Below are 230,686 nucleotides of genomic sequence, written 5' to 3' on the forward strand. Positions count from 1 at the left end.
CCGGGAACGTATTCACCGCGGCATGCTGATCCGCGATTACTAGCAATTCCGGCTTCATGTAGGCGAGTTGCAGCCTACAATCCGAACTGAGAATGACTTTTTGGGATTGGCTTGGCCTCGCGGCTTCGCAACCCTTTGTATCATCCATTGTAGCACGTGTGTAGCCCAGGTCATAAGGGGCATGATGATTTGACGTCATCCCCACCTTCCTCCGGTTTGTCACCGGCAGTCACCTTAGAGTGCCCAACTGAATGCTGGCAACTAAGGTCAAGGGTTGCGCTCGTTGCGGGACTTAACCCAACATCTCACGACACGAGCTGACGACAACCATGCACCACCTGTCACTTTGTCCCCCGAAGGGAAAGCTCTATCTCTAGAGTGGTCAAAGGATGTCAAGACCTGGTAAGGTTCTTCGCGTTGCTTCGAATTAAACCACATGCTCCACTGCTTGTGCGGGCCCCCGTCAATTCCTTTGAGTTTCAACCTTGCGGTCGTACTCCCCAGGCGGAGTGCTTAATGTGTTAACTTCAGCACTGAGGGTGGAACCCCCCAACACCTAGCACTCATCGTTTACGGCGTGGACTACCAGGGTATCTAATCCTGTTTGCTCCCCACGCTTTCGCGCCTCAGCGTCAGTTACAGGCCAAAAAGCCGCCTTCGCCACTGGTGTTCCTCCACATCTCTACGCATTTCACCGCTACACGTGGAATTCCACTTTTCTCTCCTGCACTCAAGTCTCCCAGTTTCCAATGACCCTCCACGGTTGAGCCGTGGGCTTTCACATCAGACTTAAGAGACCGCCTGCGCGCGCTTTACGCCCAATAATTCCGGATAACGCTTGCCACCTACGTATTACCGCGGCTGCTGGCACGTAGTTAGCCGTGGCTTTCTGGTTAGGTACCGTCAAGGTACGAGCAGTTACTCTCGTACTTGTTCTTCTCTAACAACAGAGCTTTACGACCCGAAGGCCTTCATCGCTCACGCGGCGTTGCTCGGTCAGGCTTTCGCCCATTGCCGAAGATTCCCTACTGCTGCCTCCCGTAGGAGTCTGGGCCGTGTCTCAGTCCCAGTGTGGCCGATCACCCTCTCAGGTCGGCTACGCATCGTCGCCTTGGTGAGCCGTTACCTCACCAACTAGCTAATGCGCCGCGGGCTCATCTGTAAGTGTCAGCCGAAACCGACTTTCAAAAAAGAAACATGCGTTTCTTCTTATTATCCGGTATTAGCCCCGGTTTCCCGGAGTTATCCCCGTCTTACAGGCAGATTACCCACGTGTTACTCACCCGTCCGCCGCTAAATCAGAGGAGCAAGCTCCTCTTCATTCGCTCGACTTGCATGTATTAGGCACGCCGCCAGCGTTCATCCTGAGCCAGGATCAAACTCTCCATAAAAGTGTTTGTCTTGCTCGATTTTAAAACTGACGGAATTAATTTAATTCCTTACCTATTTCTTTTGTTCAGTTTTCAAAGAACTGTGTGTTTCTAGCTTGCCGCTCATTTTGGCGACTTTTATAAGATACCACCGTTGGCTAGTTGATGTCAACTGCTTTTTTACGTGATTCTTAATTTGTTTATTTCGTTTGTTTCAGCCGCTGTAAAAGCGACAAGAAGTAATATACCACCTTCAACATATCTTGGTCAATAGTTTTTATAAAAAAGTTAATTTCTTTGTTTTTGCCTTAAGTATCTTCTGCAGTCACAGGGTTTAGCGAACCGGCAAAATAACCGATAGATGATTTGATACCTCTCTTCTAATACCGATTTTACAATAGCATCAATCTTATGGTCTTCCAGATCAAATCTTAGTTCTTCCATTTCTTTTTTAAGCACATATTCAAACTCATGAAGTTCTTGATGATTTAAGAGCATTCCTACCAAAGACAATAGACGACACCCCGCTTGTTTTTTTCTTTTAACATTATTGCCATGAAAATGCCGAGTTATTATTTTTTAGGTTTTTCTGAATATCCGTCATATCTTGTCCGGACAATCATAGATATTTTGTAAGGAAGATGGACAAGGGGGTAAATGGTGATATGAAATTTTTCTTTGTCATAAACGGTAAAAAAGTGAAACAATACATGGTTGTTGTTTTCGCTGCATTCTTTGCCGCTTCAATCGCTTTTGTAGGGCAGCAGCAATTATCTGTTTTTTCATCAAAAGATGGTCCCCGTGCAATCTACAAAGGAGAAGATCAAGGAAACAAGGTCTCACTCACATTTGATATCAGCTGGGGAGATAAGAGGGTTACGCCGATCCTTGATGTCTTGAAAGAAAAAGGCGTAAAAAACTGTACGTTCTTTATATCAGCGGCTTGGGCAGAACGTCATCCTGATATCGTGGAACGAATCGTAAAAGATGGTCATGAAGTGGCGAGTCTTGGCTATCAATACAAAAGCTACACGGAATGGGAAGACAAGCAGATTAAAAGAGACATTCTTTTAGCTCAGGAAAAGATTAAAAAAGTATCCGGAAAAATGACTTCTCTTCTTCGTCCGCCAAACGGTAATTTTGATGAGCGTGTTCTAAACATTTCTGAGGACCTTCATCATACAGTAGTTAATTGGAGCATTGATACGAAAGATTGGAAGAACCCTGGAGTAGATCAAATTGTAACGACTGCTACTAATAAAACAAAAGCTGGAGATATCATCTTGCTTCATGCATCTGACTCTGTTAAGCAAACGCATAAAGCACTCCCGACCATCATTGATAAATTGCGGGGAGATGGTTTTAAATTTGTAAGTGTGGGTGAAATGATCGCAAATACAGAAGCAAACAGCAAAGAGGTTAACTGATAGACGTAAAAAAGCCCCTGCCGTATTCAGGCAGAGGGCTTTGTTTGTTTGGGTTGTTTTTTTGATCAACCTGCAGTAAACGATGGAGCATTAAGATTTGATACGTGTTGCATAGCATCAACGGAACAAACCCCATCCAAAGTGACAATGTGTTGTTCTCTTTTAGAACAGGCACCCATTCTAAGATGGTGACCACGGTAATAAAGAAAAGCGTTGGAATAAATGCTACGTTGGACGTTTGTTTTACTTTTAAGTAAGCGATGATTAATCCGTATACTAAGATGGCAAGCGGAATCAAAATATAATTAACGATACTGTCGCCATCTTTATGGAAAGAAGTATATCGTAAAAAGAATAGATCAAATAATACAACAGCAATTAGAACAAGCTGCACACCATTCCATAGGCGGTGACTCTTAAAGATGCCAAGTCCAAAGCGATGTACGGTTAAATAAGCAAAGAAGCCCATTTGGCTAAATACACTGAACAACGCACCGAATCCGATCAATCCGAAGATATATAATAACACCTCGAAAAGGCTGCTGTTCTCAGGAAACTTTAATATAAGACCAACCGTAATTGCACTCACAATCCCAATTAACAGTGTGGTCATGAATAAAAAGAGCCAGCTTTTAATTTTCACCCTTGTTTTCCCCTCTAACATGTTCCGTAACGATTGTACCAATGTCCCTTTTAAATTGCCAGTTTTCCTTTAAATAACCAGTATAAATACGTGTTAAAAATCAATCCTATAAGTATCGAGCCCACTTGAAAGGAGGAGGAATTCGGTTGAAAAAAATATACATTTTCCTCTTTTGTATTTCGCTCGCTGCTCTATCGGGCTGTGCACAAGAAGCCCAAGGCAGTTCACAGGTTGATTATGAAGCAACGAAGAAGATGCTCGTCGATCTGTTGAAGACAGATGAGGGAAAAAAGCCATTAAAGAAGTTTTATCTGATAAAGAAATTCAGCAAGATATTTTGATTGATCAGCAAGTAATCAAACAGACAATTGAACAGCAGCTTCTTTCTGAAAAAGGACAGAAGTTCTGGCAGACGCTCTTTAAAGACCCTAAGTTCTCTGTAGCTTTTGCAAAAAGTATGCGAAAAGAACACGAAAAGCTGATGAAGGATTTGATAAAAGATCCACAATATCAGGCAGAAGTGATGAAGATCATGCAGAACCCGCAAATGGCAGAAAAATTATTAGCACTTGTCGATACCCAGCCTGTCAGAAAAGAAATGAAAAAAGTGATGCTTGAAACATTCGAAAGTCCGATCGTCCAAGCACAGATTCAAGAAATGCTAAAAAAAGTGGCTCATGAAGAAATTGATCAGTCCATTTCCAAAAAGGAAAAAGAAGCTTCAGGCGACCAAGGACAAAGCCAAGAGTCTACAACCCCACAATAAAAGCCTCCCGAATTCGGAAGGCTTTTTTCTATTTTGTTTTTTCAATAATGGTTTTTGCCATTTGGATGTAGTGTTCACCAATCGGATGCGCTTGATCATACACGCTCGGTGCAAAATCATCTTCTTTAATTTCAGGCTGTCCGAGTGGAATTTGTCCAAGCAGTGGAACATTTAGCTCTTCAGCTAATCGCTTTCCACCGTCTTTTCCGAATACATATTCTTTTTCACCTGTAGATTCACTTTGGAAGTACGCCATGTTCTCTACGATTCCAAGTACTTCATGGTTTGTTTTAATTGCCATCGTTCCCGCTCGCGCTGCTACGAAAGCAGCTGTTGCATGAGGTGTCGTGACAATTACTTCTTTACATTTCGGAAGCATCTTATGAACATCGAGTGCTACGTCACCCGTTCCAGGAGGCAAGTCTAGAAGAACATAATCGAGATCTCCCCATTCGACTTCGCTAAAGAAGTTCATCAGCATCTTCCCTAACATCGGCCCGCGCCAGATAACAGGTGCATTGTCTTCCACGAAGAAAGCCATTGAGATTACTTTTACATCAAAACGTTCAACAGGAAAAATGCGGTCCCCTTTTACTTTCGGGCGTTCTGTGATCCCCATCATATCGGGCACGCTGAATCCGTAAATATCGGCATCAATCAATCCGACTTTTTCCCTAGTCTTGCAAGTGCAACTGCCAAGTTAACGGAGACCGTAGACTTACCTACTCCGCCTTTCCCGCTTGCAATCGCAATAAACTCTGTTTTGCTGTTTTCAGAAAGAAGAGTAGTTGGTGCACCTTGTTGAACTGTACTTGGATCTGCAGCTGTGACATCGTCTCTTTTCTCGAAACGTAGCCCAACAGATTCAACCCCTGCGTTCTTTAACACTTGAACAATTTGCTGTTGAAGCTGCATTTGTTCAGGTGTACTAGTATGAGCAAGGCCTATCTTAAGCCCGACATAGCCTTCTTTTATCTTTAACTCACGGATACTTCCGGAGTCCACCATGCTTTTATGTAAATAAGGGTCTTGAATAGGACCTAACAGCTCGATGACTTTTTCTTCTGTAAGCACATAGACACATCCTTTACCTGTAAAATTCCTTTTCAGTATATCACAACCTCAATAGACAAGCATGTAAGCGGTTTTTTATTTAGCTGACTCTTTTGCTCTTAGAAGTGGTTGATCTCCGTTCCAGGTTGCTTCGCTTTCCGCGGGGCGACTAAGCAACAATAGATAAAAAACAAAATCCCCTCAATCAAGAGGAGATTTTGGTAATGGTTCATTTGTATAAAACCTAAGCATTCCTTGGTAGATCGATGCCGCGACACTTTTTTGATACGATTCTGTTTTCAGCAGTTCTCGTTCTGTCGGATTCGATAAAAAGCCTACTTCAACTAAAGCTCCTGGCACTTCTGCCGTCCGAAGCAAGTAAAGGCCTTCCATGGATTTTGCAAATCGGTTTGTGTTTTGCAAATTGCGTTTAATTTCGTCTTGAATAAATTTTGATACATTTTCACCATCCTCTTTTCCTGGATGATAAAAAACTTGAGCGCCTCTCCACCTGGATGAAGGCAATGAATTTAAATGAATCGAGATAAATAAGTCCGCATGATTTTCATTGATGATTCGTCTTCGTTCTTTGAGATCTTCCCACTTGCGATGCCTTAATTTTTTCGTGCCTTCATTCGCAAGATCTGTATCCGTTTCACGGGTCATGATCACAAGCGCTCCCGCTTCTTGCAAATAATCACGAAGTAAAACAGAAATGTTTAAAGCGATCTCTTTTTCCAGGACTTCTCCGTCCCCAACTGCACCGCCATCAGCACCGCCATGACCGGGGTCAATGACAATGATTTTTCCAGACAGCGGCAGATTCCATGACCGCCATGAGTCATCGTCTAAAAAATGATAGGTGAAAATAAAGAAAAGGACTGCGCATCCTAATGCAAATGCGGCTCCTTCACCCACTTCTTCATGTTTCGTCCCCCTATACAAGCCATATATCACTATGTATATGGGACAAGACAAAATATATACTTATTAAAGTTTTATTGAAGTTGTTATTGAAGTTGTTATTGAAGTTTCATTCGGTATCGTTTTTCGCCGTTTTTATAGCCTTCCATCCACCAAATATGAACAAACGCTTCACAGCATAGATGAAGAGATTCCATCATCATCTCTGTTCCCCAGCACCAGAACTGCCAATATTCAAAAAGTCCATCAGCAATTGCTTTTTGTTTCGCGTAAGCTCTGTCCTTAATTTTTTCTAACGTTTCGCCGTGATAAGCAAACCGGCTGTAGCCTGCTCCTAAAAGATAAGCATCAATCGCCATGTCGATGCAGGCATCCTCAATATCATTTTGATAAAGAAGCGAGTATTGAAAAAAGGCTGAAACAACCGCTGAAATTCTTTTTTATCGTAGCAAGGGATAAGTCCCGAAGCACTTTCCGCTCGAAGGTTTCTTTTTTGAAGCGCTGCTTTTCTTTAAAGTTGTTTAATACGATTGCCATCATTACCTCCCCTTTCTTCGCGTTGTATATCACGCTTTGTTTTTCCATACTTTTATTTTTCTCCAAGGGAGGAAAGACGACACTGCATAAAAGATGGGAAAAACCCCATTACACCCACAGCAAAGGGGAATTTATGATTAATCATCAGATAAGCGATTTGTTCAATATTTTCAATTTAGAAGCAATAATTATTGTTTAGACTCAATAATCATGAATCAGACTCAATACATAAAAAAACCCCGCTCTCCAAAGAGAACAGGGTTTTGATATAAACGTAATAAAGATTAACGTTTTGAGAACTGAGGTGCACGACGAGCGCCTTTAAGTCCGTACTTCTTACGCTCTTTCATACGAGCGTCACGAGTAAGGAATCCAGCTGCTTTAAGAGATCCGCGATACTCAGGATCTGCTTCTAGAAGCGCACGAGAGATACCGTGACGGATAGCTCCTGCTTGTCCAGTGTATCCACCGCCATGAACAGTTACTAATACGTCATACTTATCAGTTGTTTCAGTTGTGTTAAGTGGTTGCTTAACGATAAGCTTTAATGTTTCTAATCCGAAAAATTCGTCAATGTCACGTCCGTTGATAACGATACGGCCTTCACCAGGAACTAATCGTACACGCGCTACGGAGTGCTTACGACGTCCAGTGCCATAATATTGTACTTGTGCCACGTAAATACCCTCCTTTTTTATCCGCGTAACTCGTAGTTTTCAGGTTTTTGTGCTTGATTGTTGTGCTCAGCTCCAGCATATACGTGAAGCTTTTTGAACATTTGGCGACCAAGGCTGTTCTTTGGAAGCATACCTTTGATTGCTAATTCAAGCATTTGGACCGGACGAGTTGTACGCATTTCTAATGCAGTTCTCGTACGAAGTCCACCTGGGTGACCAGTGTGGCGGTAATAAATTTTGTCTGTTAATTTCTTACCTGTTAATTCGATCTTTTCTGCGTTGATGATGATCACGTGATCACCAGTGTCAACGTGTGGTGTATAAATAGGCTTATGCTTACCGCGAAGGATAGAAGCAACTTCACTGGATAGACGTCCAAGAGTCTTGCCTTCAGCGTCGATCACAAACCATTTACGTTCTACTTCAGAAGCTTTCGCCATGAAAGTCGTACGCATGTGTTTTCCCTCCTGTATCTTCAATCAATTTCAATTATATTTAATGTGAACATTTCCCAAAATATCTCCGGGGCATGTGGACGATATCTTTAGAAATACCAAATAATATCTTATAATATATAAACAACGATGTCAAGCGTATCCTAAATATTATTCCGTTTTCTCTTCGTAATTCACTTGATATAAATAGAGACCATGTGCAGGCGCTGTTTTGCCGGCAAGCGACCGGTCTTTACCCTCTAAAATCGTAACGATCTCTTCTGGTCTTCTCTTTCCTTGTCCAACTTCTAAGAGCGTACCAACGATGATGCGAACCATGTTATACAAAAAGCCGCTTCCTCTGATCTTGAAAGTGAGCGTGTTATCCTCTTCAACAACATCCAATTCAAAAATCGTACGAACTTTGTCCGCCACTTCTGACTTGGCAGAGGAAAAGGACGTGAAATCATGTGTGCCTAAAAATAACTTCGCCGCTTCTTTTATGTCTTCCACGTTCAACGGATATGGATAATGAAACATATGGTTTCGGTTAAATACGTCTGGTTTTTTACTTGTGAGCAGCTTATAGTGATACTCTTTGCTGCTTGCCGAAAATCGGGAATGAAACGTGCTCTCAACCCGCTCAACTTTTTTGATTAAAATATCGTCTGGAAGCATGGCGTTTAAAGCTTTGCCCCATGCTTCAGATGGTATTTGAAGTTCTGTATCAAAATGAAACACTTGACCGACAGCGTGTACGCCCGCATCCGTTCGTCCTGAAGCAGAAATACCAACGGACTCTCCCTTATGCATCTTTTGCAGCACGGTTTGGATGATTCCTTGCACCGTTCTGCCGCTAGGCTGTATTTGGTATCCGGCAAACTCCGTACCGTCATAAGCCACGGTTACTTTCATACGAGCCATGTTCAATCTCCTTTTAACTGCGTAATAATAATAACGAGGCCGTCAGCAATACTAGCAGCAGAAGCGCAAATGTATCTCGTTTATGCCACTCTAATGCTCTAAGGCGTGTTCTTCCCTCTCCGCCTCGATATCCTCTAGCTTCCATGGCAAGTGCCAGCTCCTCCGCTCTTTTGAACGACGAAACGAATAATGGAACTAATAGCGGTACAAAAGCTTTTGCTCTTTCTTTGATCGGTCCGCTTGTGAAATCAGCACCACGCGCCATCTGGGCCTTCATGATCTTCTCCGTTTCCTGCAGAAGCGTCGGGATAAACCTTAGGGAGATCGACATCATTAAAGCAAACTCATGAACAGGCAGTTTCCACTTCTTAAGTGGTCCTAAGAGATGTTCCAAGCCATCCGTTATATCGATCGGTGTTGTCGTTAATGTTAACAATGATGTCATCAAAACGAGAAGCAGAAGCCTCATCGCGATAAATATCCCTTGGATGATTCCACCTTCATAAATTTCAAGAAAGCCTGCTTTATACAACAGATCTCCTTCTTTTGTTAAGAACACGTGCAGTAGCATCGTAAACACAACAAGGATCAGGATAGGCTTTAATCCTTTATACAAAAAGCGCAGCGGGACTTTAGACATTGTGATCGTGACCGCAGTAAACGCAATAAGCAATCCGTAAGTCACCCAGCTGTTGGCTAGAAAGACAATAAACAAATAAAAGAACGCAGCAATGAGCTTCGAACGTGAATCCATGCGATGCAATGGTGAGGAAGCAGGGTAATACTGCCCGATAATCACATTTTGCAGCATATTAATCCCCCTCTTCTTAAAGGATTGACTCACTTGCTTAGCGAGCTCCTCAATCGTAAAGCGGGAAAGGGAAAGGTTTTGTCCTGACATCTCGTTCCACTTTTGAAGAAACTGAACGGTCTCAGGCACATCTAGTCCTGCTTTTATCAGAAGTTCTCGCTGGTTAAAGATATCGCTAGGTTTTCCATGCAGATATAGTTCACCTTTATGCATCACAGCGATCTCATCGGCATACCTCGACGCATCCTCCATGCTGTGAGTAACAAGAATGGTTGTTAACTTATTCTTTTCGTGAAGGCCGTAAAACAACTCCATGATCTCAACTCTGCCTGAAGGGTCGAGTCCTGCTGTAGGCTCATCTAGAATCAGCACTTCCGGATTCATAGCTAGTACCCCTGCAATCGCAACCCGGCGCATCTGGCCTCCGCTTAAGTCAAATGGAGACTTGCTGAGAACGGATTGTGGAAGACCAACCATTTCTATTACATTTGCAGCTGTTTTCTTTGCTTCTGTTTCTGACACGCCAAAATTGCGTGGTCCGAACATGATGTCTTTTTCAACCGTTTCTTCAAACAACTGATGTTCCGGGTATTGAAAAACGATCCCCGCTTTTTTCGAAGCGGCTTTAAATCTTGTTTTTTACCGCCAGCTTTGAGCTCCGTGCTGCCCATTTTTATCGAACCTTCAGAAGGCTTTAACAGTCCGTTAAAGTGTTGTATGAGCGTGGATTTCCCCGAACCGGTGTGCCCGATCAAAGCAAGAAAGGTTCCGTCGCCAATTTCCAGATTAATGTCGTGAAGCGCACGTCTCTCAAATGGAGTCCCTTGCATGTAGCGGTGTTCTAGGCGGTTTATGCTAATTTCCATAATGCATTCACCAGCTCTTCCTGCGTTAAATAACTTTTATCAAGCTCAATACCTTGTTGGCGAAGAGCTTCACTTAACTTTAGTGAAAACGGTAAATCCAGACCGGCCGATTTCAACAATTCACGTTGCTGAAAGATGTCTTCAGGTATACCTTCAGCAGCCTTTTCTCCCATTTTCATGACGACAACTCTGTCTGCACTTAGCGCTTCCTCTAAATCATGTGTAATGGAAATGACAGTGATGCCTTCTTTTTTATTCAGTTCACGGACAGTCTCGATGACTTCAATTCGTCCGATCGGATCAAGCATCGATGTTGCCTCATCCAGTACGATGACAGATGGCTTCTGTGCCAAGATGCCTGCAATAGCCACCCTTTGTTTCTGACCGCCGGATAACTGATGAGGTTCCTGGTTTAAGAAAGCTTCCATTCCCACACGTTCTACACTTTCGCTGATACGCTTAATCATCTCTTCACGGGGAACACCGAAATTTTCAAGTCCAAACGCGATATCATCTTGCACGCTTGTCCCCACAAACTGGTTATCAGGGTTTTGAAAGACCATACCAACTTGTCTTCTCACTTCCCATATATCCTCTGGACGCCCTGTCGTGTAGTCTGAGACAAAAACGGCACCTTCGTTCGGCAATAACAGTCCGTTTAACATTTTTGCCAACGTGGACTTACCAGAGCCGTTATGGCCTACTATTGAAAGCCATTCCCCTTGTGAACATCTAACGTTACACCTTTAAGTGTAGGTGTCTCTTCTCCCGGATAATAAAAGGTCACATCTTTAACGGTAATGATGTTTTCCATGTGACATCCTCCTCTTAGCTGTTGCTCATTCTAAGCTGCTCTCTGCTCATTTCTTTAAATTAGCTTTTAACATATAAAATTAGAATGTAGAAATGTGCATGGTGCGTTATCTCACTGATGCAGGAGCATATTACATCTCCACATATATATACTAGGAAGGGTATCATCACCAATAATTTGCGATAATCAGACGTTAATTTGAAGAGTTTGGTTATATTTTGACAAGTTACGGTGTTAATTCCCCTAGTTTTTAGTATATATTGACGAGTCGACATAAATCTACAAATCCAAACCCTTATATACCCCCTCGAGGCCAGCACAAACTAGCACCTTTTATGGGAAGCAAATTTTAATCCACAGTCATGAAAGAATGTAGCTATTTCTTCCACTGACTTTGTTCGAGTTTTTAAATAAATAAAAAAGGGCAAGATTGTCATTGAAGACTTGATCCCGCCCTTTCATACGTTTTATTAAACTAATTCAATGATAACCATTGGTGCACCATCACCACGGCGAGGGCCGATTTTTGCGATGCGAGTGTAACCACCGTTACGCTCAGCATAGCGAGGTGCAAGATCACTGAAAAGCTTTTGTAGAGATCTTTGTCCAGACTCAGCGTCTGCTACTTCGTTACGAAGGAACGATGCAGCCTGACGGCGAGCATGAAGGTCTCCACGCTTACCAAGCGTAATCATTTTTTCAGCAAATTTACGAACTTCTTTTGCACGTGCTTCTGTAGTTTCAATACGCTCGTTGATGATTAGATCAGTAGCTAAATCACGAAGCATTGCTTTACGAACCGCAGATACACGACCTAACTTTTGGTATCCCATGCTTGTATTCCCTCCTCTGCGCGTTTCTCTCTCGTCTTGAAAAAGCGCGTATTACGAATTAATCGTCAGCGCGTAATGAAAGACCTAGCTCTTCAAGTTTCTCTTGAACTTCTTCAAGAGATTTCTTTCCAAGGTTGCGTACTTTCATCATGTCTTCTTCAGACTTATTCGCAAGTTCTTGAACTGTATTAATGCCAGCACGCTTTAGGCAGTTATAAGAACGAACAGAAAGATCAAGTTCTTCGATCGTCATCTCTAGTACTTTTTCTTTTTGGTCTTCTTCTTTTTCCACCATAATCTCAGCGTTCTGAGCTTGATCTGTTAAGCCAACAAAAATGTTTAAATGTTCGCTAATGATCTTCGCACCAAGAGAAACTGCTTCCTCTGGACGAATGCTCCCATCTGTCCATACATCAAGCGTTAGCTTATCATAGTTTGTTACTTGTCCTACACGAGTGTTTTCCACTTGATAGTTTACACGAGAAATAGGTGTGTAAATGGAATCAACAGGAATTACTCCGATCGGCAGGTCTTCGCGTTTATTGCCTTCTGCCTGTACATAACCACGACCACGTTTAGCATGAAGCTTCATTTGGAAATGAGCGCCTTTTGCTAGTGTTGCGATATGAAGATCCGGGTTAAGGACTTCTACATCGCTGTCGTGCGTAATGTCGCCAGCTGTAACAACACCGTCACCTTGTACATCGATTTCAAGTGTCTTCTCTTCATCAGAGTAAATCTTCATTGCAAGTTTCTTTAAGTTTAAGATGATGGTTGTAACATCTTCAACTACACCTTCAACTGTAGAGAACTCATGCAATACGCCATTGATCTGAATAGATGTAACTGCTGCACCAGGTAGTGAGGACAACAAGATACGACGCAAGGAGTTGCCTAGTGTAGTCCCGTATCCACGTTCAAGTGGTTCAACAACAAACTTTCCGTATGTGGCATCGTCGCTGATTTCAACCGTCTCAATTCTTGGCTTTTCGATTTCGATCATTCAACTGAACCCTCCTTCAAACGTCGAATCTCGGCTGGAGATTTCCAGCCGAAATTCCCCATAGGCATTCCGACTTATCATTTACCAAAACTTTCACTATAACCATTATAGACAAGTTATAGAAATATATACCGTGTATATTGTTACACGCGACGGCGTTTTGGCGGGCGGCAACCGTTGTGAGGTACAGGAGTAACGTCACGAATAGCTGTTACTTCTAAGCCTACCGCTTGAAGGGCACGGATTGCTGCTTCACGTCCAGCACCAGGTCCTTTAACGGATACTTCCAACGTTTTCATACCATGTTCCATTGCAGTTTTACCAGCTGTTTCAGCTGCCATTTGTGCTGCGAACGGAGTAGACTTACGAGAACCTTTAAATCCTAGGTGACCAGCAGTCGCCCAAGAGATTGCGTTCCCGTGCGTGTCAGTGATCGTAATGATCGTGTTGTTGAATGTAGAACGGATATGTGCTACGCCGACTTCAACATTCTTTTTGACACGACGTTTACGTGTATTAGTCTTACGTGCTTTTGCCATTTAGAGTTTACCTCCTTTACTTACTTTTTCTTATTCGCTACTGTACGACGAGGTCCTTTACGAGTACGGGAGTTGTTCTTCGTGTTTTGACCACGTACTGGTAATCCACGACGATGACGAACACCACGATATGCTCCGATCTCGATTAGACGCTTGATGTTTAGTGATACTTCACGACGAAGGTCACCTTCCACTTTATGTCCATCGATGACTTCGCGGATTTTATTTAATTCATCTTCAGTAAGATCACGAACGCGTGTATCTTCAGAAACTCCAGCTGCAGCAAGAATTTGCTGTGCTTTTGTTTTACCGATACCGAAGATGTATGTTAAAGAGATTACTACTCGCTTATCACGAGGAATATCTACACCTGCAACACGTGCCATAATTTTTGCACCTCCTGTATATTAACCTTGTTTTTGTTTATGTTTCGGATTTTCACAGATCACCATTACAGTGCCTCTGCGGCGAATCACTTTACATTTTTCACATATTGGCTTGACTGATGGTCTTACCTTCATTTTTTATAACCTCCTTATGTCACGGAGTACATTGATTATTTAAAACGATACGTTATACGACCACGTGATAAGTCATACGGAGACAATTCTACGGTTACTTTATCCCCTGGAAGAATTCGAATGTAGTGCATACGAATCTTTCCAGAAACGTGCGCTAGAACTTTGTGTCCGTTTTCTAGTTCAACACGAAACATGGCGTTCGGAAGAGGCTCAATAACTGTACCTTCTACCTCAATAACATCATCTTTAGCCATCGACTTGATCTCCCTTCTTCAGAGCAATGACTTTCTCGTCGGAAAACTTCGCTACTGCATAACGCAATTTGCCATTGGTTACACGACCTGTTTCAAGAATGCTTTTAACAACTTCCGGAGAAGTAAAATCTAGCAGTTCTAAGTGGTTTAGGTTTTTTCGTTTGGCTCGATCAAACTTACGCTTGTCGCCATCTGCGACGAGGACGAAACGCCCATCGAGAATACCGACAATAACACCTAACCGATCTGCGTCTCTTCCTTTTAGTATCCGAACCAGTTGTCCTATGTTCGGTACCGAATCAGATTCGCTTACCATTTCATCACCTTCACTTAGATCTTAGTTAAGATTTCAAAGCCTTCTTCCGTAATGACAACCGTGTGTTCAAAGTGAGCACACCATTTGCCATCCGTTGTGACAACCGTCCAGTTATCGGATAATGTTCGAACATAGCGAGTTCCCGCATTAATCATAGGTTCTATTGCTAAAACCATGCCCTTTTTCAGTACCGGTCCTTTACCAGGCGGTCCATAATGAGGAATTTGCGGGTCCTCATGTAAGTCCTGGCCTATTCCGTGTCCAACGTATTCGCGAACAACAGAAAACCCTTCATTCTCAGCATACTTTTGTATCTCATGAGAAATGTCAGTTAACCGGGCACCGGCTTTTGCTTTTTCAAGTCCTTTATACAAAGACTCTTCGGTTACATCCAAAAGTTTTTGAGCTTCTTCCGAAATCTCGCCAACTCCATACGTCCAAGCGGAGTCACCGTGGTATCCGTTGTACTTCGCCCCAATATCTATAGAGATAATGTCGCCATGGTTGAGTACGCGTTTACCTGGAATTCCGTGCACAAGTTCTTCATTTACAGAAGCACAGATGCTTCCACTAAAACCATTATAGTTTTTAAATGAAGGAATTGCACCTTGGCTGCGGATAAACTTATCAGCAATTTTGTCCAGTTCCTTAGTAGTTATGCCAGGCTTAATGTGTTTTTTAACTCTTGATGAGTTAAGGCAACAATGCGACCTGCCTCCCGCATGATTTCAATCTCTCGCGGTGTTTTGCAGATTATCATTTCGCCAATCCCCCAATAAGTTGGTCAATGTCTTGAAAGACTTTGTCGATATCCTGATCACCATTAACGTTTTTCAGGTAACCTTTTTCACCATAAAAATCAAGCAGTGGTTTAGCCTGCTTCATGTTTACATCTAAACGGTTTCGAACGGTCTCTTCATTATCATCTTGACGTTGGATAAGCGTACCGCCGTCTTTATCACATACTCCTTCAACCTTTGGCGGGTTGAATATTACATGATACGTGCTTCCGCATGATTGGCAAATCCGACGACCTGTTAATCGCTGCATAAGCTGATCGGAATCTACTGAAATGTTTAACACATAATCAATCGTTCTTCCTAGCTCTTTTGTGATTTCTTCCAGCGCTTCCGCTTGGGCAACTGTCCGAGGGAATCCATCTAGTAAAAATCCTTTTTCGCAGTCCTTTTTAGAAAGTCGGTCACGTACGATACCGATTGTAACTTCGTCAGGAACGAGGTTACCCGCATCCATGTACGATTTTGCCTCAAGTCCAAGAGGAGTCTCCTCTTTAATTGCTGCTCGGAACATATCTCCAGTAGAGATATGAGGTATTCCGTATTTCTCAACAATTCTTTCTGCTTGAGTACCCTTACCTGCTCCGGGCAATCCCATTAAGACTAGATACATCTAATCCCTCCATAAATCACAATCGTCTTTTTTAAAGAGCGGGCTGGGAAGATCACTCTTCCCTCGCTCTTATTTAATGAAGCCTTTGTAGTGCCGCTTGATCAGCTGGCTCTCAATCTGCTTCATGGTGTCTAATGCCACACCTACAACAATCAGCAAGCTTGTTCCACCAATTTGAATGGCTGGCGGAAGGTTCAAACCTGGAATTGCTGTAAAGACAACTGGCAGGACTGCAATTGCAGCCAGGAAAAGAGATCCAACAAATGTTAATCGATACAGAATTCTTGTTATATAAGTTTGAGTGTTAGCTCCTGGACGAATGCCAGGAATGTATCCACCCTGCTTCTTTAAGTTTTCCGCCATTTGCTCCGGATTTACCTGGATAAACGTATAGAAATACGAGAATCCGATAATAAGGAGCGCATATATAATCATTCCGACTGGCTTCGTGTAGTCAAACGTGTTGATAATCCAAGTCGTAACATCATTCTGTCCAAAGAAACCCGCAACAGTTCTTGGCGTGATGATCAAGGAAATCGCGAAGATAACCGGGATAACACCTGCTGCATTTACTTTGATTGGAAGATGAGTTGACTGGCCGCCAACAGGCTTTGTTCCAACGACTCGTTTTGCATACTGAATCGGGATTTTCCGAACACCTTGTTGAATAAAGATAACACCCATAATAATGAGTACAATCGCAAGAGCAAGCAGTACAACCGTTACGATATGCATGAATAACTGATCGCTACCGCCTTCAAATTGCGTTGTGAAAAGCTGGTTAACTGCTGTAGGAATAGCTGCGGCAATCCCCGCAAAAATCAGAACTGAAATTCCGTTTCCAATCCCCTTAAGGGTAATCTGCTCACCTAACCACATTAAGAATGCAGTACCTGCAGTTAAAACTAACGCGATAAATAGATACGTAGTCATGCTAGGGTTTTGAATAAGTCCTGGAAAAAGATTGTTAAAACCGATAGACATACCGATAGCCTGGATAAAACCAAGAACAATAGTTCCATAGCGAGTGAACTGAGCTAATTTCTTACGCCCAACTTCACCTTGCTTACTCCACTCCGTAAATTTAGGAACAACGTCCATCTGCAGAAGCTGCACGATGATCGATGCTGTAATATACGGCATGATACCCATAGCGAAAATGGAGAAGTTTTGTAACGCTCCACCGCCAAACGTATTTAAAAACCAAAAATGTTAGCACTGTCGCCTGTACTGAATTTCAGTACGTCGCGATTTACACCAGGTACTGGGATAAATGTTCCAAGACGGAACACTACCAGCATAGCAAGTGTAAACAATATCTTGTTTCTCAGATCACCCACACGCATAATGTTGGAGATTGTCTGGAACATTAGATCACCTCAGTAGTTCCGCCCGCTGCTTCAATTGCTTCTTTAGCAGAAACAGAGAATTTGTGCGCCTTAACTGTAAGCTTAACTTCTAACTTGCCATTACCTAAAACTTTGATACCGTTTTTAAGACTGCTAACTACTCCAGTTTCAATAAGAAGTTCAGGAGTAACCTCTGTGCCCTCTTCAAAACGTACAAGCTTCTCAAGATTTACAACTGCATACTCTTTACGAGTAGGGTTTGTGAATCCGCGTTTCGGTAAACGACGTGCTAGTGGATTTTGTCCACCTTCGAATCCAGGTCTAACACCACCGCCTGAACGAGAGTTTTGACCTTTGTGACCACGACCACTTGTTTTACCATTGCCTGATCCGATACCGCGACCTACACGGTTGCGAACTTTACAGGATCCTTCTGATGGCTTCAACTCATGAAGTTTCATCTGAGCACCTCCTCATGATTTATTTATCTTTTTAAGCTTCTAATTCTTTCACTGTTAAAAGGTGAGACACCTTGTTAACCATACCGCGGATAGCCGCGTTATCTTCGTGCACAACTGTCTGGTGCATTTTGCGTAAACCAAGTGTCTTAACAACGATACGTTGGTTTTCCGGACGGCCGATTACACTGCGAGTGAGGGTGATTTCTAATTTCTTAGCCATCTAAAGTTCCCTCCTTAACCTAAAAGCTCTTGTACTGATTTACCGCGAAGTTTCGCAACGTCTTCAGCACGCTTTAAATTTTTCAAACCTTCGATAGTTGCACGAACCATGTTGATTGGGTTGTTAGATCCAAGTGACTTAGAAAGGATGTCACCTACACCAGCAAGCTCCAATACTGCACGTACAGGTCCACCAGCAATTACCCCAGTACCTTCAGATGCAGGCTTAAGAAGTACGTTACCTGCTCCAAAACGTCCAATTACTTGGTGAGGAATTGTTGTTTTTACGATCGGTACAGTTACTAAGTTTTTCTTAGCATCTTCAATCGCCTTACGGATCGCTTCTGGTACCTCTTGGGCTTTACCAGTACCGAATCCAACGTGACCGTTTTTGTCACCAACTACAACTACTGCAGCAAAGCGGAAACGACGTCCACCTTTTACTACTTTAGCTACACGGTTAACGGTAACGACGCGTTCTTCAAGTTCAAGTTTGTTAGGGTCGATACGCATCAGGTTCCCTCCTTCGATTAAAATTCTAACCCAGCTTCACGAGCTGCGTCTGCTAATGCTTTAATACGTCCGTGATATAAATATCCGCCTCGGTCAAATACTACCGATTTGATTCCTTTTTCAACTGCGCGCTTAGCGATTTCTTGACCAATCGCTTTAGCAGCATCTACGTTTCCACCGTTTTCTACACTTACACCTTTATCAAGGGAAGATGCAGATACAATTGTTACACCTGCTTGATCATCGATCAATTGAGCATAGATGTGCTTTGTAGAACGGAATACGTTCAAACGAGGACGTTGTGCTGTTCCGCTTACAACGCGGCGAACACGAGCATGTCTTTTCTTACGAGCGACATTCTTATCTGCTTTCGTGATCATCCTTTGCACTCCTTTCCGCTACCTAACGGCTTTATTTACCAGTCTTACCTTCTTTACGGCGAACGAATTCACCTTCGTAACGAATACCTTTACCTTTGTAAGGCTCAGGTGAACGAACTGAACGGATGTTTGCAGCAACTTCACCAACACGTTGCTTGTCAATACCCTTAACAATAACCTTCGTGTTTGAAGGTACTTCGATGTCGATTCCTTGCTCAGGAACGATTTCAACAGGGTGAGAGTAACCTACGTTAAGTACAAGCTTGTTACCAGCTTTGGAAGCACGATATCCAACCCCGATAATTTCAAGAGCTCTTTCATAACCGTTTGTTACACCGATTACCATGTTGTTTAATACGCTACGAGTTGTACCATGCAATGCACGGTGCTCTTTGTGGTCGCTCGGGCGTTCCACAGTAATTTCGTTATCTTGAACATTAATCTTAATGTCAGCATTGAATTTGCGAGAAAGTTCACCTTTAGGGCCTTTTACAGAAACCGTGTTGTCATTAGCAACATCGATCGTAACGCCACCTGGAACTTCTATCGGTTTGTTACCTACGCGAGACATGTTGACACCTCCATTCGCTATTTATTACCAAACGTACGCTAGAACTTCGCCACCCATTTGTGATTGGCGAGCTTCTTTATCAGTCATAATGCCTTTAGAAGTAGATACGATCGCAATACCAAGTCCTCCAAGAACACGTGGAAGTTCAGTTGATTTTGCATAAACACGTAAACCAGGCTTAGAAATACGCTTAAGACCTGAGATTACACGCTCGTTGTTAGAACCGTACTTAAGGAAGATGCGAATCATTCCTTGTTTGCTATCCTCTACATATTCCACATCGCGAACAAAACCTTCACGCTTAAGGATTTCAGCTATTTCTTTTTTCATATTAGAAGCAGGAAGCTCCAATTTATCGTGACGAACAGTGTTTGCGTTGCGGATACGAGTAAGCATATCTGCAATTGGATCTGTCATAACCATTACTAGTTACCTCCTTCCCTTTTTTCAGGGTATTACCAGCTGGCTTTTTTAACGCCAGGAATTTGACCTTTGTAAGCAAGTTCTCTGAAACAAATACGGCACAGTTTGAACTTGCGGATTACTGAATGAGGACGCCCGCAACGTTCACAGCGCGTATATTCTTGCACTTGGAACTTTTGCTTGCGTTGTTGCTTAGCAATCATGGATTTCTTTGCCACGGGTAAACCTCCTTTGGCTAAAGGTTATTTTTGGAATGGCATTCCGACTTGTGTAAGAAGCTCACGTGCTTCTTCGTCAGTGTTCGCAGTCGTTACGATAACGATGTCCATTCCGCGAACTTTGTTTACTTTATCATAGTCGATCTCCGGGAAGATCAATTGCTCTTTAACACCTAGCGTGTAGTTACCGCGGCCGTCGAAAGACTTCTTGGAAACCCCGCGGAAGTCACGTACACGTGGAAGGAAACGCTGATTAACTTATCAAGGAAGTCATACATGCGCTCTCCGCGAAGTGTAACTTTTGATCCGATCGGCATACCTTCACGAAGTTTGAATCCAGCGATAGATTTCTTAGCGCGAGTAATCACAGGTTTTTGACCAGCGATTGCTGTAAGTTCCTCTACTGCTGTATCTAACACTTTAGAGTTGGATACTGCTTCACCAACACCCATGTTGATAACGATTTTTTCGATCTTTGGTGCTTGCATTACTGAAGTGTAATTAAACTTTTCCATTAGAGATGGTAAAATCTCTGATTTATATCGCTCTTGTAGACGGTTCATTATGTGTCCTCCTTTCACTCTGAGACTTATTTATCTAGGGTTTCACCAGATTTTTTGGCCACACGAACTTTTTTCCCATCAACTACATTGTAGCCTACACGAGTAGGAGCACCAGTTTTAGGGTCAAGAGGCATTACGTTAGAAGCATGAATTGGTGCTTCTTGGCTAAGGATTCCACCTTGTGGGTTAGCTTGAGAAGGTTTAGCGTGTTTCTTAACAACGTTCACGCCTTCAACAAGCACTCTGTTCAGCTTCGGATAAGCTTCAAGGATCACACCTTGTTTGCCTTTATCCTTGCCGGAAATAACTTGTACTTTATCGCCTTTTTTCACATGCAATGGCATTGTGATGTTGCACCTCCTTACAAGACAATAAACGCCTTGCTAGTAAATATATTAAAGAACTTCTGGAGCAAGAGATACGATTTTCATAAATTGCTTGTCACGAAGTTCACGTGCTACTGGTCCGAAGATACGAGTTCCTCGAGGACCTTTATCATCCTTAACGATTACAGCCGCGTTCTCATCAAAGCGGATGTAAGATCCGTCGTTACGGCGCATACCACGCTTAGAACGTACCACTACCGCTTTAACAACGTCACCTTTCTTAACAACGCCACCTGGTGTTGCGGACTTAACCGAACAAACGATAATGTCACCAACGTTAGCGTACTTACGACCAGAACCACCAAGAACTTTAATGCAAAGTAACTCTTTCGCACCGGAGTTATCAGCTACTCTTAAACGGGATTCTTGTTGAATCATGCGAATGGACCTCCTTTCGGATATGAGTATAATCCGAACAATTTATTAAATAATTACTGCTTCTTCTACTACTTCAATTAAACGGAATCGCTTGTCTTTAGAAAGCGGACGCGTTTCCATAACCTTTACGATATCGCCAATCTTAGCAGTGTTGTTTTCATCATGCGCTTTTAACTTTTTAGAGTATTTAACGCGTTTGTTATATAAAGTGTGAGTCTTGTATGTTTCAACAAGCACTGTAATCGTTTTGTCCATCTTGTCAGAAACAACACGACCAGTGTACACCTTGCGCTGGTTACGTTCACTCATTGTGCGAACCTCCTCTCAAGATTTAACCGTTAGTAATCCCAAGCTCTCTTTCGCGTAAAACCGTTTTTGCACGGGCAATTGCTTTACGAACTTCACGAATGCGGGCCGGGTTTTCAAGTTGACCTGTCGCTAGTTGGAAACGAAGGTTAAAAAGCTCTTCTTTAAGTGCTTTTGCTTTTTGTTCAACTTCTGCAGTGGTCAGGTTACGAATATCATTAGCCTTCATTTGTGTCACCACCCACTTCTTCGCGTTTAACAAACTTACATTTTACAGGAAGCTTGTGTGCTGCAAGACGCAACGCTTCGCGTGCCACTTCTTCAGAGACACCTGCGATTTCAAACATAACTTTTCCTGGCTTAACTACTGCTACCCATCCTTCAGGAGCACCTTTACCAGATCCCATTCGGACTTCTAGAGGCTTTGCAGTGTAAGGCTTAGATGGGAAAATTTTGATCCATACTTTACCGCCACGCTTCATATAACGAGTCATCGCAATACGAGCTGCTTCGATCTGACGGTTAGTAATCCAGCTAGCTTCAAGAGCTTGCAAACCGAATTCTCCGAAATGAACTTCAGTACCGCCTTTTGCGTTCCCACGCATTTTACCGCGGTGTTCACGACGATATTTAACACGTTTTGGCAATAACATAATTATTTGCCTCCTTCCTCTTTTTCGTTCCTCTTGTTGGAAGGACCTCACCACGATAAATCCAGATTTTAACTCCAAGCTTACCGTAAGTTGTGTCTGCTTCAGCAGTACCGTAATCGATGTCTGCACGAAGTGTGTGAAGAGGAACTGTACCTTCACTATAATGTTCAGCACGAGCGATATCAGCTCCGCCAAGACGGCCTGACACTTGTGTTTTGATACCTTTCGCACCCATACGCATTGCACGTTGGATCGCCTGCTTCATAGCACGACGGAAAGATACACGGTTTTCAAGTTGACGAGCGATGTTTTCAGCAACTAGCTTAGCATCAACGTCAGCTTGTTTGATTTCAAAGATGTTTACATGAACTCGCTTGCCAGTGATGTCGTTAAGGGCTTTACGAAGTGCTTCAACTTCAGATCCACCTTTACCGATTACCATTCCTGGTTTAGCAGTTTTAATTGTGACATTCACACGGTTAGCTGCACGTTCGATTTCAACTCCGGATACAGCAGCGTCTTTTAAACGCTTTTCAATATATGAACGGATCTTAAGGTCTTCATGTAAAAGATTAGCGTAATCCTTTTCAGCGTACCATTTTGAATCCCAGTCACGGATGACGCCAATACGTAGACCTATTGGATTTACTTTTTGACCCACGTCTTAACCCTCCTTCTTTTCAGAAACAACGATTGTGATGTGGCTAGTACGCTTGTTGATACGGCTTGCGCGACCCATCGCACGAGGACGGAAACGCTTAAGAGTAATACCTTCATCAACGAACGCTTGCTTAATCACTAAGTTGTTCGGTTCCATTTCATAGTTGTGTTCTGCGTTTGCGATAGCAGACTTTAGCACCTTTTCAATTACAGGAGAAGCTGCTTTAGGCGTCAAACGTAGAATCGCAAGTGCTTCACCTACTTGCTTACCTCGAATCAAGTCGATTACGATGCGAGCTTTACGAGGAGCAATACGCACTTGTTTAGCAATTGCTTTTGCTTCCATTTTGTGTACCTCCCTCAATTAACGTCTAGTTTTCTTATCATCGGCTGCGTGACCTTTGTAAGTACGCGTTGGAGCGAATTCGCCCAATTTATGACCGACCATATCTTCTGTACAATATACCGGCACATGCTTACGACCATCATAAACAGCGATTGTGTGACCGATGAAGTCAGGGAAAATCGTAGAACGACGAGACCAAGTTTTAACTACTTTCTTGTCGTTAGATTCATTAAGTGCCTCGACCTTTTTCATCAAGTGGTCATCTACAAAAGGCCCTTTTTTCAAACTGCGACCCATTTGAGAACCTCCCTTTGTGTTTGCGCTACGGCTCGATTGAACCGTAGGACAATCACATTATTTTTGCGACGACGTACAATGTACTTGTCAGTTTGGCTATTTTTCTTACGAGTTTTATATCCAAGAGTTGGTTTACCCCATGGAGACATTGGTGATTTACGTCCGATTGGAGCGCGTCCTTCACCACCACCGTGTGGGTGATCGTTAGGGTTCATTACAGAACCACGAACGGTTGGGCGGATACCCTTCCAACGAGAACGACCTGCTTTACCAACGTTCACAAGTTCGTGCTCTAAGTTACCAACTTGACCGATTGTTGCACGGCAAGTAAGAAGAATCATACGAACTTCACCAGAACCTAGACGAACTAGCGCATACTTTTCTTCTTTACCAAGAAGTTGAGCTTCAGCACCAGCTGAACGAGCCAATTGTCCACCTTTACCAGGCTTAAGTTCGATGTTGTGAATTGTAGAACCTACAGGAATGTTAGCTAATGGAAGTGAGTTACCTACTTTAATATCAGCTTCAGTACCGGACATGATTTCTTGTCCTACTTTGATTCCTTTAGGAGCTAGGATGTAACGCTTCTCACCATCTGCATAGTGGATAAGCGCGATGTTTGCAGTACGGTTTGGATCGTACTCGATTGTAGCAACGCGACCTGGTATTCCATCTTTGTTACGTTTGAAATCGATGATACGATACTTACGCTTGTGTCCACCACCTTGGTGACGAACAGTTAGTTTACCTTGGTTGTTACGCCCAGCTTTTTTGCTAAGAGGAGCAAGCAAGGATTTTTCTGGTTGGTCAGTTGTAATTTCAGCAAAGTCAAGCTGAGACATGTTACGACGACCGTTAGTTGTCGGTTTAAACTTTTTGATACCCATTGTAATTTCCCTCCTTTACGAGTTCTTTTTAAACTCCTTCAAAAAAGTCGAGTTCTTTGCTTTCTGGAGTTAGTGTAACTACTGCTTTTTTACGCTTAGAAGTGTAACCAGTATGACGGCCTACACGCTTAAACTTACCTTTGTAGTTAGCAGTGTTAACAGATTGAATTTTTACGCCAAAGATTTCTTCAAGTGCACCTTTGATTTGAGTCTTAGTAGCACGAGGGTTTACTTCGAACGTGTATTTTTTGTCAGCCATTATTTCAGTAGAACGCTCTGTAATAACGGGGCGCTTAATCACATCACGAGCTTCCATTATGCGAGCACCTCCCCTACTTTTTCCACAGCGTCTTTAGTCATAAGAAGCTTGTCGTGGTTTAACACGTCAAGAACACTAACGCCGTTAGCAGTAACAACTGTTACGCCAGGGATGTTACGTGCAGACAATGCAACAGCGTCATTGTAATCAGCAGTTACAACTAATGCTTTACGATCTGCGGATAGATTTGCAAGAACTTGCTTCATTTCCTTTGTCTTAGGAGCTTCAAATGCAAGTGCTTCTAAAACGATCAAGTCGTTATCTAGAACCTTAGAAGATAGCGCTGATTTAATAGCTAAGCGACGAACCTTCTTAGGTAATTTGTAAGAATAGCTTCTTGGTGTTGGTCCGAAAACCACTCCACCGCCAACCCATTGTGGAGAACGGATAGATCCTTGACGAGCACGTCCAGTACCTTTCTGTTTCCAAGGCTTGCGTCCACCACCAGCAACTTCGGAACGGTTCTTTACATCATGAGTTCCTTGGCGCTGTGATGCTTGCTGCATAATAACAGCGTCGAAAAGCACGCTTTTATTTGGTTCAATACCGAAAACGGATTCGTTTAGTTCGATATCGCCAGCTTGAGTACCATCTTGTTTAAATAATGCTACTTTTGGCATCAGATTGTCCTCCTTCCTTATTTAGCATCCTTTGCTTTAACAGCAGAGTTAATTGTAACGTAGCTCTTTTTCGCTCCAGGTACGTTACCTTTGATTAGTAGAAGATTACGTTCTGCATCAACCCTAACAACTTCAAGGTTTTGTACAGTTACTGTATCTCCGCCAGTACGTCCAGGTAATGCTTTCCCTTTGAAAACACGGTTAGGGTCAACAGCACCCATTGAACCAGGACGACGGTGGTAACGGGAACCGTGGCTCATTGGCCCGCGTGATTGCCCGTGACGTTTGATAACACCTTGGAATCCTTTTCCTTTAGATGTACCAGTAACGTCTACAGCGTCACCTTCTGCAAAAATGTCAGCTTTGACTTCCTGACCAACTTCGTATCCCGCAACATCAACATTACGGAATTCTTTAACGTAGCGCTTAGGGCTCGTGCTAGCTTTTGCAGCATGTCCTGCTTGCGGCTTGTTAGTACGAGAGTCTTTTTTATCATCAAATCCAAGTTGGATAGCTTCGTAGCCATCATTCTCAACGGATTTCTTTTGAAGAACAACGTTAGGAGTTACTTCTACTACAGTAACTGGAATTAAATCTCCGTTTTCTGCGAAAACTTGAGTCATACCAATTTTTCTACCTAAGATTCCTTTGGTCATTCGTCACACCTCCTATTAATAAGTAAAATATTTATTAGCAAACGTGAAATTATAGTTTAATTTCGATGTCTACACCAGACGGTAGATCCAAACGCATTAACGAATCAACTGTTTGTGGTGTTGGCTCGATAATATCGATCAAGCGCTTATGAGTACGCATTTCGAACTGCTCACGAGAGTCCTTGTACTTATGAACCGCACGAAGGATCGTGTAGATCGCTTTCTCAGTAGGTAGTGGGATAGGACCAGATACCTTTGCTCCTGAACGCTTAGCAGTTTCTACGATTTTTTCAGCCGATTGATCAAGAATTCTGTGATCATACGCCTTTAAACGGATACGAATCTTTTGCTTTGCCATTTTTTTCCCTCCTTTATTCGCCTATTTTGATAAACAGACATTGCTCCGCGGAAATTCAACCTGATGTCACCAGCCATGGCAAAGGGGCCTAGTGTGTCAGCAACCTTCCGGATCATCGCAGTGAATGACCAACATTACTTATTATAGAGAAAAGCAACGCCTAATGCAAGTTTTATTTGCATTTATTTATCGCTAATCGCACTTTTTCTATTATAGAGACTTTATTAGCGGATTTCAACTTCCTTTTTCTTCTTTTGTGCAGTTGAATGTGTTTCTTCTATTTAATACATTGCTGGTTGGTTGTTTGTATTGCGCTGGGTGGGTTGTGAATTGTGGATTTCTGGTTTCAGGGATAATATTGCTGAGTCGTCACATGTATTTGGTGATTCACGGGTAAGTAGCAAAACTTCATGGATTGAAAGCATAATGCGTGGGACAAACACTATAAAAGAATACTTCAATCGTATAATGGATCAAAGACTATCGAACGAAAGCCAACCCAGTATTCCTAGTCGCATTTTAAACGCTGTTTCTGTTTTTACGGTACGTGTTTTTTTATTTATTACACATTTGCGCAGCTACCCTTACTTTACACGCAGTTGAATGAGGATTACGCGCAGTCGAGATTCAGTTTCGCGCACAAACCAATCATTTACGCGCACATCACGGCAATTTTCGCGCACCATCAATAACATACGCGGCATCTTCAGACTTCTATCCATGCCATCATGGGTATAGCAGCTTAATCTTAAGTGTTAAACATTTTATTTTGGGAATTTGGTGTAAGATTCGGCAATATTTCAGCGTTAGGATCCCTTTTTTAGCTTAGTGGTCCAGGATATGATGTGAATATCCTAACAACATCTGTCGACTGTATTTTTTATACAATAAAAAAACACCCTCCGAATGGAGGATGTTTTTTATATAGAAGTAATCAAAAGATTACTCAGTGATTGTTGCAACTACGCCTGCACCAACTGTACGTCCACCTTCACGAATAGAGAACTTAGTTCCTTCTTCGATAGCGATTGGAGCGATTAGTTCTACAGTCATCTCAACGTTATCTCCAGGCATAACCATTTCTACGCCTTCAGGAAGTTGGATGATACCAGTTACGTCAGTTGTACGGAAGTAGAACTGAGGACGGTAGTTAGAGAAGAATGGAGTGTGACGTCCACCCTCTTCTTTTGAAAGAACGTATACTTCTGATTTGAACTTAGTGTGAGCTTTAACAGTACCTGGCTTAGCAAGAACTTGTCCACGCTCAACATCGTCACGGGAAACCCCACGAAGAAGTGCACCAATGTTGTCACCAGCTTCAGCATAGTCAAGAAGCTTACGGAACATTTCAACACCTGTTACAGTTGTTGATTTTGGCTCTTCAGTAAGACCAAGGATCTCAACTACGTCACCAACTTTTACTACTCCACGCTCAACACGTCCAGTAGCAACTGTACCACGACCAGTGATTGAGAATACATCCTCAACTGGCATCATGAATGGCTTTTCAGTGTCACGAGGAGGTGTTGGGATATAAGAATCTACAGCATCCATTAGCTCATAGATTTTAGCTTCCCAATCAGCGTCTCCTTCAAGAGCTTTAAGAGCAGAACCTTTGATTACAGGAATGTCGTCTCCTGGGAAGTCATACTCAGAAAGAAGGTCACGAACTTCCATTTCAACTAGCTCAAGAAGTTCTTCGTCGTCTACCATGTCACACTTGTTCATGAATACAACAAGGTAAGGTACACCTACTTGACGAGAAAGAAGGATGTGCTCACGAGTTTGTGGCATTGGGCCGTCAGCAGCAGATACTACTAGGATCCCACCATCCATTTGTGCTGCACCAGTGATCATGTTCTTAACATAGTCAGCATGTCCTGGGCAGTCTACGTGTGCATAGTGACGAGAATCAGTTTCATACTCAACGTGTGCAGTTGAGATAGTGATTCCACGCTCGCGCTCTTCTGGAGCACCGTCGATTTGGTCATAAGCCATTGCTACACCCTTACCGTTTTTCTTAGCAAGAACAGTAGTGATAGCAGCTGTTAAAGTTGTTTTACCATGGTCAACGTGACCAATAGTACCAATGTTAGCATGCGTTTTGGAACGATCAAATTTCTCTTTACCCATGAGAAAGATTCCTCCTTAAATATGGTTACATATAGTAGATTTTTTATTTAAAACAGACAGGTTATACTGCCCATTTTAGATTACATGAAAATGATGTTTCTTACAACCGAAGAGATTAAGCTCCAGTTGCTTTTTTGATGATTTCTTCAGAAATTGACTTAGGTACTTCTTCGTAGTGATCGAAGTGCATTGAGTAAGTACCGCGGCCTTGTGTACGAGAACGCAAGCTAGTTGCATAACCGAACATCTCTGCAAGTGGAACCATCGCTTTAACGATTTGTGCATTACCACGAGCTTCCATACCTTCAACACGTCCACGACGAGAAGTTACGTCACCCATGATATCACCCATGTACTCTTCAGGAACCGTTACTTCAACTTTCATAATCGGCTCAAGGATTGCAGGGTCACACTTTGCTTTTGCGTTCTTAAGTGCCATTGAACCGGCAATCTTAAACGCCATTTCGTTGGAGTCAACATCATGGTAAGATCCATCAACGATACGAGCTTTAAGGTCAAGTAATGGGAAACCAGCAAGCATTCCGTTTTTCATTGATTCTTCAATACCAGCTTGAACAGCAGGGATGTATTCACGAGGAACTGCCCCACCAACGATTTTGTTTTCAAATACGAATCCAGATCCTTCTTCACCTGGCTCGAATTCGATCCAAACGTGACCGTATTGTCCACGACCACCAGACTGACGAACGAATTTACCTTCAACTTTAGCAGCTTGGCGAATTGTTTCACGGTAAGCAACCTGAGGAGCACCCACGTTAGCTTCTACCTTGAATTCGCGGCGCATACGGTCAACTAGGATATCAAGGTGAAGCTCACCCATACCTGCGATGATCGTTTGTCCAGTTTCTTCGTTTGTTTCAGTACGGAATGTTGGATCTTCTTCAGCTAGCTTAGCAAGCGCCATACCCATCTTGTCTTGGTCTGCTTTAGACTTCGGCTCGATAGATAGTGAGATAACTGGCTCTGGGAATACCATGGATTCTAAGATAACAAGGTTCTTTTCATCACAAAGTGTATCACCAGTTGTAGTATCTTTAAGACCTACAGCAGCTGCGATATCTCCAGCGTATACGATAGAGATCTCTTCACGGGAGTTTGCGTGCATTTGAAGGATACGTCCAACACGCTCGCGCTTTCCTTTTGTAGAGTTCTGTACGTATGATCCAGAGTTTAATGTACCTGAGTACACACGGAAGAATGTTAACTTACCAACATAAGGGTCAGTCATAACTTTAAATGCAAGTGCAGAGAATGGTGCTTCGTCACTTGATTCACGAGTTACTTCTTCTTCTGAGTCTGGAAGTACACCTTTAATAGCTGGTACATCAACCGGCGATGGAAGGTAATCAAGAACAGCATCAAGCATAAGCTGAACACCTTTGTTCTTAAATGCCGATCCACACATTACTGGGTAGAACTCAACGTTACAAGTTCCTTGACGGATACCTGCTTTAAGTTCTTCTTTCGTAATCTCTTCGCCTTCTAAGTACTTCATCATCATTTCTTCGTCTAGCTCAGCTACCGCTTCAATTAACTTGTTACGGTATTCTTCAGCTAAAGGCATGTGTTCTTCAGGAATTTCACGAACTTCGATATCAGTACCAAGGTCGTTTCCGTAGAATACAGCGTTCATTTCAACTAAGTCGATGATTGCTTCGAATTGGTCTTCCGCACCGATCGGTAATTGGATCGGATGAGCGTTAGCACCAAGGCGGTCATGAATGGTTTTTACGGAGTATAAGAAATCCGCACCAATCTTGTCCATTTTGTTAACGAATACTACACGAGGTACCCCGTAAGTAGTCGCCTGACGCCAAACTGTTTCTGTTTGTGGTTCAACACCTGATTGAGCATCAAGTAATGCAACCGCTCCGTCTAATACACGTAATGAACGTTCTACTTCAACTGTAAAGTCTACGTGTCCTGGTGTATCAATGATGTTGACACGGTGACCTTTCCATTGAGCAGTAGTAGCAGCGGAAGTAATCGTGATTCCACGCTCTTGTTCCTGCTCCATCCAGTCCATTTGTGAAGCTCCTTCATGAGTTTCACCGATTTTGTGGATACGGCCAGTATAGTAAAGTACACGTTCAGTAGTCGTTGTTTTACCAGCATCGATGTGAGCCATGATACCGATATTACGAGTATTTTTTAAGGAGAATTCTCTAGCCATGAATTTCTCTCCTTCCCTTTTTAAAAGGAATTTTTATAGTGTTTTAGAGACAGTCCGAAAACTGTCTCTATGATTTTACCAGCGGTAGTGAGCAAACGCTTTGTTTGCTTCTGCCATTTTGTGCATATCTTCGCGCTTCTTAACAGAAGCACCAGTGTTATTAGCAGCATCCATGATCTCATACGCAAGACGTTCTTCCATTGTCTTTTCTCCGCGTAGACGAGAGTAGTTCGTTAAATAACGAAGTCCTAAAGTTGTACGACGCTCTGGGCGAACTTCAACTGGTACTTGGTAGTTAGCTCCACCAACACGGCGAGCACGAACTTCAAGAACTGGCATGATATTTTTAAGAGCTTGTTCAAACACTTCCATAGGATCTTGGTTAGTACGTTCCTTAATAAGATCGAACGCATTGTACAAGATTGTTTGAGCTACCCCTCTCTTACCGTCAATCATAATTTTATTGATTAGACGAGTTACAAGCTTAGACTTGTAAATTGGATCAGGTAACACATCACGACGAGCAACAGGTCCTTTACGTGGCATGTGGTCCCCTCCTTTCTGATAGTTGTTTAATTTATTTTAAAATTATTTCTTAGCTTCCTTTGGACGCTTCGTTCCGTACTTAGAACGACCTTGCATACGGTTAGTAACACCAGCCGTATCAAGAGCACCACGAACGATGTGGTAACGTACCCCGGTAAATCTTTTACACGTCCTCCACGGATAAGAACAACACTGTGCTCTTGAAGGTTGTGTCCGATACCAGGAATGTAAGCTGTAACTTCGATTCCGTTTGTTAGACGAACACGGGCATACTTACGAAGCGCCGAGTTCGGCTTCTTAGGAGTCATAGTACCAACACGCGTACAAACTCCACGCTTTTGCGGAGATGAAACGTTAGTTTGGGACTTTTTGAAGCTGTTGTAACCTTTGTTTAACGCAGGAGAGTCAGATTTCTTTGTTTTAGAAACGCGACCTTTGCGAACTAATTGGTTAATTGTAGGCATTTTGTATTTCCTCCTCTCTTGTTTTGCAATACCACCGACCCAGGTGGTTCATTTTAGGACAAAAGAAAGTTTTTGCGAGCGGAGCGATCTTTACTGCTCATCGCAAAAACGTTTAATTTATCCTTTTATCGCAACAGTTGCGGCCCCGACATCTATACCGCATGCTTTTCCAAGCTTTTTCATGGAATCAACCTTTACGATCGGTACGTGCTTTTCTTCGGCAATCTGCAATACTTTGCTCGTTACTCGAAAATCAGCGTCTTCCGCAACGACCAGCTCTTTGACCTCGCCGTTCTGTAAAGCTTTGATTGTTTGCTTAGTACCTACGATAATTTCAGAAGCCTGTGTCACTTTTTCATAAGACATACAAATATCCTCCAAAGCAACATTTCTTTAGGAGCACATCCGTAATCATATCACCGATGCGCTCCAAATGTCAACATGTCATTTATTAATCTTGAGAAACAAGTTCTGTTGGCAGATTTGCCTCTTCACTGTTCTCTTCTTCAACCACTGGTGAATTGATTCCGATGTTTCTGTAACGGTTCATACCGGTTCCAGCCGGGATCAGCTTACCAATAATAACATTTTCCTTAAGTCCGAGAAGCTCATCACGCTTACCTTTGATAGCAGCGTCCGTAAGAACTCGAGTTGTTTCCTGGAACGATGCAGCAGACAAGAACGATTCTGTTTCAAGAGACGCTTTTGTAATACCAAGAAGCACCGGACGTCCAGTAGCAGGAGTTCCACCTTCAAGAAGTACATTACGGTTAACATCTGTAAATGCATGGATGTCCATAAGTGCTCCTGGAAGTACTTGAGAATCACCGGAATCGATGATACGCACTTTACGAAGCATTTGGCGAACCATAACTTCAACGTGCTTATCTCCGATTTCTACCCCTTGCATACGGTAAACTTTCTGAACCTCACGCAATAGGTATTCTTGTACGCCTTCAGCACCGCGTACTTTGATTAATTCCTTAGGATCGATTGAACCTTCCGTCAATACTTGACCGGCAGTTACTTTATCACCTTCAACTGCCTTAATACGGGCACCGAAAGGAATTGTGTAAGATCTAGATTCAATTTCACCTTGAACGACAACTTCACGCTTATCTTTATTGTCATTCACGCCAACAACCGTACCTTCAAGCTCTGAAATAACAGCTTGACCTTTCGGGTTACGCGCTTCAAACAATTCTTGGATACGCGGAAGACCTTGTGTGATATCGTCTCCTGCTACCCCACCTGTATGGAAGGTACGCATTGTAAGCTGTGTACCTGGCTCACCGATGGATTGAGCAGCGATAATTCCAACAGCTTCCCCAACTTCAACGTCGGAGCCTGTTGCAAGGTTGCGTCCATAACATTTCTTACAAACACCGTGACGAGTGTCACACGTAAATACAGAACGGATTGTTACTGCTTTCACGCCTACTTCTTCAATATGAGCGGCCATGTCTTCAGTAATCAGCTGATTAACGTCTGCAAGAATTTCTTTTGTTTCTGGATGGTATACCTTTTTATAAGCAGTACGACCGATCAAGCGCTCATGAAGCGGCTCGATCACTTCGTTGCCTTCTTTAATAGCAGCAACTTCTAAGCCACGGTCTGTTCCACAATCATCTTCACGTACGATTACATCTTGAGCAACGTCAACCAAACGACGAGTAAGGTAACCAGAGTCAGCTGTTTTAAGGGCTGTATCGGCAAGACCTTTACGCGCTCCGTGAGTAGAGATAAAGTACTCGAGTACTGTTAGACCTTCACGGAAACTCGATTTGATTGGAAGCTCGATGATTTTACCAGCCGGGTTGGCCATCAGACCACGCATACCTGCTAGCTGCGTAAAGTTAGATGCGTTACCACGGGCACCGGAGTCACTCATCATAAAGATTGGGTTTCGCTTATCAAGTGTACCCATCAATTTATTTTGGATTTCGTCTTTCGCCAAACTCCAAATATTAATTACACGCTCATAGCGCTCTTCTTCCGTGATTAAACCACGTCTGAATTGCTTTGTAACGTTAACTACTTTTTCTTCCGCAACAGCAAGAATCTCTTGCTTTTCTGGTAATACAACGATATCGGATACACCGATCGTAATACCAGCGCGTGTAGAATATTTAAAACCTAAGTCCTTCATGCGGTCAAGCATTTTAGACGTTTCAGTAATCTTAAAGCGTTTGAATACTTCCGCGATAATTTTACCAAGGATTCCTTTCTTGAAAGGAACAATTTCTTCATGCTTCTGAATTTCTTCTTTCACATTAGCAGCCGGATCTAAGAAGTACTTTTCAGGTGTTTCCACTTGAAGGTTCGTCGTAGTCGGTTCATTAATGTATGGGAATGACGGCGGCAGGATCTCGTTAAATAACAATTTACCTACTGTTGTCATCAGAAGTTTAGATTGTTGTTCTTCCGTGAAAGTTTCTTTATTTACGCTGGATACAGGCACTGCAATACGTGTATGCAAGTGTACATATCCATTTTCATAAGCGATGATCGCTTCATTGATATCTTTAAATACAGACCCTTCACCAATAGCTCCTGCACGCTCAAGTGTTAAGTAATAGTTACCTAATACCATATCCTGTGAAGGTGTTACTACCGGCTTACCATCTTTCGGGTTCAAGATGTTTTGGGCAGCAAGCATTAAAATACGAGCCTCTGCTTGAGCTTCAGCTGATAAAGGTACGTGGACCGCCATTTGGTCACCATCAAAGTCAGCGTTATATGCTGTACATACGAGTGGGTGAAGACGGATTGCACGGCCCTCAACAAGCGTTGGTTCGAATGCTTGGATACCAAGTCTGTGAAGTGTAGGTGCACGGTTAAGAAGTACTGGGTGCTCGCGAATAACTTCTTCTAAAACATCCCAAACTTCAGGCTGAACGCGCTCTACTTTGCGTTTTGCACTCTTAATGTTGTGTGCAAGACCTTTTGAAACTAATTCTTTCATAACAAACGGTTTAAACAGTTCCAGTGCCATCTCTTTAGGCAGACCACATTGATACATCTTTAGGTTCGGACCTACAACGATAACCGAACGACCAGAGTAGTCAACACGTTTACCTAGCAAGTTTTGACGGAAACGTCCTTGTTTCCCTTTCAGCATGTGTGAAAGTGATTTTAATGGACGGTTTCCTGGCCCTGTAACCGGACGGCCACGGCGGCCATTATCGATTAATGCATCGACTGCTTCTTGAAGCATACGTTTTTCATTTTGAACGATAATGTTAGGAGCACCTAGGTCTAATAGACGCTTCAAACGGTTGTTACGGTTGATAACACGACGGTAAAGGTCGTTAAGGTCAGATGTGGCAAAACGTCCACCATCAAGCTGAACCATCGGACGCAATTCCGGTGGGATAACCGGAAGTACTTCAAGAATCATCCAATCGGCATGGTTGCCGGAATGACGGAATGCTTCTAGTACTTCTAAACGCTTAATCGCACGAGTACGGCGCTGCCCTTGTGCTGTTTTAAGCTCTTCTTTCAGCATCTCTACTTCTTTTTCAGCATCGATGTCTTCTAGAAGTCGTTTGATCGCTTCTGCACCCATTTGTGCAGTAAAGCCTTTGCCATACTTTTCACGGTATGTGCGGTATTCCTTCTCTGAAAGCAGTTGTTTCTTCTCAAGAGGAGTATCCCCTGTTTCAGTAACAACGTATGAAGCAAAGTAGATTACTTCTTCTAATGCTCTTGGAGACATATCCAAAACAAGACCCATACGGCTTGGGATACCCTTGAAGTACCAAATGTGAGATACAGGAGCAGCAAGCTCGATGTGACCCATACGGTCACGTCGAACTTTAGCTCTTGTTACTTCAACCCCACAACGGTCACAAACCACACCTTTATAACGGACGCGCTTATACTTTCCGCAATGACATTCCCAGTCTTTTGTAGGACCGAAAATTCTTTCACAGAACAAGCCGTCTTTTTCAGGCTTAAGTGTACGGTAGTTGATTGTTTCAGGTTTCTTTACTTCCCCTCTTGACCACGACCGGATTTTGTCCGGTGAAGCAAGACCAATTTTCATATATTCAAAATTATTTACGTCTATCAAGGAGCGTACCTCCCTTTTGATATCCTGTTTTAGTCATTCGAAGTGTAAGACTCAAGATTTAGATTTAATTTCTCGCTTGCCTGATCGTCTTCATCATCAAGCTCTCTCATTTCAATTTCCTTGTCATCTCCAGAACAGATCTTAACATCCATTCCAAGAGACTGAAGTTCTTTGATCAATACTTTAAATGATTCTGGAACACCTGGTTCAGGAACGTTTTCACCTTTAACGATGGCTTCATACGTTTTCACACGGCCGACAACATCATCGGATTTAACCGTAAGAATTTCCTGTAGTGTGTATGCAGCGCCGTATGCTTCAAGCGCCCATACTTCCATCTCACCGAAACGCTGACCTCCAAATTGTGCTTTACCACCAAGAGGCTGCTGTGTAACAAGTGAGTATGGACCAGTTGAACGAGCATGTAGCTTATCGTCAACCATGTGAGCCAGTTTGATCATATACATAACCCCAACTGATACACGGTTATCAAACGCAGCACCTGTACGTCCATCATATAGTACCGTTTTACCATCGCGAGCCATTCCAGCTTCTTCGATCGTAGACCAAACATCTTCCTCACGCGCTCCATCGAATACCGGTGTAGCAACATGAATGCCTAGCTGACGAGCAGCCATTCCAAGGTGAAGCTCCAATACCTGACCGATATTCATACGGGAAGGTACCCCTAGCGGGTTTAACATGATGTCAACTGGCGTTCCATCTGGAAGATACGGCATGTCTTCTTCAGGCATAATCTTAGAGATTACACCCTTGTTTCCGTGACGGCCGGCCATTTTATCTCCTTCGTGAATCTTACGTTTTTGCACGATATATGCACGAACAAGCTGATTCACACCTGGAGGAAGTTCATCGCCATCTTCACGGTTAAACACTTTAACGTCAAGGATGATTCCATCTCCACCGTGAGGTACACGCAATGATGTATCGCGGACTTCACGAGCTTTTTCACCGAAGATCGCATGCAATAAACGCTCTTCAGCAGTTAGTTCAGTTACACCCTTAGGCGTTACTTTACCAACTAAGATATCTCCATCTTTAACTTCTGCACCAACACGGATGATTCCGCGTTCGTCCAGGTTACGTAATGCATCTTCTCCGACGTTCGGAATATCACGAGTGATTTCTTCTGGTCCGAGTTTCGTATCACGCGCTTCTGACTCATATTCTTCAATATGGATCGAAGTGTAAACATCATCTTTCACGAGACGTTCGCTCATGATGACAGCATCCTCGTAGTTGTAACCTTCCCATGTCATGAAGGCAACAAGAACGTTACGACCTAAAGCAAGTTCACCTAGTTCCATTGAAGGTCCATCCGCTAAGATTTCGCCTTTCGTTACTCGGTCACCAGTGCTTACGATCGGACGCTGGTTATAACACGTTCCTTGGTTGGAACGAATAAACTTAAGCATGTTGTAAGTGTCAAGGTCGCCTGAAACTTCCTTGCCATCTACTTCTTTAATGCGGCGTACTTGAACTTGTTTTGCTGTCACACGTTCTACAATTCCTTCATGCTTACAGATTACTGCAGCTCCGGAGTCTTTTGCAGATACGTGTTCCATTCCTGTACCAACAATCGGTGATTCAGGAACAAGCAAAGGTACAGCCTGACGTTGCATGTTCGCTCCCATTAGGGCACGGTTAGAGTCATCATTTTCCAAGAACGGAATACAAGCTGTCGCAGCTGATACAACCTGTTTCGGCGATACATCCATATAGTCGATGCGTTCGCGTTTCACAACAGTGTTGTCACCACGGAAACGTGCGATTACGTCTTCGTTCATGAACTCTCCGTTTTCACCTAAAATGGAGTTCGCTTGTGCAACTACGTATAAATCTTCTTCATCAGCAGTGAGGTAATCGATACGGCTCGTCACACGACCTGTTTCAGGATCAACCCGACGGTATGGTGTTTCGATGAATCCGTATTGGTTCACTTTCGCGTAAGAAGAAAGTGAGTTGATCAACCCGATGTTCGGACCCTCTGGCGTCTCAATCGGACACATACGGCCGTAGTGAGAGTAGTGAACGTCACGAACTTCAAAGCCTGCACGTTCACGTGTAAGACCACCTGGCCCTAATGCAGATAGACGACGCTTATGCGTTAATTCTGCTAACGGGTTCGTTTGATCCATGAACTGTGAAAGCTGAGAGCTACCGAAGAACTCTTTAATAGAAGCAATAACAGGACGGATATTGATAAGCGCCTGTGGTGTGATCGCATTTGTGTCTTGGATAGACATACGCTCACGAACAACACGCTCCATTCTGGAAAGTCCGATTCTGAATTGGTTTTGAAGAAGTTCACCAACAGAACGCAGACGACGGTTTCCAAGATGGTCAATATCATCTGTGCTTCCTACTTGATGCAATAAGTTGAAGAAGTAGTTAATAGAAGCAATAATGTCTGAAACCGTAATGTTTTTAATTTCTTTATCAACAAGTCCGTTTCCAATTACATTAATGATTCTTTCGCCTTCTTGATCGTCAGGTGCATAGATTTTAATAGATTGAAGAGCGATATCTTGATCTTCTGCCACTCCTCCTGCTGGTGTTACGGTTTTGAAACCTACACCACTTTCAAGAGCAGGGATAATCTTATCTAGCGTTCTGCGGTCAAGCAGCGTACCTTCTTCAGCAATCACTTCACCAGTTTCAGCATCAACAAGTGTTTCAGCCAACTTCTGGTTGAAAAGACGATTCTTTATATGAAGCTTTTTATTGATTTTGTAACGTCCAACGTTTGCCAAGTCATAGCGTTTCGGATCAAAGAAACGTGAATCTAACAAACTTTTGGCATTATCTACTGTTGGAGGCTCTCCCGGACGAAGACGCTCATAGATTTCGAGAAGGGCTTTTTCCGTTCCTTCTGTATTATCTTTATCCAGCGTATTGCGAAGATACTCGTCTTCTCCAAGCAAATCAATGATTTCTTGATCAGACCCAAACCCTAAAGCACGAAGCAATACGGTAATAGGGATTTTTCTTGTGCGGTCGATACGCACATAAACTACGTCCTTAGCATCTGTTTCGAACTCCAGCCAAGCACCGCGGTTTGGAATGACAGTAGCGGTAAAACCTTTTTTACCGTTTTTGTCGATTTTCTCACTATAGTAAACACTTGGTGAACGAACGAGCTGTGATACAATTACACGCTCTGCCCCGTTGATCACAAAGGTTCCCGTATCTGTCATTAACGGGAAATCTCCCATAAATACTTCCTGCTCTTTTACTTCGCCCGTCTCTTTATTGATCAGACGCACTTTCACACGAAGCGGAGCAGCGTAAGTAACATCGCGCTCTTTTGATTCATCTACAGGATACTTCGGCTCACCTAAGTTATAATCAATAAACTCTAAAACGAGGTTCCCTGTAAAATCTTCAATCGGCGAAATGTCTCGGAACATTTCACGTAACCCCTCATCAAGAAACCATTGATAGGAAGCGGTTTGAATTTCAATTAAGTTTGGTAATTCAAGCACTTCGCTAATTCTTGCATAACTTCTTCGTTGGCGGTGGCGTCCAAACTGAACTAGTTGACCTGTCAACTGCTTCACCCTCAAATCCAGCGTTTTTTTCGTGTTTCTTATTTCTATCTAACATTCTAGTAAGAACGTTAGAAAACAAAAAGAAAAAGGGTTTCATAATTTTAAAACCGCAGTTTTCCTATTTTGATAAAAGCTATTATATAATTTTGTCCAACTTTTTCACATTCTATACGTTTAAACTTAACATTCAATACGTCTAAACATGAGTAAAAAACGTTGATATATCAACGTTTTTTCGCTTACCACGAAAAATAAGCAGGAAAATGCGAATCCATTGGCATTTTATAATACTAACATACGGGATTTATCAAGTCAAACTTTTCTTGCGCGTAAAATATAGTAGCCTTTTTTCTTCGCAACCGTTTCAACTTGCCCGAATAATTCTTCAATTTTTTCCATTGCAGATGGCGCACCTTGTTTCTTTTGAATAACGACCCATAACTCGCCACCAACGCAAAGTTTATGGTACGCTTCTTCAAAAATCTGGTGAACAACAGCCTTGCCTGCCCGAATCGGCGGATTTGTAATAACAGCCGCAAACTCACTGTCTTTTACTTCAGCCAAAAGATAACTTTTAAATATTTTAACGTTATCAACCTTGTTCTTATCTGCATTGACTTTCGAAAGTTCAATTGCTCTTTCGTTAATATCCACCATTTGAATCGTACGATCGGGTTCTGCTTTCGCAAGCGAAAGTCCGATCGGTCCGTATCCGCATCCTACATCTATATAATCACCAGGCACTTCCGGCGGAACGAAAGACTCTATTAAAACACGGCTGCCGAAATCTACTTCTTTTTTGAAAAAACGCCAGCATCCGTCGTGAAGCGAAACTTTTCACCATTTAATAAAAAATCCCACGTTTCTCTTTTGCTTTCTGTACCAGGTGTTTCAGAATAATAATGGTTCTTCATCGTTTTTAAACTCTCCTTACCTTCTGATAAAGACAGTATTCCCGTTTCACTCGCGATTAACGGTCTATCTATAAGATGCTTTTACATTATTGCTTTTGAAAGTAGTTGATTTCCGTTTCAGGTGCTCGCTTTCCGCAGGGCAGGCGGTGAGCCACATTCGGACGTTTCACTTCTAAGTGTCTCACCTGCCCGCCTGTCCCGCAGGAGTCTCGCACCCTACACTTCAATCAACTGTTCAAAGAAGCGACAAGATTATAAGCAGCAAAATTTTAGAATAGTTCATTCTAAAAAGGTTTAACGAAACAAACAAAAAGGTCCGCCATCGGGCGAACCTTTTCTTTTGAATTACTTAACTTCAACAGAAGCTCCAACTTCTTCAAGCTTAGCTTTGATTTCTTCAGCTTCGTCTTTAGATACGCCTTCTTTAACTGGCTTTGGAGCACCGTCAACAAGTTCTTTCGCTTCTTTAAGGCCAAGACCTGTAAGTTCACGAACAACTTTGATAACTTTAATTTTTGAAGCTCCACCGCTTGCAAGAATTACGTCGAATTCAGTTTGCTCAGCAGCAGCGTCTCCACCAGCAGCTCCACCAGCTACAGCTACAGGAGCAGCAGCAGTTACACCAAACTCTTCTTCGATTGCTTTTACTAGGTCGTTAAGCTCTAAAACAGTCATTGTTTTTAAGCTTTCAATGATTTGCTCTTTAGACATTATAATTTCCTCCTTATGGAATGTAAGTTATTGGTTGAAGATAAGACTTATGCGCCTTGCTCTTCTTTTTGTTCTGCAACGGCTTTAGTAGCCAACGCAAAGTTGCGGATAGGTGCTTGAAGCACGCTGAGTACCATAGAAAGAAGACCTTCTCTTGATGGAAGTTCAGCAAGAGCTTTCACTTCTTCTAGAGACGCGATACGTCCTTCGATTACACCAGCTTTGATTTCAAGCGCTTCGTGTTTCTTAGCGAAATCGTTAAGAATCTTAGCAGGAGCTACAACATCTTCATTAGAGAATGCGATCGCTGTAGGACCAGTTAAGTGTTCTGATAAGTTAAGGTCATTCTCTTCAGCCGCGCGGACTACCATTGAGTTTTTGTAAACTTTAAACTCGATGCCAGCATCACGCAAAGACTTACGAAGTTCAGTAACCTCAGCAACAGTAAGACCACGGTAGTCAACAAGGATTGTTGATTGGCTATTTTTGATTTTCTCAGAAATAGTGGATACTATCTGCTTTTTTGTTTCTAAAATGCTGCTCATTATTACACCTCCTGTAAAATGATTGCATCACCGCAGGTTTTGTCCAAAAACAAAGCCTCCATGTCGAGACATGGAGGCGTGAGTATCTAAAGTCATAAGTAATTAACTAATGAGCTTATCGATGCTTCACCTCGGCAGGAAGATTTAAGCCAGTTGGCTCCTGCTGTCTACGGCATTCATCTGATGCGTTTGTGTTTAACAGTATATAATATAACGGGTCTGAACCCGTTTGTCAACTATCGTTTTACAGTGAAAGAAGATGGATTAACTTTGATCCCAGGTCCCATAGTAGAAGAAACTGCTACGTTCTTCATGTAAGTTCCCTTTGCAGCTGCAGGCTTAACTTTCAACAATGTTTCGATGATTGTGTTAAGGTTTTCTGCAAGCTTCTCAGCTTCGAAAGATACTTTACCGATTGGCACGTGTACGTTACCAGTCTTATCAACACGGTATTCTACTTTACCAGCTTTGATTTCGTTAATCGCTTTTTCAACTTCAAATGTAACTGTTCCAGTTTTAGGGTTAGGCATTAAACCTTTAGGTCCTAGAACACGTCCAAGTTTACCAACTTCAGCCATCATGTCAGGAGTTGCAACGATTACGTCGAACTCGAACCAACCTTGTTGGATTTTGTTGATGTAGTCAGAATCGCCAACGTGATCTGCTCCAGCAGCTTCAGCTTCTTTTGCTTTTTCACCTTTAGCGAAAACTAATACACGTTGAGTCTTACCAGTTCCGTTTGGAAGCACTACTGCTCCACGAACTTGTTGGTCAGCTTTCTTCGTGTCTACACCTAAACGAACTGCAACTTCTACAGACTCGTCAAATTTTGCAGGAGCAGCCTTTTTAACTAGCTCGATCGCTTCTGCAGCGTCATATGCTTTTGTGCGGTCTACTAATTTAGCCGCTTCTTGGTACTTCTTACCTTTGTTTGCCATTGTATTGTCCTCCTTATGTGGTTTAGCGGATATTCCTCCCACTTATTGCACTTAACATCAAGTGCAATCGAACGCATTGCATGAATAAAGGTTGCGAACCGTTTGAAGGGCAGGATATCAATCCTTTTACTCGCAACCTAATATACATGACACACGGAATTAGTCTTCGATAACAATTCCCATGCTGCGTGCTGTACCTTCAACCATACGCATTGCAGCTTCAACGCTAGCAGCGTTTAGGTCAGGCATTTTTGTTTCTGCGATTTCGCGAACTTTATCACGCTTTACAGTCGCAACTTTTTTCTTGTTTGGCTCACCAGAACCTGACTCGATTCCCGCAGCTTTCTTTAAAAGAACAGCAGCCGGAGGAGTTTTAGTGATGAATGTAAATGAACGGTCTTCGAAAACCGTGATTTCTACCGGAATGATTAAACCAGCTTGATCAGCAGTACGAGCGTTGAATTCTTTACAGAATCCCATGATGTTTACCCCAGCTTGTCCTAGTGCAGGTCCAACTGGCGGTGCCGGGTTTGCTTTACCAGCAGGGATTTGCAATTTCACCATTTTTATAACCTTTTTAGCCACGCGACACACCTCCTTAAGTCCGTGATGTGGTATTATGGGCCGAAACCCTCCCACTCAAAAATACGCTTCCCCTCCTAAAAGAGAGGAAGCAGTTGATTAGTAATATCAAACATAAAAAATTCTATCACCTTTTCGAAGTGATTACAAGTCTTTTTCCATTATAACTTGCTAACTTGGTTAAACTCGAGTTCAACAGGTGTTTCACGACCAAACATATTGACGTGAACTTTCAGCTTGCGTTTTGTTGCATCGATCTCTTCGATCGTACCTACGAAGTCAGCAAAAGGACCTTCTTTTACTTTTACAGATTCCTTAATTTCGAAATCAACTTCAACACGCGGCGCTTCCATACCCATACCTTTAAGAATATGATCTACTTCCTCAGGCAAAAGTGCCGTTGGCTTTGAGCCCGCCCCAGCAGAACCGACAAATCCTGTTACCCCAGGCGTATTACGTACAACATACCATGAATCATCTGTCATGATCATTTCCGTTAATACATAACCAGGGAAAACTTTCTTCATGCTTGTTTTTGTCTTACCGTTCTTTGTTTCGGTCTCTTCTTCTACAGGTACAAGTACACGGAAAATTTTATCTGTCATCCCCATAGATTCCAAACGCTTTTCCAAGTTTGCTTTTACTTTGTTTTCATAACCTGAATAGGTATGAACTACGTACCAATTTTTTTCCATACGATGGGACCCGTGTCCTTTCCCTCCTAAAATGGATATACTCTAGCATTCTATCCAAAAGAAGCTGTATCTAATCTACCCTAAAATAAGCTCAACTAATTGTGAAATACCTAAATCCACAACCCAGAAGAACAAAGCCATAACCACTACAGTTGACAGTACAATCCCTGTATAGCGAAATAATTCTTTTCGCGAAGGCCAGCTAACGCGCTTCATTTCCTTATTTACATCAGAAAGAAACTTTGCTGGTGATTTTTTTGTCTTTTCTGCAACATCCGCCATCTTCATAAACCCCCATGCTTTAATTCATTTAACATTTATAAAAAAAGCTTACTTCGCTTACTTAGTTTCCTGGTGAATGGTATGAGCATTGCAGTAACTGCAAAACTTTTTAACCTCGACTCGTTCAGGATTGTTTTGTTGGTTCTTCATCGTTGTATAATTTCGTTTTGAGCATTGTTTACAGGCTAAAAAACTTTTTTCTCATGCTAAATAAACACCTTTCGTGAGACAAACCCACTCATCCACGTTACAATGTTACTTTTAAAACATTAACATAGGGGTATAAGCTTGTCAATAAAGGGAAAATCACGTTTTATTCCGTTAAAACTGCTGCTTTTGAAAGTAGTTGATCTCCGTTCCAGGCGCTTCGCTTTCCGCGGGGTGTGCGGTGAGCCTCCTGCCGCTTTGCGCCATAGGAGTCTCACCTGTCCCACTCATCCCGCAGGAGTCTCGCGCCTTGCACTCCAATCAACTTGTCGATGAAGCGATTAAACAACCAATTGCTACACCACTATAAATAAGGACCCTAGAAAAAAAGAGCAGGGATACTTACTCCCCGCTCTTACGATGTAATTTCTCTTAGTTCTAAATAGCGCTCTAATTTACGTTTCACTCGCTGCAGCGCGTTATCGATCGACTTCACGTGTCTGTCGAGATCCACTGAGATTTCCTGATATGATCTTCCGTCGAGGTACAACATAAGAACTTTACGTTCCAAATCACTTAATATTTCCCCCATCTTCACTTCAATATCATCAAATTCTTCTTGATTGATAATCAGTTCTTCAGGATCAGTGACTTTTGTACCGCAAATAACATCCATCAGTGTACGGTCAGATTCTTCATCATAGATAGGCTTGTCCAACGACACATAAGAATTTAACGGAATGTGTTTTTGTCTAGTTGCCGTTTTGATAGCGGTAATCATTTGCCTCGTAATACATAGTTCGGCAAAAGCTTTAAAGGATGACAGCTTGTCCTCTTTAAAATCGCGAATCGCTTTATAGAGCCCGATCATGCCCTCTTGAATAATATCTTCACGGTCTGCACCGATCAAAAAGTATGATCTTGCTTTCGCACGAACAAAATTCTTATACTTGTTAATCAAATATTCAAGTGCTGCGCTGTCCCCCTCATGAACCAGTTCCACAAGGCTTTCATCTTCCATGAGCTCGTAATCGCTTACTGACAGTTCCTTGAGATCTATGTTCACGACAAATCCCCCCACCAGGTTTTTACCGGCAAAATATAGCAATATTATAGCTCATAATTCACAAAAGCGTCAACATTCCTTATTTTTGACCTCTTCTCCATCTTTCAAATATTTCGGCAATTTCGTCTGAAAGAAGGATAGATGATGGGTTTTGCTTTCTTTTCCGCTCGCCAACTGACACATGAATATGCTTTTCGATCTCATCCATTTCGTTCTTTAATTCTCGTGCGGATTTTCGAAGTGCACCTTTACCAAAGATCTGCCACTGTTCTGTTGAATCCGATGTTGCTACGTAAATACGCGTATCAATCGATTTTAATTCTCCGACCAGCCGTTCAATCCGTTCATCCGCTGTTTCATTCTCTCGTGTAAAAATCACTTCCACACGATGATTTTTTGTCTTTTTTCTGTACCCGGAGAAAGATGGGCATCAAATACAACAATCACTTGATACCCCGTTGTTCCCTGGTACTCTGCCATATACTCAATCAGCAGGTCTCTTGCTTTTGCAAAATCTGATGTTTTTAAGCTCCGAAGTTCGGGCCAAGCGCCAATGATGTTGTAGCCATCAACAATCAAATAGTGGCGGGTTTTCATTTTCGCGCTTCTAGCGGATTGCGGTTGCGGTACACTTCATACATCAAGAGGCTGGCAGCGACTGAAGCATTAAGTGATGTTACTTTACCCTTCATTGGAAGCTGAACAAGGAAATCACATGTTTCTGAAACGAGTCTTCCCATCCCTTTTCCTTCACTTCCGATCACAAGACCTAAAGGCATGTCCCATTTCGCTTGTCTGTAGTCATCTTTTCCTTTCATATCAGCACCAGCAAACCACATGCCGCGATCTCTTAATTCTTTCATCGTCTGAACGAGATTGGTTACACGAACAACCGGAATGTATTCGATCGCTCCAGTTGAAGCTTTCGCTACTGTTGCCGTTAGACCGACAGAACGTCTTTTCGGAATGATGATGCCATGTGCTCCAACTGCGTCAGCTGTACGCATGATCGAACCTAAATTATGAGGATCTTCCAGCTCGTCCAGCAAAATAAAAAACGGCTCTTCCCCACGCTCTTCAGCAATTTTAAATAAATCATCGATATCCGCGTATGAGTATGCTGCAACACCCGCGATAACACCTTGGTGATTGCCTCCTCCGCTTAATGAATCCAGCTTCTGTTTTGGCACATATTGCACAAGCACGTTTTGCTTTTTCGCCATCGAAACGATCGTGCTTACTGGTCCTTTTTGAGATCCTTCACCTACAAAAATTTTATTAATATCACGGCCGGAGCGCAGTACTTCCATAACCGGATTTCGACCGATGATTAGTTCTTGTTCTTTTTGTTCTTTTCCTTCACTCATCTTAAGACCTCCCCTTTCAAGATTATCTGTTAACACATATTCCATCATGTTTCTTAGACGTTCGTGGCTGTTTAACAGATAGAGATATCCGATAATCGCCTCAAAGCTGGTCGCATGCCTATACGTTTGAACATCCGTATTTTTTGGAACTGTTCCTTGATTCGCATTGCGCCCACGCTTAATAACAGCGACTTCTTCATCTGTAAAATAGTTTTCTTCGAGCAGCTGAACGACCATGCTTGCCTGAGCTTTTGCGGAAACAAATTTAGTAGCCGATACATGAAGTCTGTTCGGTTTCACCTGACCGTTTCGAATCAGATGTTCACGCACGAATTGTTCCATAACCGCATCACCCATGTAAGCAAGCGTGGTTCCGTTCAATTGTTTTATATCTGCATCTGTTGTTTTCATTTACTTATCTCTTTTCCACCGTACACCTTGTGCGGTATCTTCCAAAATGATGTTCTGTTCTTTCAAAAGGTCACGTATTTCATCAGCGCGAGCAAAGTTCTTTTCTTTACGCGCCTCGTTTCGTTCTTGAATCAAAGCATCAATCTGTTCATCCAATAATTCCTCTTCTTTATGAAGGGTAAGTCCCAATACACCTGCGAGTTCATCAAACAATGCGATAAATTCTGTAATCACCGCTTTTGAAGTATTCTTCTCTTGAAGATACACATTCGCTTCTCTTGAGAAATCAAATAAAATAGATATGGCGTTTGCCGTGTTGAAATCATCATCCATATCTGCAATAAATTTCGCTCTTGTTTCTGAAACAAACTCACTCCATTTTTCTGTATCCAGAGAAAGGTCAGCCGAAACGGTTAGGCGATGTTTCAAGTTACCGTATGACGTGCGAATTCGGTTCAGTCCGTTTTCAGCCGCTTCCAATAACTCCTGACTGAAGTTGATCGGGTTGCGGTAATGTACCGCCAGCATAAAGAATCGGATAACTTGCGGATCTTGCTGCTTCACAAGATCATGAACCAGCACAAAGTTTCCAAGGGATTTGGACATTTTTTCGTTGTTAATATTAATATACCCATTATGCATCCAATATTTAGCCATCGGTGCTTCATTTAACGCTTCAGATTGTGCAATCTCATTCTCGTGATGCGGGAAAGCCAAGTCTTGCCCGCCGCCATGAATATCGATCGAGTCGCCTAAGTACTTTTTCGCCATTGCCGAGCACTCAATGTGCCAGCCAGGACGGCCTTTACCCCACGGACTCTCCCAATAAATCTCCCCTTCTTTTGCCGCTTTCCATAATGCAAAATCAAGCGGATCTTCTTTTTCTCGCCTACTTCGATTCTTGCTCCTGATTTTAAGTCATCAATCGATTGATGAGACAGCTTACCATAGCCATTAAACGAACGCGTTTTAAAATAAACATCCCCCGCCGCTTCATAAGCAAAGCCTTTTTTAATCAGGTTCTCGATGAATTCGATGATCTCAGGCATCGTTTCAGTTACTCGAGGGTGTGCGTCTGCTTTTTTAACGCCTAGTGCGCATGTATCTTCATGATAGGCATTAATAAATTTTTCAGCGATTGTCGGCACATCACTGCCCATTTCATTTGCTGCTTTAATGAGCTTGTCATCAACATCCGTGAAGTTGGAGATGAACTGCACATCAAATCCTCTATATTCTAGATATCTTCTAACCGTGTCAAATACGATAGCCGGCCGGGCATTACCGATATGAATGTAGTTATATACGGTCGGTCCGCACACATACATCTTTACCTTTCCTTCTTCAAGCGGCACAAAAAGCTCCTTTTGACGTGTCATCGTGTTATAAATTTTAATGCTCATTAAGATTCACTCCCTCTTTTCATTCTTTCCAGTTCTTCACATAACTTTTTCATTTCTAGCTGCAATTCTCTAAATTTATCTGCTACCGGGTCTGGCAGATCACGGTGATCGAGTTCACACCCGACTTTAATGCCGTCTTTAATTACGACTCTACCGGGAATTCCTACTACCGTTGCGTCAGGCGGTACGTTTTGTAAAACGACTGAACCCGCTCCGACTTTCGAGTTTTTCCCAATCGTGATGTTACCTAACACTTTCGCCCCTGTGGCGACGAGCACATGGTCCTCTAGCGTAGGGTGCCTTTTTCCTTTTTCTTTTCCGGTACCGCCGAGTGTCACCCCTTGGTACAGCGTCACATCGTTACCGATTATACACGTTTCACCGATAACGACTCCCATTCCATGATCAATAAAGAATCGTCTTCCGATCTGTGCACCTGGGTGTATTTCAATCCCTGTAAAAAAGCGGCTGATCTGTGAAATTAAACGTGCTAGAAACAGCCAGTTGCGTTTGAATAATTTATGTGCCAGTCTATGTGCCCAAACCGCATGCAGTCCGGAGTATGTTAAGATTACTTCGAACGAGCTTCTTGCAGCTGGGTCTTTTTCAAAAACAACCTGAATGTCTTCTTTTATGGCTGAAAACAAGCTCCCCAACCTCCTTGCTTTTTAAAATAATGCACTCTTCGTAAGCGCGTTGTTTATGGGATCTGTTTATTTTCTTCATTGTTACGTTGATTGGAGTGTAAGGTGTGAGACTCCTGCGGGACAGGCGGGCAGGTGAGACACTTAAAAGTGAAACTTTCGAATGTGGCTCACCGCCTGCCCCGCGGAAAGCGAAGCACCTGAAACGGAAATCAACTACTTTCAAGAGCAACAAAGAAATTACAAAATAAAAACGCCCCTGTGCCAAATTTGACACAGAGACGTACTGTTAGACGCGGTTCCACTCTGTTTAACAGGCCTTATAAAACTTACCTGTTCCCTTAAGCTCCGTAACGGGGAGTTGCCGCCCAAACCTACTCAACTTTCGGCAAGGGACTCCGAGGGGCACTTCAGCAAGCATTTCCATGAACCACTTTCAGCCGGTGATGGTTCTCTCTACTATGAAAAAGCGCTAGCCTACTTTCCTCATCTGCGTTTTACGTTTAAATATAAGTTTCTTTTACTATATTATAATCTTTGCAAAATGTGTACTTTTATTACTTATTAATTTGAGTAAGTACAGCATTTACGCGCTTTATAATAACATCTTTTCCTAAAAGGGAAACAGCAGCAGGCAGATCTGGACCATGTTGCTGACCAGTCGTTGCAACACGGATTGGCATGAACAAGTTCTTTCCTTTTTGGCCTGTTTCCTTCTGAACAGCTTTCATCATCGCTTTGATGTCTTCCGCTTCAAAAGAATCACTGTTTTCAATCTGAGTTATGAACGATTCCATAACGGATGGAACACCTTCACCTTGCAATACTTCAAGTGCTTCTCCTTCATACTCGATCTCTTCTTTGAAGAAAAGTTCCGTTAAGTCTACGATTTCAGCACCGTAGCTCATTTTTTCCTGATGAAGAGCGACAAGCTTTGTGATCCACTCTTGTTCTTCAGGACTTGGGTTCTCAGAAACTCTACCCGCTTTAACGAGGTGAGGCATACACAGCTCAACAATTCGAGCTACGTCTTGCTGCTTCATATATTGGTTGTTCAGCCACTCTAACTTTTGTGTATCAAACACTGCAGGTGCTTTAGACAGACGGTTCGGATCAAAGATCTCAATAAACTGTTCACGGCTGAAGATCTCTTCTTCTCCACCTGGTGACCAGCCTAATAGTGCGATAAAGTTGAACAGCGCTTCAGGCAGATAGCCTAAATCTTTGTACTGCTCAATAAACTGAACGATGGACTCATCACGCTTACTTAATTTCTTTCGGTTTTCATTGACGATCAATGTAGTATGACCGAATTTCGGATGCTCAAAACCTAGCGCATCATAAATCAAAAGCTGTTTAGGTGTGTTTGAGATATGGTCATCTCCTCGTAATACGTGAGAGATCGCCATCTCATGATCATCAATTACAACCGCGTAGTTGTAAGTTGGGATTCCGTCTTTTTTACGATAACAAAATCACCGAAGCCGCTCGATTCAAACGAAACTTCACCTTTAACCATATCATCAAACGTAATCGTACGATCTTGCGGCACTAAGAAACGAATGCTAGGACGTCTTCCTTCTGCTTCGAGTTTTGCTTTTTCTTCAACAGATAAGTTACGGCAGCGTCCGTCATATACAGGGGTATCTCCTTTAGCCATCTGCTCTTCACGTGAGGCTTCAAGCTCTTCTTCCGTACAATAACATGTGTATGCCAGACCTTTTGAAAGTAGTTCATCCGTATACTTTTCATAAAGGTCCAATCGCTCCATTTGGCGGTAAGGGCCGTAATCGCCACCGATATCAACACTTTCGTCCCAATCCATACCGAGCCATTTCAAATGGTTTAACTGACTTTCTTCTCCGCCTTGAATATTACGCTTTTGATCTGTATCTTCAATGCGGATAATAAATTTCCCGCCTGTGTGGCGTGCGTATAAATAGTTAAATAAAGCTGCACGTGCATTCCCGATATGTAAGTGTCCTGTTGGACTTGGTGCATAACGCACTCGAACTTCGTTTGCCATCTTGCTTCACCTCTATAGATATTTTTTACTTAAACTATGATGCTTTTGAAAGTGGTTGATTTCCGTTCCAGGTGCTCGCTTTCCGCGGGGCAAGCGGTGAGCCACATTCGTAACGTTTCACTCTTAAGTGTCTCACCTGCCCGCCTGTCCCGCAGGAGTCTCCCACCTTCCACTCCATTCAACTTTATCAGAGAAGATCGTGAACGTAATGCCTACAAAGCAACAATCTTTTAGAGAATTGCCTTCTCAATCAACACAACTGCTTGAGCTGCGATTCCCTCTTCACGTCCAGGGAAGCCTAGCTTTTCAGTTGTAGTAGCTTTTACGTTAATTCTGTCTACATCAACATCAAAAATGCCTGCAATCACTCCGCGCATCTCTTCAATGTGGGGTAGCATTTTTGGTTTTTGTGCAATGATCGTACAATCTATATTACCTAAAGCATATCCTTTTTTCTTGATCAGTTTCCAAGAATCGAGTAATAAACGTTTTGAGTCTGCGTCTTTATAGGCAGGATCTGTATCAGGGAATTGTTTGCCGATATCCCCTTCACCCGCTGCTCCAAGCAGTGCATCTGTGATCGCATGCAAAAGAACGTCAGCATCCGAATGTCCTAAAAGTCCCTTTTCATAAGGAATCGTTACTCCGCCAATGATTAACGGACGCCCTTCACAAAAGGCATGTACATCAAAACCTTGTCCGATGCGCATCATGCTTTTTCCCCTGTCTGTCTAACAAAATGGCTTGTCCAAACAACAAGTCATCAGACGTAGTTAATTTTATATTATGATAGTCTCCCATTACAATAGCGACTGTTTCTCCAATTCGTTCCACTAAGCTCGCATCGTCCGTTCCAACAAATCCTTCTATATCCGCTTTCTCATGTGCTTTCATTACGATAGAAAGACGAAAAGCTTGCGGGGTTTGAACAGCCCACAAGCTGGAACGGTCGATCGTTTCTTCCACGTGATTCTGAACAACTTTCTTTACCGTATCCTTTACCGGAACAGCCAACACGGCAGAACCTGAGTCTGCTGCTATGTTCACAAGTTGCTGGATAGAATCATGAGTGATAAAAGGACGTGCTGCATCATGGATGAGAACAAGGTCCGCGTCTTCCGGGACCTTCTTTAAGCCCTCATACACACTTTGCTGACGTTCTTTTCCGCCTGGAACGATTTGGCGCACTGTTGTATATTGGAACGTTTGTACAAATTGCTGCATTTGTTTTAATTCCTGTTCGCTTCCGACAAGAACGACACCTGCACACGAAGGATCTTTTTCAAACACATCAAGTGTGTGTGCAAGAACCGGTTTTCCTAATAGCTCAATCCATTGCTTAGAGATCCCGGCATTCATTCGTTTACCTTGTCCGGCAGCAGGAATGACTGTCCAATAGTTCACGTGCTTCCCCACCGTTCGTTACAATGCTTTTTCTAATAATTTCTTTTTGGCAAAAATCATTCGGCCAGCTGATGTTTGAAGAACAGATGTTACAACAACATCGATCGTTTTCCCGACATAATCACGCCCATCTTCTACAACGATCATCGTTCCATCATCCAGATAGCCTACACCTTGATTCTGCTCTTTCCCATCTTTGATCACTTGAACAACAAGTTCTTCGCCAGGAAGTACAACTGGTTTTACCGCATTAGCCAAATCGTTGATGTTCAGTACGGCAACGTTTTGCAGTTCACATACTTTATTAAGGTTGAAGTCATTCGTTACAACGACACCGGTTAATAACTGAGCCAATTTAACAAGCTTGCTGTCAACTTCTGTTACCTCTTCAAAGTCGCCTTCATAGATTTCTACTTTCATAGAAAGCTCTTTTTGAATACGATTTAAAATATCCAGACCACGGCGTCCTCTATTACGTTTTAATACATCAGAAGAATCTGCAATATACTGCAACTCTTCTAGAACGAAACGAGGAATAATAAGAGGACCTTCTAAAAATCCAGTTTGACAGATATCCGCCACTCTTCCGTCGATAATAACGCTCGTATCAAGAATCTTATACTTGCCACGCGGTTTCTCGATCTCCGTCTCTTTCTTACGTTCTTTTCCTTGGCGGTTTAAAGAGAACAGCTGAATCAATTCATCTCTCTTTTTAAAACCAACCTGAAAACCTAGATAACCGAGTAGAAACGTAATCGCAATCGGCAGGATCGAGCTGACAACCACAATATCCATAGAGCTAAGCGGCGACTGAATTAAGAATGCCACGATCAGTCCGATAATCAATCCCATCGTTCCTGATAAAAGATCGGTCGCAGGGGCTTTTACAACCGTTTCTTCTGCCCAGCGTATTAATCCTACTACGTAATCCGACAGCCAAAATGTAGATAAAAATAGTATAAGTGCACCAATCACTGCCCCGACATATGGGGATGTTACTTGATTCGGCAAATCACCAAAGTTAAGTACACGAATGAGATCTGGTATATAAAGATAGCCTAGCATGCCCCCTATTACGATAAAAAATAGTTGAACAATTCTTTTTAGCATGCCTGATTCACCTCCCTAATCATTATTTACAAAATGACCGTATTAAAAACGTGCAAAACAGAATTTACATAAAAACTAGATATGACGATCGACAAAAAGCTGTTCTTGAATTCGTTTTAATCCTTCTTTAACTTTTCTTGCACGAATCTCACCAATACCTTCGACCTCGTCCAACTCATCGATAGAAGCACGTAAGATCTGTGGAAGGTTACTAAATGCATCTGTTAAGTTCTCAATAATAACAGCTGGCAGTCTTGGAATCTTGGCAAGGATGCGGTATCCGCGCGGATGAATCGTTTCATCTTGCATATTCATACCGGCTGAGAAGCCTAAAAGTTTCATAATTACGGATTCATCAAATAATTCTTCAGATGAGAGTTTATTCAACTGGCGAAGAATTCCGTATGGATCACTTTCCCGGTCCTTCATATAGTCTTTAATTAAAAGCAGTGCTTCTTCCTCAATGTTAGAAACGAGTTCCTCCATCTGGATTCTGATCAGCCTGCCTTCAACACCAAGTTCATTAACATATTTAATAATCTCATTTTTTATGCGTAAAACCATCTCAATTCTGTGAATAACTTGTGTAACTTCTTGGAAAGTCACCAATTCTTCAAATTCTAGGGCACCGAGATTCGTAACACTTTGATCAAACACCACTTTATATTTCTCAAGCGTTTGAATTGCCTGATTGGCTTTCGTTAAGATCACGCCGATTTCTTTTAGTGAATAGCGGATCATCCCTTGATAAAGTGTAATAACATTTCGGCGCTGAGAGATGGAAATGACAAGGTTGCCCGTCTGTCTCGCAACACGTTCTGCCGTTCTATGACGAATACCCGTTTCCGTTGATGGAATAACCGTATCCGGAATCAGCTGTGTGTTCGCATATAGAATTTTAGCCGCGTCTTCATTTAGAATGATCGCTCCATCCATCTTAGCAAGCTCGTATAATGATGCAGGCGAGTACTTGCAGTTAATGGAAAAACCACCATCAACAATTTCTTTTACTTTATCGTTATATCCAACAACGATCAGTCCGCCTGTATTTGCTCGCAAAACATTGTCAATTCCCTCCCGAAGCGGAGTCCAGGAGCAACAAGCTGTAGCATTTGGCTTATGATTGCTTCTTTAATCGCATGGTCCATAATATGCTTTACCCTCCTAACGCTGCTTGTAATGCCTCATAAACGGTAGATACACCAACAACCTTGATTCCTTTTGGAACCGTCCAGCCGCCGATATTTTTATCAGGTATAATAGCACGCGTAAAACCTAACTTTGCAGCTTCATGTACGCGCTGCTCGATACGGGAAACGCGTCGAACCTCTCCCGTCAATCCTATTTCTCCAATCATAACATCTGTAGGCTTTGTGGGTGAATCACGAAAGCTTGACGCAATGCTGATCGCAACCGCCAGATCAATCGCAGGTTCATCCAATCTAACTCCGCCTGCTACGTTCAAATAGGCATCCTGGTTCTGAAGCAGCAGCCCCACCCGCTTTTCTAAAACGGCCATAAGCAGTGAAACACGGTTATGATCGATTCCAGTAGCCATCCTTCTAGGGTTACCAAAGCTTGTAGGTGATATTAAAGCTTGAAGCTCTACAAGCATCGGGCGCGTACCTTCTAAGGAAGCTACCACCGTTGAACCCGCTGCTCCTTTTGAACGTTCTTCTAAAAGATTTCAGAAGGGTTCAGTACTTCTTCAAGCCCTTCTTCTTTCATTTCAAAAACACCGATCTCATTTGTAGAACCAAAGCGATTTTTCACTGCTCTTAAAATACGGAAAGTATGATGTCTTTCACCTTCAAAATACAGTACTGCATCCACCATATGCTCTAAAAGACGGGGTCCAGCGATATTTCCTTCTTTTGTAACATGTCCAACGATAAATACAGCAATACCCTTTGTTTTCGCCATTCGCATCAAATGTGAGGTACACTCTCGTACTTGCGAAACACTCCCTGGTGCTGATGTTACCTCAGACCGATAAACCGTTTGAATCGAGTCAATAATCATAACAGACGGCATCACATCTGCCATCGCTTGCTCAATAAGCTCTAAATCTGTTTCTGCTAAAACAAACAAATCTTTTGCGTCGATCTCGAGCCTGTCTGCTCGCAGTTTTGTTTGTTTAACAGATTCCTCACCAGATATGTAAAGAACACGTTCTCCTTTTTGAGCGAGCTGTGCTGATGTTTGCAGAAGAAGGGTAGATTTCCCGATTCCAGGATCTCCACCTACTAAAACAAGTGATCCTGGGACAATTCCTCCGCCTAATACACGGTTAAACTCTTGATAGTTAGTAGGTATGCGAGGTTCCTGCTCACTTTTCACTTCCGCGATCGACTGAGGTTTATGCTTTACTTTCGTATCTCCCCCGCCAGAACTCAAACCCCGTACAGCTTTTTCAGGACGAATTGTTTCTTCTACCATCGTATTCCATGCATGACATCCCGGACATTTCCCCATCCATTTTGGAGATTCATAACCACAATCTTGGCAAAGAAAGATTGATTTTACTTTAGCCATCTAAAAAACTCCTCTTTGAAACTTCACATACACTTAAATTTCATCTATTTACTTAGCTTATTTTTAAATTCTTTGTTGTCCTTGGATTGCTGATTTCCGCTCCAAGACCCACTTTCACATGGTGTTCAGTAAGTCTGGAGTAGCGTCTATACTTTCTAAAAGTTTTTCTAAAAAGGTAGTCGCTCTGAAGAATATTTTTTTCAAAAACTTCACTGAAAAGTTGATTGGAGCGTAAGAATGCGAGACTCCTGCGGGACAGGCGGGCAGGTGAGACACTTAAGAGTGAAACGTACAAATGTGGCTCACCGCCTGCCCCGCGGAAAGCGAGCAGCCTGGAGCGGAAATCAACTGCTTTCAAGAGCTACATTGTATCTGCATCAAAGACAACAAAATTATCTAACAATCAGAACTTATATTTTAAAAAGTTAAATGCTGAAAATATAAAGATTTATTCACTATTATCATAACATAAAACCTAACAACTACTTCCATTTAGCCTCTGCAAAAAAAGGCGAAACGCAAAGATTATTTCGACAAAAACCCGGAGGACATGACTGCCTTCCGGGTTTTTTGTAGGATATCCTCAAATATTCAGATAGTTAGACTGTTTGAACGATAAAATCGTTTTCTTCCACATCGATCTTAACGGTTTGCCCTTTGTTGATATTTCCTTTAAGTAGCTCTTCAGATAAGCGATCTTCAATCTTACGCTGAAGGGCACGGCGCAACGGACGTGCTCCGTAGTCAGGATCGTAACCTTCATCTGTAATCTTTTCAAGAGCCGCTTGCGTCAGCTCGATCTCAATCCCTTGATCACTTAAGCGTTTTTTGAGTGATTCCGCCATTAACGTCACAATTCTGAGCAAGTGCTCTTTTTCAAGAGAATGGAACACGATAATCTCATCAATACGGTTTAAGAACTCTGGACGGAATGCACGCTTTAGTTCATCCATCACTTTAGACTTCATATCGTTGTACTTTTGACCTTCGTTGTGAATCGCAAAACCTAGTGAACGGTTACGCTTAAGGGTACTCGCCCCAACATTTGAAGTCATGATGACAACTGTATTTCGGAAATCGACCGTGCGCCCCTTAGAATCAGTAAGACGACCGTCTTCTAGCACTTGCAGCAAGATGTTGAATACTTCCGGATGCGCCTTTTCGATCTCATCCAGCAAGATAACAGAGTATGGCTTTCTTCTAACTTTTTCTGTTAACTGGCCGCCTTCTTCGTGTCCAACATATCCTGGAGGTGAACCAACAAGACGAGATGTTGTATGTTTCTCCATGTACTCAGACATGTCGATACGAATAATCGCATCTTCATCGCCAAACAGCGTCTCAGCAACCGCTCTAGCAAGCTCTGTTTTACCTACACCTGTTGGTCCTAAGAAGATGAACGAGCCAATCGGACGTTTAGGATCCTTTAATCCAGCACGTGCTCTTCGGATGGCTTTTGAAATGGCAGATACCGCTTCAGTCTGGCCGATTAAGCGGTCATGCAGAATTTCTTCCATCTTGAGGAGACGTTCTGTTTCTTCTTCAGCAAGCTTTGATACAGGTACTCCGGTCCATGAAGAAACAACTTGTGCGATATCTTCCGGTGTTACTTCTGTATTTTCTTTTCCTTGCTTCTCTTTCCATACATCTTTGGTTTTTTCCAATTCTTCACGAAGACGCTGCTCAGAATCTCTGAGTGAAGCAGCTTTTTCAAACTCCTGGCTTTGAACAGCAGCATCCTTCTCTTTACGTACTTCTTCTAACTTTTGCTCCAGCTCCTTTAAGTTCGGCGGAGCTGTGTAAGAACGAAGGCGAACCTTTGATGCCGCTTCGTCAATTAAGTCAATCGCTTTATCAGGCAAGAAACGGTCTGAAATATAGCGATCAGAAAGTTGAACAGATGCCTCGATTGCCTCATCTGTAATCGTTACACGGTGATGCGCTTCATAACGATCGCGAAGTCCTTGAAGGATTTGAATGCTTTCATCCTTTGTCGGCTCATTAACCGTAATTGGCTGGAAACGACGCTCAAGCGCTGCATCCTTTTCGATATATTTTCTGTATTCATCGAGTGTTGTTGCACCAATACATTGCAGTTCACCACGAGCAAGAGCGGGCTTTAAGATGTTGGATGCATCGATCGCACCTTCTGCTCCACCTGCACCGATCAGCGTGTGTAGTTCGTCGATGAATAGAATGATGTTGCCCGCTTGGCGGATCTCATCCATTACCTTTTTCAGACGGTCTTCAAACTCACCTCTATATTTTGTACCCGCAACCACTGTTCCCATATCAAGCGTCATAACGCGCTTATCACGGAGTGTTTCTGGGACTTCATTGTTGATGATCTGCTGTGCTAACCCTTCTGCGATCGCAGTTTTACCTACACCAGGCTCCCCGATCAATACAGGGTTGTTTTTAGTACGGCGGCTTAACACCTCGATAACACGCTGAATTTCTTTTGCACGGCCAATCACAGGGTCAAGTGAACCATCACGTGCAATTGCCGTTAGATCACGAGCCAGGCTGTCTAGCGTCGGTGTGTTTGCACTAGCTGAAGATCCTCTATGACTAGAAGAAGATTCATTGCTTCCTAGAAGTTGGAGAACTTGCTGACGTGCTTTGTTCAGGCTTACACCTAAGTTGTTTAATACACGGGCTGCAACGCCTTCTCCTTCACGGATCAAGCCTAATAAAATATGTTCTGTTCCAACGTACGAATGCCCTAGTTTACGAGCTTCGTCCATGGAAAGTTCAATCACCTTTTTTGCACGAGGTGTATAATGAATCGTTTGAACAGCTTCCTGTCCACGGCCGATTAATGTTTCTACTTCTTTTTGGATTTTTTCCGGCCCTAAACCAAGGACTTGAAGAGCTTTGGCTGCAATTCCTTCGCCTTCCCGAATCAATCCAAGTAAGATGTGTTCTGTTCCCACATTGTTATGCCCTAATCGAATTGCTTCTTCTTGTGCCAACGCTAAAACTTTTTGTGCTCTCTCAGTAAAACGGCCAAACATCATACTCGTCACGCTCCTTATCGGTTTTCCAATTTTATTCTTTCTCTGATTAATGTGGCTCTTCTTATATCACGTTCTTCTGGAGTTAGAACTTCACCTGCATATTGTTGAAGAAAACCTGGTTGTGTAAGTATCATAAGTTCATTTAGAATCGTTTTTGATATGCCGGGTAATATCTCTAGATCAATGCCAAGCCGCACATCTGATAAACATTTTGCAGCTTCTTTTGATTGGATGATCCGGCAGTTCTCCAACGTTCCCAACGAACGGAATAACTTGTCTTCAAGCTGTAATTTCAATCCATCCTGCAGCTGTTTACGAGCTGCACGTTCTTGCTGGATGACCTGCGTTACAACTCCTGCGAGATCTTCCATTATATCCTCTTCAGACTTACCAAGTGTCATCTGATTTGATATTTGAAAAATGTTTCCTTGAGCTTCTGTCCCCTCACCATATATGCCTCTTACAGCTAATCCTAGCTGGTTGATCGCCGGTATGATTCGGCTCATCTTTTTTGTGAGGACCAGTGCGGGAAGATGCATCATCACGGAAGCTCTTAGGCCGGTTCCTACATTTGTCGGACAGCTTGTTAAATATCCTCGTTTTTCATCAAACGCATAATCTACATTTCTTTCAATCAAATCATCAATTTCGTTCGCCTTATGAAGCACTTCTTCTAGCTGGAAACCTGGTGCTAAACATTGAATGCGTATATGATCTTCTTCGTTCAGCATGATGCTGACTGACTCATCGTCATTCATAAGTACTGCACCATATTTCGCTTGTTCTGCTAAATTCGGGCTAATAAGATGTTTCTCAACAAGTACCCTTTTTTGAACAGGTTTTAACTTCTCCATCATCAGCATTTCCAAATTTTCTGCCTCAGCTGCATCATTTTCTTCATTCATGCAAGAAGAAATGGAAGCAATCACTTCATGAGCAGATTCTTTGTCTGCTGCGATGGGGAAAACAAACTGATGAATATTCCTTGCAAGTCGGACACGGCTTGAGAGAACAATATCTGATTCAGGTCCTTCCCTTTTCATCCAGGGACTGATTGCGTCACTGATAAATCGTTCTAAAGACATCGGTTACGAATCCCTCCCCTGTTCCAAGCGGCGTTCGATTTCTCTGATGATATCTCTCGTTTCAGCAGCTCTTTCAAATTCCTCATTTAATATATACTGCTGCAAAGCTTGCTTTAATTGCTGAAGCTGCTTTTTTCTTGAATACTGCTCCCTGCGCGTAGAGGTATCTTCCCCGCATGCAAGGTATTACCGCCATGAACCCTCTTAAAGATCGGATTAAGCTTGGATTCAAACGCCTTATAGCAGTTATCACATCCAAAACGGCCAATTTTAGCAAACTGATAATAACTCATCCCGCATTTTTCACAGCTTAACGAGGGCGGAATGAAATTGGATGATGGGGTGTTCGGAACATGTCCATCACCGTGTAAAAGACCAGAAAGCAATTGGTGAATGGAAAATGAATTCGACCCCGGCATGAATTCTCCTTTTTCTTTGGCACAATGTTCACAAATGTGAAATTCCGTTTTCTCTCCATTTATGATTTTTGTAAAATGCAATGACGCTTCACGTTCATGGCACTCTTCACAATTCATTCTGCTCCCTCCTTTTATATAGAATGAAAAAAAGGGCTATGTGGTTCGATATTTTAACGTTTTTATCATAGCTTTTAAAAGTTCTGCACGTAATTCATCTCGATGCGGAAGATTAAGCTTTAAAATGGATCGATCCATAACGCTCAGCATAAGCCTCGCTTCCCGTTCGGAAACAATCGTCTCTTCCATAAGTCTCTTTATTACATTTTCTGCGTTGCCTTGCGATATCCTTTCACCAATCAAGGTGGTTAAGTGATCAATTAGATGGGCTGAGCTTTCGGTACGGACCTTCATGATCCGAATATAGCCGCCTCCACCTCTTTTACTTTCCACTACAAACCCTTTTTCAATCGTAAATCTCGTGTTGATTACGTAGTTTATTTGAGAAGGCACGCATTGAAACCTTTCAGCAATATCCGTCCTTTTAATTTCGATGGCCGGATCATTCGAACTTGAGAGAATTTGCTTTAAGTAATTTTCAATTACATCTGAAATATTTCTCATTTCCCCTCCCCTTCTGACTTTGACTAACTTTGACTATAGCATTATTATAGCCTGCTTTTTTCCCAAAATGCAAATCTCTATCCACCATTATTGCCTCGTCCCCAGCTTCTTAACCTGTATGATTCTGTCGAAAAGATGGTGCTTTTGGTGGAGGATGATGATGAGTTCTTTTGAGGAATTTGAAGATTATTGTGGCCGCAGACAGTTGTTTCGAGTGATAAATAATGGTGGATGGGTGATCGATGGTGTCGAAAATCGGATAAACTTTTTTATATACGTAATTATGGACCTTATCTTCGTATATATTCTCCATTACCTCGTATAAAATGAAGATTACCTCGTAATTGTGTGAGATTCTGGGTTTTGAGGGAGAGATCAGGGGTGTATTTGGTTAGGTTTATAGTTGGATGATAGTTGTAAGAGCTGCTAGAGTTCTTTTGGATGAATTTTTAGAGCTTTTGCTGAAGAATATAGCGTGGTGGAAGATGGTTGTGTCCATCTTCTTCCTTTTTTATGGTTGTGAGAGGATTTTTAGGGTTGAAACAGGTCTTTGAAAAATACGAGGCGGGGTATCTCTAACCCCTAATTAAGTCTAGATGAACAAAATTCGGTCGAAATGAGAGCTAATTAAGTCGTAACGGACCTTAATTAAGTCTAAAATCATAAATAAAGGCCATTCGCTAAATCTCGACAACCCAGCTCAGCTCTAACCAAGCTCTATACCCTCCCCTTCCACATCCCAATCACCTTTAATCAGAAGTTTGGCGGATGCCAAACCACCTTTTTTCTTCCTTTTCTTTTTAAACACAAAAAAAGAAGATGGATCTGCATCCATCTTCCTCATTTGCCTAGCGACGTCCTACTCTAACAGGGGAGACCCCCAACTACCATCGGCGCTGAAGAGCTTAACTTCCGTGTTCGGTATGGGAACGGGTGTGACCTCTTCGCCATCATCACTGGACCTTGTTACTTATGTAACACTCTCAAAATCATTTATCCTGTTGGGACAAGATAAATTTTATTATATTTTAAAGCCTTTTGCAAGAGATTTTTTAATGATTTTCATCATTTTTTTATGTTCTCTCAAAACTAGATACGACGTTTCCAAACGTTATGCTTTTTAAGGATAAGCCCTCGACCGATTAGTATCTGTCAGCTCCACGTGTCACCACGCTTCCACACCAGACCTATCAACCTCATCATCTCTAAGGGGTCTTACTCACTTAACGTGATGGGAAATCTCATCTTGAGGGGGCTTCATGCTTAGATGCTTTCAGCACTTATCCCGTCCACACGTAGCTACCCAGCTATGCCCCTGGCGGAACAACTGGTACACCAGCGGTGTGTCCATCCCGGTCCTCTCGTACTAAGGACAGCTCCTCTCAAATTTCCTGCGCCCGCGACGGATAGGGACCGAACTGTCTCACGACGTTCTGAACCCAGCTCGCGTACCGCTTTAATGGGCGAACAGCCCAACCCTTGGGACCTACTTCAGCCCCAGGATGCGATGAGCCGACATCGAGGTGCCAAACCTCCCCGTCGATGTGGACTCTTGGGGGAGATAAGCCTGTTATCCCCAGGGTAGCTTTTATCCGTTGAGCGATGGCCCTTCCATGCGGAACCACCGGATCACTAAGCCCGACTTTCGTCCCTGCTCGACTTGTAGGTCTCGCAGTCAAGCTCCCTTGTGCCTTTACACTCTGCGAATGATTTCCAACCATTCTGAGGGAACCTTTGGGCGCCTCCGTTACTGTTTAGGAGGCGACCGCCCCAGTCAAACTGCCCGCCTGACACTGTCTCCGAACCGGATCACGGTTCAAGGTTAGAATTTCAATACAGCCAGGGTAGTATCCCACCGACGCCTCCACCGAAGCTGGCGCTCCGGCTTCTCAGGCTCCTACCTATCCTGTACAAGCTGTACCAAAATCCAATATCAAGCTGCAGTAAAGCTCCATGGGGTCTTTCCGTCCTGTCGCGGGTAACCTGCATCTTCACAGGTACTATAATTTCACCGGGTCTCTCGTTGAGACAGTATCCAAGTCGTTACACCTTTCGTGCGGGTCGGAACTTACCCGACAAGGAATTTCGCTACCTTAGGACCGTTATAGTTACGGCCGCCGTTTACTGGGGCTTCAATTCAGAGCTTCTCCGTAAGGATAACCCCTCCTCTTAACCTTCCAGCACCGGGCAGGTGTCAGCCCCTATACTTCACCTTGCGGTTTCGCAGAGACCTGTGTTTTTGCTAAACAGTCGCTTGGATCTATTCACTGCGGCTCTCTCGGGCGATAAACCCTATCAGAGCACCCCTTCTCCCGAAGTTACGGGGTCATTTTGCCGAGTTCCTTAACGAGAGTTCTCCCGATCATCTTAGGATTCTCTCCTCGCCTACCTGTGTCGGTTTGCGGTACGGGCACCTCTTTCCTCACTAGAGGCTTTTCTTGGCAGTGTAGGATCAGGGACTTCGGTACTAAAATTTCCCTCGCCATCACAGCTCAGCCTTCACGTTGGGCGGATTTGCCTACCCAACAGCCTAACTGCTTAGACGCACTATTCCATCAGTGCGCTCACCCTACCTTACTGCGTCCCCCCATTGTTCAAACGGAAAGGAGGTGGTACAGGAATATCAACCTGTTATCCATCGCCTACGCTTTTCAGCCTCGGCTTAGGCCCCGACTAACCCTGAGCGGACGAGCCTTCCTCAGGAAACCTTAGGCTTTCGATGGACAAGATTCTCACTTGTCTTTCGCTACTCATACCGGCATTCTCACTTCAAAGCGCTCCACCAGTCCTTCCGGTCTGACTTCGCTGCACTTCGAACGCTCCCCTACCCCTGTACCATACGGTACAAGCCATAGCTTCGGTGATACGTTTAGCCCCGTTACATTTTCGGCGCAGAGTCACTCGACCAGTGAGCTATTACGCACTCTTTAAATGGTGGCTGCTTCTAAGCCAACATCCTGGTTGTCTGGGCAACTCCACATCCTTTGCCACTTAACGTATACTTTGGGACCTTAGCTGATGGTCTGGGCTGTTTCCCTTTTGACTACGGATCTTATCACTCGCAGTCTGACTCCCGCGGATAATTCTCTGGCATTCGGAGTTTGACTGAATTCGGTAACCCTGTGGGGGCCCCTAGTCCAATCAGTGCTCTACCTCCAGGAATCTTGCCGCGAGGCTAGCCCTAAAGCTATTTCGGGGAGAACCAGCTATCTCCGTGTTCGATTGGCATTTCACCCCTACCCACACCTCATCCCCGCACTTTTCAACGTGCGTGGGTTCGGGCCTCCATTCAGTGTTACCTGAACTTCACCCTGGACATGGGTAGATCACACGGTTTCGGGTCTACGACCACGTACTATGTCGCCCTATTCAGACTCGCTTTCGCTGCGGCTCCGTCTTATCAACTTAACCTTGCACGGGATCGTAACTCGCCGGTTCATTCTACAAAAGGCACGCCGTCACCCGTTAATGGGCTCCGACTACTTGTAGGCACACGGTTTCAGGATCTATTTCACTCCCCTTCCGGGGTGCTTTTCACCTTTCCCTCACGGTACTGGTTCACTATCGGTCACTAGGGAGTATTTAGCCTTGGGAGATGGTCCTCCCGGATTCCGACGGGGTTTCACGTGTCCCGCCGTACTCAGGATCCACTCAGGAGAGAACGAAGTTTCAGCTACAGGGCTGTTACCTTCTTTGGCTGGCCTTTCCAGACCGCTTCACCTACTTCGTTCCTTTGTAACTCCATGTAGAGTGTCCTACAACCCCAGAGGGCAAGCCCTCTGGTTTGGGCTGATTCCGTTTCGCTCGCCGCTACTCAGGAAATCGCATTTGCTTTCTCTTCCTCCGGGTACTTAGATGTTTCAGTTCCCCGGGTCTGCCTTCTCATACCCTATGTATTCAGATATGGATACCATCCCATTACGGATGGTGGGTTCCCCCATTCGGAAATCCCCGGATCAATGCTTACTTACAGCTCCCCGAGGCATATCGGTGTTCGTCCCGTCCTTCTTCGGCTCCTAGTGCCAAGGCATCCACCGTGCGCCCTTTCTAGCTTAACCTTATATGATGTTTACACATCAAAGATTCTTGCTTGGCGCAGATAAATATCTATCTGCCTTGCATATTGTTTGGATGTCGATATCTAGTTTTCAAAGAACACAATTTAAAAATGCATCATCGTAAGATGTGCAATGGTGGAGCTTAGCGGGATCGAACCGCTGACCTCCTGCGTGCAAGGCAGGCGCTCTCCCAGCTGAGCTAAAGCCCCATAATGGGAATTAAATTATGAAAATGGTGGGCCTAAATGGACTCGAACCATCGACCTCACGCTTATCAGGCGTGCGCTCTAACCAGCTGAGCTATAGGCCCCTAAAGGAAGTTAAGTTCCTTCAAAACTGAACAAAAGAAGAATAGGTGTACTTACGAAACAGTCGAAGCTGTTTCATAATCTCCATAGAAAGGAGGTGATCCAGCCGCACCTTCCGATACGGCTACCTTGTTACGACTTCACCCCAATCATCTGTCCCACCTTCGGCGGCTGGCTCCCAAAAGGGTTACCCCACCGACTTCGGGTGTTACAAACTCTCGTGGTGTGACGGGCGGTGTGTACAAGGCCCGGGAACGTATTCACCGCGGCATGCTGATCCGCGATTACTAGCAATTCCGGCTTCATGTAGGCGAGTTGCAGCCTACAATCCGAACTGAGAATGACTTTTTGGGATTGGCTTGGCCTCGCGGCTTTGCAACCCTTTGTATCATCCATTGTAGCACGTGTGTAGCCCAGGTCATAAGGGGCATGATGATTTGACGTCATCCCCACCTTCCTCCGGTTTGTCACCGGCAGTCACCTTAGAGTGCCCAACTGAATGCTGGCAACTAAGGTCAAGGGTTGCGCTCGTTGCGGGACTTAACCCAACATCTCACGACACGAGCTGACGACAACCATGCACCACCTGTCACTTTGTCCCCCGAAGGGGAAAGCTCTATCTCTAGAGTGGTCAAAGGATGTCAAGACCTGGTAAGGTTCTTCGCGTTGCTTCGAATTAAACCACATGCTCCACTGCTTGTGCGGGCCCCCGTCAATTCCTTTGAGTTTCAACCTTGCGGTCGTACTCCCCAGGCGGAGTGCTTAATGTGTTAACTTCAGCACTGAGGGTGGAACCCCCCAACACCTAGCACTCATCGTTTACGGCGTGGACTACCAGGGTATCTAATCCTGTTTGCTCCCCACGCTTTCGCGCCTCAGCGTCAGTTACAGGCCAAAAAGCCGCCTTCGCCACTGGTGTTCCTCCACATCTCTACGCATTTCACCGCTACACGTGGAATTCCACTTTTCTCTCCTGCACTCAAGTCTCCCAGTTTCCAATGACCCTCCACGGTTGAGCCGTGGGCTTTCACATCAGACTTAAGAGACCGCCTGCGCGCGCTTTACGCCCAATAATTCCGGATAACGCTTGCCACCTACGTATTACCGCGGCTGCTGGCACGTAGTTAGCCGTGGCTTTCTGGTTAGGTACCGTCAAGGTACGAGCAGTTACTCTCGTACTTGTTCTTCTCTAACAACAGAGCTTTACGACCCGAAGGCCTTCATCGCTCACGCGGCGTTGCTCGGTCAGGCTTTCGCCCATTGCCGAAGATTCCCTACTGCTGCCTCCCGTAGGAGTCTGGGCCGTGTCTCAGTCCCAGTGTGGCCGATCACCCTCTCAGGTCGGCTACGCATCGTCGCCTTGGTGAGCCGTTACCTCACCAACTAGCTAATGCGCCGCGGGCTCATCTGTAAGTGTCAGCCGAAACCGACTTTCAAAAAGAAACATGCGTTTCTTCTTATTATCCGGTATTAGCCCCGGTTTCCCGGAGTTATCCCCGTCTTACAGGCAGATTACCCACGTGTTACTCACCCGTCCGCCGCTAAATCAGAGGAGCAAGCTCCTCTTCATTCGCTCGACTTGCATGTATTAGGCACGCCGCCAGCGTTCATCCTGAGCCAGGATCAAACTCTCCATAAAAGTGTTTGTCTTGCTCGATTTTAAAACTGACGGAATTAATTTAATTCCTTACCTATTTCTTTTGTTCAGTTTTCAAAGAACTTTTTTGCAATAAAAAAGAAAATGTCAGAAACATTTTCTGAAAAATGGTGGAGCTTAGCGGGATCGAACCGCTGACCTCCTGCGTGCAAGGCAGGCGCTCTCCCAGCTGAGCTAAAGCCCCAAATAACATATTTGTTATAATGGTCGGGAAGACAGGATTTGAACCTGCGACCCCCTGGTCCCAAACCAGGTGCTCTACCAAGCTGAGCCACTTCCCGTAAAACATGGCGCGCCCTGAGAGATTCGAACTCCCGACCTTTTGATTCGTAGTCAAACACTCTATCCAGCTGAGCTAAGGGCGCATGTATGTGGTGCCGAGGACCGGAATCGAACCGGTACGGTAGTCACCTACCGCAGGATTTTAAGTCCTGTGCGTCTGCCAGTTCCGCCACCCCGGCACATACAATAACTTTGGAGCGGAAGACGGGATTCGAACCCGCGACCCCAACCTTGGCAAGGTTGTATTCTACCACTGAACTACTTCCGCAAACATATTTTGTTTTCAAAAAGGAAATTGGTGCGGGTGAAGGGACTCGAACCCCCACGTCAAAGACACTAGATCCTAAGTCTAGCGCGTCTGCCAATTCCGCCACACCCGCGTGTATAAATGGTGAGCCATGAAGGACTCGAACCTTCGACCCTCTGATTAAAAGTCAGATGCTCTACCGACTGAGCTAATGGCTCGTGCAAAATGGTGCCGGCTAGAGGACTTGAACCCCCAACCTACTGATTACAAGTCAGTTGCTCTACCAATTGAGCTAAACCGGCAAGTAAAGAATAAATGGTGGAGGATGACGGGTTCGAACCGCCGACCCCTGCTTGTAAGGCAGGTGCTCTCCCAGCTGAGCTAATCCTCCATTTTATATCTAGCCTAGCGACGTCCTACTCTAACAGGGGAGACCCCCAACTACCATCGGCGCTGAAGAGCTTAACTTCCGTGTTCGGTATGGGAACGGGTGTGACCTCTTCGCCATCATCACTAGACCAGATTAGCGAGTTATTTTTTATCTCGACAAGATAAAATTATACTCTATGTAATTCATAAATGCAAGAGATTTTTTAATGATTTTCATCATTTTTTTTATGTTCTCTCAAAACTAGATACGACGTTTCCAAACGTTTATGCATTTTAAGGATAAGCCCTCGACCGATTAGTATCTGTCAGCTCCACGTGTCACCACGCTTCCACACCAGACCTATCAACCTCATCATCTCTAAGGGGTCTTACTCACTTAACGTGATGGGAAATCTCATCTTGAGGGGGCTTCATGCTTAGATGCTTTCAGCACTTATCCCGTCCACACGTAGCTACCCAGCTATGCCCCTGGCGGAACAACTGGTACACCAGCGGTGTGTCCATCCCGGTCCTCTCGTACTAAGGACAGCTCCTCTCAAATTTCCTGCGCCCGCGACGGATAGGGACCGAACTGTCTCACGACGTTCTGAACCCAGCTCGCGTACCGCTTTAATGGGCGAACAGCCCAACCCTTGGGACCTACTTCAGCCCCAGGATGCGATGAGCCGACATCGAGGTGCCAAACCTCCCCGTCGATGTGGACTCTTGGGGAGATAAGCCTGTTATCCCCAGGGTAGCTTTTATCCGTTGAGCGATGGCCCTTCCATGCGGAACCACCGGATCACTAAGCCCGACTTTCGTCCCTGCTCGACTTGTAGGTCTCGCAGTCAAGCTCCCTTGTGCCTTTACACTCTGCGAATGATTTCCAACCATTCTGAGGGAACCTTTGGGCGCCTCCGTTACTGTTTAGGAGGCGACCGCCCCAGTCAAACTGCCCGCCTGACACTGTCTCCGAACCGGATCACGGTTCAAGGTTAGAATTTCAATACAGCCAGGGTAGTATCCCACCGACGCCTCCACCGAAGCTGGCGCTCCGGCTTCTCAGGCTCCTACCTATCCTGTACAAGCTGTACCAAAATCCAATATCAAGCTGCAGTAAAGCTCCATGGGGTCTTTCCGTCCTGTCGCGGGTAACCTGCATCTTCACAGGTACTATAATTTCACCGGGTCTCTCGTTGAGACAGTATCCAAGTCGTTACACCTTTCGTGCGGGTCGGAACTTACCCGACAAGGAATTTCGCTACCTTAGGACCGTTATAGTTACGGCCGCCGTTTACTGGGGCTTCAATTCAGAGCTTCTCCGTAAGGATAACCCCTCCTCTTAACCTTCCAGCACCGGGCAGGTGTCAGCCCCTATACTTCACCTTGCGGTTTCGCAGAGACCTGTGTTTTTGCTAAACAGTCGCTTGGATCTATTCACTGCGGCTCTCTCGGGCGATAAACCCTATCAGAGCACCCCTTCTCCCGAAGTTACGGGGTCATTTTGCCGAGTTCCTTAACGAGAGTTCTCCCGATCATCTTAGGATTCTCTCCTCGCCTACCTGTGTCGGTTTGCGGTACGGGCACCTCTTTCCTCACTAGAGGCTTTTCTTGGCAGTGTAGGATCAGGGACTTCGGTACTAAAATTTCCCTCGCCATCACAGCTCAGCCTTCACGTTGGGCGGATTTGCCTACCCAACAGCCTAACTGCTTAGACGCACTATTCCATCAGTGCGCTCACCCTACCTTACTGCGTCCCCCATTGTTCAAACGGAAAGGAGGTGGTACAGGAATATCAACCTGTTATCCATCGCCTACGCTTTTCAGCCTCGGCTTAGGCCCCGACTAACCCTGAGCGGACGAGCCTTCCTCAGGAAACCTTAGGCTTTCGATGGACAAGATTCTCACTTGTCTTTCGCTACTCATACCGGCATTCTCACTTCAAAGCGCTCCACCAGTCCTTCCGGTCTGACTTCGCTGCACTTCGAACGCTCCCCTACCCCTGTACCATACGGTACAAGCCATAGCTTCGGTGATACGTTTAGCCCCGTTACATTTTCGGCGCAGAGTCACTCGACCAGTGAGCTATTACGCACTCTTTAAATGGTGGCTGCTTCTAAGCCAACATCCTGGTTGTCTGGGCAACTCCACATCCTTTGCCACTTAACGTATACTTTGGGACCTTAGCTGATGGTCTGGGCTGTTTCCCTTTTGACTACGGATCTTATCACTCGCAGTCTGACTCCCGCGGATAATTCTCTGGCATTCGGAGTTTGACTGAATTCGGTAACCCTGTGGGGGCCCCTAGTCCAATCAGTGCTCTACCTCCAGGAATCTTGCCGCGAGGCTAGCCCTAAAGCTATTTCGGGGAGAACCAGCTATCTCCGTGTTCGATTGGCATTTCACCCCTACCCACACCTCATCCCCGCACTTTTCAACGTGCGTGGGTTCGGGCCTCCATTCAGTGTTACCTGAACTTCACCCTGGACATGGGTAGATCACACGGTTTCGGGTCTACGACCACGTACTATGTCGCCCTATTCAGACTCGCTTTCGCTGCGGCTCCGTCTTATCAACTTAACCTTGCACGGGATCGTAACTCGCCGGTTCATTCTACAAAAGGCACGCCGTCACCCGTTAATGGGCTCCGACTACTTGTAGGCACACGGTTTCAGGATCTATTTCACTCCCCTTCCGGGGTGCTTTTCACCTTTCCCTCACGGTACTGGTTCACTATCGGTCACTAGGGAGTATTTAGCCTTGGGAGATGGTCCTCCCGGATTCCGACGGGGTTTCACGTGTCCCGCCGTACTCAGGATCCACTCAGGAGAGAACGAAGTTTCAGCTACAGGGCTGTTACCTTCTTTGGCTGGCCTTTCCAGACCGCTTCACCTACTTCGTTCCTTTGTAACTCCATGTAGAGTGTCCTACAACCCCAGAGGGCAAGCCCTCTGGTTTGGGCTGATTCCGTTTCGCTCGCCGCTACTCAGGAAATCGCATTTGCTTTCTCTTCCTCCGGGTACTTAGATGTTTCAGTTCCCCGGGTCTGCCTTCTCATACCCTATGTATTCAGATATGGATACCATCCCATTACGGATGGTGGGTTCCCCCATTCGGAAATCCCCGGATCAATGCTTACTTACAGCTCCCCGAGGCATATCGGTGTTCGTCCCGTCCTTCTTCGGCTCCTAGTGCCAAGGCATCCACCGTGCGCCCTTTCTAGCTTAACCTTATATGATGTTTGCACATCAAAGATTCTTGCTTGGCGCAGATTGTTAAATCTGCCTTGCATATTGTTTGGATGTCGATATCTAGTTTTCAAAGAACATCTTGAAAGAACATAAGTTCCTTCAAAACTGAACAAAAGAAGAATAGGTGTACTTACGAAACAGTCGAAGCTGTTTCATAATCTCCATAGAAAGGAGGTGATCCAGCCGCACCTTCCGATACGGCTACCTTGTTACGACTTCACCCCAATCATCTGTCCCACCTTCGGCGGCTGGCTCCCAAAGGGTTACCCCACCGACTTCGGGTGTTACAAACTCTCGTGGTGTGACGGGCGGTGTGTACAAGGCCCGGGAACGTATTCACCGCGGCATGCTGATCCGCGATTACTAGCAATTCCGGCTTCATGTAGGCGAGTTGCAGCCTACAATCCGAACTGAGAATGACTTTTTGGGATTGGCTTGGCCTCGCGGCTTTGCAACCCTTTGTATCATCCATTGTAGCACGTGTGTAGCCCAGGTCATAAGGGGCATGATGATTTGACGTCATCCCCACCTTCCTCCGGTTTGTCACCGGCAGTCACCTTAGAGTGCCCAACTGAATGCTGGCAACTAAGGTCAAGGGTTGCGCTCGTTGCGGGACTTAACCCAACATCTCACGACACGAGCTGACGACAACCATGCACCACCTGTCACTTTGTCCCCCGAAGGGGAAAGCTCTATCTCTAGAGTGGTCAAAGGATGTCAAGACCTGGTAAGGTTCTTCGCGTTGCTTCGAATTAAACCACATGCTCCACTGCTTGTGCGGGCCCCCGTCAATTCCTTTGAGTTTCAACCTTGCGGTCGTACTCCCCAGGCGGAGTGCTTAATGTGTTAACTTCAGCACTGAGGGTGGAACCCCCCAACACCTAGCACTCATCGTTTACGGCGTGGACTACCAGGGTATCTAATCCTGTTTGCTCCCCACGCTTTCGCGCCTCAGCGTCAGTTACAGGCCAAAAAGCCGCCTTCGCCACTGGTGTTCCTCCACATCTCTACGCATTTCACCGCTACACGTGGAATTCCACTTTTCTCTCCTGCACTCAAGTCTCCCAGTTTCCAATGACCCTCCACGGTTGAGCCGTGGGCTTTCACATCAGACTTAAGAGACCGCCTGCGCGCGCTTTACGCCCAATAATTCCGGATAACGCTTGCCACCTACGTATTACCGCGGCTGCTGGCACGTAGTTAGCCGTGGCTTTCTGGTTAGGTACCGTCAAGGTGCGAGCAGTTACTCTCGTACTTGTTCTTCTCTAACAACAGAGCTTTACGACCCGAAGGCCTTCATCGCTCACGCGGCGTTGCTCGGTCAGGCTTTCGCCCATTGCCGAAGATTCCCTACTGCTGCCTCCCGTAGGAGTCTGGGCCGTGTCTCAGTCCCAGTGTGGCCGATCACCCTCTCAGGTCGGCTACGCATCGTCGCCTTGGTGAGCCGTTACCTCACCAACTAGCTAATGCGCCGCGGGCTCATCTGTAAGTGTCAGCCGAAACCGACTTTCAAAAAAGAAACATGCGTTTCTTCTTATTATCCGGTATTAGCCCCGGTTTCCCGGAGTTATCCCCGTCTTACAGGCAGATTACCCACGTGTTACTCACCCGTCCGCCGCTAAATCAGAGGAGCAAGCTCCTCTTCATTCGCTCGACTTGCATGTATTAGGCACGCCGCCAGCGTTCATCCTGAGCCAGGATCAAACTCTCCATAAAAGTGTTTGTCTTGCTCGATTTTAAAACTGACGGAATTAATTTAATTCCTTACCTATTTCTTTTGTTCAGTTTTCAAAGAACTTTTTGTTTCGTGTTTTTCGTGTGCCGCTCGTTTTGGCGACTTTATTAGGTTACCATGTCGCAACCCTCATTGTCAACAGCTTTTTTCAAAAACTTTTAATCGTTTAAGTGAAGCTTTCAACATGTCAGTATTCCTTGCGACGAAGAATAATATACCACCATTTTCGCTCTTGTACAATAGTTTTAGCGAAAAAAAGATAACTTTTATTTACGCCCTTATACAGACCCTACGCCTTCTACTAGATAAGCCTATGAATGCGCTGCAGCCATACAAGATATAGTGAAATGATATTTCATCAAATACACCTTCATTATATTTCTCATTTTCTAAAATCTTATACTCAAAACGCCAGACAAAACAAAAAGCCAGCACAGTGCTGGCTTTTCGTGGATTAATTACTTCTCTAAATGACGCATTTGCGGGAATAACAGTACATCGCGGATAGAAGGTGAGTTTGTTAACAGCATAACAAGACGATCGATCCCGATCCCTAGTCCACCTGTAGGAGGCATTCCATACTCAAGTGCCTCTACAAAGTCTTCATCCATCATGTGTGCTTCGTCATTTCCTTCAGCACGTTCTTTTAACTGCTCTTCAAAACGTTCACGTTGATCGATCGGGTCATTAAGCTCTGAGAATGCATTTGCATGCTCACGGCCAACGATAAATAACTCAAAACGATCTGTGAAGCGTGGATCTTCTGGATTCTTTTTCGCTAGAGGTGAGATTGCTACTGGGTGACCGTACACGAATGTAGGCTGAATCAGTTTTTCCTCAACAAAGTGCTCGAAGAATTCATTTACTACATGACCATAAGACATGTTGTCTTTTACAGGCACGTTATGTTCTTTTGCTAAAGCGCGTGCTTCTTCGTCTGTCATTTCTGGCCAGAAGTCTACACCAGCTGCTTCTTTGATCGCATCAACCATGTGTACTCTTTTCCAACGCGGTTTAAGATCTACTTCATAGTCGCCATACGCTACAGTTGTTGTACCTAGAACATCTTCTGCAATGTGAGCGATCAAGTTCTCAGTCAATTCCATGATATCCAGGTAATCTGCATATGCTTCATACAACTCGATCATTGTAAACTCAGGATTATGACGAGTCGATACTCCTTCGTTACGGAATACACGGCCGATTTCATAAACTTTTTCAAGTCCGCCTACGATAAGACGCTTTAAGTGAAGCTCGATTGCGATACGCATGTAAAGCTCCATATCTAGCGCATTATGGTGTGTGATGAACGGACGTGCCGATGCTCCACCTGGAATTGAGTGCATGGTAGGCGTTTCTACTTCTAAATAACCATTGTCATCTAAATAGCGACGCATAGATCGAATGATCTTAGAACGAGAGATAAACGTATCCTTAACTTCAGGATTCATAATTAGATCCACATAACGTTGGCGATAACGCTGTTCAACGTCTTTTAAACCATGGAACTTATCAGGAAGTGGGCGTAAGGATTTTGTAAGCAGCTGAAAATCTTTCGCTTTAATCGAAAGTTCTCCTACTTTCGTTTTGAAAACTAAACCTGTTACACCTACCCAGTCACCGATATCAATGGTATTGAATAGTTCGTATTGTTCTTCACCGACTGCATCTAATCTTACATAGATCTGGATTTTACCTGTTAGATCTTGGATATGAGCGAATCCTGCTTTACCTTTTCCGCGCTTAGTCATAATACGACCAGCAAGGGTTACTGAGATTTCTTCGCTATCAAGATCCTCTTTTTCTTTTTCTCCGTATTCAGATACAAGATCGTTTGCTGTGTGTGTACGGTTAAACTTTGTACCGAAAGGGTCTACTCCTTTTTCTGTTAGAGCAGCTAACTTTTCTCTTCGTACGCGCAGCAAATCATTTAATTCTACTTCTTGACTCATGGGAACACTCCTAGCTTTAGCAGTTTTGAATATCAATTATGGTATAAGTTAAGTTCTCGCCTAAAGGAACAACAACAGTAAATGTTGAGTGAATCGCTTTCCCTATTGCGGCTTGCGCAATAGGAGCCTCTGCAGATATCATATTTTCACGAGGATCTGCTTCGAAAGGATGTACGATTGTGTACGTATACCTTTCCTTATAAACAGTGTCCTCTATTGTAAGGATAGAGCCATGTTCTACAAAGTCTCCCGCTTCTCTTACAATCGGCCATGTGATGGATTGAGCTAAAATATCCGTAATCTCGGCCATACGTGATTGCAGGAATTCTTTTTCTAGAGATTGCCTGCATTCCTTTTTGCGTTTTGATAGGTATTGTAATTCTTTTTCTAAAGTCCTGGTGCCTTCTTGGGTGAGTTTAAGCATAGCCATAAGCTATTTCCCCTCAATATTTTATAAAAGAAAACACCAGATGCAGTTCTGTTTCTTAAGCAAACAACAGCCAGTCATCTGATGATCTGGCTGTATGTTGCTAGCATTAGCTGATTTTTTGCATTTCTTCTATTTGATCGACATAACCAAACAATAGCTTACTCATACCATCACGAGTAGTCATCTGGTTGATCTCGTTTCGGACAGAACCTGTTTTCGGAAGGCCTTTTAGGTACCATGCTGCGTGTTTTCTCATTTCTCTTGCAGCTACATCCTCACCTTTTAGTTCGATCAGACGGTCCATATGAAGCATGCAGATGTTCATCTTTTCGCGAGCAGTTGGTTCTGGAGCGATTTCTCCATTTTGAAGGTATTGTACCGTACGATAAAGCATCCAAGGGTTACCAAGAGCCGCTCTTCCGATCATAACTCCGTCTACTCCATATTTCTCGAGGCGTTCTTTCGCTTCTTGAGGTGTAGAGATATCACCGTTACCGATAACCGGAATCGATACGTTCTTCTTAACTTCACCGATGATATCCCAGTCTGCTGTTCCTTCGTACATTTGAACACGTGTACGCCCGTGAACAGCAACCGCTGCACCACCAGCACGTTCAACTGCTTGAGCGTTCTTCACAGCAAAAATGTGGTCTTCATCCCATCCAATCCGCATTTTAACAGTTACCGGCTTTTGCACGGCATCAACAGTCGCAGCTACCATCTCATAGATCTTGTCTGGGTCTAAAAGCCATTTTGCTCCTGCATCACATTTTGTGATCTTTGGAACGGGGCATCCCATATTTATATCAATAATGTCTGCGTTTGTATGCTTATCAACGTATTTAGCTGCAGCAACTAGAGATTCACGTTCTCCACCAAAGATCTGCAGACTAAGCGGCTTTTCGCGTTCATCAACATAAAGCATCTTAAGTGACCTTTCGTTTTCATACAGAATTCCTTTGTCACTTACCATCTCTGCGCATACAAGTCCAGCTCCGAACTCTTTTGCGATCAAACGGAATGCAGGGTTACATACACCAGCCATTGGCGCTAGAACCACTGGGTTTTTCAACGTAATGTCACCGATTTTTAACATCTATATCACCTCGTTTCACTTGTTGTTTTTGTTATCTATCTTCTTACTGTAACTCTTCAACGTTAATGCTGAATTGATTCGCTATTTTATGAAGTAAATCTACTTTGGGCTTTCGGCTGCCTCTTTCTACTTCACCTAAGACGGATACTGAAATTCCTATATCTTTAGCAAGCTGTTCTTGGGTATAGCCTTTTAATTTTCTGAACGCACGGATGCGTCTTCCAAGTCTGTCTTCTTCCATATGCGTACACCTTCTTTATCTCTTTGTTCGCAAAGGACTTGATGTAACGAAATTGTTTTCTCCGGATAAACATCATCAGGAGCAATTTCACTTAGAGGTATGAGAACAAATGCCCTTTCAAGCATACGTGGATGCGGAATCGTTAACACTTCCGTCTGTATACTTACACTATTATACAATAAAATGTCAAGGTCTATTGTTCGCGGTCCCCATTTTTGAACCCTTTTTCGGTCCAGTTTATTCTCCACTTCTTGCATTTTACTCAAAAGTTCCTGTGGAGAAAGCTCCGTTTTGAGTTTTAGTGCTAAATTTAAAAACAGAGGCTGATCCGTAACACCAACAGGATCTGTTTCGTAGATCGATGAAATGGATTCGATAATGATCTCAGGGTACTCTTCTAAAAGCGAGATTGCTTTTAGAAGCAATTGCTCTCGATCCCCCATGTTAGAGCCAACTGACAAATAAGCGATATTGTTGTTCGCCATCTATGCGCGCCCTCTTGTGATCTCTACCGCCACCGATTCATAGTGGCCTGGAATGGGGGATCCGGCTTTATAACTTTAATCGTTACCTCATCAATCAAAGTAAACTTCGCAAGCAACGCTGCAGAAATCGATTCAGCCAATGTCTCTAACAGCTTTACCGAATCACCTTCCACTATCTCTTTAACAGCGTTGTATACTTCTCCGTAGTTGACCGTATTGTCCAGTTCATCTGACAGTCCCGCTTTTGAAAGGTCCATAGACAATACGACGTCCACGTTAAAACGCTGTCCAAGCTTTTGCTCTTCTGCAAAGACTCCGTGATAGCCATAAAATTTCATACCGTTTACATACATTTTATCCATGAGATAACGCTCCTTTACCGAGCATGATATCCATCATTTTTGCCATTCTGCTTATTTCCTTTACGTCATGAACACGTACGATCGAACAGCCTCGTTCAATTCCAAGGCAGACTGTCGCGCCTGTTCCTTCCACCCGTTCTTCTACCGGAAGATCGAGCGCCTTACCAATCATAGATTTTCGTGAAGTTCCTAATAGAACAGGATAGCCCATATCCACGATTTCATTCAATCTTCTTATCGTTTCAAGGTTCTGTTTAAACGTTTTAACAAAACCAACCCCTGGATCTAAGATGATATTCTCAGGATTGACTCCCGCCTTAACGGTAATTGCAATGCTATGCTCTAAGTCTGCAATCACATCCGGCATGAATTCTTGGTAGTTTGTATCGAATCGATTATGCATCAAGATAACAGGCACATTGGTTTCGGCCATTACTTTCGGCATGTCAGGGTCAAATTTCGCTCCCCAGACGTCATTGATGATATGAGCACCCGCTTTTACCGCTTGATAGGCTGTCTCAGCTTTATACGTATCGATTGATAAAGGAACGTCTACCTCATTTTTTAATGCTTCAATGACTGGAATGACGCGCTCAAGCTCTTGGTCGAGTGGTACCTTCTCAGCTCCAGGTCTTGTGGATTCACCGCCAATATCAATAATATCAGCCCCATCCATCACCATTTGCTTCGCGTGGGAAATAGCTTGTTCGATCCGGTTGTGATGCCCGCCATCTGAAAACGAATCAGGCGTGACATTTAGAATCCCCATCACATATGTTTTTTTGAAAAATCCAGTACGTATTCGCCACAATTAAGCTTAGCCTGTTTGAATAACATTTCATGCATGGAGAATCTATCCTTTCAAAAATACATCAAATACTTCGGTGTTGTTTTTTTGTATGTTCGTTATAGAGTCTTCTATACAGATTGTAAATTTCACCTTCCGCTCCCGGAAACTCTTTATCTTGAAACTTGCTCACTGGTACGAGTTCTTGAATCGAGTTCGTAAGGAAAATTTCATCCGCTTCAACTAATTTCTCTATTTTATAATTCCCCGTTTCAAGAGGAATGTTCAGAATTTGTGATATATTCATTACCCATTTTCGTGTGATGCCTTCTAAAATACCTGTAGAAGCCCCAGGAGTAAACAGCTTGTTATCACTGTACCAAAATATGTTCGACACCGTTCCTTCGCTGATGAATCCTTCTTGTGTTAAAAAAACACCTTCTTGATTTACAGCTGAAAGTTCTCTCTTGCCAAGAATGCTGTTTAAGTAATGATGTGATTTTAGCCTCTTCTCACCCTCTGGTGTATTTCGAACCGTTTTTAGCTGAATCAGTTCTTTTTCAGCAATCGTGCTGCTTTCTACGAGAGGTTTTGTAAATAAAATAACTGCAGGGTCTTCGTAAGGAAGAGTCTGCAGCCCGATATCTCCCATACCCGCTGAAACATTCAACCTAAAATAAGCATCATCCATCTCATTTTTGCGCAGCAAAGTTTCTACCATTTCAATCACGGTATCCGCATCAAGCTCCAAATGAATATTCAGTTCTATTAAAGCTTCCTGCAGACGATTTAAATGTTCATGAATCAAAAAAGGAAAGCCGTCATACGTTCTGAACGTTTCGAACGCACCTAAGCCGTACATGAATCCGTGATCGTACGGCGAGATGACTGCTTCTTCTTTGGAAACGACTTTTCCGTTTAAATAGATGTACATGACGCGTTTTTGCCTTTATAAAAATCGATAAAGTTTCGTAATAGCTTCTTGCCGTCTTCCGTTAAAATGGATTCCGGATGATATTGTACGCCTTCGATCGGAAGCTCTTTATGACGGATTCCCATGATCTCTCCCTCTTTTGTCCAAGAAGAAATCTCAAAGCAATCAGGCAAGGTTTCTCTTTTTACAATCAGGGAGTGATAGCGTGTTGCAGGGAACTCTTGCGCTAATCCCTCATAAACCGTTCTGCCGTCATGAAGAACTGGGGAAACCTTCCCATGCATCAATCGTTCAGCACGTACTACATCTCCTCCAAAAACTTGCGCAATCGACTGGTGTCCTAAACAAACACCGAAAATCGGGATCTTTCCAGCAAAGTATGAAATAGCCTCTAAACTGATTCCCGCTTCATTTGGTGAACAAGGTCCAGGAGAGATCATTAAGAACTCTGGATCCAGTTGCTCTATTTCTTGTATCGTTATCTCATCGTTTCGTTTTACGACAAGTTCCTCACCCATCTCTCCCAAGTACTGAACGAGGTTGTACGTAAAGGAATCGTAGTTATCAATCATTAAAATCATCTCGTCTCTTCTCCTCTCATGTGCTGTGTGTTAAACCAAAATTGACCCGAGCTCACTCTGCTCTTTGGCACGCCACAGCGCCTCTGCTTTTTTAGACTCTCTTTGTATTCACTTTTTGGAATGGAGTCAATCACAATACCAGCACCCGCTTGAACGTGTGCAGTTTCATTTTGACATACCATCGTGCGAATTGCGATATTCATTTCGGTGTCACCGTTAAAACCGATCCAACCCATACTTCCTGTGTAAACACCTCTTCGTACCGGTTCTAACTCTTCAATGATCTCCATCGTTCTTACCTTTGGAGCGCCAGTGATCGTTCCACCTGGGAAAGTCGCTTTAATACAATCGAACGCATCACACTCTGGCCTTAATGTTCCGACCACATTGGATACGATATGCATCACGTGCGAATACCTTTCGATCACCATGAACTCGTCCACATTTACGCTGCCATAGACAGAAACCTTACCAAGGTCGTTTCGTTCAAGATCGACGAGCATCACGTGTTCAGCACGTTCTTTTTCATTTTGAATCAACGTGTTAGCAAGCTCCAAATCTTCTTCTTCTGTTCTCCCGCGCGGACGTGTGCCGGCAATCGGGCGGGTACTTACACAATCACCTTTTTCTTCACCAGAAGTTCCGGCGAAGCACTAACAAGCTGAAAGTCAGGAGTTTGCAGATATCCCATATAAGGTGATGGGTTAATTCTTCTTAATTCTTCGTATACGTTAAAAGGAGTTGTTCTTAGCGCTTTTGACTGGCGAACAGACAAGTTTACTTGAAACACATCTCCGTCAGAAATATATTCTTGAATCTTTTTCACCGCATCTACAAAAACATCTTCTGTCATGGATACATGTTTGAAATCTTCAATAGAGAAGCTCTCTACATCTTCTTGACCTTGTTGAACCGATACCGGCGCTTCCCACATTTCTTTAAATGAGCGAAGTTTGTCCAAACGATAAGGATCATTCTTCTCTTCTCCTAGAACAAGGATCCAAAGTGTGCTTGTTTCATGATCATAAACGAAGACATCTTTAAACAATAAGAAATATAGGTCCGGCAAACCGAGATCATCTTCTGACGTTACTGGCAGTTTTTCAAACTCGCGAGTAAGGTCATAGCTTAAATATCCGATTGCCCCACCTGTAAAGTCCGGCAAACCTTCTACTGGTTCTATACTAAAATCTTTAAACCAGTTTTGAAACTGCTCATATACCGGGCCGTTTAAAGAAATAGACTCTTCTTCTGTTTTTATGGTTAATACATGATGTTTACCAGAGACTTCAGCAAAAGGAGAAAGTCCAATGATGCTGTACTTTCCTGTTCTTCCGCTCTCCAACAAAATGTGGCGAGGTTCAGTCGCTGCTAAGAATTTATATTTATAAAACCACTCTTCTTTAGAAAGAGGTATACATGAATGCATGACATGCCATTTTTTGTTCATCCCCATACGGTCACTCTCCCAAAAATCTTCTGCTTACATTGTACATGAGGTGTTTCACTTTGGCACATCTTTCTCCTAATTTCCTGCATTTACATGGGTTTTATCTCCATTAAGAAAGAAAGGATGTTTGGATTAAGCCTGGTTGCTTTGAAAGAGGTCGATTTCCGTTACAGGTTGCTCGCTTTCCGCGGGGCAGGCGGTGAGCCACATTCGGACGTTTCACTCTTAAGTGTCTCACCTGCCCGCCTGTCCCGCAGGAGTCTCGCACCTTTCACTACAATCCCCTTGCAATGAAGAGAAAAACAAAATAAATAATCTTGTAGAAAATAACTCATCAAAAAAGCCCCCAGAAAAGGGAGCTCTCTCGAAATGATTAGTCTTCAAATTGATACAACGGTGTACTTAAATAGCGTTCGCCGTTACTTGGAATAATCGCTAGCACCTTTTTGCCTTTGCCTAGCTTCTTAGCGACTTTTAATGCTGCTGAGATCGCTGCACCTGATGAGATTCCGCCTAAAAGACCCTCTTCACGTGCTGCTTTTCTCGCCCATTCAAACGCTTCGTCATTTGAGATCGTTAACACTTCATCGTAAATATCTGTTTTTAAAATATCCGGAACAAAGCCAGCACCGATCCCTTGAATTTTGTGCGGTCCTGGTTTACCTCCAGATAAAACAGGAGAATCTGTTGGTTCTACAGCGTAGATCTTAATATCAGGATATTTTTCTTTTAAAACTTGCCCTGCACCCGTAATCGTACCACCCGTTCCGATTCCTGATACAAATGCGTCTAATCCATCCGGAAATTGTGACAGAATCTCTTGTCCTGTCGTATCTCTATGAATAGCAGGGTTCGCTTCATTTTTAAACTGCTGCGGCATGAAGTAGCCTTTTTCTTTAGCTAGCTCTTCTGCTTTTCTGATTGCTCCGCCCATTCCTTCAGGTCCAGGTGTTAAAACTAGGTCTGCGCCATATGCTCTAAGCAGATTTCTTCTTTCTAAACTCATTGTTTCAGGCATGACAAGGACTGTTTTGTATCCTTTTGCAGCGGCAACCATGGCTAAACCAATACCCGTGTTACCACTTGTCGGTTCAACAATTGTATCATCTGCTTTTAGTTTTCCGCTTTTCTCTGCATCTTCAATCATAGCTAATGCGATACGGTCTTTCACACTGCTTCCAGGGTTCATAAACTCTAACTTCAGATAAACATCTGCCATATCCTCTGTCGTAATGCGATTCAATTTAACAACAGGTGTCTGACCAATCAAATCCGTTATCGATTGTGCTACTCTTGCCATTTGCCATCACTCCTAAAACCGAGTATTTTTATTGGATTAATTGTAGCAACTCTGGAAATACTCTGTCAATTTAATTGCACAAGGAAGTTATCTATTACAATGGTACGCAGAATTTTTCTTTTCATGTATAAAACAAAACCCGGAAAGAATTCCGGGTTTACGCTTTAGCTTGATCGAGCAATGTTTGAAGTTCTTCTTTTGAAAAGATGTACGTTGCATTACAGAACTGACAATTCGTTTCCGCTTGACCATCTTCTTCTATTATATCTCGGATCTCCTGCTCACCAAGACTCACGATTGCTTGTCCAAAACGCTCATGTGAGCATGTACACTGAAAACGCACTGGAGATTTTTCTAAAATTTGAACTTGATCCTCACCTAAAAGCTCAAATAAAATCTCCTCTGGTGTCATCCCTTTTTCAATCAATCGAGAGATCGGGGGAATCGCATTGATTCTTTCCTCTAATAGATCAACGATTGTATCTGAAGCATTCGGCATCACTTGAACGATAAAACCTCCAGATGCTTTGATCGAATTATCCGGATTTACCAACACCCCAACACCAACCGCAGATGGCACTTGTTCAGATGAAGCAAAGTAATACGTGAAGTCCTCTCCTAGTTCACCTGAAACCATCGGCACTTGACCTGTAAACTTTTCGCGCATTCCGATATCTTTTAGTACGGATAAGTATCCATCTTTTCCAACGGCCCTTGCTACATCCAATTTCCCTTTGCTGTTTAGTTCAAAGTGTGTGTGCGGGTTCGTCACATAGCCTCGTGTCTCACCTTTTGTATTGCTGTCTACGATGATTACACCGATCGGTCCGCCGCCTTCGATCTTAACTGTGATGTTGTTATCTTCACCTTTTAGCATCATACCCATCATCGTGGATGCGGTCATCGCTCGTCCTAATGCGGCCGATGCTGTTGGCCATGTATCATGTCTTCTTTGCGCTTCACTTACCATCTCTGTTGAAGAGATCGCATAAGCACGGATCTGTCCGTCAAACGCTAAAGCTTTTATTAAATAATCATTCATCGTACTCATCCTTTAACCGTTCTTATTTTTATCGTAAATAAGTAAAAGACCTTTTAATGTCAAAAATGGATCAACGTGATCAATCACGCTGCTTTCCGCTGCTATTAAATTTGCAAGTCCGCCAGTTGCAATAACTTTTGGCTCGATCGAAGTTTGTTCCTTCATTCTTTTTACGATACCCTCTACTTGTCCTACATATCCATAAAGAATACCTGCTTGCATAGCGTTAACGGTGTTCTTTCCGATTACGCCTTCAGGTTTTGCGATCTCAATACGAGGGAGTTTAGCCGCTTTCGTATAAAGGGCTTCTGTAGAAATATTGATACCAGGTGCAATTGCGCCACCCATGTACTGTTTATGTTCATTGATATAACAATACGTAGTAGCCGTCCCAAAATCGACGATGATGAGCGGTGCGTCATATTCATGGATTGCAGCAACCGCGTTAACGATTCGGTCAGCCCCAACTTCTCTCGGGTTTTCGTATTTAATATTCAACCCCGTTTTAATACCAGGCCCTACTACTAATGGACGCTGGTTAAAGTATTTTACACACATGCGTTCTAAAGCAAACATGATAGGTGGTACTACCGAAGAGATGATAATCCCTTCAATTTGCTCTTTATGAATATTAACGTGACGGAACAAATCGAGTATGAGCATGCCATATTCGTCTTCTGTTTTTTCACGTGATGTATGAATTCTCCAGTGATGCTTTAATTCATCATTCTCATAGAGTCCTAAAACAATATTCGTATTTCCGACATCAAACACAAAGATCATGGAATTTGTCCCCGCTTCTTATCTTAAGTTTCTATAATAGTTATAACATAAAACGTATAGGAGTAAAGCAACGCGGCTTATTGCAGTATTGGTTGGATATTCTTCGGTGCTCTTGTAAGTGGTTGATTTCCGTTACAGGCGCTCGCTTTCCGCGGGGAGGCGGTGAGCCACATTCGTACGTTTCACTTCTAAGTGTCTCACCTGCCCGCCTGTCCCGCAGGAGTCTCGCACCTTTCACTACAATCAACTTTGTCAGTGAAGGGAAAGAACAAAATAAACTAAAAACATTTTACAAAAAGATTTTCTAAAAGATTATGCTACAGAAGATTTTTTCAAAAGTACTTCATTGAATAGCTAATTGGAGCGGAAGGGCGAGACTCCTGCAGGATGAGTGGGACAGGTGAGACCATTCAATGACGCAAAGCGGCGAATGGGCTCACCGCACACCCTGCGGAAAGCGAGTCCTGCAGCGGAAATTAGCCTCTCTCAAATGCAGCAAAGCATACCAACCAAAAAAAGGACACCTCAAGATCTGAGGCATCCTTTCTAAATTAATCTTGTTTTGGTTCTTCATCCTTTTTGTTAAGCGTTACTTTAACATCATCAGATGGTTTTGAAATCGTCTTTCGATCAGGCAGTTGACCTGTCTTAACGAGTTCTTTGATTTGTTCTTCATCAAGCGTTTCTACAGTAAGCAATGTTTGAGCGATGATCTCTAACTTAGAATTGTGTTCAGTAAGAATCTGACGGCAGCGCTCGTAAGATTCTTTGATGATGCGCTGAACTTCTAAGTCGATCTCATGCGCGATTGCATCACTATAGTTTTGCTCATTATTGAAGTCTCTTCCTAAGAAGACTTGACCGCCTTGAGAAGTACCGAACTGCATCGGTCCAAGACGTTCACTCATACCGAACTCAGTAACCATGCGGCGGGCGATACCAGTCGCACGCTGGAAGTCGTTATGAGCTCCTGTACTTACTTCTTTGAACGTAATCTCTTCGGCAACACGGCCTCCAAGTAGTCCAACGATTTTATCTTCTAATTCAGGTTTTGTCATGAAGTATCGGTCTTCTTTAGGAAGCATTACTGTGTAACCACCAGCTTGACCACGAGGGACAACGGTAACTTTATGAACAGTATCCGCTCCTTCTAGAACTAAACCGATAACAGTGTGACCTGCTTCATGATAAGCAACGATGTTCTTTTCTTTCTCAGAAATGACACGGCTCTTTTTCGCAGGTCCTGCAATAACACGGTCGATCGCTTCATCAACGTCATCCATATCAATCTTTTTCTTATCAGAACGCGCAGCTACTAACGCAGCTTCGTTTAATAAGTTTTCAAGATCCGCACCAGAGAATCCTGGCGTACGCATCGCGATTGTTTTCAGGTTAACATCTTCAGCAAGCGGTTTGTTGCGTGCATGCACTTGCAATACCTCTTCACGTCCTTTTACATCTGGGCGGTTAACCGGAATCTGACGGTCAAAACGTCCTGGACGAAGAAGGGCAGGATCTAGAATATCCGCACGGTTTGTTGCAGCGATGATGATGATACCTTCGTTTGCACCGAAACCGTCCATTTCAACTAACAATTGGTTAAGCGTTTGTTCACGCTCGTCATGGCCACCGCCAAGACCAGCTCCACGCTGACGTCCAACTGCGTCAATTTCATCAATAAAAATGATACAAGGCGCGTTTTTCTTTGCGTTTTCAAACAAATCACGTACACGTGATGCACCGACACCAACGAACATCTCAACGAAATCAGAACCTGAGATCGAGAAGAATGGAACGCCAGCTTCTCCAGCTACTGCACGTGCAAGAAGTGTTTTACCAGTACCCGGAGGTCCTACTAAAAGAACACCCTTTGGAATACGAGCACCTAAAGCAGAGAATTTACGCGGGTCTTTTAAGAACTCAACAACTTCAACTAGCTCTTGTTTCTCTTCATCTGCACCAGCTACGTCTTTAAACGTAACCTTTTTCTTTTCTTCGTTATACAGTTTCGCTTTGCTTTTCCCAAAGTTCATAACTCGGCTTCCGCCACCCTGGGCCTGGTTCAACAAGAAGAAGAATAAGATAAAGATAATGACAAACGGGATAATCGAGGTGAAGAACGTCACCCAGCCACTCGTCTGTTCCTGCTGTTTAAATTCTACATTTGCAGAATCAGCAAGCTTTTCAACCTCAGCAAGTGTGTTACCTGTTAATGGAGCGTTTGTCTGGAATACTTCTCCTTCTTTAGCTCCCTCTAGCTGGCCGCGGACAACATACACGCCGCCCTCAGGCTGGTAAACGATGCTTTCCACTTTGCCTGATTCAATGTACTTAGTCAGCTGGTCATAACGAATTTCTTTGACTTCATTGTTGTTGCCGTTGAAAAAGCTGACTACTCCAACTACAACTAAAAAGATTAATAAATAAAATATAGTATTACGGAAGATGCGATTCATTCCTTACCTCCTTAGGCGAACAATCAAATCTTATGCGGTTTTTTATTCTTACTTTTCGTAGATCTCTGGCTTTAACACGCCAATGTAAGGCAAGTTGCGGTACTTCTCGATGTAGTCTAATCCGTAACCAACAACAAAAGCATCAGGAACGATAAAGCCCGCAAGATCTGGCGCGATATCAACCTTTCGTCCTGTTGGCTTATCCAGCAAAGTTACAATCTTAACCGATTTCGCTTTGCGTGCCTTAAATAGTTGAACGAGATAACTAAGCGTTAATCCACTGTCAATAATATCTTCTACAATGATAACGTCTCGACCTTCTAAGGAAGTATCTAAATCTTTAACAATTTTTACTTGACCAGATGAAACGGTAGATGCACCATAGCTGGACACTGCCATTAAATCGATCTCGAGATGGATATCCATTCGTTTAATCAAGTCTGCCATAAAAGGTAGAGCACCTTTTAAAACCCCAATTACCAATGGAAAACTGTCCTTATATTCCTCAGATAGCTCTTTTCCAAGTTCTTTGATCTTGTTTTGAATAGCTTCTTCGGATATAAGTGTTTCTAAAATTTCATCATGCATGTTCAACAAGCCTCCTAGACGTCATGGCGATTTTTTTGAAAGCGTAAAATAACCCATTGTTCAGATTGATTTAAAGAAAAGCGTCGAGTGTGCTTAAGTCCAGGAAGCCAAATAATTTCACCGTTTGCATCAACTACAAGCGGCCAGACTTTCCGTTCTTCTTGCGGCACTTTAGCATCAATAAATATATCTTTTAACTTCCGAGAACCAACGCCGGCAATCGCCATCCGGTCACCTGGTTTTCGGCTTCGAACACGTAGCGGGAGACTTACATCTTTCATTGAAAACACAAAAACATCTTTTCCTCTTAGTAAAGCAGGCTCACGATCTGTTATTTCAGCAGCAACAAGTCCATTCGGCAATTCCACACTGCCTGGCAGCTTTAGCGAATAATCATAAGACCATTCCTCATTATTGACGGCCGGCTCAAAACTTAATAAACATCTGTCATAAGTTCTGCGGACTACTAAACCTGACGGAAAATGTAAAGACCCAGATGGATGCTCACTTCCGAGCAAACTAAGAAAGTTTTCCTTATGTACAGAGGAAAGAGATGAAGGATTAATTTTATACAGATAGTTCAATATTAGTGTAATCCCTCTTTTTTGTAAAGGAATAGGCATCTTGTTAAAAGCGGATACAGATAACTCTATTTTCCCCTCTGTTTGACTGATTAAAACCTTTTCTAACTCTATTTCAGCCAGTTTCAATATATACGCTTCATCTTCTGAAATAGTTTCACTTAAATACTGAAATCTTTCATGCACGCTAGGATTTTCCTTTTTTAAAAAAGGCAGAATATTTTTTCTGAATCTGTTTCGTACATATTTGTCACTATCATTGCTTGAATCATAAACAGGAAATAGGTTTTCTACTTTACAATAATGCTCGATTTGCTTCTTTGTTATTCCTAAAAAAGGACGAATTATTTCGCCGTTTGCAAACGGCCGTCTCAACGGAATTCCTGCCGAGCTGAAACCTTCACTTCCTCTTGTCATTCTCATGAGCATCGTTTCGACTTGGTCATCACCATGGTGCGCCAATGCTAATGCATCTGCATGATGTTTGTGCATCACTTCTTCAAAGAACTTATATCTGCATGTTCTGGCAGCTGTTTGAAGCGATAAGCCATGTTCTTTTTGATAGTTTGCAACATCCGCATTGCCGCCTTCAAATATAATGTTTCGTTCTTGGCAAAAGCTTTTTACAAAAGCAAGCTCTTCAGCAGATTCTTTACCTCTGAGCTGGTGGTCGAACGAAGCTGCAATTACATTAATTTTATAAAAAGAGGACCTTTTCCATAAATAATGCAATAAAGCTAATGAATCGGGTCCGCCTGAAACACCGATCACTACTTTTTGGACTGATGAAAGAAGCTGGTGTTTTCTAATAAAGTTCTCCACTTCCTGCAAAGCGAACCGCTCCTTCACTTTCGATATCTTTTTAAAAGGCTGTTTTCGTAACCTTTGATGTTCTTAGGAGTGGTTGATCTCCGTTTCAGGATGCTCGCTTTCCGCGGGGCGACCGGTGAGCCACATTCGTACGTTTCACTCTTAAGTGTCTCTCCTGACCGCTCGTCCCGCAGGAGTCTCGCACCTTACACTCCAATCAACCTGTCAATGGAGTCAAGACATAAAAATTGCCCTAGAAGCAACAATCTTTTAGAAAAAGAGCCTCTTAAAATCATAACAAAGAAATGCAGGAACTAACACCATTTACATCGTCTGACCGAGCATGTAAAACAAGTACACAATAAAAACAAAGGTAAAGACTAAAAAAGTTTCTGCGATAAAGCTGCTTTTCTTTTTCTTTTGAGCTTGTCTAGTTGCCGGTCTTTGAGATGCATGTTGATTCTGCTTTTGAGATGATTTGGCTTTATCCTTTGCATTTAACAGAAGAACGAGTTCGTTTCTCATCTCTTCTGCATAACGGTATTTTCCGTTCCACGCCTTATCCAATATAGAAGCGTATGGCTTAAGCATCGGACTTCCTGTTATTTTCGCATGCATCTGTTTGTCAGGATCGCCGTGTTTCGCAAATCGTGAAGGATAAGCCAAATTCACCATTACCATCCCTGCAGAGAACAAATCATATGAGGGCTCTGCTTTTCGAGACCCTTTCCCCCAGTATCCCCTGTCATAGAATTCGGTATATTCTTTGATTGACCGGTCCATCACAGTGGTTCCTCCGACATCTATCCAGCGAATGCGATAGGGAGGTCCTGTCACGAGTAGATTATCAGGCTTCAAATCTCCGAACGCCCATCCAGCCTGATGCAATGTGTGCAGATCTGTCAGAAGTTGTACAAGCAAAATGCCTGCCCACTCTGAAGATTTTGTTTTCATAAAATCAAACAGCGTTTCTCCTTTTAAGTATTCCATCGCATAAAAAGGATACGTGCTATTACGTGCCACCCAGTCATCCACATCGATTAAAGAAGGTCCAAGGACTTTCCCCTGGACCTTAGAAAAACGCTTCAGCACATTCACTTCAGATGTGATCGACATCTGGTCATGTCCGATTTTAAGTGCGACCACTCCACGATCCGAATCAGCTAGATAGACCGCGCCTGTTGCTCCATATCCTAGACGGCGGCGGATTCGATACTTAGAATGATTCCACTTTCCGCGTATTTCCTCACCAACAACTAAGTTACATACCGGACTCGTTCGTATATCCTGGGGCATCATCGGACAAGAATCTCCTTTTTGACGAACGTTTACGACCAAAGGCGGCAATTCCTTCTTTTATAGCAGGTCCAGTTGGCGTGATTCCACCCAGTGTAATCTTAGAAAAGATTTTACCGATCGAGTCTAGTTTGGATGACCAGCTTAACAATTCTTCCGCCTCTGATCTTTTCCCTGGAAAGGCATAGATCGAAAATTCATTATCACCAATTCTGGAATTTAACGAGATAGATAGATCAAGAAGGGATTCTTGAACCGTAAGCATCTTATCTTCCATCGAACCCGAAGCATCGATTAGAACCAGAATTTCGAGATTCATTGTTTCTCCCATCTCATCTACGACTTCAATGACTTCCCCTCGTTTATCAGGAGGAAGATCTTCCATCGTCGACTGACTCCCTAGTATTTGCTGCAATTCAGCGTTAACGACCCCTTTAATCGTTTGGGCCATCGCTTTTTGGGTGACCATCTTAACCGTTTGTGCTAGTTGTTTCGTGTAAACCACTTGACTGATCCCGCCGCCAGCCATGGCAATTTCCTCAACTTCTTTCAAACCTTGTCTATGATACTCAGGTGCATTTTCGTTTAGAACACCAATTACATTAACAGCAATTCCTTGTTCATGAGCAAGCGCAGCCATCGCTACTGGATCCTCGCCTTGGTTTGAACACCCATCTGTAATAAGCAGTATTTGACGCAACGTTCCTTTGTTCCGCATCACTCTAACCCCTCTCGCGTACGATTTTTAACTATTACCATCATCGTCAAGAAAGAAAAGGTTTATACGCTAAAAAAGCCTGCGGATACAAACAAAGACTAATAGATCGAGAATAAGAATACTGTCCACTTTTTGAATTTTACTGTCCACTTCTGGAAAAATACTGTCCACTTGCATCTACTAGCTGGAGTTTCAGAAAAGAACAAACAAAAAGCCACTCTTTTTTATATAAAAGAGCGGCCTCTTATTCTCATAAACTATTGAGCTTTTTGCGGCTGATGTTTACTTTAGGATAATGAGGGACTGTTGCCCACTTCGGAATGTTTTTTTCAATCTTTGTCACAGCAACCGTCATATCGTCCTCGATTCCGTTATTACCGGACCGGATGACCTCTTCCATAATCAAATCTGCTATTTCTTGAGGATCATCAGTATCGATCTCCCTGATCTTGCGCTTCAGCCACGCATCAATGTTTTCGATATGACGAGGAGCTTCATAGATGCCGTCACTCATCATGATCAAGATATCCCCTGCTTTTAACTGCTCATCAACAACGTCCACATCAAAGTCCTGAATGATTCCCATCGGCAGGTTGCTCGCTTCAACCGTCTTCACCTGATCACCGCGTTTAATAAAACTTGGCGTGGATCCGATCTTCAAAAACTTTGCAGATGCATCTTGCAGATCAATCATCGCAAGATCCAATGTTGAGAAAATTTCGTCTGTCGTACGCAAAGAGAGTACCGAGTTGACTGACTTAATGGCGACTTCCTCTTCAATTCCAGATTGAAGGATCTTTTGAAGCAGCTGCAGCGTCTCATTGCTTTCGATAAAAGCTCGTTCCCCATTACCCATACCATCTGCGATCGCAACCGCAAATTTCCCAGCACCGATCTCGATCGTCGAATGACTATCTCCGGAAAGCCACGCTCCCCTTTGGCGGCTGATGCGATTCCGGTTTCAACAACAAATTCTCTAGCCGAATGAAACGATAGATGACAGTAACCTGTTGCGTAATTCGCACACTCTTCATGCGTAACAAGAATCGTTTCTTCTAAAATATCAGAAAGGATTGGTGCAATCAGTTTTTCAGCGATCCCTGACCCTCCGCAATACGGAATGGTCATTTCAATATCAACATTAGACGTTTCTAGGCTGTAAATGTCTACATGGCCCACATCGATACCTGCTTGAGAAAGAGAATCTTTAATCTGCTCTTCTTGAATTTGATGGTTCTCTTGTTCACGCTGAATCTCTTTTGCAAAGTCACCCATCACTTGTGAAACACCCATTAGCTGATCAGCCACTAAACGGCGGCTTTCTTGCACTTGAATCTTTAATTTTTGGGAAGCTCTATATTGGGTTAGCTCTTGCTTCATTAAGTCGGTTATCTTTTCAGGCTTGATGCAGTGCCTTTCCCAATCGCGCTTTAACTTTCTGTCCTTGATATCACTGTAATCCTCTTGCTCCACCATTAATCTTGTCATAAGATCGTAAGTCGTTGTAAAATTCTGAGCCCAGCACTGTTCCTTTTTAAAACACGTCTGGCACGTCTTTTCGGTAATATTGCTTAAGAAGAGATCTACTTCACGTGAGCTCTCTTCTTCATTAAGCGAAGAGCCTACTGATTGAAACGAATGCGAGAGCGCTTGAAAAAGGCTTGAAAACCGTTCAACACGGCTTGCGGTAACATCCCGGATCTTTTTCAAATATTGCTGCTGTTGCATCGAATGTTCTCGTGTACCCGGGACATACTTCGAGATGTTGCTGATTGCGGTCTTCGGTGTTAATAGGAAAAGCAGAACAGCAAAGCCCGATTCCATCAGTGTTGATGTGATCTCAGCCCGCCCCTCACCATACAGACCGATCAGCACGGTACCGATAATCAGCCCTAAGCTGACACCGAACCGCTTCCCTTCTTTTAAAAGACCACCAAGCAAACCTGAAAACGCTAAGAGGCTCATCTGAGACAAACTCGCCACTTGCGCGAGACTAAGGATAAGTCCTGTCACAACCCCAACAGTTGATCCAATCGCTGCCCCTCCTACAAACGCGAACAGCAATACTAAATAACGCGAGACAACATGTTCTACCGAAACATCATTGATCTGCCAGCCGATCGTTCCTGTCATCACGGATGCGAGCAGAATCATCAAGCATACGATTTCTTCATTTTTTAAAGATTGAGGAATCTTTTTATTCGTTAAAAGCGGTATGCTTTGAAGAAAGATTAACGTTAGGACTAAGCTTAGTCCCCCTTCTACAAGCGCAAGCATCGTATCAACCCGCTCTAATCCACCCTCACCAAAAATAGAAAATAATGTACGTGTTATTAAGGAGGAGCTAAAAACTAAAAGAGGCAAGCTTTGTATGCGGTTCTTTATGAAAAGATCTGTCCCTTTTTGGAGACTTGCATATACCAGCAAGGCACTTATAAAGAATAAGGCATTCATCGGCTGAAGGGACATCGCTCCTGCCATTACAGCAAAGACAGCAATGCCTGTCCGCTCTTTTCGCAAAACAAAGACACTGGCTGCAAAAGGTAAAGCGAATGGAGACATCTCAGCCAAAATCATAGCTCGTCCTAACAAAAAGCCAATTCCAAACAACAGCATTCTCCAATTAAAAATGCTCTGGTTCAAAAGCTGAAGCCATCTCTTACTCGTTTTATAAACCGCTTGCTGACCTTTTTCTACCCACACCATTCCCCTGATCGGTTCGAGTACTTCTTGTTCAACCTTCTGCCACATCCCATACACCACCCGTTTCCAATTTGTGTAACCATTATAAACAGGTTTAGAACAAAGATTTTGTCAAAAGAGCAATGTTGGTTCAAAAAACTTCTCGACGGACTTCACCACTATTTCACGAAAGTAAAGCAAAAGAGGACACCATTCGTACAAAAAAGAAAAAGGGATTATGATTTTTAAAGAGATTTAGGAGAATTATGAAGAAAAATAAAAGGAATTAATTAAGGAGCGGCATTTCTAAATATAAAAAAAGAGCATCCCATAGGAATACTCTTGTATGTTTGTATGTAGATGTCAAATAAAAATGGTAGCGGCGGAGGGAGTCGAACCCACGACCTCACGGGTATGAACCGTACGCTCTAGCCAGCTGAGCTACACCGCCATTTGTAAAAGACACAAGTAGTATATTACATCTATCCGGGCACCCTGTCAACGGTTCTTTAGAAATTTGTCGAAAAAGTTTTTTGTAAGGTGATTTGCTATCATCTTATAATGTGTTGTTTTAATTCGTTTGTGACTTTTCTTCACTGACAAGTTGATTGGAGTGGAGGGTGCGAGACTCCTGCGGGACAGGCGGGCAGGTGAGACACTTAAAAGTAAAACGTACGAATGTGGCTCACCGCCTGCCCCGCGGAAAGCGAGCACCTGAAACGGAAATCAACCACTTTCAACATCCTGCAAAAACCACCAAAACAAAAAGCACCCTAATGAATAGGATGCCTGCCATATATAGATGAATGAGCATTAAAAATGCAACAATTATCCTCTTCGGCCGCCGCGGCCACCTCTTTTTGATTCGGTACTACGCTTTAAAGTAGTGAGTCGGTCTTCACTATCTTTTAGGAATTTATTCATCTTATCCTCAAAAGACAATGCAGTAGAATGGTTGTTTCCACCTCGGTTAGGACCTTTGCGTGACTTGTTAAATCCGCCTCTAGAAGGGGCTGGTCTACTAGCAGAAGCAACATTTTCTTTTGCTTTCTTAATAGACAATCCAATCTTTCCGTCCTTTTCGACGCTCATAACCTTAACTTCGACTTGATCACCAACTTTAAGAAATTCGTTGATGTCCTTCACGTAATTATCCGCAACTTCGCTAATATGCACGAGTCCTGTTGTACCCCCTGGCAGCTCAACAAACGCTCCAAAATGAGTAATCCCAGTAACTTTACCTTGCAACTTGCTGCCTACTTCAATTGACATGCAAAAAATGCTCCTCCTTAAAAAATCTCCTAAGATATCAATACTTATTATACAATCGAAAAAATCTGCGTGTCAATCTACGCTTAATGCTTTATTCTGGAAGTTTAAAGATTGTTTCACCAGGCTTTGACATAAAAAAGTCGCGTCTGGCGATTTCTCCAATGTATTCTTCGTCTTTTAGTTTATTCACTTCATCTTTAAGTTGTGCCTTTTCTTCCAATAGAGCTTTGTATTCATCACTTAACTCTTGTTGTTCCATCTGTTTTTCATTTAAAAGAGAAAGCTGTTCTGCAATACCCGTAATAATTAAAAAAGCAAAAAAGGAAAATACGATAAAGGCCCCCGTTAAGCGCCGGTACAAACCACGCTTACGTTTAGCGATCACCTTCTCATGGCGCTCTTTATTCTGGATGTATTGTGAGTGAATCTCTGTAATTTTTTTGGCGCATTTGTTCGCTGTTCCCCTCCTTTACTTCTTTTTTCCCTTCCAATTGCTGACTTTATTCTTCGCTGAAATCAAAAAACCTGCAAATTTTAAATATTTCTCCTTTAAATTATACCATTTTTGCTTAGGGATGAAACGCCATATGAGCCGTCCAACCCACTTAAAAGGAGAAAAAAGAATCATGAAAAGTACCATTGCTATTTTCCGCAAGATGTTTAATACATATAAAAGAATAGCGGATATGAGCATAATTAACCATTTTATCGGCATAACGATTAAAGAGTTAAGCAGACGGTATATAAATCGGAAAAGGGATACGACAGCTGTAACCATCCACTCAAGTATCTTCTTATAGATTCGTTCAAAAAGTGCCCGGTACGCCGCATAACCACAAATGAGAGCAATAAAAATATAGAATCGAATTTCCGCGTGGTTCACATGAAGAAGGACATAAAAGACCAGCAAAGCCTGTACCAGCCAAAATAGCAGATCGTTCAAAAAGTGAAGCCAGTGCCACTTTCTCTTTTCATGGATGAACCGGCTGTACGTATCGACAGCCATGCCGATCCAGATTCCCATGAATACCATAGAAAGCATGGTTTGAAACTGAACGGTTAGGGTCATTTGAACAATTTGCTGAAGAAGCCTTTATTCTTTTCGCCGGTCTGCTGGTCCAGGTACACAAGATCGAACACTTTGCCTTCAATATTCACAACACCTGATTCAACATCAAGATTCTTCATCTTCAAGTTTGTTCCGCGTATGGCTAAAAAGCCCATTGTTGTCTCAAGCAAAAACTCTTCATTATCGAAACTTTCTACTTGTTTAACTCCAGTAATCTCTAAATTCTTTCTGCCGATCATTCTTACATCGTGGTTTGGTGTGCTCACTTTTTGATTATATCCATTCAGATCGTATCGTTGGTCCATACATTCCCCTCCTCTATTCCATACAAATCTATGAAGGAGCTTAATGGAATAGAACAAGCTGTATAGAATTGCTGAATATCTTGGAGCAACCATTAATGTGTTTTTGTCGAGAATTGTTAACTCGCGGATAAATTCTAGTTTTTTATGGACTGACAGCATTTTCTCGTTGATTCATAGTCGAAACTTGTGGATTAAACTTAACCGACAGCTAACAGCACAAAGAAAAAAGAACCTGAAAAAATTCAGGTTCTTTACTCAGTCGTTTCGATGCGGTTTTCTTCGAGGACGGTGTACATGTTGTCCGCGTCCTCTTTTTTGGTCGTATCTTTAAGCTCGTTGATTTTTACTTTTACAAGCTTTTGGCCAAAACGAATCGTAAGCTCGTCCCCAACTTTTACATCAGAAGACGCTTTAGCCTGCAATCCGTTAATGGAGATACGGCCCTGATCTGAAATCTCCTTTGCCACGGTTCTCCGTTTGATCAGGCGGGAGACTTTCAGAAACTTATCTAAGCGCATGCTTACTTAACAGCTTCTTTCAGCTTGTTTCCTGCTTTAAACGCTGGAACTGTAGCAGCTGGGATTTGAATTTCTTTCCCTGTTTGAGGGTTGCGGCCAGTACGGCTAGAACGCTCGCGAGTTTCAAAAGTTCCAAATCCAACAAACTGTACTTTGTCTCCGTCTTTTAGAGCAGAAGTGATTTCATCGATTACGCCATTAACGACTGTTTCTACGTCTTTCTTTGTAAGTCCTGACTTTTCTGAGATATTTGTTACCAATTCATTTTTGTTCATTTTTAATTACCTCCTAAGTTTTCTACCACATAATTCGGTAGAAACCCCTTATAATTAAGGGTTTCTTAATATTTCTCGAGAAAATATTCTCTATTTTTCACTATAATCCTTCTTTGTAGAAAAAAATTATTTTGCCTCGTTCCAAAGACGGTCCATTTCTTCTAGCGTTACGTCATCGAACGATAGACTTTGTTCCTTTAAAGCATGCTCGATATAGTTGAATCGCTGTCTAAACTTTCGATTAGTCTCATTCAGTGCCTCTTCAGGGTCAATTTTGTAAAAACGCGCTAAGTTCACCACTGAAAACAACAAATCACCAAGCTCTTTTTGTTGTTCATCACCTTCTGCTTCTTGAAACTCTTTTAATTCTTCTAGGATCTTGTCGTAGACAGGCCCCGATTCTTTCCAATCGAAACCAACTTTAGCAGCCTTTTTTTGATAAAGAAATGCTTTTTGAATGGCCGGAATTCCTTTTGGAACTCCGTCGAGCAGTGACTCTCTGTCTTCTTTCCCTGCTTCTTGTGCTTTAATTGCGTCCCAGTTTGCCACTACTTCGTCTGCATCTTCTGCCGAAACGTCACTAAATACATGCGGATGGCGGCGAATCATCTTTTCAGTTAAAACAGCAATAACGTCGTCTATGGCAAAGAATCCTTCATCTTCACCAATTTGTGCATGAAGAAGCACTTGAAGTAATACATCTCCCAGTTCTTCTGCAAGTGCTTCATCGTCTTCTTCGTCTATCGCATCAAGCACTTCATAAGCCTCTTCAATCAAGTACTTTTTCAGTGAAACATGCGTTTGCTTTTGATCCCACGGGCAACCGCCAGGTCCACGAAGGCGAGCGATAACGTCTCTTAAGAACGAAAAGTCTCTGTACAAAAGCTCTTCTTCTTTTACAGGAGGAACGTAAACGGCTGTTAAATTGTTTAACGTGACAGACTGGTCCAGTTCATACAGCGGAACTCTTTTTATGGACTCATCCGAGCTGCCTGTTGCGGTAACGACTACTACTTCATAATCATCCGGGTATTTTTCCATTAACGTCAGCTTCACTTCTGATGCGATAAAGCTATCATACACTTGTACAATCACAAGATGGTGACGAACCTGGATCTCATCTTTCTTTAGTGACGTACCATCAAGAATCTGGCACCCTTCTATCGGATCGATTTTAAGCGCGGTGTACATTTCATCGAGAAAACTTTTGCCTCCTGCAACTGTTACCTCAATCCCTTTGCTTTGTGCCTGGTGCAATAGAATCTGGACGGCTTGTTCCGCAACGAGTGGATGGCCGGGTACAGCATACAATACATGCTCTGTTTCGGCTGCATTGAACAGGGTTTCGGCAATTTCCTCATAAACAGGCTCAAACCGATCGTGCTTTTCATAAATCTCATCGAATGCAATGAATGACTTTCCTTGTTTCATAAGTTCTTTTACAGCAGGGTGATGAATCGTACGCACATAGACCCTTTCAGCTGACTCAAGCATCCGGTAGATGCCAAGCGTCATCTGATCAAGATCTCCGGCACCTAGGCCGATGATAGTAATCTTCTTCGTCATCATGGTCTCCTTTTTTTAAGACGTTTAAACAGTTTTCTAAATAAACTAACAGATTGAAACACCGAGTCCCATTCTGCTTGAGAAAAAACGTTCAGCTTAAAAATGCTGATCAAATAGATCGCTGCTCCTATTATAGATGAGCTGATGCTGATCAGCATCGAATGAAAACGTGTGTTAGCAGTAAATAAAAAGTGTTCAGCAACAAAGACCCAAACCAAGGCTCCAATGGCCATGAAACTTATGGAGATTATGTAAGAAAGCATCTTTGTTTTTTTGCTGCCATTTAGGAAATTTGTTGCTGACTGAAGCTTAACTAGTTGAGTAACCGCTGCTGCAAAGGTAGCGAATACCGTTGAAAGCGCAGCGCCTTCCATGCCCATTAACGGAATAAGCATAAAGTTTCCCGCTACTTTTACAGCCACCGCTAAAAGTACAGTAAATGCCGCAAAACGTCCATGACCAATTCCTTGTAAAAGTCCTGTGGTCGTATAAATGATGGACACAAATATAATCGATATACAAAGAATAGCGAGAGCACGCGAGCCATCGTCATTTTTAAACAGCATAACATTAAGATGCTTCATAATACAGATTATCCCCACCGCTGCTGCTCCACCGAAAACGATAGAAATCTTAACGGAGAGTTTAGAAAGAGACTGGATTTCTGCCTTTTTCTTTTCCGTAACTAACGACGCCATTTCGGGAACAACAGCTAGTGCTACCGAAGCTGCCGCTACGGTTCCTACTTGAAGAAGAGGTTGGCCACGGTCGAAAACACCTTTCAATATCTTGGCATCATATGACTCCATGCCGCTACCTACCCATACGTTCACAAAAAGAAAAGAATCCACTAGCTGCATCAAAGCTAGTATGAGCGCACTTAAAGACAGGTAGATGCTTGTTTTGAGCAGTTCTGCCGCGTAAAGAAACCGAATTTCCGCTTGAGGGTTGTATGCATTCGCAAAACCCTTTTTCCAAAAAAATAAAAGAAATAATCCTGAAGCAAGAGCTCCAATCACTGAACCTGACAGTGCCGCTGCACCCGTTTCATAACTGGTGTAGCCTTTTGAAACAAAATAATAAGATAATAGTAAAATGCCAGATACTCTAATTGTCTGCTCGATCAATTGTGAAACAGCTGTTAACTGCATATCGCCGTATCCTTGATAAGTACCTCTTAAGAATGCAGCAAGCGGAATAAACAAAAAGAGGACCGCAATCACTTTTATTGGCAATTGGAGATTGTAGTCTCCCATCCATCCTGCGATAAAAGGTGCTGTAAAAAATAAAAAAACAAATGAAAACACACCTAACGTAAAGGATGTCCATATAGATGTTTTAATAAGATGATCATTGTTGTTTTTCTCTGAAACGATCATTTTTGACAATGCCATCGGAAATCCTGTAAAAGCAATAGCTGCTGCTATGGCGTAAAACGGATACGCTTGTTGAAATACATAAAAGCCGAAATCGCCCGTCATGTTCTGATAGGGAATGCGATATACGACACTTAGTAATTTTACGATGATTGCTGCTGCAGTCAGCAGCAATGCACCTTCCCATACGGAATATTTCTTAGAATTCATAGAATACCTCGATATTGCAAATTGTTTATTTCCCGGGACGACACATGTCGACACGTTTTGTAATTCATCTATCATAATTCAAGGTATTATACCATAGTCAGGCTGTATCGCCCGGCGATATGCGACCTATATTAAGCATTTGAATATAGGTTCTTCTCTAAGATTGTTGCTATGGTTCATTCGCTTCATTAATAAATCGATCGCCTTGAGTGTAAGGTGCGAAACTACTGCTAGGATCATTAAGACTTCCACTACCTCCATATCGCTTTTGCTTTACTTGCAGATGCAGGAGTACCTGTAACCTGTAGCGGAAAAAGGAAGCTTTTTAAGTAGCAACAATGATTACTAAAAGAATTTAATCAAGTGTTAGTTGTTTTTAACTTATTTTATTTCATTTTCTTCATTGACAAGTTGATTGGAGTGTAAGGTGCGAGACTCCTCGAAAATGAAAACCACATTTTCTTCGTGCGATGCGTCGCTGCCGAAGCCTTCCTTGTCCTGCGGGACAGGCTGGCTGGTGAGACACTTAAAAGTGAAACGTTACGAATGTGGCTCACCGCCTGCCCCGCGGAAAGCGAAGCACCTGTAACGGAAATCAACAACTTTCAAAGTCAGCAGGATTTTCTTAAAAATTAAACAACAAAAAAAGAAAGAGCATAATAGCCCTTCCTCCTCTATTGCTCCATCTGCCTCGCTAAAAATCCAGCAGCAGTTTCAGCAAGTTTTTGCTCAAGTTCTGTTAGCTTTTTTCCTTCTTTTCCAACCATCACAACTGCTCCGATCGGATCTCCACCTGCGATGATAGGTGCTATAACATGAGAAGTATTTTCTTTAATCCCATCAATTAGCTCGGCTTCGGCTCCATTGGATTCAACCAGCGTCTTCCGGTCACTCATGGACGACTCCACTACTTTACCGATGCTTTTATTGTGATAATCTTTCTTGGATCCGCCAGCTACCGCAATATATGTATCACGGTCAGCAATTAACACAACATGACCTGTACTGTCTGCAAGGCTTTCTGCGTATTCTTTTGCAAAATCGCCTAACTCATTAATTGGAGAGTATTTCTTTAAAATAACCTCTCCATCTCTGTCTACAAAAATCTCAAGCGGGTCTCCCTCGCGAATCCGAAGTGTTCTGCGGATTTCCTTTGGAATAACTACGCGCCCAAGGTCATCAATACGTCGAACGATACCTGTGGCTTTCATATAGATAATGCCCTCTCTTTCGGATGATGATGATTCACTGATGTAACAACAAAATGGTTCCTTCTCTGAAAGAATGTTCCATTTTCTAGGTTTATTATTTGTTACATCTGCTGTTCTATACACGATTGAGAGGGTTATTATATTTTATGGTGTATTTGTTGTCTTTTCTTTCCTAGCATGCTTCATTTCTTTTAGGAAAAGGTCAATCTGCTTTAACAGTTCCAAATCTTTTAGACGCTTACGGTTAATGACCACTTTCATTAAATTGTTCTGCATACCAAGGTTTACATGTCTGCCGATCTTATTGGCGATCTCAAACATCTTACCGCCATCCACTGAACCAGTCGTTTTTTCATTTAACAGCATGTTAACCGTATCTTGCTTTTGTTCGATCGATTTAACGCCTTCCCGCTTAGCACGGAGCTTAATTCCCGCTACAAGCAGCAGACTTTCTACTTCAACTGGATAATCGCCAAAACGGTCGATAAATTCTTCTTGCAGGTCTGAAATGTCTTTTAAGGACTTCGCTGCACGAACATGTTTGTACATCTCAATCTTTTGCTTTTCGTCACCGATATAGTGCGTCGGAATATACGCATCAACCTCAAGATTAAGGTCAACTTCTTCTTCTACTTCTTTTGGTTTTGTACCTTTTCGTTCTTGAATCGCTTCTTCAAGCATCTGAGAATACAGATCAAAACCTACTGAGTCGATGAATCCATGCTGCTGTGCACCAAGGAGATTACCTGCACCGCGAATGGAGAGATCTCGCATCGCAATCTTAAATCCTGATCCTAACTCTGTAAATTCCTTAATCGCTTGCAGACGTTTTTCAGCAACCTCTGTTAAAACTTTATCCCGCTGATACGTGAAATACGCATAAGCGACACGATTAGAACGACCAACACGTCCTCTAAGCTGATAAAGCTGTGATAGACCCATTTTATCCGCGTCATACACGATAAGCGTATTCACGTTCGGAATGTCTACGCCAGTCTCGATAATTGTTGTTGAGACCAATACATCATAATTTCCCTCTAAAAATTCAAGCATGACGCTTTCAAGTTCGTTCTCAGACATTTGACCATGTGCATAGGCAACACGGCAGTCAGGTACGAGCATGGATATTTGTTCAGCCATTCTTTCAATTGAATCAACACGGTTATATAAGAAATAAACCTGCCCGCCACGGCCCATTTCCCGCTCGATCGCTTCTCGTACGAAAGAGCCGTTGTAATCCATGACGTATGTCTGAACAGGGAATCTATTTTCTGGCGGTGTTTCAATAACCGAAAGATCTCGAACCCCGAGCATCGACATGTGAAGTGTACGTGGAATTGGTGTAGCGGTTAATGTGAGCACATCCACGTTTGATTTCAGCGTTTTAATCTTTTCTTTGTGCGTAACACCAAATCGCTGCTCTTCATCAATAATGAGCAAGCCTAGATCTTTATATTGAACATCTTTTGAAAGCAAACGATGTGTTCCGATCGCAATATCGACCGTACCTGCTTGTAATCCCTTAAGCACTTCGTTTTGTTCTTTTTGGAACGAAAACGGCTTAAGCTGCCAATGGTGATCGGAAACTCTGAAAAGCGTTCACGAAATGTTTCGTAATGCTGCTGTGCAAGGATCGTAGTCGGCACAAGGAAAGCCACTTGCTTTCCATCCATAATCGCCTTAAAAGCTGCACGAATCGCCACTTCGGTTTTTCCGTAACCAACATCTCCACAAAGAAGACGGTCCATTGGACGAATACTTTCCATGTCTTTCTTGATCTCGTCGATCGCTCGCAGCTGATCATCGGTTTCTTGGTATGGGAAACTTCCCTCAAACTCACTCTGTTCTGCTCCATCTTCCGCGAACGCATAACCCCTGCTCGCTTCACGCTCTGCATAAAGCTTAATGAGATCATCCGCTATATCCTGAACAGAAGATTTAACTCTGCTTTTGACTTTCTTCCAGTCGCTTCCGCCTAGCGTATAGATCTTAGGCTCTTTGCCCTCAGACCCTACATACTTCTGTACTTGATCGATCTGCTCTACTGGTACGTAGAGCTTATCGTTTCCGGAATATTTGATATGCAGATAGTCTTTGTGAACACCTTTGATCTCGAGCGTTTCAATTCCTAAGTATTTACCGATCCCGTGATTTACGTGAACGACATAATCGCCTACTTTTAATTCGGAGTAACTCTTAATCCGTTCAGCGTTAGTCATCTTCTGTTTTCTGGCAGGACGTTTTGCTTTCTTCGTAAATACTTCTTCTTCTGTTATGACAACTAGCTTTTGCTTAACCGATTCAAATCCGCTGCCAAGATCTCCGAGTAGGATCTGACTCGTTCTCGGCTGAATATCCTGATCTTTGTCAATGATACCTGCATCCATCTCATAATCGGCAAGCACCCGTTCGAGCCGATGTGCTCGTTCCTTGTTCATCGCAACAAAAACGATCGCAAACCCAAGCTTTTTCCAGCGGTCCATCTCACCTTTCAATACATTCATCTGACCGTGAAAGTTCTGCATGCTCTTACATTCTACATTGAGGATGTTTTGAGGCTGAGTGTGCGGTACGTGTCTTAAGAACAAAGATAGATAAATGATTGGAAACGCCTTTTTGTCACCAAGAAGCTGATTGGTGTCAGGAGATATGGTCAGATCTTGAACAAGCTCTCCATGCTCAAGCAAAGCGGTCTGCCACTCCGCTTCCTCTTTATCGAGCTGCTGGCTCGTTTCCTGAATACGCCCAATCTCATCCATAATGATCAAGCTGTCAGATGATATGTAATTTAAAAGACTTGCAGGCTGGTCATAAAAGAGCGATGCGTACTTATACATGCTTTGAAATTGCTGTTGTTCACGCAATCGGCCCGTTTCATAACTAATATTTTCAACGAGTGTTTCTTTTAAAGCATCATCTTTAATGTTTTTTAAAGTGGATGCTAGCTTAGCATCGATGCGCTCTGCCGCCTTGTTATAGTGTTCTTCAAACAGGATAAGCTCTTCAGCTGGAGCAATAGAAATCTGCTCTACTTTATCTTGTGAACGCTGTGTCTCTGCTTCAAAGTAACGGATAGAGTCGATCTCCGTGTCAAAAAGCTCAATGCGAAGAGGATTCTTTTCCGTCAGTGGGTAAATATCGATAATTCCTCCGCGAACACTAAATTCACCTGGTGTTTGCACCATTGACGTTCGCTCATATCCCATCGCAACAAGCTTATTTAAAATTTGATCCGGGTCGATATCTTTACCCATCTTAAAAGAAAGACCGGATTGTTTCCACACATCTACAGGTGGCAGATATCTTCTTAATCCTGCAACTGGTGTGATAATGACACCTTTAGAAGATTGGCTTAAATAGTTTAGTGCTTCGATTCTTTGGCTTTTCAGCTCAGGACTCGAGATCGCCATCTCAGAGGATATTAAATCATTAACGGGATATAAATAAACTTCATCTTCAGATAAAAGAGAAGTTAGATCTTCATATAGTTTTTGTGCTTGAAATAAATTATGCGTGACAACTAGCTGCGGTTTACCTGTATTCTCATGAAGACTGCTAATGAGCATGGTTCGAGCAGAACCTGACAGACCCGCTACTAATTGTTCTTTAAGTCCTCCGTTTATGCCATCCAAAATGGATTTAAAGTCTTCTCCTGGCTAAAATATTTCTTCAATCCAAGCATTCTTACTCCCCTCTCACAAGAGCTAGTCATTATTTCTATGATCGTAATTATTGGCCATATTTCGAAAAGCTTTCTCTAAAAGATTGTTACTTTAAAGGATTTTTTCTTCTCTGAAAAGTTGATTGAAGTGTAAGATGCGAGACTCCTGCGGGACAGGCGGGCAGGTGAGACACTTATACGTGAAACGTACGAATGTGGCTCACCGCCTGCCCCGCGGAAAGCGAGCATCTGAAACGGAAATCAACTACCCTCATGAACAACAACGGAATACGAAAACAGCCCGTTTTAAACAGAAAAAGGCTTTGGCCCGCGTAGTAGGCTATGGCCAAAGCATTACCTTATTTTATTGAATAAAGGATTTCAAAGTATGATATTCCGGATAGCGTTCTAGCGTATCCTGACAATCCTCACAAGTAGTCGTAACTTCTATATCTCCATTCTCTTTATAGGAGAGTAATTCCTGCCGTTCTTCGCTACTTAATGTTTCAAACCCAAGATGTGCCGCATTCACAGTATGGTGGTCAATCGTGCCAACATGTGTCTTACAATGCCTGCACCGGTAATGAATAGCCATGTACGGTCCCCTTTCGGTTAGCATTATACTAACCATTATGAGCGGAACATGTGTAATCTATTCTTTACCCGTTAAACTTATTCATCACTTTATCGAAAGATGTTTCAATAAAAGCTTCACACGCTTTTACTGATCGGTCGATACCACTTTCAACATCGAGCTCTTCTTCTTTAGAAAAGCGATTTAATACAAAGTCAGGTACAGGCTGCTGATTCGTGGGGCGGCCGATACCGAAGCGAATCCTCTTAAACTCTTGTGTACCAAGATGGGCAATCATCGATCTTATCCCATTGTGTCCGCCAGCACTTCCTTTTGTTCGAAGTCGCAGCTTTCCTGGAATCGTATCAAGATCATCATAAACTACAACCATGTCTTCTAATGGAATTTGAAAATAATCCATAAACGGTCCGATGCACTCACCTGATAAGTTCATATAAGTTAGCGGTTTTAAAAGAAATACTTTTTCTCCGCCAACGATACCCGTTCCGTACAAACCTTTAAATTTGGTTTGCTGCAAGGGAATGTTTAAGGAATCGGAAAGTTTGTCGATCACTTCAAATCCTATATTATGCCGGGTTCCATCAAAACGAGATCCAGGGTTCCCGAGCCCGATAAACAGTTTCACGTTACGTTCACCTAACCTTTAATTGTCTTACGAACATTATACAACAATTAGGATAACAGAATAAAAACGCAGCGGCTGCTGCGTTTCATATTCATTATTCTATTCGTCTTTCTTCTCTTCTTCCTGACTGTCATCAGCAACAGATTCAGAGGATTCTGGAGCATCTCCTTCTGCATCCGATTCTTCTGTTTCAGGATCTGTTTCTTCATCTTGAAGTTTTGGAGGAGTTACACTCGCAATCACTTCGTCTTCTTCGTGAAGAATTTCGTATTTCTCACCTGTTGGCAAGTCCTTAACGGATAAGGAATCACCTATATTTAAATCTTCTACAGAAGCTTCCAGTTGCTCTGGGAAATCGGCAGGAAGAGCTTTAACGTTTACTGTTGCTAGTACACGCTGCAGAACTCCGCCTTCTTTAACACCAACAGATTCACCTGTTAAAACAACCGGCACCTCTGCTTCTGTTTCTTTATTTAAGTCAATCGCCAGAAAATCTACGTGTGTAACAGAATTTTTTAAAGGATGAACCTGCATATCCTGCACCATAACAGAATAATCTTTTCCATCCACCTTTAGTTTGAGTACACCATTCTTACCTACTTCTCTGTAGGCCTTAATAAATTCAGGCTCATCAACAGATAGAGATACAGCTTTTGTTCCATAACCATAAAGGTTCGCTGGAAAATGTCCTTTGTTTCTTAATTCCGTTAACGTTGAACGTTTGTCAGTATTTCTTTTTCGACTGTTAGATTCGTTGCCATAATGAGATCCACCTTTCCTATTTCGAGTCTCTTTAAAGCATTACCCGAACTGAAAGATTTTAAAACGCGAAGTTAGAAATCGTTTTAGCAAGCACTTCTTAAAGTGAAAAATTTATTTAGCAAAACTTTGATGTTCTTGAAAGTTGTTGATTTCCGCTCCAGGTGCTTCGCTTTCCGCGGGGCAGGCGGTGAGCCACATTCGTACGTTTCACGTATAAGTGTCTCACCTGCCCGCCTGTCCCGCAGGAGTCTCACACCTTACACTCCAATCAACTTATCACTGAAGCAAAAAACGTTAAAGCTACTTTCTATTAAAGAAGAGCTTTTAAAACATCTTAATCAAACAATTTAGATACTGATAATTGCTCGTGTACACGAATAATTGCTTCTCCTAATAATGGAGCAACAGAAAGCTGTGTTACTTTATCAATCTTCTTTTCTTCTGGAAGAACGATTGTGTTTGTAACAACTAGCTCTTTAATTGAAGAGTTTTGGATACGGTCCATCGCAGGTCCAGAAAGAACTGGGTGCGTACAGCATGCATACACTTCTTTCGCACCGTTCTCGATCAGTGCATTTGCTGCTAATGTGATCGTACCAGCCGTATCGATAATATCATCGATCAAGATGGCTGTTTTTCCTTCAATGTTACCAACGATATTCATAACTTCAGATACGTTCGGGCGCGGACGGCGTTTATCAATAATAGCGATTGGTGCTTTTAGTCGATCCGCCATCTTACGTGCTCTTGTAACACCGCCATGGTCTGGCGATACAATTACGATATCATCTAGTTCTTTATTCGCAAAATAATTTGCCAAGATCGGTACACCAAGTAATTGGTCAACTGGGATGTCGAAGAAGCCTTGAATTTGAGTTGCATGAAGATCGATAGCAATTACACGTGTTGCTCCAGCAGTTTCAAGCAAGTTAGCTACAAGTTTAGCTGTGATCGGTTCACGGGCACGAGCTTTACGGTCTTGACGCGCATAGCCATAATAAGGCATTACAACGTTAATTGTTTTTGCAGAAGCACGCTTAAGTGCATCAATCATAATTAATAGTTCCATCAAGTGCTGGTTAACAGGGTCGCTCGTGGATTGAATAACGTATACTTCACAACCGCGAATACTTTCTTCAATATTAATTTGAATTTCCCCGTCGCTAAACTTTGTTACTGAGCTCTCTCCAAGCTCAATCCCAATGTGCTGAGCAATCTCCTTTGATAATTCCTTATTAGAATTTAACGTGAAAACTTTCAATGTAGGATCTACATACGTACTCATTGATGGCTCCATCCTTCCCCACTCTTAAAATTATTGGTTTTGCTTTTCGTTTAACTTTTGAACGTAATTTTCTTTTACCGTTTGACGCGATCTTGCAATGGATAATGAATCAGCAGGTACATCGTTCGTAATTGTCGAACCCGCGGCTACATAAGCATTTTTCCCGACAGTAACAGGAGCAACTAAGTTCGAGTTACAACCGATAAATGCCCCATCTTCTACCTTTGTTAAAAACTTGTTCTTACCATCATAATTCACAGTAATAGATCCGCAGCCTAAGTTTACATCTTTTCCGATCTCAGCATCGCCAATATAGCTTAGATGAGATGCTTTGCTGCCTGTGCTCATTACAGACTTCTTCACTTCAACAAAGTTTCCGATCTTCACTTGGTTTTCTAGAACGGACTTCGGACGGATGTGTGCAAATGGACCGATTGCAGAAGCGTCGCCTATTTCACTGTCATGAATAACAGACTGACGAATCGTGTTTCCATTTCCAATCACGCTGTCTTTAATCTCAGATTGAGGACCGATGATATTTTCTTCACCAATTTTTGTTTGACCTAAAATAACAGTGCCAGGGTAGATAACCGTGTCACTTCCAATTTCAGCATCATCTGAAATATACGTTTGATCTGGGTCGATCAGCGTTACACCGTTTCTCATGTGACGTTCATTGATGCGGTTTTTCATGTAACGTTCTGCTTGCGAAAGTGCTACTCGATCGTTAACACCAAGCGTTTCATTAAAGTCTGGCGTTTGATAAGCTGCTACAACCTCGCCTGCTTTTTTAAGATTTCTATAACATCTGGCAAGTAGTATTCGCCTTGTACGTTGTCGTTGTTTACTTGCTTTAATGCTTCAAATAGCGATTTATTATCAAAACAGTAAGTCCCTGTATTGATCTCAGTCACTTTGCGTTCTTCTTCTGATGCATCCTTGTGCTCAACATTTCTTTCTACTGTCCCTTCACTGTTACGAATAATACGGCCGTAACCTGTAGGATCTTCAGCCTTAGCTGTTAGAATAGTTGCTTTTGCACCAAGTGATTCATGTTCAGCAATCAGCTTTTCCATCGTTTCCGAAGTAATAAGAGGTGTATCACCACAAACAACAAGTGTGATTCCTTCTTCATTTGCTAGCGCGTTTTCAGCCTGCATAACAGCATGTGCTGTACCAAGCTGCTCTTCTTGAAGCACATACTGAATATCGTGGCCTAATTGTTCCTGAACTTTCTCAGCACCATGGCCCACAACAGCCACCATTTGTTTCATTTGAAGAGAGCTGATCTGATCAACAACATGTTGAACCATCGGCTTACCACAAACAGGATGTAATACTTTATATAATTTGGATTTCATCCTTGTTCCTTGACCCGCAGCAAGAATGACCGCATAGCGATTTGTCATAGTGAACCTCCATCCATTTTCCTAAATCTTAATATACCATTACGAATATATCTTAAACGCGTAGTCATTTCAAGAAGTGACGCGGGATTGTCAACGGTTTGATAAATTTTATCGGAAAAACAGAGGGAATTCACGTAATTATGGGATATCTATAGGAAGGTTCTATCTTATGAGGAAAAAAGAGCAAATAAAAAGAACCTAATCATTGTGACCAGGCTCTAAATTCTTATTGAGATATTAAGAAGCCCCTGCTTCTTCTAAAGCAGACTCCATTTCTCCCATACGGTGATATTCTGTTAATACCGCATTTTGGATCTTCTCACGAGTACTTGACGTGATCGGATGTGCGATATCACGGAACTCTCCATCTGGTGTTCGTTTGCTTGGCATAGCTACGAACATTCCATTATTGCCATCAATTACCCTAATATCATGAATAACAAATTCATGATCGATTGTAATGGAGGCAATCGCTTTCATACGGCCTTCTGTATTTACACGGCGTAATCTTACGTCAGTCACTTCCATTCACAAACACCACCTTTTTCCAAAATAAGAACGTAATACTACAATTCTTCAGCATTTTACAAAATCCTTCTTTGAATAATAAAAATTTTTAAAAAATTTGTGACGCCGCTCCTAGCATAGTCTTGTAAGGTCCTTTTTTAGCGATCTTAGTGCATCGCTCAAGTAACTCAAGAAGAAATTTGTTTCGTTTGACATTAGTTACATATGACAGAAGCCAATTTACTCTGGTTAGCTTTTTTATCAATGATCAGCGTAATTTCTATGTGAAGCTAGCATTCTTAAACGAAAATCAACTAAATCTAAGACTAAAATAGGTCGCCGAAAACAGTTCTATTGTAGAATCAGGTGTATTTCAGCTCATTATCGGTGCTCTGAACGGATTTTAATTATACCTGTTGAGGTATTTAAGACCTTAATTCAAGAAATATAAAAAATAATCCTAGAAATTCCGGAGATAATCCCGCGAGTTTTGGCAATAATCCAGCGAGTTTTCCTCATATATCGGCGAGTTTACATATTTCGACAACTATCTTCCAATCCTATACCCTCAAGCTTAAACAATAACTTTTAGCTGACACTTCACATACAACCAACAATTGCTGCTATTCAAAAGGATATTTTCAATTTATTGTTTTACTGTTTTTAGAACAAAGCGAAAAAAATAAGCCCCCAAATAGGGACTTATTTTGTAAGTGCGATTACTTCTATTTCTACTTTCGCATCTTTTGGAAGACGTGCGACTTCTACACAAGATCTTGCTGGCTTATGATCGTTGAAGTATTGGCCATACACTTCATTAATTTCTGCGAACTCGTTCATATCACTAATAAAAACCGTAGCTTTAACGACTTGGTCAAGTGACGATCCCGCTTCTTTAAGGACAGCTTGCAGGTTACGAAATACTTGATGTGTCTGTTCTTTTACATCACCTTCAATCATAACTCCTTCTGTTGTAAGAGGAATTTGTCCTGAACTAAAGAATAATTGGTCGATTACGATACCTTGAGAATATGGACCGATTGCTGCAGGTGCTTCTTCTGTATGAACTTTTTTCATCACGCATTACCTCCATTTAGAAAATAATTGCCTTTTTCAACTTCAATACGGTTTTCTTTTTCATTCACTTGCGCAAGACGTGCGATTGATACATAGTCATCAACAAGACGTTCGGAAACTTCCTGCGCCTCGACTAAAACACCGATCCCTTCGATATGCGCCTGAAACTCTTCAATTAAACTAATCATGCCTTTAATCGTTCCGCCGGCTTTCATAAAGTCATCGATAATAAGTACGCGAGAACCTTGTTTAATGCTTCGTCTAGCAAGCGCCATCGTTTGAATCCGTTTTGTCGAACCCGAAACATAGTTAATACTTACCGTTGATCCTTCCGTTACCCTGCTATTGCTTCTCACAACGACTACAGGAACATTTAAATGCGTTGCTACTGCGTAAGCAAGCGGAATTCCTTTCGTTGCTATCGTCATCACGACATCAATTTTTCGAGAAGAGAAGATGGATGCAAACAGTCTCCCGATCTGATTGACGAGTCTTGGGTTGCCGATAACATCTGTTACGTACAAATAACCACCGGGTAAGATACGGCTCGGGTCTTCAAGAAGCTGAACAAGTTCTTCCACTGTTGTTTCAGCTTCAGCATGATCGATGCCTGGAATATATTTAACGCCGCCCGCTGCGCCAGGAACCGTTTGAACGTGACCTAACCCGTGCTGTTCGAAATGCTCTTTAATGATAGCAAGATCTTCACTTATAGAAGATTTAGCTGATTCGTACCGTTCTACAAAATAAGATAAAGGGATGAGTTGGTGGGGATGATGAAGAAGGTAAGCTGTTAAATCTACCATTCTTCCGCTTCTTTTTAATTTCATATTATCCTCCAAAACCGAATGTTTGAAGATAATATACCATTTTTATACGGATTTTATCAATCATTCCCCTAATAAACGAACCGCATAAACTTCGTGGCAGAAACCTCTTAATCCGTTATAAACTCTTTGAAGCCGAGACTCGTGCTGAAATAAACCAAAAACGGTAGGTCCGCTTCCGCTCATTAATACGGCATCCGCTCCAAGTCTCATCATCTGTTCTTTGATGTGCCTTACTTCTGGATACATCTTTAACGTAACAGATTCTAAAACATTTCCGAGAAGATTACAGATCTGATCGTAGTCTTTCTCTTCAATAGCCTTTACCATCCCTTCAACATCAGGATGTTGTAGTCCTTGAAGTTTTAAGTTCCGATACACCTCTCCGGTAGAAACTCCGATTGGGGGCTTAGCTAGGAGCACCCAGCAAGGAGGAGGAGGGGAGATGTGGTGGATCTTCTCTCCTCTGCCTGTCGCCAATGCGGTTCCTCCATACACACAAAAAGAGACATCTGAACCTATTTTCGCGCCAAGCTCAGCTAGCTCATCAAGTGATAAGCCTAATCCCCAAAGCTCATTGAGTCCTTTTAAAGTAGCAGCTGCGTCACTGCTTCCTCCGGCTAAGCCTGCTGCAACAGGTATGTGCTTAGAAATATGTATATAGACACCCTTTTTGATGTTGAATGTTTTCTTTAATAGGAGAGCTGCCTGAAAGGCTAGATTGCGCTCGTCAAGAGGGACAAATCCGCCTGAACTTTCAATTTTGATTTCGTCTGCTTCTAATAAAGTTAGTTCGATCCGGTCAGCTAAATCTACCGTTGTCATAACCATAGCCACTTCATGAAACCCATCTTCTCTTTTTCGCAAAGCATCGAGAGAAAGGTTAATTTTTGCTGGAGCTTTAATGGATACTTTATTAATTGTCATCATTATCCCTGCCTACCATCTTGCACAATTTTGATATTTTTAATAGTAACACAGTATGAGGATTGAAATATAGAAAAAATCAATCTATAGATATAGAGGAAAACCGGAGACACTAGGGCCTCCGGCTGTTTCATACCGCATATTATCTGTTTCCATTGTTATAGCGCTGTTCAGCGATCTCTAACGCGCGTTTCACCATGTTTCCTGCGTCTTTAGAACGGATACCGCCCCAGCCTTCGCGTTGGACCGTATCATAAAACCCTAGCTCTTTTGCGATCTCTGTTTTTAACCCTTCAGACATCATGCCGTTTTTTCTTCGTCCCATGATGAAAACCCCTTTCATATGCGATACATTATAGTATCTCCAAAAGGGGTTTTATCTTTCGCGTTAATGTGCTGATTATATGTATTTTTGATTTAGACCACAACCAGCAAGGTAAAAAAATAGCAGTAAAGAATTCTTACTGCCCGATTGCTGCTTGTGTATCTTCTAAGAATGTAAGTTCTACTGTTTCTGTGAGTACATCCGCGTAACTATAAGAAACACGTTCAAAAGCGTTGGTGTCCTGATCTAATTTGATAATAAAAACTGCTGGGTATGTTTCTTCCAGTGTTCCAAGTCGTTCGATCGTTTTACGTCGACCGCCATTTGCACGTAAAGAAAGTCTTCTACCCACGTTGGACTCTAAAGAGCGTCTAATGTCCACTATTGTTTTACCCATTTTAGGCTCCACCTCACTTAGACAAATTATAACACAAATCGTGTTTTTTTGTCAAATTAAAATTTTCATTATAGCAAGCAAAGCATTTTCATGTCAATGACTAAATATCCTTTTTCTGCTTTTTTTAGTATGTCAATATACCTGGGGAATATGTATAAAATAAATATTTTTTACAAATAATTCATTAATTTATGCCCTTTTGATATATTTTTTGTAGTTATACAGACTTTTTTACGGCGTTTTCTTCGGTTAGGCCGGATGAGGTATTTTCATGTAAGAAATGATGCATTATCAGGTTGCGCAACTGGTCATTACATATACCTGGTGGGGCATTCAGCTGGTTCAATTCAGAAATTCGTGCACTGAACCCAGAAATTTCGGCCGTTTATCCACGAGTTGGTCTCCAATCCAGAAGTTTTGCGCTTTTATCCACGTGTCTACAACCCTCGACATTTTTGCACCGGCAATGCAACTTATATACCCTACATAGCAGCAACAAAAAAACTCCGAATTTCCGGAGCTTTACTTGTCTATGGCTTTGATTTGATCGGCATTCCCGTTCTGAGGAACCCTCTTGTTTCTACACCGCCTAATCCCTCTTTACCGGTAAGTGTATTCCGTAAAACGTCCATTACGTTCACACGGTCCATAAAGGATGTCAGACTGATCTTTGAAACGATATACACAGGATCTAAGGCATGTATGTTAATTCGGGCAGGTGAGCTTGCAAAATTTGACCCAACTTTTATCAATGATTCAAAATGGGATTGACAGGCTCCCGCAAAGATCATCAAATGGTCAAGATGGGTGTACTTCCTTCTCACTTCTCGAACCGTTCTAATAAAATATTTTGTATGCCGATATGCATTCACATCAGAAACATCGCCTTTTGATTTCATATAGGCATCGTGACCCGTTATAACGAGTATGTCTGGTCTGACTTCATCAACTAATGCAGGAACTTTTTCTGGCATTTCCGTTTCCTTCATATGAATGCCGTACACGGGTACTCCAAGCTTTTTGTATAACTCCAGACATTTATTTAAGTATAAAGGGTCGCCGTCAATATGAAGCACTCTTCCTGGCAGTTCAAAATAAGACTGATCATATTGATAGCCGTTTGTGGATAAGTACTCCTTTTTTGTCGCAGCAAATAATAATCTTGCCTGAATAATTTTAAGGATGACTCCTCTTTTTCTTTTTCCACTTGCCTATGTTCAGACATATGCTTGTCATCAACAACGAATAAGTCATCAACTGGCGCATCTGCCCATAGTCTGAGCTCTTCTCCAGCAAGTTCAGCAATCGTACGATCTTCACTAAATCCTACAACACGAAAAAGAAGATCTCGTTTGTAAGAGTTTCTGCTTACAATTGATCCAATCTCTAGTTTCATTTTACTCCCCTATTTGGAGTAACAAGCTCCATAGCTCCCAATATTCCTTTTATAAGAGTATGTGAAAGCCGGGGAAAAATGAGGTTTATTTTACAAGAGGTAAAAGAGCATCAGCTAGCTTACCAAATTCCTGTATGGATAACGTTTCACCTCTACGCTTTGGATCGATATCAATGGATTCTAAAATCGTTTGCAGCTCTTCCTTCTTATCTTTAGATACAAGCTGGCTCGTCAGGTTGTTCCACAGTGTCTTTCGTCTTTGAGCAAAGGATGACCTTACCACATGAAAGAAGAACTCTTCATCTTTTACTGCTACAGCAGGCTCTTTTCTAAGCGTTAGCTTTATGACGGATGAATCTACGTTAGGAGCTGGAACAAAAACGGTTTTAGGTACTTTGATCATCGTCTCAGCCGTCGCATAATATTGGATGGCAATCGAAAGAGAGTTATAATCTTTCGTGCCAGGTGATGCGGCTAGACGGTCCGCTACCTCTTTTGAATCATACAGACAATACCTCGAATTGGAAGCTTGTCTTGAAGAAGTTTCATAATGATCGGTGTCGTAACGTAATATGGCAAGTTCGCAACAACCATCAGATCCTGTCCTTCTTCAAAGTGTTCTTTTATCACTTCGTGTATATCCGCTTTTAACACATCTGAATGAATGACTTCTACATGCGGATATGGAGCGAGTGTTTCTTCTAATATGGGCAGAAGACGCTGATCAATTTCAAAAGCAACCGCCTTTTTAGAAGACCTCGCGATGAATTCAGTTAACGCTCCGATTCCAGGACCAATTTCAATGACTCCTGATTCCTCTGTCAGATCTGCTGCGTTTACAATATTATTTAAGATGTTGCGATCAATCAGGAAATTTTGTCCTAAACTCTTCTTAAAAGTAAAACCATGCTTTTCCAGTATGGCTTTTGTGGACTGGGAGTGGATATATCTTTTCTCATGTGTTTCTATTCCTCCTCATTGCTATAAAGCGCCTTAAGGGCCTGTTCAAACTCTTCTGGTGTAACTCTGAACATATTTAGACGTTTATGTAATTGCTTAGCGTTCATATAGCCTATGCGCAGCTCTCTTCCAATCACTTCACGTCTATGTTTTGAATCCGGTCCGCCCGTTAGCCCTGCAGCCATCAGGTCCTCCCATAGGATGTTCTCGTTTTCAGTTTCTGCCATTTCCTCTCGAACATGCTCAAGAGCTTCAACAATAGCTTCTCTTGATGCGTGCTCAACGCCTACACCTTTGTCTCCTTTAGCAAGTGCATCGGCCTTTGCCAAATAGGCATGCTTACAGCCAGGTACATACTCTGAAATAATTTCTCGAATTCTTTTCCCTGGAAAATCAGGATCTGTAAAAACAATTATTCCACGTGTCTCGTGCGCTCTTTTTATGCGATTCAATGTATCTATACTAATTTCTGAGCCATTTGTTTCTATTGTATCTGCTAAAACAGATCGTTTGATGGCAAGCGTATCGCTCTTTCCTTCAACAACGATAATTTCTTTTATTTTTTTCATGATTTCCTCCAAAACGGTGAAACCTTTTTAGGCATTGCAACGTCTAATTATTTGAACGAAAAAAACATCTTTTACTAGTATACCCCAGGCGTCAAGAAAGTCTAGGTTTACAAAGGAATGCGCTTAGTATCGATCGTTCTTCTTATCCCGCGCAAATAAAAAAGCACAGGGATTTTTTCCCCATGCTTTCACAATTAATTAATGATACGGATTTTTACTGATTTTCTTCCCCAAGACTCTGCTCGTGATTGAGAAGCAAAGAATACGTCAATCTTGTTACCCTTAATCGCTCCTCCAGTATCTGAAGCAATAGCATAACCATATCCTTCAACATATACTTTTGAGCCAAGCGGAATCACATTAGGATCGACTGCGATAACTTTCGCATTCGGGTTAGTTTTCAAGTTAAACCCTGTAGCTGTAATTCCAGAACACCCTGCACAGTTAGCCGTATAAGCAGTACTTGTAACCGTTATTTCTCTGCCGCCTGAACTGCTTGATGATGGTGCTTTACTACGTGATACAACAGGCTGCGGTTTAGGCTGCGCCTTTGTTCCAATAGCAACAATTTTATCAGAGCTATCTGTTAACGTTTTTTCGCTGATCAGTTTTCTGGAAACTTCTTTGCCGTTTTCCACAACAACCTCAAAGCGTTTTTCACGTTTTCCTTTTTTGCCATCTTGCACGACACGCTCTTTGCCTTTTGTTAGACCACTGTCTTTGCGGTTAACAACAGCAAACGGTGTTTCTTCTTCCACTACATCGGTGACCTTTTCTACTCGGATGACTTCAACCTGCGTCTTACCAGATATTTTAGCTGTTTTAGCAGGTGTTACTCGATCAATTTCACCTAATGATACCTTTTGTTGCTTCAAAAGGTCAGCGACGGTAGTCGAAGTGGTCCAAACTTGCTGAGCTTTTCCGCCAACAACAAGCTTAACCGGGAATGCTGATTCAATTTGGATCTTCCCTTGATCCTTTATGTCAGCAGTAAGATTTGGCTTAATAGAATCGTGCTCATTAAGCGTTAGTTGCTGCTCCTTCACGAATTGTTCAACAGTCTTTGCTGTCGTCCAAATCGTTTTATCCTTGCCATTAACGGTAAGGTTAACTTGCTTCGCTTCTGTATAATCAACCTTCATGTTGTCTGTAACCTTGGCATCAAGACCTGGTTTTACTAAATCATGCTGGTTAGGTTTTATGTTTTGTTCGCTTAACAGTTCTCTAACCGTATTGGCATGTGTCTTCACTTCTGTTTTCTTTCCGTCTTGCATAAGCGTCACTTCAGCTTTCGTAGTTTCATAACCTACGAATCCAGTAGTTACCGCTAAAACGAGAAGAGCAGCGATCGAAAGATAAATTTTCTTTCTTGTGATACTTGAGAACAAAGCTGTAATATTTCTATTCATTCAATTTCCTCCCCTACAAGGACTGCATTATAAATACCTTTTTTCTCTCTGTCAAATCACCCTCCTTTTCGTCATGAATTGACCCAAGCCAATTATGAACGGAAAAGAAGGAAAAAGGGAAGAAAAAACGTTTGACAAATTTCCTTCCCCTTTTGTCAATTCTTGAAAGATTAACGCGATATTTCTCATGCTTTGCTAGTTTCCGACAACATCTCCTATCTGGAAATGTTAAAAATTTGAAATGCATTGTCGGAAGTTTTCTTTATGATGTCTTCAAGCGGAAGATCTTTTAATTCAGAAAGTGTTTCAGCGACATACTTAACATAAGATGGTTCATTTCTTTTCCCTCTTAATGGATGAGGGCTTAAATAAGGACAATCCGTTTCAATTAAAAGCCGGTCCATCGGAATCTCTGTAGCAACTTCCTTAACCTTCTTGGCATTCTTGAACGTTACTGGTCCACCAAAGCTTATGTAGAAATTCATATCCATGCATTGACGGGCTACTTCGATGCTTCCGCTATAGCAGTGCATGATACCGCCAACTTCATGGGCTTCTTCCTCTTTCAGTATGTCAACAACATCTTGCGTCGCTTCACGATTATGAATAACGATCGGAAGCTTCACTTTTTTGCAAGTCGAATCTGGCGTCTGAATACCTCTTTTTGAACATCCGCAGGCGACTTGTCCCAATGGTAATCTAATCCCATCTCGCCAAGAGCGACAACTTTTGGGTGCGCTGCTAGTTCTTCAATCCAAGCCAAATCCTCATCTGTCATATCGATTGCATCTACAGGATGCCAACCTACGCAAGCATAGATAAAATCGTATTCTTCAGCAAGCTGCATGGCAACTTTTATGGTTTCGCGGTCAAAGCCGACCACCACAATATGTGTTACGCCTTCATCTAACGCCCGTTGAATAACAGCCTCGCGATCCTCTTCAAACTGTGTTGCATTCAAATGTGCGTGTGTATCAAACATAGTGTACAATCCCTTCAACTTTACAAATCTTATCACATTTTCCATTCATTCGGGTAACAGTAGCATTACAAGTTAGTTACATTATAGGTATTAAGACCTATTTTCGGCGGTAAAAATCGTGTTTATTCACTGTCTTACGCCCTAAAAAGGCAAAAAGCAGGGATAAACTCCCCGCTTTTTGTTGTTATTTTACTTTTGCACCGTTTGGAAGTGAAGGGTCTACCGTAGCCAATGTTAATTGACCATCAGAAGAACCAGCTAAGATCATTCCTTGCGATAGCTCTCCACGCAATTTAACAGGTTTTAAGTTCGTCACGCAGATCACTTTTTGACCGACCAACTCATCCGGTTTATAGAACTGAGCGATTCCAGAGACTACTTGGCGCTTTTCAAACCCAAGATCCAATTGAAGTTTTAATAATTTATCTGCTTTCTTTACAGGTTCTGCTTCAATAACAGTCGCTACACGTAGATCAACCTTCATAAAATCATCAATCGTGATTTCAGGCTTTTCTTCAGCTGCAGGTACTTCTTCTTTTTTCGGCTCTTCTGCTACCGGTGTTGATGTCCCGCCCATTGAATTCTTAATAAACTCAACCTCTACTTCGGTTTCTAAGCGAGGGAAGATTGGGTCACCTTTTTCCACCGCAGTACCTGCAGGAATCGCACCAAATTCCTTCAGTGTATCCCACTCTGTAATACTCTTGTCTTTCAAACCTAATTGACTCCAGATCTTCGCTGGTGTTTCAGTCATAAACGGCTGAATGAGAACAGAAACGATACGGATCGATTCTGCTAAATGGTACATAACGCTTGCAAGTTCACCTTGTTTAGCTTCATCTTTTGCCAAAACCCAAGGCTGTGTTTCATCAATATACTTGTTCGTACGGCTTACTAATTGCCAAATCGTTGAAAGCGCGATTGAAAACTCAAGCTTTTCCATCGCTTCTTCTGTTTTTCTTACTGTTTCTAACGCAAACTCTTGGAGTGTTCCGTCAAACTCAGTAACTTTCCCTTCATATGAAGGAATCTTTCCATCAAAATATTTTCCGATCATGGCAATCGTACGGTTCAGCAAGTTTCCGAGATCATTTGCAAGATCAGCATTCACTCTGTCAACAAAACTTTCCGGTGTAAACACGCCATCAGAACCAAATGGTACTTCACGAAGCAAGTAGTAGCGAAGCGGATCTAATCCGTAACGATCTATTAAAACGTTAGGGTCCACTACGTTTCCTTTTGACTTAGACATTTTACCGTCTTTCATCAATAACCAGCCATGTGCAATAACTTGCTTTGGTAGTGGAAGACCTAGAGCCATTAACATGATCGGCCAATAGATCGTATGGAAACGTACTATTTCTTTACTCATTAAATGAATATCAGCTGGCCAGTACTTTTGATATTTTTCATCGTTTTCACTGCCATACCCTAGAGCCGTAATATAGTTAGATAATGCGTCGATCCATACATAAATCACATGTTTTGGATTTCCCGGTACTTTTACACCCCAGTCAAAAGAAGTACGTGAAACTGCAAGATCTTCTAAACCAGGCTTGATAAAGTTGTTGATCATTTCGCGTTTTCTTGATTCTGGGAAGATAAACGTAGGGTTTTCTTCATAATAAGCTAACAAACGATCCGCATATTTGCTCATACGGAAGAAGTAGCTTTCTTCTTTAACCTTTTTTACTTCACGTCCGCAGTCAGGACATTTACCATCTTCCAGCTGACGCTCTGTAAAGAAGGACTCACAATCTGTACAATACCAGCCCTCATACTCACTTAAGTAGATGTCATCCTGATCAAGAAGCTGTTGAAAGATCTTTTCGACAGATTTTTTGTGTCGATCATCAGTGGTACGGATGTAATCATCATAAGAGATGTCCATCTTTTTCCAAAGTGCTTTAATATCTTCAACAATGCCGTCTACGTATTTTTGAGGATGAAGACCTTGTTCGTTTGCTTTCTTTTGAATCTTTTCTCCATGCTCATCCGTTCCTGTCAGATACATAACGTCAAAACCTTTTAATCGTTTGTATCGAGCCATTGCATCCCCTGCAGTTGTCGTATACGCATGACCGATATGTAGTTTGCCGCTTGGATAATAAATAGGTGTTGTAATGTAGAATGTTGGTTTCGCCACTCGTGCCGCCTCCTCAAAATAGTTACCTTATAGTAAAGAAAACTTGGCTGACGCCAAATCTTTCACGTCAGCCTTAGTTGCGCTTATACTAATAACCTAAACTTGTACCACGTCGAAAAACATCGTGCTAACAAGTTATACTTTCTAATAGTGGAAAAAAAGCCCCTCGATTTAGGGACTATTTGTTCTTTACATTTAGGAAAAATATTACTGTAACGGAAAATGTATCTTTTTACAAAAAATATAAAAAACTGTTGCATTAGGACATAAAAGTAAAAAAGTAAGCGAAAGATTTCTATGTAAATACTTTCATTATTCTCTTTTCTTCCTTCAAAATATACCTAATGCATGGAAAGTGTGTCAAGGCATACAAGCTAATGGTCGGAAAGGGAAATTTGGATAGTATTTTTTCGTTGTTAGTTTTGTCGAAATTTGACGTTTATTTTATCGGTATTTCCAGTTAATTTTTTTCATCTTTTACACATTCTTGAATTTTTTATGACAATATATGAATATATCTTCCAATTTAGGGTTTTGGAAGTATTATAATATGGGTATAGTCTAGTAAATTCAATGGTAAAAAACGAAAAAATGTTTAAGTCAAAACTATTGACGACAATTGGAAATCTTGGTAAGATGTTCTCGTAGGATTTTGTCGAATTCTGACGATTTAAATAGATAGGGAAATCTTTTTATATATCTGGGAGGAGAGATTTTATTATGAAATCTACAGGAATTGTACGTAAGGTGGACGAACTAGGACGTGTCGTTATTCCGATCGAATTACGCCGTACTTTAGGAATTGCAGAGAAAGATGCTTTAGAGATCTATGTTGATGATGACCGCATCATCCTTAAGAAATACAAGCCAAACATGACTTGTGCAGTAACTGGGGAAGTTTCTGATGACAACTACACGGTTGCAGGCGGAAAGATCATCCTTAGCCGTGAAGGTGCTAAAGAAGTTATGGAAGAACTTCAAAAGCAATTACAAACATCAAAATAAGCACAAAAAACAAGAGCCTTCGATTTAGAGGGCTCTTTTCCTTTGTTCTGGGTTTTTCTGTGTTGCTTTTGGAAGTAGTTGATTTCCGTTTCATGTGCTCGCTTTCCGCGGGGCAGGCGGTGAGCCACATTCGTACGTTTCACTCTTAAGTGTCTCACCCGCCCGCCTGTCCCGCAGGAGTCTCGCACCTTCCACTACAATCAACTTGTCAAAGAAGAGAAAAAATGGTCAAGTAGCAACAACCTTTTAGAAAAGAGCTTTTTAATCTTTTTTCAAGAAGCTCGCTTTCCTCGGCTGGAACAGTTGCGTTTCACCTATCTAGCTCCCTTTAGAGAAGAAACTACAACCCGTGATACTCTTGGTAGACTTCCCGCTTTGGTACGTTACGGTCAGCGGCAGCTAATTTAATTGCTTCCTTTGGTTTTTCGCCTTTGTCAACGTAGTGCTCCACGTGATCGGTCACTGATAAAGATTCCCACCATTGTTCTTGAGCATCCAGTTCAAAATCAGTATTACCGCTGCCTTCCACAACTAAGCAGAATTCTCCCCGTATTTCAGCATCTCCTTGGCTAAAGAATTCCGATACCTCAGACAATGTACCACGCGTAATTTCTTCATATTTTTTTGTTAATTCCCGTATCACTGCAATTTTTCTGCCTTCAAATACTCCGTTCATGGCTTGAAGTGTTTCTTTTAAGCGATGTGGAGCTTCATAAAACAAAAGGGTAGAAGGAAATCGTTTTAAGTTTTCTAGCTCTAACTTCTTTTCTTTTTTCCCTCTCGGCAGAAAACCATAGAAAGTAAAGAGCTCTGTATTCAATCCTGATGCAACAAGTGCGGGAAGTGCTGCGTTAGCGCCAGGCAACGGAATAACGGAAATCCTTTCTTCTACGCATTGAACAACGAGTTCATACCCTGGATCAGAGACACCTGGCATTCCTGCATCTGTTACGAGTGCAATTTGTTTTCCGTCTTTTAACTCTTCTAAAAGCTTCTTGCCGCTTTGCTGTTTATTGTGATCGTGATAACTCGTTAAGGGAGTGCTGATCTCAAAGTGGTTGCAAAGCTTTTTGGTTTGTCTTGTATCTTCTGCTGCGATGATATCCGATTCTTTTAAAATACGAATTGCTCGGTAAGTCATATCTTCTAAGTTACCGATAGGTGTTGGAACTAAGTACAGCATGCCGCCCTCGTTATCATTTGCGTAACTCTTTTGCTGCCACATACGAAACACTTCCCTCTTTTATCATTCTTTCTTTTTCAGCCCGATTGAGTTTCTTAACGGCAAACTCCATCCGCATCGCTTCCTGCTTAGTTGAAAAAGCCTTTTGAAAAACAAGCTTTAGAGGACCTCTTCCCCTCGTATACTTAGCACCTTTACCTTCTTCATGCTTCTGAAGTCGCTTCGTCAAATCATTTGTATACCCTGTATAATAAGTTCCGTCTCCACATTCTAAAATATACAGAAAGTGATTATCTTCCTTCTTCACCATAGAACATCCTCTTTAAGTGATCCGTATATTGGCCGTCTTCACCATACACCGTTATTGGAGGCAAAATGTGCAGATCTGGCTTGCCATTCTTCATTCCTTCTATTAAAAGCATGTTAGCTTCACTGCCCGCTTTCGGATAAATGAGCTGTAATTTCTTTGGTTCGAGCTTGTACTGCCTCATATATGCTAAAATTTCCATCAGTCGGTTTGGTCGATGTACCATTGCCACTTTTCCGCCTTGTTTTACGAGCTGACTACTGACGCGTATGACATCTTCGAGCGAACAATGAATTTCATGACGAGCGATGGCAAGATGTTCATTTTCATTAAAATCATGTTCATGTAGAGATGCAAAGTAAGGAGGATTGCATGTGAGCGCATCGAATGTCCCATATCCGTATGTAGCTGGAGCATCTTTGATATCCGCTAAGTCCATTTGAATCTGTTCTTCCAATCCATTTAACGCAACACTTCTAGTTGCCATGCTGTGCAATCTTTCCTGAATTTCAACTCCAGTAATGTTTGCTTTTGAGCGTTTGCTTAACAAAAGGGCAACCGCACCGTTTCCACTGCAGAGGTCAATGATTCTCCCTTTCTGAATAGGCACCCAAGCAAACCGGCTAAGTAAAACAGCATCAAGTGAAAACGAAAAAACAGAGGGACTTTGTATTATTTTTAAATCTTCATGCACTAAAAAATCAATCCGCTCATCTGGCAGGAGTTGTTTTTCCACAGTAACTCCCCTTTCTTCTATATAAAAGGTTTTTAGTTCTTTTTTATTTTGATTGTTAATGAAGCGCAATTTCCAACTACATCCCTGTTTTTCTTTTTAGAAGGAAGGTTTTCTCTATAGGTTGCTGCTTATAAAGCATTATAATCATTATCTTCATTGAATAGTTGATTGGAGTGCAAGGTGTAAGACTCCTGCGGAACAGGCCGGCAGGTGAGACACTTAAGAGTGAAACGTACGAATGTGGCTCACCGCCTGCCCCGCGGAAAGCGAGCACCTGGAACGGAAATCAACACTTTCAAGATCTACAAAGAAAACTCCAAACTTTAAAGACAGCCATATAAAAAGAAGCCTTCCCATTTGGAAAGGCGTTTATTTCTTATTTAAAAATGAAAGACAAAACAAACAATCTCCCTCTGAACGAACACTGCCATAATGAAGGTTGCAAATGTGGAATCCTTCTTGGTAGAGCCGTGCCAGGTTATCATAGCCTTCACCAATATCAGTAGGCTCTTTTTTGACTTTAGAGGCTGAAGACTTTTTAACAGAATTCCGCTTTTGGTCGGCATTCAGCTTGTTTCGCAGATTATCATTTTCCATCACGAGATGGTGGTTTTCTTCAATTAGTGCAGCCAAATGGGTCTTGAAATCTTCCAGTTGCTGTGACAGCACTGTGATTTGCTCTTCCATCTGTACTACGCGGGAAAATATTGTTTTCTTTTCCACGAATTCCACCTCTTTTACTCTGTTGCCTGACTGATTAATTCCTCTCTCTTACCTGCAAGCTCGTCCAATGTGAACTCGGTTGTTCTTTCCATTGCAGGAATGTTCACTTGAATAATCTTCTCAAGCAAGTTCAAGCCGACAACGCGACCAACACCATGAGGGGTCATAATTTCTTCACCAACATCAGGCATTTCTTCTTTAGCTTCTTCATAATAGTCGTTTTCGTACTTCAAACAGCACATCAAACGGCCGCATAAACCTGAAATTTTAGCAGGATTTAATGAAAGGTTCTGATCTTTTGCCATCTTAATCGATACTGGCTCAAAATCTCCCAGGAATGTAGAGCAGCAAAGCATTCGGCCGCATGGACCAATTCCGCCTAGCATCTTCGCTTCATCCCTAACACCGATCTGCCTGAGTTCAATTCTTGTTCGGAAAATCGAAGCCAGATCTTTTACGAGTTCACGGAAATCAATTCTTCCGTCAGCTGTAAAATAAAAAATAATTTTGTTACGATCAAACGTATATTCGACATCGACAAGCTTCATATCCAGCTTATGTTCGATGATTTTATCCTCACAACTTTGAAACGCTTCCTTAGCAGCTGCTTTATTTTCATCTACAGACAAAATGTCTTTCTGTGTCGCGAGCCGAACGACTTTCTTTAAAGGAAGAACAACATCATTCTCCCCGACTAGTTTCTTATCGATAACTACCTTGCCATATTCTATTCCACGCGCTGTTTCCACAATGACAAACGCGTCTTTTTTCACTTCAAGGTCGCCGGGGTCAAAATAATATACTTTACCCGCCTTTTTAAAGCGGATTCCCACTACCTCATACAAGGTTTTATCCCTCCCGTAATCGTAAAACCAACTGCTCCATCACCATAAGGGGGCTGACGTTGCTCCTGAGTCTAGCTTGAGCAGTCAGTATCGCTTGCAGGGCTTCACCCGTCTTTTTTTGCGAAGTGTGAAGGGCCTGCTGCTCTAATGCTTGAAGCTGATCGAAAAACACAACGTTTTCCGAGTTTGATAAATGTATAGATAAAAGATCTCGATACCAGATCAAAAGTAAATTTAATGCTAAACGCAACTGATCTTTTTCTTTAAAAAACTTAAATACTGATCTTGTAAGATAACAAGACAGTAATCCGGCCGCAGCCGCAAGTCCTCCGTTAATTGTATCACTTTGGCTCTCGCTTGTGCAAACCACTCTTCCCTACAAATTTCGAGTGCTTCTGCATAATCTGATGTCAAGGAAGACGCTAATAGAGCAACCGGCTTCGGTATATCTTCCTGAAGTAATTTTTCTAAGATTCCTTGTGGCGGAAGGGGCGAGAAGGACAACGTCTGAGCTCTAGAACGAATAGTGTCGAGCAAACTATGAACCTGTTCTGTTAAAAGAAGAGCAATTGTATCCGCACCAGGCTCTTCTAAAAACTTTAATAGACTGTTTGCCGCTTGCACCGTCATCTTATCAGCATGTTCAATAATGTATACTTTTTTAGATGACTCCATACCACTATAGGCAAATTCCTTTTGCAATCCCCTGATTTGATCAATCTTAATGTTCTGCCCGTCTGGTGTGATGATATGAACATCAGGATGGTTTCCTGACGAAATCCTCTTACAGTTCGGGCAGCTTTCACATGGATTACCATCCTCCGCATTTCGGCAAAGGAATGTTTTTGCAAGTACGGTTGCGATCGCCATCTTACCGGTTCCATGGGCCCCTTCAAAAATATATGCATGAGCAAGGCGATGTTTTCGTATACTGTTTTTTAATAACTTCACAACACGCGGTTGTGTCTTGCTGCAGTCTTCCCAGCTCACCATATCCTACTCACCTACTACGTATATAGATTAACTAACAAACCTTTTATTTCTCCAATTTTATCGAGCAACGTGATTGACTCTTTTTCCTGGCTCAGTACAGCCTCTGTCAGCAGAATCAGCTGTTCGTCCACTTCTTTACAAGACTAAGTGTTCGTGATCTGCCTTGCTCGTTCCAGCTTTTGTTTTGCTTTAGCTGCATGCCGAAATCAACTGCTTCTTTTACGAAGCGTTGAACTAAGTTTTTATAAAGCTGCAAATCTCGTACCGTTTGTGATTGAAGCAGTCTTTTACTTTGATTTTCTATATCACCTAACAGTCTTGTTAACTGTTCGGAATGTAATTTCTCACTTTGTTTTGACACGGCTTCACCAAAAGAAAGAGACGGCTTTTTCCCGGTCTTTCCATCGTTCTGTTTTGTTTCAAGAACTGGTCTTATATCTTGGCCGATTTTCATAATAACCCCTCAATATATTTAAAATTGCTGAAAGCTTTCAACTGGCAGAACAAACACCGTTGCGCCGCCTACTTCAACTTCTACTGGGTATGGCACATAAGCATCTGCGTTGCCACCCATCGGTGAAACGGGTGCCACCATCTGATTACGGCTTTTGCAGTTCTCCCGAATAATCTCCATCACATCATCGATTTGAGCATCTTCCACACCAATCATAAACGTTGTATTTCCAGCTTTCAAAAATCCGCCTGTTGTCGCGAGCTTTGTGGCGCGGTAATTTTTATCAACAAGCGCATCCTGCAATCTGTTGCTGTCTTTATCTTGAACAACGGCTATAATCATCTTCATGGCAAATGCCTCCTTCTACTTTTCCTTATGATTCGATAAAAGTTTATCTAAATCCTTCGCGATCTCCTCGAACACTGCCTCAGGATTCTGTTCGCCATTAATACGAACGATGCGATCGGCTTGTCTAGAAAAAATGTGAGAAAACCCTTCTCTCACTCGTTCATGATACGTAAGATCTTTTTGTTCGATTCGGTCGAGATTCTCCGTTCCATATCGAGCTTTCATGCGTTCTCTTCCTACTTCTGGTGAAACATCTACAAAATAACTGCGATCCGGTACGAGTCCGCTCGTTGCAATGTTGTTTACTTGAAGCACAGGTTCTTCCCCTACACCAAGCCCAAATCCTTGGTAAGCAAGAGATGCATCAACGAAACGGTCGCACAGCACCACTTTTCCTTCCTTTAGTGCTGGAAGAATCTTTTCGTGAACATGCTGCGCACGGGATGCCGCATAGAGCAGTACCTCAGTAAGATCATGCATTTCTTTATGTTCGGGATCCAAAATAAGTGATCGGATTTTATCGCTGATTCTCGTTCCGCCTGGTTCGCGTGTTTGGATAAAATCGATGTTCTGTTTTTTAATATATTCTGCGACCTTTGCGATCTGTGTTGTTTTTCCAGACCCGTCAGGACCTTCTAATGTTATAAATAAACCTTTCACTGTTAATGCCCCTTATGTTCTATCAAAAACATACATCTGTTTGTGCCCGAATGTTCCTTGGAAACGAGCACCCTTCTTTTTCAATAAAGAATACTGATGAATATGTTCCGACGTAATTTGTTCCCCTTTTACGATCAATGGTATCCCCGGTGGATATGGAATAATGGCTTCAGCTGCAACCAGCCCCTCTGCAGCCTCAATCGAAATGGGCTTTGCTTTAATACATTTCATCTCTCTATAAGAAAGTGCTAATCTGCTGACTGATGAAAAAACAGGTATGGATTCAGCATGTGACTGACTCGCTTCATAGCTTTGAAGTTGATTTGATATTTTTTCGAATACTTTTTTAAGATCTTCAAAGCGCTGAATCGGTCCTAGCGGCAAGACAAACAAAACATTACGATCATCTGCCAGCTCGGTAAATAATCCTTCTTTTTCAAATAGAACCTGCAGCTCATACCCTGATATTTCCCTGTCAGACTGAACCGTAACCTTTAATGGATCAAGTACATAATGATTTGGTGCTGTCTTAACCTCAAGGTGCGGGAGTGAATTGATAAACTTCCTCAGATTTACAGTTTGATTGATGATATTTTCAGACTCGACATCACTTAGATTTTCAAGAAAAAGCCGGCTCAGATCAAGTGAAGCCATAATAAGATAGGACGGGGAGCTCGATTGAACCATCTGTAACGCATAGGATAATCGCTGTAAATCCACTCGCTCACTGTTCACATGTAGATAGGCACCCATCGTTAGAGCAGGAAGGGTTTTGTGCGCAGATTGCACCACCATGTCTGCTCCCTTATGTATCGAGCTTTTCGGCATATCGTTTAGTCCAAAGTGTGCTCCATGCGCCTCATCTACTAGTACAATTCCGCCCACACTATGAATAAGCTCAGCTATATCTGTAATGTCTTGCTGCATACCGTAATAAGTAGGGTTTGTAAGAATGATTCCTTTTACACTGTGATACGTTTCAACAGCTTGTTTAACTGTTTGAAGAGACACGCCTAGTGGATAGCCGCCATCTTCATCGATCTCAGGCTTCAGAAAGACAGGTGTAACTCCTGCTAGTTCCAGTCCGTTCAGCACCGATTTATGACAGTTCCGCTGAACGAGAACGATATCTCCCTCTATAAAGGAAGAAAGGATCATCGCATGATTGCCCGATGTACTTCCACCAACAAGAAAATAACTTTTCTTGACTTGGTAAAATGATGCTAATAACTTTTGTGCTTCTAAAATCGGACCCTCTGGGTGATGCAGATCATCCAATCCTGTTAGTTCTGTTACATCCAGCGGTAAAACAGACTGAAAAAAGGTGCTGCCGTCTTTTCAAACAGAAGTCCGTTTTTATGACCTGGCACATGAAAAGACCATTTATTTGTATGAATATGATTGATTAATGCTTCGTATAGCGGTGCTTGCTTCATCTTGTATTTCCCTTTGTTTTCACACGCATTCCCGTGCCATTTATACTTTTATTCTATCATAGTTTTCAGGTTCTACGAATTTGCTTCAACAAAAAAACAGGCTGTCGATCAGCCTGTTTTTCACGAAGACGCGTTTACTAATTTTAATTTTCTCAATTGCGATAAGTAATGTTTATAATATTCATCATTGGTTTTAGCGGTAAGGATTTTATGTTCACATTCCCGGCAAATAAATTGATGAAGAATGTGTAATCCCCGATCCTTCTTTTCTTCACACACCATACAAATTTCCCCGTACTGTCGTGTCGCTTTCATTCTTCCACCTCCATAATGCCATTGTTGCCAGAATTGTTTATCCATATACGTTTTTTCAGATTATTTTAGGTTCTTTAAAATGTATGAGACTCTGGGCTTTGTTGTGTCTGTCTCTATTCAAATCGGTAAAATAAACCGAGTTCACGTCTTCATGGTTCCTAAATCCCCGATGTATCAGGATTTAAAACTATCTGATGTGCTGAGTAGGAGAGTTTTGATGTGTTTTGAGGTTGATGTGGGTTTAGGATGATGAGGGGTGTGGTTTTTCTTGGTTAGTGTTGTATTCGGGAGTAGAACGTGTTGCGCTCCAAATTAGGTGGATGGTGTCGAAAATCGTTTAAAATTTTTTATCCGTGAAAATAGGGGTCTTATACGTGAATATTTTTTATATTACCGTGAATAAATTCAGGATTACCGTGAAATTGTGGGTGGTTGGGTTGATGAGGAGAGCTGATTAGTGGTTTTGGAAGCGAGATCTTGGGTGTTTTTGGTGAGTTCTTGGCTTGGACATGGTTGTAAGAGTTATTAACGTTGCTTTTGAATGGATTTATGGAGCTTTTTGCTGAAGAATATCACGTGCTGGAAGATGGTTGTGTCCATCTTCTTCCTTTTTTATGGTTGTGAGAGGATTTTTAGGGTTGAAACAGGTCTTTTAAAAATACGAGGCGGGGTATCTCTAACCCATAATTAAGTCTAGATGAACAAAATTCGGTTCGAAATGAGAGCTAATTAAGTCGTAACAGACCTTAATTAAGTCTAAAATCATAAATAAAGGCCATTCGCTAAATCTCGACAACCCAGCTCAGCTCTAACCAAGCTCTATACCCTCCCCTCCACATCCCAATCACCTTTAATCAGAAGTTTGGCGGATGCCAAACCACCTTTTTTCTTCTTTTTCTTTTTAAACACAAAAAAGAAGATGGATCTTCATCCATCTTCCTCATTTGCCTAGCGACGTCCTACTCTAACAGGGGAGACCCCCAACTACCATCGGCGCTGAAGAGCTTAACTTCCGTGTTCGGTATGGGAACGGGTGTGACCTCTTCGCCATCATCACTAGACCTAACCATGACTTTCACCATGATCTAATTAAGTTTGAGAGTATGTTCTCTCAAAACTAGATACGACGTTTCCAAACGTAATGCATTTTAAGGATAAGCCCTCGACCGATTAGTATCTGTCAGCTCCACGTGTCACCACGCTTCCACACCAGACCTATCAACCTCATCATCTCTAAGGGGTCTTACTCACTTAACGTGATGGGAAATCTCATCTTGAGGGGGCTTCATGCTTAGATGCTTTCAGCACTTATCCCGTCCACACGTAGCTACCCAGCTATGCCCCTGGCGGAACAACTGGTACACCAGCGGTGTGTCCATCCCGGTCCTCTCGTACTAAGGACAGCTCCTCTCAAATTTCCTGCGCCCGCGACGGATAGGGACCGAACTGTCTCACGACGTTCTGAACCCAGCTCGCGTACCGCTTTAATGGGCGAACAGCCCAACCCTTGGGACCTACTTCAGCCCCAGGATGCGATGAGCCGACATCGAGGTGCCAAACCTCCCCGTCGATGTGGACTCTTGGGGGAGATAAGCCTGTTATCCCCAGGGTAGCTTTTATCCGTTGAGCGATGGCCCTTCCATGCGGAACCACCGGATCACTAAGCCCGACTTTCGTCCCTGCTCGACTTGTAGGTCTCGCAGTCAAGCTCCCTTGTGCCTTTACACTCTGCGAATGATTTCCAACCATTCTGAGGGAACCTTTGGGCGCCTCCGTTACTGTTTAGGAGGCGACCGCCCCAGTCAAACTGCCCGCCTGACACTGTCTCCGAACCGGATCACGGTTCAAGGTTAGAATTTCAATACAGCCAGGGTAGTATCCCACCGACGCCTCCACCGAAGCTGGCGCTCCGGCTTCTCAGGCTCCTACCTATCCTGTACAAGCTGTACCAAAATCCAATATCAAGCTGCAGTAAAGCTCCATGGGGTCTTTCCGTCCTGTCGCGGGTAACCTGCATCTTCACAGGTACTATAATTTCACCGGGTCTCTCGTTGAGACAGTATCCAAGTCGTTACACCTTTCGTGCGGGTCGGAACTTACCCGACAAGGAATTTCGCTACCTTAGGACCGTTATAGTTACGGCCGCCGTTTACTGGGGCTTCAATTCAGAGCTTCTCCGTAAGGATAACCCCTCCTCTTAACCTTCCAGCACCGGGCAGGTGTCAGCCCCTATACTTCACCTTGCGGTTTCGCAGAGACCTGTGTTTTTGCTAAACAGTCGCTTGGATCTATTCACTGCGGCTCTCTCGGGCGATAAACCCTATCAGAGCACCCCTTCTCCCGAAGTTACGGGGTCATTTTGCCGAGTTCCTTAACGAGAGTTCTCCCGATCATCTTAGGATTCTCTCCTCGCCTACCTGTGTCGGTTTGCGGTACGGGCACCTCTTTCCTCACTAGAGGCTTTTCTTGGCAGTGTAGGATCAGGGACTTCGGTACTAAAATTTCCCTCGCCATCACAGCTCAGCCTTCACGTTGGGCGGATTTGCCTACCCAACAGCCTAACTGCTTAGACGCACTATTCCATCAGTGCGCTCACCCTACCTTACTGCGTCCCCCATTGTTCAAACGGAAAGGAGGTGGTACAGGAATATCAACCTGTTATCCATCGCCTACGCTTTTCAGCCTCGGCTTAGGCCCCGACTAACCCTGAGCGGACGAGCCTTCCTCAGGAAACCTTAGGCTTTCGATGGACAAGATTCTCACTTGTCTTTCGCTACTCATACCGGCATTCTCACTTCAAAGCGCTCCACCAGTCCTTCCGGTCTGACTTCGCTGCACTTCGAACGCTCCCCTACCCCTGTACCATACGGTACAAGCCATAGCTTCGGTGATACGTTTAGCCCCGTTACATTTTCGGCGCAGAGTCACTCGACCAGTGAGCTATTACGCACTCTTTAAATGGTGGCTGCTTCTAAGCCAACATCCTGGTTGTCTGGGCAACTCCACATCCTTTGCCACTTAACGTATACTTTGGGACCTTAGCTGATGGTCTGGGCTGTTTCCCTTTTGACTACGGATCTTATCACTCGCAGTCTGACTCCCGCGGATAATTCTCTGGCATTCGGAGTTTGACTGAATTCGGTAACCCTGTGGGGGCCCCTAGTCCAATCAGTGCTCTACCTCCAGGAATCTTGCCGCGAGGCTAGCCCTAAAGCTATTTCGGGGAGAACCAGCTATCTCCGTGTTCGATTGGCATTTCACCCCTACCCACACCTCATCCCCGCACTTTTCAACGTGCGTGGGTTCGGGCCTCCATTCAGTGTTACCTGAACTTCACCCTGGACATGGGTAGATCACACGGTTTCGGGTCTACGACCACGTACTATGTCGCCCTATTCAGACTCGCTTTCGCTGCGGCTCCGTCTTATCAACTTAACCTTGCACGGGATCGTAACTCGCCGGTTCATTCTACAAAAGGCACGCCGTCACCCGTTAATGGGCTCCGACTACTTGTAGGCACACGGTTTCAGGATCTATTTCACTCCCTTCCGGGGTGCTTTTCACCTTTCCCTCACGGTACTGGTTCACTATCGGTCACTAGGGAGTATTTAGCCTTGGGAGATGGTCCTCCCGGATTCCGACGGGGTTTCACGTGTCCCGCCGTACTCAGGATCCACTCAGGAGAGAACGAAGTTTCAGCTACAGGGCTGTTACCTTCTTTGGCTGGCCTTTCCAGACCGCTTCACCTACTTCGTTCCTTTGTAACTCCATGTAGAGTGTCTCTACAACCCCAGAGGGCAAGCCCTCTGGTTTGGGCTGATTCCGTTTCGCTCGCCGCTACTCAGGAAATCGCATTTGCTTTCTCTTCCTCCGGGTACTTAGATGTTTCAGTTCCCCGGGTCTGCCTTCTCATACCCTATGTATTCAGATATGGATACCATCCCATTACGGATGGTGGGTTCCCCCATTCGGAAATCCCCGGATCAATGCTTACTTACAGCTCCCCGAGGCATATCGGTGTTCGTCCCGTCCTTCTTCGGCTCCTAGTGCCAAGGCATCCACCGTGCGCCCTTTCTAGCTTAACCTTATATGATGTTTACACATCAAAGATTCTTGCTTGGCGCAGATAAATATCTATCTGCCTTGCATATTGTTTGGATGTCGATATCTAGTTTTCAAAGAACATATGAAATCGAGAGATTTAGTTCTCTCAAAACTGAACAAAAGAAGAATAGGTGTACTTACGAAACAGTCGAAGCTGTTTCATAATCTCCATAGAAAGGAGGTGATCCAGCCGCACCTTCCGATACGGCTACCTTGTTACGACTTCACCCCAATCATCTGTCCCACCTTCGGCGGCTGGCTCCCAAAAGGGTTACCCCACCGACTTCGGGTGTTACAAACTCTCGTGGTGTGACGGGCGGTGTGTACAAGGCCCGGGAACGTATTCACCGCGGCATGCTGATCCGCGATTACTAGCAATTCCGGCTTCATGTAGGCGAGTTGCAGCCTACAATCCGAACTGAGAATGACTTTTTGGGATTGGCTTGGCCTCGCGGCTTTGCAACCCTTTGTATCATCCATTGTAGCACGTGTGTAGCCCAGGTCATAAGGGGCATGATGATTTGACGTCATCCCCACCTTCCTCCGGTTTGTCACCGGCAGTCACCTTAGAGTGCCCAACTGAATGCTGGCAACTAAGGTCAAGGGTTGCGCTCGTTGCGGGACTTAACCCAACATCTCACGACACGAGCTGACGACAACCATGCACCACCTGTCACTTTGTCCCCCGAAGGGAAAGCTCTATCTCTAGAGTGGTCAAAGGATGTCAAGACCTGGTAAGGTTCTTCGCGTTGCTTCGAATTAAACCACATGCTCCACTGCTTGTGCGGGCCCCCGTCAATTCCTTTGAGTTTCAACCTTGCGGTCGTACTCCCCAGGCGGAGTGCTTAATGTGTTAACTTCAGCACTGAGGGTGGAACCCCCAACACCTAGCACTCATCGTTTACGGCGTGGACTACCAGGGTATCTAATCCTGTTTGCTCCCCACGCTTTCGCGCCTCAGCGTCAGTTACAGGCCAAAAAGCCGCCTTCGCCACTGGTGTTCCTCCACATCTCTACGCATTTCACCGCTACACGTGGAATTCCACTTTTCTCTCCTGCACTCAAGTCTCCCAGTTTCCAATGACCCTCCACGGTTGAGCCGTGGGCTTTCACATCAGACTTAAGAGACCGCCTGCGCGCGCTTTACGCCCAATAATTCCGGATAACGCTTGCCACCTACGTATTACCGCGGCTGCTGGCACGTAGTTAGCCGTGGCTTTCTGGTTAGGTACCGTCAAGGTACGAGCAGTTACTCTCGTACTTGTTCTTCTCTAACAACAGAGCTTTACGACCCGAAGGCCTTCATCGCTCACGCGGCGTTGCTCGGTCAGGCTTTCGCCCATTGCCGAAGATTCCCTACTGCTGCCTCCCGTAGGAGTCTGGGCCGTGTCTCAGTCCCAGTGTGGCCGATCACCCTCTCAGGTCGGCTACGCATCGTCGCCTTGGTGAGCCGTTACCTCACCAACTAGCTAATGCGCCGCGGGCTCATCTGTAAGTGTCAGCCGAAACCGACTTTCAAAAAAGAAACATGCGTTTCTTCTTATTATCCGGTATTAGCCCCGGTTTCCCGGAGTTATCCCCGTCTTACAGGCAGATTACCCACGTGTTACTCACCCGTCCGCCGCTAAATCAGAGGAGCAAGCTCCTCTTCATTCGCTCGACTTGCATGTATTAGGCACGCCGCCAGCGTTCATCCTGAGCCAGGATCAAACTCTCCATAAAAGTGTTTGTCTTGCTCGATTTTAAAACTGACGGAATTAATTTAATTCCTTACCTATTTCTTTTGTTCAGTTTTCAAAGAACTGTGTGTTTCTAGCTTGCCGCTCGTTTTGGCGACTTTATTAGGATAACATCTTTCAAACAAGAAGTCAACCTGTTTTTAAAATTTGTTTCCCGCCTGCAACAATGTTTCGTCTGTCGCGGCGACAAGACTTAATATATCACGTATTGTATTTTAAGGTCAATAGTTATTTTGAAATTACTTTAAACAAATTAATAAAAGTTTAGAAAGCTTTAAATCGCTCTCTAAACTCTGATTGTAAACCTAGTTTAAAATAAAGAACTCAATAGCTACCAATGATGCTATCCCGGGTAGTCCGGCGATTCCTGAAATCAGCGCTGTAATAGCGTTAATCGGAATGTGTATATCATACGAGTTTCCGATTGCATTTAATAAGAACAACAATAGTGCGCCGATACAAAAACGTGTAACTCCGAATCCGATCCAGCGTATCGGCCGCATTGGAGCGCCTACAAGCAAGAGAACAAAGATGATTGTTCCGAGTATCGCGATCACAGTGATTGGCTCCATTCATCATAACCTCCTATACAAATATCCATATTATTTACTAGACATTGTATGGGAGTTGTCAAAAAAAGACCAGCAGTTATTTTAACCTGCTGGTCGTTACGTTTCTTTTTTGCTTCTTTTAATAAGAAGAAGTATTTAGATTCTTCTAGTTGAAGTTTGAAGATAACTTCTTCCGATGGCTCGACACTGCGCTCCACCATTTCTTTTTGATGCATCCAATTTACTTTAAGTTCATCAAGACTTTGAAGCAGCTGTTGATCTCCGGATCGCTTCAAGCGCCCTTTACGGGAAAAAACATGCAAGCAACCCCTTTGTTAGATTTCTCTTCTTCCTTCAAGCGCTTTAGAAAGCGTTACTTCGTCTGCATATTCCAGGTCTCCGCCTACAGGCAGGCCATGAGCAATACGAGTAATCTTAATACCTGTTGGTTTTAAAAGTCTTGCGATGTACATGGCAGTGGCTTCTCCTTCAATGTTCGGATCCGTTGCCATAATAATTTCTTGAATACCTTCGTCTGTTAACCGTTTTAAAAGTTCAGCGACTTTAATATCCTCTGGTCCCACTCCATCCATTGGAGAGATCGCACCTTGAAGGACGTGGTAGAGACCACGGTACTCTTTCATTTTTTCCATCGCAATAACATCCTTGGAGTCATGAACCACACAGATTGTTGTGCGGTCTCTGCTCGAATCGTCGCAGATCATGCAAGGATCACGGTCAGTAATATGAAAGCAGTTGGAACAATAGATAAGCTGACGTTTCGCGTTAACGAGTGCTCGTCCAAAATCGAGCACATCATCTTCTTTCATTTCCAATACGAAAAATGCCAGGCGAACCGCCGTTTTCGGTCCGATGCCCGGCAATTTCATAAAGCTTTCAATCAGTTTTGAGATCGGTTCAGGATAATGCATAGCATATTCCTAGAACATTCCAGGAATGTTAAGTCCTTTTGTGAATTTGCCCATGTCCTGTGATACCAATTCGTCTACTTTCTTAAGTGCATCATTTGTAGCCGCTAACACAAGGTCTTGAAGCATATCAATATCTTCTGGATCTACAACTTCTTCTTTAATGATAATGTCGATGATTTCTTTGTGACCGTTCGCTTTAACGGTAACCATGCCGCCTCCAGCTGTACCTTCGATCACTTTATCTTTTAATTCCTCTTGAGCTTTTGCCATGTCACGCTGCATTTTTTGCATTTGTTTCATCATATTGTTCATGTTGCCTTTCATCATCGTACAATTCCTCCTTTTTATTCTTCCTCTTCTTTTATCTCAATTAAATCATCGCCAACCAATTTTATCGCCTCTGATATGAGAGGATCTTCTGTTTTTTCTTTCTCTTCAGAAGATGGCTGGCCTTGCTGTTGTTCTTTAATGAAATCAGCTTTTAGTTTCTGCCATTCCGGATCCAGTATAGATAGCATGGACAGGTTCTTTCCTATTGTACTATAAACTGCGCTTTCAACATAGCTTCTGTTGTTCTCTTGAGATGCCATCTGACGGTGAATTTCATGCTGAAAAGCGAGCAGGAAAATTTGATCTGAACACGCTACTGGCTCAGCTCCCGATAGAAGAGCGTACGCACTCACTTTTTCAGAACGAATCTTGTCTAGAATTTCTCCCCACATGCCTTTTAGCTGAACAAGATTTGGTTTTTTCGCTTTCTTCAGCATTTCTTTTACTTGTGTTGAAGATGCTCCGCCTTGGCCTCGGATTACTCTTTTTTCTCTCGGTGCTTCTGATTCTGATGGAGCCGATGATCCATTTGAGACCCATCCGCTTTCTTTCATTTTCTTCAACTCTTGCTCGAGCTGATCAATTCTTTGCATGAGAGGTTCAACAGAAGAATTCCCCGACTGAGCCGAAAACCCTTCTTGTTTTTGATAACAAATCTTGATGAACGTTGTTTCTAAAAAGATCTTAGGATGGTTCGTCCATTTCATCTCTTGCTGCGCGGCGTTCAACTGTCCAATGATGGTATAGATGTTTTCAGCAGCTGTAGCATCCGCCAATTGTGCAAAAGATTCATCTGTAGAAACCCGCTCTAGCAGCTCTTCTAGCTGAGGAGCTGTTTTATATAGAAGCATATCACGGTAATAATAGATAAGATCGCCTAAGAAACGTACAGGATCTTTTCCTTCTTGTAAAAGTTCTGTTGATAACGTCAGCGCTTTTGAAACATCTTTTTCTAAAAATGCTTCTGCCATGTCAGAAAGATGTTTTTGTGAAGCTGAACCTGTTACAGATAATACATCTTCCACTCTTACAACATCATCACTGTAAGAAATTGCTTGATCGAGCAAACTTAAAGCGTCACGCATGCCGCCTTCTGCAGCTCGGGCAAGCAATTGCAGCGCTTCTTCTTCCACTTCTGTACCATTAGCATTCACGATTTGTCTCATGCGCCCGATAATGGACTGTGAGGAAATGCGTTTAAAATCAAATCGCTGACAGCGTGACACGATCGTTGCTGGAATCTTATGCGGCTCAGTGGTTGCCAAAATGAAAATAACGTGACTCGGCGGTTCTTCAAGCGTTTTTAATAAAGCGTTAAATGCTCCAGTTGAAAGCATATGTACTTCATCGATGATGTAGACTTTGTACGTGACAGAAGACGGAGCAAACTTTACTTTGTCCCGGATATCACGAATATCATCTACCCCTGTATTAGAGGCAGCATCGATCTCCAGTACATCTGATATCGTTCCGTTCGTTATTCCTCGGCAAGCATCACATTCATTACATGGTTCCGATACCGGGGCACGCTCACAGTTAACAGCTTTGGCTATAATTTTTGCCGCACTTGTTTTTCCCGTTCCTCGTGGGCCTGAAAACAGGTAGGCATGGGAAAGCTTGTCCTGCATCAGGGCATTTTGAATCGTTTTTGTTATATGTTCCTGCCCGACCATATCTTCAAAGCTCTGTGGCCTCCATACGCGATAGAGCGCTTGATAACTCATCCCTTTGCCTCCCTTTTAGCACTATATTCTTTCTATATTATACTGAAACATTACAAAAAACTCACCCCTGAGACAAGGGTGAGTTGATGTTTTATATATTAGAATGCCGCGCACCTCTCTTTGGAATAGTCAACCTATGCGTACAAACGCAGTTAGCTCAGTCCAGGTTGCCCCACGGCACACGAAGTGGTCCACTTACTGCTGCTTCCTTCCGGACCTGACAGGGTTCATGGGTCTCCGTTGCGCAGGACCCGGACATCAACACCACTTACGTCCGTCAGACCATACGTTGAACTAGCCGAGGAGAGGAATTCAACCTCGCTACAGCGGATTGCGAGTACAGGGCACCGCTACCTCCCCATCTAGCGCGACAAAGTGTATAACATTGTTAGATGCACAATCGAATGTGCAAGAATTAGTATACTATGCCCATTAAAAAAATCAACCGTACAAGCTCTAAAGCTCCTTCTTTCTCTCTTCCTTTTCCTTCCTTTTTCTGTCACGAAGGTTTTTGAAAAAGCGTGAGAGAATCTGTCCGCATTCCTCTTCTTTAACACCTGCAGTCACTTCACATTGGTGATTAAAGCGATCTTCTTGCAAAAGATTCATCAACGTCCCTGCACAGCCTCCTTTAGGATCAGCCGCTCCATAAACGACTCGGCTTACTCTTGAGAGAACAATAGCTCCTGAACACATCGCACAAGGTTCAAGTGTTACGTAAAGTGTCGTTCCTTCTAGTCTCCAGGCATCCGTTTCCTTGCAAGCTTGATCGATCGCTAACAGCTCCGCATGCGCAATCGCTCTTTGTTCCGTTTCACGCAGGTTATGAGCCCTAGCCAATACTCGATCATCTTTTACTAAAACGGCCCCGATTGGAACTTCCCCGATATTAGCTGCTTTTTCCGCTTCTTTTAAAGCAAGATCCATATAATATTTGTCTTTTTCTAAGATCTCCATCATTTCGCTCCAAAGTTTTAGTTGTTAGAGATTATACAGGAGGTTTTGCCAATAATAAAGAAAGGAATGGTTTTAAAAAGCTGAGTCAGGGTTGTTCTTGAAAGTGGTTGATTTCCGTTTCAGGTGCTTCGCTTTCCGCGGGGCAGGCGGTGAGCCACATTCGTACGTTTCACTTTTAAGTGTCTCACCTGACCGCTTGTCCCGCAGGAGTCTCGCACCTTCCACTCCAATCACCCTGTCAATGAAGAGATTGAGAAAAGACCTAATCGCAACAATCTTTTAGAAAACAACCTATAAAAAAGAAAGTGAGGGAAAGGTTTGGCACATCAACAAAAAAATGAGGGGAAAATCCCTGTCGCTTTGCTTATTATTGACGTGATCAATGATTTTAATTTTCCGGAAGCGCCGCTTTTGTTAAAAACTTCTGCGCCGATAGCCGATAAGATTGTTGATTTAAAAAAACGGGCGAAACAAGCAGGTATACCTGTAATCTACGTGAACGATAATTTTGGGCAGTGGCAGTCAGATAAGCAAAGACTCGTGGAGTATTGTGAATCACAAGCTGGAGGAAAGTTTGTTAAAGCATTGCAACCGGACGAAGACGATTATTTTGTTATTAAACCGAAGCACTCGGGATTTTTCTCTACACCTTTATCAACACTATTAAATGATTTAGGTGTACAAACACTGATCCTATGCGGCGTGGCTGGTAACATCTGTGTTCTTTTTACCGCTAATGACGCTTATATGCGAGGTTTCACACTTCATGCACCATCTGATTGCTCAGCCTCTAATATAGAAGAAGATAACGAAAGAGCATTACTGCTTATGGAAAAGACGTTATACGCCGATATCACTCCAAGTGGTGAGTTAGATCTTCAGGCAATCATAGAACAAGCTCAGAACGATAAACAAAAAACAATGTATTAAAAAGCTGTTTTATTGAAGTTTTTAACCGATAATCTATCCACCTTTTCCAAACGTATGCTACAATATTCTTTGTCTGTAATTTTTCGTTTGTTATTTGAAAGGGAGGAAAAGGAAGATGAGTTCAACCCCTTTATCGCAGTTGAAGGGCCGATTGGCGTAGGGAAAACATCACTGGCAAAAGCCATTGCAGAGCACTATAAATTTCAATTATTAAAGGAAATTGTAGAGGAGAATCCTTTTCTCGGAAAATTTTACGACAACATTGATGAGTGGAGTTTTCAAACCGAGATGTTCTTTCTTTGCAACAGGTATAAACAGCTTGAAGAGATTAATGGTCAATATCTCTCAAAACAAATACCTGTCGTTTCTGATTATCATATTTTCAAGAACCGTATTTTTGCCGGTCGTACGCTAAAAGACGGTCATCTTCATAAATACATGCAGTGCTTCGATATTTTAACAGAAGACATGCCCGTTCCAAACATGATCATATACTTAAATGCAAGTCTTGATACACTGTTAGACCGTGTTCGTAAGCGTGGACGTTTTGTAGAACAAAATATGGAGCCCGCTTATTTAGAACAGCTTGCAGCTGATTATGATACATTCATGTCTGCCTTTATGAAAGAACACCCTGAGATTCCAGTGCTGACGTTTAATGGAGACGAATTAGATTTTGTTGCGTATGAAACGGATAAAGAGAAAATCTTTTCCTTAATCGATGCAACTTTGAAAAAAGGAGAAGTTGCACGATGAACAAACTAATTCAATACGGAATTCCAAATGATGCTGTCATTACAGTAGCAGGAATGGTCGGAGCAGGTAAATCGACCTTTACGAATGCACTGGCTGAAAAATTAAAGTTTCGTACATCCATGGAAAAAGTGGATAACAACCCATACTTAGAAAACTTTTATCATGATTTTAAACGATGGAGCTTTCACCTCCAGATTTTCTTTTTAGCTGAACGTTTTAAAGAGCAAAAAAGAATGTTCGATTATGGCGGCGGATTCGTGCAAGACCGTTCTATCTATGAAGACACTGGAATCTTTGCACGCATGCACTTTGATAAAGGAAATATGTCTGAGGTGGATTACGAGACATATACTCACCTTTTTGAAGCAATGGTTATGACACCATACTTCCCGCAGCCAGATTGTCTGATCTATTTAGAAGGTTCTCTTGACGATATTCTAGCTCGTATTCAAAAAAGGGGCCGCAAGATGGAACAAGAAACACCTGTTTCTTATTGGGAAGAAATGTACGACCGCTATGAAAAGTGGATTTCGTCTTTTAATTCTTGCCCCGTGCTTCGCGTGAACATTAACGACTACGACCTTCGAGAAAATCCTGAATCAATTGATCATATCGTTGAAAAAATTGCTCAAAAAATCGAAGCGAAACGAGAAGTTCGCTTATAAGTATGAAAGCCCCGGTACTCAAATATTGAGACCGGGGCTTTTAATTTGTCTTATTTCTTCATCCATTCGGGTTTGCCGAATCCTTTGAACTCTTTATCGATCACTTCTTCAAACTCTTTTGATTCCACCACTTCTTTAATATCTTTTGCAAAAGTGGATTCTACGTCTTTTGTATTCACAACAATGCGGTTACGATACGTATCCGGCATCTTCTCTAATTGAATGGCATCTAGTAAGTCCATTTTTGCAGCAAGAGCAAAGTTACCTGGTACCGCTGCAACATCCGCACTCTGTACAGCACGTGGAAGCTGCGCCGCTTCTAATGGTTTGAATACTAAGTTCTTCGGATTGTCTTGAACATCTTTTTCAGATGCAGTCAGTTGGTTTACTCCTTCTTTGATCGTGATCAGCTTCGCGTCTTCAAGCATGATTAAGGTACGCGCCAAGTTAACTGGATCGTTCGGAATGGCTAACGTACTGCCTTCTTTAATGTCCTCGATCGATTTGAATTTGTCAGAGTATAAACCCATAGGTGCTGTTGGGACAATAATCACTTCTGAAAGCTTTAAGTTCTTTTCTTTAGCGAAGTTTTCCATATAAATTTTGTGCTGAAAAAGGTTGGCGTCCAGATCACCTTTAGAGAGTGCCATGTTCGGCTGAATGTAATCACTGAATTCGATGACCTTAACTTTATACCCCTTTTTCTCGAGGGAAGGCTTGATTGCCTTATTGACCATATCTGTATACGGACCCGCTGTTGCTCCAAGCGTTACTTCCTTGTCTTTAGATGCATCTGATGAAGAAGAGCATCCAGCTAAAGCAAAAGCTAGCAGTGCTGTTAATAGTGTAAGTATGATTTTTTTCATGTTGATCCCCTTTTTCGTTTTGGTATTTACTTGGTGCTTTTGAAAGTAGTTGATTTCCGTTTCAGATGCTCGCTTTCCGCGGGGCAGGCGGTGAGCCACATTCGTACGTTTCACTTTTAAGTGTCTCACCTGCCCGCCTGTCCCGCAGGAGTCTCGCATCTTCCACTTCAATCAACTTATCAATGAAGAATTTAAAAACAGAACTAAAAACAGCATACAATTCTGAGTGTCTCTCAGCCCTATCTTTTATTTACAGCTTTGGCCACACCGTCTCCGATGACTTGCATCAGCTGAACGATCACAATCAATAAGACGACGGTTGTAATCATGATCGTGTTGTCATATCGATAGTACCCAAAGCGAATCGCAAAGTCTCCGATCCCTCCACCGCCGACAATACCTGCCATTGCTGAATAGCCTAATAAGCTGATCGCGGTTACTGTTATGGCTTGAACAATGCCTGGTTTTGCTTCAGGAAGAAGTACTTCCCGAATGATCATCCATGGTGTTGCTCCGACAGCAACGGCGGCTTCTATTACACCTTTATCGATTTCTCGTAAAGAAGTCTCTACGAGTCGGGCAAAGAACGGAATCGCTGCAACAGACAAAGAAACGGATGCTGCAGTAGGTCCAATCGTTGTCCCTGTGATGAGCTGTGTTAGCGGTAACAGAGCAACTAGCAGAATGATGAACGGTACTGAGCGAATCAAGTTGACTACTATCCCTGCCGTTTGTTTTACTAACGCATTTTCAAACAGCAAGCCCTTATCCGTAACGAAAAGGATGATTCCGAGTGGGAGTCCAACGACCAAAGAAACGCCTAATGATATGGCAACCATGTATAACGTTTCAAAAAATGCTTTATTTAAATCTGGCAGAATGTTAACTATCGAATCAAGCAACGTTCTTCACCACCTCAAGATTTTCTATACGACTTTCAATATACGCAATCGCTCGTTTTACTTCTGTTTCATCACCAATCAGTTCCATAATAAAGATTCCGAGGGGTGTTTCTTGGATATATTCAATCTTTCCGTGAAGGATATTTCCTTTTACCTTAAAGTTTTGGAAGAGCTCAGAAACAACGGCTTCTTCTGCGATCGCTCCCTTAAATTGAATCTTAATCACGGTCCCTTTTCTATTTTTCAGCAATGGCTCAGGTAGATCCATTTGTATAACGGAACTGATAAATGTTTTCGTTAATGCTTTTTCAGGGTTTGCAAAGATGTTATACACATCACCCGACTCGATAATCTCGCCATCCTGCATGACAGCCATACGGTGACAAATCTCTTTTACGACTTCCATCTCATGCGTGATGAGTACAATCGTAATGCCTAACTTTTTATTGATCGATTTTAAGAGCGATAGGATGGATTTTGTAGTATTTGGATCAAGTGCTGATGTAGCTTCGTCACAAAGCAATACCTTCGGGTCATTCGCCAAAGCTCTTGCAATACCAACTCGCTGCTTCTGTCCGCCGCTTAACTGAGATGGATATTGACCTTTTTGATTTTCTAATCCAACCATTTTCAACAGCTCTAGCGTTTTACGATTGATCTCATCCCTCGTTTTTCCTGCTGCTTTTAAAGCAAACGCGATATTTTCAAACACAGTTTTTGCACTGATCAGATAAAAGTGCTGAAAAATCATGCCGATCTTAAGCCGCTCTTCTCGCAGCTCCTTTTTCCCTAACGTTGTAATCGATACTCCGTCGATGAGTATGTCACCTGATGTTGGTTTTTCCAATAGATTGAGACAGCGAAGGAGCGAACTTTTCCCGGCACCGCTATAGCCGACAATGCCAAAGATCTCCCCTTTGTCTATGGATAGTGACACGTTTTTTACTCCAACAATTTCTTTTCCTTTTGCTTTATATATTTTGGTTACATCTCTAACCTCGATCATCTGTCTTCCTCCTCAACATATAAAAAAGCCCTCTTCATTCCATGGAAGAGGGCGAATAAGCAAACATCGACTTATCTTCCAGAATGAACATATCATCCTGCAGGAAGTGGCACCGTTCCAAAATGGAGGTTGCCGGACGTCATAGGGCCTGATCCCTCGGTCTCTCTTAATAAGCATTACATATTGAATTAAGTATAGTTGTCATCATACTCCCTGTCTAAAAGTTCTGTCAATACTAAATTTTATCACTTTGAAGTGTTAGCGCTTACAATGCTGTGGTGGAAAGGGAACGTTTTTTTGGCTATTGTTGCTTTTGAAAGTAGTTAATCTCCGCTCCAGGTGCTCGCTTTCCGCGGGGCAGGCGGTGAGCCACATTCGTAACGTTTCACTTTTAAGTGTCTCACCTGCCCTCCTGTCCTAGCCGTAGTCTCGCACCTTGCACTCCAATCAACTGTCAAAGAAGAAAATAAAAATGAGTTTGAAAGCATCCACCTTTTAGAATAGAGCATTTGTAAATGACGGAATTGAGTCTTTTTAGAGATTATTGAGTCTAAATTGATGGAATTGAGTCTTTTGCCAAATTCGACACTCGTTCATCAAAAAACACAACAAAAAAACCACCTGATGCGAGATCAAGTGGTTTGAATATGTATATGGAGGAGGTAGAGGGATTCGAACCCCCGCGGGTCGTTAAACCCCTGTCGGTTTTCAAGACCGATCCCTTCAGCCGGACTTGGGTATACCTCCGTGTGACTGACAAGAACTATATTAACATGGAGACAAATATAGTGTCAACGCTTTTTGAGAAAAAAGTTCAAAAAAAGAGAGGGAATTTCCCTCTCGTTATTTTACTTAATGACTTCCTTATTACCCATGTATGGTCGAAGCACTTCTGGAATCACAACCGTGCCGTCTTCTTGCTGGTAGTTTTCTAAGATTGCAGCGACTGTACGTCCGATCGCTAACCCAGATCCGTTAAGCGTGTGAACGAATTCTGGCTTCCCTTTCGCATCGCGGCGGAAACGAATTTGTGCACGGCGCGCTTGGAAGTCTTCAAAGTTAGAGCAAGAAGAAATCTCGCGGTACTCGCTGTAGCTTGGCAGGTATACTTCAATATCGTACTTTTTAGCAGCTGTGAATCCTAAGTCAGCTGTACACATGCTAAGTACACGGTACGGCAGGTTTAGAAGCTGTAGTACTTTTTCAGCATGTCCTGTAAGCTTTTCAAGCTCGTCATAAGAATCTTCTGGTTTAACGAAGCGAACAAGCTCTACTTTATTGAACTGATGCTGGCGGATTAAGCCGCGTGTGTCGCGTCCTGCAGAACCTGCTTCAGAACGGAAACATGCGCTGTATGCTGCATATGTGATCGGCAGTTCATCAGATGTTAAAATCTCTTCACGGTGCATGTTCGTGACAGGAACTTCAGAAGTCGGGATTAAGAAATAATCTTCTTCGCGGATCTTAAACGCGTCTTCTTCAAACTTTGGCAGCTGTCCTGTACCTGTCATGCTTTGACGATTTACCATGTATGGTGGCAGCACTTCTGTATAACCGTGTTCGTCTTCATGAAGGTCCATCATGAAGTTGATTAACGCTCGCTCTAATCGTGCTCCAAGACCTTTATAGAAAGCGAAACGGCTTCCTGTAACCTTCGCTCCACGTTCAAAATCAACGATGTTCAAGTCAGTAGCGATATCCCAATGCGCTTTTGCTTCAAAAGCAAATTCCGGTACTTCACCCCAGTGACGAACAGGAATGTTATCATCCTCTGTCTCACCAACAGGAACACTTTCATGCGGTATGTTAGGCAGCGTCAGCATGATAGCGTGAAGGTCTTCTTCTACTTTACGAAGTTCATCGTCCATCGTTTTAATCTTATCGCCTACTTCACGCATCTCTGTGATCAGGTGATCCGCGTCTTTTTCTCACGCTTAAATTCTGCTACTTGCTTAGAAACTTCATTACGCTTAGATTTAAGAGCTTCCGTCTCACCGATCAACTCACGTCGACGCTGATCTAACGCCTCGAACTGATCCAATCCAGATAGATCTTCACCTCGAGCAGATAATTTTTCTTTTACTTCTTCAAAATTGGCACGAACAAATTTCAAATCTAACATTTGTATTTCCTCCTTTGGTTAATAAAAATCAAAAAACTCCCGCCCGCTATTTCTAATGTGAATTAGAAATAGGGACGAGAGTTAACCCGCGTTGCCACCCTAGTTGCAATAGATACATCTATTGCCGGCTCATTTACATGTAACGGTTCTTCACCGGAAAAGCTTACTTCATTTCGGCTTCTCACTCGAGGATGGATTCACAAAACGCTTTGATCGGTTTTCACCAGCCACCGACTCTCTAGACAAAGTCATTTTCGCTACTAGTTCCTGTCATTGATTTTTTATGATGATTTTATAGTAATGTACAGCATTTTTATATTTTATGCAACTACTTCTTTAGCGGATTGTACCATTTTTACAAAATATTGATGTAAACGGTAGTCGTCCGTCAGTTCCGGATGAAACGCTGCACATAGGAAATGCCCTTGTTTAGCTGCTACTATTCTGTCGTTGTGTTTAGAAAGAATCTCAACTTCAGGACCGACTTCAACGATAAATGGCGCACGGATGAATACACCCGTAAAATCTTCTCCAACACCATGGATCATCAGATCAGCCTCAAAACTGTCCACCTGACGCCCGAACGCATTGCGCTCAACCGTCATATCGATCAATTCAAGATGTGCTGTGTCTTGTCCTTGAATGCGTTTAGCCATCAAGATCAGCCCTGCACATGTACCGAACACAGGTTTATTTTGTGCAAACTCTTTTAAAGGTTCAAGAAAGTTATATTTATCGATTAAACGTCTCATCGCTGTGCTCTCGCCGCCTGGGATAACCAAGCCATCAAGGCTGCTGAGCTCTTCTACACGTTTTACCGCAACGGCCTCTGCACCGCTTGCTTCAATCGCTGCCACATGCTCTCGTACTGCACCTTGTAAGGCTAATACTCCGATCTTTAGCATGGAATTACCAGCCTCGCTCCTGCATGCGCTCACCTTGAGCTAATGTAGAGATGTCGATACCTTTCATAGCCGTTCCTAGACCTTTAGAGAGTTCAGCGATTAGTTTGTAGTCTTGGTAGTGTGTTGTCGCTTCAACGATCGCACGAGCAAACTTTTCTGGATTCTCAGACTTGAAGATTCCTGATCCTACGAATACGCCGTCAGCGCCAAGTTCCATCATAAGCGCTGCATCTGCAGGTGTTGCAATTCCGCCTGCTGCAAAGTTAACGACAGGCAGCTTGCCCGCTTTTTTAATTTGAAGAAGAACTTCGAATGGTGCACCTAAGTTCTTAGCTTCTGTCATCAACTCATCTTCGCTCATAGCAACTACTTTGCGAATCTGACCTTGGATCATTCTCATGTGGCGAACAGCCTCAACGATGTTACCCGTTCCAGGCTCACCTTTTGTACGAAGCATGGATGCACCTTCAGCGATACGGCGTGATGCCTCTCCAAGATCACGAGCACCGCATACGAATGGAACGGTGTAATCGCTCTTCAATAAGTGGAAAACTTCATCCGCTGGCGTCAATACTTCACTCTCATCGATGTAATCAACACCCATTGCTTCAAGCACGCGTGCCTCCACGATATGCCCGATACGAGCTTTTGCCATTACAGGAATAGAAACAGCATTCAGAACTTCTTCCGTGATTGTAGGATCTGCCATACGAGCTACGCCGCCTGCTGCACGAATATCTGAAGGAACACGCTCAAGTGCCATTACGGCTACAGCTCCTGCAGCTTCAGCAATACGAGCTTGCTCTGCGTTTACAACGTCCATGATGACGCCGCCTTTTTGCATTTCTGCCATTCCTCGTTTAACACGTTCAGTACCTGTTTTTAACATGCTTACTACCCCCTGGTTTATATGTGTTTTTACCGATCATTTCGGTTGTTTTATAATAAAACTAGTATTCTCATCTATTTTATCGCAAATCATAAAAAGCGCAAGCTCTCTATATTTTCTGAAAAAAAGCTCTTCAGCATGCGCTGAAGAGCTTTTAAACCTTTTAAACTATTAAAAAATTAGAACCAGCCTTTAACCATGTCAACGGCTCCAGACCAAAGTCCTCCAAAGAAACCGCCCACACCTCTTAGTGCAAGTACAAACCAGTTTGCTTTTTCAACGGATTGTGTTGTTACCACTTCTGTCTTCCCTTTTGTGTCTCCATCGAGTAAATAGCCGTAGTCTTCTCCACTGCCTGTATACTCAACATTGATATGACCGACTACTTCACCTTTTTTAACAGGAGCTGTCAGTTCGCCATCTTTTGTCATCTTCTTTTTATCCATAACAAATTTAGGCTTGTAGTTTTCTTTCTCTCCTCTTTTGATCACCATTGAAAGAGGTTCTTTCGTAGCAACTTTAACGTCTTTTTCTTTACCCTTTACGACAGTAACCGTTTTGTTGCCTTTTACTTGATAGTTTTTAGGTAAGATTTGCTCTTTTTCGAAGTTTGCAAATCCAAAATCGAATAATTTTTTCGTTTCTTTAAATCGATCTAGACGAGTACCTGTTTTCATAACAACCGAAATTAGGCGAGTATCCCCTTTTTTCACTGTACCTGTAAAACAGTTACCTGCAAGGTCTGTCGATCCTGTTTTTAATCCGTCTACTCCCTCGTAACCACTATTAAGTTCAGGAAGCATCCAGTTCCAGTTTTCCATCTGAATTTCGTCATCTGTACCTTCACGGAATTTCAAACGTGGAACGCTTGCTGTTTCTAACACTTCTGGATGATCTTTAAGCAGGCTATAAGCAAGTATTGCCGTAGCACGTGCACTCATCATGTTTTCATCTGTTTCGCTGCCAGCTGAATGGTTGCCGAACAAATCTTTATTGTTAAGACCTGTAGAGTTAACAAAATTATAATCTTTCATGCCTAGTTCTTTTGCTTTGGCATTCATTTTCTTAACAAATTCACCTTCTGAACCCGCTAAAAGTTCAGCTAATGCGATCGTCGCTCCATTTGCAGAGTAGATCGCCATCGCTTCATATAACTCACGAACCGTATATTTTTCATCTACACGTAAAGGTACGTTAGATAATGTTCGATTTTGAGAAATCTTGTGGGCATATTCAGAAATATTCGTTTTCTGATCCCAAGATATCTTTTTCTTGTCAATTGCTTCTAGCAATAAGTATTCAGTCATCATCTTACTCATACTTGCAGGAGCGAGTAACTTATCAGCATTTTTCTGATATAATATTTTTCCTGTTTCTGCATCCACCAATATAGCACCTTCAGCTTTTACATCTAAAGATGGTGCCGCACTTGCTGAATCTGAAAATCCTAATAAACTCGTTGTAAAAAACGAAAAAATCAGTGTCACCACTAAAAGTTGTTTTATCTTGCTGTTCAAAAAACTGCACCTCCAAACCCATTTACACACAAAAGTTATTGTAACATACACATTTTCAAAAAAATAGACAGAGGTTATACCTCTGTCTTAAAAATGCGTCTTTAGACTGAATAATTTGGTGCTTCTTTAGTAATTTGAACTTGGTGCGGGTGACTCTCCCGAAGACCGGCACCCGTAATTTTTACAAAACGGGAATCATTTTGAAGTTCATCAATTGTTGACGTTCCGCAATAACCCATTCCAGAACGAATACCACCAATAAGCTGATAAACTGTATCTGCAAGTGGTCCTTTGTACGGCACGCGTCCCTCAATGCCTTCTGGAACAAGCTTTTTATTATTTTCCTGGAAATATCGGTCGCTGCTGCCGCGTTCCATCGCACCAACAGAACCCATTCCGCGGTACACTTTAAACTGGCGTCCTTGGAAGATTTCACGCTCTCCAGGGCTCTCTGACACACCTGCAAGCATGCTGCCTAGCATTACAGCATGTCCGCCCGCTGCGATTGCTTTAACGATGTCTCCAGAATATTTAATACCGCCATCTGCAATGATCGGCACTCCATACTTCTTAGCTTCTGTTGCACAGTCATAAACAGCTGTAACTTGAGGTACACCTACACCTGCTACAACACGTGTCGTACAGATCGATCCTGGTCCGATACCGACTTTAACAACACTTGCTCCTGCTTCGATCAGGTCACGAGTCGCTTCTGCTGTCGCAACGTTACCAGCAATTATCGTTAAGTCAGGATAAGCATGTCTTACTTCACGAACTTTTTGAAGTACACCTTCAGAATGCCCGTGCGCAGTATCGATAACAATTGCATCCACGCCTGCATCCACTAGCTTCTCAACACGAAGAAGTGCATCCTTTGTCACACCAACTGCAGCACCTACAAGTAAACGTCCTTGTGAGTCTTTCGCTGAGTTAGGGAACTCGATTACTTTTTCGATATCCTTGATCGTAATTAAGCCTTGAAGGATACCCTCATCATCCACTAATGGAAGCTTTTCAATCTTATATTGCTGAAGTGTTTTCTCAGCTTCTTTTAATGTAGTGCCGACTGGAGCGGTCACTAAGTTTTCTTTTGTCATAACGTCTGAGATTTTAATGGAATAGTCTTGAACGAAACGCAGGTCACGGTTCGTTAGAATACCTACTAGCTTTTTATCTGCATCCACGATAGGTACACCACTGATGCGATATTTGCCCATTAAGTGTTCTGCATCAAATACTTGATGTTCGGGTGTTAGGTAGAACGGGTTTGTAATAACGCCACTTTCAGAACGTTTAACACGATCGATCTGTTCCGCTTGTTCTTCAATAGACATGTTTTTGTGAACGATTCCTAGTCCGCCTTGACGTGCCATAGCGATTGCCATGTTAGCTTCTGTTACCGTGTCCATACCAGCACTGATAATAGGAATGTTCAATTGTACCGAATCAGATAACCTCGTTTTAATCGAAACATCACCAGGCAGAACCGAAGACTTTGCTGGAATTAATAACACATCATCAAATGTTAAACCTTCTTTTGCAAACTTATCTTGCCACATACCATAACCACCCCTTCAAATTTATCATCCTGAAAAATATTATTTGTAGATTATCAACTGGGTAAACTAGTGTCAAGGAATACAAAATATGTTCGATTTTTCAAATAATTTATAAAGAGAGGATTGTGTAACAAATGATGATGCAACATGACACGTGGACTCTGTTTGATATGTTCTTTTCCTCTCAAAAAACTCAGCATTTTCTAAGCAAGCAATACGAAAAACAGAACATGGAAGACAGCAATGGAAAAAGTTTCGATAACACATATGGATTTATTTACTATATTGAACACGGAAAAAAATATTATCAATTAGCAGATCAAGCACCTATGGAATTAAAGCCTGTCCTTCTGTTTTACGGCATGACTCAACTCATGAAGGCAAGTATATTGTGTGCAGATCCTGATTATCCAGATTCGAGTGCCGTATTAGCACACGGACTCTCCACAAGAAAAAGGAAAAAGAGGAGTTATGAATTTCTTTACGATGAAGTGAAAGTACAAAAGACTGGGCTGTTCAATCATTTTTGTGAAAAACTATTTCACATGAAACACGTGGAAGGTGAAAAATTCACGATGATCCAGTTGCTACAAACATTACCTGAACTAGGTCCCCTTTTCAAACAAATGAACGGTAACGTAAATCTCATTAAGTTGCGTAAGGAAAATGAGAAGATATTTTTTCTTCCCACGAAATCGAACGACCATCTACATATGTCAGCAGAAAGATTTCTTGAATATACGAATTCATTGTTCTCATCAAAATTTTCGGTTGATTGGAATGACGACCATTCTGGATTTCTCCTTCAATCAAAGGAAACGTTAAAACCTTTTGATTGCTTTCCGTTATCTTATCACCTTTTTGAGGAAACGTATTACTTGCCTGTGAACAGGGATATGTTACATTCTCCAGAACTAAACGAGTTCATGGTTCACTATGTGATTCTTTACAACTTAAGTATGCTGAGCAGATACGATACTGAATGGTGGAGTGAACTCTTCCATACGTATACTTCAGAAGAATTACCCTATATTAAACAATTCCTAAACATCACCGCTCACAAAATGCCGTATCTTTTTGGGGTAATGCTGCAGTTGAGGAATTAAGTGGTGGTGTTATGTTTGTGCACAAAGTGAATGGGTGCTGAGGATGGAGCTAATGCTCGGATGCGCTAGGATTTGATAGTTATTGGTGTAGGGTATCGAAAATCGGATAAATTTTTTTATATACGTAATTATGGATCTTATCTACGGATATAATCTCCATTACCTCGTATAAAATGAAGATTACCTCGTAATTGTGTGGGGTTGGTGGTTTTGAAGGGCTAGATCAGGGGTGGATTTGGTGAGACTTTGGCTTGGATGGTGGTTGTAAGAGCTGCTAGAGTTGCTTTTGATTGGATTTTTGAAAGCTTTTGCTTAAGAATATAACGTGCTGGAAGATGGATGCAGCCATCTTCTTCCTTTTTTAATAAATTGTGAGACTGTTTTTCTTGGAGTATGTGTATTGCAATGCGGTTTCGAGGACTGGAATAAGCAAATGGCGGATACAGGGCGGGGTATCTCCAAACAATAATTAAGTCGTTTTAAGCCATATTCGATTAAAACAAGAGATAATTAAGTCGGAACGAACCTAAATTAAGTCTAAATGCATAAATAAAGGCCATTCGCTAAATCTCGACAAACAAAACCAACTCTATACCCTCTGGCCTTCCACACCCAGTTACCTTCAATCAGAAGTTTGGCATCCGCCAAACCACCTTTTTTCTCTTCTTTCTGCTGCCATTATCTTTTCCAAACACAAAAAAAGAAGATGGATCTTCATCCATCTTCCTCATTTGCCTAGCGACGTCCTACTCTAACAGGGGAGACCCCCAACTACCATCGGCGCTGAAGAGCTTAACTTCCGTGTTCGGTATGGGAACGGGTGTGACCTCTTCGCCATCATCACTAGACCTATCATGACGTTAACCATGATTTATGAAATTAGAGAGTATGTTCTCTCAAAACTAGATACGACGTTTCCAAACGTTTATGCTTTTTAAGGATAAGCCCTCGACCGATTAGTATCTGTCAGCTCCACGTGTCACCACGCTTCCACACCAGACCTATCAACCTCATCATCTCTAAGGGGTCTTACTCACTTAACGTGATGGGAAATCTCATCTTGAGGGGGCTTCATGCTTAGATGCTTTCAGCACTTATCCCGTCCACACGTAGCTACCCAGCTATGCCCCTGGCGGAACAACTGGTACACCAGCGGTGTGTCCATCCCGGTCCTCTCGTACTAAGGACAGCTCCTCTCAAATTTCCTGCGCCCGCGACGGATAGGGACCGAACTGTCTCACGACGTTCTGAACCCAGCTCGCGTACCGCTTTAATGGGCGAACAGCCCAACCCTTGGGACCTACTTCAGCCCCAGGATGCGATGAGCCGACATCGAGGTGCCAAACCTCCCCGTCGATGTGGACTCTTGGGGGAGATAAGCCTGTTATCCCCAGGGTAGCTTTTATCCGTTGAGCGATGGCCCTTCCATGCGGAACCACCGGATCACTAAGCCCGACTTTCGTCCCTGCTCGACTTGTAGGTCTCGCAGTCAAGCTCCCTTGTGCCTTTACACTCTGCGAATGATTTCCAACCATTCTGAGGGAACCTTTGGGCGCCTCCGTTACTGTTTAGGAGGCGACCGCCCCAGTCAAACTGCCCGCCTGACACTGTCTCCGAACCGGATCACGGTTCAAGGTTAGAATTTCAATACAGCCAGGGTAGTATCCCACCGACGCCTCCACCGAAGCTGGCGCTCCGGCTTCTCAGGCTCCTACCTATCCTGTACAAGCTGTACCAAAATCCAATATCAAGCTGCAGTAAAGCTCCATGGGGTCTTTCCGTCCTGTCGCGGGTAACCTGCATCTTCACAGGTACTATAATTTCACCGGGTCTCTCGTTGAGACAGTATCCAAGTCGTTACACCTTTCGTGCGGGTCGGAACTTACCCGACAAGGAATTTCGCTACCTTAGGACCGTTATAGTTACGGCCGCCGTTTACTGGGGCTTCAATTCAGAGCTTCTCCGTAAGGATAACCCCTCCTCTTAACCTTCCAGCACCGGGCAGGTGTCAGCCCCTATACTTCACCTTGCGGTTTCGCAGAGACCTGTGTTTTTGCTAAACAGTCGCTTGGATCTATTCACTGCGGCTCTCTCGGGCGATAAACCCTATCAGAGCACCCCTTCTCCCGAAGTTACGGGGTCATTTTGCCGAGTTCCTTAACGAGAGTTCTCCCGATCATCTTAGGATTCTCTCCTCGCCTACCTGTGTCGGTTTGCGGTACGGGCACCTCTTTCCTCACTAGAGGCTTTTCTTGGCAGTGTAGGATCAGGGACTTCGGTACTAAAATTTCCCTCGCCATCACAGCTCAGCCTTCACGTTGGGCGGATTTGCCTACCCAACAGCCTAACTGCTTAGACGCACTATTCCATCAGTGCGCTCACCCTACCTTACTGCGTCCCCCCATTGTTCAAACGGAAAGGAGGTGGTACAGGAATATCAACCTGTTATCCATCGCCTACGCTTTTCAGCCTCGGCTTAGGCCCCGACTAACCCTGAGCGGACGAGCCTTCCTCAGGAAACCTTAGGCTTTCGATGGACAAGATTCTCACTTGTCTTTCGCTACTCATACCGGCATTCTCACTTCAAAGCGCTCCACCAGTCCTTCCGGTCTGACTTCGCTGCACTTCGAACGCTCCCCTACCCCTGTACCATACGGTACAAGCCATAGCTTCGGTGATACGTTTAGCCCCGTTACATTTTCGGCGCAGAGTCACTCGACCAGTGAGCTATTACGCACTCTTTAAATGGTGGCTGCTTCTAAGCCAACATCCTGGTTGTCTGGGCAACTCCACATCCTTTGCCACTTAACGTATACTTTGGGACCTTAGCTGATGGTCTGGGCTGTTTCCCTTTTGACTACGGATCTTATCACTCGCAGTCTGACTCCCGCGGATAATTCTCTGGCATTCGGAGTTTGACTGAATTCGGTAACCCTGTGGGGGCCCCTAGTCCAATCAGTGCTCTACCTCCAGGAATCTTGCCGCGAGGCTAGCCCTAAAGCTATTTCGGGGAGAACCAGCTATCTCCGTGTTCGATTGGCATTTCACCCCTACCCACACCTCATCCCCGCACTTTTCAACGTGCGTGGGTTCGGGCCTCCATTCAGTGTTACCTGAACTTCACCCTGGACATGGGTAGATCACACGGTTTCGGGTCTACGACCACGTACTATGTCGCCCTATTCAGACTCGCTTTCGCTGCGGCTCCGTCTTATCAACTTAACCTTGCACGGGATCGTAACTCGCCGGTTCATTCTACAAAAGGCACGCCGTCACCCGTTAATGGGCTCCGACTACTTGTAGGCACACGGTTTCAGGATCTATTTCACTCCCCTTCCGGGGTGCTTTTCACCTTTCCCTCACGGTACTGGTTCACTATCGGTCACTAGGGAGTATTTAGCCTTGGGAGATGGTCCTCCCGGATTCCGACGGGGTTTCACGTGTCCCGCCGTACTCAGGATCCACTCAGGAGAGAACGAAGTTTCAGCTACAGGGCTGTTACCTTCTTTGGCTGGCCTTTCCAGACCGCTTCACCTACTTCGTTCCTTTGTAACTCCATGTAGAGTGTCCTACAACCCCAGAGGGCAAGCCCTCTGGTTTGGGCTGATTCCGTTTCGCTCGCCGCTACTCAGGAAATCGCATTTGCTTTCTCTTCCTCCGGGTACTTAGATGTTTCAGTTCCCCGGGTCTGCCTTCTCATACCCTATGTATTCAGATATGGATACCATCCCATTACGGATGGTGGGTTCCCCCATTCGGAAATCCCCGGATCAATGCTTACTTACAGCTCCCCGAGGCATATCGGTGTTCGTCCCGTCCTTCTTCGGCTCCTAGTGCCAAGGCATCCACCGTGCGCCCTTTCTAGCTTAACCTTATATGATGTTTACACATCAAAGATTCTTGCTTGGCGCAGATAAATATCTATCTGCCTTGCATATTGTTTGGATGTCGATATCTAGTTTTCAAAGAACATATGAAATCGAGAGATTTAGTTCTCTCAAAACTGAACAAAAGAAGAATAGGTGTACTTACGAAACAGTCGAAGCTGTTTCATAATCTCCATAGAAAGGAGGTGATCCAGCCGCACCTTCCGATACGGCTACCTTGTTACGACTTCACCCCAATCATCTGTCCCACCTTCGGCGGCTGGCTCCCAAAAGGGTTACCCCACCGACTTCGGGTGTTACAAACTCTCGTGGTGTGACGGGCGGTGTGTACAAGGCCCGGGAACGTATTCACCGCGGCATGCTGATCCGCGATTACTAGCAATTCCGGCTTCATGTAGGCGAGTTGCAGCCTACAATCCGAACTGAGAATGACTTTTTGGGATTGGCTTGGCCTCGCGGCTTTGCAACCCTTTGTATCATCCATTGTAGCACGTGTGTAGCCCAGGTCATAAGGGGCATGATGATTTGACGTCATCCCCACCTTCCTCCGGTTTGTCACCGGCAGTCACCTTAGAGTGCCCAACTGAATGCTGGCAACTAAGGTCAAGGGTTGCGCTCGTTGCGGGACTTAACCCAACATCTCACGACACGAGCTGACGACAACCATGCACCACCTGTCACTTTGTCCCCCGAAGGGGAAAGCTCTATCTCTAGAGTGGTCAAAGGATGTCAAGACCTGGTAAGGTTCTTCGCGTTGCTTCGAATTAAACCACATGCTCCACTGCTTGTGCGGGCCCCCGTCAATTCCTTTGAGTTTCAACCTTGCGGTCGTACTCCCCAGGCGGAGTGCTTAATGTGTTAACTTCAGCACTGAGGGTGGAACCCCCAACACCTAGCACTCATCGTTTACGGCGTGGACTACCAGGGTATCTAATCCTGTTTGCTCCCCACGCTTTCGCGCCTCAGCGTCAGTTACAGGCCAAAAAGCCGCCTTCGCCACTGGTGTTCCTCCACATCTCTACGCATTTCACCGCTACACGTGGAATTCCACTTTTCTCTCCTGCACTCAAGTCTCCCAGTTTCCAATGACCCTCCACGGTTGAGCCGTGGGCTTTCACATCAGACTTAAGAGACCGCCTGCGCGCGCTTTACGCCCAATAATTCCGGATAACGCTTGCCACCTACGTATTACCGCGGCTGCTGGCACGTAGTTAGCCGTGGCTTTCTGGTTAGGTACCGTCAAGGTACGAGCAGTTACTCTCGTACTTGTTCTTCTCTAACAACAGAGCTTTACGACCCGAAGGCCTTCATCGCTCACGCGGCGTTGCTCGGTCAGGCTTTCGCCCATTGCCGAAGATTCCCTACTGCTGCCTCCCGTAGGAGTCTGGGCCGTGTCTCAGTCCCAGTGTGGCCGATCACCCTCTCAGGTCGGCTACGCATCGTCGCCTTGGTGAGCCGTTACCTCACCAACTAGCTAATGCGCCGCGGGCTCATCTGTAAGTGTCAGCCGAAACCGACTTTCAAAAAAGAAACATGCGTTTCTTCTTATTATCCGGTATTAGCCCCGGTTTCCCGGAGTTATCCCCGTCTTACAGGCAGATTACCCACGTGTTACTCACCCGTCCGCCGCTAAATCAGAGGAGCAAGCTCCTCTTCATTCGCTCGACTTGCATGTATTAGGCACGCCGCCAGCGTTCATCCTGAGCCAGGATCAAACTCTCCATAAAAGTGTTTGTCTTGCTCGATTTTAAAACTGACGGAATTAATTTAATTCCTTACCTATTTCTTTTGTTCAGTTTTCAAAGAACTGTGTGTTTCGTTCGCCGTTTTGTTTTGGCGACTTTAATAATATACCACGCTGAAGCACTAGAGTCAATAACTTTCTTTAACTTTTTTAAAAACATTTCATTGTGAAACATTTAAGCGTGCTAGCAGTTTATGAAGTGCTGTTCTTTAGACAGCTTGATTAGTTTACCACGGTTGCCAACCCGTGGCAATACCCAAAATAAAAAAGCTTCTATCCTATGATAAAAGCTCTTCAATAAAGAGGTCGTTCCTGTTCTTCAGTGCAATGATCTCACCGTTTGAGTCTAGTTTTATCATCGGTCTCGTCGGTTGGCTTTCTTCTATAAATACAATTTCACCGACATCATAGTTTGTTAGTCTAACACGGCTTCCGACAGAGAAAGTGGAAAGTCCCGCTAACAATGCGGAAATGACTTGATGATCAAACTTTCCAAACTGATCCTTCATCATCATCTCAAGCACTTTAAATGGAGATTGCTTGCTTCGGTATGGCCGTTCAGCAGTCATAGCTAAGTACACGTCTGCAACCGCAAGAACTTTACTAAAAGGATGCTGTTTGTTTCCTTGTACTTTTAACGGGTAGCCAGACCCATCTGCTCTTTCGTGATGTTGCAGTACTCCCAGCAGAACACCTTCTTTAATAGATGGAATCTTTTTAAGCATATTGTAACCATGTATCGTATGCTTCTTTACTTCATCAAACTCGAGCGTTGTTAAGGATCCACTCTTTTTTAGTAGAGTAGGCTGAACTTTTGCCATTCCACAATCCGAGAGCACGCCAGCTAAACCGATCTGAATGCAATCGCCGCTTGAAAAATTCAGCTTTTTAGCTAAGAACGTGCTTAAAATACCGACAGAGACCGCATGATGATAAATATAGTCGGCACTAGTAGCGTAGTGATGCAGCAGCAAAATCTCCCGAGGAACGTTCGATCCTTTCTCAAGAACAGGAAGAACACTTTGACGTACTTCAAGCATGTCGACTGGACTGCCAGATTGCCAATTTGTAAAAAGCTGCTTATAGCGCTTTACGGTTTGAAGATACAATCCTGCAAACGTTGTTTCTTCTGGTTTCATGTTAAGTGCTTTTTCTTCGGATTTGCCTGCATCACCTTTAATAGATGAATCTTTTTTTCTATTCGTAAGGGTGGTGCCTGAACCTGATTCATTTAAAACATCTATCTCTTCAATTTGAAAACGAGTCAGCACGCGCAGATGCTCTGAATTCAAAATAGTATTTCTGTTAACGATTGGCTGATTAGTCATGGAGAATACATCCTGAACCATCATCTGACCGATCTTTGCTTGACTCGTTTTAATCTTCATACGTGATGCTCCTTTTATTTGGAAATGCTTACTTTCATTTTACATATAAAAAAGAGGAAAATGTATACTCATTTTCCTCTTTTAAGAAATTACTCGTTATTCTCTTCGTTTTCTGCTGACTCTGCATCCGATGTTCCTTCGGTTTCCTCAGTTGGTGCTTCTGCTTCAACTTCAGTGACGATCGGTTCACCATTTTCATCTAAGATCTCATCTGTTTCTTCTTCACGCTCTACAACAGCTACGGTTGCTACGTGGTTTGAATCGTTCATGGTCATCAGTCTAACACCTTGTGTGTTACGTCCCATTTGAGAGATGCCTGAAATGTTCATTCGAATAATAATCCCTTTAGCAGTAATGATCATTAGATCTTCTTCATCTGTAACAGTCTTTAATGTTACAACTGGACCGTTCTTGTCAGTGATGTTTACGGTTTTAATCCCTTTACCACCACGTGATTGAAGTCGGTATTCACTCATAGGTGTGCGTTTTCCATACCCTCTATCCGTTACAATCAAGATGTCTTGTGTTTCATCCAAGACTTCCATTCCTACAACAGCATCGTCATCACCTAGGGTAATAGCTTTAACACCTGTAGCTGTTCGGCCCATAGATCTAACATCTGTTTCTTGGTAACGAATCGACATACCTTGCTTCGTTCCTACAATGATATCCTTCGTTCCATCTGTTAAACGAACGCCCATCAGCTCATCCTCTTCACGAAGGTTGATCGCAAAAAGTCCGCCTTTACGAATGTTGCTGTACGCTGATAATGGAGAACGTTTCGTGATTCCTTGCTTCGTCATGAAGTTAAGGTAGATTTCATCACTTTCCATATCTTCAACCGGTATTACAGCTGAAATGGTCTCACCTTGTTCAATCTGCAGCAAGTTGATGATCGGTATTCCTTTTGCTGTTCTTCCGTATTCAGGAATCTCGTAGCCTTTTAGCCTATAAGCTTTCCCTTTATTCGTGAAGAATAGAATATAGTTATGCGTATTTGTCGTAAACAACTGCTCGACAAAGTCATCTTCACTCGTGCCCATTCCTTGAATCCCTTTTCCTCCACGGCGCTGTGAACGATAAGTGGAAATAGGAAGACGCTTGATGTAGCCTTTGTTCGTTAATGTTATAACGATGTTTGAACGAGGAATAAGATCTTCGTCTTCGATACTATTAAATCCAACAGAAATGATCGTACGTCTTGGGTTGTCGTACTTCTCTTTGATCTCAATCAGCTCTGTACGAATGATTTCAAGAATTTTCTCTTCATCTGCTAAGATTGCTTTTAATTCAGTAATTAAAGCAACTAGATCGTTGTATTCGTTCTCAATCTTATCCCGCTCTAAACCTGTTAAACGCTGCAATCGCATATCTAAAATGGCTTGAGATTGCTCATAGCTTAATTCAAACTTCTCCATTAAACCTTCACGAGCAATGTCAGTCGTTCTTGAGGAACGGATCAGTGCAATGACTTCATCTAAGTGATCAAGTGCTATACGCAAACCTTCTAAAATATGAGCTCTTGCTTCAGCTTTCTTAAGATCAAATTCCGTACGGCGTCGGATAATAACTTGCTGATGCTTCAGGTAATGATAAAGACATTCTTTTATGTTGAGAACTTTTGGCTGCCCATCAACAAGTGCAAGCATATTGATACCAAAGCTTGTCTGAAGAGCTGTTTGTTTATATAAATTATTTAAAATAACATTTGCATTCGCATCACGGCGTATTTCCATGACGATACGCATACCGTTACGGTCAGACTCATCACGAAGATCCGTGATTCCCTCGATCTTCTTGTCGCGAACAAGCTCTGCAATCTTTTCGATCAAACGAGCTTTATTTACTTGATAAGGAAGTTCCGTTACGATAATCGCTTGTTTTCCGCTAGGCATCTCTTCAATCTCAGCTTTTGCGCGGATAATGATGGAACCTCTTCCAGTTGTGTAAGCTTTACGAATTCCTTCACGCCCTAGGATCTCACCTGCCGTCGGAAAATCTGGGCCTGGAATGATTTCCATCAATTCAGGAATCGTAATATCCGGGTTCTCACTCACTGCTAAAATACCATCAATCACTTCACCTAATTGATGCGGCGGAATGTTCGTTGCCATACCAACCGCGATCCCAGCGGCACCATTTACGAGCAAATTTGGAAAACGGGCAGGTAGTACAACGGGCTCTTGTTCAGATCCATCATAGTTATCTTTGTAACCAATCGTGTCTTTGTTGATGTCTCGCACCATTTCCATGGCGATTTTAGACATACGCGCCTCAGTATAACGCATCGCTGCCGCAGCATCGCCGTCGACCGAACCGAAGTTACCGTGGCCATCAATCAGCATGTGGCGGAAGTTGAAATCCTGTGCCATACGAACCATCGTATCGTATACAGCAGAGTCGCCGTGAGGATGGTACTTACCGATTACTTCACCAACGATACGAGCAGACTTTTTATATGCCTTGTCGGCAGTCATGCCAAGATCATTCATAGCGTAAAGAATACGTCGGTGAACTGGCTTTAATCCATCACGTACATCTGGCAATGCTCGGCTGACAATAACACTCATGGCATAATCCATGAACGATGCACGCATTTCCGTACTAATATTTATTTCTTTAATCCGGGAACGTTCCATTTCAGACATTCGTTTTACCTCCATAACCTCTTCAAAACAGGTTTTTAAAGCCCCTAATTTGAGCTTAAACGAACCGAAACTGGACCTTGTCCAGCTTCAGCAATTTCTAAATTTAAGTTTCAGCACATAAAGGAAGTACTGAAACATTCTTAATTAGATATCCAAATTCTTAACGTACTGCGCATTTTCTTGGATAAAATCACGGCGCGGTTCTACTTTGTCACCCATTAAGATCTCGAATGTTTCATCAGCAGCCATCGCATCCTTCATTTCCACTTGAAGCAATGTACGTGTCTCAGGATCCATTGTCGTTTCCCACAGCTGGGAAGGATTCATCTCACCAAGACCCTTATAACGCTGAAGCTGAGGCTTAGGAACTTGCGGAAGTTCAGCCAACAATTTTTCAAGTTCTTTATCATTGTAGGCATATTCTATACGTTTCCCTTGCTGCACTTTATAAAGTGGCGGCTGAGCAATATAGATATAACCATGTTCAATGATCGGACGCATGTACCGGTAAAAGAAAGTCAAAAGCAGCGTACGGATATGCGCGCCATCGACATCGGCATCCGTCATGATGATAATTTTATGGTAACGAGCTTTTGTAATATCAAATTCTTCAGCGATTCCTGTACCTAGTGCTGTAATGATGGCACGAACCTCATTATTAGAGAGAATCTTGTCCAGTCTAGCTTTCTCAACGTTAATGATCTTACCGCGAAGAGGCAAAATCGCTTGGAAGTGACGGTCACGGCCCTGCTTCGCAGATCCCCCGGCAGAGTCACCCTCAACCACGTAAATTTCAGAAATACTTGCATCTTTCGAAGAACAGTCTGCAAGTTTACCAGGCAGGGAAGATACTTCTAATGCACTCTTACGGCGTGTTAGTTCACGCGCCTTTTTGGCAGCGACACGTGCACGTAGCGCCATCATTCCTTTTTCAACGATCGATTTAGCTACAACCGGATTTTCCAGCATGAAAGATGAGAACGTCTCAGTGAAGATTGACTCTGTTATCTGTCTTGCTTCAGAGTTTCCGAGTTTCGTTTTCGTTTGACCTTCGAACTGTGGATCTGGGTGTTTGATTGAGATAATCGCTGTCAAACCTTCACGCACGTCTTCACCCGTCAGGTTCGTATCGTTATCTTTAAACAAATTATTCTTACGGCCATAATCATTGATCACGCGTGTAAGGGCTGTTTTAAAACCGGACTCATGTGTTCCACCCTCATGCGTATTAATGTTATTAGCAAAAGAATAGATGTTGCTTGCATAGCTGTCGTTGTATTGGAAGGCAATTTCAACAGAGATGCCGTCCTTTTCGCCTTCAACGAAGATTGGTTCTTCATGCAGCACTTCACGTGTACGGTTAATGTGTTCCACGTAAGATTTAATTCCGCCTTCATAGTGGTATTCCTTTGTAACAGGCTCTTCACCGCGTTTGTCTTCTGCGATGATGCGAAGACCACGGTTTAAGTAAGCCAATTCTCGAATACGGTTAGATAAAGTCGGGAAATCATATTCTAATGATTCTGTGAAAATTTCAGGGTCTGGTTTGAAGTGAGTACGAGTACCTGTTTTGTCTGTTTCACCGATTACTTTCAGATCTGCAGTCGGTACACCGCGTTCATAAGATTGATAGTGCAGTTTTCCGTCACGGGAAACCGTAACTTCAAGCATCGTAGAAAGAGCATTAACTACAGATGCACCTACACCGTGCAGTCCTCCTGACACTTTGTATCCGCCGCCGCCAAACTTTCCTCCGGCATGGAGAACCGTCATGATAACTTCCAGTGCTGGTCTTCCCATCTTTTCATGCATACCAACAGGGATACCACGTCCGTTATCTTCTACCGTGATGCTGTTATCTTCTTCGATCGTAATTCGAATCGTGTCACAATATCCCGCTAACGCTTCATCGATCGAGTTGTCCACGATTTCCCATACAAGATGGTGTAATCCACGTACATTTGTGGCACCAATATACATCCCAGGACGTTTACGGACGGCTTCAAGACCCTCTAGTACCTGGATATTACTTTCATCATAATTTTGCTGTTGTTCTAACTGTTGTTCAGTCGTCAATTCGTTCACCTTCATTCCGGTTTAAAAACGCTTTATTTATAAAACCTTTATTTTATATTCCAGCCATTTTCAAGTTCGAGGCGATCAGAGGCTCTCTTTTTTAACGTAGAGGCAGAAAGAGGAGATAAATAGATCGTTTTGTCTGTTATGATTACGGATTTTGCAGCATTCCCGCTAAGATCAGTTAATGTCTGATTGCTTTCATGCTTTTTAAGAAACTCCTTAGCTAATTCAGAAGCCTTTAATGCATTGATATCCAAGATTGCCAGTACATCTTTAGAATGAATAACTTCTTCATCACCTAAATGCAGAAGCAATGTCCTCACCTCATTTCAAACGTTCTATAGAGCCTGAATGAACTTTATATGTTGCGGCCTTCTCCAGTGTTTCGTGATGTATTCCTTCCACACTAGTCGTTGTAACAAAGGTTTGTACTTTCCCTTGAATCGTATTTAAAAGATGAGATTGCCTGAAATCATCTAGTTCAGATAACACATCGTCCAAGAGGAGGATCGGGTATTCTCCGACTTCTGAATGAATCAAATCAATTTCAGCAAGCTTCAAAGAGAGAGCAGTCGTACGCTGCTGCCCTTGAGATCCGAATGTCTGTACGTCTTTTCCGTTAACAGAAAACAGCAAATCATCCCGATGAGGACCGAATAGAGAAGTTCCCCGGTCAATCTCTTTTTCTTTTATTTTACCAAACTTCAGATGAAACGCTTCTATCATTTTCGACAAGTCGAGCTCATCACATACCTCAATAGTCGGTTTGTAATGAATTTTTAAAGTTTCCAAGCCCCTGGATATTCCATGATGGATTGGCTCTGCCCAACTTTGAAGCTTTTCCATGTACTTCATGCGTTTCAGCGTTACTCTGGCCGCTTTATCGATAAGCTGTTCGGTTAAGATCTCAAGCATCGTCATATTTTCCGGACTTTTGTTGCGATACATCTCTCTTAATAAAGAGTTTCGCTGAGACAAAATCTTTTGGTACACAGAAAGGTCATTTAAATAAACAGCGTTAACCTGGCCGATTTCCATGTCAATAAAACGACGACGCACCTGTGGACTGCCTTTTACAAGATTGAGATCCTCAGGTGCAAACATAACCACATTAAGATGTCCGACGTAATCTGTTAATCGTCTCTGTTCAATGCGGCTGATTTTCGCTTTTTTCCTTTTTGTGAGATGACGAGGCTTAAATCAAAAGAACTGTTTCTCTTTTTGATGCTACCCTCTATTTTAGCATATTCTTCGTCCCAAGTTATCAACTCTTTATCTTTTGCCGTTCGATAGGATCTAGCCATGGCCAAAACATAGATGGATTCCATGACGTTTGTTTTCCCTTGGGCATTCTCACCGAGAAAAACATTGACCTTATTCTCAAATACAAGAGACTGTTCTTTATAGTTCCGGTAATTCCTAAGTTGAAGCTTTTCAATATGCAAAGGGATTCCCCCTATTCCGTTGTTACCTTAAACTCTCCTACGTCTGGAATGGACACGACATCACCCGCATATAGTTTCTTACCTCGGCGTGTTTCATGTTCTCCGTTCACAAGAACTTCATGTTCTGCTAAATACCATTTTACCATTCCTCCCGATTGGATGACATCGGTAGTTTTTAAGAGCTGTTGAAGTGTGATGAATTCGGTGTTGATCTTTACGTTTTCCATTTATAAAACCTCCTGGTTGGTTCTGATTGCTTTGAAAGAGATTGATTTCCGCTCCAGGTTGCTCGCTTTCCGCGGGGCAGGCGGTGAGCCGCTTTGCGCCTTTAAGTGTCTCACCTGACCGCTTGTCCCGCAGGAGTCTCGCACCTTGCGCTCCAATCAATTAGTCATAGAAGAGAAGTAAAAAGAAAAATAAATAACAGTAATCAAAATCAAAAACCTATTAGTCCTAGTCTCTCCAAAAAACGAAGGACTTAGAAAGAAAAGAAAGCCACCGGTGATTCCGGCAGCTTTATATTTTAGTAAGTTCTTACAGGTAAGATTAACTGGCGAATCGTGTCATCTGATACAGGCTGGATGAGGAACGGTCTCATAGCACCTGTGAATAGAATGCTGATTTCAGAGCAATCCATCACTTTAAGAGCTTCCATCACGTACTTTGCGTTGAACGAGATCTTCAGCTCTTCCCCTTCAATTTCTTCTGCGATCATGTGTTCAAAAACTTTACCGATCTCAGGAGAGTTTGAAGAAAGCTCGATGGTTTGGTTATCGAGTGTCGCTAATTTGACTACGTTGTTTCTTCCTTCTCTCGCCAATAGAGAGGCACGATCGATCGCTTGTAAAAATTCCTTCGTTTTCAATACGAATGTCGTTTTGCTTTCAGAAGGAATCAACTTCGATGTATCAGGATAGTTGCCGTCTAATAGTCTGGAGAACAACAAGATGTTTTCCGCTTTAAACAGAATCTGATTATTCGTTACAACGATCTGTACTTTTTCAGCAGACTCATCAAGAATCTTTGAAAGTTCGTTCAAGCTCTTACCAGGAATGACTACATTCTGAAAAGAAAGTTCTTCTGCTTGTGAATCGATCGGCATCTTGCGCTCTGCCAGTCGATGGCTATCTGTTGCAATACAGTTCAGCACACCATCAGATAACGTCCAATTCACGCCTGTTAAGATAGGGCGTGTTTCTGAGGCGGACACCGCAAAGACAGTTTGGCGGATCATCGTTTTCAACAGATCACTTTGAATTTCAAAGACTAAGTTCTCTTCAATCTGCGGTAATCTAGGGTATTCTTCTGGATCAAGACCTAACAGACTGAATTCAGAAGCACCAGAACGAAGCGTTGTTTCAAAACGTTCTCCAACTTCAATTTCAACAGAGTCATTCGGCAGCTTTTTAACGATCTCCGAAAAATAACGCGCTGGAAGCACGACACTTCCTTCTTGTTTCACTTCGATATGTACAAGATCGCCTTCTTCAACCGGTATCAGTCGTTCAATAGAAATATCAGAATCACTACCAGTCAGATGTACACCATCATACGTCACTTCCATTTTGATTCCCGTTAAAATCGGAATTGTAGTTCGGGATGATACAGCTTTCATGACATCTTGAACAGCTTCGATCAACTGGTTTAATTGAATCTTAACTTTCATTGTTTTGCCCCCTGATATTTATTAAAATCTTTTAAAAAAATAGTAGTAATAGTACTAGGCGCTGTGAATGTGTGGATAACCCCAGAAAACAAAGATAGAACAGCCTATCCACATGTGGACAGACTGTGCGTAAAGTAACTGTAGTTATTCACAGTATTCAGTGTTGTTTATTTAATTTGATTTAAGCTGATCGTGAATCTCTTGCACTTTCTTTTGCAAAACATGATCGGTAATCAGCAGAGTTGAGATCTTTTCATGAGCGTGAAGAACGGTAGTATGGTCACGCCCTCCAAATTCCTCACCAATTTTAGGTAAAGAGTTATCTGTAAGCTCACGAGATAAATACATTGCGATCTGTCTTGGAAAAGCAACGGATTTTGTTCTCTTTTTAGCCGTAAAATCTTCTAACTTAATGTTATAATGCTTGCCGACTACTTCTTGAATATGATGGATCGTCAATGTCCTTGGTTTTGCCGATGGAATGATATCCCTTAATGCCTCTGCTGCTAAATCTGCGTTCATATCTTGATTAATTAAAGAAGAATAAGCAACTACACGAATAAGTGCACCTTCAAGTTCTCTAATGTTCGTATCAATTTGATTTGCGATATAAAGCATAACTTCATTCGGTATATCCAGACCTTCAGCTTTCGCTTTTTTACGCAGAATGGCGATCCGTGTCTCTAAGTCTGGCGGAGTAATATCTGTAATAAGTCCCCATTCAAACCGCGAGCGAAGTCTGTCTTCAAGTGTCGGAATCTCTTTTGGAGGCCGGTCACTCGAGATGACAATCTGCTTGCTTTCTTCATGAAGTGCATTGAATGTATGGAAAAATTCCTCTTGAGTCTGTTCTTTTCCCGCAAGGAATTGAATATCATCTATTAGAAGCACGTCCACACTGCGAAATTTGTTGCGAAATTCAACCGTTTTATTGTCACGAATCGAGTTAATGAATTCGTTCGTGAATTTTTCGGATGATAAATAAACTACCTTAGCCCCAGGATTATGTTCCAATACATAATGGCCGATCGCATGCATTAAGTGAGTTTTCCCAAGACCAACACCACCATAGATAAAAAGCGGGTTGTAAGCTTTAGCCGGTGCTTCCGCAACAGCTAATGAAGCGGCATGGGCAAAACGGTTTCCAGATCCGATAACGAACCGGTCAAATGTATATTTAGGATTCAACATACTTTGAGAAACTTCTTCGTGAGGTTCATTTGCTGCTTTTGGGGCTTTTTTCATTGAAAGTTCCAGATCCAAGTCTACATCTGTCTGATTTTGTGGAATGATGAACTTCACGTCAAGTGCTGCGCCTGTTACGTCCAGCAGCGTTTCAGAAATGATGCCAGCATATCTGGATTCCAGCCAGTCACGGGCAAACTCATTTGGCGCAGTGATCACAAGCGTATCATTTTGTAACGCATGCGCTGTTGTTGATTTTAACCAAGTCTCAAAGCTAGGCTTACTGACTTTTGTCTCAATAGCAGAAAGTGCTTTGGACCATAGGTCGTTGATGTTTTCCAACCAATTTACCCCCTTATCTCTTCGAATCATCCTATTTCAGCAGTTGTTTCCTCTGATGTACAAGATTTGTACACCCAGTGAATACCTATGAATAAAAATAAAAAGTCCACACCTTATGTGAATGATAATTAATATAGTAGATAATAGGATTATGAACAGTTAAAATGCATCTGTGGACAACATTCCTAACAGCTAGAAAAACCTGTCCACAAGTTTATCCACAGCCTGTGAATAACTTAAAATGCAACTCATCTTGTTAACGAGTTAAAACACAACAAGCATATCAAAAATAATCAAGCTTGGCAACGGCTTATTGTTACTTATCCACAACGCCCATACCTTGTGTAGAAAAGTTGTCCACAACACTAGATTTTGTGTAAAACGTGTCGATAATTGGTGTGGATAATGAAAAACGTGTCGAAAAAGATGTCCACAGGCAAGAGGATAAGGATTTTGGAGAACGTTGTAGAATGACTAAAGTTACTTTTGAAGTTTTCTGTTACAAAGCTTGGGTACTGCATTGTTGCTTTTGTTAGTAATTGATTTCCGCTCCAGGTTGCTCGCTTTCCACGGGGCGAACGGTGAGCCTCCTGCCGCTTTGCGCCATTAGGAGTCTCCACCTGACCGCTCGTCCCGTAGGAGTCGGCAACCTTGCGCTACAATCAATTTGCAGGTGATGAAAAAATGCAACAATCTGTAAGAAAATAGCCTCTCTAAAAGATTTTAGTTTTTGTTTTGCCTTTTAGCGAAATGTTGAATGGTGGATGATCTGCCTACTAGCTGAACCTCTCACATGTCAATTTCTTCATCAGCGAGTTGATTGAAGTGGAAGGTGTAAGACTCTCGGCTAGGACAGGCGGGGAGGTGAGACACTTAAGAGTGAAACGTTACGAATGTGGCTCACCGCCTGCCCCGCGGAAAGCGAGCACCTGGAACGGAGATCAACCACTTTCAAGAACAGCGAAGCAGAGAAAACAGCGAAAACAGCATAAAACTAAAATCCAGCTTGACAAAAGAAGGGGTCAGTCATTATAATTTGTTAGACTGTCTTTTATAAAAGATATCCTCAGGGAGGTGTAATATACATGAAACCTACATTCCAACCGAACAACCGTAAGCGTAAGAAGGTACATGGTTTCCGTGCACGTATGGCTACTAAGAACGGTCGTAAAGTTCTAGCTCGCCGTCGTCAAAAGGGAAGAAAAGTGTTATCTGCATAGGCCACTGACATCAGTGGTCTTTTTTTACTTTTTATAGACATTTTTGCTCACTCCAATTCAGTAATAAAACGCTGTTATGTCGATTTTTCGGAGTTAGAGGTTTTATAAGAACAAAATAGGCCGATACTGGGATAAGATTCGAAACGAAAAGACATTGGGGAATGAGATTGGTTAATTGATGGAGTGTTAATGAATGAAGAAAGAACAGCGCCTCAAAAAAATGAAGAATTTCAAGAAGTCTTCAAAAAAGGAAAATCAACGGCTAATCGCCAATTTGTTATATACAGTTTAAAAAAAGAAGATCAGCCTGCGTATCGTATCGGACTTTCTGTAAGTAAAAAAGTAGGAAAAGCCGTTACAAGAAACAGAATAAAGCGATCTGTGAAAGAAATCTTCCATAAATACAGTGAACAGCTGCTTCCAGGCAGGGATTACGTGGTTATCGCAAGAATACCTACTGCTAACATGGACTTTCATGAAATGGAGAAAAGCTTGCTTCACGTATTGAACAGAGCAAACGTACTTAAAAAGAGGGTGTAAGAAATGAGATCCTTATTTATAGGGATTATTCGTTTTTACCAACTATGGATCTCCCCATTGACACCGCCTTCGTGCCGCTTTTATCCGACTTGTTCGCATTACGGTATTGAAGCTTTTAAGCGTCATGGTGTATTTAAAGGAATGTGGCTAACTTTTGTCAGAATTTTAAAGTGCCATCCTTTTCATCCAGGAGGCGTTGACCTCGTGCCAGAAAAAAGAGACAATAAATAATTGAGATAAGATTTATGATTTTAAGGAGGATAAGAGTGTGCGTAAGAAAATAGGTTTACTGATTGCCCTTTTCGCACTCATGGCTGTCCTATCTGGTTGTGGGTCGATGGAGCCCATTACAGAAGACAGAACGGGAATTTGGGACACATATTTTGTATATCCGTTATCATGGTTGATCACATATTTTGCGAACTTAACTGGTGAAAACTACGGATTGTCAATCATCATCGTTACATTGATTATTCGTACTGCGCTTCTTCCATTAATGATTAAGCAAACACGCAGTTCTAAAGCGATGCAGGAAATTCAACCTGAAATTCAAAAGCTTCGTGAAAAGTACAAATCAAAAGATGCAAACACACAGCAAAAATTGCAGCAAGAAACGATGGCACTCTTCCAAAAGAATGGTGTTAATCCGCTTGCAGGGTGTTTACCTTTACTAATCCAGATGCCGATTCTTTTAGGTTTCTATCATGCGATCATGCGTACTGGAGAAATTGCGAATCATAATTTCCTTTGGTTCGATTTAGGAAATCCAGATCCATTTTATATTTTACCGCTAGTTGCAGGTCTAACGACATTCTTACAGCAAAAAATCATGATGGGCGGAATGGATAACCCGAATCCGCAGATGAAGATGCTTCTATACATCATGCCAGTTATGATCGTTGTTTTTGCAATTAATTTCCCAGCTGCATTATCTTTATATTGGGTGATCGGTAACATATTCATGATTGGACAAACATATTTCATTACGACCCCAATGAAAAAGAAAGAAAACCAAGTTGATGGGGGAGCTAAAAAGTGAAAAAGGTACAGGTAACAGGGAAAACGGTTGAAGAAGCAGTAGCAGCAGCACTAGAACAACTTCAGACTTCAAAAGATCAAGTAGACATATCCATTCTTGAAGATTCCAAAAAAGGTTTTTTGGACTTGGCGGTAAGCCTGCAGTAGTTGAAGTAACAGTGAAAGCTGATCCTGTTAAAACCGCGATCGAATACCTTCAGGATGTAACATCCAAAATGGGGGTGCCCGTTACCATTGCACAGCGACAGGAAAATGATCATCTTGTGCTGGATTTATCCGGTGACAAAATTGCGATTTTAATTGGAAAACGCGGACAAACGCTTAATGCGCTTCAGCTTCTAACGAATATGGTTGCAAACTCAGATCCTGCAAGCAAGCATGTCAAAATCGTGCTTGATGCTGAAAATTATCGTACCCGAAGACAAGAATCACTTGAGAGATTAGCTGAACACTCTGCTCAAAAAGTATTTTTCACTAAGAAAAGTTTTGCTTTAGAGCCGATGCCTGCAAATGAGCGCAAAGTGATTCATTTAGCACTGAAAGAAAACAGAGATGTTGAGACCACGTCAGAAGGGGTGGAACCATTCCGTAAAGTCGTGATCCGCCCGACGTCCTCAAGCAAGAGATAAAGAAGCTTCAGAGGTTATTCCTCTGGGGCTTTTTGTTTACTGTAAGCTTATTATGCGATACACTATTTTTTATTGTGGATATTTATGTCCATTTTTGCTAAACCATTATCACAACAACTGATTAAGGCCATACTAAAGGTAATTTATATAGAGCGTAAGAAAGAGGAAAGCCGAGGTGAAACAACAATGGAATTTGATACAATTACGGCGATTTCTACTCCGATGGGAGAGGGAGCAATCGCGATTGTACGATTAAGCGGACCTGAAGCAGTAGCCATTGCGGATAAAGTGTATAAAGGATCAAAACGTCTTTCAGATGTAGATTCACATACCATTCATTACGGAAAGCTGTTTGATCCAAAGATTGAACAGGCGGTGGAAGAAGTGATGATCAGCGTTATGCGCGCTCCGCGAACGTTTACGCGGGAAGACGTTGTTGAAATAAACTGTCATGGAGGATTAGTTTCCGTGAACCGAGTCCTTCAATTGATTTTGCAGCACGGAGCACGCTTGGCAGAACCAGGAGAATTTACAAAACGTGCGTTCTTAAATGGACGAATTGACTTATCTCAAGCAGAAGCGGTAATGGATCTGATTCGAGCTAAGACAGATCGCGCCATGAACGTTGCACTCAACCAGATGGAAGGCCGTTTGTCTTCACTCATAACACGTCTTAGACAAACGTTATTAGAGACGATTGCTCACGTTGAAGTGAACATCGATTACCCTGAATACGATGCAGAAGAAATGACCCATACGCTTTTAAATACCAATTTGTTAACGGTAAAAAAGAAGTTGAATCCATTTTACAAACGGCAAGCCAAGGGAAAATTCTTCGCGAAGGATTATCCACGGCAATCATCGGAAGACCGAACGTAGGGAAATCTTCCTTGATGAACGCACTTGTTCATGAAAATAAAGCGATCGTAACGGATATTGCGGGAACGACGAGGGACGTAATAGAAGAATACGTGAACGTAAGAGGAGTTCCATTGAGACTTGTAGATACTGCAGGGATTCGAGAAACAGAAGACATCGTAGAAAAGATCGGTGTGGAGAAATCTCGAAAAGTACTGAAAGAAGCAGATCTTATTTTGTTAGTCATTAACGGAAACGAAACGCTGTCACAAGAAGATGAGAACTTATTCCGTGCAGCAGCTGGACTTGATAAGATTGTCATCATTAATAAAACCGACCTTGAAATGAAAGCGGATATGAACCGAATCAAAGAACTTGCAGAACATTCACCTCTGATCTCAACATCTTTAGTTAAAGAAGAGGGAATAGATGAATTAGAGCAAGCGATCGCAAACCTGTTTTTTGCAGGCGGAATTGAAGCACAAGACTTAACTTATGTTTCTAACTCGCGGCATATCGCACTTCTGCAGCAGACGATTCATCACATTGACGAAGCACTCGGCGGCATTGAAGCTGATCTTCCGATAGATATGGTACAGATCGATATAACAAGAGCATGGGAGATACTCGGTGAAATAGTGGGTGACACGGTTTCAGAGAGTCTAATCGACCAGTTGTTCTCTCAATTTTGTCTTGGAAAATAAACATAAGGAGGTAGAACAATGGGATATAAAGCAGATACGTTTGATGTCATTGTTGTCGGCGCTGGACATGCTGGTGTTGAAGCTGCACTTGCTTCTGCACGTATGGGCGCCAAAACGTTATGTCTGACACTGAATCTAGACACAGTAGCATACATGCCATGTAATCCTTCAGTAGGTGGTCCTGCTAAAGGGATCGTTGTACGTGAAGTGGATGCGCTAGGCGGTGAAATGGCACGCAACATCGACAAAACACATATTCAAATGCGTATGCTTAATACGGGTAAAGGCCCTGCGGTACGTGCGCTTCGCGCGCAAGCTGATAAATATCTTTATCAGCACGAAATGAAAAAAACAATGGAAAACACCGAAAATCTCACATTGCGTCAAGGAATGGTAGAGCGTCTGATCATTGAGGATGGCGAATGTAAGGGTGTTATTACAAAAACAGGAGCTGAATACGCTGCGAATGCGGTGGTTTTAACGACTGGAACTTATTTAAGAGGGAAGATCATTATTGGTGAGCTTGCTTATGAAAGCGGCCCAAACAATATGGCTCCTTCTATTAACTTATCTTATCATCTGCAAGAACTTGGTTTCGATATGGTTCGCTTTAAGACGGGAACTCCACCTCGTGTTAACAGCAAAACGATTGATTATTCAAAAACAGAGATTCAGCCAGGTGATGATGTAGCGCGAGCTTTCTCTTATGAAACAACCGAGTATATTACAGATCAGCTGCCTTGCTGGCTTACTTACACAGGAGACGCGACACATCAATTGATCAACGGTAATCTTCATCGTTCACCGATGTATTCTGGAATGATCGAAGGAACAGGACCAAGATATTGTCCATCCATTGAAGATAAAATTGTTCGTTTTAACGATAAACCAAGACATCAGATCTTTTTAGAACCTGAAGGCCGCAACACGGAAGAAGTTTACGTTCAAGGTCTTTCAACGAGTCTTCCTGAAGATGTACAAAAGAAAATTCTAGCTACGATACCTGGACTTGAAAAAGCGGAACTGATGCGTGCCGGTTATGCCATTGAATATGATGCGATCGTACCAACACAGCTTTGGCCATCTCTTGAAACGAAGCGTGTGAACGGTCTCTTTACAGCAGGTCAACTGAATGGCACGAGCGGATATGAAGAAGCAGCGGGGCAAGGCCTCATGGCGGGAATAAATGCTGCATTAAAAGTACAGAAAAAAGAGCCTTTAGTGCTGGATCGTTCGGAAGCGTACATCGGAGTACTAATCGATGACCTGATTACGAAAGGTACAAACGAGCCATATCGTCTACTAACATCAAGAGCAGAGTACCGCTTGCTGCTAAGACACGATAACGCTGATCTCAGATTAACGAAAAAAGGTCACGAAATCGGACTGATACCTCAAGATCGTTACGAACGCTTTGAAGAGAAGAAAGCTCAAATTGCGCAGGAAATAGAACGCTTAGAACATGTATCGATTAAGCCGATTGAAGAAGTGCAGCAAATCCTTGCAGAAGCACAATCTACACCGTTAAAAGAACCAATGTCTGCAGCCAATTTGCTAAAGCGTCCTGAAGTAACGTATCCGGTGATTCACAAAATGGCACCTGCAGAAACATCATTACCTGAAACAGTAATGGAGCAAGTTGAGATACAAGTGAAGTATGCGGGTTACATTGATAAACAGCTTGCTCAAGTTGAGAAAATGCGCAAGATGGAAAATAAAAAACTGCCTGTTGATCTGGATTACATGGCGATCAATGGATTGGCTACAGAAGCGAAACAAAAGCTTCACGAAGTTCGGCCTCTTTCTGTCGGGCAGGCATCACGAGTATCAGGGGTAAACCCAGCAGATATTTCTATTCTGTTGATCTACCTTGAACAAGGTAAACTGGCGAAAATTGCCCGTTGAGGGGGAACGCGTAAACCATGAATGTTGAATTGTTTCAATCTTCCTTAAAAGAAAAGGGAGTACAGTTATCAGATAAGCAGCTCTCACAATTCGAGATGTATTATGAGCTGCTCGTTGAGTGGAATGAAAAAATGAATCTAACAGCAATCACCGAAAAAGAAGAAGTATATCTTAAACATTTTTATGATTCTGTGACGGCAGGATTTTATTATGATTTTAATCAAAACATAACGGTTTGTGACGTCGGAGCAGGTGCGGGGTTCCCTGCGATTCCGCTGAAGATCGTTTACCCAGACATCCAGCTGACGGTTGTCGATTCACTCAACAAACGCATTGGATTTTTGCAGCATGTTGTTGATGAATTAGGATTAGAAAACGTATCCTTACATCATGACCGTGCAGAAACATTTGCGCAGCGTCCGGAGTTTAGACAGAATTTCGATCTTGTGATGGCACGAGCCGTTGCTAGACTTTCTGTTCTATCTGAGCTCTGTTTACCTTTAGTGAAAATAGGAGGGCACTTTTTAGGGATGAAAGGTGCCAATCTTCCTGAAGAAGTGAAAGATGGCGAAAAGGCAGTAAAACTTTTAGGCGGAAAAATAAAAGATGTTCATTCTTTTCTATTGCCAATCGAAGAAAGTGAACGCAATATCATTCTGATCGAAAAAGTCAAGGAAACACCAAAGAAATTCCCGAGAAAACCAGGAACGCCAAACAAAACTCCTATTTCATAACATGTATCTGTGTTTCACGTGAAACACAGATGTTACATAAAAGAAAGATTTTTACAGACTTGCAGGATTATAGGACTAGTGAGAAGAATTAGTTAACAGGCACATTACAAAAGGTGGTGTATTCGCATGAAGCATCCTTTTTCACGTTTATTCGGCATCGGCGAAAAGAGCCAGCAAACCTTAGATCCAGAACCAGCTGAAAAAACGACAACGAAGAAGTACTTCAAATTCCGGTTCAACAGATCATACCAAACCGGTTTCAGCCTCGTACGGTTTTTATAGATGAACGAATTGAAGAATTATCACAGACGATAGAAGCTCACGGAATCATTCAGCCTATTGTGGTTCGCGCTATTGGAGAAAATCAATACGAACTGATCGCAGGGGAACGCAGGTGGCGTGCTGTTCAAAAACTTGGGTGGGAAAAGATACCCGCTATACTTAAAGAGATGGACGATTCCCAAACCGCATCGGTAGCTCTTATTGAAAACCTTCAGCGAGAAGAACTTACTGCCATTGAAGAAGCTATGGCTTATGCTAAACTTCTAGAATTGCATGGCCTTACTCAAGAGGGACTAGCACAAAAACTTGGAAAAGGTCAATCCACGATTGCGAACAAGCTTCGTTTATTAAAGCTGCCGCAATCTATTCAAGATGCCCTTTTGCAGAAAAAGATTACAGAGCGTCATGCTAGAGCATTGATTGTATTAAAATCTCCAGAAAAGATGGACGCCGTTCTGCAAGAGATTCTGGAAAAACAATTGAATGTGAAGCAGACTGAAGATCGTGTGAAACGAATGATCGAAGCTGAGACAGCCGAAAAGAAACCTCAATCCAGACGCAAATCGTATAGCAAGGATATGCGTCTCGCCATTAATACGGTTAGGCAATCTGTTGACATGGTCGTACAAAGCGGACTATCCATTGACACAGAAGAAGAGGAACATGAGGAATTTTATCAGTTCACGATTCGTATTCCGAAAAAATAAAATGAAGACCATCAGCCTGGAAGTTAACGCTGGTGGTTTTTTTGTTTTCGAAATCTTTGGCGCCCTTGAAAGTGGTTGATTTCCGTTTCAGATGCTCGCTTTCCGCGGGGCAGGCGGTGAGCCCCTTGCCGCTATGCGCCCTAAAGGGTCTCACCTGACCGCTTGTCCCGCAGGAGTCTCACACCTTACACTCCAATCAACTTGACAATGAAGAGAAGGAACTAAAACCCCAATGCAAAAACTTTTAGAATGAGAGTCTTTTTAGGGATTGATTTCCTGTCTTCTTTAAAATTTCAACTGAAAAAAGAAGAAAAAATAAATTCAGCTAAAAATACTTTTTTCTGTAATTCCATACGTCATTTTATTTCCTTCATGATAGAATAATAGATAATGAATTGTTTTATTAAGTGAGGTAGGTGACAACGTGGCCAAGATCATTGCAGTAGCCAACCAGAAAGGCGGAGTCGGAAAAACGACTACGTCCGTCAACCTTGGTGCATGCTTAGCATATTTCGGTAAAAAGTTTTGCTCGTAGACATAGATCCTCAAGGCAACGCTACAAGTGGTGTAGGTGTGGACAAAGGTGATATCGATCAATGTATCTATAATGTCCTTGTTGAGGATGTGGAAGTAAAAGATGTGATTGTCGAGACCATCTGTGAAGGTTTACATATACTCCCTTCGACGATACAACTCGCTGGAGCTGAAATCGAGTTAGTACCTACGATATCGCGTGAAGTCCGATTGAAAAGAGCGTTAGATCAGGTAAGCTCCGTTTATGATTATATTATTATTGATTGCCCTCCATCATTAGGACTACTTACGATTAATTCTTTAACAGCTTCTGACTCAGTTATCATTCCAGTTCAATGTGAGTATTACGCACTAGAAGGATTAAGCCAGCTATTAAATACGGTCCGACTTGTGCAAAAGCACCTTAATACTGATTTGATGATTGATGGAGTCCTGCTCACGATGCTTGATGCACGTACGAACTTAGGCATTCAAGTTATTGAAGAAGTTAAGAAGTATTTTCAAGATAAAGTGTATGAAACGATCATACCAAGAAACGTTAGACTATCTGAAGCACCGAGTCATGGTAAACCGATTATTATTTACGATCCGAAATCCCGCGGTGCAGATGTATATTTAGAATTTGCGAAGGAAGTGATTGGCATTGGTGAAAGGGTTAGGTAAAGGGCTACATGCTTTCTTTCCTCCAACGGAAGCTGGGGAAGAAGAGCAGATCAAAGATGTCAGCATATCAGAGCTTAGGCCAAATCCGTATCAGCCCCGAAAAGTTTTTGACCAAAAAGCCATTGACGAGCTAAAAGAATCCATTTTAGAACATGGCATTCTTCAGCCGATTGTTGTACGGAAAAGTATTAAAGGCTACGAGATTGTTCTAGGTGAAAGAAGGTTCAGGGCAGCATCTGAGGCAGGGCTAAACACCATCCCTGTGATCGTAAAAGATTATACGGAACAAAAAATGATGGAAGTTGCCTTGATTGAAAACCTTCAGCGAGAAGATTTGAATCCGGTCGAAGAAGCACAGGCTTATCAGAAGTTGATGGAGCACCTGGAAATCACTCAAGAAGAATTAGCTTCTAGAGTTGGAAAGAGCCGTCCGCATATTGCGAACCATATCCGGTTGCTTCAACTTCCAAAACCTGTTTTAGAGCTTTTGTCCAATGGCCTGTTATCGATGGGGCATGGACGAGCATTACTCGGACTTAAGAAAAAAACGAAGATGCAGCTAATCGTCCAGCGGATAATGGATGAAAATTTAAATGTAAGACAGCTTGAAAAGTTGATTTCGGATATTAACAAAAATGTTTCACGTGGAACAAAGAAAAATACAGTACAAACCAATGTGTTTTTTAAAGAAAAAGAATCTTCGCTGCGCGATCGATTCGGAACATCTGTGTCCATTAAAAAGTCGAAGCGAAAAGGGAAGATTGAGATCGAATTCTTTTCACAAGATGATTTAGAGCGTATTTTAGATCTGTTAGAAAAATAGAGAGAAAACCATCGATAAGGTGGTTTTCTTTTTTACAATTTCTTTAAAAGTTTATGACTAACAGTTTATCGCTACTGGTTTAATTTTTAAGTTGATTGGAGTGTAAGGTGCGTGCCTACCACCTGAGAAGCTTCTCGCAAGGCATGCGACGAGGAAGCTCACTACGGAAGCATTAACTTGTAGACGCAGGAGCCAGGATACTTCCTTAAGGCGAGCAGGTGAGACACTTAAGAGTGAAACGTACAAATGTGGCTCATCGCCTGCCCCGCGGAAAGCGAGCATCCTGAAACGGAAATCAACTACTTTCAAGCTTAAATAATAAACAATAAAGAAGTAAGCACCTTGATTCAATCGTAATAGATAATCATCGATGGCCTGCTTAGATAGGAGAACGTTACATGTCACTGTTAGGAACAATAGTAAATGGTATTGCCATTGTAGCGGGGAGCTTTTTAGGCTTGTTCTGGACAAGCATCCCTGATCGATTTAAAAATACAATCTTACAAGCGATGGCTTTAGCTGTCACGATTTTAGGGATTGGTATGGGACTTAAAAGCGAGCAATTTTTGATTGTTATTGCGAGTCTAGCCATTGGCGGTGCGCTTGGTGAGTGGTGGAATTTAGAAGATCGATTGAATGCGATCGGGAAGTGGCTTGAAACGAAGGTAGGGAAGCAAGATAAAGGATCGGTTGCGACGGGTTTTGTAACAGCTACTCTTGTTTTTGTAGTTGGAGCGATGTCCATTGTGGGAGCGCTAGACAGCGGGTTAAGGCAACAGCATGATGTTCTCTATACGAAAGCATTAATCGATGGATTTTGTGCCATTCTTTTTACCTCAACACTTGGTATCGGTGTAATGTTTTCCGCGATTCCGGTCGTCTTATATCAAGGGATTATTGCTTTAATGGCTACACAGATCGATCGATTCGTTCCGCAAGAACTGATGGATGCTCTTATCGTAGAAATAACAGGAACAGGCGGAATCATGATCGTAGCGATCGGTTTAAATTTGCTAGGCATCGCAAAGATTCGCGTGGCGAACCTTCTTCCCGGGTTGCTGGTTGCTACACTGCTTGTTTTTATTGTTGAAAAATGGGAAAACATTCTTTCTTTTTCACAAGGTTTGCTATAAAAAAAGCCGCTTCTATCCAGTAGAAGCGGCTTTTTGTTATTGAATTTTATAAATATCTTGAGAACGCGTATCTGTTCCTGCAATCATGTTTTTTTGTTGGATTTTTTTCGTAAGCAAGCCATATGAAGGGAATCTGCAATTAAGTCGGCCATTTTCATGACGATACTTAACCTCGTATTCTGAAGGACAAAGTATTCCATAAATCCGCTTACGTTTACGATACCTGTAATATGCATATCGCCAACAGGCGGCAGCTGTTTATTCACACCTGCACCTGGTTTTACCGGTCCGTCATTAATAGAGATCATGCCCACATGATTTAACCGGCCCAAACAGGCATCAATTCCAATAACAAAAGCACCTGGATGTTCGGTTTCAATCATTTTTAGCTTCTCCTCTAGATTTACGGCATGAACAGGATCATCAAGTGTACCGTAAACAAAAAACGGAAAAGTATCTTTGTTGTGCAATTTTGTACCTACAAGAGGACCTAATGCATCACCTGTCGATCGGTCGGTACCTATACAGACAACTACGACTGGCTGATGGCTTGTTTCCGGAAGCATAGGTAAAATTTGTTCTGTAATTCGCAGCATCGCTTCCTTATCTTCGTGGTGCAATTTATATTGAATGGGTTTCCCTAATCCCAGCTTCCGTTTGAGGAACATGACATCCTCTCCTTTATAATGGTTCTACTAGTATACGGAAGAATTCCTTTTGTTATACATGGTAGAATAGAATAATCACAGACTTTTGTTTAAAGTCTATACCCGTTTAGGTGGTACTCATAACTCAATAAGTTTTTCATAACCACTTATAATGAATGACATTTGATATTCTAAGGAAAAGCTGATTAAATAATCTCATAATCATTGAGAGGACGGAGACTGAATTGGAAGGTACCGATTTACCAAAAACAGCAGAACAGGCTATAACCTTTTTTTCAGATAAAGAATGGTGGACAGGCCTTGCTACAACAGGATTTAAAATTGTAGGAATCATTATACTGGCCATTATATTTAAATATATTGTAAAAGCGGCGATCGCAAATATCTTTAAAGTACGGTTGAAATCTCCTTTACGTTTAAGCGAAAGAAGGAGAACACCTTATTCCGACTTCTAGATAACGTAGCTTCCTATGTTATCTATTTCGTAGCGATTTTGACCATCTTAACCGAGTTTGGCGTAGACATAAAAGCGATCCTTGCGGGGGCAGGTGTCGTTGGTTTAGCGATCGGTTTCGGTGCTCAAAGTCTTGTAAAGGATATCATCACTGGATTTTTCATCATCTTCGAAAACCAGTTCTCTGTAGGTGATACGGTACGAATTGCAAGTTTTGAAGGCACAGTTGAAGAAATCGGGCTGAGAACAACAAAAATAAAAAGCTGGACAGGAGAATTGCATATCCTGCCGAATTCGTCTATCACGGAAGTTACGAATTTTTCTGTTCATAACAGCATTGCTGTTGTTGACCTAAGCATTGCGTATGAAGAAGATATTGATAAAGCGCAAAATATCATTCAAGAAGTCGTTAAGAACGCAAAACCCAATTACCCTGAGATGGTAAAAGAACCAGAAGTACTAGGTGTTCAAATGTTAGGTGCTTCTGAGGTTGTCATTCGAGTTACCGCCGAGGTACTTCCGATGACGCATTTTAAAATCGCGCGAGAACTTCGTAAAACCCTAAAACATGAACTTGAAAAAGCAGGTATAGAAATTCCTTATCCGAAAATGGTCACGTATCAGAAAGAATCAATGCCAAAAGAACAAAAATAAAGGAGAGCTGATGATGCAGCAAAAAGAATTTCAACTTCACGATGAAGTGGAAATGAAAAAACAGCACCCATGCGGAACAAACCGATGGAAAGTTATTCGTATGGGGGCAGATATTCGAATCAAATGTATGGGTTGTCAGCATAGTGTGATGCTGCCAAGAGCTGAATTTGCTAAGAAAATTAAGAAAGTCTTGTTATCACCAGGGGAGTAATATAAGACTTATTTAATAAAGTTTCACGTGGAACAATGTATTCCATAGGATGTGCCACTTGATTACTACAATGAACATAGAAAAAAGAGTTAAGAATGAGAGCCGGGAAGCACTACCCGGTTCTTCTTGTTTTTTAAGGTGATAAAACCTATAATTGGGAAGGATATTTTTTTAACTGAAAAGTCTCGGGGTTCCGAGCTTTATATAAAACAGAGGAGTGAAATAACAGTGGCTCTTACAACTGGAATCGTTGGTTTGCCGAACGTTGGTAAATCTACATTGTTTAACGCTATTACACAAGCAGGTGCAGAATCAGCTAACTATCCGTTCTGTACGATTGATCCGAATGTTGGAATCGTAGAAGTACCTGATCACCGTCTTCAAAAATTAACAGAATTGGTACAGCCGAAAAAAGTAGTACCTACAACTTTTGAGTTTACGGATATTGCCGGTATCGTAAAAGGTGCAAGCAAGGGTGAAGGACTTGGTAACAAATTCTTATCACACATTCGCCAAACGGACGCGATCTTACAAGTTGTTCGCTGTTTTGATGACGAGAACATCACTCACGTTCACGGAAAAGTAAATCCGATCGATGATATTGAAGTAATCAATCTTGAGCTTATCTTTGCTGACTTAGAGTCTATCGACAAGCGTATTGCGCGCGTTGAAAAGTTAGCAAAGTCAAAAGACAAAGAAGCGGTTGCTGAGTTTGCAGTTCTTTCAAAGATTAAGGAAGCACTTATGCAAGAACTACCTGCTCGTAGTGTTGACTTAACACCTGAAGAGAACAAGATCGTTCATGCGATGCATTTACTGACAATGAAGCCGATTCTATACGTTGCAAACGTAAGCGAAGATGAGCTTTTAGAGGGAACGAACGAGCATGTTGAAGCGGTTAAAGAATATGCAGCTCGTGAAAATGCAGAAGTTATCGTTATCTGTGCAAAAGTAGAAGAAGAGATCGCTGAACTTGATGGCGATGAAAAGATGGCTTTCTTAGGTGAACTAGGAATTGAGGAAGCGGGTCTTGATAAGCTGATTCGTGCATCTTATTCTCTTTTAGGATTAGCAACATACTTTACAGCAGGTGTTCAAGAAGTACGTGCTTGGACGTTCCGTAGAGGCATGAAGGCTCCTGCGTGTGCGGGAATCATCCATACGGATTTTGAAAGAGGATTTATCCGTGCAGAAGTCGTTGCTTATGATGACTTGATGACTGCGGGCAACATGGCAGCTGCTAAAGAAAAAGGAAAAGTTCGTCTAGAAGGTAAAGAATACGAAATGAAAGATGGAGATGTGGTCCATTTCCGTTTTAACGTTTAATCAAATACTGAATTTCGGAGGGAAAGCAATCGCTTTTCCTCTTTTTTATGCATAATTCTAAAGTAAGCTTGTTTTATGCAGCATCTTTTGATATAATTCTTTATTGTGAGTTAATTGTCAACAAATCTTGTTATGATGATTTTCTCCTTGCCCGAAATAAATGTTTTGGGCCGCTTAGACCAAAAGGAGGTGAACGGAATGAAAAAGTACGAAATTATGTACATCGTCCGTCCGAATATCGAAGAGGAAGCTCTTAAGGCAACGAAAGAGCGTGCGAAAAGCATCCTAACTGACAACGGTGCGGAGATCGCGAACGAAAAGGAAATGGGTAAAAAGCGTTTAGCTTACGAAATCAATGACTTCCGCGATGGATATTACACGCTATTGGAAGTTAACGCTCCAAACGAAGCGATTAATGAATTCGACCGTCTTATGAAGATCAACGAAGATGTTCTTCGTTTCATGACAATCGTAGACGAAAGAAATTAATCCTTTAAGGAGTGGTTCTGAATGCTAAATCGAGTAGTACTGGTGGGACGTTTAACAAAAGACCCAGAATTAAAGTACACTCCAAATGGTGTGGCTGTTGCTAACTTCACACTTGCTGTCAATCGACCTTTTTCGAATCAGCAAGGTGAGCGCGAAGCAGATTTCATTAACTGTGTCGTATGGCGTAAGCCCGCTGAAAATGTAGCGAACTTCTTGAAAAAGGGATCGCTTGCAGGAGTGGATGGACGTTTGCAAACTCGTTCTTACGAGAACCAGCAGGGTCAAAGAGTGTATGTTACTGAAGTAATGGCAGAAAGTGTTCAATTCCTTGAACCTAAAAACGCTAATGCTGGCGGCCAGCAATATCAAGGCAGCGGCAATAACTTTGGTGGACCATCAAATGACCGCGGATTTGGGCAGAAAAATCAGAACCGCAGCTATGGAAGTGATAACGGCTTTGGAGGACAGCAACAACAGCAGAATCCAAAACGTAATAACTTCAACGATGACCCGTTTGCAAATGATGGCACGCCAATCGACATCTCTGATGACGATTTGCCATTTTAAACTAACGTAAACTATGAATCGGAATATATAAAATAAATCTAAAGGAGGGGACCAACTATGGCTGGACGTCGTGGTGGACGCCAAAAGCGTCGTAAGGTTTGTTTCTTCACTGTAAACAAAATTACTTACATCGACTACAAGGACACTGATCTTTTAAAGCGTTTCGTTTCTGAGCGCGGTAAGATTCTTCCTCGTCGTGTAACTGGTACATCTGCTAAATATCAACGTCAATTGACTCGTGCGATCAAACGCTCTCGTCACATGGCATTGTTACCATATGTATCTGAATAAGATCGGTTAAAGAGCGCAGCTAGGTTATCCTGGCTGCGTTTTTTTATTACTTGTTTGAGGTGGAGTGTGATTTTTAAGCGTTCGTGGACTGTAGTTTGTCAGATGGATGGGGTATCGGGGTAGGGAATCATAGTCGAAAGTTGTCGACTCGCCGGTATATGTGCAAAACTCGCCGGAATATCATGAAAACTCGCCGTAATAATTCTAGAATTTCTAGGATTATAAGTTAAATATCTAGAATTAATGTTATTAATACCCCACCATGTATAAGATTGGTACACGTGAAAAGCATGAATATTTCATTGCCAAACATATGATTCCTGAAGTTGCCTTAACAATCCCGCGAAATTTAAAGTTTATCCAGCAAATTTCGAACACAATCCCGCGAATTTTACCTATTTATCCGCGAGTTTACAAAAAAGCTCTATAACCGTTATGGTCTTAGCATAATCGGCATCATTTCTACTCATTAAATCACCCTACACACAACAACCTTCCATAATTTGTTTACTTCGCTTCAAGTACGTCTATGCTAGAATTATCGTTTAAGTTGAATTACGGCGGTTATGTCACTACAATTAGAACATATGAAGAATTTTATGAGGTGAATCATGCGCAATACTAGAGTATTGGTGGAAGGTGCCGTTGTCTCGGGCATTTATACGCTTCTTTTTTGATCAGTATGTACATACCGTTATTTAGCTTGGTCTCGTTATTTATTTTGCCGCTTCCGTTTATCATCTACTTGTACCGGCAAGATCTTAAAGCGGGATTACTCTTATGGGCGGTCACGTTTGGTGTTTCATTGGCATTTGCGGGACTTAACGGTATTATTGTCACCCTGTTTGCTGGTTTGACTGGAATCGTGATGGGGGAACTTTATAGAAGAAAAAACCCGCGTTTGCGGTTCTGCTCGGTGCGAGTCTGTCGAACATCGTGAACATGTTAGGAACGCTCGCTATCGCTCAAGTATTCATGGGCATCAATTTTGTAAAAGAATTAGAGACTCAGTTTCAAAGTGCGATAGGCACAGCAGAAGATTTTTATAAATCGGGTGGACAAGATCCTACCCAGATTGAAAGATTTAAAGAGCAGGCAGAATTGATCCCGATGATGCTTCCGACATATATTATTGGAGGAGCTGTCATCCTTGCCTTCTTAACGCATATCGCCGCAAGAATGCTGATGAAAAGAATGCGTTATGATGTGCCATCGTTCCCTCCATTTCGTGAGTGGAACCTGCCAAAATCGTTTTTGTGGTATTATATTATAGCGATTGTTTTAACATTTAGTATGCCTGAAAAGGGTACGTCTTTATATATTGTAACGATAAATTTGTATATGATATTATCGTTTGTACTTATATTACAAGGTTTCACAGTTATTTTTTATTATGCCTGGATAAAGAATTGGAAGAGAAAAAGAATCATATTGTTGATTATACTCTTGTTTTTACTGAACTCTTTCCTGCCGATTCCTCTGGAAGTCGTTAAATTCTTAGGTATAATTGATTTAGGATTTATGATCAAAAAACGGTTGAAACCAAAACAGTAGGAGCTGAAAGTATGCCAAAGTTTTTACTAAAACGGTGGCATGGTTATCCCGTCATCGCCTTATTTGTAACTTCTGTTGTTCTGGTAAGCATCATCACGTATTTTCATTGGATGATCGGAATGGCAGGCTTCGTGCTGCTAGGTGGTTTGTTTTATTATGCCATGAAAGCCGAAGCTAGTTTTCAAGAGGAGCTGGGCGATTATATTTCTACGCTTTCTCACCGCTTAAAGAAGGTGGGAGAAGAAGCGTTGATGGAAATGCCGATCGGGATTATTTTGTATGATGAGGATTTTAAGATCGAATGGGCGAATCCATACATGGGATCCCTAATTGAAGAAGAGTCCTTTATCGGCCATTCTCTAAACCATGTTTCAGAAGAACTGATTCCTTATATCAAGAGTGATGCGAAGGAAGAAGTTATAAAGATCAATACACATAGATTTCAAGTGAACTTTAAAAAAGAAGATAGACTGCTTTACTTTTTTGATGTAACCGAGCAGTTAGATCTTGAGCGTTTGTACGATGAAGAACAAACGGTCATGGCGATTATCTATCTCGATAACTATGAAGAAGTAACACAAGGATTAGATGACCAGTTTCGTTCTACGATCAACTCAAAAGTGACGTCTGTGTTGAATGAATGGGCGAACGTACACGGCATCTTCCTTAAACGAACGTCTTCGGAGCGGTTTTTAGCTGTATTTAACCAGCGCATCCTTTATGAGTTGGAGAAAAATAAGTTTAGCGTACTAGATGAGGTTAGAGAATCAACAGCTAAGCAGAATATTTCCCTTACGCTCAGTATTGGGGTTGCGGCGGGAACATCGTCACTTCCTGAGCTAGGACAGCTGTCTCAATCGAGTCTAGATCTTGCTCTTGGACGCGGAGGCGACCAAGTTGCGATCAAGCAGACGAATGGAAAAGTACGTTTCTATGGAGGAAAAACAAATCCTGTTGAAAAACGTACCCGCGTACGTGCACGAGTTATTTCGCATGCGTTGAGTGAATTGGTGGCAGACAGCGACAAAGTGATCATTATGGGACACAAGAACCCAGACATGGACTCAATCGGATCTGCTATCGGGATATTAAAAGTCGCTCAAGTTAATGGAAAAGATGGTTATATCGTTCTTGACCAATCCGATATCGATGTTGGTGTTCAGCGATTAATGGATGAACTAAGAGAGACAGAATCGATCTGGAAGTATTTCATCTCACCTGAAGAAGCACTGGAGATCGCATCTCGAGACACGCTTTTAGTGGTAGTTGATACACATAAGCCTTCAATGGTCATTGAAGAAAAGCTTTTAACGAAGCTCGACCATGTTGTCGTAATCGACCATCACCGTCGCGGAGAAGATTTCATTAAAGACCCTGTTCTTGTCTACATGGAGCCATATGCGTCTTCAACTGCTGAACTCGTAACCGAACTGTTGGAGTACCAGCCGAAGCGACTGAAGATGCGTATGCTTGAAGCAACAGCGCTTCTTGCTGGTATTATCGTAGATACGAAAAGCTTTACCCTTAGAACGGGTTCTCGTACGTTTGATGCTGCGTCCTATTTAAGAGCGCATGGAGCGGACACGATTCTTGTTCAAAAGTTTTTAAAAGAAGACTTAAATACGTATACACGGCGTTCCAAGTTGATTGAGAGCGCTGAGATCTATAGAAAAGGCATCGTTATTGCCAAAAGTTCTCCTGAGGATGCATACAACCAAGTAGTCATCGCTCAGGCTGCTGATATTTTATTAACGATGAACGGTATTCAAGCGTCCTTTGTTATTTCAAACCGTATTGATGGCAAAGTAAGCATCAGTGCCCGTTCACTTGGGGATATCAACGTGCAGATGATCATGGAAAGATTGGAAGGCGGAGGACATCTTACAAACGCTGCCTGCCAGATTGAAAACAGCACGATTGATGAAGCAGAGAAACACTTAAAGATGATAATAGATGAGTATATTGAAGGGGAGAAGAGGAATGAAAGTAATTTTTCTTCAAGATGTGAAAGGTAAAGGCAAAAAAGGAGAAGTAAAGAACGTTTCTGAAGGTTATGCGCGCAACTTCTTATTTCCTAAAAACTTAGCTTCAGAAGCTACTTCAGGGGCAATGGCTGCACTTCAGGGCCAGCAGAAGAGCGAAGAGAAAAAACAACAAGCTCAACTGGAAGAAGCTGAAGCACTAAAAGCAAAACTTGCTGAGATGACAATCACGATCAAAACCAAAACAGGCGAAGGCGGCCGAGTGTTTGGTTCTGTAACGAGCAAACAGATTGCAGACGGATTGAAAGAACAAGGCATTAAGATCGACAAGCGTAAAATCGAGCTAGCTGATCCGATTAAGGCGCTCGGATACACGAATGTGCCGATCAAAATTCATTCACAAGTAACGGCTACAGTTAAAGTACACGTAACGGAAGAATAAAAAAGCCGGGAGTCCCCGGTTTTTTTGCGGGTCTTTGAAAGAGGTTGATCTACGTTTCAGATGCTCGCTTTCCGCGGGGCAGGCGGTGAGCCACATTCGGACGTTTCACTTTTAAGTGTCTCACCTGCCCACCTGTCCCGCAGGAGTCTCGCACCTTACACTCTGATCAACTGTTCAAAGTAGATAAGGAACAAAATGCTTTTTAAACCAACAATCTTTTTTCTATACCTATAGAATTAATTCAAAAAATAAAGAAAGGAGGACATAGTATGAGTGATTTATTTGCTGACCGCATACCACCGCAAAATATTGAAGCGGAGCAGGCTGTTCTAGGTGCTATCTTTTTAGAGCCCGAAGCTCTTATCACTGCCTCAGAAATCCTGCTGCCTGAAGATTTTTACCGAGCGACTCACCAACGAATCTATCGCGTGATGCTCGACCTGAACGCAAAAGGCGAGCCCGTCGATCTGATTACCGTCACTTCAGAACTGCAGGATAAAAACCAGCTCGATGAAGTAGGAGGATTGTCTTTTTTATCGGAGCTTGCTGATAGTTCGCCGACAGCCGCGAATATCGAGTATTACAGCAAGATTGTTGAAGAAAAGTCCCTTCTGCGCCGTTTGATTCGTACTGCGACTGATATAACAGCAAACAGCTATGCACGTGAAGAAGAAGTAGAGGCCATTCTGAACGAAGCAGAAAAATCGATATTAGAAGTAGCTAACCGTAAAAACACGAGTGCTTTTACGGCAATTAAAGATGTATTGGTGCATGCGTATGACAATATCGAAGCTCTTCATAACCGCAAAGGAGACATTACAGGGATTCCAACGGGCTTTAATGACCTAGATCGGATGACTGCAGGGTTTCAGCGAAATGACTTGATCATCGTTGCAGCCCGTCCTTCTGTAGGTAAAACAGCGTTTGCCTTGAACATTGCTCAAAATGTCGCAACGAAGACAGACGAGAATGTGGCCATATTCAGTCTCGAGATGGGAGCAGAACAGCTCGTCATGCGTATGCTTTGTGCAGAGGGGAACCTGGATGCTCAACGTCTGCGTACCGGGTCTTTGCTGCCTGAAGACTGGCAGAAGCTTACGATGGCTATGGGAAGTCTGTCTGCCGCTGGTATTTACATTGACGATACTCCGGGTATCCGTATTAATGATATCCGTGCGAAATGCCGTCGTCTAAAGCAGGAAAAGGGACTAGGCATGATCTTGATCGATTACTTGCAGCTTATTATGGGGAGCGGGAAATCTGGCGAGAATCGTCAACAGGAGGTTTCTGAGATCTCCCGTTCATTAAAAGCACTTGCTCGTGAGCTTGAAGTGCCTGTAATCGCCCTATCACAGTTATCCCGTGGCGTTGAATCCCGTCAGGACAAGCGTCCGATGATGTCTGATATTCGTGAATCAGGTTCCATCGAGCAGGATGCCGATATCGTAGCCTTCTTATACCGTGATGATTATTACGATAAAGAAACGGAAGCGAAGAATATTATAGAAATCATTATTGCGAAACAGCGTAACGGTCCAACCGGAACGGTAGAGCTTGCTTTCGTAAAAGAATACAACAAATTCGTTAACCTGGACCGGCGGCACGATGAAAGTGCCATACCGCCAGGCGCATAAAAAAAGCAGCTGGATTATTCCGGCTGCTTTTGCATTTCTATAAGTTTTTTTCCGTTAACCAATTTTCGATTCTGCTTTTGACTTTATCTTTTTGAAAGGTCTGCCATTCGTCGAGCAAGTCCAATTTTATAACTTTTTCGGTAAAACGTTCAAAAGGCTCATCTTCATTGAGAGCATGCAATAGCTCACTGTTTTGATGATGATTTTCAAATTCAACCATCCAGCTAAATGATTCTACATTCATCACTTTTGGAATTTCAATGAATCGCTCTGGTTCGTCCGCGTCTAAAAACTCTAGATTTGGAAGGCCGCCCGGCTCGATCGCATCGAGCAGAATAGCTTGTTCGTTTCTGTCTAAATAATATATGTGGTTTGCTTTATTATCCATATAAGCAACCATTAATTTTTCGATAAACAAAGGAATCATACCTCCTAAACAAGGTGAATACTACAGGATACGATAGAGTTTTTGATCTTTTGACTATGGATTTGTAAATATATTACGAACGAAAGTAATAATAAGTGATTTAATGTTCGTGTTTTTAATTGACTTTCCTTAAATATATTGCTAAACTAAGCATGGTTTTTAAGATTAGATGATAAATTCGTCAATCGTTAATTTCATGGAGGTGCAACCATGTCATCAGTAGTAGTAGTGGGAACACAATGGGGAGATGAAGGAAAAGGTAAGATTACCGATTATCTCTCAGAAAAAGCAGAAGTAGTAGCTAGATACCAAGGCGGTAACAACGCTGGTCATACAATCGTTTTTGAAGGTAAGAAGTATAAGCTTCACCTTATTCCATCTGGAATCTTTTATAAAGATAAAATTTGCGTGATCGGTAACGGAATGGTTGTCGATCCGAAAGCTGTTCTTGAAGAACTTGCTTATCTTCACAGCCACGGAGTAAGTACGGACAACCTTCGTATCTCTAACCGTGCGCACGTGATTCTTCCTTATCACCTTCGTCAAGATATCTTAGAGGAAGAAAGCAAGGGAGCGAACAAGATCGGCACAACGAAAAAAGGTATCGGACCTGCTTATATGGATAAAGCAGCTCGTATCGGAATTCGTATCGCTGACCTTTTAGATCGTGAAGAATTTGAAGAAAAACTTGAGCGCAACTTAGCGGAAAAAAATCGTTTATTCGAACGCATCTACGAATCAGAAGGATTCACAAAAGAAGAAATCTTAGATGAGTATTATGAATACGGTCAACAAATTAAAAAATATGTAGTGGATACATCAGTTGTTCTGAACGATGCACTAGACGATGGCCGTCGCGTTCTTTTTGAAGGTGCACAAGGTGTTATGCTTGATATCGACCAAGGAACATATCCTTTCGTAACGTCATCAAACCCAATCGCAGGGGAGTAACAATCGGTTCTGGTGTTGGTCCGTCTAAGATCAACCATGTTGTAGGTGTTTCAAAAGCCTATACAACACGTGTTGGTGATGGTCCTTTCCCAACTGAGCTTCATGATGAGATCGGTAACCAAATTCGTGAAGTTGGCCGTGAGTACGGTACAACGACGGGACGTCCTCGTCGTGTAGGTTGGTTTGACGCAGTGGTTGTGCGTCATGCTCGTCGTGTTTCAGGAATCACGGATCTTTCTTTGAACTCAATCGACGTTTTAACAGGTATTGAAACATTAAAAATCTGTGTAGCGTACAAATACAAAGGTGAACTAACTTATGAATTTCCAGCGAGCCTTAAAGAGCTTGCTCAATGTGAGCCTGTATTTGAAGAAATGCCAGGCTGGACTGAAGATATTACAGGTGTGAAGGATCTTGGAGAGCTTCCGGAAAACGCGCGTCATTATGTAGAGCGTATCTCGCAAGTAACTGGTATTCCACTTTCTATCTTCTCAGTTGGGCCAGACCGTGCACAAACAAACATGGTAAGAGGCGTATTCGCGTAAATATTTTGTTGCCCCTTGGAAACGAGGGGCTTTCTTTTTGGGGTTAAATCGTGCTTTTTTGAGAGGATTTTGAAGGCTTTAGTGAGCATTTTTGAGCATTTGAAAGTTTTTTGAAAAATATATCGAAAACATATTGCCAAAGCATCTATAACGTGATAAAGTAACACTTGTCGTGAAAAAACGACATCGTATTAAACAAGCACGAGCCATTAGCTCAGTCACGAGCGATACATCGTGATTGAACTACGAGTTGTCTCGACGGATAAACTGATTTCTATACTCGCAGAGGAAGAGACAGGGGTCCGACGAAATTTTAGCACGAGCCATTAGCTCAGTCGGTAGAGCATCTGACTTTTAATCAGAGGGTCGAAGGTTCGAGTCCTTCATGGCTCACCACTTTTTTAAAAAAGTGGCCCGTTGGTCAAGCGGTTAAGACACCGCCCTTTCACGGCGGTAACACGGGTTCGAATCCCGTACGGGTCACCATTTCTTTTTAACTTGAATAAAAGCTTTTAAGTGGACTCGTGGTGTAGTGGTTAACATGCCTGCCTGTCACGCAGGAGATCGCCGGTTCGACCCCGGTCGGGTCCGCCACTTTTATTTTGGCTCGATAGCTCAGATGGTAGAGCAGAGGACTGAAAATCCTCGTGTCGGCGGTTCGATTCCGTCTCGAGCCACCATTTTACTTTTAATCCTAAAAATCATGCTGCATGTTCCTTGAAAAAGGGGCATGCTTTTTTTATTTATGTATGTCGTTTTTAGATAAGACTTAGGGTATTCAACGGAATCGTCTTTGTCGAGAATTATCGAATAGCCTTTATTTATTCAATTAGACTTAATTGCTGTCGATTTAGACTTAATTTTTCTCATTTAGACTTAATTACATGGAGTTTAGGCTTAATTATCATCATAAGTACCCCGCTAGGTATGAGTTCTGACGCCTTTGCAACACCGAAACTACGCCCATATGCTATAAAAATAACCTGAAGAGATGAAACATCAGCATCTAGCAGCATCTACATACTCACTTTTGGCACTTTTAATGCTGATTAAGAGGGATAAGTCCTCGGTATTTAGAATATATTGTATCAATTGGGATGAGGAAGGTTGTGATCATACAGATGGAATTTCAATGGGGGCTGTATTTGATCGCGAGTTACCTTGTAGGCGGAATTATGACAGGGTTTCTTGTAGCAAAGCTTTTAAAAGGCGTTGACTTACGATTATTAGGCAGCGGTAATATAGGTGCTCGAAATGCTGGCAGGGTTCTCGGACCATCGGGCTTCGTTCTAACTCTCGCCGGTGACATTATAAAAGCCGCAGCAGTCGTATGGGCAGCCATTCAATTTGAATATCCTCCTCATATTCAGCTGCTTGGATTTCTTGCAGTGATTCTCGGTCATCTTTATCCGATATTCCTGAAGTTTCATGGAGGAAAAGGAGTAGCTTCCTTTATTGGAGGACTGATTGTTTTTCATCTGCCATCAGCGATACTCGTTGGAGCGGCATTTCTATTGTTTTACGCGATTAAAAGAAGTTTAACGGTAGCGGGTCTTTTTGCCTTCTCACTCGCACCATTCTTCTACTGGCTCATTGAAAGACAGTGGCAAGAAACGTTGATCCTTCTGCCGATCAGCTTGCTCGTGGTTTATGTACAAAAAGAGGACATTATTGAACGGATTAAACTAACAGAATAAATGTTAAAAAGAGTATGGAGAGGTCGTCTATACTCTTTTTTTGTGCTGTTTTTCATGTCGATTTTTTACATTTGCATTACAAAATACGTGAAATTCTGACAAATCGAAATGGCTTGTGATAGGATACTAGAGGTGCTTTAGGAGAAGTTTGTCATAGGACAATAGACATAGATGAGATATAGAAGAGGATCTTTAGGGGGAAATAGAAGGTGCAAAATCGAAAAACCACTGAAAGATTTATAAAGAAAATCATTCCGCTATTTATCGCGGTTTTAATGATACTCTCAACAATTACGTTGAATCCATCCATCACAGATGCACATCACGATGATAACCAGTTGATCAAGACCGTTTTTAACGTTTATGTGGATGGAAAGAAGATTGGTACCGTTCGAGAAGAAAGTGTTGTCGAAGAGACGGTCGAAGAGTTATTGCAGCAAGCAAAAGGCAGAAAGAGTGATTTTGCTTTTACCATAAATGAATCCATCGAGTTAAAGCCGGAAAAAATGTTCAGACCTCAGTTTGACAATGAAGCGGCAAAGGAAAATTTAAGAAAGCAACTGACCGTTTCCGTTGAAGCCTATCGATTGGTAGTAGGTGGGCAAACAGTAGCTTACGTTTCAAGTGAAAAAGAAGCGGAAGATACGCTTTTAAAGCTACAACTTGAACATGTTTCAAAAGCAGAGCTTGATGAGATCAACAAAAAGAAAGCTGAAAATAAAGAGCTTGAAGTTCCAGAATTGAGTCCTGGAGAAAGTAAGGTTGTCGATATTGACTTCTCGACACCAGTTTTCATTCAAAAAGCTCAAACGTCAATAAAGGATCTCGTATCTGTTGACGGTGCGATCTCCCTTTTAAAAGAGGGGACAATTAAGAGAAAAGAACACATTGTTCAAAAAGGTGAAACGGTTAAATCGATTACCGAAAAGTATCACTTAACGATGGAGCAATTTTACACGTTAAATACAGAATTGCTGCTCGTTCCTGTTATTCGTACGGGGCAAGCGGTTACTGTTACAGAAAAGAAGCCATACACCGAAGTAATGGTCTATGAAGCGACTCGTGTACAGAACGAAATCCCTTTTCAGGTTGAAAAACAAGAAGACAGCACACTAGAAAAGGGACAGGTGAAAACGGTACAAGAAGGTCAAAAAGGGTTAGAAGACATGACCTATACCGTTAGAAAAGCAGACGATAAAGTTCTTAAAAAAGACATCGTAAACCAAGAGCAAGTGAAAGCACCTGTTACTGAGGTTCAGAAGATCGGTACGAAAGTGATTCCATCTAAAGGGACAGGCACTCTTTCATGGCCGGCAGTTGGTGGATACATCTCGAGCCATAAAGGGTCTCGCTGGGGAAGACAGCATAAAGGGATGGACATTGCACGCCCTTCAGAACGTTCCATCTTGGCTGCAGACAACGGTACGGTTGCTTTTGCGGGCTGGGATGGAGATTACGGCAACAAGATCATCATCAATCATAACAATGGCATGAAAACCATTTATGCTCATTTGAATTCCATTTCTGTATCAACAGGAGATGTGGTACAAAAGGGATCAAAGATTGGTGTTATGGGTTCAACAGGCCAATCGACAGGTGTTCATTTGCATTTTGAAGTATACGAGAACGGTGTACTAAAAAATCCTGCAGATTATTTGTAAAAGCATAATTTTGGTTGCTTTTGAAAGTGGTTGATTTCCGTTTCAGACGCTCGCTTTCCGCGGGGCAGGCGGTGAGCCACATTCGTACGTTTCACTTTTAAGTGTCTCACCTGCCCGCCTGTCCCGCAGGAGTCTCGCATCTTACACTACAATCAACCTGTCAAAGATGACAGTAACAAAATGCACTGTAAAACCTCTTAGGAATATTTTTTCCTGGAGGTTTTTCTTATCTAAAATTAGAAGGTTTTACTAGTAGTATGGAGAAAGTTTCAACTGTGATAAAATAGTAGAGATACCATTAAAACGATATTACAAAACATTCTGCTATATATAAAATAGAGTTTCCGAAGAAGGAGCGTTCCCATGGATAAGAAAATTCTCGTTGTGGATGATGAAAAACCAATTGCAGATATTCTGCAATTTAATCTCGAAAAAGAAGGATTTACGGTAAGCTGCGCTTACGACGGTATTAATGCCCTTGAGAAAGTAGAAAAAGAGAAGCCAGATATGATTCTGCTTGATATCATGCTTCCTTTAAAAGATGGCATGGAAGTATGCCGTGAGATCCGCAAAAAGTATGACATGCCGATTATTATGCTGACAGCAAAAGATTCGGAAATCGATAAAGTACTAGGGTTAGAGTTAGGTGCGGATGACTATGTAACAAAGCCTTTCAGCACGCGCGAACTGATTGCTCGTGTAAAAGCCAACCTTCGCCGTCACCAGCAGGAGTCAGAGCGTGAAGTAGATGAGAACAATGAGATTACAATCGGTTCACTAACGATTCACCCTGATGCTTATATTGTGACAAAGCGTGGTGAAACGATAGAGTTAACACATCGAGAATTTGAACTGCTGCACTATTTAGCTAAACATATCGGGCAGGTGATGACACGTGAGCACTTGCTTCAAACCGTGTGGGGATATGACTACTTTGGTGACGTAAGAACGGTTGATGTTACGGTTCGGCGTCTGCGCGAGAAAGTAGAAGATAACCCGAGTCACCCATTATGGATCATTACTAGACGCGGAGTGGGGTATTACCTAAGAAATCCTGATCAGGAGTAATCATCATGGATAAAGTCAATTTTTTTAAATCAATACACGTTAAGTTTGTATTGATTTATGTTTTGCTCATCTTAATAGCCATGCAAGTGATCAGTGTCTATTTTATAAATAATTTAGAGACTGATCTTCGGCAGAGTTTTTCTAAATCACTGTATGATCGCGTGAATTTATTAGAGTTTAATATTGAGCAGAAGATGAAGGACGTTAAAGGATATAAAGATAGAAAAGCTGAAGATGGAGAGGAAGCTGAAACGCTTGAAGAAGATATTCAAGCGTTAATTGACGAGGAATTTGAAGAAAGAGAAGTTCAAGTCTTAAATAAGGAAGGTATGGTTCTTGCCAGTAATAAGCAACGGCTAAAGGGCCAGATCAGCTTTAACCCCAAGATAAAACTTGCTCTTGAAGGCACAGTTGCTGATGAGATCATGCTCACACCCGAAGGCGAACGAGTAATGGTCCTTGCTAAACCGATTCAGGTGGACAGTGATGGACCTACAATTGGTGCTATCTATCTAGAAGCTTCCATTGAAAGCATCTTTAAACAGATTCAGCGTATTAATAATATTTTAGTAACCGGGACAGTAATTGCACTTATCATTACAGGACTCCTCGGTGTCTTTTTGGCACGTACGATTACACGTCCGATGGCTGATATGAGAAAGCAAGCCCTTGTTATGGCAAGAGGAGATTTTTCTCGAAAAGTTCAGCTGTACGGTGATGATGAAATCGGACAGCTCGCCATGACATTTAACAACCTGACAACAAAGCTTCAAGAAGCTACGGCTATCACGGAAAGTGAACGAAGAAAACTGCGTTCAGTCTTAACGTATATGACAGATGGTGTGATTGCGACCGATCGTGATGGAGCTATTATTCTTATGAACGACCGAGCCGAAGAGATGCTTAATATTTCTAGGCAAAACGCACTCGGAACGTCACTTATGGAATTACTCCGACTAAATACAGATTATTCGTGGGAAGAGCTTTATAACGAGTATGAATCCATGCTGCTTGATTTTAGTACAGATGATCTTCATTACGTAGTTCGTGCTAACTTTTCAACGATTCAAAAAGATGACGGGCCAATCAATGGTCTTATTTGTGTTCTGCATGATGTTACTGAACAAGAACAAATTGATAACGAACGAAGAGAATTTGTATTTAACGTTTCTCATGAGTTACGAACTCCATTGACGACAATGAGAAGCTATCTTGAGGCACTTGCAGACGGTGCATGGCAAGACGATAATATTGCGCCGCGTTTCCTAGAAGTTACTCAAAACGAAACAGAGCGTATGATCAGACTTGTTACAGACTTACTGCAGCTTTCAAAAATGGACAGCAAAGATTACAGATTTAACTTCTTTGAAATTGATTTGGTTCATTTCTTAAATGGTATCATTGATCGTTTTGAAATGTTGGAGAAAGAAAATATCGAGCTATCACGCTCTTTGCCAGATAATAGGATTCTAGTCCAGATGGATACGGATAAGATGACACAAGTGCTTGATAACATCATCTCAAACGCGATGAAATACTCTCCAGAAGGTGGAACCATTACAGCAAAGGCTGCAGTAATTGGCCGCAAAGTTAAAGTGAGCATCTCGGATCAAGGTGTTGGGATACCGAAGAACAACGTATCTAAGATCTTTGATCGATTCTTCAGGGTGGACCGTGCCCGATCCAGAGACATCGGTGGAACAGGGCTTGGCCTTGCGATCGCAAAAGAGATCGTTCTTGCACATGGCGGAGATATTTGGGCAGAAAGTGAATGGGGTCAAGGAACAACGATACATTTTACTCTTCCTTTAAGAAAAGTTAAGGAGGGGCCTAAGCAATGAACTGGTTAAAGTGGATTACACATACAAGAAGAGTTCTGACGTTTTTCCGTGAGAACCGAGAATGGATAAAATCGATCACATTAACATTATTAATTTTATTAAGCCTTGTATTAACATGGAGTCTATGGACGTTTAAACCAAGCTATTCTACGATTGAGGATGCTCGAACCGTAAAAAAACAAACCGTTAAAACACAAGACCAACTCTCCTTTTTAGATGTTGTTCATCCCACTCAAGTCATCTACCATGATGGAAGTGAATTATACGGTGCAGAAGCCAACAATCTAGTAAATAAATTTCATGATGCTCTAAAAGAGACAAGCTTTACGTTTGAAACAAGTTCAAAAAACAATCAAACATTTGACCCTGGCGATGATAGATTGTTAAAAAATACGGATTATGTAGAAGTAATCTATCCAGTAGGCATGACTAGTGATCTCTATAAAGAAGTGTTTTCCTTCGAGTCAGATATAGCAAGCAAGATACAAAATGTAGATAGGATCTACTTATATCAAAACGCTACAGGTGATGTTGAAGGCTACTTAATCTCATATATGCCCAAGAAGAAGCAAAAGATTAAAGCTGTAAATGATGGTGCACTGAAACCTTTACTTAAGGACATGAGTGATTCAATCGCGAAGGGTGACTTGGTTTCGTATATTTCTCATGATCTTACAGAGGAAACGAGTGAAGGTGAGAAACTCATTAAAGACCGTTTTTACTTTCCGATGAAGTCTCTAAAGATTAAAAGCAATGCCTATATCTCGAATGCTATTAATGATGAAACAAAAGAGAAATACAAAAAAGCGCTGTTTAAGGATCCATTATCCGTAAAAAGTGCATCTACTGCTGTGAATGAAGAAACATTTACAGATGGTACGGCTGCAATGGTCATAAAGAAAGAGAAAACCGCTTCACCTATACGAACTTTGCTGGAAACTCGAATGGGAGTCTAAGTCCGATTAATTCGCCTCTTTTCTTATCGGTTGATTATGTGAACACCCACGCAGGTTGGGGCGGAAATCCATACATCTTATCAGAACTTGACAATGAAGAAGCTGGTTTTTGGTTGTTTGTAGACGAATTACCCGTGCTTGATAACGATATGCTTATGCTCCTAAGCTGGAATGAAAGTGAACTTTATCAATATGAAAGGTCAATCGTCGAATTAGATACACAATCAAAATATACACCCGGTGATTTATCTGAAACGATAGAATTAGAATCTGGTTTTGAAGTCAAACAAAAATTAATTGATGCTGAATTGAATGAGAACTATATTCAGGATATTCGAATCGGCTACTCTATTAAAAGACAAAATGAACCACATGTTTATTTCTTGGAACCAAAATGGTTCATTAAGTATGAAAATCAAGGATGGTCATCACTATTTAAGACAGACAGAGAGGAAGGGTTTTAATTGGATTGGAAGAAAACAAAAAGCATTTTTATCCTTACCTTCCTCGTTTTAAATTTGTTTTTAGGCTACCAGCTGTACAAAAAAATGATATCAATAACATTGCACCTCTCTCTCAGCAGCCTTTAGAGGAAGTACTTGCTATCAATGGAATTGATTATAAAGATAAGATCCCAAAGTATAAATCGGATCAAACGCTTATTAGTGCCCAAAGATACACGTTCTCTGATGAAGAAAAGGCTATAAAATCAAAAGATATATCACTAGATAAAGAAAGCAGCACCAACATAACTTTGCATTACACGTTAAAAAAACCACTAGATCTTCCAAAAAAGATACAAATGATCTGGTTGATTCGCTATCAAAGTTTTTAGAAGATCATGTTTCTCGAGGGAAAGACTATGCCTTTTTTCAATGGGACAAAAAAACAATATCATTTGGTTTAATCAAATCTACTTAACGAAACCAATCTTTTATAATGCAAGTAACTTCGAAAAACCGAAAGAACCTACACTTGATTTTGAAGCACCAAACGGGATGATTAAATTTTATCTTGATGATAAAGGAAGATTGACAAAGTTTACACAAACCTATCTGAATATTATGCGACAAGGTGCTCCACAAGAAATTATTGAGCCTGACAGAGCTTTAGGCAGGCTCTTTGAAACAGATAAATTAAATAAGGGCGACAAAGTAAAAGACATTCAATTGGGGTACTACAGTCTTGTAGGTGTAGGGGATCTTCAAGTGTACGCTCCTACGTGGTTCATAGAAACAGAGGTCGGACAGTATTTAGTTAATGCAACTGACAGTTCCATTCAGGTTTTATCGGGAGAAGAAGAGTAGAAAGGAACATGCGGTTATGAGTTTAAAATTTAGCGTTCTCGCTAGCGGCAGTTCGGGGAATGCCGTTTACGTTGAAACCGAACAAACACGCCTGCTTGTTGATGCAGGGTTAAGTGCGAAACAGATTCAAATTCTTTTTGAAAAAGCGGCTTGTGGTGAAGTGGGCGATATTGATGGCATTCTCGTCACTCATGAACATAGCGATCACATAAGAGGACTCGGCGTGCTTGCTCGTAAATTTAAACTTCCAATCTACGCGAACAAAAACACGTGGAATGCTATGAACGGGTTAATTGGTGAAGTGGCAACAGAGCAAAAATTCGAGTTTGAGATGGAAAGCGTTAAAACGTTCAACGACCTTGAAGTAGAGTCGTTTGGCGTATCACATGATGCAGCTGAACCGATGTTCTATGTGTTTCATCACAACGGCAGAAAGCTGGCCCTCATGACAGATACAGGCTATGTGAGTGACCGAATGAAAGGGATTATCCGTGATAGCCATTCGCTTGTGATCGAGTCCAATCACGATATCAATATGCTCATGATGGGAAGATATCCTTGGAATATTAAACGACGTATTCTAGGAGATCATGGTCATATTTCAAACGAAGATTGCGGGCATGCTCTTGCAGATGTCATTGGAGATGGAACGAAGCACATTTATCTTGCGCATCTAAGTAAAGACAACAACATGAAAGATATTGCTCGCTTAGCGGTCGAACAAACGTTAAAAACGTATGATATCACGGCTGGTGAACAAATCATTCTTCATGATACAGACGCAAGTCAGCCTACTAAGCTCGCCTTGGTATAAATACTTACTTGTTTAAAGTAAACCGTTTCCGGAAATAACAATAAGTGTGGGAAATTATGAAAAATAACCCAAAATGTCCATAATTTCAGGACTAATTGCTTATACTAGGTTATGAATTCGTACACTTCATTGTTGAAAGGAACGGTGATGAGCAAAATGGGATATTATGATGACGATTATGAATCCTCATCTCGACAAAAAGGAAACCGCGGAGGAAAGTTTCTACCAGCTTTGCTAGGAGCGATTCTAGGTGGTTTGCTTGTTTTATTTACAGTACCTGCACTAGGAGGAGCTGGTCTCTTGCCGGATAATCTGTATCCTCCGAATGAAGAGGAAAACGGCTTAGGCACTGACGAAAATGCGGTTGAGAGAAACGTTGATGTTGATCTTACTACAAATGTAACAGATGCTGTAGATAAAGCTTCTGGTGCCGTGGTGGAGGTCGTTAACATTCAACAGACGGACTTCTGGAGCCAGCAGCCAGCGGGTACAGGATCAGGTGTTATTTATAAAAAAGAAGGCAACAAAGCGTACGTCGTAACAAACCATCACGTTGTTGAAGATGCGAATCAGATTGAAATCACATTAAGCAACGGTTCAAAATTAAAAGGAACGCTTCGCGGTTCAGATCCTCTGATGGATTTGGCTGTTGTTGAAATTGATGGCAGCAAAGTAGACAGTGTCGCTGAATTTGGGGTATCGGGTGACCTTAAACGCGGAGAACCTGCGATTGCAATCGGTAATCCGTTAGGAAACTTCCCTGGCTCTGTTACACAAGGGATCGTATCAAGTGCTGACCGCTCTATTCCCATTGATCTTGATCAAGACGGCAATCCTGATTGGCAAGCAGAAGTTATTCAGACCGATGCAGCCATTAATCCAGGTAACAGCGGTGGAGCGTTAATTAATATTGCGGGTCAGGTGATCGGCATTAACTCTTCTAAGATTGCTCAGAATGAAGTAGAGGGAATTGGATTCGCTATTCCTTCAGATGTAGCAAAACCAATTATCGAAGACCTTGAGAAATATGGTGAGACGAGAAGACCATTCTTGGGTGTTAACATCATTCCGCTTTCTCAAGTGAATACGTATCAGCGTGAACAAACGCTTAAGATTCCAAACAGTGTCAAAGATGGTGTCGTTGTAATGGAAATCACGCCAGCTTCTCCAGCGGCTCGAGCGGGAATGAAGGAAATGGATGTTATTACGGAGATGGGTGGAGAGAAGATTAAGGATCCAGTCGCTCTTCGTAAGTTCCTTTACACGAAAGCTAAAATTGGTGATGAAGTCGATGTAACGTTCTATCGTGATGGTAAGAAACAGACCGTCAAAGTTGAGTTGAGCGGTGGAAGACAAACGCAATAAATGTGATGAACAGGGGGCTTATGGTTTCCCTGTTTTTTTGTTTTGTTAGGCTTCGATGTCTTTGAAAGAGGTTGATTTCCGTTCCAGGCTGCTCGCTTTCCGCGGGGCAGTCGGTGAGCCCTTGCCGCTATGCGCCCTAAAGGGTCTCACCTGACCGCTTGTCCCGCAGGAGTCTCGCACCTTGCACTACAATCAACTTGGCAAAGAAGAGAATGAATAATAAAATCTTAAAGCAACACCCTGTTAGAGAAGAGTTTTTATTTCTACTACTTTGATGCTTTGTACTGATTTTTGGTTCAAGGTGTTTGCTTCTGGTTGTTTCATAAAACTGTTAAGCGGTTTGCATGTTACGAGGAGTGTTTAAAGTTGTTGAAGTTGGCTCCACATGTGGACAACTTTATTTGAAGGAGATTGTTTACACACAGACGTAAGTTCATTAGTGTAAGAAGAAGCATTGTGGATAAGTAAGGAGTGAAGATTTTGATAATTATTTGCTGTAAAGAGCATGCAGAGCTTGCGATTGACATCATTGTGGATGAATTTGAAACACCGCCTGTTGTGGAGTTACTAACAGAAAATAGTGAGTTATCAACAGGTTGTGAATACTGCAGCAACGACGGTACATATAAAGTATCGAACATATGAACGCCTACAATATATGGCCTTAAATGTGCATATGTGGATAAGTTCTGGGGATAACTTATTTGAAAGGAAGTTTTCAACAAGTGAATATATCAATCGTATCGGTAGGAAAGTTAAAAGAAAAATACTTGAAGTTAGGTATTGATGAATACTTAAAAAGACTAGGGCCGTATGCCAAAGTTGAAATTATAGAAGTTCCTGATGAAAAAGCACCTGAAACTTTAAGTGATCAAGAGATGATCATGGTTAAAAATGCTGAAGGTGAAAGGATTTTAGCAAAGATCGGGCAAGATGTGCATGTCATTGCAATGGCGATTGAAGGAAAGGCCGTTTCATCGGAAGACTTGGCTAAAAATTTGGATCAGCTTGCAACCTATGGGAAAAGCAAAGTAGCCTTCGTCATTGGAGGATCGTTGGGGTTAAGTGACGCTGTTATGAAGCGCGCGAATGAGAAGATTTCGTTTGGAAAGATCACTTATCCGCATCAATTGATGAAACTTGTTCTTGTTGAGCAGATTTATCGGGCTTTTCGGATTAATCGGGGAGAACCGTATCATAAGTAAATGATGCATGGCTTTTAATCTACACTGGGTTAACATTTGACAAAACCCAAAATCCATAATAGTATTAAAAACTATTCAGAACTACTTAAATTTAATAGATAGCAAGCTATGATTGCTGTGGGTCGTACTACAGCAGGAGCAGCTTCTGGAGAGACCGCTTGTTAAGCGGCGCCGAAGGGTTCACAATCTCAGGCAAACGGACAGAAGAGTATTGAATTTTGACATTGTTGTGCCTGTTATTTATAGCGCATTGAATGCTTTTTTCATATTCTAATGTACAAGAGATTGGAGAATTTTCCAGTCTCTTTTTTTCGTTTGATTTGCATCTTAGAAGGAGGATTCATACGTGTCACAGCAAGAGTTGAAGAGGGATTTGGCTAACCGTCATGTGCAGCTGATTGCCATTGGCGGAACAATTGGTACGGGGTTATTTTTAGGTTCAGGAAAAGCGATTCAGCTTGCCGGGCCGTCTGTTATATTTGCTTATTTAATCGTTGGGATCGCGTTGTTTTTCATGATGAGAGCGCTAGGGGAACTGCTGCTTTCGAACGCAGGTTATGAGTCGTTTACCGATATTGCAGAGGACTATCTTGGTCCGCGAGCTGCTTTCATCACAGGCTGGACGTATTGGTTCTGCTGGATCATGACAGCAATGGCCGATGTGATTGCTGTCGGTGTTTACGTGCAATATTGGTTTGACATACCGCAGTGGGTTCCGGCGATTGTCAGTTTGCTTCTTTTACTTGGGCTCAACCTTTTAACAGTTAAGCTTTTCGGGGAATTGGAGTTTTGGTTTGCTCTAATCAAGGTGGTTACGATTCTCGCGTTAATTGTAATTGGGGTTGTTTTACTAGTGATAGGTTATCAGACTGATGCGGGAACCGTCTCAATGAACAATCTGTGGAACCATGGAGGTCTGTTTCCCAATGGGATGACCGGATTCTTACTATCGTTCCAGATGGTTGTGTTCGCGTTTGTGGGAGTGGAATTGGTCGGTGTGGCGGCAGCAGAAACGTCTGATCCTAGAAAAAATATTCCGTCTGCGATCAATAAGATTCCACTTCGAATTCTGTTTTTCTACGTTGCCGCATTGATTGTGCTCCTTTGCATCAATCCCTGGACTCAATTAAACGCAGCGGAAAGTCCGTTCGTTAAAACGTTCAGCTTAATAGGGATTCCGCTTGCGGCTGGAATTATTAATTTCGTTGTCCTGACATCCGCGGCATCTGCGTGTAACAGCGGATTGTTTTCGACTAGCCGCATCCTGTTTACGTTGAGCAAGAGTGAACAGGCTCCTCAATCTTTTAAGAAACTGACTAAAAATCATGTGCCTGGAAACGCGCTATGGGTATCTGCTTTTGTCGTTTCAGTAGGAGCGCTCCTGAGCAAACTGGTTCCGGAGCAGGCTTTTGGCATTGTAACCACGATCAGTGCCATTTGTTTTATCTGGGTGTGGAGCGTCATCTTAATTAGTCATATCAAATATTGTAAAAATCGTTCGGATCTGCACAAAAAGTCAGCATTTAAAGCACCTTTTGCTCCGTTCATTAACTATGTGGTTCTAGCGCTATTCGGGCTGATCCTGATTGTGTTGCTCGTTGCAGATGCTACTCGTCCAGCGTTATTGCTGACACCTTTGTGGTTTATTTTATTATTTATACTGTATTCGTCCAAAAATTCAACGAAACGGCTGCGTGAAGTGGACATCGATCTAAAATAGGTTCACGGCCCTTATTTTTAGAGCATAGGATAGCTGTAAATTACGAAAAAATAGGTGATCCGATGAAAGAGCCTTCCGTTGTTTACAGTGAAATTCCTTTTATAGCAAGCTATGAAAACACATTGAGTCAGAATGAATGCCAACAATTGATGGATATGGCTAAAGAAAATCTAAAGCCGTCGACGGTCGTAGGGGCGTCAAACACACGAAAGTCAGATCAAGCGTGGCTTCCTCATCATTTAAATGAAACGGTTCAACAAATAACAGAACGCATTTCGTCCATCGTAGGGCAGCCGCTCAGTCATGCAGAACAATTACAAGTTGTTAGGTATCAAGTTGGAGGGAAATTTGATGCCCATTTCGACACATTTAGTCCTTCCACCCAGTTAGGAAGAACGTATTTATCAAATGGGGGACAACGAATCGTTACAGCACTTCTCTATTTAAACTCTGTAACTGATGGAGGAGGAGAAACGTTTTTTCCAGCTTTAAAATTTGAGGTAGCTCCTTCACAAGGGAATATGCTCGTTTTTGAAAATTGCATCAAGCATACAGATCAGCCACACCCACTTTCCTTTCATGGGTCTCGTCCATTAACAGCAGGAGAAAAGTGGATTGCTACTCTGTGGTTTAGAGAAAAGCCACGACATTAATCGAAAACAATTAAGGCCAGAGATTTTGCTAAATCTCTGGCCTTTTCTAGCTTTTTAAAAATAGTATTTTGAAAATCCATCAACTACTCATTTGTTTGTTTAACATCGAAACGATCAGCGTCCATCACTTTTACCCATGCTGCGATAAAGTCGCGAACGAATTTTTCTTTGTTGTCATTTTGTCCATACACTTCAGCTAAAGCACGAAGTTCTGAGTTTGATCCGAAAACAAGGTCAAAGCGGGATGCTGTACGTTTCACTTCGCCTGTCTTACGGTCGCGGCCTTCATATTGGTTGAAGCCCGTTAATTTCCACTCAATGCCCATATCAAGCAAGTTCACGAAAAAGTCGTTCGTTAACGTGCCTACACGGTCCGTGAATACGCCGTGTTTTGTGCCATCATAGTTTGTCCCAAGAACACGCATACCGCCGAGAAGGACTGTCATTTCAGGTGCAGATAGACCGAGTAGCTGAGCTTTGTCTACGAGCATTTCTTCAGGGCTCGTAGAGTATTCTTTCTTCTGATAGTTGCGGAATCCATCAGATACAGGCTCTAACACATCAAATGTATCGGCATCTGTTTGCTCTTGTGTTGCATCACCGCGTCCAGGTGTAAATGGAACCGTTACATCGAAGCCTGCATCTTTTGCTGCTTTTTCAACGGCTGCGCTTCCTCCGAGAACAATTAAGTCGGCTAGACTTACCTTCGTGTCGAGCTGGTTTTGAATATCTTGATAGATTCCTAGAACTTTCTCCAGCTGTGCAGGTTCGTTTGCTTCCCAATCTTTTTGAGGTGCCAGACGAATGCGTGCACCGTTTGCTCCTCCACGCATATCAGAATTGCGGTATGTGCTTGCTGAAGCCCAAGCGGTTTTTACGAGTTCGCTCACTGTTAATCCTGAATTTAAGATTTTTTCTTTTAGTGCTGCTATATCTGACGGTGATAAATCATAATCAACATTTGGAACAGGATCCTGCCAGATGAGTTCTTCTTCTGGAACCTCTGGACCTAAATATCGAACTTTTGGTCCCATGTCACGGTGAAGCAATTTAAACCAAGCCCGTGCGAAGGCATCAGCAAACTCATCTGGGTTCTCGTAATAACGGCGGGAAATTTTTTCATAGTCTGGATCCCTACGTAATGCCATATCCGCTGTTGTCATCATCGTTTTCACTTTAATAGAAGGATCTTCGGCATCAGGAGCCATATGCTCTTCCGTCATATCGATAGGTGTCCATTGATATGCACCTGCAGGACTTTTTGTTAACTCCCACTCGTAGCCGAACATTAGGTCGAAGTAGCCGTTATCCCACTTAGTTGGGTTTGACGTCCAAGCTCCTTCTACACCACTGGAGATGGTGTCGCGTCCTTTTCCGCTTCCGTGTTTGCTCAGCCAACCGAAGCCTTGTGTCTCAAGGTTTGCCGCTTCCGGATCGTCCCCAACAAGAGAAGGGTCACCTGCGCCGTGCGCTTTTCCAAAAGTATGTCCGCCGGCTATAAGGGCAACCGTTTCTTCGTCATTCATCGCCATGCGACTAAACGTATCACGAATATCACGGGCACTTGCCAGTGGATCGGGTTTTCCGTTCGGCCCTTCTGGATTCACGTAGATCAGACCCATCTGTACGGCTGCTAGTGGCTTTTCTAGCTCACGGTCGCCGGAATAACGGTTGTCCGCTAACCATTCTTTTTCCGTACCCCAATACACGTCTTCTTCTGGGTGCCATATATCTTCACGTCCGCCAGCAAAACCAAATGTTTTTAACCCCATGGATTCAATGGCCACGTTACCTGTTAAAACAAGCAAGTCCGCCCACGAGATCTTATTTCCATACTTTTGTTTGATTGGCCATAAAAGACGGCGTGCTTTATCAAGATTAACGTTATCAGGCCAGCTGTTTAGTGGTGCAAAACGCTGTGATCCTGATGCGCTGCCTCCACGTCCGTCAGCTGTTCGGTATGTACCTGCAGCATGCCAAGACATACGGATGAAGAATGGACCGTAGTGACCGTAGTCAGCTGGCCACCAATCCTGGCTGTCTGTCATCAACTCATGAAGATCTTTTTTCAGCGCATCGTAATCCAGCTTAGAGAATTCTTCGCGATAATTAAAGTCATCTCCCATCGGATTTGATTTTTTGTCATGTTGGCGCAGAACATTTAAATTGAGCTGGTTCGGCCACCATTCTTTATTTGTCGTACCACGAGGAGCTGTCGACGTTGTAATTGCACTATCTTTGTGGTGGGTAACAGGACATTGGCCTGCAGACGTATGCTCTTTTTGATCGGGCTTATTGTTGTTTTCCATTACAATTCTCCTTCCTATTTTGGAACACAAAATTGCAAACATTACAAAGCCATGATGTAAAATTTTAGATTATTATGATAATTATTATTATAGAGGACAGAAATGTGGATTCAAAGCGTAATGCACTTTGAGTATTAATTTCTGGATTTCCAATGAAAAAGGGAAGTACGGAGAAACATCTCATGCATTAATTAAGCAGAAGTTTTGGCTATGGTAAAATCAAGATATCTGTATAAAATAGAGAGGAATTACTCTAATGTCTAACCTACCGAATTGCCCGAAATGCAGCTCAACCTATACATACGAGGATGGAAGTTTTCTTGTTTGCCCAGAATGTGCTCATGAGTGGTCGGCAGATAGCGAAACTACTGATCAAGATGAAAAGGTTGTAAAAGATTCGAACGGCAACATTTTACAAGATGGTGATTCTGTATCCGTCATTAAAGACCTTAAAGTAAAAGGCACATCTTCTGTTATTAAGATTGGAACAAAAGTAAAAGGAATCGTCTAGTTGAAGGCGATCATGATATTGATTGCAAAATTGACGGATTCGGCGCTATGAAGCTTAAATCAGAGTTTGTGAAAAAGATCTAGCTTTATTTCATAAAAAATAACCACCTCAACTCTATGAGGTGGTTATTTTTTATGGCTTGATGATGAATTATTTCAACGATTTTTCCGCTAAGAAAAGTTGGGATTTGGTTAATAAAAAAAGATTAAACATCGAACACTTAGGGTATTTAAAGAAAGTATGTGTGTAAAAATATTAAATACAAACCTTCATGTACTAGCATCAACAGATTTATCACCAAAGGAGAGGAAGAATGAATATACAGTTTGATCAATATAAGCAGTTAGGTATTCGGAAAATGTGGGGAAGTAAAAACCAAACCATTTCTTCCGTCTGCTATGATTCCAGAAACGTAACTCGTAATTCTTCCTTTGTATGTTTAACAGGAGAAAATGTTGACGGTCATTTCTATATGGATAGCGCCATTCAAATGGGTGCAGTAGTGGTGGCTGGTGAAAATGAAATGTTACTAAAAGAGGCAAGCGAAAAATACAGCGGGTTAACTTTTTTGCATGTCCATGATGCCCGTGTATTTATGGCTCGTTTATCCATTCTCTTTAATAAGAATATTCATGAAAAGTTAATAACAGTTGGTATTACAGGGACAAACGGTAAAACAACGGTTGCGGCCTACGTGCGATCGTTGATGAATTTGTGTGGAGTGAAGTCTGGTTCAATCGGAACAACGGGGATGATTACTTCTACAGGGAAATTGAACTTTAGTCAGTCAACACCTACAACACCGGAAGCACCTGATCTTCATCATATATTTCAGGAATTTGTACAAAATGGAGATCAGCTTGCTGCGATGGAAGTTACATCGGTAGGGATTGAACAAAAAAGAACAGAAGGCATCGATTTTGATGTAGCGATTCATACGAATTTGTCTCCGGAACATTTGGAGTTTCATCATACATTTGATAACTATAAAAATGCGAAGTTAAAGTTGTTTAAACAGGCAAAAAAAGCGGTCGTTAATATAGACGATGAAGGCATGTCAGAAGAAATTTTGAAATGCTTTAAAGGTCCTCTTCTTACTTACAGTATGGAAAGTGATAGTGGTGCAGACGTCTTCGCTACCCATATACAGCCGTTATCCGATGGGACGTCATTTACACTGACTGTAAAAGATATAAACTATTCCGTGAAAACTCCTTTATACGGTACTTATAATATAGCTAACCTGCTATCAGCCATCTGTACAGGTATGCATGTGGGTATTTCTATCGATCAGATGCTGCAGGTGCTCCCTGACATAACAGGTCCTGAAGGAAGATTTGAGATCATTCATAAGCAAAACCGAAAAATTATTCTTGATTACGCACATACCCCTGTTGCCTTACAAAATCTGGTGACAGAAGTGAAGAAACTTCCTCACACGCGACTTATTGTCATGGTCATGGGTATTGGTATAAGAGATAAAGAAAAGATGCCAAAAATGGCGGAAACGATTGAAAATCAAGCGGATGAGATTATCGTATCTGTTGATCATCCTGGTTTTCATGATCCACGTGAAATCGTCGGTCATGTGATGAAAGGGTTCAAAAATCCTCATGCAGCTAACATTCACTCTGAACTGACTCGGCACGATGCGGTTGTAAAGGCGCTTTCTTTAAGCAAAGAAGGGGATATTGTTCTTCTAACTAGCGGCTGTATTAACGGTGCACAGATTATTAAAGGTGAGAAGGTACCGCACTCTGATAAAGATATTATTGCAGAGTTCTTCAGAAGTAAAAAGGTTAGAAGAATGATTGCATTCTCTAAGATTAAATGGGCAGCGCACCAAAAGCGAAACATACTTTAAATACATCACATCCACCAACCCCGTTATATGCATAGCGGGGTTTTTACTCGTTTTTATTCAAACGAAAACGTCAAACACTCTGCAACTGCAGTTATCGCGAATAACAAATAAATGAGCCGGGTAATGGTTACTACTTACAAAAAATTACGAAAGCGAAAGGGCTGACAACTTGAATACTCTTCTTCTAGTATCATTATTGGTTAGTTCACTTGTGACAGGGTCAAACTCCAATCAAATGCAAGTCAATATGACAAGCAGTGAAGAACCGAATACATCCGTCAATGCCACCTTAGAAGAGCAGCAAGATGCCATTTTGCAATTTATTAATGTAGATGTGGCGAGAGTATCGAGCTATGAGGTGGAAGCTTTTGATTCGTTAGCGAGAGTGTCTGGTGAAAATTATACAGATGATGAAACCATGTATGTGGAGTTGGTCGAAACCACCATTCCAGCTTATGAAAAAGCATTAGCAGAAGCACAGAACATTGAAGTACAGGGAAAAGAGCTCGAGGAAATGAAAAAACGGCTTGTTGAAGCCACTGGAACGTTTTATGAAGCCTTATTGCTCCAAAAACAAGCTTTAGAACAGCAGAACGAAGAGTTAATGAATGAGTCAAATCAAAAACTAAATCAGTACTTTCAATTAGTTGATGCGTATCATCTTGAAATGGAACTGCTGAGTAAAGAGTACGAAATTCAGTACGAAGACATTAATGGGAATACGGAGAAACCCGATGAAAGTTTTATGTAATCATCCAAAAAGCTGAATCAAACGGTACATAACGTGCCATTTTGATTCAGCTTTTCATTTGTGATCATGTTTTTTAGTCTGAACTTATCCTGCTAAGGTGTTGATATAGCTGCTGTGCGCGAAACGAGAGCACTCTTGAGCGAAAAGAGCACTAGTTGGGGTGAAACTAAAGCTTTACTGAGCGAAACGTCCGGTAGTTGGAGCGAAACGACAGCATCTTTGAGCGAACGTGTAATAAATATAAGAACACGTACCGTAAAATCCAAGCCGCAACACCGCGGAACGCTACATCTATTCTTCAAGCAGCATATTAATAAATTCTCGTGTGGCAAACGTAACATATTTGCCTTTCTTTTTGATGATGGCTAGTTTATAAGGAAGAGTTGGATTAACAATCGGAATGGCTTTTATGGCATCTGAGTCTACCTTCTCTGAGATCGATTGCGGAAAAATAGAAACCCCTAAACCTTCACCGATCATACCGCTAATAAAATCCCATTGTGAGCTTTCATACGAAATTTTCGGGTGAAAACCTGCCTCCATGCACTCTTGAATAACTCGGTCATGCAGAGTAAATCCCTCTTTAAACACAATAAATGATTCTTCACTCAATTCCTTCATCTCTACGGTTTTTTGACTTGCCAGTGGATGAGTAGAATGAACAAATAACAAAAGCTGTTCTTCTATAAAAGATACAACTTCGAATTCTTCATGGTTTGCAGGCAAGACGATGATGGCAAGATCCAAAAGCCCATCATGAACTTCTTGCTGCACCTCGTTTGCCCCGTGTTCTACCATCTGGATTTTAATCTCCGGATAGCGTGTTTTGAATTTCTTAATGATTTTTGGGAAAAATAAGAAACCGATAAGCGGTGGAATTCCTATTTTGATTTTGCCCTTTTTCAAATGCATCAAATCGTATAAATTCGCTGAAAGATTGTCCAAAGAATCGAGTATCATTTTGCTTTGTTCAAAAACAATCTCACCTGCTTCAGTCAGTTCAATTTTTCTGGAAGAACGGTCAATGAGCTCCATTTCAAGCTCATCTTCAAGACTTTTGACCATTTTACTGAGTGCGGGCTGAGACAGATGCAGTACTCCTGAAGCTTTGGTGAAGCTTTTGTACTTTGCGACTGCGTGAAAGTAAGTAAGTTGGCGAATATCCATTTTTGTTAACTCCATATCTATAACTTTTTCTCATACTAGTAATAGTTATAATTCATTTTACTTATTTATTGCACAAGAGTAAAATGTCCTTCGTGCATAGAAACCATTTTTAAAGAAGCGCCAAATGATGAAAGCGCACTCTTTTCATATACAAAAGGAGGAAAGATTTTGATTAGTATCATAATAGGTCTAGCTCTACTTATGTTTTTTGCTTACCTCGGCTGGTCAATCATTTGGGTTGCACCAATCGTAGCGGGAATTGTTGCGTTAATGAGCGGTTTAGACCTTATGGACGCATATACAAATACGTATATGACCGGCTTTGTGGATTTCGCAAAAGCTTGGTTTCCGATCTTCTTATTAGGAGCGGTACTCGGAAAACTAATGGAAGATACGGGAGCTGCAAAATCGGTTGCCATTCAGTTTACAAAGTTCATAGGCGAGAAACGTGCCATACTCGGCGTTTTAGTAGCTTCAGCCGTTCTTACATACGGTGGAGTGAGTCTGTTCGTTGTAGTTTTCGCTATCTACCCGATCGCGCTTGCTTTATTTAAAAAAGCAGATATCTCAAGAAGGCTGATCGCACCAACGATAGTTCTAGGTGCTTTCACGTTTACGATGACTGCCGTACCAGGAACGCCTCAGATTCAAAACTTAATTCCCATGAACACGTTTAAGACAACTCCGATGGCGGGTACCATTATCGGTATTGTCGCAACGCTCATCATGGCAGTAGGCGGTTACTTTTGGCTGAAGTTCAGAGAAAAACGATTAACAGCAGCAGGAGAAAAGTATACAGAGCCAGATAAATCTAAAGAAAATGAAGATGAAGAAGAGGGGAACCTCCCAAACTGGATTCTTTCATTAGTACCATTATTAGTCGTTGTTATTTTACTTAATTTCTTAAAAATAGCTCCGATTCCATCTCTATTGGCTGGAATTCTAGCTATCCTACTTATCAATGTGAAGCAATACAAGACGTTCATTCCATCTATGAACGAAGGAGCTAAAGGCTCTGTTATGGCGATTATCAACACGAGTGCAGCTGTTGGATTTGGTGCTGTCGTAACGAGTGTACCTGACTTTGATAAAATTACAGACATGCTATTAGGGATTTCGAGCAATCCGCTCGTATCCGAATCACTAGTGGTTCAGCTTCTAGCGATGATTACAGGTTCTGCATCAGGCGGTATGGGAATTGCGTTACAAGCGCTTGGCAGCACGTATTATGAGTTATCTCAATCTTCAGGAATGAGTCCGGAAGCGTTTCACAGAATGGCATCCATTGCATCAGGTGCATCCATCCTTCCTCATAATGGAGCATTATTAACCCTTCTTGCGGTAACACAGTTAACGCACAAGGAGACATATAAAGATGTGTTTGTCGTTGCTTTAATCATACCTACAATAGCTGTAATTGTCGGAATCATCATGGCAAGTATGGGTATTATCTAAAATCTTAAGGAGTGAGCAGTGTGGTAGAAAATAAAGTCGTTGTTATTACAGGTTCAGCAAGTGGTATTGGTTTTGAAATTGGAAAAACGTTCGCTGAAAACGGGAGCAAAGTGGTCTTAACCGATCTTAATGCAGAAGGTGTTCAAAAGGCAGCGGAAGAACTTAAAGGTTTAGGTTTTGAAGCAATCGGTCTTAAAGCCGATGTTACAAGTGAAGAAGATATCAAGAACATGATCGAAACAGCTCACAAAGAGTATGGCCGTGTAGATGTTTTAATCAACAACGCAGGTCTTCAGCACGTTTCACCGATTGAAGAATTCCTACAGATAAGTTTGAACTGATGATCAAAATCATGCTAACTGCACCATTCATCGCAACGAAGCACGTGATGCCGATCATGAAGAAACAAGGCTTTGGACGCATTATCAACATTTCTTCCATCAATGGTTTGATTGGATTTGCTGGTAAAGCAGCTTACAACAGTGCAAAGCATGGTGTAATCGGTCTTACAAAGGTTGCAGCACTAGAATCAGCAGCTGAAGGCGTAACGGTTAACGCACTATGCCCAGGATATGTAGATACACCGCTTGTTCGTGGTCAGATGGAAGACTTAGCGAAAACAAGAAACGTATCACTAGACAAAGTACTTGAAGAAGTTATCTATCCGTTGGTTCCGCAAAAGCGTCTTATGGAAGTAAGCGAAATTGCTGACTATGCGATGTTCTTATCAAGCGACAAAGCGAAGAGTGTAACAGGACAAGCAATCGTTATTGATGGCGGTTATACAGCTCAATAATCTTATTTTTGATAAACCTCAGCCATTTGTTAGGCTGGGGTTTTCTTTTAGTGTGATAAGTAATGTTTGGCTAGGTGGGTGTTGTTTGTAGGGGTGAGGGTATTGAGATAGGGGATTGCAGTCGAATGTTGTCGACTCGCCGATATATGAGGAAAACTCGCCGGATTATGGCCGAAACTCGCTGGAATAATTCAAAAATTTCAGGGATTATAACTAAAATTTCCGGAATAATCTTGATGTATACCCCTTATGGTATCAACTGAAATCACCTACGAGCCACAAAAAACATCATTTTCTAGCCTCATTTATTGAACTATGAGTCACAAAAACAAATCGAGTTAGTAAACAAAGAAAAGACCGACTAAAATCATCATTTTTTAGTCGGTTTTGTGCTTTTTTATTCATTTGACGTGTTGTAAGGAAAGAGTGCATCAAAAAGTGGAAACCACCTTTCCCTACAAGCGTCATTGTAATACTCTAAAGTGCTTCCTTAACCACTTTCTTATAATAAAGAACAGATAGCACCCCAAAGATTGAATAGAGGATCGTATACACAACCATGACGATAATCATTGGTGTCCAGAGTTCAGCTCCAAACAGAAACCAACCAGATTGTACGGCGAAATAGCTGTGAAGTAAGCCGACCAATAGTGGAATACCAAAATTAAAGAGCTGCTTATACTGAATGCCTTTCAACAGATCACTCTGCGTATAACCTAACTTTCGCAATATTGTATAATTAGGCTTTTCACTTTCTCCTTCGTCCATCTGTTTGAAGTAGAGGATACACCCTGAGGTTACGAGGAAAGTCAGTCCTAGGAAACCTACGATAAACATCATGAGTCCCATGTTTTTCTTTTGATTCGTGCTAATTTCATGACGAGATTCATTGTATAGCTTTTTGTACGTTTCGGTAGATTTAAACAGTTTATCTGCCTTTTCTAGTTGTTCTTTATTCTTAATGTCGACCCCAATATAGAGGGTGGATTCTTTCTGTACCTTAGGATCAATATCTTTTTTCATTTTCTTAAAAATGGCATCATCAACGATGGCTGTAGGAACACCGCCACCTGTGAAGTACCAAGATACGGGAAATCATTCTCTAAGCCTAAATATTCTTGAGTAATGGTTTCTGTTTTGCCTTTTATTTTAAGAGAGCCAGATTGCTTTAAAGGCATAAATTTTTGAAGCAGGTCGTTATAGCCGGTGAAAACCACTTCATCCGGTGAAAGATCCATGCCATCGACTGATTTTTCGCTAATTAAAGGAAGCGGCATCGCTTTTGGATCGATAGTGAGTTCTTCTAAGCTTCGATCAATAAGCTGTGAGGCGTTTACCGTCACCTGGATTACTTCAATCGATTTTTCCGAATACGGAATATTGTTCTTCTTTAAAGCGGCTTGGAACGTATCTGCTGACTCTCTATCAATGATTGAAAAGTCATGAGGAACGTTATTTTCAGCCGTTTTTTCAGCAGAATAATACGAGATGTATGCAAGGCACAACAAAGCGATCGAAAGCGCTGAAACGGTTGTAATGATCATAAGCAGAAGTGCGTTCGACTTCATGCGGAACATGACGGATGCCAGTGACATCACTTCGTTGATTGATAGGTAGCCGCCTTTTCGCTTTCTTATTAGGTTTAGTAGAAAACTTACAGAGCCTTTATAAAAGAAGTACGTACCTAAAATGACGGCTGCCAATATAAAGATCATTGCTCCAAATAATTGAGGCATCGTTGTAAAATCGCCGCCAAAAAGTTTGGAAGATACGATGTACCCTGTCGTGATAAGAACGAGACCCACGATTCCCATCACCATCTCAAAGCGAGATAGTTTTTTCACTGTAATCTCTGTGGAAGAAGTGACACGGAATAAAGATAGAATGGTCTGCCTCTTGATGAACGTGTAGTTCATGATCATGATCAACAGATAGATTGCCGTAAAAACAAGAACCGTTTGTACTAGCGCTTGTGGTGAAAATCGTAGAGATGCGATCGAATCAACAGCAGTCGTCTTGAACAAAACGAGAATCATTAATTTTGAAAACGAAAACCCTGCAAAGATTCCGATTAAAAGGGACCCAAAGTAGAGGAATAAGTTTTCAATAGAAAGAATGCGAAAGATCTTACCCTTTGTCATCCCGATCAACTGGAACAATCCGATCTCTTTGCTGCGTCGTTTGATAAAGATGTTGTTCGCGTAAAGTAAAAAGACCGATACGATTACGACCAGTAAGATAGAAGCGGCTCGAATTGCGGCTTCACCTTTTACAGAGCCTTCTACAGAATCCATCGATGGGTCATATTGGAGAGTCACAAAAGCAAAGTAAAGGGCAGAACTGAACACTAAAGCAAAAACATATAGGTAATAGTTTCTTAAGTTTTTCTTTAAGTTACGGAAAATGAGTTGATTAATGTTCATGTTGAACACCACCTAAAACACCTTGCGTTTTCATAATATCCTTAAAGAAACTCTGCCGATCTTGTTCTCCTTTCATAAGCTGCGTATAGATCTGTCCGTCTTTTATAAAAACAACGCGGCTGCAATAGCTTGCTGCTACAGGATCATGCGTCACCATAAGAATCGTCGCTTGTCTGTTCTCGTTTAGTTCGCTTAACTTGTTTAAAAGGTCAGACGCAGACTTGGAATCGAGAGCACCGGTCGGTTCATCCGCAAAGATGATGCTTGGCTCATGAATGAATGCGCGAGCCGCAGAAGTTCTCTGCTTTTGTCCACCTGAGATCTCGTTCGGATATTTATCTTTTATTTCAGAAATGCCTAGCTCTGTTGCGACTTGCTCAAATTTCTTTTCAGCTTCCTTTTTCGGTGTTTTTGTTATTGAAAGAGGCAGCAGAATATTTTCTTTAACCGTTAGAGTATCTAGTAGGTTGTAATCTTGAAAGATGAAACCAAGGTGGTTCTTTCTGAACTCTGCCAGCTGTTTTTCTTTCATAGCTGTCATCTCAAATGAGTTGATGTGAATCGTTCCTTCGCTAACTTGATCGATGGAGGATAGGACGTTCAACAATGTCGTTTTACCAGAGCCAGATGCTCCCATAATACTGATGAACTCACCTTTTTCAACGGAAAGATCAATGCCTTTTAGGACGTGCTGTTTATTATTTTTATTTCCATAGCTCTTATGAAGCTTAACTGCTTTCAATATACTCATGATTTAAAACCCCTCTCTGATAGTTTCATTATAGAAAGCATTACAGCTCTTTTCCTTCTGTTCACATAACAAAACAGAAAAGCATGTGACACTTTCGTCACATGCCCATCGTTTGATCAAATTCATTTCTTTTTGGGAAAGCGAGCGTAACGGTTGTTCCTTCATTCCGCTTCGACTCTATAGAAAGTTGGATATGTAAAGAGTCTGCTGCTTTTTTGGCTAAATATAATCCCATGCCAGTCGAAGCTTGATCCTGATGTTCTGTTGTTGACGTGAATCCTTTATCAAAGATACGAGGCATATCCTTTGTGTCAATTCCGCGACCAAAGTCTTGAATCGTTATATAGTTTCTGTCGTTGGAGTTGTAGCTATTAATAATAATTTCTGAAGAATGGCTGTATTTCACGGCATTGGTTAAGATCTGACGAACGATAAAAGCTAGCCACTTGGCATCGCTTAAGACATGAGTGACTTGAAGATCAAAATCAAAGCCAATTCCTTTTTGAATGCACCACGATTGCAGCGTTTTTAGTTCAGAAAAAGTAGCGTCTCAAGCTCCGTCATTTCCATATAAAGATCGTTCTTAATAAAAGGAATCCTTTTTTGATGAAGCTGTTGATCGAGCAGAAGGTGGATGCGAAGCCACTCGTAGGTGAGATCACCTTTTAAAGGAGTATCGTCCATCCGCTGAATCATCAGGTGCATGGCGGTCAGCGGCGTTTTAACCTCGTGAATCCAGGCTAGAAGATCGTCCTTTTCCTGTTCGATCAGTAAACGGTTTTCTGAAGCTGTCCGTTTTAAATGCTTTGTTTGTTCGATAATGCTGTTTTCAACGATTTTCTCAAAAGGTGAAGAAGGTGATGACATATTCGAAAGGTCAAAATCATTTTCCCTTTCCTCAAGCTGGTGGAAGAAGGCTGTTTCCTTTTGATACCGATAGATAAGAAAGATAACAAAGACGATCAGTGAAATGAACACGATATAGCCAACAGCAGAAAGGGGGATTGATGGATCAAGATAGGCAATCATGAGGAAGATCATCTGCTGTAATAAAAACAAACAAATCCAGCTGCTTCGTTCGATTAAAAAGCGTCTAATCATACAGAATCCTCTTCTATTGCACGATAGCCTTGTCCCACTTTGGTCTCAATGAATTGTCCGAGTTCAATTTCCTCTAGCCGTTTTCTTAAGCGGTTTACATTTACGGTAAGAGTATTGTCACTAATGAATTTTTTATCGTCCCATAAGCTGTTGATGAGATTATCACGACTAACAATTTTATTCTTTTGCTCGATCAGTAGTTTAAGAATGAACACTTCATTCTTTGTAAGTTCAACTGAACCTTTTTCGTTCGTTACTACATTTTTTTCATAATCGATTTGAGCGCCGCACCACGTTTTAAGACTAACGGTGTCTGTATTGTAATTATAAACACGACGAAGGATGGCATGAATCTTTGCGATTAATACTTCAAAATGAAACGGTTTTTGGACAAAATCGTCTGCACCGAGCTGCATGGATAGCACCATATCGCTCGGATGATCACGTGAAGACAGAAAGATGATCGGTACATTAGAATGCGATCTAATATTTCGGCACCAATGAAATCCATCAAACTTAGGAAGCTGTATATCAATGATAACAAGATCCGGTTTGATGCCCGTGAATTCCTGCATCACTCGTCCAAAGTCTGAAATCCCATAAACCTCATACGACCATTGGGATAATCGTTCGTTTATCTCGCTGAATAGCGTTAAATCATCTTCAATGAGCAAAATTTTAAACATTATTTATCACCACATCACGATAGTTGTATGTTTTGAGTTTATAGCAAAACCTGGATATTTTCTAGGGGAGGTATTTGTTATGTTATGTGCTTTTGCGTTTGGAAGGGTCTTATTAGAAATGACCATTACCCTAGGATTGCTCGCTCTTTACGTGTATTCATTGTAGTGCAAGAGTTATTTTATTAATGTTTCACATGAAACAATAAAAAAAGAAGGTGACGGGTTCCCACCTTCTACGGTATTTAGCAGATTTTTTTCAACGACTAAACATACTTAACCACGGGCCATTTTTCTTTTCTAAGTGAATTCATTAGCTCAGAACTTGCATTTAAATTTGTTTGCACAATCTCTTTAGGTGTTAATGCCATCCATTGATTCAACGATACATCTTCAAAACGATCACTCTTAAAGATCTCTAAAAACCATAAACTCTTATTTCCTGTATTTTGTACATAATGACCGAATGCAAACGGAACATAACCAACATCACCCGCTCGGACGTCGAAAGTTCTAGCTGTACCATTCCCAGCGAAAGCGGTCATCCGCCCTTGACCGGCTAAATAATATTGCCACTCGTCATTATTCGGATGCCAATGCAGCTCTCTCATACCGCCAGGTTTTATTTCTACTAAAGCAGCAGCAATTCTCTGTGAGATTGGGAAGTTGGTAGAATCTACGATACGAACGGTACCTCCGGGTGTAACGATCGGTTTCTGAGCCATTAAACGGTGAGTGAAGCTTAACGGGACAGTTCCATATGGATCGGGTACGGCTTGTGTTTCAATCGGACCCGGAACGGTAGACTGATAAATATAACGTTGTTCAGTCGGGATGTTAGCAAATGCGCTCTCGGGTATACCGAAGTTTGCTGAAAGAACTTCTTTCGGTGTATGTGCAAACCAATCTGAAATAGAAAATGTACTAAGATCTGAAAAATTTCCATCATCGAATACGAGTAAAAACTCACAGCCTTCTTCAAGTCCTTGAATCGAATGAGGAATGCCAGGAGGGAAGTACCAAAGATCGCCTTCACCAACATCCGCGATAAAATTCCTGCCGTTTTGATCAACCGAAGTAATGCGAGCACGACCTAATATCATATAAGCCCATTCCGCTTCTTGGTGCCAATGCAGTTCCCTCACACCTCCAGGAGTCAAACGCATATTCACACCAGCAAGGGTTTTAGCAATGGGAAGCTCGCGAACGGTAATTTCTCTAGACCAGCCACCATGATTTAACTGCATGTGGGTGTCAGAATAAGAAAATCGTAAGTTCGGAATGGTTCCTGCATCTGTTACAGGAGGGACTAGCATGTCTGGATTTTGTATGTCACGCATAATGTCGCGAGGTCCTAAGTCGGTCGCACCCGCACCATCACTGCGAATCGGCTGAGGAATCTGCATTTGTCTTCGTTGCTGTTGATGTTTAATGTTATTATCCATACGATGAGCTCCTCTCAATAAGAAGGTTCAGACGTCATCTCTGTATTCTTATGGAGAGGACATCTTTAACATGCAGATTTCTTGAGAAGGAGCTTAACAAAGAAAAAACACCTGAAAGCTTCCGCCAGCTTAAAGGTGTTTTGTATGTGTAAAAATATCGTCTTGGTGGCTTTTAATGCGTTTTAATTGTGCAACGATAATGATACTGATGATCACGAGCAAGAACCAGGAGCTGATCTTACCAATATGAACGAGTGACCAAGAAGCTTCCTGATTGGGATACTGCCAGGCTCCAAGAAATGTTGTAATGTTTTCTGCGATCCAGATAAAAAATCCAATCAACAGAAAAGAAAGAAGGATCGGCATTTTATAAACACGTTCGTTGATCGTATAATGAACAACTGTCTTATAAAAGATAGGAAATAAAAGCAAAATCAGAACCCATCTAGCATCGAACAAGTAATGATGGGTAAAAAAGTTTAAATAAATCAGTACACAAATTCCAAAAGAAAAGAGAGGATTCGGCCAACCCTTAATCTGAAGATCTAACCTCCGCCAGCTCTGACAAATATAGCTTGCAACACTAGCATACATAAAACCGCTGTAAAGAGGTACTCCGTAAATTTTAGAATATGCCTCTTCAGGATAGCTCCAAGACCCCATATGAACTTTAAATAATTCTAGAGCCAGACCGATTAAGTGAAAGACACAGATGACTTTTAATTCATCTATCGTTTCAAGTTTCGTTACGATCATCGCAACCTGTGTTAAGAGACAAAGAAGGAGTATGAAATCGTATCGAGGGATGAACGGAATGCTGACGAATTTTGAAAGAGCTAACGCACCAAAGATGATGACTGGAAAGATGCAAGAAAGTGCTTGTAAATAAGTGAATTGAAGAAGCGCCCTCATGAGTAAACCACCTTTTGTGAATTGATTAATATGGAAATATATTGTATCCATAATAACCTATGGTGATCTAAAACTCATCATACAAAAAAATATTGAGTTTATCATGAATCTGTCAGTTGACTTCTTTTATTTAAGCGCTGCATCCGCTAACGAATAGACGATGGCATCATCTGTTGGCGGATTATGAAGACCGGCTCTTACATCTCGGAAGTGCCGCTGAAGCGGATTTTGCACAGAAAGACTTCTAGCACCAACGATTCTCATCGCGAGATCAACAACTCTATTTGCGCTGTTTGTTACAGAGTGCTTAACAGCAGCGAGTTCGGTACCTAGATTATGACGTTGTTCAGGGTGGTTTACCCATTTTTCAGCAACGGCGTGAAGGATCGTTCTTGCTTGAAATAACTCAAGTTCTATCTTGCCAATCTTTCTTCTCACTTCTGGTACTTCTGAGATAGGTCCTGATAAGGTGTTAGGGCTATACTCTGATGCAAATTCAATCGCGTAATTCCGCGCTCCTCTTGCGATGCCTAGGTATACAGCAGGAACTTGAAGATACCAGCCTTTAGGAATAATGTTCTTCCCGTCTTCTATGACAAGAAGATTTTCCTCGGGTACATAAACGTCTTTTAAAAGGAGATCATCACTTTTTGTTCCTCTCATAGAGATGCTGTCCCATGTTTCTTTTACAAAAACCCCTTTTTCCCGATGATTCACTAAGAAAAATCCTTTATGGTTGGTTTCAGAAATGGTAGCAGTAATGACCGAGAAATCAAGGGCTTCTGCCATAGAAGTAAAAGCTTTGCTTCCGTTTATCAGCCATCCGTCTGCTTTCTTAACTGCTGTTGTAGTAGGAATACCCCCTCGAGACGGACTTCCTGTCGCACGCTCTGTTTGTGCCAAATTAATGAGTGCTTTTTGTTCAACAATTTTCCGGCTAAGATCAGCGAACGCGTTTCCATTCCAATGACGATTTTCTGCCGCCTCTAAAAGAGTACCCAAATGCCACCCAAGAGAAAGGGCAGTAGGTGCATCTCCCTCAGCTAAGTGCTCTTGTATAGTTAAGAATTCAACTAGATTTAACCCTTTACCACCATATTCTTGTGGAATGGTAAGAGAAAGAAAGTCATGTTTCTTAAGATCTTGAAAGTTTTCATAAGGAAAAACGCCTTCTCGATCTACAAATTCTGCCCGTTTCTTGAAAACTTCTTTTAGTGCTAGTGCGGTATTTATCGCTTCTTCAAAACTATCTTTTTGGATGGTTTTTCTCAAAGGTATGCTCATGGTTCCCTCCTATAGTTTTTTCAGTAAGTTGTTTATGTCTGGATGGTTCTTAAAAACTTCATTGTCTTGTTGGTTGGAGTGTAAGGTGCGAGACTCCTGCGGGACGAGTGGGCAGGTGAGACACTTACCGGTGCGAAGCGCGAAGTGGCTCACCGCACGCCCCGCGGAAAGCGAAGCAACCTGAAACGGAAACCAACCGCCCACAAAGACTGCAAAGGATAAACAAACAAAAAAGCCCTCTTTCAAAGACGAAAGAGGACGTAGATTCCATGTGCTAACACGCTCTCTCATCTATCAGACATTCAAAAACATCTGCTGGAATTAGCACCTTTCTTTTAATAAAAGCGGTTGCTGCAGGATCGTAGGACCAGTTCCTCCCTGACTCTTGATAAGATACAATATTTAATTATTAGTCACCACTATAGAGGATAAAGCAAACCGCTGTCAACTAAAAACTGATTGTTAAGAAAATTATTTTATTTCTCTAAATTCCATTGACAGGCTATTTGTATTCCTGTATATTTCGTTACTAAATTGAATATCATCGATTTCTTATCGAGAGAGGTGGAGGGACTGGCCCTTTGAAGCCTCGGCAACAACTATTTTTAGTACTGTGCCAATTCCAGCAAGCGCAATGGCTTGAAAGATAAGAGGAGACCTATACGTATGTTTATTTCACGTATTTTTAAACCTCTTCTTAATTTTGAAGAGGTTTTTTTATTTTCTCTTGGGATGGGTACAAAAAAATTCTATGTAACGGAGGAAACAATTTTGAGTAAAGAAATATTGTTTAACGCGTTTGAGATGACAAGTGCTATGCATAATTCTCATGGCCTTTGGAAGCACCCGGAGAACAAGAGACATAGAAACTATAAGGATCTGGATTATTGGATTGAATACGCAAAACTTCTAGAGAAAGGAAAGTTTGATGCTGTGTTTTTTGCAGATGTACTTGGCATATATGACGTGTATAAAAAAGCAAGCATCCTTCGGTCCGTGATGGACTGCAAGTGCCGCTGAATGATCCAGCGCTTCTTATATCTGCAATGGCGAGTGTTACAGAAAATCTATCTTTTGCGGTTACGGTTAGTACTACGTATGAACAGCCTTTTGGCAACGCGAGACGCTTTTCTACTCTTGATCACTTAACAAAAGGCCGGATTGCTTGGAATGTGGTCACGTCTTACTTACCGAATGCTGCGAGGAATTTTGGTTTGGAGAATATGATCAAACATGATGAGAGGTACAACATCGCTGATGAATATTTAGAGGTGTCATACAAGCTTTGGGAAAACAGCTGGGAAGATGATGCTTTTATTGAGGACCATGAAACCAATACGCTTGTTGATCCTGAGAAAGTTCATGAGATCAATCACGAAGGACAATATTTCAAAGTTGAAGGACCGCATTTAAGCGAACCATCACTGCAAAGAACGCCAGTCATCTATCAAGCAGGAACATCAGAGCGGGGGCGAGATTTCGCAGCAAAGCATGCAGAGTGCATCTTCGTAGGCGGCCCTACACCACAAAGAATCCGCTATTATGCGGACGACATCCGAGAGCGGGCAAAAAACATGGACGGAACCCAGAAAACATCAAAATCTTTTCATTCTTAAACGTGGTGGTCGGAGTAACAACTGAGGAAGCAGAAGAAAAGTTTAAAGCATATGCAAGCGTTTGGAGTGCCGATGCTGCAAAAGCACAATACGGCGCAAGCGGCTATGATATTGCTGAATATGAAGGGTTAGATCCTGACCTTCCTTTTGGATACAACAAATCAACAGAAGGCGGACATTATAAAGCAGCTATGCTTACAACCGATGCGCCTAAACCGCTCACGGTAGGAGAAGTCTTAAATCGTTTTGAGTCACCGGACAGAGGAAGTTTTATCGTCGGCAACCCAGAAGAAGTAGCAGATGGCATCCAAGCGCAGTTTGAAGAGTCTGGAGTGGATGGGTTCAACCTAAATCATCTTGTAACACCAGGCGATTTAGAATCTTTTGTGGAGTTGGTTGTACCCGTTCTTCAAGAGAGAGGACTTTACAAAAAGATTACAAAAAAGGTACGCTCCGAGAAAAATTATTTTCTCAAGGGGAGCCTCTATTGCCAAAAGACCATCCGGCGGCAAAATTCAGACGAGCTTCTGCGGAAAGTAAATAATTAGAAGAGTGGGGAGAGAGACAAATTGAAGAGATATCCATTAATTTTAATTGTAGCGATCTTGATTAGCGTACTGCTAACGGGTTGTGGTGCATCAGGAGAAGATGAAAAAAGGAAATTACATTAGGTGCCACCGTTCCATACAGTGACATGCTTGAAAAAGGGGTAAAACCTTATCTTGAGAAAAAGGGATACACCGTTGAAGTAAAAGAATTCAATGATTATGTACAACCAAATATTTCATTGAAAAGCGGATCATTGGACGCAAACCTTTTTCAGCATAAAGTTTATATGGACGCATTTGGAGCAGAGAATAATATGAAACTCGCTTCTGTGATTACAGTGCCCACTGCACCGATCGGCATTTACTCAAAGAAATACAAATCATTAGATGAAATAAAGCCTGGAAGCACGGTTACCTTAGCGAATGATCCAACTAACTTAGCGAGAGGATTGACCGTACTAAGAGATAACGGCTTAATTGAGATTGATGGTTCTGCAAATCCTTTAAAAGTATCTGAAAAAGACGTTACAAAAAATCCAAAGAACCTTAAATTTCAACCCGTAGAAGCTGCACAAACACCTCGAACGCTAGACTCGGTAGATTTGGCAGCAGTAAACGGAAACTTTGCCCTCTCTTCAGGACTGGACCTGAAGGATGCCCTTGTTAAAGACAAACTGCCTGAGGAAATCATTAATCGAATCGTTGTGCTAGAAAAAGATAAGAATTCGAAGCTCGCTAAAGATCTTAAAGCTGCAGTAGAATCAGATGACTTTAGAAAAGTCATACAGAGTGAATTTGAAGAGTTTCATAAGCCGGAATGGATGAGTAAATAAATAGATAAAATATCTTGTCCAATAGCCGTTACCAACTCTCTTATATTTTCATAGAATATCCTATGTTGATTTAAGGGGGATTACGATTGAATAACTGCCCGCACTGCGGCCTTTTTCGATACGATTTAAGCGGATGCATCTGCTCAGATCAAGACTATAATAGTGATTGGAATAAAAGATATATAGATGAGATCTTCAACACGAATAATGGTCACACAAGAGCACCTAAAAAGGTGAGAAGACAACAGAATCTATCAGATCTGTAAAAACAAAAGACTTATCTATTCTTTCTAAAATAATATTAGCTGACTCAATGGTATTGTCTAGTACAAATCATGAGTCAGCTTTTTACGTTCAATGAAAAAAGCAGACCTCTTTTAGACGAAGTCTGCTGATTTCTGTCACACTTATGGACGAAGTGACGGTGGAGTATTCAACTTTCTTACATTTGAAGAAGAACGAACACGTGGTAATGAATTAGAGTTAGAAGTGCCAAGTTCCTTTTGGATAACGATACTTGAACCGATTTGTCCTTGTACCTTAAATCCCCAATGCAAAAACACTTTTAGTGCATCGGTGTTGCCTTCGTCCACTGTACCAAAAACAGTCTGGATGCCTTGTTTCAATAAGTGGTTTTCAAAGACTGGAAGAAAGGAGCTGGCTATTCCTTTTCCTTGATGCTTTGTATCTAACACAACATAATCTACAAAAATCATATTTCCAATTCTAAACCGATAACAAACAAAACCCGCAATGCGGTCATTGCTATCACAGACAACCATTACTTCATTGGCCATTTTTAGAATCGTCTCTATTACTTCTCTGCGGACTTGAAAGTTACTAACTACCAGATCAACTAATAAAGGATCGTCTTTACCAGGAACCCGTTTACGAATATACAAATATATTCCCCCTTGTATTACTTTGCGAAGGGAAGATAGTAATGAAAAATAGAAAAAGATATTCTTTTATATTGATGGTGCAAGTGCTGCAACTGCTATTAGATCATAAAAAATCCCCCATGCTTTTACTATATGTGCTTGTCCTTGAAAAGGTTTGGATATCGTCCTATCTCTAGCTAAAAAGGCTATCGAACAAAAGTAAAAAGCAAAAGCCGGGGAGATCCCCGGCTTTCCTAGCATTTTTCTCATTATGCTGGTCTTTTCTTACAAGATTTCTTTCTTTTCTTTGGACCAAAAAGGCTTTGTAATAATCCGTTCACTATAGACACCCCTTCTATAAGCGAACTACAGAGAAGAGGTCAATGATTATTGTTTCTTCTCTATCATATCTTACGCAA

Annotated in this window: 186 protein-coding genes, 17 tRNA genes, 13 rRNA genes, 1 other RNA gene, 45 pseudogenes, 4 riboswitches and 3 other annotated features (1 of these 269 only partly in view); of the genes and pseudogenes, 63 read left to right on the forward strand and 199 right to left on the reverse strand. The window is 42.4% G+C overall.

The features are described from left to right. Positions 1 to 1,391, reverse strand: a 16S ribosomal RNA gene (locus tag ACEWFH_RS00820) (it extends 158 nt beyond the left edge of the window). 267 nt (positions 1,392 to 1,658) lie between these two features. Then, on the reverse strand, positions 1,659 to 1,883 hold the full coding sequence (locus ACEWFH_RS00825) for a hypothetical protein (protein WP_289497498.1): 225 nt from the start codon (positions 1,881 to 1,883) through the stop codon (positions 1,659 to 1,661). Between the two features lie 152 nt (positions 1,884 to 2,035). Between ACEWFH_RS00825 and pdaB the strand changes: the two genes are divergently transcribed. Continuing rightward, the gene (gene pdaB, locus ACEWFH_RS00830) at positions 2,036 to 2,797 is read left to right on the forward strand and encodes a polysaccharide deacetylase family sporulation protein PdaB (protein WP_473725799.1); all 762 of its coding nucleotides are present in this window, start codon (positions 2,036 to 2,038) and stop codon (positions 2,795 to 2,797) included. On the opposite strand, the gene ACEWFH_RS00835 is transcribed toward pdaB, so the two are convergent. Next, complete coding sequence (locus ACEWFH_RS00835; RefSeq protein WP_473725800.1) at positions 2,790 to 3,440, reverse strand: KinB-signaling pathway activation protein; 651 nt, start codon at positions 3,438 to 3,440, stop codon at positions 2,790 to 2,792. The genes pdaB and ACEWFH_RS00835 overlap by 8 nt on opposite strands. A gap of 146 nt (positions 3,441 to 3,586) precedes the next feature. On the opposite strand from ACEWFH_RS00835, the gene ACEWFH_RS00840 reads away from it, so the two are divergent. Both ACEWFH_RS00840 and gerD read left to right on the forward strand, forming a co-directional pair. Beyond that, complete coding sequence (locus ACEWFH_RS00840) at positions 3,587 to 3,781, forward strand: hypothetical protein (protein WP_473725801.1); 195 nt, start codon at positions 3,587 to 3,589, stop codon at positions 3,779 to 3,781. Further along, complete coding sequence (gene gerD, locus ACEWFH_RS00845; RefSeq protein WP_473725802.1) at positions 3,778 to 4,206, forward strand: spore germination lipoprotein GerD; 429 nt, start codon at positions 3,778 to 3,780, stop codon at positions 4,204 to 4,206. The genes ACEWFH_RS00840 and gerD overlap by 4 nt, the downstream gene beginning before the upstream one ends. A gap of 28 nt (positions 4,207 to 4,234) precedes the next feature. Here the strand turns inward: gerD and ACEWFH_RS00850 are convergent. The 69 genes and pseudogenes from ACEWFH_RS00850 to radA all read right to left on the reverse strand — a co-directional run bounded on the left by ACEWFH_RS00850 (position 4,235) and on the right by radA (position 56,449). Next, positions 4,235 to 5,280: pseudogene (locus ACEWFH_RS00850) on the reverse strand (Mrp/NBP35 family ATP-binding protein). A gap of 180 nt (positions 5,281 to 5,460) precedes the next feature. After that, complete coding sequence (gene cwlD, locus ACEWFH_RS00855; RefSeq protein ID WP_473725803.1) at positions 5,461 to 6,204, reverse strand: N-acetylmuramoyl-L-alanine amidase CwlD; 744 nt, start codon at positions 6,202 to 6,204, stop codon at positions 5,461 to 5,463. 77 nt (positions 6,205 to 6,281) lie between these two features. Beyond that, positions 6,282 to 6,768, reverse strand: a pseudogene (locus ACEWFH_RS00860) (DUF2521 family protein). Between the two features lie 236 nt (positions 6,769 to 7,004). Further along, a complete protein-coding gene (gene rpsI, locus ACEWFH_RS00865) occupies positions 7,005 to 7,397 on the reverse strand; it encodes a 30S ribosomal protein S9 (protein WP_066237857.1) in 393 nt (130 codons plus the stop codon). A gap of 17 nt (positions 7,398 to 7,414) precedes the next feature. Beyond that, a complete protein-coding gene (gene rplM, locus ACEWFH_RS00870; protein ID WP_066237860.1) occupies positions 7,415 to 7,852 on the reverse strand; it encodes a 50S ribosomal protein L13 in 438 nt (145 codons plus the stop codon). A gap of 150 nt (positions 7,853 to 8,002) precedes the next feature. Then, positions 8,003 to 8,755 (reverse strand): tRNA pseudouridine(38-40) synthase TruA, encoded by a 753-nt coding sequence (gene truA, locus ACEWFH_RS00875; protein ID WP_473725804.1) that lies wholly within the window; start codon positions 8,753 to 8,755, stop codon positions 8,003 to 8,005. A 13-nt stretch (positions 8,756 to 8,768) separates the two neighbouring features. After that, the gene (locus ACEWFH_RS00880) at positions 8,769 to 9,566 is read right to left on the reverse strand and encodes an energy-coupling factor transporter transmembrane component T family protein (protein WP_473727177.1); all 798 of its coding nucleotides are present in this window, start codon (positions 9,564 to 9,566) and stop codon (positions 8,769 to 8,771) included. 309 nt (positions 9,567 to 9,875) lie between these two features. Continuing rightward, positions 9,876 to 10,432, reverse strand: a pseudogene (locus ACEWFH_RS00885) (ATP-binding cassette domain-containing protein); the annotation flags it as partial. Next, positions 10,417 to 11,246 (reverse strand): annotated as a pseudogene (locus ACEWFH_RS00890) (energy-coupling factor ABC transporter ATP-binding protein). The pseudogenes ACEWFH_RS00890 and ACEWFH_RS00885, both read right to left, overlap by 16 nt. A 470-nt stretch (positions 11,247 to 11,716) precedes the next feature. Further along, positions 11,717 to 12,079, reverse strand: a complete 363-nt coding sequence (gene rplQ / locus ACEWFH_RS00895; protein WP_066237878.1) for a 50S ribosomal protein L17 — start codon at positions 12,077 to 12,079, stop codon at positions 11,717 to 11,719. Between the two features lie 58 nt (positions 12,080 to 12,137). After that, positions 12,138 to 13,082, reverse strand: a complete 945-nt coding sequence (locus ACEWFH_RS00900) for a DNA-directed RNA polymerase subunit alpha (protein ID WP_066390697.1) — start codon at positions 13,080 to 13,082, stop codon at positions 12,138 to 12,140. Between the two features lie 143 nt (positions 13,083 to 13,225). Then, positions 13,226 to 13,621, reverse strand: a complete 396-nt coding sequence (gene rpsK, locus ACEWFH_RS00905) for a 30S ribosomal protein S11 (RefSeq protein ID WP_066237883.1) — start codon at positions 13,619 to 13,621, stop codon at positions 13,226 to 13,228. A gap of 20 nt (positions 13,622 to 13,641) precedes the next feature. Next, the gene (gene rpsM / locus ACEWFH_RS00910) at positions 13,642 to 14,007 is read right to left on the reverse strand and encodes a 30S ribosomal protein S13 (protein WP_066237886.1); all 366 of its coding nucleotides are present in this window, start codon (positions 14,005 to 14,007) and stop codon (positions 13,642 to 13,644) included. Positions 14,008 to 14,028: 21 nt separating this feature from the next. Further along, the gene (gene rpmJ / locus ACEWFH_RS00915) at positions 14,029 to 14,142 is read right to left on the reverse strand and encodes a 50S ribosomal protein L36 (protein WP_007203526.1); all 114 of its coding nucleotides are present in this window, start codon (positions 14,140 to 14,142) and stop codon (positions 14,029 to 14,031) included. A 35-nt stretch (positions 14,143 to 14,177) separates the two neighbouring features. Continuing rightward, a complete protein-coding gene (infA, locus tag ACEWFH_RS00920; protein WP_066237890.1) occupies positions 14,178 to 14,396 on the reverse strand; it encodes a translation initiation factor IF-1 in 219 nt (72 codons plus the stop codon). Then, on the reverse strand, positions 14,389 to 14,712 hold the full coding sequence (locus ACEWFH_RS00925) for a KOW domain-containing RNA-binding protein (protein WP_066390694.1): 324 nt from the start codon (positions 14,710 to 14,712) through the stop codon (positions 14,389 to 14,391). The genes infA and ACEWFH_RS00925 overlap by 8 nt, the downstream gene beginning before the upstream one ends. A gap of 14 nt (positions 14,713 to 14,726) precedes the next feature. Next, positions 14,727 to 15,472: pseudogene (gene map, locus ACEWFH_RS00930) on the reverse strand (type I methionyl aminopeptidase). Then, a complete protein-coding gene (locus tag ACEWFH_RS00935) occupies positions 15,469 to 16,122 on the reverse strand; it encodes an adenylate kinase (RefSeq protein ID WP_473725805.1) in 654 nt (217 codons plus the stop codon). The pseudogene map and the gene ACEWFH_RS00935 overlap by 4 nt, the downstream one beginning before the upstream one ends. A 69-nt stretch (positions 16,123 to 16,191) precedes the next feature. Next, positions 16,192 to 17,492, reverse strand: a pseudogene (secY, locus tag ACEWFH_RS00940) (preprotein translocase subunit SecY). Then, entirely contained in the window at positions 17,492 to 17,932 is a 441-nt protein-coding gene (gene rplO / locus ACEWFH_RS00945; protein WP_473725806.1) for a 50S ribosomal protein L15, read from the reverse strand. Before rplO ends, secY begins: the two are co-directional and overlap by 1 nt. A gap of 31 nt (positions 17,933 to 17,963) precedes the next feature. Then, complete coding sequence (gene rpmD / locus ACEWFH_RS00950; protein ID WP_066237910.1) at positions 17,964 to 18,152, reverse strand: 50S ribosomal protein L30; 189 nt, start codon at positions 18,150 to 18,152, stop codon at positions 17,964 to 17,966. Positions 18,153 to 18,166: 14 nt separating this feature from the next. Then, positions 18,167 to 18,667 carry a 30S ribosomal protein S5 gene (gene rpsE / locus ACEWFH_RS00955; protein ID WP_066237913.1) on the reverse strand — a complete coding sequence of 167 codons (501 nt, stop codon included), beginning with the start codon at positions 18,665 to 18,667 and terminating at the stop codon, positions 18,167 to 18,169. A 14-nt stretch (positions 18,668 to 18,681) separates the two neighbouring features. Next, positions 18,682 to 19,044, reverse strand: coding sequence for a 50S ribosomal protein L18 (rplR, locus tag ACEWFH_RS00960; protein ID WP_066237916.1), 363 nt, complete (start codon positions 19,042 to 19,044; stop codon positions 18,682 to 18,684). A gap of 31 nt (positions 19,045 to 19,075) precedes the next feature. After that, positions 19,076 to 19,615, reverse strand: a complete 540-nt coding sequence (gene rplF, locus ACEWFH_RS00965; RefSeq protein WP_066237919.1) for a 50S ribosomal protein L6 — start codon at positions 19,613 to 19,615, stop codon at positions 19,076 to 19,078. Between the two features lie 24 nt (positions 19,616 to 19,639). Next, positions 19,640 to 20,038 carry a 30S ribosomal protein S8 gene (rpsH, locus tag ACEWFH_RS00970; protein ID WP_066237923.1) on the reverse strand — a complete coding sequence of 133 codons (399 nt, stop codon included), beginning with the start codon at positions 20,036 to 20,038 and terminating at the stop codon, positions 19,640 to 19,642. A gap of 32 nt (positions 20,039 to 20,070) precedes the next feature. Further along, positions 20,071 to 20,256 (reverse strand): 30S ribosomal protein S14, encoded by a 186-nt coding sequence (gene rpsN, locus ACEWFH_RS00975; RefSeq protein WP_066237928.1) that lies wholly within the window; start codon positions 20,254 to 20,256, stop codon positions 20,071 to 20,073. Positions 20,257 to 20,280: 24 nt separating this feature from the next. Further along, positions 20,281 to 20,819 (reverse strand): annotated as a pseudogene (rplE, locus tag ACEWFH_RS00980) (50S ribosomal protein L5). Positions 20,820 to 20,845: 26 nt separating this feature from the next. Further along, entirely contained in the window at positions 20,846 to 21,157 is a 312-nt protein-coding gene (gene rplX / locus ACEWFH_RS00985; RefSeq protein WP_066294477.1) for a 50S ribosomal protein L24, read from the reverse strand. 57 nt (positions 21,158 to 21,214) lie between these two features. After that, the gene (gene rplN, locus ACEWFH_RS00990; protein ID WP_066237936.1) at positions 21,215 to 21,583 is read right to left on the reverse strand and encodes a 50S ribosomal protein L14; all 369 of its coding nucleotides are present in this window, start codon (positions 21,581 to 21,583) and stop codon (positions 21,215 to 21,217) included. 45 nt (positions 21,584 to 21,628) lie between these two features. Continuing rightward, positions 21,629 to 21,892 (reverse strand): 30S ribosomal protein S17, encoded by a 264-nt coding sequence (rpsQ, locus tag ACEWFH_RS00995; RefSeq protein ID WP_289497519.1) that lies wholly within the window; start codon positions 21,890 to 21,892, stop codon positions 21,629 to 21,631. Between the two features lie 22 nt (positions 21,893 to 21,914). Next, on the reverse strand, positions 21,915 to 22,118 hold the full coding sequence (gene rpmC / locus ACEWFH_RS01000) for a 50S ribosomal protein L29 (protein WP_066237940.1): 204 nt from the start codon (positions 22,116 to 22,118) through the stop codon (positions 21,915 to 21,917). Beyond that, positions 22,108 to 22,542: a 50S ribosomal protein L16 gene (rplP, locus tag ACEWFH_RS01005; RefSeq protein WP_066237943.1), complete on the reverse strand. Its 435-nt coding sequence runs from the start codon at positions 22,540 to 22,542 to the stop codon at positions 22,108 to 22,110. Before rplP ends, rpmC begins: the two co-directional genes overlap by 11 nt. Then, on the reverse strand, positions 22,520 to 23,203 hold the full coding sequence (gene rpsC, locus ACEWFH_RS01010) for a 30S ribosomal protein S3 (protein WP_473725807.1): 684 nt from the start codon (positions 23,201 to 23,203) through the stop codon (positions 22,520 to 22,522). Before rpsC ends, rplP begins: the two co-directional genes overlap by 23 nt. A 3-nt stretch (positions 23,204 to 23,206) precedes the next feature. Beyond that, entirely contained in the window at positions 23,207 to 23,548 is a 342-nt protein-coding gene (gene rplV / locus ACEWFH_RS01015) for a 50S ribosomal protein L22 (RefSeq protein WP_066237948.1), read from the reverse strand. Between the two features lie 18 nt (positions 23,549 to 23,566). Continuing rightward, positions 23,567 to 23,845: a 30S ribosomal protein S19 gene (rpsS, locus tag ACEWFH_RS01020; RefSeq protein WP_066237951.1), complete on the reverse strand. Its 279-nt coding sequence runs from the start codon at positions 23,843 to 23,845 to the stop codon at positions 23,567 to 23,569. Positions 23,846 to 23,907: 62 nt separating this feature from the next. Beyond that, a pseudogene (gene rplB, locus ACEWFH_RS01025) lies at positions 23,908 to 24,732 on the reverse strand (50S ribosomal protein L2); the annotation flags it as partial. A 28-nt stretch (positions 24,733 to 24,760) separates the two neighbouring features. Beyond that, complete coding sequence (gene rplW / locus ACEWFH_RS01030) at positions 24,761 to 25,048, reverse strand: 50S ribosomal protein L23 (protein ID WP_066390671.1); 288 nt, start codon at positions 25,046 to 25,048, stop codon at positions 24,761 to 24,763. Beyond that, positions 25,048 to 25,671, reverse strand: coding sequence for a 50S ribosomal protein L4 (rplD, locus tag ACEWFH_RS01035; protein WP_289497522.1), 624 nt, complete (start codon positions 25,669 to 25,671; stop codon positions 25,048 to 25,050). Before rplD ends, rplW begins: the two co-directional genes overlap by 1 nt. Before the next feature lie 17 nt (positions 25,672 to 25,688). After that, positions 25,689 to 26,327: a 50S ribosomal protein L3 gene (gene rplC, locus ACEWFH_RS01040; protein ID WP_066237965.1), complete on the reverse strand. Its 639-nt coding sequence runs from the start codon at positions 26,325 to 26,327 to the stop codon at positions 25,689 to 25,691. Positions 26,328 to 26,376: 49 nt separating this feature from the next. Next, positions 26,377 to 26,685, reverse strand: coding sequence for a 30S ribosomal protein S10 (rpsJ, locus tag ACEWFH_RS01045; RefSeq protein WP_053356198.1), 309 nt, complete (start codon positions 26,683 to 26,685; stop codon positions 26,377 to 26,379). Positions 26,686 to 27,627: 942 nt separating this feature from the next. Continuing rightward, entirely contained in the window at positions 27,628 to 28,818 is a 1,191-nt protein-coding gene (tuf, locus tag ACEWFH_RS01050; RefSeq protein WP_066285528.1) for an elongation factor Tu, read from the reverse strand. A 115-nt stretch (positions 28,819 to 28,933) separates the two neighbouring features. Then, a complete protein-coding gene (gene fusA / locus ACEWFH_RS01055) occupies positions 28,934 to 31,012 on the reverse strand; it encodes an elongation factor G (RefSeq protein ID WP_473725808.1) in 2,079 nt (692 codons plus the stop codon). 75 nt (positions 31,013 to 31,087) lie between these two features. After that, positions 31,088 to 31,558 carry a 30S ribosomal protein S7 gene (gene rpsG / locus ACEWFH_RS01060; protein WP_066237973.1) on the reverse strand — a complete coding sequence of 157 codons (471 nt, stop codon included), beginning with the start codon at positions 31,556 to 31,558 and terminating at the stop codon, positions 31,088 to 31,090. Between the two features lie 42 nt (positions 31,559 to 31,600). Next, positions 31,601 to 32,022, reverse strand: a pseudogene (rpsL, locus tag ACEWFH_RS01065) (30S ribosomal protein S12). A 117-nt stretch (positions 32,023 to 32,139) separates the two neighbouring features. Then, positions 32,140 to 32,388: a 50S ribosomal protein L7ae-like protein gene (locus ACEWFH_RS01070; RefSeq protein WP_066237983.1), complete on the reverse strand. Its 249-nt coding sequence runs from the start codon at positions 32,386 to 32,388 to the stop codon at positions 32,140 to 32,142. An 85-nt stretch (positions 32,389 to 32,473) separates the two neighbouring features. After that, on the reverse strand, positions 32,474 to 36,097 hold the full coding sequence (gene rpoC, locus ACEWFH_RS01075) for a DNA-directed RNA polymerase subunit beta' (RefSeq protein WP_473725809.1): 3,624 nt from the start codon (positions 36,095 to 36,097) through the stop codon (positions 32,474 to 32,476). A 29-nt stretch (positions 36,098 to 36,126) separates the two neighbouring features. Then, positions 36,127 to 39,669, reverse strand: a complete 3,543-nt coding sequence (rpoB, locus tag ACEWFH_RS01080) for a DNA-directed RNA polymerase subunit beta (protein ID WP_473725810.1) — start codon at positions 39,667 to 39,669, stop codon at positions 36,127 to 36,129. Between the two features lie 312 nt (positions 39,670 to 39,981). Next, positions 39,982 to 40,583: pseudogene (locus ACEWFH_RS01085) on the reverse strand (class I SAM-dependent methyltransferase). 86 nt (positions 40,584 to 40,669) lie between these two features. Continuing rightward, on the reverse strand, positions 40,670 to 40,798 hold the full coding sequence (locus tag ACEWFH_RS01090; RefSeq protein ID WP_473725811.1) for a hypothetical protein: 129 nt from the start codon (positions 40,796 to 40,798) through the stop codon (positions 40,670 to 40,672). A 130-nt stretch (positions 40,799 to 40,928) separates the two neighbouring features. Beyond that, the gene (gene rplL / locus ACEWFH_RS01095) at positions 40,929 to 41,294 is read right to left on the reverse strand and encodes a 50S ribosomal protein L7/L12 (RefSeq protein WP_066237995.1); all 366 of its coding nucleotides are present in this window, start codon (positions 41,292 to 41,294) and stop codon (positions 40,929 to 40,931) included. Positions 41,295 to 41,341: 47 nt separating this feature from the next. After that, the gene (rplJ, locus tag ACEWFH_RS01100; RefSeq protein WP_473725812.1) at positions 41,342 to 41,839 is read right to left on the reverse strand and encodes a 50S ribosomal protein L10; all 498 of its coding nucleotides are present in this window, start codon (positions 41,837 to 41,839) and stop codon (positions 41,342 to 41,344) included. A 39-nt stretch (positions 41,840 to 41,878) separates the two neighbouring features. After that, positions 41,879 to 42,030 (reverse strand) — a sequence feature (ribosomal protein L10 leader region). Positions 42,031 to 42,075: 45 nt separating this feature from the next. After that, entirely contained in the window at positions 42,076 to 42,777 is a 702-nt protein-coding gene (gene rplA, locus ACEWFH_RS01105; RefSeq protein WP_473725813.1) for a 50S ribosomal protein L1, read from the reverse strand. Positions 42,778 to 42,936: 159 nt separating this feature from the next. Then, positions 42,937 to 43,362, reverse strand: coding sequence for a 50S ribosomal protein L11 (gene rplK / locus ACEWFH_RS01110; protein ID WP_066238005.1), 426 nt, complete (start codon positions 43,360 to 43,362; stop codon positions 42,937 to 42,939). Positions 43,363 to 43,520: 158 nt separating this feature from the next. Further along, positions 43,521 to 44,054 carry a transcription termination/antitermination protein NusG gene (nusG, locus tag ACEWFH_RS01115; RefSeq protein WP_473725814.1) on the reverse strand — a complete coding sequence of 178 codons (534 nt, stop codon included), beginning with the start codon at positions 44,052 to 44,054 and terminating at the stop codon, positions 43,521 to 43,523. 75 nt (positions 44,055 to 44,129) lie between these two features. Continuing rightward, complete coding sequence (gene secE, locus ACEWFH_RS01120) at positions 44,130 to 44,336, reverse strand: preprotein translocase subunit SecE (protein WP_066238009.1); 207 nt, start codon at positions 44,334 to 44,336, stop codon at positions 44,130 to 44,132. 57 nt (positions 44,337 to 44,393) lie between these two features. Further along, positions 44,394 to 44,519 (reverse strand): annotated as a pseudogene (rpmG, locus tag ACEWFH_RS01125) (50S ribosomal protein L33); the annotation flags it as partial. 379 nt (positions 44,520 to 44,898) lie between these two features. Continuing rightward, positions 44,899 to 45,549 (reverse strand): RNA polymerase sporulation sigma factor SigH, encoded by a 651-nt coding sequence (gene sigH / locus ACEWFH_RS01130; RefSeq protein ID WP_066285495.1) that lies wholly within the window; start codon positions 45,547 to 45,549, stop codon positions 44,899 to 44,901. 79 nt (positions 45,550 to 45,628) lie between these two features. Beyond that, positions 45,629 to 46,146 (reverse strand): annotated as a pseudogene (locus tag ACEWFH_RS01135) (NYN domain-containing protein). After that, positions 46,143 to 46,916 (reverse strand): 23S rRNA (guanosine(2251)-2'-O)-methyltransferase RlmB, encoded by a 774-nt coding sequence (gene rlmB, locus ACEWFH_RS01140; RefSeq protein ID WP_473727178.1) that lies wholly within the window; start codon positions 46,914 to 46,916, stop codon positions 46,143 to 46,145. Before rlmB ends, ACEWFH_RS01135 begins: the two are co-directional and overlap by 4 nt. An 87-nt stretch (positions 46,917 to 47,003) precedes the next feature. After that, positions 47,004 to 47,327: pseudogene (locus ACEWFH_RS01145) on the reverse strand (Mini-ribonuclease 3); the annotation flags it as partial. Further along, positions 47,328 to 48,730, reverse strand: a pseudogene (gene cysS / locus ACEWFH_RS01150) (cysteine--tRNA ligase). It abuts the pseudogene before it with no gap. Beyond that, the gene (cysE, locus tag ACEWFH_RS01155; protein ID WP_473725815.1) at positions 48,730 to 49,377 is read right to left on the reverse strand and encodes a serine O-acetyltransferase; all 648 of its coding nucleotides are present in this window, start codon (positions 49,375 to 49,377) and stop codon (positions 48,730 to 48,732) included. The pseudogene cysS and the gene cysE overlap by 1 nt, the downstream one beginning before the upstream one ends. A 271-nt stretch (positions 49,378 to 49,648) precedes the next feature. Continuing rightward, positions 49,649 to 49,876: a binding site (T-box leader), on the reverse strand. A gap of 55 nt (positions 49,877 to 49,931) precedes the next feature. Next, a pseudogene (gltX, locus tag ACEWFH_RS01160) lies at positions 49,932 to 51,400 on the reverse strand (glutamate--tRNA ligase). Between the two features lie 34 nt (positions 51,401 to 51,434). Further along, the gene (locus tag ACEWFH_RS01165) at positions 51,435 to 51,566 is read right to left on the reverse strand and encodes a hypothetical protein (RefSeq protein ID WP_473725816.1); all 132 of its coding nucleotides are present in this window, start codon (positions 51,564 to 51,566) and stop codon (positions 51,435 to 51,437) included. Positions 51,567 to 51,630: 64 nt separating this feature from the next. Continuing rightward, positions 51,631 to 52,113: a 2-C-methyl-D-erythritol 2,4-cyclodiphosphate synthase gene (ispF, locus tag ACEWFH_RS01170; protein WP_473725817.1), complete on the reverse strand. Its 483-nt coding sequence runs from the start codon at positions 52,111 to 52,113 to the stop codon at positions 51,631 to 51,633. After that, complete coding sequence (gene ispD, locus ACEWFH_RS01175; RefSeq protein ID WP_473725818.1) at positions 52,088 to 52,804, reverse strand: 2-C-methyl-D-erythritol 4-phosphate cytidylyltransferase; 717 nt, start codon at positions 52,802 to 52,804, stop codon at positions 52,088 to 52,090. The genes ispF and ispD overlap by 26 nt, the downstream gene beginning before the upstream one ends. Before the next feature lie 18 nt (positions 52,805 to 52,822). Beyond that, complete coding sequence (locus tag ACEWFH_RS01180) at positions 52,823 to 53,914, reverse strand: PIN/TRAM domain-containing protein (RefSeq protein WP_473725819.1); 1,092 nt, start codon at positions 53,912 to 53,914, stop codon at positions 52,823 to 52,825. Between the two features lie 75 nt (positions 53,915 to 53,989). Beyond that, positions 53,990 to 55,062: pseudogene (gene disA, locus ACEWFH_RS01185) on the reverse strand (DNA integrity scanning diadenylate cyclase DisA). 8 nt (positions 55,063 to 55,070) lie between these two features. Beyond that, positions 55,071 to 56,449 (reverse strand): annotated as a pseudogene (gene radA, locus ACEWFH_RS01190) (DNA repair protein RadA). 237 nt (positions 56,450 to 56,686) lie between these two features. On the opposite strand from radA, the gene ACEWFH_RS01195 reads away from it, so the two are divergent. Next, on the forward strand, positions 56,687 to 56,878 hold the full coding sequence (locus ACEWFH_RS01195) for a hypothetical protein (protein ID WP_473725820.1): 192 nt from the start codon (positions 56,687 to 56,689) through the stop codon (positions 56,876 to 56,878). 170 nt (positions 56,879 to 57,048) lie between these two features. Here ACEWFH_RS01195 and clpC read toward each other — a convergent pair whose 3' ends face one another. The 43 genes and pseudogenes from clpC to ACEWFH_RS01410 all read right to left on the reverse strand — a co-directional run bounded on the left by clpC (position 57,049) and on the right by ACEWFH_RS01410 (position 94,526). Further along, positions 57,049 to 59,469, reverse strand: coding sequence for an ATP-dependent protease ATP-binding subunit ClpC (gene clpC, locus ACEWFH_RS01200; protein ID WP_473725821.1), 2,421 nt, complete (start codon positions 59,467 to 59,469; stop codon positions 57,049 to 57,051). Positions 59,470 to 59,483: 14 nt separating this feature from the next. Then, entirely contained in the window at positions 59,484 to 60,554 is a 1,071-nt protein-coding gene (locus ACEWFH_RS01205; RefSeq protein ID WP_473725822.1) for a protein arginine kinase, read from the reverse strand. A gap of 3 nt (positions 60,555 to 60,557) precedes the next feature. Next, positions 60,558 to 61,090 (reverse strand): annotated as a pseudogene (locus ACEWFH_RS01210) (UvrB/UvrC motif-containing protein). Between the two features lie 36 nt (positions 61,091 to 61,126). Continuing rightward, the gene (locus ACEWFH_RS01215; RefSeq protein ID WP_066238057.1) at positions 61,127 to 61,594 is read right to left on the reverse strand and encodes a CtsR family transcriptional regulator; all 468 of its coding nucleotides are present in this window, start codon (positions 61,592 to 61,594) and stop codon (positions 61,127 to 61,129) included. Positions 61,595 to 62,300: 706 nt separating this feature from the next. Further along, a complete protein-coding gene (locus ACEWFH_RS01220; RefSeq protein WP_473725823.1) occupies positions 62,301 to 62,438 on the reverse strand; it encodes a hypothetical protein in 138 nt (45 codons plus the stop codon). A 2-nt stretch (positions 62,439 to 62,440) separates the two neighbouring features. Next, a 5S ribosomal RNA gene (gene rrf, locus ACEWFH_RS01225) occupies positions 62,441 to 62,555 on the reverse strand. Positions 62,556 to 62,716: 161 nt separating this feature from the next. Then, a 23S ribosomal RNA gene (locus ACEWFH_RS01230) occupies positions 62,717 to 65,652 on the reverse strand. Positions 65,653 to 65,785: 133 nt separating this feature from the next. After that, positions 65,786 to 65,861 (reverse strand) — tRNA-Ala (locus ACEWFH_RS01235). A 24-nt stretch (positions 65,862 to 65,885) separates the two neighbouring features. Further along, positions 65,886 to 65,962, reverse strand: a tRNA-Ile gene (locus ACEWFH_RS01240). An 88-nt stretch (positions 65,963 to 66,050) separates the two neighbouring features. Then, positions 66,051 to 67,599 (reverse strand): 16S ribosomal RNA (locus ACEWFH_RS01245). 126 nt (positions 67,600 to 67,725) lie between these two features. Beyond that, positions 67,726 to 67,801, reverse strand: a tRNA-Ala gene (locus tag ACEWFH_RS01250). A 20-nt stretch (positions 67,802 to 67,821) separates the two neighbouring features. Next, a tRNA-Pro gene (locus tag ACEWFH_RS01255) sits at positions 67,822 to 67,898 on the reverse strand. A gap of 7 nt (positions 67,899 to 67,905) precedes the next feature. After that, a tRNA-Arg gene (locus ACEWFH_RS01260) sits at positions 67,906 to 67,982 on the reverse strand. A 7-nt stretch (positions 67,983 to 67,989) separates the two neighbouring features. Further along, a tRNA-Leu gene (locus ACEWFH_RS01265) sits at positions 67,990 to 68,078 on the reverse strand. Positions 68,079 to 68,092: 14 nt separating this feature from the next. Beyond that, positions 68,093 to 68,167 (reverse strand) — tRNA-Gly (locus ACEWFH_RS01270). Between the two features lie 28 nt (positions 68,168 to 68,195). After that, positions 68,196 to 68,279 (reverse strand) — tRNA-Leu (locus ACEWFH_RS01275). 9 nt (positions 68,280 to 68,288) lie between these two features. Next, positions 68,289 to 68,364: transfer RNA gene (locus ACEWFH_RS01280), tRNA-Lys, on the reverse strand. An 8-nt stretch (positions 68,365 to 68,372) separates the two neighbouring features. Beyond that, a tRNA-Thr gene (locus tag ACEWFH_RS01285) sits at positions 68,373 to 68,448 on the reverse strand. 14 nt (positions 68,449 to 68,462) lie between these two features. Continuing rightward, positions 68,463 to 68,537 (reverse strand) — tRNA-Val (locus ACEWFH_RS01290). A gap of 12 nt (positions 68,538 to 68,549) precedes the next feature. After that, positions 68,550 to 68,664: ribosomal RNA gene (gene rrf / locus ACEWFH_RS01295) — 5S ribosomal RNA — on the reverse strand. A 147-nt stretch (positions 68,665 to 68,811) separates the two neighbouring features. Beyond that, positions 68,812 to 71,745, reverse strand: a 23S ribosomal RNA gene (locus ACEWFH_RS01300). A 188-nt stretch (positions 71,746 to 71,933) separates the two neighbouring features. Next, a 16S ribosomal RNA gene (locus ACEWFH_RS01305) occupies positions 71,934 to 73,482 on the reverse strand. The 16S, 23S and 5S rRNA genes sit together here with 11 tRNA genes alongside, the layout of an rRNA operon. Positions 73,483 to 73,959: 477 nt before the next feature. Then, positions 73,960 to 75,453, reverse strand: coding sequence for a lysine--tRNA ligase (lysS, locus tag ACEWFH_RS01310; protein WP_473725824.1), 1,494 nt, complete (start codon positions 75,451 to 75,453; stop codon positions 73,960 to 73,962). Between the two features lie 16 nt (positions 75,454 to 75,469). Beyond that, positions 75,470 to 75,883 carry a GreA/GreB family elongation factor gene (locus tag ACEWFH_RS01315; RefSeq protein ID WP_473725825.1) on the reverse strand — a complete coding sequence of 138 codons (414 nt, stop codon included), beginning with the start codon at positions 75,881 to 75,883 and terminating at the stop codon, positions 75,470 to 75,472. 106 nt (positions 75,884 to 75,989) lie between these two features. Beyond that, positions 75,990 to 76,979 carry a tRNA dihydrouridine synthase DusB gene (dusB, locus tag ACEWFH_RS01320; RefSeq protein ID WP_473725826.1) on the reverse strand — a complete coding sequence of 330 codons (990 nt, stop codon included), beginning with the start codon at positions 76,977 to 76,979 and terminating at the stop codon, positions 75,990 to 75,992. Between the two features lie 43 nt (positions 76,980 to 77,022). Continuing rightward, complete coding sequence (locus ACEWFH_RS01325; RefSeq protein ID WP_066238222.1) at positions 77,023 to 77,220, reverse strand: helix-turn-helix domain-containing protein; 198 nt, start codon at positions 77,218 to 77,220, stop codon at positions 77,023 to 77,025. Continuing rightward, complete coding sequence (gene folK / locus ACEWFH_RS01330) at positions 77,172 to 77,705, reverse strand: 2-amino-4-hydroxy-6-hydroxymethyldihydropteridine diphosphokinase (RefSeq protein WP_473725827.1); 534 nt, start codon at positions 77,703 to 77,705, stop codon at positions 77,172 to 77,174. Before folK ends, ACEWFH_RS01325 begins: the two co-directional genes overlap by 49 nt. Beyond that, a pseudogene (gene folB, locus ACEWFH_RS01335) lies at positions 77,706 to 78,067 on the reverse strand (dihydroneopterin aldolase). Then, positions 78,060 to 78,878: a dihydropteroate synthase gene (folP, locus tag ACEWFH_RS01340; protein ID WP_473725828.1), complete on the reverse strand. Its 819-nt coding sequence runs from the start codon at positions 78,876 to 78,878 to the stop codon at positions 78,060 to 78,062. Before folP ends, folB begins: the two are co-directional and overlap by 8 nt. Positions 78,879 to 78,939: 61 nt before the next feature. Next, the gene (gene pabC, locus ACEWFH_RS01345) at positions 78,940 to 79,788 is read right to left on the reverse strand and encodes an aminodeoxychorismate lyase (protein WP_473725829.1); all 849 of its coding nucleotides are present in this window, start codon (positions 79,786 to 79,788) and stop codon (positions 78,940 to 78,942) included. After that, a complete protein-coding gene (gene pabA, locus ACEWFH_RS01350) occupies positions 79,773 to 80,369 on the reverse strand; it encodes an aminodeoxychorismate/anthranilate synthase component II (RefSeq protein WP_473725830.1) in 597 nt (198 codons plus the stop codon). Before pabA ends, pabC begins: the two co-directional genes overlap by 16 nt. A 30-nt stretch (positions 80,370 to 80,399) precedes the next feature. After that, a pseudogene (locus tag ACEWFH_RS01355) lies at positions 80,400 to 81,825 on the reverse strand (anthranilate synthase component I family protein). 103 nt (positions 81,826 to 81,928) lie between these two features. Further along, entirely contained in the window at positions 81,929 to 82,087 is a 159-nt protein-coding gene (locus ACEWFH_RS01360) for a hypothetical protein (RefSeq protein ID WP_473725831.1), read from the reverse strand. 105 nt (positions 82,088 to 82,192) lie between these two features. Next, positions 82,193 to 83,119: a cysteine synthase A gene (cysK, locus tag ACEWFH_RS01365; protein WP_473725832.1), complete on the reverse strand. Its 927-nt coding sequence runs from the start codon at positions 83,117 to 83,119 to the stop codon at positions 82,193 to 82,195. A 157-nt stretch (positions 83,120 to 83,276) separates the two neighbouring features. Continuing rightward, positions 83,277 to 84,161: an Hsp33 family molecular chaperone HslO gene (gene hslO / locus ACEWFH_RS01370; RefSeq protein WP_473727179.1), complete on the reverse strand. Its 885-nt coding sequence runs from the start codon at positions 84,159 to 84,161 to the stop codon at positions 83,277 to 83,279. A gap of 12 nt (positions 84,162 to 84,173) precedes the next feature. Beyond that, complete coding sequence (locus ACEWFH_RS01375) at positions 84,174 to 84,944, reverse strand: type III pantothenate kinase (protein WP_289493708.1); 771 nt, start codon at positions 84,942 to 84,944, stop codon at positions 84,174 to 84,176. Positions 84,945 to 85,495: 551 nt separating this feature from the next. Next, positions 85,496 to 87,400 (reverse strand): ATP-dependent zinc metalloprotease FtsH, encoded by a 1,905-nt coding sequence (gene ftsH / locus ACEWFH_RS01380; protein WP_473725833.1) that lies wholly within the window; start codon positions 87,398 to 87,400, stop codon positions 85,496 to 85,498. Between the two features lie 48 nt (positions 87,401 to 87,448). Next, on the reverse strand, positions 87,449 to 87,988 hold the full coding sequence (hpt, locus tag ACEWFH_RS01385) for a hypoxanthine phosphoribosyltransferase (RefSeq protein WP_289493711.1): 540 nt from the start codon (positions 87,986 to 87,988) through the stop codon (positions 87,449 to 87,451). Positions 87,989 to 88,002: 14 nt separating this feature from the next. After that, a complete protein-coding gene (gene tilS, locus ACEWFH_RS01390) occupies positions 88,003 to 89,391 on the reverse strand; it encodes a tRNA lysidine(34) synthetase TilS (protein WP_473727180.1) in 1,389 nt (462 codons plus the stop codon). Positions 89,392 to 89,703: 312 nt separating this feature from the next. After that, positions 89,704 to 90,678: a serine/threonine protein kinase gene (locus tag ACEWFH_RS01395; protein ID WP_473725834.1), complete on the reverse strand. Its 975-nt coding sequence runs from the start codon at positions 90,676 to 90,678 to the stop codon at positions 89,704 to 89,706. Further along, the gene (locus tag ACEWFH_RS01400) at positions 90,641 to 91,393 is read right to left on the reverse strand and encodes a vWA domain-containing protein (RefSeq protein WP_473727181.1); all 753 of its coding nucleotides are present in this window, start codon (positions 91,391 to 91,393) and stop codon (positions 90,641 to 90,643) included. The genes ACEWFH_RS01395 and ACEWFH_RS01400 overlap by 38 nt, the downstream gene beginning before the upstream one ends. A gap of 250 nt (positions 91,394 to 91,643) precedes the next feature. Continuing rightward, a pseudogene (gene spoIIE / locus ACEWFH_RS01405) lies at positions 91,644 to 94,144 on the reverse strand (stage II sporulation protein E). Positions 94,145 to 94,449: 305 nt separating this feature from the next. Next, positions 94,450 to 94,526, reverse strand: a tRNA-Met gene (locus ACEWFH_RS01410). A gap of 169 nt (positions 94,527 to 94,695) precedes the next feature. Here ACEWFH_RS01410 and ACEWFH_RS01415 point away from each other — a divergent pair. After that, positions 94,696 to 94,881, forward strand: coding sequence for a hypothetical protein (locus ACEWFH_RS01415; RefSeq protein ID WP_473725835.1), 186 nt, complete (start codon positions 94,696 to 94,698; stop codon positions 94,879 to 94,881). 22 nt (positions 94,882 to 94,903) lie between these two features. Here the strand turns inward: ACEWFH_RS01415 and ACEWFH_RS01420 are convergent, their stop codons facing one another. The 8 genes from ACEWFH_RS01420 to ACEWFH_RS01455 form a co-directional block, all read right to left on the reverse strand. Continuing rightward, the gene (locus ACEWFH_RS01420; RefSeq protein ID WP_473725836.1) at positions 94,904 to 95,347 is read right to left on the reverse strand and encodes a S1 domain-containing RNA-binding protein; all 444 of its coding nucleotides are present in this window, start codon (positions 95,345 to 95,347) and stop codon (positions 94,904 to 94,906) included. 91 nt (positions 95,348 to 95,438) lie between these two features. Continuing rightward, positions 95,439 to 95,732, reverse strand: a complete 294-nt coding sequence (locus ACEWFH_RS01425) for an FtsB family cell division protein (RefSeq protein ID WP_473725837.1) — start codon at positions 95,730 to 95,732, stop codon at positions 95,439 to 95,441. Between the two features lie 84 nt (positions 95,733 to 95,816). Beyond that, positions 95,817 to 96,416 carry a spore cortex biosynthesis protein YabQ gene (yabQ, locus tag ACEWFH_RS01430; RefSeq protein ID WP_473725838.1) on the reverse strand — a complete coding sequence of 200 codons (600 nt, stop codon included), beginning with the start codon at positions 96,414 to 96,416 and terminating at the stop codon, positions 95,817 to 95,819. Further along, complete coding sequence (yabP, locus tag ACEWFH_RS01435) at positions 96,413 to 96,721, reverse strand: sporulation protein YabP (RefSeq protein ID WP_473725839.1); 309 nt, start codon at positions 96,719 to 96,721, stop codon at positions 96,413 to 96,415. Before yabP ends, yabQ begins: the two co-directional genes overlap by 4 nt. 251 nt (positions 96,722 to 96,972) lie before the next feature. Then, positions 96,973 to 97,239: an RNA-binding S4 domain-containing protein gene (locus ACEWFH_RS01440; protein WP_066238169.1), complete on the reverse strand. Its 267-nt coding sequence runs from the start codon at positions 97,237 to 97,239 to the stop codon at positions 96,973 to 96,975. Positions 97,240 to 97,241: 2 nt separating this feature from the next. Then, complete coding sequence (locus ACEWFH_RS01445; RefSeq protein ID WP_066238167.1) at positions 97,242 to 97,514, reverse strand: HU family DNA-binding protein; 273 nt, start codon at positions 97,512 to 97,514, stop codon at positions 97,242 to 97,244. A gap of 126 nt (positions 97,515 to 97,640) precedes the next feature. Beyond that, positions 97,641 to 99,080, reverse strand: coding sequence for a bifunctional methyltransferase/pyrophosphohydrolase YabN (gene yabN / locus ACEWFH_RS01450; protein WP_473727182.1), 1,440 nt, complete (start codon positions 99,078 to 99,080; stop codon positions 97,641 to 97,643). Further along, positions 99,080 to 100,666, reverse strand: a complete 1,587-nt coding sequence (locus tag ACEWFH_RS01455; protein ID WP_473725840.1) for a putative polysaccharide biosynthesis protein — start codon at positions 100,664 to 100,666, stop codon at positions 99,080 to 99,082. The genes yabN and ACEWFH_RS01455 overlap by 1 nt, the downstream gene beginning before the upstream one ends. Positions 100,667 to 101,093: 427 nt before the next feature. Here ACEWFH_RS01455 and ACEWFH_RS01460 point away from each other — a divergent pair, with 427 nt between their 5' ends. Then, positions 101,094 to 101,255 carry a hypothetical protein gene (locus ACEWFH_RS01460; protein ID WP_473725841.1) on the forward strand — a complete coding sequence of 54 codons (162 nt, stop codon included), beginning with the start codon at positions 101,094 to 101,096 and terminating at the stop codon, positions 101,253 to 101,255. 85 nt (positions 101,256 to 101,340) lie between these two features. Here ACEWFH_RS01460 and spoVT read toward each other — a convergent pair whose 3' ends face one another. Both spoVT and mfd read right to left on the reverse strand, forming a co-directional pair. Next, complete coding sequence (gene spoVT / locus ACEWFH_RS01465) at positions 101,341 to 101,877, reverse strand: stage V sporulation protein T (RefSeq protein ID WP_289497545.1); 537 nt, start codon at positions 101,875 to 101,877, stop codon at positions 101,341 to 101,343. Between the two features lie 144 nt (positions 101,878 to 102,021). Beyond that, a pseudogene (gene mfd / locus ACEWFH_RS01470) lies at positions 102,022 to 105,559 on the reverse strand (transcription-repair coupling factor). A 134-nt stretch (positions 105,560 to 105,693) separates the two neighbouring features. Between mfd and ACEWFH_RS01475 the strand changes: the two are divergent. After that, entirely contained in the window at positions 105,694 to 105,909 is a 216-nt protein-coding gene (locus tag ACEWFH_RS01475; RefSeq protein WP_473725842.1) for a hypothetical protein, read from the forward strand. Here ACEWFH_RS01475 and ACEWFH_RS01480 read toward each other — a convergent pair. The 17 genes and pseudogenes from ACEWFH_RS01480 to metG all read right to left on the reverse strand — a co-directional run bounded on the left by ACEWFH_RS01480 (position 105,903) and on the right by metG (position 121,736). Further along, complete coding sequence (locus tag ACEWFH_RS01480; RefSeq protein ID WP_066238149.1) at positions 105,903 to 106,133, reverse strand: anti-sigma-F factor Fin family protein; 231 nt, start codon at positions 106,131 to 106,133, stop codon at positions 105,903 to 105,905. The two genes, ACEWFH_RS01475 and ACEWFH_RS01480, sit on opposite strands and share 7 nt — an antisense overlap. Positions 106,134 to 106,197: 64 nt before the next feature. After that, entirely contained in the window at positions 106,198 to 106,758 is a 561-nt protein-coding gene (gene pth / locus ACEWFH_RS01485) for an aminoacyl-tRNA hydrolase (protein WP_473725843.1), read from the reverse strand. A gap of 99 nt (positions 106,759 to 106,857) precedes the next feature. Further along, positions 106,858 to 107,487: pseudogene (locus tag ACEWFH_RS01490) on the reverse strand (50S ribosomal protein L25/general stress protein Ctc); the annotation flags it as partial. A 367-nt stretch (positions 107,488 to 107,854) separates the two neighbouring features. After that, complete coding sequence (locus ACEWFH_RS01495; RefSeq protein WP_066238138.1) at positions 107,855 to 108,805, reverse strand: ribose-phosphate diphosphokinase; 951 nt, start codon at positions 108,803 to 108,805, stop codon at positions 107,855 to 107,857. 30 nt (positions 108,806 to 108,835) lie between these two features. Beyond that, positions 108,836 to 110,214 (reverse strand): annotated as a pseudogene (gene glmU, locus ACEWFH_RS01500) (bifunctional UDP-N-acetylglucosamine diphosphorylase/glucosamine-1-phosphate N-acetyltransferase GlmU). Between the two features lie 237 nt (positions 110,215 to 110,451). Beyond that, on the reverse strand, positions 110,452 to 110,742 hold the full coding sequence (gene spoVG, locus ACEWFH_RS01505) for a septation regulator SpoVG (protein ID WP_066238133.1): 291 nt from the start codon (positions 110,740 to 110,742) through the stop codon (positions 110,452 to 110,454). Between the two features lie 681 nt (positions 110,743 to 111,423). Further along, on the reverse strand, positions 111,424 to 111,801 hold the full coding sequence (locus ACEWFH_RS01510; RefSeq protein WP_473725844.1) for a RidA family protein: 378 nt from the start codon (positions 111,799 to 111,801) through the stop codon (positions 111,424 to 111,426). Further along, complete coding sequence (gene purR, locus ACEWFH_RS01515; protein WP_473725845.1) at positions 111,798 to 112,628, reverse strand: pur operon repressor; 831 nt, start codon at positions 112,626 to 112,628, stop codon at positions 111,798 to 111,800. Before purR ends, ACEWFH_RS01510 begins: the two co-directional genes overlap by 4 nt. A gap of 60 nt (positions 112,629 to 112,688) precedes the next feature. After that, positions 112,689 to 113,552 (reverse strand): 4-(cytidine 5'-diphospho)-2-C-methyl-D-erythritol kinase, encoded by an 864-nt coding sequence (gene ispE, locus ACEWFH_RS01520; protein ID WP_473727183.1) that lies wholly within the window; start codon positions 113,550 to 113,552, stop codon positions 112,689 to 112,691. Positions 113,553 to 113,694: 142 nt separating this feature from the next. After that, complete coding sequence (locus tag ACEWFH_RS01525; protein WP_473725846.1) at positions 113,695 to 113,877, reverse strand: small, acid-soluble spore protein, alpha/beta type; 183 nt, start codon at positions 113,875 to 113,877, stop codon at positions 113,695 to 113,697. Positions 113,878 to 114,013: 136 nt separating this feature from the next. Further along, positions 114,014 to 114,274, reverse strand: a complete 261-nt coding sequence (gene veg, locus ACEWFH_RS01530) for a biofilm formation stimulator Veg (protein ID WP_066238125.1) — start codon at positions 114,272 to 114,274, stop codon at positions 114,014 to 114,016. 530 nt (positions 114,275 to 114,804) lie between these two features. Continuing rightward, a pseudogene (gene yabG / locus ACEWFH_RS01535) lies at positions 114,805 to 115,670 on the reverse strand (sporulation peptidase YabG). Between the two features lie 85 nt (positions 115,671 to 115,755). Beyond that, a pseudogene (gene rsmA, locus ACEWFH_RS01540) lies at positions 115,756 to 116,629 on the reverse strand (16S rRNA (adenine(1518)-N(6)/adenine(1519)-N(6))-dimethyltransferase RsmA). Between the two features lie 6 nt (positions 116,630 to 116,635). Continuing rightward, positions 116,636 to 117,199, reverse strand: a complete 564-nt coding sequence (gene rnmV, locus ACEWFH_RS01545; RefSeq protein WP_473725847.1) for a ribonuclease M5 — start codon at positions 117,197 to 117,199, stop codon at positions 116,636 to 116,638. 194 nt (positions 117,200 to 117,393) lie between these two features. Next, positions 117,394 to 118,608, reverse strand: coding sequence for a ubiquitin-like domain-containing protein (locus ACEWFH_RS01550; protein WP_473725848.1), 1,215 nt, complete (start codon positions 118,606 to 118,608; stop codon positions 117,394 to 117,396). A gap of 215 nt (positions 118,609 to 118,823) precedes the next feature. Further along, positions 118,824 to 119,590 (reverse strand): annotated as a pseudogene (locus tag ACEWFH_RS01555) (TatD family hydrolase). A gap of 184 nt (positions 119,591 to 119,774) precedes the next feature. Further along, on the reverse strand, positions 119,775 to 121,736 hold the full coding sequence (metG, locus tag ACEWFH_RS01560) for a methionine--tRNA ligase (RefSeq protein WP_473725849.1): 1,962 nt from the start codon (positions 121,734 to 121,736) through the stop codon (positions 119,775 to 119,777). Between the two features lie 720 nt (positions 121,737 to 122,456). On the opposite strand from metG, the gene ACEWFH_RS01565 reads away from it, so the two are divergent. Next, positions 122,457 to 122,741: an AbrB/MazE/SpoVT family DNA-binding domain-containing protein gene (locus tag ACEWFH_RS01565; RefSeq protein ID WP_066238107.1), complete on the forward strand. Its 285-nt coding sequence runs from the start codon at positions 122,457 to 122,459 to the stop codon at positions 122,739 to 122,741. Here ACEWFH_RS01565 and ACEWFH_RS01570 read toward each other — a convergent pair. The 22 genes and pseudogenes from ACEWFH_RS01570 to tadA all read right to left on the reverse strand — a co-directional run bounded on the left by ACEWFH_RS01570 (position 122,714) and on the right by tadA (position 141,081). Next, the gene (locus ACEWFH_RS01570) at positions 122,714 to 122,929 is read right to left on the reverse strand and encodes a hypothetical protein (RefSeq protein ID WP_473725850.1); all 216 of its coding nucleotides are present in this window, start codon (positions 122,927 to 122,929) and stop codon (positions 122,714 to 122,716) included. The genes ACEWFH_RS01565 and ACEWFH_RS01570 overlap by 28 nt on opposite strands. Before the next feature lie 152 nt (positions 122,930 to 123,081). Continuing rightward, positions 123,082 to 123,966, reverse strand: a complete 885-nt coding sequence (gene rsmI, locus ACEWFH_RS01575) for a 16S rRNA (cytidine(1402)-2'-O)-methyltransferase (RefSeq protein WP_473725851.1) — start codon at positions 123,964 to 123,966, stop codon at positions 123,082 to 123,084. After that, positions 123,938 to 124,234 (reverse strand): GIY-YIG nuclease family protein, encoded by a 297-nt coding sequence (locus ACEWFH_RS01580; RefSeq protein ID WP_473725852.1) that lies wholly within the window; start codon positions 124,232 to 124,234, stop codon positions 123,938 to 123,940. Before ACEWFH_RS01580 ends, rsmI begins: the two co-directional genes overlap by 29 nt. Then, positions 124,215 to 124,967, reverse strand: a complete 753-nt coding sequence (locus ACEWFH_RS01585) for a tRNA1(Val) (adenine(37)-N6)-methyltransferase (protein ID WP_473725853.1) — start codon at positions 124,965 to 124,967, stop codon at positions 124,215 to 124,217. Before ACEWFH_RS01585 ends, ACEWFH_RS01580 begins: the two co-directional genes overlap by 20 nt. A 369-nt stretch (positions 124,968 to 125,336) precedes the next feature. Next, positions 125,337 to 125,690, reverse strand: a complete 354-nt coding sequence (gene yabA / locus ACEWFH_RS01590) for a DNA replication initiation control protein YabA (protein ID WP_473725854.1) — start codon at positions 125,688 to 125,690, stop codon at positions 125,337 to 125,339. 14 nt (positions 125,691 to 125,704) lie between these two features. Continuing rightward, the gene (locus tag ACEWFH_RS01595) at positions 125,705 to 126,535 is read right to left on the reverse strand and encodes a PSP1 domain-containing protein (protein WP_473725855.1); all 831 of its coding nucleotides are present in this window, start codon (positions 126,533 to 126,535) and stop codon (positions 125,705 to 125,707) included. 4 nt (positions 126,536 to 126,539) lie between these two features. After that, positions 126,540 to 127,528, reverse strand: a pseudogene (gene holB, locus ACEWFH_RS01600) (DNA polymerase III subunit delta'). 14 nt (positions 127,529 to 127,542) lie between these two features. Continuing rightward, positions 127,543 to 127,982, reverse strand: a pseudogene (locus ACEWFH_RS01605) (YaaR family protein). Positions 127,983 to 128,000: 18 nt separating this feature from the next. After that, entirely contained in the window at positions 128,001 to 128,330 is a 330-nt protein-coding gene (locus ACEWFH_RS01610; protein ID WP_066390471.1) for a cyclic-di-AMP receptor, read from the reverse strand. A gap of 15 nt (positions 128,331 to 128,345) precedes the next feature. Next, positions 128,346 to 128,990, reverse strand: coding sequence for a dTMP kinase (gene tmk, locus ACEWFH_RS01615; protein WP_473725856.1), 645 nt, complete (start codon positions 128,988 to 128,990; stop codon positions 128,346 to 128,348). A 12-nt stretch (positions 128,991 to 129,002) separates the two neighbouring features. Continuing rightward, positions 129,003 to 130,426: pseudogene (locus tag ACEWFH_RS01620) on the reverse strand (aminotransferase class I/II-fold pyridoxal phosphate-dependent enzyme). A gap of 120 nt (positions 130,427 to 130,546) precedes the next feature. Beyond that, positions 130,547 to 130,786 (reverse strand): sigma factor G inhibitor Gin, encoded by a 240-nt coding sequence (locus ACEWFH_RS01625; RefSeq protein WP_473725857.1) that lies wholly within the window; start codon positions 130,784 to 130,786, stop codon positions 130,547 to 130,549. 901 nt (positions 130,787 to 131,687) lie between these two features. Continuing rightward, positions 131,688 to 131,802: ribosomal RNA gene (gene rrf, locus ACEWFH_RS01630) — 5S ribosomal RNA — on the reverse strand. Positions 131,803 to 131,891: 89 nt separating this feature from the next. Then, positions 131,892 to 134,826 (reverse strand): 23S ribosomal RNA (locus tag ACEWFH_RS01635). 193 nt (positions 134,827 to 135,019) lie between these two features. Further along, a 16S ribosomal RNA gene (locus ACEWFH_RS01640) occupies positions 135,020 to 136,567 on the reverse strand. 322 nt (positions 136,568 to 136,889) lie between these two features. Further along, complete coding sequence (locus ACEWFH_RS01645) at positions 136,890 to 137,156, reverse strand: pro-sigmaK processing inhibitor BofA family protein (protein ID WP_473725858.1); 267 nt, start codon at positions 137,154 to 137,156, stop codon at positions 136,890 to 136,892. Positions 137,157 to 137,257: 101 nt separating this feature from the next. Next, positions 137,258 to 137,458, reverse strand: a pseudogene (locus ACEWFH_RS01650) (YaaL family protein); the annotation flags it as partial. Between the two features lie 12 nt (positions 137,459 to 137,470). Then, the gene (gene recR / locus ACEWFH_RS01655; RefSeq protein ID WP_191755548.1) at positions 137,471 to 138,067 is read right to left on the reverse strand and encodes a recombination mediator RecR; all 597 of its coding nucleotides are present in this window, start codon (positions 138,065 to 138,067) and stop codon (positions 137,471 to 137,473) included. A 9-nt stretch (positions 138,068 to 138,076) separates the two neighbouring features. After that, a complete protein-coding gene (locus ACEWFH_RS01660) occupies positions 138,077 to 138,394 on the reverse strand; it encodes a YbaB/EbfC family nucleoid-associated protein (protein ID WP_473725859.1) in 318 nt (105 codons plus the stop codon). A 17-nt stretch (positions 138,395 to 138,411) separates the two neighbouring features. Next, positions 138,412 to 140,121: a DNA polymerase III subunit gamma/tau gene (gene dnaX / locus ACEWFH_RS01665; protein WP_473725860.1), complete on the reverse strand. Its 1,710-nt coding sequence runs from the start codon at positions 140,119 to 140,121 to the stop codon at positions 138,412 to 138,414. A gap of 106 nt (positions 140,122 to 140,227) precedes the next feature. Further along, positions 140,228 to 140,492, reverse strand: an RNA gene (ffs, locus tag ACEWFH_RS01670) — signal recognition particle sRNA large type. A gap of 85 nt (positions 140,493 to 140,577) precedes the next feature. Continuing rightward, positions 140,578 to 141,081 carry a tRNA adenosine(34) deaminase TadA gene (gene tadA, locus ACEWFH_RS01675; RefSeq protein WP_473725861.1) on the reverse strand — a complete coding sequence of 168 codons (504 nt, stop codon included), beginning with the start codon at positions 141,079 to 141,081 and terminating at the stop codon, positions 140,578 to 140,580. 315 nt (positions 141,082 to 141,396) lie between these two features. On the opposite strand from tadA, the gene ACEWFH_RS01680 reads away from it, so the two are divergent. From ACEWFH_RS01680 to ACEWFH_RS01690, 3 genes are all read left to right on the forward strand, one after another. Then, the gene (locus tag ACEWFH_RS01680) at positions 141,397 to 142,008 is read left to right on the forward strand and encodes a cysteine hydrolase family protein (RefSeq protein ID WP_473725862.1); all 612 of its coding nucleotides are present in this window, start codon (positions 141,397 to 141,399) and stop codon (positions 142,006 to 142,008) included. A 69-nt stretch (positions 142,009 to 142,077) separates the two neighbouring features. Continuing rightward, positions 142,078 to 142,764 carry a deoxynucleoside kinase gene (locus ACEWFH_RS01685; RefSeq protein WP_473725863.1) on the forward strand — a complete coding sequence of 229 codons (687 nt, stop codon included), beginning with the start codon at positions 142,078 to 142,080 and terminating at the stop codon, positions 142,762 to 142,764. After that, positions 142,761 to 143,429 carry a deoxynucleoside kinase gene (locus tag ACEWFH_RS01690; RefSeq protein WP_066242597.1) on the forward strand — a complete coding sequence of 223 codons (669 nt, stop codon included), beginning with the start codon at positions 142,761 to 142,763 and terminating at the stop codon, positions 143,427 to 143,429. Before ACEWFH_RS01685 ends, ACEWFH_RS01690 begins: the two co-directional genes overlap by 4 nt. Positions 143,430 to 143,479: 50 nt before the next feature. Here ACEWFH_RS01690 and ACEWFH_RS01695 read toward each other — a convergent pair whose 3' ends face one another. From ACEWFH_RS01695 to guaB, 9 genes and pseudogenes are all read right to left on the reverse strand, one after another. Then, positions 143,480 to 144,295 carry a MetQ/NlpA family ABC transporter substrate-binding protein gene (locus tag ACEWFH_RS01695; RefSeq protein ID WP_473727184.1) on the reverse strand — a complete coding sequence of 272 codons (816 nt, stop codon included), beginning with the start codon at positions 144,293 to 144,295 and terminating at the stop codon, positions 143,480 to 143,482. 239 nt (positions 144,296 to 144,534) lie between these two features. Further along, positions 144,535 to 145,197, reverse strand: a complete 663-nt coding sequence (locus ACEWFH_RS01700) for a methionine ABC transporter permease (protein ID WP_473725864.1) — start codon at positions 145,195 to 145,197, stop codon at positions 144,535 to 144,537. After that, positions 145,190 to 146,203, reverse strand: a complete 1,014-nt coding sequence (locus ACEWFH_RS01705) for a methionine ABC transporter ATP-binding protein (RefSeq protein ID WP_473725865.1) — start codon at positions 146,201 to 146,203, stop codon at positions 145,190 to 145,192. Before ACEWFH_RS01705 ends, ACEWFH_RS01700 begins: the two co-directional genes overlap by 8 nt. Positions 146,204 to 146,271: 68 nt before the next feature. Beyond that, positions 146,272 to 146,379: riboswitch (SAM riboswitch) on the reverse strand. 478 nt (positions 146,380 to 146,857) lie between these two features. Then, positions 146,858 to 146,950 (reverse strand) — tRNA-Ser (locus tag ACEWFH_RS01710). Positions 146,951 to 147,051: 101 nt separating this feature from the next. Then, positions 147,052 to 148,325, reverse strand: a pseudogene (gene serS, locus ACEWFH_RS01715) (serine--tRNA ligase). A 67-nt stretch (positions 148,326 to 148,392) separates the two neighbouring features. Further along, positions 148,393 to 148,608, reverse strand: a binding site (T-box leader). Positions 148,609 to 148,645: 37 nt separating this feature from the next. After that, entirely contained in the window at positions 148,646 to 149,230 is a 585-nt protein-coding gene (pdxT, locus tag ACEWFH_RS01720; protein ID WP_473725866.1) for a pyridoxal 5'-phosphate synthase glutaminase subunit PdxT, read from the reverse strand. Positions 149,231 to 149,234: 4 nt separating this feature from the next. Further along, the gene (gene pdxS / locus ACEWFH_RS01725) at positions 149,235 to 150,119 is read right to left on the reverse strand and encodes a pyridoxal 5'-phosphate synthase lyase subunit PdxS (RefSeq protein WP_473725867.1); all 885 of its coding nucleotides are present in this window, start codon (positions 150,117 to 150,119) and stop codon (positions 149,235 to 149,237) included. A 179-nt stretch (positions 150,120 to 150,298) separates the two neighbouring features. Further along, positions 150,299 to 151,609 (reverse strand): D-alanyl-D-alanine carboxypeptidase family protein, encoded by a 1,311-nt coding sequence (locus ACEWFH_RS01730; protein ID WP_473727185.1) that lies wholly within the window; start codon positions 151,607 to 151,609, stop codon positions 150,299 to 150,301. A 128-nt stretch (positions 151,610 to 151,737) separates the two neighbouring features. Continuing rightward, a complete protein-coding gene (gene guaB, locus ACEWFH_RS01735) occupies positions 151,738 to 153,195 on the reverse strand; it encodes an IMP dehydrogenase (RefSeq protein ID WP_473725868.1) in 1,458 nt (485 codons plus the stop codon). A 134-nt stretch (positions 153,196 to 153,329) separates the two neighbouring features. On the opposite strand from guaB, the gene ACEWFH_RS01740 reads away from it, so the two are divergent. Continuing rightward, the gene (locus ACEWFH_RS01740; RefSeq protein ID WP_473725869.1) at positions 153,330 to 154,301 is read left to right on the forward strand and encodes a YaaC family protein; all 972 of its coding nucleotides are present in this window, start codon (positions 153,330 to 153,332) and stop codon (positions 154,299 to 154,301) included. Between the two features lie 733 nt (positions 154,302 to 155,034). Here the strand turns inward: ACEWFH_RS01740 and rrf (ACEWFH_RS01745) are convergent. From rrf (ACEWFH_RS01745) to dnaA, 12 genes and pseudogenes are all read right to left on the reverse strand, one after another. After that, positions 155,035 to 155,149, reverse strand: a 5S ribosomal RNA gene (rrf, locus tag ACEWFH_RS01745). Between the two features lie 88 nt (positions 155,150 to 155,237). Further along, positions 155,238 to 158,173: ribosomal RNA gene (locus ACEWFH_RS01750) — 23S ribosomal RNA — on the reverse strand. A gap of 193 nt (positions 158,174 to 158,366) precedes the next feature. Then, a 16S ribosomal RNA gene (locus tag ACEWFH_RS01755) occupies positions 158,367 to 159,915 on the reverse strand. A gap of 295 nt (positions 159,916 to 160,210) precedes the next feature. Then, positions 160,211 to 161,320: an HD-GYP domain-containing protein gene (locus ACEWFH_RS01760; RefSeq protein WP_473725870.1), complete on the reverse strand. Its 1,110-nt coding sequence runs from the start codon at positions 161,318 to 161,320 to the stop codon at positions 160,211 to 160,213. An 89-nt stretch (positions 161,321 to 161,409) separates the two neighbouring features. Further along, positions 161,410 to 163,968, reverse strand: coding sequence for a DNA gyrase subunit A (gene gyrA, locus ACEWFH_RS01765; protein WP_473725871.1), 2,559 nt, complete (start codon positions 163,966 to 163,968; stop codon positions 161,410 to 161,412). A gap of 144 nt (positions 163,969 to 164,112) precedes the next feature. Beyond that, the gene (gene gyrB / locus ACEWFH_RS01770) at positions 164,113 to 166,059 is read right to left on the reverse strand and encodes a DNA topoisomerase (ATP-hydrolyzing) subunit B (protein ID WP_473725872.1); all 1,947 of its coding nucleotides are present in this window, start codon (positions 166,057 to 166,059) and stop codon (positions 164,113 to 164,115) included. A 32-nt stretch (positions 166,060 to 166,091) separates the two neighbouring features. Next, a complete protein-coding gene (gene remB / locus ACEWFH_RS01775; RefSeq protein WP_473725873.1) occupies positions 166,092 to 166,361 on the reverse strand; it encodes an extracellular matrix regulator RemB in 270 nt (89 codons plus the stop codon). A gap of 10 nt (positions 166,362 to 166,371) precedes the next feature. Continuing rightward, positions 166,372 to 167,492, reverse strand: a pseudogene (gene recF, locus ACEWFH_RS01780) (DNA replication/repair protein RecF). An 11-nt stretch (positions 167,493 to 167,503) separates the two neighbouring features. Then, complete coding sequence (yaaA, locus tag ACEWFH_RS01785; protein WP_066244167.1) at positions 167,504 to 167,719, reverse strand: S4 domain-containing protein YaaA; 216 nt, start codon at positions 167,717 to 167,719, stop codon at positions 167,504 to 167,506. Beyond that, positions 167,720 to 167,863: a hypothetical protein gene (locus ACEWFH_RS01790; protein ID WP_473725874.1), complete on the reverse strand. Its 144-nt coding sequence runs from the start codon at positions 167,861 to 167,863 to the stop codon at positions 167,720 to 167,722. 152 nt (positions 167,864 to 168,015) lie between these two features. After that, positions 168,016 to 169,158 carry a DNA polymerase III subunit beta gene (gene dnaN / locus ACEWFH_RS01795; RefSeq protein WP_473725875.1) on the reverse strand — a complete coding sequence of 381 codons (1,143 nt, stop codon included), beginning with the start codon at positions 169,156 to 169,158 and terminating at the stop codon, positions 168,016 to 168,018. A gap of 171 nt (positions 169,159 to 169,329) precedes the next feature. Then, positions 169,330 to 170,685 carry a chromosomal replication initiator protein DnaA gene (dnaA, locus tag ACEWFH_RS01800; RefSeq protein WP_473725876.1) on the reverse strand — a complete coding sequence of 452 codons (1,356 nt, stop codon included), beginning with the start codon at positions 170,683 to 170,685 and terminating at the stop codon, positions 169,330 to 169,332. Between the two features lie 825 nt (positions 170,686 to 171,510). Here dnaA and ACEWFH_RS01805 point away from each other — a divergent pair. The 14 genes and pseudogenes from ACEWFH_RS01805 to ACEWFH_RS01870 all read left to right on the forward strand — a co-directional run bounded on the left by ACEWFH_RS01805 (position 171,511) and on the right by ACEWFH_RS01870 (position 182,455). Continuing rightward, the gene (locus tag ACEWFH_RS01805) at positions 171,511 to 171,720 is read left to right on the forward strand and encodes a hypothetical protein (RefSeq protein WP_473725877.1); all 210 of its coding nucleotides are present in this window, start codon (positions 171,511 to 171,513) and stop codon (positions 171,718 to 171,720) included. Positions 171,721 to 171,770: 50 nt separating this feature from the next. Next, entirely contained in the window at positions 171,771 to 171,905 is a 135-nt protein-coding gene (rpmH, locus tag ACEWFH_RS01810) for a 50S ribosomal protein L34 (RefSeq protein WP_007201576.1), read from the forward strand. A gap of 193 nt (positions 171,906 to 172,098) precedes the next feature. Next, positions 172,099 to 172,445, forward strand: a pseudogene (rnpA, locus tag ACEWFH_RS01815) (ribonuclease P protein component). Between the two features lie 3 nt (positions 172,446 to 172,448). After that, on the forward strand, positions 172,449 to 172,676 hold the full coding sequence (yidD, locus tag ACEWFH_RS01820; protein WP_473725878.1) for a membrane protein insertion efficiency factor YidD: 228 nt from the start codon (positions 172,449 to 172,451) through the stop codon (positions 172,674 to 172,676). Between the two features lie 37 nt (positions 172,677 to 172,713). Then, entirely contained in the window at positions 172,714 to 173,484 is a 771-nt protein-coding gene (gene spoIIIJ, locus ACEWFH_RS01825; protein ID WP_473725879.1) for a YidC family membrane integrase SpoIIIJ, read from the forward strand. Beyond that, the gene (locus ACEWFH_RS01830) at positions 173,481 to 173,630 is read left to right on the forward strand and encodes a Jag N-terminal domain-containing protein (protein ID WP_473725880.1); all 150 of its coding nucleotides are present in this window, start codon (positions 173,481 to 173,483) and stop codon (positions 173,628 to 173,630) included. The genes spoIIIJ and ACEWFH_RS01830 overlap by 4 nt, the downstream gene beginning before the upstream one ends. Before the next feature lie 11 nt (positions 173,631 to 173,641). After that, on the forward strand, positions 173,642 to 174,112 hold the full coding sequence (gene jag, locus ACEWFH_RS01835) for an RNA-binding cell elongation regulator Jag/EloR (RefSeq protein WP_473725881.1): 471 nt from the start codon (positions 173,642 to 173,644) through the stop codon (positions 174,110 to 174,112). A 186-nt stretch (positions 174,113 to 174,298) separates the two neighbouring features. Then, positions 174,299 to 175,674, forward strand: a pseudogene (gene mnmE / locus ACEWFH_RS01840) (tRNA uridine-5-carboxymethylaminomethyl(34) synthesis GTPase MnmE). A gap of 18 nt (positions 175,675 to 175,692) precedes the next feature. After that, positions 175,693 to 177,579 carry a tRNA uridine-5-carboxymethylaminomethyl(34) synthesis enzyme MnmG gene (gene mnmG / locus ACEWFH_RS01845; RefSeq protein WP_473725882.1) on the forward strand — a complete coding sequence of 629 codons (1,887 nt, stop codon included), beginning with the start codon at positions 175,693 to 175,695 and terminating at the stop codon, positions 177,577 to 177,579. 17 nt (positions 177,580 to 177,596) lie between these two features. Continuing rightward, positions 177,597 to 178,313, forward strand: coding sequence for a 16S rRNA (guanine(527)-N(7))-methyltransferase RsmG (gene rsmG / locus ACEWFH_RS01850; protein WP_473725883.1), 717 nt, complete (start codon positions 177,597 to 177,599; stop codon positions 178,311 to 178,313). Positions 178,314 to 178,439: 126 nt separating this feature from the next. Further along, positions 178,440 to 179,302 (forward strand): annotated as a pseudogene (noc, locus tag ACEWFH_RS01855) (nucleoid occlusion protein). Positions 179,303 to 179,726: 424 nt separating this feature from the next. Beyond that, positions 179,727 to 180,499 (forward strand): annotated as a pseudogene (locus ACEWFH_RS01860) (ParA family protein). Next, the gene (locus ACEWFH_RS01865; RefSeq protein ID WP_473727186.1) at positions 180,480 to 181,322 is read left to right on the forward strand and encodes a ParB/RepB/Spo0J family partition protein; all 843 of its coding nucleotides are present in this window, start codon (positions 180,480 to 180,482) and stop codon (positions 181,320 to 181,322) included. The pseudogene ACEWFH_RS01860 and the gene ACEWFH_RS01865 overlap by 20 nt, the downstream one beginning before the upstream one ends. A 398-nt stretch (positions 181,323 to 181,720) precedes the next feature. After that, positions 181,721 to 182,455 carry a DUF554 domain-containing protein gene (locus ACEWFH_RS01870; protein ID WP_473725884.1) on the forward strand — a complete coding sequence of 245 codons (735 nt, stop codon included), beginning with the start codon at positions 181,721 to 181,723 and terminating at the stop codon, positions 182,453 to 182,455. Between the two features lie 83 nt (positions 182,456 to 182,538). On the opposite strand, the gene yyaC is transcribed toward ACEWFH_RS01870, so the two are convergent. Then, the gene (gene yyaC / locus ACEWFH_RS01875; RefSeq protein WP_473725885.1) at positions 182,539 to 183,123 is read right to left on the reverse strand and encodes a spore protease YyaC; all 585 of its coding nucleotides are present in this window, start codon (positions 183,121 to 183,123) and stop codon (positions 182,539 to 182,541) included. A gap of 224 nt (positions 183,124 to 183,347) precedes the next feature. Between yyaC and ACEWFH_RS01880 the strand changes: the two are divergent. The 10 genes and pseudogenes from ACEWFH_RS01880 (at position 183,348) to dnaB (ending at position 192,727) form a co-directional block, all read left to right on the forward strand. Next, positions 183,348 to 184,231, forward strand: a pseudogene (locus ACEWFH_RS01880) (mechanosensitive ion channel family protein). A gap of 13 nt (positions 184,232 to 184,244) precedes the next feature. Then, positions 184,245 to 184,442, forward strand: coding sequence for a DUF951 domain-containing protein (locus ACEWFH_RS01885; protein WP_473727187.1), 198 nt, complete (start codon positions 184,245 to 184,247; stop codon positions 184,440 to 184,442). Between the two features lie 228 nt (positions 184,443 to 184,670). Then, positions 184,671 to 185,768, forward strand: coding sequence for a redox-regulated ATPase YchF (gene ychF / locus ACEWFH_RS01890; protein WP_473725886.1), 1,098 nt, complete (start codon positions 184,671 to 184,673; stop codon positions 185,766 to 185,768). A 198-nt stretch (positions 185,769 to 185,966) separates the two neighbouring features. Continuing rightward, a complete protein-coding gene (gene rpsF / locus ACEWFH_RS01895) occupies positions 185,967 to 186,257 on the forward strand; it encodes a 30S ribosomal protein S6 (RefSeq protein WP_066399533.1) in 291 nt (96 codons plus the stop codon). A gap of 21 nt (positions 186,258 to 186,278) precedes the next feature. After that, on the forward strand, positions 186,279 to 186,824 hold the full coding sequence (gene ssb, locus ACEWFH_RS01900; protein ID WP_473725887.1) for a single-stranded DNA-binding protein: 546 nt from the start codon (positions 186,279 to 186,281) through the stop codon (positions 186,822 to 186,824). Positions 186,825 to 186,881: 57 nt separating this feature from the next. Continuing rightward, positions 186,882 to 187,115 (forward strand): 30S ribosomal protein S18, encoded by a 234-nt coding sequence (gene rpsR / locus ACEWFH_RS01905; protein ID WP_066399523.1) that lies wholly within the window; start codon positions 186,882 to 186,884, stop codon positions 187,113 to 187,115. 682 nt (positions 187,116 to 187,797) lie between these two features. Continuing rightward, positions 187,798 to 188,669, forward strand: a pseudogene (locus ACEWFH_RS01910) (YybS family protein). An 11-nt stretch (positions 188,670 to 188,680) separates the two neighbouring features. After that, positions 188,681 to 190,684, forward strand: a complete 2,004-nt coding sequence (locus tag ACEWFH_RS01915) for a DHH family phosphoesterase (RefSeq protein ID WP_473725888.1) — start codon at positions 188,681 to 188,683, stop codon at positions 190,682 to 190,684. Continuing rightward, complete coding sequence (rplI, locus tag ACEWFH_RS01920; protein WP_394605894.1) at positions 190,650 to 191,093, forward strand: 50S ribosomal protein L9; 444 nt, start codon at positions 190,650 to 190,652, stop codon at positions 191,091 to 191,093. The genes ACEWFH_RS01915 and rplI overlap by 35 nt, the downstream gene beginning before the upstream one ends. Before the next feature lie 269 nt (positions 191,094 to 191,362). Then, the gene (dnaB, locus tag ACEWFH_RS01925) at positions 191,363 to 192,727 is read left to right on the forward strand and encodes a replicative DNA helicase (RefSeq protein ID WP_289493847.1); all 1,365 of its coding nucleotides are present in this window, start codon (positions 191,363 to 191,365) and stop codon (positions 192,725 to 192,727) included. Positions 192,728 to 192,764: 37 nt separating this feature from the next. Here the strand turns inward: dnaB and ACEWFH_RS01930 are convergent, their stop codons facing one another. Further along, positions 192,765 to 193,145 (reverse strand): UPF0158 family protein, encoded by a 381-nt coding sequence (locus ACEWFH_RS01930; protein WP_473725889.1) that lies wholly within the window; start codon positions 193,143 to 193,145, stop codon positions 192,765 to 192,767. A gap of 219 nt (positions 193,146 to 193,364) precedes the next feature. On the opposite strand from ACEWFH_RS01930, the pseudogene ACEWFH_RS01935 reads away from it, so the two are divergent. The 7 genes and pseudogenes from ACEWFH_RS01935 to ACEWFH_RS01965 all read left to right on the forward strand — a co-directional run bounded on the left by ACEWFH_RS01935 (position 193,365) and on the right by ACEWFH_RS01965 (position 198,008). After that, a pseudogene (locus ACEWFH_RS01935) lies at positions 193,365 to 194,650 on the forward strand (adenylosuccinate synthase). Between the two features lie 320 nt (positions 194,651 to 194,970). Further along, positions 194,971 to 195,046 (forward strand) — tRNA-Lys (locus ACEWFH_RS01940). Positions 195,047 to 195,061: 15 nt separating this feature from the next. Beyond that, positions 195,062 to 195,136 (forward strand) — tRNA-Glu (locus ACEWFH_RS01945). Between the two features lie 32 nt (positions 195,137 to 195,168). Then, positions 195,169 to 195,244, forward strand: a tRNA-Asp gene (locus ACEWFH_RS01950). A gap of 10 nt (positions 195,245 to 195,254) precedes the next feature. Further along, positions 195,255 to 195,330 (forward strand) — tRNA-Phe (locus ACEWFH_RS01955). Between the two features lie 441 nt (positions 195,331 to 195,771). Further along, positions 195,772 to 196,347 (forward strand): glycerol-3-phosphate acyltransferase, encoded by a 576-nt coding sequence (locus ACEWFH_RS01960; RefSeq protein WP_473725890.1) that lies wholly within the window; start codon positions 195,772 to 195,774, stop codon positions 196,345 to 196,347. A gap of 209 nt (positions 196,348 to 196,556) precedes the next feature. Further along, entirely contained in the window at positions 196,557 to 198,008 is a 1,452-nt protein-coding gene (locus ACEWFH_RS01965) for a peptidoglycan DD-metalloendopeptidase family protein (protein WP_473725891.1), read from the forward strand. Here ACEWFH_RS01965 and ACEWFH_RS01970 read toward each other — a convergent pair. Further along, the gene (locus ACEWFH_RS01970; protein WP_473725892.1) at positions 197,999 to 198,148 is read right to left on the reverse strand and encodes a hypothetical protein; all 150 of its coding nucleotides are present in this window, start codon (positions 198,146 to 198,148) and stop codon (positions 197,999 to 198,001) included. The genes ACEWFH_RS01965 and ACEWFH_RS01970 overlap by 10 nt on opposite strands. A gap of 223 nt (positions 198,149 to 198,371) precedes the next feature. On the opposite strand from ACEWFH_RS01970, the gene yycF reads away from it, so the two are divergent. The 8 genes from yycF (at position 198,372) to ACEWFH_RS02010 (ending at position 205,359) form a co-directional block, all read left to right on the forward strand. Beyond that, positions 198,372 to 199,076: a response regulator YycF gene (gene yycF / locus ACEWFH_RS01975; protein WP_066244253.1), complete on the forward strand. Its 705-nt coding sequence runs from the start codon at positions 198,372 to 198,374 to the stop codon at positions 199,074 to 199,076. Positions 199,077 to 199,081: 5 nt separating this feature from the next. Then, a complete protein-coding gene (gene walK, locus ACEWFH_RS01980; protein WP_473725893.1) occupies positions 199,082 to 200,917 on the forward strand; it encodes a cell wall metabolism sensor histidine kinase WalK in 1,836 nt (611 codons plus the stop codon). Further along, positions 200,914 to 201,873: a two-component system activity regulator YycH gene (yycH, locus tag ACEWFH_RS01985; protein ID WP_473725894.1), complete on the forward strand. Its 960-nt coding sequence runs from the start codon at positions 200,914 to 200,916 to the stop codon at positions 201,871 to 201,873. The genes walK and yycH (ACEWFH_RS01985) overlap by 4 nt, the downstream gene beginning before the upstream one ends. A 38-nt stretch (positions 201,874 to 201,911) precedes the next feature. Next, positions 201,912 to 202,337, forward strand: coding sequence for a two-component system activity regulator YycH (yycH, locus tag ACEWFH_RS01990; RefSeq protein ID WP_473725895.1), 426 nt, complete (start codon positions 201,912 to 201,914; stop codon positions 202,335 to 202,337). A 5-nt stretch (positions 202,338 to 202,342) separates the two neighbouring features. Next, the gene (locus ACEWFH_RS01995; RefSeq protein ID WP_473725896.1) at positions 202,343 to 202,708 is read left to right on the forward strand and encodes a hypothetical protein; all 366 of its coding nucleotides are present in this window, start codon (positions 202,343 to 202,345) and stop codon (positions 202,706 to 202,708) included. A 40-nt stretch (positions 202,709 to 202,748) separates the two neighbouring features. Next, positions 202,749 to 203,180, forward strand: a complete 432-nt coding sequence (yycI, locus tag ACEWFH_RS02000) for a two-component system regulatory protein YycI (protein WP_473725897.1) — start codon at positions 202,749 to 202,751, stop codon at positions 203,178 to 203,180. 16 nt (positions 203,181 to 203,196) lie between these two features. Continuing rightward, positions 203,197 to 203,994 carry an MBL fold metallo-hydrolase gene (locus ACEWFH_RS02005; RefSeq protein ID WP_473725898.1) on the forward strand — a complete coding sequence of 266 codons (798 nt, stop codon included), beginning with the start codon at positions 203,197 to 203,199 and terminating at the stop codon, positions 203,992 to 203,994. Between the two features lie 156 nt (positions 203,995 to 204,150). After that, the gene (locus ACEWFH_RS02010; protein WP_473725899.1) at positions 204,151 to 205,359 is read left to right on the forward strand and encodes a S1C family serine protease; all 1,209 of its coding nucleotides are present in this window, start codon (positions 204,151 to 204,153) and stop codon (positions 205,357 to 205,359) included. A gap of 45 nt (positions 205,360 to 205,404) precedes the next feature. Here the strand turns inward: ACEWFH_RS02010 and ACEWFH_RS02015 are convergent, their stop codons facing one another. After that, positions 205,405 to 205,539: a hypothetical protein gene (locus ACEWFH_RS02015; protein WP_473725900.1), complete on the reverse strand. Its 135-nt coding sequence runs from the start codon at positions 205,537 to 205,539 to the stop codon at positions 205,405 to 205,407. A 300-nt stretch (positions 205,540 to 205,839) separates the two neighbouring features. Between ACEWFH_RS02015 and ACEWFH_RS02020 the strand changes: the two genes are divergently transcribed. From ACEWFH_RS02020 to ACEWFH_RS02035, 4 genes are all read left to right on the forward strand, one after another. Next, positions 205,840 to 206,004, forward strand: a complete 165-nt coding sequence (locus ACEWFH_RS02020) for a CxxH/CxxC protein (protein ID WP_473725901.1) — start codon at positions 205,840 to 205,842, stop codon at positions 206,002 to 206,004. An 80-nt stretch (positions 206,005 to 206,084) separates the two neighbouring features. Further along, positions 206,085 to 206,564, forward strand: a complete 480-nt coding sequence (gene rlmH, locus ACEWFH_RS02025; RefSeq protein WP_197190387.1) for a 23S rRNA (pseudouridine(1915)-N(3))-methyltransferase RlmH — start codon at positions 206,085 to 206,087, stop codon at positions 206,562 to 206,564. Positions 206,565 to 206,699: 135 nt separating this feature from the next. Then, positions 206,700 to 206,778: riboswitch (glycine riboswitch) on the forward strand. A gap of 132 nt (positions 206,779 to 206,910) precedes the next feature. Further along, positions 206,911 to 208,284, forward strand: coding sequence for an amino acid permease (locus ACEWFH_RS02030; RefSeq protein WP_473725902.1), 1,374 nt, complete (start codon positions 206,911 to 206,913; stop codon positions 208,282 to 208,284). A gap of 62 nt (positions 208,285 to 208,346) precedes the next feature. Beyond that, positions 208,347 to 208,937, forward strand: a complete 591-nt coding sequence (locus ACEWFH_RS02035) for a prolyl hydroxylase family protein (protein ID WP_473725903.1) — start codon at positions 208,347 to 208,349, stop codon at positions 208,935 to 208,937. Between the two features lie 83 nt (positions 208,938 to 209,020). Here the strand turns inward: ACEWFH_RS02035 and katG are convergent, their stop codons facing one another. Then, positions 209,021 to 211,246 (reverse strand): catalase/peroxidase HPI, encoded by a 2,226-nt coding sequence (katG, locus tag ACEWFH_RS02040; RefSeq protein WP_473725904.1) that lies wholly within the window; start codon positions 211,244 to 211,246, stop codon positions 209,021 to 209,023. Between the two features lie 256 nt (positions 211,247 to 211,502). On the opposite strand from katG, the pseudogene ACEWFH_RS02045 reads away from it, so the two are divergent. From ACEWFH_RS02045 to ACEWFH_RS02055, 3 genes and pseudogenes are all read left to right on the forward strand, one after another. Then, positions 211,503 to 211,840: pseudogene (locus ACEWFH_RS02045) on the forward strand (zinc ribbon domain-containing protein YjdM). Between the two features lie 230 nt (positions 211,841 to 212,070). Then, on the forward strand, positions 212,071 to 213,621 hold the full coding sequence (locus tag ACEWFH_RS02050; protein ID WP_473725905.1) for a UDP-N-acetylmuramoyl-L-alanyl-D-glutamate--2,6-diaminopimelate ligase: 1,551 nt from the start codon (positions 212,071 to 212,073) through the stop codon (positions 213,619 to 213,621). A 169-nt stretch (positions 213,622 to 213,790) separates the two neighbouring features. Continuing rightward, complete coding sequence (locus ACEWFH_RS02055; protein WP_473725906.1) at positions 213,791 to 214,372, forward strand: hypothetical protein; 582 nt, start codon at positions 213,791 to 213,793, stop codon at positions 214,370 to 214,372. A gap of 291 nt (positions 214,373 to 214,663) precedes the next feature. Here the strand turns inward: ACEWFH_RS02055 and ACEWFH_RS02060 are convergent, their stop codons facing one another. Further along, positions 214,664 to 215,539, reverse strand: coding sequence for a LysR family transcriptional regulator (locus ACEWFH_RS02060; protein ID WP_473725907.1), 876 nt, complete (start codon positions 215,537 to 215,539; stop codon positions 214,664 to 214,666). Between the two features lie 168 nt (positions 215,540 to 215,707). On the opposite strand from ACEWFH_RS02060, the gene ACEWFH_RS02065 reads away from it, so the two are divergent. Then, a complete protein-coding gene (locus ACEWFH_RS02065; protein ID WP_473725908.1) occupies positions 215,708 to 216,994 on the forward strand; it encodes a GntP family permease in 1,287 nt (428 codons plus the stop codon). Between the two features lie 20 nt (positions 216,995 to 217,014). Next, positions 217,015 to 217,790 (forward strand): annotated as a pseudogene (locus tag ACEWFH_RS02070) (3-hydroxybutyrate dehydrogenase). Positions 217,791 to 218,267: 477 nt separating this feature from the next. On the opposite strand, the pseudogene ACEWFH_RS02075 reads toward ACEWFH_RS02070, so the two are convergent. The 7 genes and pseudogenes from ACEWFH_RS02075 to ACEWFH_RS02105 all read right to left on the reverse strand — a co-directional run bounded on the left by ACEWFH_RS02075 (position 218,268) and on the right by ACEWFH_RS02105 (position 226,389). Then, positions 218,268 to 220,213 (reverse strand): annotated as a pseudogene (locus ACEWFH_RS02075) (FtsX-like permease family protein). Then, positions 220,203 to 220,964, reverse strand: a complete 762-nt coding sequence (locus ACEWFH_RS02080; protein WP_473725909.1) for an ABC transporter ATP-binding protein — start codon at positions 220,962 to 220,964, stop codon at positions 220,203 to 220,205. The pseudogene ACEWFH_RS02075 and the gene ACEWFH_RS02080 overlap by 11 nt, the downstream one beginning before the upstream one ends. Before the next feature lie 97 nt (positions 220,965 to 221,061). Beyond that, positions 221,062 to 222,065 (reverse strand): annotated as a pseudogene (locus ACEWFH_RS02085) (sensor histidine kinase). Then, positions 222,062 to 222,751: a response regulator gene (locus tag ACEWFH_RS02090; RefSeq protein ID WP_473725910.1), complete on the reverse strand. Its 690-nt coding sequence runs from the start codon at positions 222,749 to 222,751 to the stop codon at positions 222,062 to 222,064. The pseudogene ACEWFH_RS02085 and the gene ACEWFH_RS02090 overlap by 4 nt, the downstream one beginning before the upstream one ends. A 263-nt stretch (positions 222,752 to 223,014) precedes the next feature. Then, positions 223,015 to 224,193, reverse strand: a complete 1,179-nt coding sequence (locus ACEWFH_RS02095; protein WP_473725911.1) for an oxalate decarboxylase family bicupin — start codon at positions 224,191 to 224,193, stop codon at positions 223,015 to 223,017. A 129-nt stretch (positions 224,194 to 224,322) separates the two neighbouring features. Further along, complete coding sequence (locus ACEWFH_RS02100) at positions 224,323 to 225,105, reverse strand: DUF817 domain-containing protein (RefSeq protein ID WP_473725912.1); 783 nt, start codon at positions 225,103 to 225,105, stop codon at positions 224,323 to 224,325. A gap of 126 nt (positions 225,106 to 225,231) precedes the next feature. Next, positions 225,232 to 226,389, reverse strand: coding sequence for an acyl-CoA dehydrogenase family protein (locus tag ACEWFH_RS02105; protein WP_473725913.1), 1,158 nt, complete (start codon positions 226,387 to 226,389; stop codon positions 225,232 to 225,234). 284 nt (positions 226,390 to 226,673) lie between these two features. Next, positions 226,674 to 226,784: riboswitch (SAM riboswitch) on the reverse strand. Positions 226,785 to 226,938: 154 nt separating this feature from the next. After that, a riboswitch (SAM riboswitch) is annotated at positions 226,939 to 227,042 on the forward strand. Positions 227,043 to 227,121: 79 nt separating this feature from the next. On the opposite strand from ACEWFH_RS02105, the pseudogene ACEWFH_RS02110 reads away from it, so the two are divergent. The 3 genes and pseudogenes from ACEWFH_RS02110 (at position 227,122) to ACEWFH_RS02120 (ending at position 229,652) form a co-directional block, all read left to right on the forward strand. After that, positions 227,122 to 228,549, forward strand: a pseudogene (locus ACEWFH_RS02110) (LLM class flavin-dependent oxidoreductase). Between the two features lie 150 nt (positions 228,550 to 228,699). After that, a complete protein-coding gene (locus tag ACEWFH_RS02115; RefSeq protein ID WP_473725914.1) occupies positions 228,700 to 229,386 on the forward strand; it encodes a MetQ/NlpA family ABC transporter substrate-binding protein in 687 nt (228 codons plus the stop codon). A gap of 86 nt (positions 229,387 to 229,472) precedes the next feature. Continuing rightward, a complete protein-coding gene (locus tag ACEWFH_RS02120; protein ID WP_473725915.1) occupies positions 229,473 to 229,652 on the forward strand; it encodes a hypothetical protein in 180 nt (59 codons plus the stop codon). Positions 229,653 to 229,793: 141 nt separating this feature from the next. On the opposite strand, the gene ACEWFH_RS02125 is transcribed toward ACEWFH_RS02120, so the two are convergent. Further along, a complete protein-coding gene (locus ACEWFH_RS02125) occupies positions 229,794 to 230,288 on the reverse strand; it encodes a GNAT family N-acetyltransferase (RefSeq protein WP_473725916.1) in 495 nt (164 codons plus the stop codon). Between the last annotated feature and the right edge of the window lie 398 nt (positions 230,289 to 230,686).

This window comes from Fictibacillus sp. EA-CB0309, from assembly GCF_055814265.1.

What these genes read in the sequence shown, in the direction of transcription:
- pdaB (WP_473725799.1), top strand. Translation starts at nt 2,036, where the DNA reads ATGAAATTTTTCTTTGTCATAAACGGTAAAAAAGTGAAACAATACATG.
- rplM (WP_066237860.1), bottom strand. Translation starts at nt 7,852, where the DNA reads ATGCGTACGACTTTCATGGCGAAAGCTTCTGAAGTAGAACGTAAATGG.
- truA (WP_473725804.1), bottom strand. Translation starts at nt 8,755, where the DNA reads ATGGCTCGTATGAAAGTAACCGTGGCTTATGACGGTACGGAGTTTGCC.
- ACEWFH_RS00880 (WP_473727177.1), bottom strand. Translation starts at nt 9,566, where the DNA reads ATGCTGCAAAATGTGATTATCGGGCAGTATTACCCTGCTTCCTCACCA.
- rplQ (WP_066237878.1), bottom strand. Translation starts at nt 12,079, where the DNA reads ATGGGATACCAAAAGTTAGGTCGTGTATCTGCGGTTCGTAAAGCAATG.
- ACEWFH_RS00900 (WP_066390697.1), bottom strand. Translation starts at nt 13,082, where the DNA reads ATGATCGAAATCGAAAAGCCAAGAATTGAGACGGTTGAAATCAGCGAC.
- rpsK (WP_066237883.1), bottom strand. Translation starts at nt 13,621, where the DNA reads ATGGCAAAAGCACGTAAGACTAATACACGTAAACGTCGTGTCAAAAAG.
- rpsM (WP_066237886.1), bottom strand. Translation starts at nt 14,007, where the DNA reads ATGGCACGTGTTGCAGGTGTAGATATTCCTCGTGATAAGCGAGTAGTA.
- rpmJ (WP_007203526.1), bottom strand. Translation starts at nt 14,142, where the DNA reads ATGAAGGTAAGACCATCAGTCAAGCCAATATGTGAAAAATGTAAAGTG.
- infA (WP_066237890.1), bottom strand. Translation starts at nt 14,396, where the DNA reads ATGGCTAAAGATGATGTTATTGAGGTAGAAGGTACAGTTATTGAGCCT.
- ACEWFH_RS00925 (WP_066390694.1), bottom strand. Translation starts at nt 14,712, where the DNA reads ATGGTAAGCGAATCTGATTCGGTACCGAACATAGGACAACTGGTTCGG.
- ACEWFH_RS00935 (WP_473725805.1), bottom strand. Translation starts at nt 16,122, where the DNA reads ATGTATCTAGTCTTAATGGGATTGCCCGGAGCAGGTAAGGGTACTCAA.
- rplO (WP_473725806.1), bottom strand. Translation starts at nt 17,932, where the DNA reads ATGAAACTTCATGAGTTGAAGCCATCAGAAGGATCCTGTAAAGTTCGC.
- rpmD (WP_066237910.1), bottom strand. Translation starts at nt 18,152, where the DNA reads ATGGCTAAGAAATTAGAAATCACCCTCACTCGCAGTGTAATCGGCCGT.
- rplR (WP_066237916.1), bottom strand. Translation starts at nt 19,044, where the DNA reads ATGATCACGAAAGCAGATAAGAATGTCGCTCGTAAGAAAAGACATGCT.
- rplF (WP_066237919.1), bottom strand. Translation starts at nt 19,615, where the DNA reads ATGTCTCGCGTAGGTAACAAACCGATAGAAGTTCCAGGTGGCGTTACG.
- rpsH (WP_066237923.1), bottom strand. Translation starts at nt 20,038, where the DNA reads ATGGTTATGACAGATCCAATTGCAGATATGCTTACTCGTATCCGCAAC.
- rplN (WP_066237936.1), bottom strand. Translation starts at nt 21,583, where the DNA reads ATGATTCAACAAGAATCCCGTTTAAGAGTAGCTGATAACTCCGGTGCG.
- rpsQ (WP_289497519.1), bottom strand. Translation starts at nt 21,892, where the DNA reads ATGAGTGAACGTAACCAGCGCAAGGTGTACACTGGTCGTGTTGTTTCT.
- rpmC (WP_066237940.1), bottom strand. Translation starts at nt 22,118, where the DNA reads ATGAAGGCTAATGATATTCGTAACCTGACCACTGCAGAAGTTGAACAA.
- rplP (WP_066237943.1), bottom strand. Translation starts at nt 22,542, where the DNA reads ATGTTATTGCCAAAACGTGTTAAATATCGTCGTGAACACCGCGGTAAA.
- rplV (WP_066237948.1), bottom strand. Translation starts at nt 23,548, where the DNA reads ATGGAAGCAAAAGCAATTGCTAAACAAGTGCGTATTGCTCCTCGTAAA.
- rpsS (WP_066237951.1), bottom strand. Translation starts at nt 23,845, where the DNA reads ATGGGTCGCAGTTTGAAAAAAGGGCCTTTTGTAGATGACCACTTGATG.
- rplW (WP_066390671.1), bottom strand. Translation starts at nt 25,048, where the DNA reads ATGGAAGCTCGTGATGTGATTAAGCGCCCCGTTATTACAGAGCGTTCT.
- rplD (WP_289497522.1), bottom strand. Translation starts at nt 25,671, where the DNA reads ATGCCAAAAGTAGCATTATTTAAACAAGATGGTACTCAAGCTGGCGAT.
- rplC (WP_066237965.1), bottom strand. Translation starts at nt 26,327, where the DNA reads ATGACCAAAGGAATCTTAGGTAGAAAAATTGGTATGACTCAAGTTTTC.
- rpsJ (WP_053356198.1), bottom strand. Translation starts at nt 26,685, where the DNA reads ATGGCAAAGCAAAAGATTCGTATCCGTTTAAAGGCGTATGATCACAGA.
- tuf (WP_066285528.1), bottom strand. Translation starts at nt 28,818, where the DNA reads ATGGGTAAAGAGAAATTTGATCGTTCCAAAACGCATGCTAACATTGGT.
- fusA (WP_473725808.1), bottom strand. Translation starts at nt 31,012, where the DNA reads ATGGCTAGAGAATTCTCCTTAAAAAATACTCGTAATATCGGTATCATG.
- rpsG (WP_066237973.1), bottom strand. Translation starts at nt 31,558, where the DNA reads ATGCCACGTAAAGGACCTGTTGCTCGTCGTGATGTGTTACCTGATCCA.
- ACEWFH_RS01070 (WP_066237983.1), bottom strand. Translation starts at nt 32,388, where the DNA reads ATGTCTTATGAAAAAGTGACACAGGCTTCTGAAATTATCGTAGGTACT.
- rplL (WP_066237995.1), bottom strand. Translation starts at nt 41,294, where the DNA reads ATGTCTAAAGAGCAAATCATTGAAAGCTTAAAAACAATGACTGTTTTA.
- rplJ (WP_473725812.1), bottom strand. Translation starts at nt 41,839, where the DNA reads ATGAGCAGCATTTTAGAAACAAAAAAGCAGATAGTATCCACTATTTCT.
- rplA (WP_473725813.1), bottom strand. Translation starts at nt 42,777, where the DNA reads ATGGCAAACAAAGGTAAGAAGTACCAAGAAGCGGCTAAATTAGTAGAC.
- nusG (WP_473725814.1), bottom strand. Translation starts at nt 44,054, where the DNA reads ATGGAAAAAAATTGGTACGTAGTTCATACCTATTCAGGTTATGAAAAC.
- secE (WP_066238009.1), bottom strand. Translation starts at nt 44,336, where the DNA reads ATGGCGGATGTTGCAGAAAAGACAAAAAAATCACCAGCAAAGTTTCTT.
- rlmB (WP_473727178.1), bottom strand. Translation starts at nt 46,916, where the DNA reads ATGAGTGAAGGAAAAGAACAAAAAGAACAAGAACTAATCATCGGTCGA.
- ispF (WP_473725817.1), bottom strand. Translation starts at nt 52,113, where the DNA reads ATGATGCGCATCGGACAAGGTTTTGATGTACATGCCTTTTGTGAAGGG.
- ACEWFH_RS01180 (WP_473725819.1), bottom strand. Translation starts at nt 53,914, where the DNA reads ATGCTAAAAAGAATTGTTCAACTATTTTTTATCGTAATAGGGGGCATG.
- ACEWFH_RS01195 (WP_473725820.1), top strand. Translation starts at nt 56,687, where the DNA reads ATGCGAGACTCCTGCGGGACAGGCGGGCAGGTGAGACACTTAAGAGTG.
- clpC (WP_473725821.1), bottom strand. Translation starts at nt 59,469, where the DNA reads ATGATGTTTGGCCGTTTTACTGAGAGAGCACAAAAAGTTTTAGCGTTG.
- ACEWFH_RS01205 (WP_473725822.1), bottom strand. Translation starts at nt 60,554, where the DNA reads ATGTCTTTAGAACGATTTATCAGTGACGCAATCAGTCCCTGGATGAAA.
- ACEWFH_RS01215 (WP_066238057.1), bottom strand. Translation starts at nt 61,594, where the DNA reads ATGAGAAATATTTCAGATGTAATTGAAAATTACTTAAAGCAAATTCTC.
- ACEWFH_RS01220 (WP_473725823.1), bottom strand. Translation starts at nt 62,438, where the DNA reads ATGAGGAAGATGGATGCAGATCCATCTTCTTTTTTTGTGTTTAAAAAG.
- lysS (WP_473725824.1), bottom strand. Translation starts at nt 75,453, where the DNA reads ATGAGTCAAGAAGTAGAATTAAATGATTTGCTGCGCGTACGAAGAGAA.
- ACEWFH_RS01315 (WP_473725825.1), bottom strand. Translation starts at nt 75,883, where the DNA reads ATGGCTATGCTTAAACTCACCCAAGAAGGCACCAGGACTTTAGAAAAA.
- dusB (WP_473725826.1), bottom strand. Translation starts at nt 76,979, where the DNA reads ATGTTAAAAATCGGTGACATTACGTTGAAAAACCCAGTGGTTCTAGCG.
- ACEWFH_RS01325 (WP_066238222.1), bottom strand. Translation starts at nt 77,220, where the DNA reads ATGGAAGAAGACAGACTTGGAAGACGCATCCGTGCGTTCAGAAAATTA.
- folK (WP_473725827.1), bottom strand. Translation starts at nt 77,705, where the DNA reads ATGGCGAACAACAATATCGCTTATTTGTCAGTTGGCTCTAACATGGGG.
- pabC (WP_473725829.1), bottom strand. Translation starts at nt 79,788, where the DNA reads ATGTACATCTATTTAAACGGAAAAGTCGTTTCCAAAGAAGAAGCAGTC.
- pabA (WP_473725830.1), bottom strand. Translation starts at nt 80,369, where the DNA reads ATGATTTTAATGATTGATAACTACGATTCCTTTACGTACAACCTCGTT.
- cysK (WP_473725832.1), bottom strand. Translation starts at nt 83,119, where the DNA reads ATGGCAAGAGTAGCACAATCGATAACGGATTTGATTGGTCAGACACCT.
- hslO (WP_473727179.1), bottom strand. Translation starts at nt 84,161, where the DNA reads ATGAATGATTATTTAATAAAAGCTTTAGCGTTTGACGGACAGATCCGT.
- ACEWFH_RS01375 (WP_289493708.1), bottom strand. Translation starts at nt 84,944, where the DNA reads ATGATCTTTGTGTTTGATGTCGGAAATACGAATATTGTTTTAGGACTC.
- ftsH (WP_473725833.1), bottom strand. Translation starts at nt 87,400, where the DNA reads ATGAATCGCATCTTCCGTAATACTATATTTTATTTATTAATCTTTTTA.
- hpt (WP_289493711.1), bottom strand. Translation starts at nt 87,988, where the DNA reads ATGCATGATGAAATTTTAGAAACACTTATATCCGAAGAAGCTATTCAA.
- ACEWFH_RS01395 (WP_473725834.1), bottom strand. Translation starts at nt 90,678, where the DNA reads ATGATGCCCCAGGATATACGAACGAGTCCGGTATGTAACTTAGTTGTT.
- ACEWFH_RS01400 (WP_473727181.1), bottom strand. Translation starts at nt 91,393, where the DNA reads ATGCGGAACAAAGGAACGTTGCGTCAAATACTGCTTATTACAGATGGG.
- ACEWFH_RS01420 (WP_473725836.1), bottom strand. Translation starts at nt 95,347, where the DNA reads ATGTCAATTGAAGTAGGCAGCAAGTTGCAAGGTAAAGTTACTGGGATT.
- yabQ (WP_473725838.1), bottom strand. Translation starts at nt 96,416, where the DNA reads ATGACCCTAACCGTTCAGTTTCAAACCATGCTTTCTATGGTATTCATG.
- yabP (WP_473725839.1), bottom strand. Translation starts at nt 96,721, where the DNA reads ATGGACCAACGATACGATCTGAATGGATATAATCAAAAAGTGAGCACA.
- ACEWFH_RS01440 (WP_066238169.1), bottom strand. Translation starts at nt 97,239, where the DNA reads ATGCGCTTAGATAAGTTTCTGAAAGTCTCCCGCCTGATCAAACGGAGA.
- ACEWFH_RS01445 (WP_066238167.1), bottom strand. Translation starts at nt 97,514, where the DNA reads ATGAACAAAAATGAATTGGTAACAAATATCTCAGAAAAGTCAGGACTT.
- yabN (WP_473727182.1), bottom strand. Translation starts at nt 99,080, where the DNA reads ATGACGAAGAAGATTACTATCATCGGCCTAGGTGCCGGAGATCTTGAT.
- ACEWFH_RS01455 (WP_473725840.1), bottom strand. Translation starts at nt 100,666, where the DNA reads ATGAATTCTAAGAAATATTCCGTATGGGAAGGTGCATTGCTGCTGACT.
- spoVT (WP_289497545.1), bottom strand. Translation starts at nt 101,877, where the DNA reads ATGAAAGCCACAGGTATCGTTCGACGTATTGATGACCTTGGGCGCGTA.
- ACEWFH_RS01475 (WP_473725842.1), top strand. Translation starts at nt 105,694, where the DNA reads ATGCGAGACTCCTGCGGGACAGGCGGGCAGGTGAGACACTTATACGTG.
- ACEWFH_RS01480 (WP_066238149.1), bottom strand. Translation starts at nt 106,133, where the DNA reads ATGGCTATTCATTACCGGTGCAGGCATTGTAAGACACATGTTGGCACG.
- ACEWFH_RS01495 (WP_066238138.1), bottom strand. Translation starts at nt 108,805, where the DNA reads ATGAGTACGTATGTAGATCCTACATTGAAAGTTTTCACGTTAAATTCT.
- spoVG (WP_066238133.1), bottom strand. Translation starts at nt 110,742, where the DNA reads ATGGAAGTGACTGACGTAAGATTACGCCGTGTAAATACAGAAGGCCGT.
- purR (WP_473725845.1), bottom strand. Translation starts at nt 112,628, where the DNA reads ATGAAATTAAAAAGAAGCGGAAGAATGGTAGATTTAACAGCTTACCTT.
- ispE (WP_473727183.1), bottom strand. Translation starts at nt 113,552, where the DNA reads ATGACAATTAATAAAGTATCCATTAAAGCTCCAGCAAAAATTAACCTT.
- ACEWFH_RS01525 (WP_473725846.1), bottom strand. Translation starts at nt 113,877, where the DNA reads ATGGGACGAAGAAAAAACGGCATGATGTCTGAAGGGTTAAAAACAGAG.
- veg (WP_066238125.1), bottom strand. Translation starts at nt 114,274, where the DNA reads ATGGGTAAAACAATAGTGGACATTAGACGCTCTTTAGAGTCCAACGTG.
- rnmV (WP_473725847.1), bottom strand. Translation starts at nt 117,199, where the DNA reads ATGAAAAAAATAAAAGAAATTATCGTTGTTGAAGGAAAGAGCGATACG.
- ACEWFH_RS01550 (WP_473725848.1), bottom strand. Translation starts at nt 118,608, where the DNA reads ATGAATAGAAATATTACAGCTTTGTTCTCAAGTATCACAAGAAAGAAA.
- ACEWFH_RS01565 (WP_066238107.1), top strand. Translation starts at nt 122,457, where the DNA reads ATGAAATCTACAGGAATTGTACGTAAGGTGGACGAACTAGGACGTGTC.
- rsmI (WP_473725851.1), bottom strand. Translation starts at nt 123,966, where the DNA reads ATGTGGCAGCAAAAGAGTTACGCAAATGATAACGAGGGCGGCATGCTG.
- ACEWFH_RS01580 (WP_473725852.1), bottom strand. Translation starts at nt 124,234, where the DNA reads ATGGTGAAGAAGGAAGATAATCACTTTCTGTATATTTTAGAATGTGGA.
- ACEWFH_RS01610 (WP_066390471.1), bottom strand. Translation starts at nt 128,330, where the DNA reads ATGAAGATGATTATAGCCGTTGTTCAAGATAAAGACAGCAACAGATTG.
- ACEWFH_RS01625 (WP_473725857.1), bottom strand. Translation starts at nt 130,786, where the DNA reads ATGGATAAACAATTCTGGCAACAATGGCATTATGGAGGTGGAAGAATG.
- ACEWFH_RS01645 (WP_473725858.1), bottom strand. Translation starts at nt 137,156, where the DNA reads ATGGAGCCAATCACTGTGATCGCGATACTCGGAACAATCATCTTTGTT.
- recR (WP_191755548.1), bottom strand. Translation starts at nt 138,067, where the DNA reads ATGCATTATCCTGAACCGATCTCAAAACTGATTGAAAGCTTTATGAAA.
- ACEWFH_RS01660 (WP_473725859.1), bottom strand. Translation starts at nt 138,394, where the DNA reads ATGATGAAAGGCAACATGAACAATATGATGAAACAAATGCAAAAAATG.
- dnaX (WP_473725860.1), bottom strand. Translation starts at nt 140,121, where the DNA reads ATGAGTTATCAAGCGCTCTATCGCGTATGGAGGCCACAGAGCTTTGAA.
- tadA (WP_473725861.1), bottom strand. Translation starts at nt 141,081, where the DNA reads ATGATGGAGATCTTAGAAAAAGACAAATATTATATGGATCTTGCTTTA.
- ACEWFH_RS01690 (WP_066242597.1), top strand. Translation starts at nt 142,761, where the DNA reads ATGAACAAACTAATTCAATACGGAATTCCAAATGATGCTGTCATTACA.
- ACEWFH_RS01695 (WP_473727184.1), bottom strand. Translation starts at nt 144,295, where the DNA reads ATGAAAAAAATCATACTTACACTATTAACAGCACTGCTAGCTTTTGCT.
- ACEWFH_RS01705 (WP_473725865.1), bottom strand. Translation starts at nt 146,203, where the DNA reads ATGATCGAGGTTAGAGATGTAACCAAAATATATAAAGCAAAAGGAAAA.
- pdxT (WP_473725866.1), bottom strand. Translation starts at nt 149,230, where the DNA reads ATGCTAAAGATCGGAGTATTAGCCTTACAAGGTGCAGTACGAGAGCAT.
- pdxS (WP_473725867.1), bottom strand. Translation starts at nt 150,119, where the DNA reads ATGTTAAAAACAGGTACTGAACGTGTTAAACGAGGAATGGCAGAAATG.
- guaB (WP_473725868.1), bottom strand. Translation starts at nt 153,195, where the DNA reads ATGTGGCAAGATAAGTTTGCAAAAGAAGGTTTAACATTTGATGATGTG.
- ACEWFH_RS01740 (WP_473725869.1), top strand. Translation starts at nt 153,330, where the DNA reads ATGATGATGCAACATGACACGTGGACTCTGTTTGATATGTTCTTTTCC.
- ACEWFH_RS01760 (WP_473725870.1), bottom strand. Translation starts at nt 161,320, where the DNA reads ATGAAGATTAAAACGAGTCAAGCAAAGATCGGTCAGATGATGGTTCAG.
- gyrA (WP_473725871.1), bottom strand. Translation starts at nt 163,968, where the DNA reads ATGTCTGAAATGGAACGTTCCCGGATTAAAGAAATAAATATTAGTACG.
- gyrB (WP_473725872.1), bottom strand. Translation starts at nt 166,059, where the DNA reads ATGAAGGTGAACGAATTGACGACTGAACAACAGTTAGAACAACAGCAA.
- yaaA (WP_066244167.1), bottom strand. Translation starts at nt 167,719, where the DNA reads ATGGAAAACGTAAAGATCAACACCGAATTCATCACACTTCAACAGCTC.
- dnaN (WP_473725875.1), bottom strand. Translation starts at nt 169,158, where the DNA reads ATGAAAGTTAAGATTCAATTAAACCAGTTGATCGAAGCTGTTCAAGAT.
- rpmH (WP_007201576.1), top strand. Translation starts at nt 171,771, where the DNA reads ATGAAACCTACATTCCAACCGAACAACCGTAAGCGTAAGAAGGTACAT.
- yidD (WP_473725878.1), top strand. Translation starts at nt 172,449, where the DNA reads ATGAGATCCTTATTTATAGGGATTATTCGTTTTTACCAACTATGGATC.
- mnmG (WP_473725882.1), top strand. Translation starts at nt 175,693, where the DNA reads ATGGGATATAAAGCAGATACGTTTGATGTCATTGTTGTCGGCGCTGGA.
- rsmG (WP_473725883.1), top strand. Translation starts at nt 177,597, where the DNA reads ATGAATGTTGAATTGTTTCAATCTTCCTTAAAAGAAAAGGGAGTACAG.
- ACEWFH_RS01870 (WP_473725884.1), top strand. Translation starts at nt 181,721, where the DNA reads ATGTCACTGTTAGGAACAATAGTAAATGGTATTGCCATTGTAGCGGGG.
- yyaC (WP_473725885.1), bottom strand. Translation starts at nt 183,123, where the DNA reads ATGTTCCTCAAACGGAAGCTGGGATTAGGGAAACCCATTCAATATAAA.
- ACEWFH_RS01885 (WP_473727187.1), top strand. Translation starts at nt 184,245, where the DNA reads ATGCAGCAAAAAGAATTTCAACTTCACGATGAAGTGGAAATGAAAAAA.
- rpsF (WP_066399533.1), top strand. Translation starts at nt 185,967, where the DNA reads ATGAAAAAGTACGAAATTATGTACATCGTCCGTCCGAATATCGAAGAG.
- ssb (WP_473725887.1), top strand. Translation starts at nt 186,279, where the DNA reads ATGCTAAATCGAGTAGTACTGGTGGGACGTTTAACAAAAGACCCAGAA.
- rpsR (WP_066399523.1), top strand. Translation starts at nt 186,882, where the DNA reads ATGGCTGGACGTCGTGGTGGACGCCAAAAGCGTCGTAAGGTTTGTTTC.
- ACEWFH_RS01915 (WP_473725888.1), top strand. Translation starts at nt 188,681, where the DNA reads ATGCCAAAGTTTTTACTAAAACGGTGGCATGGTTATCCCGTCATCGCC.
- rplI (WP_394605894.1), top strand. Translation starts at nt 190,650, where the DNA reads ATGAAAGTAATTTTTCTTCAAGATGTGAAAGGTAAAGGCAAAAAAGGA.
- dnaB (WP_289493847.1), top strand. Translation starts at nt 191,363, where the DNA reads ATGAGTGATTTATTTGCTGACCGCATACCACCGCAAAATATTGAAGCG.
- ACEWFH_RS01960 (WP_473725890.1), top strand. Translation starts at nt 195,772, where the DNA reads ATGGAATTTCAATGGGGGCTGTATTTGATCGCGAGTTACCTTGTAGGC.
- ACEWFH_RS01970 (WP_473725892.1), bottom strand. Translation starts at nt 198,148, where the DNA reads ATGCGAGACTCCTGCGGGACAGGCGGGCAGGTGAGACACTTAAAAGTG.
- yycF (WP_066244253.1), top strand. Translation starts at nt 198,372, where the DNA reads ATGGATAAGAAAATTCTCGTTGTGGATGATGAAAAACCAATTGCAGAT.
- walK (WP_473725893.1), top strand. Translation starts at nt 199,082, where the DNA reads ATGGATAAAGTCAATTTTTTTAAATCAATACACGTTAAGTTTGTATTG.
- yycH (WP_473725894.1), top strand. Translation starts at nt 200,914, where the DNA reads ATGAACTGGTTAAAGTGGATTACACATACAAGAAGAGTTCTGACGTTT.
- yycI (WP_473725897.1), top strand. Translation starts at nt 202,749, where the DNA reads ATGGGACAAAAAAACAATATCATTTGGTTTAATCAAATCTACTTAACG.
- ACEWFH_RS02005 (WP_473725898.1), top strand. Translation starts at nt 203,197, where the DNA reads ATGAGTTTAAAATTTAGCGTTCTCGCTAGCGGCAGTTCGGGGAATGCC.
- ACEWFH_RS02010 (WP_473725899.1), top strand. Translation starts at nt 204,151, where the DNA reads ATGGGATATTATGATGACGATTATGAATCCTCATCTCGACAAAAAGGA.
- ACEWFH_RS02035 (WP_473725903.1), top strand. Translation starts at nt 208,347, where the DNA reads ATGAAAGAGCCTTCCGTTGTTTACAGTGAAATTCCTTTTATAGCAAGC.
- katG (WP_473725904.1), bottom strand. Translation starts at nt 211,246, where the DNA reads ATGGAAAACAACAATAAGCCCGATCAAAAAGAGCATACGTCTGCAGGC.
- ACEWFH_RS02050 (WP_473725905.1), top strand. Translation starts at nt 212,071, where the DNA reads ATGAATATACAGTTTGATCAATATAAGCAGTTAGGTATTCGGAAAATG.
- ACEWFH_RS02060 (WP_473725907.1), bottom strand. Translation starts at nt 215,539, where the DNA reads ATGGATATTCGCCAACTTACTTACTTTCACGCAGTCGCAAAGTACAAA.
- ACEWFH_RS02080 (WP_473725909.1), bottom strand. Translation starts at nt 220,964, where the DNA reads ATGAGTATATTGAAAGCAGTTAAGCTTCATAAGAGCTATGGAAATAAA.
- ACEWFH_RS02090 (WP_473725910.1), bottom strand. Translation starts at nt 222,751, where the DNA reads ATGTTTAAAATTTTGCTCATTGAAGATGATTTAACGCTATTCAGCGAG.
- ACEWFH_RS02095 (WP_473725911.1), bottom strand. Translation starts at nt 224,193, where the DNA reads ATGGATAATAACATTAAACATCAACAGCAACGAAGACAAATGCAGATT.
- ACEWFH_RS02100 (WP_473725912.1), bottom strand. Translation starts at nt 225,105, where the DNA reads ATGAGGGCGCTTCTTCAATTCACTTATTTACAAGCACTTTCTTGCATC.
- ACEWFH_RS02105 (WP_473725913.1), bottom strand. Translation starts at nt 226,389, where the DNA reads ATGAGCATACCTTTGAGAAAAACCATCCAAAAAGATAGTTTTGAAGAA.
- ACEWFH_RS02115 (WP_473725914.1), top strand. Translation starts at nt 228,700, where the DNA reads ATGCTTGAAAAAGGGGTAAAACCTTATCTTGAGAAAAAGGGATACACC.